181 protein-coding genes, 1 tRNA gene and 4 pseudogenes (1 of these 186 running past the window's edge) are annotated in these 230,686 nt (G+C 70.6%); 93 read left to right on the top strand and 93 right to left on the bottom strand.

What is annotated here, in order from left to right; translation table 11 throughout:
• Nucleotides 1-1,624: the 5' end (the start) of a S8 family serine peptidase gene (locus tag ACWDEW_RS17485; RefSeq protein ID WP_450513781.1), read on the bottom strand. The gene continues 2,045 nt to the left of window position 1, outside the view; the window shows 1,624 of its 3,669 coding nt (coding positions 1-1,624); its start codon is at nt 1,622-1,624; its stop codon lies beyond the left edge, outside the window.
• Nucleotides 1,625-1,891: 267 nt separating this feature from the next.
• Here ACWDEW_RS17485 and ACWDEW_RS17480 point away from each other — a divergent pair, with 267 nt between their 5' ends.
• Together ACWDEW_RS17480 and ACWDEW_RS17475 are read left to right on the top strand one after the other, a co-directional pair.
• Nucleotides 1,892-2,617 (top strand): response regulator transcription factor, encoded by a 726-nt coding sequence (locus ACWDEW_RS17480; protein WP_450513779.1) that lies wholly within the window; start codon nt 1,892-1,894, stop codon nt 2,615-2,617.
• Nucleotides 2,614-4,146 (top strand): sensor histidine kinase, encoded by a 1,533-nt coding sequence (locus ACWDEW_RS17475; protein ID WP_450513777.1) that lies wholly within the window; start codon nt 2,614-2,616, stop codon nt 4,144-4,146. Before ACWDEW_RS17480 ends, ACWDEW_RS17475 begins: the two co-directional genes overlap by 4 nt.
• A 54-nt stretch (nt 4,147-4,200) precedes the next feature.
• Here the strand turns inward: ACWDEW_RS17475 and ACWDEW_RS17470 are convergent, their stop codons facing one another.
• Together ACWDEW_RS17470 and ACWDEW_RS17465 are read right to left on the bottom strand one after the other, a co-directional pair.
• On the bottom strand, nt 4,201-4,545 hold the full coding sequence (locus ACWDEW_RS17470; protein ID WP_450513776.1) for a hypothetical protein: 345 nt from the start codon (nt 4,543-4,545) through the stop codon (nt 4,201-4,203).
• 399 nt (nt 4,546-4,944) lie between these two features.
• Complete coding sequence (locus ACWDEW_RS17465) at nt 4,945-5,352, bottom strand: hypothetical protein (RefSeq protein ID WP_450513774.1); 408 nt, start codon at nt 5,350-5,352, stop codon at nt 4,945-4,947.
• Nucleotides 5,353-5,915: 563 nt separating this feature from the next.
• Between ACWDEW_RS17465 and ACWDEW_RS17460 the strand changes: the two genes are divergently transcribed.
• The 3 genes from ACWDEW_RS17460 to ACWDEW_RS17450 all read left to right on the top strand — a co-directional run bounded on the left by ACWDEW_RS17460 (nt 5,916) and on the right by ACWDEW_RS17450 (nt 11,039).
• Entirely contained in the window at nt 5,916-7,001 is a 1,086-nt protein-coding gene (locus ACWDEW_RS17460; protein ID WP_450513772.1) for a lytic polysaccharide monooxygenase auxiliary activity family 9 protein, read from the top strand.
• A gap of 323 nt (nt 7,002-7,324) precedes the next feature.
• A complete protein-coding gene (locus ACWDEW_RS17455) occupies nt 7,325-10,597 on the top strand; it encodes a GH92 family glycosyl hydrolase (RefSeq protein ID WP_450513770.1) in 3,273 nt (1,090 codons plus the stop codon).
• A 67-nt stretch (nt 10,598-10,664) separates the two neighbouring features.
• Nucleotides 10,665-11,039 carry a hypothetical protein gene (locus tag ACWDEW_RS17450; protein WP_450513768.1) on the top strand — a complete coding sequence of 125 codons (375 nt, stop codon included), beginning with the start codon at nt 10,665-10,667 and terminating at the stop codon, nt 11,037-11,039.
• Nucleotides 11,040-11,046: 7 nt separating this feature from the next.
• On the opposite strand, the gene ACWDEW_RS17445 is transcribed toward ACWDEW_RS17450, so the two are convergent.
• A complete protein-coding gene (locus ACWDEW_RS17445) occupies nt 11,047-14,838 on the bottom strand; it encodes a GH92 family glycosyl hydrolase (RefSeq protein ID WP_450513766.1) in 3,792 nt (1,263 codons plus the stop codon).
• 340 nt (nt 14,839-15,178) lie between these two features.
• Between ACWDEW_RS17445 and ngcE the strand changes: the two genes are divergently transcribed.
• The 15 genes from ngcE (at nt 15,179) to fxsT (ending at nt 36,706) form a co-directional block, all read left to right on the top strand.
• The gene (ngcE, locus tag ACWDEW_RS17440) at nt 15,179-16,645 is read left to right on the top strand and encodes an N-acetylglucosamine/diacetylchitobiose ABC transporter substrate-binding protein (RefSeq protein WP_450513764.1); all 1,467 of its coding nucleotides are present in this window, start codon (nt 15,179-15,181) and stop codon (nt 16,643-16,645) included.
• Between the two features lie 49 nt (nt 16,646-16,694).
• A complete protein-coding gene (locus ACWDEW_RS17435; RefSeq protein ID WP_450513762.1) occupies nt 16,695-17,621 on the top strand; it encodes a carbohydrate ABC transporter permease in 927 nt (308 codons plus the stop codon).
• 4 nt (nt 17,622-17,625) lie between these two features.
• The gene (locus tag ACWDEW_RS17430) at nt 17,626-18,555 is read left to right on the top strand and encodes a carbohydrate ABC transporter permease (protein WP_450513760.1); all 930 of its coding nucleotides are present in this window, start codon (nt 17,626-17,628) and stop codon (nt 18,553-18,555) included.
• A gap of 182 nt (nt 18,556-18,737) precedes the next feature.
• A complete protein-coding gene (locus tag ACWDEW_RS17425; RefSeq protein WP_450513758.1) occupies nt 18,738-19,937 on the top strand; it encodes an ROK family transcriptional regulator in 1,200 nt (399 codons plus the stop codon).
• A 133-nt stretch (nt 19,938-20,070) separates the two neighbouring features.
• Entirely contained in the window at nt 20,071-21,165 is a 1,095-nt protein-coding gene (locus tag ACWDEW_RS17420) for a sugar ABC transporter substrate-binding protein (protein WP_450513797.1), read from the top strand.
• 209 nt (nt 21,166-21,374) lie between these two features.
• Nucleotides 21,375-22,163 (top strand): ATP-binding cassette domain-containing protein, encoded by a 789-nt coding sequence (locus ACWDEW_RS17415; RefSeq protein ID WP_388111288.1) that lies wholly within the window; start codon nt 21,375-21,377, stop codon nt 22,161-22,163.
• Complete coding sequence (locus tag ACWDEW_RS17410; RefSeq protein ID WP_450513756.1) at nt 22,160-23,476, top strand: sugar ABC transporter permease; 1,317 nt, start codon at nt 22,160-22,162, stop codon at nt 23,474-23,476. Before ACWDEW_RS17415 ends, ACWDEW_RS17410 begins: the two co-directional genes overlap by 4 nt.
• A gap of 217 nt (nt 23,477-23,693) precedes the next feature.
• Nucleotides 23,694-25,658, top strand: a complete 1,965-nt coding sequence (gene dxs, locus ACWDEW_RS17405; protein ID WP_450513754.1) for a 1-deoxy-D-xylulose-5-phosphate synthase — start codon at nt 23,694-23,696, stop codon at nt 25,656-25,658.
• Nucleotides 25,659-25,805: 147 nt separating this feature from the next.
• A complete protein-coding gene (locus ACWDEW_RS17400; protein WP_450513752.1) occupies nt 25,806-27,329 on the top strand; it encodes an amino acid permease in 1,524 nt (507 codons plus the stop codon).
• Nucleotides 27,330-27,599: 270 nt separating this feature from the next.
• Nucleotides 27,600-27,800 carry a hypothetical protein gene (locus ACWDEW_RS17395; protein WP_450513750.1) on the top strand — a complete coding sequence of 67 codons (201 nt, stop codon included), beginning with the start codon at nt 27,600-27,602 and terminating at the stop codon, nt 27,798-27,800.
• A 21-nt stretch (nt 27,801-27,821) separates the two neighbouring features.
• The gene (locus ACWDEW_RS17390; RefSeq protein ID WP_450513748.1) at nt 27,822-29,954 is read left to right on the top strand and encodes an FxsB family cyclophane-forming radical SAM/SPASM peptide maturase; all 2,133 of its coding nucleotides are present in this window, start codon (nt 27,822-27,824) and stop codon (nt 29,952-29,954) included.
• Between the two features lie 6 nt (nt 29,955-29,960).
• The gene (locus tag ACWDEW_RS17385; RefSeq protein WP_450513746.1) at nt 29,961-30,791 is read left to right on the top strand and encodes an aminoglycoside N(3)-acetyltransferase; all 831 of its coding nucleotides are present in this window, start codon (nt 29,961-29,963) and stop codon (nt 30,789-30,791) included.
• Complete coding sequence (locus ACWDEW_RS17380; protein ID WP_450513744.1) at nt 30,784-31,458, top strand: TIR-like protein FxsC; 675 nt, start codon at nt 30,784-30,786, stop codon at nt 31,456-31,458. Before ACWDEW_RS17385 ends, ACWDEW_RS17380 begins: the two co-directional genes overlap by 8 nt.
• Nucleotides 31,458-32,774 carry an FxsC protein gene (fsxC, locus tag ACWDEW_RS17375; protein ID WP_450513742.1) on the top strand — a complete coding sequence of 439 codons (1,317 nt, stop codon included), beginning with the start codon at nt 31,458-31,460 and terminating at the stop codon, nt 32,772-32,774. Before ACWDEW_RS17380 ends, fsxC begins: the two co-directional genes overlap by 1 nt.
• A complete protein-coding gene (gene fxsT / locus ACWDEW_RS17370) occupies nt 32,771-36,706 on the top strand; it encodes an FxSxx-COOH system tetratricopeptide repeat protein (RefSeq protein ID WP_450513741.1) in 3,936 nt (1,311 codons plus the stop codon). Before fsxC ends, fxsT begins: the two co-directional genes overlap by 4 nt.
• Nucleotides 36,707-36,736: 30 nt before the next feature.
• Here the strand turns inward: fxsT and ACWDEW_RS17365 are convergent, their stop codons facing one another.
• Nucleotides 36,737-37,639, bottom strand: a complete 903-nt coding sequence (locus tag ACWDEW_RS17365) for an alpha/beta fold hydrolase (protein ID WP_450513739.1) — start codon at nt 37,637-37,639, stop codon at nt 36,737-36,739.
• Nucleotides 37,640-37,852: 213 nt separating this feature from the next.
• The gene (locus tag ACWDEW_RS17360; protein ID WP_450513737.1) at nt 37,853-38,260 is read right to left on the bottom strand and encodes an NTP pyrophosphohydrolase; all 408 of its coding nucleotides are present in this window, start codon (nt 38,258-38,260) and stop codon (nt 37,853-37,855) included.
• Between the two features lie 90 nt (nt 38,261-38,350).
• Here ACWDEW_RS17360 and ACWDEW_RS17355 point away from each other — a divergent pair, with 90 nt between their 5' ends.
• Nucleotides 38,351-39,370 (top strand): hypothetical protein, encoded by a 1,020-nt coding sequence (locus ACWDEW_RS17355; RefSeq protein ID WP_450513735.1) that lies wholly within the window; start codon nt 38,351-38,353, stop codon nt 39,368-39,370.
• A gap of 10 nt (nt 39,371-39,380) precedes the next feature.
• Nucleotides 39,381-39,761, top strand: coding sequence for a hypothetical protein (locus ACWDEW_RS17350; protein WP_450513795.1), 381 nt, complete (start codon nt 39,381-39,383; stop codon nt 39,759-39,761).
• A 51-nt stretch (nt 39,762-39,812) separates the two neighbouring features.
• On the opposite strand, the gene ACWDEW_RS17345 is transcribed toward ACWDEW_RS17350, so the two are convergent.
• The 6 genes from ACWDEW_RS17345 to ACWDEW_RS17320 form a co-directional block, all read right to left on the bottom strand.
• Complete coding sequence (locus ACWDEW_RS17345; protein ID WP_450513733.1) at nt 39,813-41,942, bottom strand: 3-hydroxyacyl-CoA dehydrogenase NAD-binding domain-containing protein; 2,130 nt, start codon at nt 41,940-41,942, stop codon at nt 39,813-39,815.
• The gene (locus ACWDEW_RS17340) at nt 41,939-43,156 is read right to left on the bottom strand and encodes a thiolase family protein (protein ID WP_450513732.1); all 1,218 of its coding nucleotides are present in this window, start codon (nt 43,154-43,156) and stop codon (nt 41,939-41,941) included. The genes ACWDEW_RS17345 and ACWDEW_RS17340 overlap by 4 nt, the downstream gene beginning before the upstream one ends.
• Nucleotides 43,157-43,298: 142 nt before the next feature.
• The gene (locus ACWDEW_RS17335) at nt 43,299-44,321 is read right to left on the bottom strand and encodes a LacI family DNA-binding transcriptional regulator (protein WP_450513730.1); all 1,023 of its coding nucleotides are present in this window, start codon (nt 44,319-44,321) and stop codon (nt 43,299-43,301) included.
• A 169-nt stretch (nt 44,322-44,490) separates the two neighbouring features.
• Nucleotides 44,491-45,768, bottom strand: a complete 1,278-nt coding sequence (locus tag ACWDEW_RS17330; RefSeq protein WP_450513728.1) for an HRDC domain-containing protein — start codon at nt 45,766-45,768, stop codon at nt 44,491-44,493.
• A 144-nt stretch (nt 45,769-45,912) separates the two neighbouring features.
• The gene (locus ACWDEW_RS17325; protein WP_129305965.1) at nt 45,913-46,575 is read right to left on the bottom strand and encodes a response regulator transcription factor; all 663 of its coding nucleotides are present in this window, start codon (nt 46,573-46,575) and stop codon (nt 45,913-45,915) included.
• A 236-nt stretch (nt 46,576-46,811) separates the two neighbouring features.
• Nucleotides 46,812-47,480, bottom strand: coding sequence for a DUF3000 domain-containing protein (locus ACWDEW_RS17320; protein WP_201050705.1), 669 nt, complete (start codon nt 47,478-47,480; stop codon nt 46,812-46,814).
• A gap of 104 nt (nt 47,481-47,584) precedes the next feature.
• Here ACWDEW_RS17320 and hemE point away from each other — a divergent pair, with 104 nt between their 5' ends.
• Nucleotides 47,585-48,652, top strand: a complete 1,068-nt coding sequence (gene hemE, locus ACWDEW_RS17315) for a uroporphyrinogen decarboxylase (RefSeq protein ID WP_450513725.1) — start codon at nt 47,585-47,587, stop codon at nt 48,650-48,652.
• 6 nt (nt 48,653-48,658) lie between these two features.
• Here hemE and ACWDEW_RS17310 read toward each other — a convergent pair whose 3' ends face one another.
• A complete protein-coding gene (locus tag ACWDEW_RS17310) occupies nt 48,659-49,483 on the bottom strand; it encodes a rhomboid family intramembrane serine protease (RefSeq protein WP_450513723.1) in 825 nt (274 codons plus the stop codon).
• 125 nt (nt 49,484-49,608) lie between these two features.
• On the opposite strand from ACWDEW_RS17310, the gene ACWDEW_RS17305 reads away from it, so the two are divergent.
• Nucleotides 49,609-49,935: a hypothetical protein gene (locus ACWDEW_RS17305; RefSeq protein ID WP_019073947.1), complete on the top strand. Its 327-nt coding sequence runs from the start codon at nt 49,609-49,611 to the stop codon at nt 49,933-49,935.
• Between the two features lie 102 nt (nt 49,936-50,037).
• Here the strand turns inward: ACWDEW_RS17305 and ACWDEW_RS17300 are convergent, their stop codons facing one another.
• Together ACWDEW_RS17300 and ACWDEW_RS17295 are read right to left on the bottom strand one after the other, a co-directional pair.
• The gene (locus ACWDEW_RS17300) at nt 50,038-51,438 is read right to left on the bottom strand and encodes an FAD-dependent oxidoreductase (RefSeq protein ID WP_450513721.1); all 1,401 of its coding nucleotides are present in this window, start codon (nt 51,436-51,438) and stop codon (nt 50,038-50,040) included.
• A gap of 27 nt (nt 51,439-51,465) precedes the next feature.
• Nucleotides 51,466-52,419, bottom strand: a complete 954-nt coding sequence (locus ACWDEW_RS17295) for a DUF4349 domain-containing protein (protein ID WP_450513719.1) — start codon at nt 52,417-52,419, stop codon at nt 51,466-51,468.
• Between the two features lie 161 nt (nt 52,420-52,580).
• Between ACWDEW_RS17295 and hemG the strand changes: the two genes are divergently transcribed.
• Entirely contained in the window at nt 52,581-54,011 is a 1,431-nt protein-coding gene (hemG, locus tag ACWDEW_RS17290) for a protoporphyrinogen oxidase (RefSeq protein ID WP_450513717.1), read from the top strand.
• Between the two features lie 4 nt (nt 54,012-54,015).
• Entirely contained in the window at nt 54,016-54,747 is a 732-nt protein-coding gene (hemQ, locus tag ACWDEW_RS17285) for a hydrogen peroxide-dependent heme synthase (RefSeq protein ID WP_450513715.1), read from the top strand.
• Nucleotides 54,748-54,828: 81 nt separating this feature from the next.
• Here the strand turns inward: hemQ and ACWDEW_RS17280 are convergent, their stop codons facing one another.
• The 7 genes from ACWDEW_RS17280 to ACWDEW_RS17250 all read right to left on the bottom strand — a co-directional run bounded on the left by ACWDEW_RS17280 (nt 54,829) and on the right by ACWDEW_RS17250 (nt 62,156).
• Nucleotides 54,829-56,409: an alpha/beta hydrolase gene (locus ACWDEW_RS17280; RefSeq protein WP_450513713.1), complete on the bottom strand. Its 1,581-nt coding sequence runs from the start codon at nt 56,407-56,409 to the stop codon at nt 54,829-54,831.
• A 133-nt stretch (nt 56,410-56,542) separates the two neighbouring features.
• Nucleotides 56,543-57,337: a TIGR04222 domain-containing membrane protein gene (locus ACWDEW_RS17275; protein ID WP_450513711.1), complete on the bottom strand. Its 795-nt coding sequence runs from the start codon at nt 57,335-57,337 to the stop codon at nt 56,543-56,545.
• 129 nt (nt 57,338-57,466) lie between these two features.
• Nucleotides 57,467-58,252, bottom strand: coding sequence for a DUF4142 domain-containing protein (locus ACWDEW_RS17270; RefSeq protein ID WP_450513709.1), 786 nt, complete (start codon nt 58,250-58,252; stop codon nt 57,467-57,469).
• Nucleotides 58,253-58,365: 113 nt separating this feature from the next.
• Nucleotides 58,366-59,685 (bottom strand): DUF692 domain-containing protein, encoded by a 1,320-nt coding sequence (locus ACWDEW_RS17265; RefSeq protein WP_450513707.1) that lies wholly within the window; start codon nt 59,683-59,685, stop codon nt 58,366-58,368.
• A 154-nt stretch (nt 59,686-59,839) separates the two neighbouring features.
• The gene (locus ACWDEW_RS17260; protein ID WP_362979408.1) at nt 59,840-60,628 is read right to left on the bottom strand and encodes a DUF4142 domain-containing protein; all 789 of its coding nucleotides are present in this window, start codon (nt 60,626-60,628) and stop codon (nt 59,840-59,842) included.
• Between the two features lie 133 nt (nt 60,629-60,761).
• Nucleotides 60,762-61,373, bottom strand: a complete 612-nt coding sequence (locus ACWDEW_RS17255) for a TIGR03086 family metal-binding protein (protein ID WP_450513705.1) — start codon at nt 61,371-61,373, stop codon at nt 60,762-60,764.
• Nucleotides 61,374-61,472: 99 nt separating this feature from the next.
• A complete protein-coding gene (locus ACWDEW_RS17250; protein WP_450513703.1) occupies nt 61,473-62,156 on the bottom strand; it encodes a TetR/AcrR family transcriptional regulator in 684 nt (227 codons plus the stop codon).
• Between the two features lie 45 nt (nt 62,157-62,201).
• Here ACWDEW_RS17250 and ACWDEW_RS17245 point away from each other — a divergent pair, with 45 nt between their 5' ends.
• From ACWDEW_RS17245 to ACWDEW_RS17205, 9 genes are all read left to right on the top strand, one after another.
• The gene (locus ACWDEW_RS17245) at nt 62,202-62,657 is read left to right on the top strand and encodes a hypothetical protein (RefSeq protein ID WP_093629731.1); all 456 of its coding nucleotides are present in this window, start codon (nt 62,202-62,204) and stop codon (nt 62,655-62,657) included.
• 150 nt (nt 62,658-62,807) lie between these two features.
• On the top strand, nt 62,808-63,629 hold the full coding sequence (locus tag ACWDEW_RS17240) for an ABC transporter ATP-binding protein (protein WP_450513701.1): 822 nt from the start codon (nt 62,808-62,810) through the stop codon (nt 63,627-63,629).
• Between the two features lie 17 nt (nt 63,630-63,646).
• Nucleotides 63,647-64,501 carry an ABC transporter permease gene (locus tag ACWDEW_RS17235; RefSeq protein WP_450513793.1) on the top strand — a complete coding sequence of 285 codons (855 nt, stop codon included), beginning with the start codon at nt 63,647-63,649 and terminating at the stop codon, nt 64,499-64,501.
• Nucleotides 64,502-64,634: 133 nt separating this feature from the next.
• Nucleotides 64,635-65,747: an ABC transporter substrate-binding protein gene (locus ACWDEW_RS17230; RefSeq protein WP_450513699.1), complete on the top strand. Its 1,113-nt coding sequence runs from the start codon at nt 64,635-64,637 to the stop codon at nt 65,745-65,747.
• 53 nt (nt 65,748-65,800) lie between these two features.
• Nucleotides 65,801-66,862, top strand: coding sequence for an LLM class flavin-dependent oxidoreductase (locus ACWDEW_RS17225; RefSeq protein WP_450513697.1), 1,062 nt, complete (start codon nt 65,801-65,803; stop codon nt 66,860-66,862).
• Complete coding sequence (locus tag ACWDEW_RS17220) at nt 66,862-67,521, top strand: cysteine hydrolase family protein (protein ID WP_450513695.1); 660 nt, start codon at nt 66,862-66,864, stop codon at nt 67,519-67,521. The genes ACWDEW_RS17225 and ACWDEW_RS17220 overlap by 1 nt, the downstream gene beginning before the upstream one ends.
• Complete coding sequence (locus ACWDEW_RS17215; protein ID WP_450513693.1) at nt 67,518-68,852, top strand: NtaA/DmoA family FMN-dependent monooxygenase; 1,335 nt, start codon at nt 67,518-67,520, stop codon at nt 68,850-68,852. The genes ACWDEW_RS17220 and ACWDEW_RS17215 overlap by 4 nt, the downstream gene beginning before the upstream one ends.
• Nucleotide 68,853: 1 nt before the next feature.
• Entirely contained in the window at nt 68,854-70,269 is a 1,416-nt protein-coding gene (locus ACWDEW_RS17210; RefSeq protein WP_450513692.1) for an MFS transporter, read from the top strand.
• Complete coding sequence (locus ACWDEW_RS17205) at nt 70,269-70,844, top strand: flavin reductase family protein (RefSeq protein WP_450513690.1); 576 nt, start codon at nt 70,269-70,271, stop codon at nt 70,842-70,844. Before ACWDEW_RS17210 ends, ACWDEW_RS17205 begins: the two co-directional genes overlap by 1 nt.
• On the opposite strand, the gene ACWDEW_RS17200 is transcribed toward ACWDEW_RS17205, so the two are convergent.
• On the bottom strand, nt 70,825-71,718 hold the full coding sequence (locus ACWDEW_RS17200) for a DUF2236 domain-containing protein (protein ID WP_450513688.1): 894 nt from the start codon (nt 71,716-71,718) through the stop codon (nt 70,825-70,827). The two genes, ACWDEW_RS17205 and ACWDEW_RS17200, sit on opposite strands and share 20 nt — an antisense overlap.
• 194 nt (nt 71,719-71,912) lie before the next feature.
• On the opposite strand from ACWDEW_RS17200, the gene ACWDEW_RS17195 reads away from it, so the two are divergent.
• The 5 genes from ACWDEW_RS17195 (at nt 71,913) to ACWDEW_RS17175 (ending at nt 76,232) form a co-directional block, all read left to right on the top strand.
• Complete coding sequence (locus ACWDEW_RS17195) at nt 71,913-72,554, top strand: methyltransferase family protein (protein WP_450513686.1); 642 nt, start codon at nt 71,913-71,915, stop codon at nt 72,552-72,554.
• Between the two features lie 126 nt (nt 72,555-72,680).
• The gene (locus ACWDEW_RS17190; protein ID WP_450513684.1) at nt 72,681-72,956 is read left to right on the top strand and encodes a hypothetical protein; all 276 of its coding nucleotides are present in this window, start codon (nt 72,681-72,683) and stop codon (nt 72,954-72,956) included.
• A 574-nt stretch (nt 72,957-73,530) separates the two neighbouring features.
• Nucleotides 73,531-74,037 carry a SigE family RNA polymerase sigma factor gene (locus ACWDEW_RS17185; RefSeq protein WP_450513682.1) on the top strand — a complete coding sequence of 169 codons (507 nt, stop codon included), beginning with the start codon at nt 73,531-73,533 and terminating at the stop codon, nt 74,035-74,037.
• A gap of 10 nt (nt 74,038-74,047) precedes the next feature.
• On the top strand, nt 74,048-74,422 hold the full coding sequence (locus tag ACWDEW_RS17180; protein WP_450513680.1) for a hypothetical protein: 375 nt from the start codon (nt 74,048-74,050) through the stop codon (nt 74,420-74,422).
• A gap of 85 nt (nt 74,423-74,507) precedes the next feature.
• Nucleotides 74,508-76,232: a dolichyl-phosphate-mannose--protein mannosyltransferase gene (locus tag ACWDEW_RS17175; protein WP_450513678.1), complete on the top strand. Its 1,725-nt coding sequence runs from the start codon at nt 74,508-74,510 to the stop codon at nt 76,230-76,232.
• A 44-nt stretch (nt 76,233-76,276) separates the two neighbouring features.
• On the opposite strand, the gene ACWDEW_RS17170 is transcribed toward ACWDEW_RS17175, so the two are convergent.
• Nucleotides 76,277-77,005, bottom strand: coding sequence for a peptidyl-tRNA hydrolase (locus ACWDEW_RS17170; protein ID WP_450513676.1), 729 nt, complete (start codon nt 77,003-77,005; stop codon nt 76,277-76,279).
• Nucleotides 77,006-77,149: 144 nt separating this feature from the next.
• Here ACWDEW_RS17170 and ACWDEW_RS17165 point away from each other — a divergent pair.
• Nucleotides 77,150-77,537 (top strand): annotated as a pseudogene (locus tag ACWDEW_RS17165) (ABC transporter); the annotation flags it as partial.
• Here ACWDEW_RS17165 and ACWDEW_RS17160 read toward each other — a convergent pair.
• From ACWDEW_RS17160 to zapE, 9 genes and pseudogenes are all read right to left on the bottom strand, one after another.
• Complete coding sequence (locus tag ACWDEW_RS17160; protein WP_450513675.1) at nt 77,529-77,684, bottom strand: hypothetical protein; 156 nt, start codon at nt 77,682-77,684, stop codon at nt 77,529-77,531. The pseudogene ACWDEW_RS17165 and the gene ACWDEW_RS17160 sit on opposite strands and share 9 nt — an antisense overlap.
• Before the next feature lie 47 nt (nt 77,685-77,731).
• On the bottom strand, nt 77,732-78,574 hold the full coding sequence (locus ACWDEW_RS17155) for a polysaccharide deacetylase family protein (protein ID WP_450513673.1): 843 nt from the start codon (nt 78,572-78,574) through the stop codon (nt 77,732-77,734).
• Between the two features lie 56 nt (nt 78,575-78,630).
• Nucleotides 78,631-79,544: pseudogene (locus ACWDEW_RS17150) on the bottom strand (PPK2 family polyphosphate kinase).
• A 114-nt stretch (nt 79,545-79,658) separates the two neighbouring features.
• Entirely contained in the window at nt 79,659-79,877 is a 219-nt protein-coding gene (locus ACWDEW_RS17145) for a hypothetical protein (protein WP_450513671.1), read from the bottom strand.
• Nucleotides 79,878-79,886: 9 nt separating this feature from the next.
• A complete protein-coding gene (locus ACWDEW_RS17140; RefSeq protein ID WP_450513669.1) occupies nt 79,887-80,687 on the bottom strand; it encodes a slipin family protein in 801 nt (266 codons plus the stop codon).
• Between the two features lie 99 nt (nt 80,688-80,786).
• Nucleotides 80,787-82,262, bottom strand: a complete 1,476-nt coding sequence (locus ACWDEW_RS17135) for a SulP family inorganic anion transporter (protein ID WP_450513667.1) — start codon at nt 82,260-82,262, stop codon at nt 80,787-80,789.
• Nucleotides 82,263-82,270: 8 nt separating this feature from the next.
• Nucleotides 82,271-82,849, bottom strand: a complete 579-nt coding sequence (locus ACWDEW_RS17130) for a carbonic anhydrase (RefSeq protein ID WP_450513666.1) — start codon at nt 82,847-82,849, stop codon at nt 82,271-82,273.
• Nucleotides 82,850-82,936: 87 nt separating this feature from the next.
• Nucleotides 82,937-83,335: a hypothetical protein gene (locus ACWDEW_RS17125; RefSeq protein ID WP_450513664.1), complete on the bottom strand. Its 399-nt coding sequence runs from the start codon at nt 83,333-83,335 to the stop codon at nt 82,937-82,939.
• Nucleotides 83,336-83,489: 154 nt separating this feature from the next.
• Nucleotides 83,490-84,596: a cell division protein ZapE gene (gene zapE, locus ACWDEW_RS17120; protein ID WP_450513663.1), complete on the bottom strand. Its 1,107-nt coding sequence runs from the start codon at nt 84,594-84,596 to the stop codon at nt 83,490-83,492.
• Nucleotides 84,597-84,633: 37 nt separating this feature from the next.
• Between zapE and ACWDEW_RS17115 the strand changes: the two genes are divergently transcribed.
• The 5 genes from ACWDEW_RS17115 (at nt 84,634) to ACWDEW_RS17095 (ending at nt 89,299) form a co-directional block, all read left to right on the top strand.
• Nucleotides 84,634-85,428, top strand: coding sequence for a pyrimidine reductase family protein (locus ACWDEW_RS17115; RefSeq protein WP_450513661.1), 795 nt, complete (start codon nt 84,634-84,636; stop codon nt 85,426-85,428).
• A gap of 154 nt (nt 85,429-85,582) precedes the next feature.
• Nucleotides 85,583-86,056, top strand: a complete 474-nt coding sequence (locus tag ACWDEW_RS17110; RefSeq protein ID WP_450513659.1) for an indole-3-glycerol phosphate synthase — start codon at nt 85,583-85,585, stop codon at nt 86,054-86,056.
• 109 nt (nt 86,057-86,165) lie between these two features.
• On the top strand, nt 86,166-87,566 hold the full coding sequence (murC, locus tag ACWDEW_RS17105; RefSeq protein ID WP_450513657.1) for a UDP-N-acetylmuramate--L-alanine ligase: 1,401 nt from the start codon (nt 86,166-86,168) through the stop codon (nt 87,564-87,566).
• Nucleotides 87,567-87,579: 13 nt separating this feature from the next.
• On the top strand, nt 87,580-87,987 hold the full coding sequence (gene msrB / locus ACWDEW_RS17100) for a peptide-methionine (R)-S-oxide reductase MsrB (protein WP_450513655.1): 408 nt from the start codon (nt 87,580-87,582) through the stop codon (nt 87,985-87,987).
• Nucleotides 87,988-88,672: 685 nt separating this feature from the next.
• Nucleotides 88,673-89,299 (top strand): TetR/AcrR family transcriptional regulator, encoded by a 627-nt coding sequence (locus tag ACWDEW_RS17095; protein ID WP_123997033.1) that lies wholly within the window; start codon nt 88,673-88,675, stop codon nt 89,297-89,299.
• Nucleotides 89,300-89,683: 384 nt separating this feature from the next.
• Here the strand turns inward: ACWDEW_RS17095 and ACWDEW_RS17090 are convergent, their stop codons facing one another.
• From ACWDEW_RS17090 to ACWDEW_RS17080, 3 genes are all read right to left on the bottom strand, one after another.
• A complete protein-coding gene (locus tag ACWDEW_RS17090; protein ID WP_450513653.1) occupies nt 89,684-90,589 on the bottom strand; it encodes a LysR family transcriptional regulator in 906 nt (301 codons plus the stop codon).
• 93 nt (nt 90,590-90,682) lie between these two features.
• Complete coding sequence (locus ACWDEW_RS17085) at nt 90,683-91,618, bottom strand: dihydrodipicolinate synthase family protein (RefSeq protein WP_450513651.1); 936 nt, start codon at nt 91,616-91,618, stop codon at nt 90,683-90,685.
• Nucleotides 91,619-91,650: 32 nt separating this feature from the next.
• Entirely contained in the window at nt 91,651-92,436 is a 786-nt protein-coding gene (locus tag ACWDEW_RS17080) for an SDR family oxidoreductase (RefSeq protein ID WP_450513649.1), read from the bottom strand.
• A 250-nt stretch (nt 92,437-92,686) separates the two neighbouring features.
• Here ACWDEW_RS17080 and ACWDEW_RS17075 point away from each other — a divergent pair, with 250 nt between their 5' ends.
• Together ACWDEW_RS17075 and ACWDEW_RS17070 are read left to right on the top strand one after the other, a co-directional pair.
• A complete protein-coding gene (locus tag ACWDEW_RS17075) occupies nt 92,687-93,790 on the top strand; it encodes a zinc-dependent alcohol dehydrogenase (protein ID WP_450513647.1) in 1,104 nt (367 codons plus the stop codon).
• Entirely contained in the window at nt 93,780-94,967 is a 1,188-nt protein-coding gene (locus ACWDEW_RS17070; protein WP_450513645.1) for a DUF3500 domain-containing protein, read from the top strand. Before ACWDEW_RS17075 ends, ACWDEW_RS17070 begins: the two co-directional genes overlap by 11 nt.
• A gap of 111 nt (nt 94,968-95,078) precedes the next feature.
• Here ACWDEW_RS17070 and ACWDEW_RS17065 read toward each other — a convergent pair whose 3' ends face one another.
• The 5 genes from ACWDEW_RS17065 to ACWDEW_RS17045 all read right to left on the bottom strand — a co-directional run bounded on the left by ACWDEW_RS17065 (nt 95,079) and on the right by ACWDEW_RS17045 (nt 100,427).
• The gene (locus ACWDEW_RS17065) at nt 95,079-95,633 is read right to left on the bottom strand and encodes a TetR/AcrR family transcriptional regulator (protein WP_450513643.1); all 555 of its coding nucleotides are present in this window, start codon (nt 95,631-95,633) and stop codon (nt 95,079-95,081) included.
• Nucleotides 95,634-95,760: 127 nt separating this feature from the next.
• Nucleotides 95,761-97,086 (bottom strand): amidohydrolase family protein, encoded by a 1,326-nt coding sequence (locus tag ACWDEW_RS17060; RefSeq protein WP_450513641.1) that lies wholly within the window; start codon nt 97,084-97,086, stop codon nt 95,761-95,763.
• Nucleotides 97,083-98,672 (bottom strand): FAD-dependent oxidoreductase, encoded by a 1,590-nt coding sequence (locus ACWDEW_RS17055; protein ID WP_450513640.1) that lies wholly within the window; start codon nt 98,670-98,672, stop codon nt 97,083-97,085. Before ACWDEW_RS17055 ends, ACWDEW_RS17060 begins: the two co-directional genes overlap by 4 nt.
• Complete coding sequence (locus ACWDEW_RS17050; protein WP_450513638.1) at nt 98,669-99,574, bottom strand: alpha/beta fold hydrolase; 906 nt, start codon at nt 99,572-99,574, stop codon at nt 98,669-98,671. Before ACWDEW_RS17050 ends, ACWDEW_RS17055 begins: the two co-directional genes overlap by 4 nt.
• Nucleotides 99,575-99,593: 19 nt before the next feature.
• On the bottom strand, nt 99,594-100,427 hold the full coding sequence (locus ACWDEW_RS17045) for an alpha/beta fold hydrolase (RefSeq protein ID WP_450513636.1): 834 nt from the start codon (nt 100,425-100,427) through the stop codon (nt 99,594-99,596).
• 175 nt (nt 100,428-100,602) lie between these two features.
• Here ACWDEW_RS17045 and ACWDEW_RS17040 point away from each other — a divergent pair.
• Nucleotides 100,603-100,812 (top strand): annotated as a pseudogene (locus ACWDEW_RS17040) (peptide-methionine (R)-S-oxide reductase); the annotation flags it as partial.
• 410 nt (nt 100,813-101,222) lie between these two features.
• Here ACWDEW_RS17040 and ACWDEW_RS17035 read toward each other — a convergent pair.
• Nucleotides 101,223-101,486: pseudogene (locus tag ACWDEW_RS17035) on the bottom strand (PucR family transcriptional regulator); the annotation flags it as partial.
• Nucleotides 101,487-102,197: 711 nt separating this feature from the next.
• On the bottom strand, nt 102,198-103,151 hold the full coding sequence (locus ACWDEW_RS17030) for an AraC family transcriptional regulator (protein WP_450513634.1): 954 nt from the start codon (nt 103,149-103,151) through the stop codon (nt 102,198-102,200).
• Between the two features lie 720 nt (nt 103,152-103,871).
• Here ACWDEW_RS17030 and ACWDEW_RS17025 point away from each other — a divergent pair.
• A complete protein-coding gene (locus ACWDEW_RS17025) occupies nt 103,872-104,096 on the top strand; it encodes a hypothetical protein (protein ID WP_450513632.1) in 225 nt (74 codons plus the stop codon).
• Between the two features lie 87 nt (nt 104,097-104,183).
• Nucleotides 104,184-104,480 carry a hypothetical protein gene (locus tag ACWDEW_RS17020; protein WP_450513630.1) on the top strand — a complete coding sequence of 99 codons (297 nt, stop codon included), beginning with the start codon at nt 104,184-104,186 and terminating at the stop codon, nt 104,478-104,480.
• Nucleotides 104,481-104,581: 101 nt separating this feature from the next.
• Here ACWDEW_RS17020 and ACWDEW_RS17015 read toward each other — a convergent pair whose 3' ends face one another.
• The 3 genes from ACWDEW_RS17015 to ACWDEW_RS17005 form a co-directional block, all read right to left on the bottom strand.
• Nucleotides 104,582-105,394, bottom strand: coding sequence for an SAM-dependent methyltransferase (locus ACWDEW_RS17015; protein ID WP_450513628.1), 813 nt, complete (start codon nt 105,392-105,394; stop codon nt 104,582-104,584).
• 150 nt (nt 105,395-105,544) lie between these two features.
• Nucleotides 105,545-105,835 (bottom strand): hypothetical protein, encoded by a 291-nt coding sequence (locus tag ACWDEW_RS17010; RefSeq protein ID WP_450513626.1) that lies wholly within the window; start codon nt 105,833-105,835, stop codon nt 105,545-105,547.
• Nucleotides 105,835-107,121, bottom strand: coding sequence for an APC family permease (locus ACWDEW_RS17005; RefSeq protein WP_450513624.1), 1,287 nt, complete (start codon nt 107,119-107,121; stop codon nt 105,835-105,837). Before ACWDEW_RS17005 ends, ACWDEW_RS17010 begins: the two co-directional genes overlap by 1 nt.
• Before the next feature lie 118 nt (nt 107,122-107,239).
• Here ACWDEW_RS17005 and ACWDEW_RS17000 point away from each other — a divergent pair, with 118 nt between their 5' ends.
• Entirely contained in the window at nt 107,240-107,824 is a 585-nt protein-coding gene (locus ACWDEW_RS17000) for a zinc-binding dehydrogenase (RefSeq protein WP_450513622.1), read from the top strand.
• A 216-nt stretch (nt 107,825-108,040) separates the two neighbouring features.
• Here the strand turns inward: ACWDEW_RS17000 and ACWDEW_RS16995 are convergent, their stop codons facing one another.
• Nucleotides 108,041-109,060 (bottom strand): thaumatin family protein, encoded by a 1,020-nt coding sequence (locus ACWDEW_RS16995; RefSeq protein WP_450513620.1) that lies wholly within the window; start codon nt 109,058-109,060, stop codon nt 108,041-108,043.
• A gap of 210 nt (nt 109,061-109,270) precedes the next feature.
• Here ACWDEW_RS16995 and ACWDEW_RS16990 point away from each other — a divergent pair, with 210 nt between their 5' ends.
• Nucleotides 109,271-111,145, top strand: coding sequence for a sigma-70 family RNA polymerase sigma factor (locus tag ACWDEW_RS16990; RefSeq protein ID WP_450513618.1), 1,875 nt, complete (start codon nt 109,271-109,273; stop codon nt 111,143-111,145).
• A gap of 21 nt (nt 111,146-111,166) precedes the next feature.
• Here ACWDEW_RS16990 and ACWDEW_RS16985 read toward each other — a convergent pair whose 3' ends face one another.
• Nucleotides 111,167-112,162 (bottom strand): thaumatin family protein, encoded by a 996-nt coding sequence (locus tag ACWDEW_RS16985; protein WP_450513616.1) that lies wholly within the window; start codon nt 112,160-112,162, stop codon nt 111,167-111,169.
• A 314-nt stretch (nt 112,163-112,476) separates the two neighbouring features.
• Here ACWDEW_RS16985 and ACWDEW_RS16980 point away from each other — a divergent pair, with 314 nt between their 5' ends.
• Nucleotides 112,477-113,031, top strand: coding sequence for a DUF3455 domain-containing protein (locus ACWDEW_RS16980; RefSeq protein ID WP_362974249.1), 555 nt, complete (start codon nt 112,477-112,479; stop codon nt 113,029-113,031).
• A 69-nt stretch (nt 113,032-113,100) separates the two neighbouring features.
• Here ACWDEW_RS16980 and ACWDEW_RS16975 read toward each other — a convergent pair whose 3' ends face one another.
• Nucleotides 113,101-115,179 carry an ATP-binding protein gene (locus tag ACWDEW_RS16975; RefSeq protein WP_450513614.1) on the bottom strand — a complete coding sequence of 693 codons (2,079 nt, stop codon included), beginning with the start codon at nt 115,177-115,179 and terminating at the stop codon, nt 113,101-113,103.
• Between the two features lie 288 nt (nt 115,180-115,467).
• Between ACWDEW_RS16975 and ACWDEW_RS16970 the strand changes: the two genes are divergently transcribed.
• Complete coding sequence (locus ACWDEW_RS16970) at nt 115,468-116,730, top strand: alpha/beta hydrolase (protein WP_450513612.1); 1,263 nt, start codon at nt 115,468-115,470, stop codon at nt 116,728-116,730.
• An 8-nt stretch (nt 116,731-116,738) separates the two neighbouring features.
• On the opposite strand, the gene ACWDEW_RS16965 is transcribed toward ACWDEW_RS16970, so the two are convergent.
• Nucleotides 116,739-119,549 carry an AAA family ATPase gene (locus ACWDEW_RS16965; RefSeq protein ID WP_450513610.1) on the bottom strand — a complete coding sequence of 937 codons (2,811 nt, stop codon included), beginning with the start codon at nt 119,547-119,549 and terminating at the stop codon, nt 116,739-116,741.
• 165 nt (nt 119,550-119,714) lie between these two features.
• Here ACWDEW_RS16965 and ACWDEW_RS16960 point away from each other — a divergent pair, with 165 nt between their 5' ends.
• The 3 genes from ACWDEW_RS16960 (at nt 119,715) to ACWDEW_RS16950 (ending at nt 123,253) form a co-directional block, all read left to right on the top strand.
• The gene (locus ACWDEW_RS16960) at nt 119,715-120,383 is read left to right on the top strand and encodes a helix-turn-helix transcriptional regulator (protein ID WP_450513608.1); all 669 of its coding nucleotides are present in this window, start codon (nt 119,715-119,717) and stop codon (nt 120,381-120,383) included.
• Between the two features lie 177 nt (nt 120,384-120,560).
• Nucleotides 120,561-121,244: a DUF4255 domain-containing protein gene (locus ACWDEW_RS16955; protein ID WP_450513606.1), complete on the top strand. Its 684-nt coding sequence runs from the start codon at nt 120,561-120,563 to the stop codon at nt 121,242-121,244.
• A gap of 17 nt (nt 121,245-121,261) precedes the next feature.
• Complete coding sequence (locus ACWDEW_RS16950; protein WP_450513604.1) at nt 121,262-123,253, top strand: ATP-binding protein; 1,992 nt, start codon at nt 121,262-121,264, stop codon at nt 123,251-123,253.
• 16 nt (nt 123,254-123,269) lie between these two features.
• On the opposite strand, the gene ACWDEW_RS16945 is transcribed toward ACWDEW_RS16950, so the two are convergent.
• Nucleotides 123,270-124,688 (bottom strand): hydrolase, encoded by a 1,419-nt coding sequence (locus tag ACWDEW_RS16945; RefSeq protein WP_450513602.1) that lies wholly within the window; start codon nt 124,686-124,688, stop codon nt 123,270-123,272.
• 281 nt (nt 124,689-124,969) lie between these two features.
• Between ACWDEW_RS16945 and ACWDEW_RS16940 the strand changes: the two genes are divergently transcribed.
• The 12 genes from ACWDEW_RS16940 (at nt 124,970) to ACWDEW_RS16885 (ending at nt 139,077) form a co-directional block, all read left to right on the top strand.
• Nucleotides 124,970-126,562, top strand: a complete 1,593-nt coding sequence (locus ACWDEW_RS16940; RefSeq protein WP_450513600.1) for a phage tail sheath family protein — start codon at nt 124,970-124,972, stop codon at nt 126,560-126,562.
• A gap of 56 nt (nt 126,563-126,618) precedes the next feature.
• Nucleotides 126,619-127,062, top strand: coding sequence for a phage tail protein (locus ACWDEW_RS16935; protein ID WP_019063375.1), 444 nt, complete (start codon nt 126,619-126,621; stop codon nt 127,060-127,062).
• Nucleotides 127,062-127,562: a hypothetical protein gene (locus ACWDEW_RS16930; RefSeq protein WP_450513597.1), complete on the top strand. Its 501-nt coding sequence runs from the start codon at nt 127,062-127,064 to the stop codon at nt 127,560-127,562. Before ACWDEW_RS16935 ends, ACWDEW_RS16930 begins: the two co-directional genes overlap by 1 nt.
• Nucleotides 127,559-127,717: a DUF6760 family protein gene (locus ACWDEW_RS16925; protein ID WP_019075130.1), complete on the top strand. Its 159-nt coding sequence runs from the start codon at nt 127,559-127,561 to the stop codon at nt 127,715-127,717. The genes ACWDEW_RS16930 and ACWDEW_RS16925 overlap by 4 nt, the downstream gene beginning before the upstream one ends.
• 3,417 nt (nt 127,718-131,134) lie before the next feature.
• Nucleotides 131,135-131,434: a hypothetical protein gene (locus tag ACWDEW_RS16920; RefSeq protein ID WP_450513595.1), complete on the top strand. Its 300-nt coding sequence runs from the start codon at nt 131,135-131,137 to the stop codon at nt 131,432-131,434.
• An 87-nt stretch (nt 131,435-131,521) separates the two neighbouring features.
• The gene (locus ACWDEW_RS16915) at nt 131,522-131,944 is read left to right on the top strand and encodes a phage tail protein (protein ID WP_019071368.1); all 423 of its coding nucleotides are present in this window, start codon (nt 131,522-131,524) and stop codon (nt 131,942-131,944) included.
• 20 nt (nt 131,945-131,964) lie between these two features.
• The gene (locus ACWDEW_RS16910; RefSeq protein WP_400972696.1) at nt 131,965-132,684 is read left to right on the top strand and encodes a CIS tube protein; all 720 of its coding nucleotides are present in this window, start codon (nt 131,965-131,967) and stop codon (nt 132,682-132,684) included.
• Nucleotides 132,684-134,591, top strand: coding sequence for a VgrG-related protein (locus tag ACWDEW_RS16905; protein ID WP_450513592.1), 1,908 nt, complete (start codon nt 132,684-132,686; stop codon nt 134,589-134,591). The genes ACWDEW_RS16910 and ACWDEW_RS16905 overlap by 1 nt, the downstream gene beginning before the upstream one ends.
• 37 nt (nt 134,592-134,628) lie before the next feature.
• Nucleotides 134,629-135,075 (top strand): GPW/gp25 family protein, encoded by a 447-nt coding sequence (locus ACWDEW_RS16900; RefSeq protein WP_019071371.1) that lies wholly within the window; start codon nt 134,629-134,631, stop codon nt 135,073-135,075.
• 3 nt (nt 135,076-135,078) lie between these two features.
• A complete protein-coding gene (locus ACWDEW_RS16895; RefSeq protein ID WP_450513590.1) occupies nt 135,079-137,037 on the top strand; it encodes a putative baseplate assembly protein in 1,959 nt (652 codons plus the stop codon).
• Nucleotides 137,038-137,068: 31 nt separating this feature from the next.
• Nucleotides 137,069-137,635 (top strand): phage tail protein, encoded by a 567-nt coding sequence (locus ACWDEW_RS16890; RefSeq protein ID WP_450513588.1) that lies wholly within the window; start codon nt 137,069-137,071, stop codon nt 137,633-137,635.
• Nucleotides 137,632-139,077 (top strand): NADase-type glycan-binding domain-containing protein, encoded by a 1,446-nt coding sequence (locus ACWDEW_RS16885; protein ID WP_450513587.1) that lies wholly within the window; start codon nt 137,632-137,634, stop codon nt 139,075-139,077. The genes ACWDEW_RS16890 and ACWDEW_RS16885 overlap by 4 nt, the downstream gene beginning before the upstream one ends.
• 15 nt (nt 139,078-139,092) lie before the next feature.
• Here ACWDEW_RS16885 and ACWDEW_RS16880 read toward each other — a convergent pair whose 3' ends face one another.
• Entirely contained in the window at nt 139,093-139,551 is a 459-nt protein-coding gene (locus ACWDEW_RS16880) for a cupin domain-containing protein (RefSeq protein ID WP_450513585.1), read from the bottom strand.
• 166 nt (nt 139,552-139,717) lie between these two features.
• On the opposite strand from ACWDEW_RS16880, the gene ACWDEW_RS16875 reads away from it, so the two are divergent.
• Complete coding sequence (locus tag ACWDEW_RS16875; RefSeq protein ID WP_450513583.1) at nt 139,718-140,344, top strand: TetR/AcrR family transcriptional regulator; 627 nt, start codon at nt 139,718-139,720, stop codon at nt 140,342-140,344.
• A gap of 6 nt (nt 140,345-140,350) precedes the next feature.
• Here ACWDEW_RS16875 and ACWDEW_RS16870 read toward each other — a convergent pair whose 3' ends face one another.
• The 3 genes from ACWDEW_RS16870 to ACWDEW_RS16860 form a co-directional block, all read right to left on the bottom strand.
• On the bottom strand, nt 140,351-142,705 hold the full coding sequence (locus tag ACWDEW_RS16870; RefSeq protein WP_450513582.1) for a hypothetical protein: 2,355 nt from the start codon (nt 142,703-142,705) through the stop codon (nt 140,351-140,353).
• Nucleotides 142,706-142,708: 3 nt separating this feature from the next.
• A tRNA-Gln gene (locus tag ACWDEW_RS16865) sits at nt 142,709-142,781 on the bottom strand.
• Between the two features lie 51 nt (nt 142,782-142,832).
• Nucleotides 142,833-143,855 carry a lysylphosphatidylglycerol synthase transmembrane domain-containing protein gene (locus ACWDEW_RS16860; protein ID WP_450513580.1) on the bottom strand — a complete coding sequence of 341 codons (1,023 nt, stop codon included), beginning with the start codon at nt 143,853-143,855 and terminating at the stop codon, nt 142,833-142,835.
• 174 nt (nt 143,856-144,029) lie between these two features.
• Between ACWDEW_RS16860 and ACWDEW_RS16855 the strand changes: the two genes are divergently transcribed.
• Entirely contained in the window at nt 144,030-145,505 is a 1,476-nt protein-coding gene (locus ACWDEW_RS16855; protein ID WP_450513578.1) for a glycoside hydrolase family 3 N-terminal domain-containing protein, read from the top strand.
• Between the two features lie 3 nt (nt 145,506-145,508).
• Here the strand turns inward: ACWDEW_RS16855 and ACWDEW_RS16850 are convergent, their stop codons facing one another.
• Nucleotides 145,509-146,765 carry a glycoside hydrolase 5 family protein gene (locus tag ACWDEW_RS16850; protein ID WP_450513576.1) on the bottom strand — a complete coding sequence of 419 codons (1,257 nt, stop codon included), beginning with the start codon at nt 146,763-146,765 and terminating at the stop codon, nt 145,509-145,511.
• A gap of 8 nt (nt 146,766-146,773) precedes the next feature.
• Between ACWDEW_RS16850 and ACWDEW_RS16845 the strand changes: the two genes are divergently transcribed.
• Complete coding sequence (locus ACWDEW_RS16845) at nt 146,774-147,772, top strand: N-acetylglucosamine kinase (RefSeq protein ID WP_450513574.1); 999 nt, start codon at nt 146,774-146,776, stop codon at nt 147,770-147,772.
• Nucleotides 147,769-149,994 (top strand): glycoside hydrolase family 3 N-terminal domain-containing protein, encoded by a 2,226-nt coding sequence (locus ACWDEW_RS16840; protein WP_450513572.1) that lies wholly within the window; start codon nt 147,769-147,771, stop codon nt 149,992-149,994. The genes ACWDEW_RS16845 and ACWDEW_RS16840 overlap by 4 nt, the downstream gene beginning before the upstream one ends.
• On the opposite strand, the gene ACWDEW_RS16835 is transcribed toward ACWDEW_RS16840, so the two are convergent.
• From ACWDEW_RS16835 to ACWDEW_RS16810, 6 genes are all read right to left on the bottom strand, one after another.
• Entirely contained in the window at nt 149,984-150,868 is an 885-nt protein-coding gene (locus tag ACWDEW_RS16835) for a carbohydrate ABC transporter permease (RefSeq protein WP_450513570.1), read from the bottom strand. The genes ACWDEW_RS16840 and ACWDEW_RS16835 overlap by 11 nt on opposite strands.
• Complete coding sequence (locus ACWDEW_RS16830; RefSeq protein ID WP_450513568.1) at nt 150,865-151,881, bottom strand: carbohydrate ABC transporter permease; 1,017 nt, start codon at nt 151,879-151,881, stop codon at nt 150,865-150,867. The genes ACWDEW_RS16835 and ACWDEW_RS16830 overlap by 4 nt, the downstream gene beginning before the upstream one ends.
• Nucleotides 151,881-153,251: an extracellular solute-binding protein gene (locus ACWDEW_RS16825; protein WP_450513566.1), complete on the bottom strand. Its 1,371-nt coding sequence runs from the start codon at nt 153,249-153,251 to the stop codon at nt 151,881-151,883. The genes ACWDEW_RS16830 and ACWDEW_RS16825 overlap by 1 nt, the downstream gene beginning before the upstream one ends.
• A 128-nt stretch (nt 153,252-153,379) precedes the next feature.
• Nucleotides 153,380-154,012: a peptidyl-prolyl cis-trans isomerase gene (locus tag ACWDEW_RS16820; protein ID WP_450513564.1), complete on the bottom strand. Its 633-nt coding sequence runs from the start codon at nt 154,010-154,012 to the stop codon at nt 153,380-153,382.
• A complete protein-coding gene (locus tag ACWDEW_RS16815; RefSeq protein WP_450513562.1) occupies nt 154,009-158,235 on the bottom strand; it encodes a glycoside hydrolase family 38 N-terminal domain-containing protein in 4,227 nt (1,408 codons plus the stop codon). Before ACWDEW_RS16815 ends, ACWDEW_RS16820 begins: the two co-directional genes overlap by 4 nt.
• 132 nt (nt 158,236-158,367) lie before the next feature.
• Nucleotides 158,368-159,252 carry a MurR/RpiR family transcriptional regulator gene (locus ACWDEW_RS16810; protein ID WP_019071388.1) on the bottom strand — a complete coding sequence of 295 codons (885 nt, stop codon included), beginning with the start codon at nt 159,250-159,252 and terminating at the stop codon, nt 158,368-158,370.
• Nucleotides 159,253-159,370: 118 nt separating this feature from the next.
• Here ACWDEW_RS16810 and ACWDEW_RS16805 point away from each other — a divergent pair, with 118 nt between their 5' ends.
• Nucleotides 159,371-160,135 carry a sugar isomerase domain-containing protein gene (locus tag ACWDEW_RS16805; protein WP_450513560.1) on the top strand — a complete coding sequence of 255 codons (765 nt, stop codon included), beginning with the start codon at nt 159,371-159,373 and terminating at the stop codon, nt 160,133-160,135.
• Nucleotides 160,136-160,298: 163 nt separating this feature from the next.
• Here ACWDEW_RS16805 and ACWDEW_RS16800 read toward each other — a convergent pair whose 3' ends face one another.
• Nucleotides 160,299-161,096, bottom strand: coding sequence for a DeoR/GlpR family DNA-binding transcription regulator (locus ACWDEW_RS16800; protein WP_450513558.1), 798 nt, complete (start codon nt 161,094-161,096; stop codon nt 160,299-160,301).
• Nucleotides 161,097-161,203: 107 nt separating this feature from the next.
• On the opposite strand from ACWDEW_RS16800, the gene ACWDEW_RS16795 reads away from it, so the two are divergent.
• From ACWDEW_RS16795 to ACWDEW_RS16785, 3 genes are all read left to right on the top strand, one after another.
• The gene (locus ACWDEW_RS16795) at nt 161,204-161,851 is read left to right on the top strand and encodes a bifunctional 4-hydroxy-2-oxoglutarate aldolase/2-dehydro-3-deoxy-phosphogluconate aldolase (RefSeq protein ID WP_450513557.1); all 648 of its coding nucleotides are present in this window, start codon (nt 161,204-161,206) and stop codon (nt 161,849-161,851) included.
• 66 nt (nt 161,852-161,917) lie between these two features.
• Nucleotides 161,918-163,222 (top strand): MFS transporter, encoded by a 1,305-nt coding sequence (locus ACWDEW_RS16790; protein ID WP_450513555.1) that lies wholly within the window; start codon nt 161,918-161,920, stop codon nt 163,220-163,222.
• A complete protein-coding gene (locus tag ACWDEW_RS16785; RefSeq protein ID WP_450513553.1) occupies nt 163,219-163,803 on the top strand; it encodes an AAA family ATPase in 585 nt (194 codons plus the stop codon). Before ACWDEW_RS16790 ends, ACWDEW_RS16785 begins: the two co-directional genes overlap by 4 nt.
• Nucleotides 163,804-163,820: 17 nt before the next feature.
• Here the strand turns inward: ACWDEW_RS16785 and ACWDEW_RS16780 are convergent, their stop codons facing one another.
• From ACWDEW_RS16780 to ACWDEW_RS16755, 6 genes are read right to left on the bottom strand one after another with little or no spacing between them, the layout of a single operon-like run.
• The gene (locus ACWDEW_RS16780) at nt 163,821-164,903 is read right to left on the bottom strand and encodes a class I SAM-dependent methyltransferase (RefSeq protein WP_450513551.1); all 1,083 of its coding nucleotides are present in this window, start codon (nt 164,901-164,903) and stop codon (nt 163,821-163,823) included.
• A complete protein-coding gene (locus ACWDEW_RS16775) occupies nt 164,900-166,099 on the bottom strand; it encodes a glycosyltransferase (RefSeq protein WP_450513549.1) in 1,200 nt (399 codons plus the stop codon). Before ACWDEW_RS16775 ends, ACWDEW_RS16780 begins: the two co-directional genes overlap by 4 nt.
• The gene (locus ACWDEW_RS16770) at nt 166,096-166,908 is read right to left on the bottom strand and encodes an alpha/beta fold hydrolase (RefSeq protein ID WP_450513547.1); all 813 of its coding nucleotides are present in this window, start codon (nt 166,906-166,908) and stop codon (nt 166,096-166,098) included. Before ACWDEW_RS16770 ends, ACWDEW_RS16775 begins: the two co-directional genes overlap by 4 nt.
• A 3-nt stretch (nt 166,909-166,911) precedes the next feature.
• Nucleotides 166,912-167,214 carry an acyl carrier protein gene (locus ACWDEW_RS16765; protein ID WP_019071397.1) on the bottom strand — a complete coding sequence of 101 codons (303 nt, stop codon included), beginning with the start codon at nt 167,212-167,214 and terminating at the stop codon, nt 166,912-166,914.
• Complete coding sequence (locus ACWDEW_RS16760; RefSeq protein ID WP_450513544.1) at nt 167,211-171,668, bottom strand: beta-ketoacyl synthase N-terminal-like domain-containing protein; 4,458 nt, start codon at nt 171,666-171,668, stop codon at nt 167,211-167,213. The genes ACWDEW_RS16765 and ACWDEW_RS16760 overlap by 4 nt, the downstream gene beginning before the upstream one ends.
• Nucleotide 171,669: 1 nt before the next feature.
• The gene (locus tag ACWDEW_RS16755; RefSeq protein ID WP_450513542.1) at nt 171,670-178,536 is read right to left on the bottom strand and encodes an SDR family oxidoreductase; all 6,867 of its coding nucleotides are present in this window, start codon (nt 178,534-178,536) and stop codon (nt 171,670-171,672) included.
• A gap of 368 nt (nt 178,537-178,904) precedes the next feature.
• Between ACWDEW_RS16755 and ACWDEW_RS16750 the strand changes: the two genes are divergently transcribed.
• On the top strand, nt 178,905-179,510 hold the full coding sequence (locus ACWDEW_RS16750; protein ID WP_450513540.1) for a GPP34 family phosphoprotein: 606 nt from the start codon (nt 178,905-178,907) through the stop codon (nt 179,508-179,510).
• A 115-nt stretch (nt 179,511-179,625) separates the two neighbouring features.
• Here ACWDEW_RS16750 and ACWDEW_RS16745 read toward each other — a convergent pair whose 3' ends face one another.
• The gene (locus ACWDEW_RS16745) at nt 179,626-181,080 is read right to left on the bottom strand and encodes a sensor histidine kinase (protein WP_450513538.1); all 1,455 of its coding nucleotides are present in this window, start codon (nt 181,078-181,080) and stop codon (nt 179,626-179,628) included.
• Nucleotides 181,077-181,766: a response regulator transcription factor gene (locus ACWDEW_RS16740; RefSeq protein WP_450513536.1), complete on the bottom strand. Its 690-nt coding sequence runs from the start codon at nt 181,764-181,766 to the stop codon at nt 181,077-181,079. The genes ACWDEW_RS16745 and ACWDEW_RS16740 overlap by 4 nt, the downstream gene beginning before the upstream one ends.
• 150 nt (nt 181,767-181,916) lie before the next feature.
• Here ACWDEW_RS16740 and ACWDEW_RS16735 point away from each other — a divergent pair, with 150 nt between their 5' ends.
• The 3 genes from ACWDEW_RS16735 to ACWDEW_RS16725 are packed head-to-tail and all read left to right on the top strand — an operon-like array spanning nt 181,917 to nt 184,453.
• A complete protein-coding gene (locus tag ACWDEW_RS16735; protein ID WP_450513534.1) occupies nt 181,917-183,254 on the top strand; it encodes a ferredoxin reductase family protein in 1,338 nt (445 codons plus the stop codon).
• Nucleotides 183,255-183,264: 10 nt separating this feature from the next.
• The gene (locus ACWDEW_RS16730; protein ID WP_450513532.1) at nt 183,265-183,711 is read left to right on the top strand and encodes an FMN-binding protein; all 447 of its coding nucleotides are present in this window, start codon (nt 183,265-183,267) and stop codon (nt 183,709-183,711) included.
• 1 nt (nt 183,712) lies between these two features.
• Complete coding sequence (locus tag ACWDEW_RS16725) at nt 183,713-184,453, top strand: FAD:protein FMN transferase (protein ID WP_450513530.1); 741 nt, start codon at nt 183,713-183,715, stop codon at nt 184,451-184,453.
• Between the two features lie 84 nt (nt 184,454-184,537).
• On the opposite strand, the gene ACWDEW_RS16720 is transcribed toward ACWDEW_RS16725, so the two are convergent.
• A complete protein-coding gene (locus ACWDEW_RS16720; RefSeq protein WP_450513528.1) occupies nt 184,538-186,709 on the bottom strand; it encodes an ArnT family glycosyltransferase in 2,172 nt (723 codons plus the stop codon).
• Complete coding sequence (locus ACWDEW_RS16715; protein ID WP_450513526.1) at nt 186,706-187,548, bottom strand: dolichyl-phosphate beta-glucosyltransferase; 843 nt, start codon at nt 187,546-187,548, stop codon at nt 186,706-186,708. Before ACWDEW_RS16715 ends, ACWDEW_RS16720 begins: the two co-directional genes overlap by 4 nt.
• Before the next feature lie 244 nt (nt 187,549-187,792).
• Between ACWDEW_RS16715 and ACWDEW_RS16710 the strand changes: the two genes are divergently transcribed.
• The 3 genes from ACWDEW_RS16710 to ACWDEW_RS16700 are packed head-to-tail and all read left to right on the top strand — an operon-like array spanning nt 187,793 to nt 190,280.
• Nucleotides 187,793-188,923 (top strand): ABC transporter ATP-binding protein, encoded by a 1,131-nt coding sequence (locus ACWDEW_RS16710; protein ID WP_450513524.1) that lies wholly within the window; start codon nt 187,793-187,795, stop codon nt 188,921-188,923.
• Nucleotides 188,920-189,615, top strand: a complete 696-nt coding sequence (locus ACWDEW_RS16705) for an ABC transporter permease (RefSeq protein ID WP_431253684.1) — start codon at nt 188,920-188,922, stop codon at nt 189,613-189,615. Before ACWDEW_RS16710 ends, ACWDEW_RS16705 begins: the two co-directional genes overlap by 4 nt.
• The gene (locus ACWDEW_RS16700; protein ID WP_450513522.1) at nt 189,612-190,280 is read left to right on the top strand and encodes an ABC transporter permease; all 669 of its coding nucleotides are present in this window, start codon (nt 189,612-189,614) and stop codon (nt 190,278-190,280) included. The genes ACWDEW_RS16705 and ACWDEW_RS16700 overlap by 4 nt, the downstream gene beginning before the upstream one ends.
• Before the next feature lie 53 nt (nt 190,281-190,333).
• Here ACWDEW_RS16700 and ACWDEW_RS16695 read toward each other — a convergent pair whose 3' ends face one another.
• Genes ACWDEW_RS16695 through ACWDEW_RS16680 form a run of 4 tightly spaced genes read right to left on the bottom strand, consistent with a single transcriptional unit; the run spans nt 190,334 to nt 194,374 of the window.
• The gene (locus tag ACWDEW_RS16695; RefSeq protein ID WP_093629786.1) at nt 190,334-190,933 is read right to left on the bottom strand and encodes a GTP-binding protein; all 600 of its coding nucleotides are present in this window, start codon (nt 190,931-190,933) and stop codon (nt 190,334-190,336) included.
• Complete coding sequence (locus ACWDEW_RS16690; protein WP_019071412.1) at nt 190,920-191,375, bottom strand: DUF742 domain-containing protein; 456 nt, start codon at nt 191,373-191,375, stop codon at nt 190,920-190,922. Before ACWDEW_RS16690 ends, ACWDEW_RS16695 begins: the two co-directional genes overlap by 14 nt.
• A gap of 36 nt (nt 191,376-191,411) precedes the next feature.
• Nucleotides 191,412-191,888 (bottom strand): roadblock/LC7 domain-containing protein, encoded by a 477-nt coding sequence (locus tag ACWDEW_RS16685; RefSeq protein WP_019071413.1) that lies wholly within the window; start codon nt 191,886-191,888, stop codon nt 191,412-191,414.
• Entirely contained in the window at nt 191,885-194,374 is a 2,490-nt protein-coding gene (locus ACWDEW_RS16680) for an ATP-binding protein (RefSeq protein ID WP_450513519.1), read from the bottom strand. The genes ACWDEW_RS16685 and ACWDEW_RS16680 overlap by 4 nt, the downstream gene beginning before the upstream one ends.
• Nucleotides 194,375-194,738: 364 nt before the next feature.
• Here ACWDEW_RS16680 and ACWDEW_RS16675 point away from each other — a divergent pair, with 364 nt between their 5' ends.
• Nucleotides 194,739-195,701 (top strand): ABC transporter substrate-binding protein, encoded by a 963-nt coding sequence (locus ACWDEW_RS16675; protein ID WP_019071415.1) that lies wholly within the window; start codon nt 194,739-194,741, stop codon nt 195,699-195,701.
• Between the two features lie 56 nt (nt 195,702-195,757).
• Here ACWDEW_RS16675 and ACWDEW_RS16670 read toward each other — a convergent pair whose 3' ends face one another.
• The 6 genes from ACWDEW_RS16670 to ACWDEW_RS16645 form a co-directional block, all read right to left on the bottom strand.
• Nucleotides 195,758-197,155: a glycoside hydrolase family 43 protein gene (locus ACWDEW_RS16670; protein ID WP_450513517.1), complete on the bottom strand. Its 1,398-nt coding sequence runs from the start codon at nt 197,153-197,155 to the stop codon at nt 195,758-195,760.
• A 154-nt stretch (nt 197,156-197,309) separates the two neighbouring features.
• A complete protein-coding gene (locus ACWDEW_RS16665) occupies nt 197,310-198,245 on the bottom strand; it encodes an ROK family protein (protein ID WP_450513515.1) in 936 nt (311 codons plus the stop codon).
• Nucleotides 198,242-199,894 (bottom strand): dipeptide ABC transporter ATP-binding protein, encoded by a 1,653-nt coding sequence (locus ACWDEW_RS16660; RefSeq protein ID WP_450513513.1) that lies wholly within the window; start codon nt 199,892-199,894, stop codon nt 198,242-198,244. The genes ACWDEW_RS16665 and ACWDEW_RS16660 overlap by 4 nt, the downstream gene beginning before the upstream one ends.
• Nucleotides 199,891-200,793, bottom strand: coding sequence for an ABC transporter permease (locus ACWDEW_RS16655; protein ID WP_450513511.1), 903 nt, complete (start codon nt 200,791-200,793; stop codon nt 199,891-199,893). Before ACWDEW_RS16655 ends, ACWDEW_RS16660 begins: the two co-directional genes overlap by 4 nt.
• Entirely contained in the window at nt 200,790-201,749 is a 960-nt protein-coding gene (locus tag ACWDEW_RS16650; protein ID WP_450513509.1) for an ABC transporter permease, read from the bottom strand. Before ACWDEW_RS16650 ends, ACWDEW_RS16655 begins: the two co-directional genes overlap by 4 nt.
• A gap of 3 nt (nt 201,750-201,752) precedes the next feature.
• A complete protein-coding gene (locus tag ACWDEW_RS16645) occupies nt 201,753-203,510 on the bottom strand; it encodes a peptide ABC transporter substrate-binding protein (protein WP_450513507.1) in 1,758 nt (585 codons plus the stop codon).
• Between the two features lie 180 nt (nt 203,511-203,690).
• On the opposite strand from ACWDEW_RS16645, the gene ACWDEW_RS16640 reads away from it, so the two are divergent.
• Both ACWDEW_RS16640 and ACWDEW_RS16635 read left to right on the top strand, forming a co-directional pair.
• Nucleotides 203,691-204,884 (top strand): ROK family protein, encoded by a 1,194-nt coding sequence (locus tag ACWDEW_RS16640; RefSeq protein WP_450513505.1) that lies wholly within the window; start codon nt 203,691-203,693, stop codon nt 204,882-204,884.
• A 103-nt stretch (nt 204,885-204,987) separates the two neighbouring features.
• Nucleotides 204,988-206,496, top strand: coding sequence for a M81 family metallopeptidase (locus ACWDEW_RS16635; protein WP_450513503.1), 1,509 nt, complete (start codon nt 204,988-204,990; stop codon nt 206,494-206,496).
• On the opposite strand, the gene ACWDEW_RS16630 is transcribed toward ACWDEW_RS16635, so the two are convergent.
• The 6 genes from ACWDEW_RS16630 to ACWDEW_RS16605 all read right to left on the bottom strand — a co-directional run bounded on the left by ACWDEW_RS16630 (nt 206,477) and on the right by ACWDEW_RS16605 (nt 212,230).
• Nucleotides 206,477-207,094, bottom strand: coding sequence for a GTP-binding protein (locus ACWDEW_RS16630; RefSeq protein ID WP_359606042.1), 618 nt, complete (start codon nt 207,092-207,094; stop codon nt 206,477-206,479). The two genes, ACWDEW_RS16635 and ACWDEW_RS16630, sit on opposite strands and share 20 nt — an antisense overlap.
• On the bottom strand, nt 207,081-207,440 hold the full coding sequence (locus ACWDEW_RS16625) for a DUF742 domain-containing protein (RefSeq protein WP_019071425.1): 360 nt from the start codon (nt 207,438-207,440) through the stop codon (nt 207,081-207,083). Before ACWDEW_RS16625 ends, ACWDEW_RS16630 begins: the two co-directional genes overlap by 14 nt.
• Nucleotide 207,441: 1 nt before the next feature.
• Nucleotides 207,442-207,873, bottom strand: coding sequence for a roadblock/LC7 domain-containing protein (locus tag ACWDEW_RS16620; protein WP_019071426.1), 432 nt, complete (start codon nt 207,871-207,873; stop codon nt 207,442-207,444).
• A gap of 11 nt (nt 207,874-207,884) precedes the next feature.
• Entirely contained in the window at nt 207,885-210,248 is a 2,364-nt protein-coding gene (locus ACWDEW_RS16615; RefSeq protein WP_450513500.1) for a sensor histidine kinase, read from the bottom strand.
• Nucleotides 210,249-210,287: 39 nt separating this feature from the next.
• Complete coding sequence (locus ACWDEW_RS16610) at nt 210,288-211,307, bottom strand: substrate-binding domain-containing protein (RefSeq protein ID WP_450513498.1); 1,020 nt, start codon at nt 211,305-211,307, stop codon at nt 210,288-210,290.
• A 467-nt stretch (nt 211,308-211,774) separates the two neighbouring features.
• The gene (locus ACWDEW_RS16605; RefSeq protein WP_450513496.1) at nt 211,775-212,230 is read right to left on the bottom strand and encodes a tellurite resistance TerB family protein; all 456 of its coding nucleotides are present in this window, start codon (nt 212,228-212,230) and stop codon (nt 211,775-211,777) included.
• A gap of 149 nt (nt 212,231-212,379) precedes the next feature.
• Here ACWDEW_RS16605 and ACWDEW_RS16600 point away from each other — a divergent pair, with 149 nt between their 5' ends.
• From ACWDEW_RS16600 to tatA, 3 genes are read left to right on the top strand one after another with little or no spacing between them, the layout of a single operon-like run.
• Nucleotides 212,380-212,733 carry an ArsR/SmtB family transcription factor gene (locus ACWDEW_RS16600; protein WP_019071430.1) on the top strand — a complete coding sequence of 118 codons (354 nt, stop codon included), beginning with the start codon at nt 212,380-212,382 and terminating at the stop codon, nt 212,731-212,733.
• A complete protein-coding gene (locus ACWDEW_RS16595) occupies nt 212,723-215,215 on the top strand; it encodes an HAD-IC family P-type ATPase (RefSeq protein WP_450513494.1) in 2,493 nt (830 codons plus the stop codon). The genes ACWDEW_RS16600 and ACWDEW_RS16595 overlap by 11 nt, the downstream gene beginning before the upstream one ends.
• A gap of 31 nt (nt 215,216-215,246) precedes the next feature.
• Nucleotides 215,247-215,519, top strand: a complete 273-nt coding sequence (gene tatA / locus ACWDEW_RS16590; protein ID WP_399188460.1) for a Sec-independent protein translocase subunit TatA — start codon at nt 215,247-215,249, stop codon at nt 215,517-215,519.
• A gap of 121 nt (nt 215,520-215,640) precedes the next feature.
• On the opposite strand, the gene ACWDEW_RS16585 is transcribed toward tatA, so the two are convergent.
• Nucleotides 215,641-216,204, bottom strand: coding sequence for a hypothetical protein (locus ACWDEW_RS16585; protein ID WP_450513491.1), 564 nt, complete (start codon nt 216,202-216,204; stop codon nt 215,641-215,643).
• Nucleotides 216,205-216,245: 41 nt separating this feature from the next.
• Nucleotides 216,246-217,394 carry a type VII secretion-associated serine protease mycosin gene (gene mycP, locus ACWDEW_RS16580; RefSeq protein WP_450513489.1) on the bottom strand — a complete coding sequence of 383 codons (1,149 nt, stop codon included), beginning with the start codon at nt 217,392-217,394 and terminating at the stop codon, nt 216,246-216,248.
• Nucleotides 217,395-217,642: 248 nt separating this feature from the next.
• Between mycP and ACWDEW_RS16575 the strand changes: the two genes are divergently transcribed.
• Both ACWDEW_RS16575 and ACWDEW_RS16570 read left to right on the top strand, forming a co-directional pair.
• A complete protein-coding gene (locus tag ACWDEW_RS16575) occupies nt 217,643-228,556 on the top strand; it encodes a LamG-like jellyroll fold domain-containing protein (RefSeq protein ID WP_450513487.1) in 10,914 nt (3,637 codons plus the stop codon).
• A 2-nt stretch (nt 228,557-228,558) separates the two neighbouring features.
• The gene (locus ACWDEW_RS16570) at nt 228,559-229,275 is read left to right on the top strand and encodes a hypothetical protein (RefSeq protein WP_450513485.1); all 717 of its coding nucleotides are present in this window, start codon (nt 228,559-228,561) and stop codon (nt 229,273-229,275) included.
• Between the two features lie 66 nt (nt 229,276-229,341).
• Here the strand turns inward: ACWDEW_RS16570 and ACWDEW_RS16565 are convergent, their stop codons facing one another.
• Complete coding sequence (locus tag ACWDEW_RS16565; protein WP_450513483.1) at nt 229,342-229,797, bottom strand: DUF6114 domain-containing protein; 456 nt, start codon at nt 229,795-229,797, stop codon at nt 229,342-229,344.
• Nucleotides 229,797-230,495: a DUF6230 family protein gene (locus ACWDEW_RS16560; protein WP_450513482.1), complete on the bottom strand. Its 699-nt coding sequence runs from the start codon at nt 230,493-230,495 to the stop codon at nt 229,797-229,799. The genes ACWDEW_RS16565 and ACWDEW_RS16560 overlap by 1 nt, the downstream gene beginning before the upstream one ends.
• Nucleotides 230,496-230,686 lie beyond the last annotated feature (191 nt).

Genomic DNA, 230,686 nt, shown 5'->3' with positions numbered 1-230,686 from the left:
GGTCGGCGAGCGACGAAGAGAGCTTCAACTCCACCGGACTGTCAGTGGTGTTGGTGTACGTGATGTCCTTGCCGACGACACCGTTGTCACCGTCCTCGAACCTGCCGAAGCTCAGCGTCGAGGTCGCGAAGACGTCCTGCTCGACCGCCCGTACCGCGTCGACCCGGCCGTCGCCCTGCTCGAACACGGAGTTGACGGTGTTCGTCTTCGCCGTACTGGCCAGCGCTTCCTTGATCTGCTCGCCGGTCCAGTCCGGATGGGCCTGCACGACCAGCGCCGCGGCGCCCGCGACATGCGGGGTGGCCATCGAAGTACCGCTGGCCGTCGTGTAGTTGTCGTCGACCGGCGTACCCATGGTGGTGCCGGCGGCGCGGGCCGCGGTGATGTTCACGCCCGGCGCGGTGATCTCCGGCTTGACCGCCGAGTCACCGAGTCGCGGGCCCCGGCTGGAGAACGAGGCCAGCTGGTCCGACTTGTCGACCGCGCCCACCGTCAGCGCCGAGTCGGCGATGCCCGGGGTGCCCACGGTCTGCTCGCCCGGGCCCGCGTTGCCGGCCGCGATCACGAACAACGCGCCGGTGGAGGCGGACAGTTGGTCGACGGTCTCACTGAGCACGTCGGAGGGACCGTACGCCGTACCGCCCAACGACATCGAGACGATCTTCGCGCCGGAGTCCGCCGCCCACTCCATGCCCGCGATGATCCAGGAGGCCTGGCCGCTGCCCGTGTTGTCCAGCACCTTGCCGACCAGCAGCTTCGCGCCCGGCGCCACGCCCTTGTACCGGCCGCCCGAGGCCGCGCCCGAGCCGACGATCGTGGACGCCACATGAGTGCCGTGGCCGAAGCCGTCCTGGATCGTCTCGTCCGGTACGAAGCTCTCCGAGCCGGCGATCTTCCCGGCCAGGTCCGGGTGCCCGGTGTCCACGCCCGTGTCCAGGACCGCGACCTCGACGCCCGTGCCGTCGTAGCCCGCCTTCCACACCTCGGGTGCGCCGATCTGCGGCACGCTGACGTCGAGGGACGCCTTCACCTTGGCGTCCAGCCAGATCTTGTCGATGCCGTCGCCGAGCTGCTTCGCCGCCTTCGCGGTGGGCGCGGTGCCGAGTGCCGGGGCGATGTCCGACCAGAACGCCGTGGACTTCTTCGCGCTGAGCGCGGCGCCGTCGATCCCGGGCAACGCCAGCGTCCGGCGCGTGCCCTCGGGGGTCTCGGCGCCCTTGCCGTAGGTCGCGATGACCGGAGTGGAGCCGGTTTTCGCGTCCGTGTACCCCTGCTTGACCAGCTGGGTGACGTTGAACAGGGCCGGGTCGAGGCGGCCCGCCTTGATCAGCGGGACGGCGTCCGCCGGCAGGACGCTGATCTCGCCGTTCTTCTCGCTGGACAGGAAGGTGGCGGCCTCGCGGCCCTTGCCGCGCCGGACGTCGACGGCGTTCTTGCCGTCCGGTCCTGCGGTGAGGGTCACGGTGTCGCCGGTGATGAGGGTGACGGTCTGCGGTGGGGCGGTGCTCGGGCCCGTGGGGTGGGTGGAGTCCGTGGAACCGGCGGCGGCCGTCGCGGGCGCGATGGCCCCCGCGAGCAGTCCGGCAACTCCGGCCACGGCCCACAGGGCGTGGAGTCTTCGCATGGGTGGACGTCCTCCCCTGAACGCGGAAACGCTTCCGCACGGTGAGCGGAAGCCAGCCATCAGAGTGAGTGCCGGGGCGCGGGCGGCTCAAGGGAATGACGTGGCCGGAGAGTGCCAACGCCCCCTTCGGCCAAGGAAGTTGGAGGAAACACCAGGCGGCGGACCAGGGCCGTCGCCCCTCGCCCGCCCCGCACACCCGGCCGCTCGCACGGCTGCGCCTCAGGTGGAACACAGGATTCCCTCAGCGGACCGGGACAGAATCCGGACATGACTGGCACCACCGGGTCCCGCAGCAGCCGCGTCCGCGTGCTCATCGTCGACGACGAGCCCGCGCTCACCGAGCTGCTCTCCGTCGCGGTCACCGAGGCCGGCTGGCGGCCCTACCCCGCGCCGGACGGGCACAGCGCGCTGCGGATCGCCCGCGGCTGCGCCCCGCACGCCGTCGTCCTCGACGGCATGCTGCCCGACCTGGACGGCGTACAGGTGCTGCGCCGGCTGCGCTACGAGAACCCGAGACTGCCCGTCCTCATGCTCACCGCCCGCGACGCGATCGAGCACCGCCTCGACGGTCTGGAGGCGGGCGCCGACGACTACGTCACCAAGCCCTTCTCCCTGGAGGAGGTCGTGCTGCGGCTGCGCGGACTGCTGCGCCGGGCGGGCAGCGAACGGCTCCCGACCGACGACTCGGTACGGGTCCTCGGCGATCTCGCACTCTCCGGCGAGACCCGCGAACTGCGCCGCGCCGGTGAGCCGATCCAGCTCACCGCCAAGGAGTTCGACCTGCTCACCCTGCTCCTCGACCATCCCCGCCAGGTGCTGAGCAAGGCCCAGATCCTCGACCACGTGTGGAGCACCTCCTTCGACGGCGGCGGCAACCTCGTCGAGGTCTACATCTCCAGCCTCCGCCGGAAGATAGACCGGGGCCGCGCGCCGATGATCCACACCGTGCGGGGGATGGGATACGCCATACGGCCCGTGGAGGACGGCAGATGAACCTCCTGACCCGCAACCGAGGCCGCCTGCACGGCCGTTCACTCCGCACCCGGCTGCTGCTCTTCGTCAGCGCCACCCTGGTGGTGGTCTGCGCCGCGATGTCCCTCACCACCGCCTTGGTCCAACGCGCCTATCTGCTCGGCGACTTGGACAACCGGGTCGGTGACGCGGTCCAGCGGAGCCTGGGCGGGGCCGCACATCACACGGGCTCCGCCGGGGACCTCGGGTTCCTCATGGAGAACGGCCACGCCGTCGGGACGCTCGCCGCACGGTTCGACACCAACGGCAAGATCATCGCCGCGGCCGTCGTCAGGCAGGACGCCCCGCCCCAGAACCTCACCGCCGCCCAGCGCACGGCCCTCGCGGGCATCACCGCCGACAGCGCGAAGCACACCCGGTCCGTGCCCGGCCTCGGCACCTACCGGCTCACGGCCCTCGACACCGATGGCGTCCGCGTCCTCACCGGGCTCCCGATGGACGACGTACAGCACATGATCAGCCGTCTGGTGGCGGTCGAGGCGGGCGTCGCCCTCGTCGGACTGACCGCGGCGGGCTGTCTGTGCGCGGTGGTCATACGACGGCAGCTGCGGCCGCTCGGCCGGGTCGCCGCCACCGCCGTCGAGGTCTCCCGCTCACCGCTGGGCCGCGGCGAGGTCACCGCGCTGACCCGGGTGCCCGAGCGGGACACCGACCCGGGCAGCGAGGCAGGCCAGGTCGGCGCCGCGCTCAACCGCATGATCGACCACGTCGAGTCCTCGCTCGCCGAACGCCAGCGCAGCGAGGAGCAGATGCGCCGCAGCGAGGAACGCATGCGCCGCTTCCTCGCCGACGCCAGCCACGAACTCCGCACCCCGCTGGCCTCGATCGCGGGCTACGCCGAGCTGATGAACCGCGGCACCGACCGCATCGAACCCGGGCTCGCCTGGCGCCGGGTCACCGCCGAGTCGGCACGGATGACGGGCCTGGTGGAGGACCTGCTGCTGCTCGCCCGGCTCGACGAGGGCCGGCCGCTGCAGTCCGCCGAGGTGGACCTCGCGGCCCTGCTCGCCGAGGCGGTGTGGGACGCGCGCGCGGCGGGCAGCGGCCACGAGTGGCAGCTCCAACTGTCCCTCGACGCCCCCGCCCTGGTGATCGGCGACGAGGCCCGCCTGCACCAGGTGTTGGCCAACCTGCTGGTCAACGCGCGGATGCACACCCCTGTCGGCACGACGGTCACGGCGAGCGTCGAGGCCACGGCCGACCGTACCGTCGTCATCAGGGTGCGCGACGACGGCCCCGGCATCCCCCCGGCCCTGCTGCCCACGGTCTTCGAACGCTTCACCCGTGCCGACGCCTCCCGCGCCCGCTCTGGCGGCAAGGAGGGCGGCTCCGGCCTCGGCCTGGCCATCGCGACGGCGATCACGAGCGCACACGGCGGCCGGATCGACGTCACCAGCGTCCCCGGCCGCACCGAGTTCACCATCGAACTCCCGGCGGCCGAACTCCCGCCCGCCGAAACACAGATACGCGCCCGTACGGCGCCGGTCTAGCCGCCGTACGAGCGCGCATCCGCGACCGATCGCTGACCGACCGCTGACCGACCCCTACGGAGCGGTCGTGAACGAGTCGAAGTCGGCCTCGCCCGTGGTGCCCGAGGCGTGCGAGGGCTGGGTCGGGCCGACGTCCTGGGTGGCCGCGGCGGTCGGGACGTCGACGGTGCCGACCAGGTTCCAGGTGACGTCGTCGGTGGAGTAGTAGCCGCTGTAGGTCGTGCCGTCGCGGACCAGCTTCACCCACGACGGATAGACGGCGGTACCGGTGGAGTCCTGCGAGTCCAGCTTTCCGTCGCCGTCGCTGTCCCAGTCGAGCAGACAGCCGTTGCCAGGGGTCGCGACCAGGGCCAAGTAGCCCGAGGACGTGGTGGGTTGGGTGATGTCGTCGCGGACCATGATCCCGGCCTTGGCCCAAACGTCCGTGTCCGAGGCCGGACTGGCCCACGTGGGCCGCCGCTCGTCGGCCGTCCTTCGCCTGACCGCCAGGCGCCCGACAGGAGCAGGCGCAGGTGCAGGTGCAGGAATACGGCCAGGGTGCCCGGTTCGCCCGCCTCCGGCACCTCCGTCGGCCAAACGAGGTCGGGAGGGTTCACTTCGCCGGGATCACGTTGCGCAGACCGGGAGTTGAGCGGCGTCCGGGGACAACCCCGCCACGATGCCGGACGCCTGTCCGTCCCGCACCCCGTCCGTCCCGCACCCCGTCCGTCCCGCACCGTGGTCGACCCCGGGACCCGGCGGCCCGGAGGTCGTCCGGGCCGCCGGTGCAGGCCGTCGACGGCGCCTGCCGTCGGGCGGTCAGTCGTAGGGGTTGAGCGACGTGCCGGACGTGCTGCAGTTGTCGAAGGTCGTGTCGCGGCAGACCGTCACCCCGAGGCTGTGGATGCCGCCGTCCAGACTGCCCGGCAGGGCGCTCCAAGTGGTCGTGGTGCCGCACCCGCTGGTGTTCCAGTGGTTCGGGAACTGGAAGCCCGGCACGGTGACGTAGAAGAACACCGGGTGAGCGTCGCAGGAGGTGTCGCTGAGCTTCACGTTGCGCAGGGTGAAGGACTCCGATCCGGTCCAGTCGACGGTGAGCGAGACGGACGCGCCCGTGGTGCTGGCGCTGAGCGGTTGGTTGTCCGAGGCGTTGGCCGTGCCGGGTGTGAACCCCAGGGCCGCGACCGCGAGGCCGGAGACGAGGGCGGCGATGCCGCGCTTCTTCATGATTCCTCCCGTGTGTTCGGGGCGAGTGTCGTCTCCCGCCGCGAAGTGGTGCCGAGTCATTGGCCGTGTGCCGGCCGACGGCGTGGTCAGGCGCCGACGGCTTGGCGGCACCAGGTTGTCGCCGCGGCCGGCCGGCAGCCAAGGAGTTCCCGGCGCCTTGGGAGGACGGGACGGTGGTGCCTCTGTGACCTGGGCTGTCGCGAAGCCGCTGGGATGCGGTAGGGACGCCGTTGCGACGGTCATCGCGGCCCGGCCGCCGCCGGGCCGCACCTCGTCGCGCCACCGCGACCGGGCGGCTGCCGATACGGCTTCCGGCTTCCGGCATCTTTGCGGGGCCCGGTGCCCGCGGACCGGCGCCGGGCCGCTTCTGGAACGGTCCAGCCGTACCGCGACGTTTACAGCCGCCCCGGTCCGCGCTAGCTTCACTGGGGTGCGGGGTGGGAGCGCTCCCAGCAGGCGCCGGCGGACCGGAACCCGCCGGAGTCGGGGCCGCTTCCGCCCCGCGCTCCCATCCATGACCCGCGAGCGAAGGCACCCCACACAGAGGTAGATCTGTCATGCATATGACAAAAACGAGATCTCCGTTCCGCCTGTCCCGATTACCCCTGCCCACCCGGAGCAGGGCCCTCTTCCTCACCCTCCTGGCGCTGCTCACCACCCTCCCCGCCCTGGCCCTGATCCTCGCCACCGGCGGCACCGCGCAGGCCCACGGCACCCCCATGAAGCCCGGCAGTCGCACCTTCCTCTGCTGGCAGGACGCGCTGACCACCACCGGCGAGATCAAACCCATCAACCCGGCCTGCAAGGCGGCCCAACAGGTCAGTGGCACAACGCCGTTCTACAACTGGTTCTCCGTCCTGCGCTCCGACGGCGCCGGCCGCACCCGCGGCTTCGTGCCCGACGGCCAGTTGTGCAGCGGCGGCAACCCCAACTTCACCGGTTTCAACCTCCCGCGCGACGACTGGCCCCTCACGCATCTCACCTCGGGCGCGACGGTCGACTTCTCGTACAACGCCTGGGCGGCGCACCCGGGTTGGTTCTACGTCTACATCACCAAGGACGGCTTCGACCCGACGAAGGCACTCACCTGGGACGACATGGAGGACACCCCGTTCCTCACGGTCGACCACCCGCCGCTCAACGGCACTCCGGGCACCGTCGAGGCCAACTACTCCTGGACCGGGCAGCTTCCGGCGAACAAGTCGGGGCGGCACATCATCTACATGGTGTGGCAGCGCTCGGACAGCACCGAGACCTTCTACTCCTGCTCGGACGTCGTATTCGACGGCGGCAACGGAGAAGTGACAGGTATTCACGACCCGGGCAACCCCACCGACCCGGTACCCGGGGTGTGTTCGGCCACCCGCCGTACGACGGGCAGCTGGCCCGGCGGCTACCAGTCCGAGGTGACCGTCACCAACTCCGGCGACGTCCCGATGCTCGGCTGGATGGTCAACTGGACGCTCCCCGGCGGCCAGTCGGTCGCCAGCCTCTGGAACGGCAACGCGACCTACAGCGGCCAGGACGTGATGGTCCACAACGCCGACTGGAACGGCTCACTGAGTCCGGGGCAGAGCACCACCTTCGGCTATGTCGTGAACGGCGACGGAGGTGACCCGGCAACTGCCCTTCCCTGCCAGATCGGTTGAGCCTGCGCTCGGGGCGGACCCGGTGGACGGGGGCCACCGGGTCCGCGAGCCGGATGGGCGATGGGGGTGAGCCCACCCGGGTGGTGCGTGGCTTGGGGCGACACTGTGATGCGACAACGTTGTCAAATGGTCTGCATACGACTCTACCGCCTCAACGGACAACGATGTCAACCCAGTTGGCCTGCGGACGCCGTCCGAGTGGCCGCATCGCGCGCCCTCGCCGGCCCACGCGCTCTTCCGTGGTACGGGTGGCGCACGTTACTGTCCCTGCGGCTTGTGCGACCTGTGGTGCGCGACCCGTCCGAAGGAGGAGGGGCCGCGTCATGCGTTTCCGTCCCACGTCCCTGTTGCTCGCCGCCGCACTCGCGGTCGGCGGCGCCACCCCCGCCCTGGCGGCCACCACCGCCCCACCGCAACTCGTCAAGGACCCCAGCGCCTACGTCGATCCGCTGATCGGCACCAAGAACGGCGGCAATGTCTTCCCGGGCGCCGTCGTGCCCTTCGGCATGCTCTCCTGGAGCCCGGAGAACACCAGAGGCAGCGCGACGAGCACGGCCGCACCCGGCGGCTACCAGTACGACGCCACCCGCATCCGCGGGTTCAGCCTCACCCACATGTCCGGCACGGGCTGCGCGGGCGGCAGCGGCGACATCCCGTTCTTCCCGTACGCCGGTGAGGTCACCTCGTCCCCGGCGAGCGACACCAAGGACGCCGTCTACGCCTCCGACTTCAGCCACACCGCCGAGACCGCCGAGCCCGGCCACTACAAGGTCGGCCTCGCGTCCGGTGTCACGGCCGACCTCACCGCGACGGCCCGCACCGGCTCCGGCCGCTTCACCTACCCGGCCGACAAGCCGGCCTCCCTCCTGATCCGCACCGCCAACTCCGAGGTGGGCTCCACCGATTCGTCGGTCACCATCGACCCGGCGACCCGCACGGTCTCCGGCTCGGTCACCTCCGGCAACTTCTGCGGCTACCTCGACCCCGAAGGCCAACGCGCCTACTACACCCTGTACTTCACGGCCACCTTCGACCGCGCCTTCAAGACCACCGGCACCTGGCAGGACGACAAGCTGACCCCGGGTTCGACGAGCGCGACCGGCGGCACGGGCGGCTTCACCAACGGCGGCCGTCCCACCGCCGGCAAGGGCGCGGGCGGCTACGTCGAGTTCGAGCCCGGCACCGGACCGGTCGGCGTCAAGGTCGGTATCTCGTACGTCAGTCGGGCCGGCGCCGAGGCCAACCTCGCGGCGGAGAACCCGCCGAAGCGCTCCTTCGACGCCGTCGAGGACGCGGCCCACCGAGCCTGGCGCGACCAGCTCGGCGCGATCAAGGTCGGCGGGGGCACCGACACCGAGCGCACCACCTTCTACACCGCGCTCTACCACTCCCTCCTGCACCCGAACGTCATCAGCGACGCCGACCGCAGATACACCGGCAGTGACGGCAAGGTGCACAAGGTCGGGCGGGGGCATCAAGCGCAGTACGGCACCTTCTCCGGCTGGGACATCTACCGCTCCCAGGTCCAGCTCCTCACCCTCCTCAACCCCCGCACCGGCTCGGACATCGCCCAGTCCCTCTACGAACTCGCCCGGCAGAACGGCGGGATCTGGGACCGCTGGCTGCACGGCGCGAGCGGCACGCACGTCATGAACGGCGACCCCTCGCCCACCGCCCTGGCCGGCATCCGCGCCTTCGGCGGCACGGACTTCGACCTGAAGGGAGCCCTCGCTTCCCTGGTCCGGGCGGCGACCGTACCGACCGCGCAGGACCTGTCCTCGTCCGGCAAGCCCGTGCTCTCGGTGGGCCAACGCCCGTCCCTGGACAAGTACTTGAACCTGCACTACATGCCGTCCGTCTCCAACGCCTGGGGCGGCGCGGCCGAGACGCTGGAGATGTCCACGGCGGACTTCGCGCTCTCCCAGCTCGCCACGGCGGCGGGGAAGAAGAGCACGGCGGCCGACTTCGCCAAGCGCGCCCAGTGGTGGCAGAACAACTTCAACATCGCGGCCGACCCCACCGGCGGCTACATCGCCAACCGCAAGGCGGACGGCAGCTGGGTCACCGGCTTCACCCCGGGCACCGGCAACGGCTTCGTCGAGGGCACGGCCGCCCAGTACACCTGGATGGTCCAGCACAACCCGGCCGGTCTGTTCGCGGCGATGGGCGGCACGGACAAGGCCCTCGCCCGCCTCGACTCCTTCTTCCACGAGGCGGACGGGAGTTGGGCCTTCACCGGGAGCGGCGGCGACAAGTCGGAGCTGGACAACGAGCCGTCCGTCAACGTCCCCTACCTCTACGACTACGCAGGAGCGCCCTACAAGACCCAGGAGACGGTCAGGGCGGCCATGAAGCGGCTCTGGACGACCGACCCGGCCGGCATCCCCGGCAACGACGACCTCGGCGAGATGTCGTCCTGGTACGTCTTCTCCGCGCTCGGCATGTACCCCCAGGTCCCCTCCCGCGCCGAACTCACCCTCGCCTCCCCGCTGTTCGAGCGCATCGAGATCAAGCGCCCGCACGGCAACGACATCTCCATCCACGCGCAGGGCGCGGCGACCGACGCCCCGTACATCCAGTCCCTGAAGGTCAACGGCCGTAGCAGCGACCGCCCTTGGCTCTCCTCCTCGATCGTCAGGAACGGCGGCACCCTCGACTACACCCTCTCCACCACCCCGAACCGCACCTGGGGCAGCGACCCCGCCGACGCCCCACCGTCCTTCCGCGCCGGTGAACAGCCGTACCAGATCGGCGTCGGCCCGACCGCCGCGACCCTCGCGCCCGGCGACACGACCAAGGTCAACATCAAGGCCCTGTCCCTGAGCCGCGGCACCGGACCCGAGGTCCGCTACAGCGTGGAGACCCCTGCCGGAGTCACGGCAACTCCCGCGCAGGGAACGGTCGTCGACGGCTCCCAGGACATCACCCTCACGGCCGCCGACGACGTCAAGCAGGGCTTCTACGACGTGAAGGTCACCGTCACCTCGGGCGACACGTCGTACGAGCAGCCGGTGTCCCTCACGGTCGCCGCGCCCGGCACCCTGCTCGCCGCCTACAACAACACCGGCGTCTCCGACGACACCGGCGAGCACGACGAGGCGGACTACGACGGGGGCGGCTGGAGCTACTCCCTCCAGGCGCTCGCGGCGGCCGGGCTGACCCCGGGCGGCACGGGCACGGTGGACGGGCTCGGCTTCACCTGGCCGAACTCGCCGAACGGGCGGCCGGACAACGTGTCGGCGGCCGGTCAGACCGTCCAACTCCCGCAGCCCTCGGCCACCTTGTCCTTCGTCGGCAGCGCGGTCAACGGCAACCAGCAGACGAAGGCCACCGTCACCTACACCGACGGCAGCACGGACGTGATCGATCTTTCCTTCACGGACTGGACGGTCGGCGGAGGCGGCGGAACCGTGCAGTACGGCAACGAGGTCGTCGCCAGGACCGCGTACCGCAATGTCGCGGGTGCGGACAAGGACCCGGTCGTCACCTATGTGTTCGCCACCAAGCCCTTCGCGGCACCCACGGGCAAGACCATCAAGAGCGTGACACTTCCGGACGACCCGGATCTCCATGTGTTCACCCTTGCGGTGAACTGACGTCCACCCTGTGTGCCCTCGCCCGTTCCGGTGGCGGGGGCACATCGGTGCGTGCGAGCATCCGCAGATGGGTAAACGGCCGCAGCTGCCCGAGGAGTTCCGGGCCGAAGCGCGTTCGGCCTTCGCTTTCCTGGTCGAGGGCGAAGGCTTCGCGCCGCCGGAGGACATAGACGGTGGCCTGCGTTATCTGCGCGCCGACCTGATGGTGCGCGTGTGGTTCCTGGGCGGCGCCGAGTCAGAGGTCCTGACACGACTGATCCCCCTGGCGCCGGACGGCACCAGGGGGAAAGGGGCTTGGCTGGACGACCTGTACAAGGCCGCCGCGTGCGGTCCGGCCCAGGACGTCCCCGTCTTCGCGTCGACCAGGAGAGGCGTGCTCAGACGGGTTCACCAGCACGCGGAGGCGTTGCGGAAACTGCTGCCCCGCCTCCCCGTGCCGTGACCGTGCCTCAGGCGAGCAGCTCCACCTCCGCGAGCGTCGCGGAGCCGTCCAGGACCAGGCGGTAATGGGCGTACGAGCCGGGTGACTTGACCGAGAACGCGCGCGTCTGCTTGTCCCAGGTGAAGGACTCGCCGGAGCGCTTGTCGAGCGTCTTCCACTTGGTGCCGTCGGTCGAGCCCTGGAGGGTCCAGCCGGTCGGTGCCGTCGTGTGGTCCGCCGACGACGTCAGCGTGTACTGGATGCCCTTGGTGGCCTTGGCGACCGGCAGGTCCACCGAGGTCACCGTCGCGGCCGTGGCCGACGTGTTGTCGAACAGGGCGCCGTCACCGGTGAGTTGGTCGCTGCGGGGCGTCGGCACCTGGTCGTTCTTGGTGATCGACACCGGCGCCGCGTTCTTGCCGCTGCCCCACGCCGAGGGCTTGGAGCCCATGGAGAAGTCCAGCACTCCGCCCTTCTCCAGCAGCGAGTGCGGGAGCGAAGTCGACGTCCAGGGCTTGCCGTTGACCTTCAGGCTCTGGACGTAGACGTTCTTCGTGCTGTTCTTCGGCGCCTTGACGACCAGGTCCTTGCCGTTCTCCAGGTGGACGGTCGCCTTGGTGAACAGCGGGGAGCCGATGGTGTAGTCGCCGCTGCCCATCACCAGCGGGTAGAAGCCGAGGGCGGAGAAGAGGTACCAGGCCGACTGCTCGCCGTTGTCCTCGTCGCCGTGGTAGCCCTGCCCGATCTCGCTGCCGGTGTAGAGGCGCGACATGACCTCGCGCACGTTCTTCTGCGCCTTCCAGGGCTCGCCGGCCGCGTCGTACATGTAGATGACGTGGTGGGCGACCTGGTTGGAGTGCCCGTACTGGCCCATCCGGACGTCCCGCGCCTCCGTCATCTCGTGGATGACCCCGCCGTAGGAGCCGACGGTCGCGGACGAGGCCTTCTCCGGGGTGGCGAAGTACTCGTCGAGCTTGTCGCCGAGGGACTTCTGGCCGCCGTAGAGGTTGGCGAGGCCGCGGCTGTCCTGCGGGGCGGTGAAGGCGTAGCCCCAGCCGTCGGTCTCCGTGTAGTCGTAACCCCAGATCTTCGGGTCGTAACTCGCCGAGTCCACCCGCCAGTTGCCCTTGGCGTCCCTGCCCTGGAAGAACCCGGCCCGCTTGTCGAAGAGGTTCACGTAGTCCTGGGCGCGGTTGAGGAAGTACTCCGACTCCTCCTTGTAGCGCTTCTCCCCGGTCTTCTTGTAGAGGGCCAGGCCCATCTGCGCGATGCCGTAGTCGTTGTTGTAGCCCTCCATGGCCCAGGAGAAGCCTTCGCCGGTGTCGGTGCTGGTGTAGCCGAGGAAGGGCGAGGTGGCCATGCCCTTGCGGCCGACGCCCGAGGAGGGCGGGACGACGGTGGCGTTCTTCACGGCCGCGTCGTAGGCCGACTTGGCGTCGAACTGCACGCCCTTGACGTACGCGTCCGCGAACGCGACGTCCGAGGAGGTACCGGTCATCAGGTCCGCGTAGCCGGGGGAGGACCAGCGCGAGGTCCAGCCGCCGTCCTTGTACTGCTGCACGAACCCGTCGACCATCTCACCCGCCTGACCGGGCGTCAGGAGTGAGTACGCCGGCCAGGTGGTCCGATAGGTGTCCCAGAAGCCGTTGTTGACGTACACCTTGCCGTCGACGATCTTCGCGCCGGTGTGCGTCGGGGTGTCCTGGCTCGGCATCGGGGAGAACGGCGAGGCGTACTGGTAGGTCGAACCGACCTTCTCGAAGCCGGAGTTGGGGTACAGGTACAGCCGGTACATGCTGGAGTAGAGCGTGGTCAGCTGGTCGGGGGTCGCGCCCTCCACCTCGACCTTGCCGAGCAGCTTGTCCCACACCTTCTGAGCCTGGTCCTTGACCGTGTCGAAGGAGGTGCCCTCCGGGATCTCCTGGCTCAGGTTGGCCTTCGCCTGGTCGACGCTGATCAGCGAGGTGGCCAGGCGCAGGGTGACCGTGTGGTCGGCGCCCGCCTTGAACCGCAGATAGCCCTTGACGCCGGAGGAGGAGCCGTCCGTGACCGGCGCGTCGAAGACGCCGTACACGAAGAGCCGGGTGGCGCCCGTGGACAGACCGGACTTGACGTCCGAGTAGCCGGTGACGGTCCCGTTGGTCTTGTCGAGGGTCAGGCCCGCCTGCTCGGTGACGTTGTCGAAGATGACGCTCGCGTCGTCGCCGGGGTAGGTGAAGCGCAGCGAGGCCGCGTGGTCGGTCGGCGCCATCTCGGCCTTGAGGCCGTTCTCGAACGTGACGCCGTAGTAGTAGGGGCGCGCCGTCTCGTTCTCGTGCTTGAAGGCCAACTCCCGTGCGTTCGGGTCGGTGTTGGGCGTTCCCGAAGCCGCCGAGGGCATCACCTGGAAGGTCTGCCGGTCGCCCATCCAGGGGCTCGGCTCATGGCTCAGGCTGAGCGCCTGGAGCGTCGGCAGGTTGGCGTCGTTGTTCGCCCGCGCGTAGTCGTAGAGCCAGCTCAGCGACGACGAGTTGGTCACCGGCGTCCAGAAGTTGAAGCCGTGCGGCAGCGCGGTCGCGGGGAAGTTGTTGCCGCGGGAGAAGCTGCCGCTGGAGTTGGTGCCCCGGGTGGTCAGCGCGTAGTCCGACAGATGTGCCTTCGGCTTCTCGGGCGCGACCGACCTGATGCTCACGTCGTCCAGCCAGCCCCGGAACTTCGCCGGCCCGCTGGGGGAGTCGTAGGCGAGGAGAATCCGGTCGACGGTCTTCCCGGCCGCGACCGAACCGATCCGCGAGAGCACGTTGTTCCACTGGTTGACGTAGAGGATCTTCGCCGCGCCCTGCCCCTGCGGGGTGAGCGCGAAGCCGTGCGAGTCCGTCGCGCCGAGGCCGCTGAGATAGGTGCCGTCGGTGAAGGCGAGGTCCACGGAGACGTTCGTGGCGTCGTAGTCCAGATCGCCGTCGGCCATCTGCGGGAAGATCCTGTACGACAGCTCGGTGTCCCGGCCGACGGCCACGTCCACGTCGAAGACCTTGTTGTACGAGTACGCCCGCCCCGTCGCCGTATGACGGCCCGCGTACCGCAGTGCCCGCGTCCCGGTGAAGCCGGCGGCCGCCTTGGCCGTGGGGGAGCCGCTGGGCCCGCGGTCGACCAGCGAGAGCATGTCCTCGGGGATCGGGGCGGTGGAGCCACCGGTCGAGAACTGGACGTCGGCGAGCTGCAGGATGTCGCCGCCGTTGTTCTTGCTCACGTCCAGCCGGAAGTGCTGGTACTCGGCGGGCTCGGCGAGGTCGTACGACTTGGTCTGGAAGCGGGCGGAGAACGACTCGCCGGAGCGGGTGTCGACGGTCTTCCAGTCCTTGCCGTCGGTCGACCCCTGGAGCGTCCAGTCCTGCGGGTCGCGCTCGTCGTGGTCGTTGGCCGAAGTCAGCGCGTACGTGACTATTTTGAGCGGTTTGTCGAGATCGAACTCGACCCAGCCCGTGGGCTCGAAGGTGAGCCACTTGGTGCCGGACTCGGCGTCGACGAGGTTCTCCTTCACCTCGCCCGCACCGGTGTTCTCGCCGCTGGCCCGCAGGTCCGTGACGTGGTCGTCCACATTGCCGGGGATACCGCTGGTGTATCCCCCGTCGACACCGGAGGCCCGCTTGGAGCCGTCCGGCGCGGTGTCCACGGTGTTCAGCCAGTCCGGCGCCGGGTCACCCGCCTCGAAGGAGGAGGCGAACTCCCCGGCCGGAGCGGGTGCCTTGACGGGCAGCGCGACGGCCGCCCCCTGCGAGCCCGCCACCAGAGCGACGGCGGCCACCGAGACGGCCGCCGAACCCCACCATCTGTGATGCATACGAGGGCATCCTCCCTGCACGTGGGACAACGTTGTCAATTTCGACGCGCAGGCAACAGTAGGGAGTCAAGTGGCCAGGGATGTCAAGGGTGTTGAGTGCGGCATTCGAGCGCAATAGCGGGGATTTCTCCGGCATCGAACGCACAGGGCCTTCATATTTCCGCGAGGTCTCACTTCGGAAAAGACCGACAACCTACCCTGCATTCGATCTTGCTCTGCTGGCAAGAAGTGGACTATACCTGTCGGCGTTCCACCCCTGCACGAACCAGCTCGACCTGACCGCGGTGCCGGGGAGGATCCGGTTCACCGCCTGAGTCCTGGAGAAGGCGAGGACTTGAGCATGGGATCCACTTCCGCCGAGAACAACGTTTCGGGTACCAACGGCGCACAAGGTGTCGGCCGCCGAGATCTGATCAAGAGGTCGGCCGCGCTCGGCCTGATCTCCGTTCCTGCCATGAGCTTCCTCTCGGCCTGTGCGAGCAGCGACAGCGGCTCGGACAAGAAGGCCAAGTCGGGCACGAAGACCGCGAAGAACCCGCTGGCGGTGAACGAGACCGCGCAGATGGAGTTCGTGCTCTTCGACGGTGGCTTCGGAAAGGAGTACGCCCAGGACGCCGTCAAGATCTACGAGAAGAACTTCCCCAAGGCGAAGGTCAAGTTCTCCGCCACCCAGAAGATCCAGTCGACGCTGCAGCCCCGCTTCAACCAGGGCACCCCGCCGGACCTGATCGACAACTCCGGTGCCGAGCAGATGGACATGGGTGTCCTCGTCGGCAAGAAGCAGCTCACCGACCTCACCCCGCTGCTGGACGCGCCCTCCTACGACGACCCCTCGAAGAAGGTCCGCGACACCCTGCGGCCCGGCATCGTCGAGATGGGCCAGTTCGACGGCGACCCGGTCTGGATCATGTACTACGCCTACACGGTGTACGGCGTCTGGTACTCGCAGAAGGCCCTGGACTCGCTCGACGAGAAGTACCCCGAGACCTGGGACCAGATGCTCGCGGTCTGCGCCAAGGCCAAGAAGAAGGGCATGGCGGGCTGGACCTACGCGGGCAAGTACCCGTACTACATCCCGTTCTCGCTCTACCCGATGATCGGCAAGGTCGGCGGCCGCGAGGTCCTCGACGCGATCGACAACCTGGAGCCCAACGCCTGGAAGCACCCGGCCGTCAAGGCCTGCTTCGACGCCTACTACGAGCTCTACAAGAAGGGCTACATCCTCAAGGGCACGCCCGGCATCGACCACATTCAGTCGCAGACCGCGTGGGCCGAGGGCAAGGCGCTGTTCATCCCGAACGGCTCCTGGGTGGAGAACGAGTCCGCCAACGTCATCCCCAAGGACTTCAACCTCGCCGTCTCCGCGCCGACCGGCATCGACAGCTCCGACAAGATGCCCTTCGGCACCATCTGGGCGTCCGGCGGTGAGCCCTTCATCGTCCCGGCCAAGGCGGCCAACGCGGCGGGCGGCATGGAGCAGCTGCGCATCATGCTCAGCGAGGCCTCCTCGAAGAACTTCACCAGCAAGGTGAAGTCACTGACCGCCTACAACGGCGGCACCACCGGGATCACCCTCACGCCGGGCCTCACCTCCGGTGTGGCGGCGCTGAAGCTGGCCGGCGACAACGTCCTCAACCCGCGACTGCAGGACTGGTACGTGCAGTTGCAGAAGGAGCAGATCGGTGTCGCGGGTCTCGGCGAGATGATGGCCGGACGGGCCACTCCGGCCGAGACCATCAAGAAGATCCAGGGCTTCGCCGACGCGGCGGCCAAGGACACGTCGATCAAGCACTACAAGCACCAGTGAGGATCCGTCACCAGCGGCGGCGCCCGCCCAGAGAACGGGGTCGGTAGCAATGCAGCACGGCAAGTACCGGTTCATCGTGGGGTTCCTGGCCGTTCCCCTCGGGCTGTACGTGCTTTTCGTCGTATGGCCCTTCATCCAGTCCATCTACTATTCGTTCACGGACTGGACGGGGCTGAGCCCGGAATTCAAAATGGTCGGCTTCGACAACTACAAGAGAATGTTCCACGACGAGATCTTCTGGAAATCGTTGCAGCACAGTCTCCTGTTCGCGTTGGTGCTGCCGCTGGTGACGATCAGTCTGGCGCTGTTCTTCGCTTTCATGATCAATGTCGGTGGGCGGCGCCGGACGGGCGGCCCGGTGGTCTCGGGCGTCCGCGGCTCCTCCTTCTACAAGATCGTCTATTTCTTCCCGCAGGTCCTCTCGATCGCGATCGTCGCCCTGTTGTTCGCCTTCGCGTACAACCCCGACAGCGGCGCGATCAACTCCTTCCTCCGCGGGATCGGACTCGGCAGCATCCAACCGCTGTGGCTCGGTGATCCGAGCCTCGCCCTGTGGTGTGTGATGGGGGTGCTCGTCTGGTCCACGGTCGGCTTCTTCGTGGTCCTCTTCTCCGCCGGTATGGCGTCCATCCCGGCGGAGCTGTACGAGGCGGCGCTGCTCGACGGAGCCAACCGGATGACCACGTTCTTCCGCCTCACCCTGCCGCTGCTGTGGGACACCGTGATGTCCGGCTGGGTCTACATGGGCATCCTGGCGCTGGGCGCCGAGTCGTTCGCGGTCGTACAGATCATGACGACCGGACCGGGCGGTCCCGACTACTCGACCACCGTCATGGTCCTGTACGTGTACCAGAAGGCGTTCCGAGACGGACAGGCCGCCTACGCGACCACCATCGGCGTCGCCCTGCTCGTCGTCACGCTGGCCTTCGCGGCGATCGTGATGCGACTGGGCCGCCGTGAGCGGCTGGAGTTCTGATCACATGAAGACGACCGAGACCCCCGCCCCCCTGCCGGCCGAGCCCGGTGTCCCCGTCGCCAAGTCCGGCACAGCCGTCGGAGACCCGCCGAAGCGGAAGAAGAAAAGAGAGGGCACGGTCCTCAACGTCTTCTCGCACGGCATGCTCATTCTCTGGGCGTTCATGGTCGTCCTGCCACTCCTGTGGGCGGTGATGACGTCCTTCAAGAGCGACAGCGCGATCTTCAGCTCGCCCTGGGCACTGCCGGACAAACTGCACTTCGGCAACTGGGCGCGCGCCTGGACCGACGCCAACATGAGCGACTACTTCTTCAACACCGTTCTGGTGGTGGGCGGTTCGCTCATCGGCACGCTGGTGCTCGGTTCGATGGCCGCGTACGTGCTCGCCCGGTTCGACTTCCCGGGCAACCGCTTCATCTACTTCCTGTTCATCGGCGGCATGAGCTTCCCGATCATGCTGGCTCTGGTTCCGCTGTTCTACGTCGTCAATAACCTGGGACTGCTCAACACGATCCACGGGCTGATCCTGGTCTACATCGCCTACTCGCTGCCGTTCACGGTCTTCTTCCTGACCGCGTTCTTCCGCACGCTGCCCACCTCGGTGGCGGAGGCGGCGTTCGTGGACGGGGCCTCGCACAGCCGGACGTTCTTCCAGATCATGCTGCCGATGGCCAAGCCGGGCCTGATCAGCGTGGGGATCTTCAACTTCCTGGGCCAGTGGAACCAGTACATGCTGCCGACGGTCCTGAACACCGACCCGGACAAGCGGGTCCTCACCCAGGGCCTGGTGCAGCTCGCCGCCAGCCAGGGCTACAAGGGCGACTGGTCCGGTCTCTTCGCCGGTCTGGTCATGGCGATGCTTCCAGTACTTGCTGCATACATCGTCTTCCAGCGTCAGGTGGTGCAGGGGCTGACGGCGGGGGCTCTCAAGTAGCGCCCCGCTAGGGGCTCGTGCGTGCCGCTCCAGGCTTCTGGGGCGGCTTGCACGCATGCGTGCAAGTACCCGGATGCGGTTCAACCTCTTGACGGGAGGCGACCCTAACGGCTCAGCTTAGAGTTCACTAGTTGGACATAGACGGGGCCTCATCGATGCGGTCCCGCGCGCAGGAGGTCGTCGTGGAGACTCCGGGGTCGCAGTCGTCGCTGCACCGAGCGAATCTAGAGCGGGTCGTGCGAGCGGTGCGGCTGGCCGGGTCGCTCACGCAGGCGGAGATCGCGAGGACGACGGGTCTGTCCGCTGCGACGGTCTCCAATATCGTGCGCGAGCTCAAGGACGGCGGAACGGTCGAGGTCACACCGACTTCGGCGGGCGGCCGCCGGGCCCGCAGCGTGTCGCTGAGCGGCGACGCCGGCATCGTGATCGGCGTCGACTTCGGGCACACACATTTGCGCGTCGCGGTCGGAAATCTCGCCCATCAGGTGCTGGCCGAGGAGTCCGAGCCCGTCGATGTGGACGCCTCCTCCACGCAGGGCTTCGACCGGGCGGAAGAGCTGGTCAACCGGCTGATCGCGGCGACCGGAGTGGACCGTTCCAAGATCGCCGGGGTGGGCCTCGGCGTGCCCGGGCCGATCGACGTGGAATCGGGCACCCTGGGCTCCACCGCCATCCTCCCGGGCTGGACCGGCACCAGACCCGCCGAGGAGCTCGGCAGCCGTCTGGGTGTACCGGTGCACGTGGACAACGACGCCAACCTCGGCGCCCTCGGTGAGCTGGTCTGGGGCAGTGGGCGCGGGGTCAGGGACCTGGCGTACATCAAGGTCGCGAGCGGGGTCGGCGCGGGGCTGGTCATCAACGGCAAGATCTACCGGGGCCCGGGTGGCACAGCGGGAGAAATCGGGCATATTACTCTTGATGAGTCCGGCCCTGTCTGCCGTTGCGGAAACCGGGGCTGCCTGGAGACCTTCGCGGCCGCGCGCTATGTGCTGCCGCTCCTCCAGGGCAGTCACGGCACCGACCTGACCATGGAGGGAGTCGTACGGCTGGCGCGGGACGGAGACCCGGGCTGCCGTCGGGTGATCGCCGACGTCGGCCGCCACATCGGCAGTGGAGTCGCCAATCTCTGCAATTTGCTGAACCCGAGCCGAGTGGTCCTCGGTGGCGATCTCGCCGAGGCCGGTGAGCTGGTGCTCGGGCCGATCAGGGAGTCTGTCGGCCGCTATGCGATCCCCAGTGCGGCGCGTCAACTGTCCGTTCTCCCGGGGGCACTTGGAGGCCGTGCGGAGGTGCTCGGAGCACTCGCTCTCGCGCTCAGCGAGATGGGCGATTCGACACTTTTGGACGGGTCGCTGACTGCAGCGACACCTGTCTTCACTTAGAGAACGCACGACGCCGTTGCCATCTCGTTAAGTATTTACTTCTTGACGTCGCACGCGTGGCCGAGTTGACTTCCAGCCACCTCGGCCGCAACGACGCGGCCTCGTCAGGGAGGTTTCTGAAGTGAACACGCGTATGCGTCGTGCCGCCGTTGCTGTCATCGCCACCACGATGGCCGTCTCGCTGGCCGCCTGTGGCAAGGCCGGCGACAAGAAGTCCGACAGCAGCTCGTCCAGCTCCTCGGGCGGTACCAACGCCAAGATCGGTCTGCTCCTGCCCGACAGTGTCACCACGCGGTACGAGAAGTTCGACAAGCCGTACTTCGAGGCCAAGGTCAAGGAGCTCTGCTCCGGCTGCACCGTCGAGTACAACAACGCCAACGCCAGCGCGGCCACCCAGGCCCAGCAGGTCAGCAGCATGATCACCAAGGGCGTCAAGGTCATCGTGATCAGCGCCCAGGACTCCGCCGCGATCAAGTCCTCGATCCAGCAGGCGGTCAACAAGGGCATCAAGGTCGTCGCGTACGACCGTCTGGCCCAGGGCCCGGTCTCGGCCTACGTCTCCTTCGACAACGTCCAGGTCGGCAAGCTCCAGGGCGAGGCTCTCCTCACCGCGCTGGGCTCGAAGGCCACCACCAAGTCGAAGATCGTCATGATCAACGGTGACGACGCCGACCCGAACGCCGCGCAGTTCAAGAAGGGCGCCCACGAGGCCCTCGACGGCAAGGTCGACATCGCCTACGAGCAGTCCGGCCTGTGGAAGGACACCATCGCCGGGCAGAAGATGTCGGCGGCCATCACCCAGCTGGGTGCCAAGAACATCGCGGGCGTCTACTCCGCCAACGACGGCATGGCCGGTGGCATCGCCACCGTCCTCAAGGGCGCCAAGATCAGCGGCATCCCGCTGACGGGTCAGGACGCGGAGCTCGCCGGTATCCAGCGCATCGTCGCCGGTACCCAGTCCTCCACCGTCTACAAGGCCTTCAAGCCGGAGGCCGAGGCCGCCGCGACGCTCGCCGTGGACCTGGCGCAGAACAAGAGCATCTCCTCGCTCGCCACCACGACCCAGACCAGCGGCTCCGGCGACAAGGTGCCCTCGCAGCTGCTGACCCCGGTGTCGGTCACCAAGGCCAACATCAAGGACACGGTCATCAAGGACGGTCTCTACACCGTCGCGCAGATCTGCACCGCCGACTACGCCGCGGCGTGCAAGGCGGCCGGTCTGTCCTAACCACCGCCCAGCGGTGACAGAGCCCCTTCGGCGTCCGCCCCACCTTCAAACCCCGCTGTGGGGCGGGCGCCGATCGGAACCCGTGCGAACGCAGCCGTTGCCAACTGGCACCGGCCGCGCGCATGTTCATCTTGTAAATCTGTGCCTAGGCACAACCCTCCGCGGCTTTTGACAAGCGCGGCATCCCCGCCGGTCAGGCGGCGAAGGAGATGGTTCACGTGTCCGCTACGCCCGTGCTGGCGTTGCGCGGAGTCTCCAAGCGATTCGGTGCGGTGCAGGCCCTCACCGACGTAGAGCTGGAGGTTCACGCCGGAGAAGTGGTCGCACTGGTCGGCGACAACGGCGCAGGAAAGTCCACCCTGGTGAAGACGATCGCCGGTGTGCACCCCATCGATGAAGGAGTCATCGAGTGGGAGGGCAACCCGGTCAGCATCAACAAGCCGCACGACGCCCAGGGACTCGGCGTCGCGACGGTCTACCAGGACCTCGCGCTCTGCGACAACCTCGACGTCGTCGGCAACCTGTACCTCGGACGTGAGCTGCTTCGCCGTGGCGTCATCGACGAGGTCACGATGGAGAAGAACTCCCGCGAACTGCTGAGCACTCTCTCCATTCGCATCCCGAGCGTGCGGATCCCGATCGCCAGCCTCTCCGGTGGCCAGCGGCAGGTCGTCGCCATCGCCCGTGCGCTGATCGGTGACCCCAAGGTCGTCATCCTCGACGAGCCGACCGCCGCCCTCGGTGTCGAGCAGACCGCGCAGGTCCTCGACCTGGTCGAGCGGCTGCGCGAACGCAACCTCGGCGTCATCCTCATCAGCCACAACATGGCCGACGTCAAGGCGGTCGCCGACACCGTCAACGTGCTGCGGCTGGGCAAGAACAACGGCTCCTTCCCGGTGAAGGACACCAGTCAGGAAACGATCATCGCCGCGATCACCGGTGCCACGGACAACGCCGTGACCCGTCGTGCGGTGCGCAGCACGGAGGCGGCAAAGTGAGCGACACGTCCAACACCGTGAAGAAGGAATCGGCGGAGTCGCAGACCACCGTCGCTCCCGCCGACGACCCCACGGCCGCGGCCGTCTCGGTCGTCGACCCGCGTCTGCTGGTCCGCGACGAGGGCTTCAAGGGCTACATCACCGAGTTCAAGCGCAAGGTCAAGGGCGGTGAGCTCGGCTCGCTGCCGGTCGTCGCCGGTCTGATCGTCATCGGCATCATCTTCCAGATGCAGAACAGCCGGTTCCTGAGCGCGGACAACCTGTCCAACATCAGCTACTACCTGTCGGCCACCGGCATGCTCGCCATCGGCCTGGTCTTCGTGCTGCTGCTCGGCGAGATCGACCTGTCCGTCGGCTCGGTCAGCGGTCTGGCGTCCACCCTGTTCGCCGTCTTCGTGGTCAACCACGGGATGGAGGGCTGGCTGGCGCTGGTCCTGACCATCGTCACGGGTGTCGGCATCGGCGCGCTGCACGGCTTCTTCTTCGCGAGGATCGGCGTACCGGCGTTCGTCGTCACCCTGGCCGGCTTCCTCGGCTGGAACGGTCTGATGCTGTGGCTGCTCGGTTCGAGCGGCACCATCAACATCCCGGACGCGGGTCCGGTGCACCTGCTCGGCCAGAGCTCGTTCTTCATGGACCAGTCGATCGCCGGCGCCTACATCCTGGCCGGCCTCGGCGTCGTCTCCCTGGCCTACGGCTCGCTCGTCGACCAGCGCCGCCGCAAGGCCGCCGGGGTGCCGTTCCGGCCCACCAGTGAGATCGCGCTGCGGGTCGGCCTGCTCGCCGTGGCCGCGTTCGTCACCGCGGCCGTGCTGAACTCGGCGGCGGGTGTCTCCAACTCGCTGGTGATCTTCCTCGCGTCCCTGGTGATCGTGGACTTCGTGCTCCGCCGTACCCCGTACGGCCGCAAGGTCTTCGCGGTCGGCGGTGGCATCGAGGCCGCGCGCCGTGCCGGTATCAACGTGTCCATGATCCGCATCACCGTGTTCGCCATCTCCGGCGGCTTCGCGGCGGTCGGCGGTATGTTCTTCGCCGGCCAGACCCAGAGCGCCACGCTCAACGCCGGTGGCGGCAACACCCTGATGCTGGCCATCGCGGCGGCGGTCATCGGCGGTACGAGCCTCTTCGGTGGCCGCGGCACCGTCTGGTCCGCCCTCCTGGGCATGCTCGTCATCCAGTCGATCCAGACCGGTCTCGACCTGCTCAACATGAACACGTCGATCCAGTACATGATCACGGGTGGCGTTCTGCTCGGCGCGGTCGTCATCGACTCGGTGTCCCGCAAGAGCCAGAAGGCGGCAGGTCGCGGCTGACCTGCGGCTGACCTGCGTCCTTTCGGACCAGTGCCCGGTACCGATCGCGGTACCGGGCACAGTCATGTCGTAGGAAAGGTCGTAGGAAAGGCTGTTCTTGGGTACAGCCGATCGCGTGACGTACGACGCACAGCCCGGGCGCGGTCCGCAGAGGCGGAACATTAGACTCGACAAGCCCGGCAACAGCTCGATCAGCTCTACTCGCAAGGAGGCACGGGTGCCGCTGCTGACCCGCATCAGGGGACCGCGCGATCTGGACCGGCTCAGCCTGGAGCAGCTGGACCAGCTGGCCGAGGAGATCCGGACCTTCCTCGTCGACGCCGTCTCCAAGACCGGCGGCCACCTCGGCCCGAACCTCGGTGTGGTCGAGCTGACCATCGCCCTGCACCGCGTCTTCGAGTCCCCGAAGGACCGGGTGCTGTGGGACACCGGCCACCAGTCCTACGTCCACAAGCTGCTCACCGGCCGCCAGGACTTCTCGAAGCTCAAGCAGAAGGGCGGCCTCTCCGGCTACCCCTCGCAGGCCGAGTCCGAGCACGACGTCATCGAGAACTCGCACGCCTCCACGGTCCTCGGCTGGGCCGACGGCCTCGCCAAGGCGAACCAGGTCCTGGAACGCGACGACCACGTGGTCGCGGTCATCGGTGACGGCGCGCTGACCGGCGGTATGGCCTGGGAGGCGCTGAACAACATCGCCGACGCCAAGGACCGTCCCCTCGTCATCGTCGTCAACGACAACGAGCGGTCCTACGCACCGACCATCGGCGGCCTCGCGAACCACCTGGCGACCCTGCGGACCACCGACGGCTACGAGCGCTTCCTGGCCCGCGGCAAGGACCTCCTGGGGCGCACCCCGGTCGTCGGCAAGCCCCTCTACGAGACGCTGCACGGCGCGAAGAAGGGCCTGAAGGACTTCATCGCCCCGCAGGGCATGTTCGAGGACCTCGGCCTCAAGTACGTCGGCCCCATCGACGGCCACGACATCGAGGCGATGGAGTCCGCGCTGGCCCGCGCCAAGCGCTTCGGCGGCCCGGTGATCGTGCACGTCCTCACCGAGAAGGGCCGCGGCTACCAGCCCGCCCTCCAGGACGAGGCCGACCGCTTCCACGGCATCGGCCCCATCCACCCCGACACCGGTCTGCCGATCAAGGCCTCCGGCGCCGACTGGACCTCCGTCTTCGGCGACGAGATGGTCGCGCTCGGCAAGGAGCGCGAGGACATCGTCGCGATCACCGCCGCGATGCTCCAGCCGGTCGGCCTGAAGAAGTTCGCCGACGCCTTCCCTAACCGGATCTACGACGTCGGCATCGCCGAGCAGCACGGCGCCGTCTCCGCGGCGGGCCTCGCCACCGGGGGACTGCACCCCGTCTTCGCCGTCTACGCCACCTTCCTCAACCGCGCCTTCGACCAGGTGCTGATGGACGTGGCGCTGCACAAGTGCGGGGTGACCTTCGTCCTGGACCGGGCCGGCGTCACCGGCACCGACGGCGCCTCCCACAACGGCATGTGGGACATGTCGATCCTCCAGGTCGTCCCCGGGCTGCGGCTCGCCGCCCCGCGCGACGCCGACCAGGTCCGCGCCCAGCTCCGCGAGGCCGTCCAGGTCAAGGACGCGCCGACCGTGGTCCGCTTCTCCAAGGGCGCGGTCGGCCCGGCCGTACCCGCCGTGGGCCGGATCGGCGGCATGGACGTGCTGCGCGCGCCCGGCACCGACGCCCCGGACGTCCTGCTGGTCTCCGTCGGCGCGCTGGCGCCGATGTGCCTGGAGATCGCCGACCTCCTCGACAAGCAGGGCATCACCACCACTGTCGTCGACCCGCGCTGGGTCAAGCCCGTCGACGAGGCCATGGCCCCGCTCGCGGAACAGCACCGGGTGGTCGTCACCGTCGAGGACAACTCCCGTGTCGGCGGCGTCGGTTCGTCGATCGCGCAGGCCCTGCGCGACGCCGGCGTGGATGTTCCCCTCCGCGACTTCGGCATCCCGCCGCGCTTCCTCGACCACGCCTCCCGCGCCGAGGTGATGACGGAGATCGGCCTCACCGCCCCCGACATCGCCCGCCAGGTGACCGGCCTGGTCTCCAAGCTGGACGGCCTCCCCCTTTCTCGGCTTCGCTCGAATGGGGGGACCCCCATCGACCGGCCCACGGCGGAGGTCGACTCGGTGGAGTCCGCACGCGACTGAGGTACGGCCGCACCGCCGAACGGGCCGCTTCCACCACTCTTCGCAGTGGTGAAAGGGGCCCGTTCGCGTGAACCCGCCCGCGTCGGGGCATACGCACATCGCCCCCTCTCGATCATGTCGAGGACGCCAAGCGTGGGAGGTACACCCGTGAGCAGCACCCTCTTCCGGACGAAGAGAGTCGAACAGTCCATCCAGGACACCGAGGAACCGGAGCACGCGCTCAGGAAATCCCTCTCCGCCCTGGACCTGACCGTCTTCGGCGTCGGTGTCGTCATCGGCACCGGCATCTTCGTCCTCACCGGCACCGCCGCCAAGAACAACGCCGGCCCGGCGGTCTCCCTGTCCTTCGTCGTGGCCGGCGTCGTCTGTGCCCTCGCGGCGCTCTGCTACGCCGAGTTCGCGTCCACGGTCCCGGTCGCTGGTTCCGCCTACACCTTTTCGTACGCCTCCCTCGGCGAACTCCCCGCCTGGACCATCGGCTGGGACCTGGTCCTCGAACTCGCCCTCGGTACGGCGGTGGTGGCGGTCGGCTGGTCCGGCTACATCCACTCGCTGCTGGACAACGCGGGCTGGCATCTGCCCGAGGCGCTCAGCGGCCGGGACGGCGCCCACGGCTTCGGGTTCGACATCCTCGCCGCCGCGCTCGTCCTCGTCCTCACGGCGATCCTCGTGCTCGGCATGAAGCTCTCCGCGCGCGTCACCTCCGTCGTCGTCGCCATCAAGGTCGCCGTCGTCCTCGTGGTGATCGTCGCGGGCGCCTTCTTCATCAAGGCCGACAACTACAAGCCGTTCATCCCCAAGTCGCAGGCCGTGGAGGCGGGCGGCAACCTCAAGGCCCCGCTCATCCAGCTGATGTTCGGCTGGGCGCCCTCCAACTTCGGCGTCATGGGCATCTTCACCGCCGCGTCCGTGGTCTTCTTCGCCTTCATCGGCTTCGACGTCGTCGCCACCGCCGCCGAGGAGACCCGCAACCCGCAGCGGGACGTGCCGCGCGGCATCCTCGGCTCACTGATCATCTGCACCACGCTGTACGTCGCCGTGTCGATCGTCGTCACCGGCATGCAGAAGTACAGCTCGCTGTCGATCGACGCACCCCTCGCCGACGCGTTCAAGGCCACCGGACACCCGTGGTTCGCGGGTCTCATCAGCTTCGGCGCCGCGATCGGCCTGACGACGGTGTGCATGATCCTTCTCCTCGGCCAGGCCCGGGTCTTCTTCGCGATGAGCCGCGACGGACTCCTGCCCCGCTTCTTCTCGCACGTCCATCCGCGCTTCCGCACCCCGTACCGCCCGACCATCCTCCTCGGTGTGATCATCGCGATCATCTCGGGCTTCACGAGCCTCAGCGAACTCGCCGAACTGGTCAACATCGGCACCCTGTTCGCCTTCATCGTCGTGGCGATCGGCGTGATCATCCTCAGGAACAAGCGCCCGGACCTGCCCCGCTCCTTCCGCACCCCCCTGGTCCCGGCCCTCCCCATCCTCTCGGTCCTGGCCTCCCTCTGGCTGATGCTCAACCTCCCCGCCGAGACCTGGCTCCGCTTCGCCATCTGGATGGTGATCGGCTTCGTCGTGTACTTCTTCTACGGCCGCACCCACAGCCGGCTCGGACAGCAGCAGGTGGCGGAGGCGGGCCGGTCCCCGCAGCCGCCGGGCGGCCCGACGCCGTAGCCGCAGCCAACTGCCTTGCCCCACCGGCCCCGTGGGCCCCGCTCCAGCGGAACCCGCGGGGCCGGACCGTGTGTCGGCCCTGACCGGAATTGGCTGTCGACATACCGGAGCCGACCCGTAAGCTGCCTCTGCCGCCCTTGTATCGACCGGAAACGACCACGATGATGGGTGGAGTGGTGACGACATGCCACCTCCCGACCGCTCAGTGCGATTCCACTCGGCGGGAATCCGTTCGACACGCGATTCCACGAACCGGCGAAGGAGACCGCGATGACGAATTCCGGAGAGGCATCCGGTGTGGTTCAGCGCGCGTTACGGGCCGCGTCCCCGCAGCCACCGCAGTTGACCACGCACATCCCCGACTGCGGCACCAGCTCACTGGCCGACCTGGGGACGGTCGACCAGCACATGCTGAACAGGCTGCTGTCGACCGGCCGGCCACGGGGCTCCGGCTTCAACTCCAGCGTCTGACACCCCGGACACCATGGACCGATGACCGCCGGGACAAGAGCGTTCCGTCAGTTCGTCCTCAAGGTGCACAGCAGATGCGACCTCGCCTGCGACCACTGCTACATCTATGAGCACGCCGACCAGAGTTGGCGCCGTCGGCCACGGGTGATCCCGGACGAGGTGGTGGCGGCGTTCGTGGCCCGCATCGCCGAACACGCCAGGGCCCACCCCGAACTCCCGCGCGTGCACGTCATATTGCACGGCGGCGAACCCCTGCTCGCCGGCCGCGAGCGACTCGCCAAGATCGCCCGGGACCTGCGTGCGGCGCTGGACGGCGTGTGCGAACTCGACCTGCGCATGCAGACCAACGGCCTCCGCCTGGACGAGGAGTCGTGCCGCATGCTGGTCCGCGAACGGATCAGCACCGGCGTCTCCCTCGACGGCGACCGCGCCTCGAACGACCGTCATCGCAAGCGGGCCGACGGCACCGGTTCGTACGAAGCCGTCGTCCGCGCCGTGCGGCTCCTCGGCTCCGCCCCGTACCGCAGTGCCTTCGCCGGCCTGCTGTGCACCATCGACACGGCGAACGATCCCCTCGCCGTGTACGAGGCCCTGGCCGCGCTCGACCCGCCGCGCGTCGACTTCCTTCTGCCGCACGCCACTTGGGACCACCCGCCGCGCGGCGGCGCCGCCCACGCGCGCTGGCTGATCTCCGTCCACGACCGCTGGCGCGCCGACGGCAGACCCTTCCCGGTCCGCGTCTTCGACTCGATCGAGGCCGGGCGGGACGGCCAGGAGTCCTTCACCGAGGCGCTCGGCCTCGGCAGCCCCGACCTGGTCGTCGTGGAGACCGACGGGGAGATCGAGCAGGCCGACTGGCTCAAGACGGTCCAGGAAGGCGCGCCCGGCACCGGATTCCACGTCCTGCGGCACAGCTTCGACGAGGCGGCGGCCCACCCCGGCTTCCTGGCCCAGCACGGGGGAGTGGAGGCGCTGAGCCGGCAGTGCCGGGAGTGCCCCGTGGTGCGGATCTGCGGGGGCGGCCTCTACGGCCACCGCCACCGGGCCGGCAACGGCTTCGACAACCCCTCGGTCTACTGCGAGGACCTCTTCCGGCTGATCGGACACGTCCTGCGGACTCCCCGCCCGCGACCGGTGAGCCGCCCGCACACGCTGACCGCGCACGGCTTCGACTCGCTCGCCGCGGGCGACGGGGACGCCGACGCGCTGCGTGCCCTGGCCGCCGCCGAGGCCAGCGTCCGCCGGATGCTGCTCGGTGCCGTGTGCGCCCGCTACCCCGGCCCCGAGGCGAGCGCGGTGACCCGGCTGGACCGGCACCGGCCCCGGGAGACCGCCGAGACCGTGCGCCATCCCCACCTCGGCACCTGGGCCGTACGCGCCCTCGAAGGACGGCTGCCGGCCGCCGACGTCCGCCGGCGGCTCGGTGAGATCGCGGCCGCGACGGCACTGCGGGCCGGTTCCGGCTACCGGCTCGCGCTGCCGGAGGACACCGAGTGGGCGCACCTGCCCGGAATCGGGCGGCTGACCCTGCCACCCGGACACGGACCGGCCGAACTGGTCGCGCGCGAGGGCGACTTGCTGATCGCCGTCCGGCCCGACCGCGACCCGCTCCCGGTCGTCCAGGCGGCGGGACCGGACACCGGCGTGGACTGGGAACCCGTACGCCGTCTCGCCGCGGGCGAGGCCACCTTCCGCCTGGAGGACGGCGACCCCCACCGCGACGGGTTTCCCGCCGCACCCGCGCCCCGGCCGGACGAGGCCGAATACGCCCGCTGGGTCCGCCTGTTCGCCGAGGCCGGCGCACACCTGCGCACCCGTCACCGGCACCGCCTGCCGGGAATCCGTGCCCTGCTCGCCACCTGCACCCCGCTGCGCGCGCAGGACGGACCGGGCCGCGTACTGGCCGACCCGCACGCCTTCGGCGCCCTCGGCGTCGTCCTCCCGCCCACCGCCGCGGAGTTGGCGGGGCTGCTCGTGGAAGGTGTGCAACAGATCAAGTTCAACGCCCTGTTGGACCTCTTCGACCTGGCCGACAGCGATACGTCCCGGGAACGCCTGCGGTCCGCGTACCTCAACCAGCCCTCGGCGCAGGCGATTTCCCCCGACGGCCTCACCGCCGACGGACGCCGGATGGCCGTCAGGCTGCGAGGCTGACGGGGGATGCACACAGCAGTCTCCCTCACCGCCGACCTGCGCGGACTCGGCGTCGAGAAGGGCATGACGCTGCTGATGCACGCGTCCTCGCGGTCCCTCGGCCGGGTCCGCGGCGGCGGCCTCGCGGCACTGCGCGCGCTGCGGGGCGCGCTCGGCCCCGAGGGCACTTTGGTGGTGCCCACGTTCACCGAGGGAAATTCGTTGACATCACGGACGTACCTCCGCTCGACGCAAGGCCTGACACGACATCAACTCCTGTCCTACCGTGAGAACATGGAGCCCTTCAGCGCGGCTTCCACCCCCTCTTACGGCATGGGACGGCTGGCGGAGGAGGTACGGGTCGACCCGTCCGCCGTGCGCAGCACCCACCCGCAGACGTCCTTCGCCGCGCTCGGCCCCGGCGCCGCCCGGATCACCGCCGGGCACGCCCCGGACTGCCTGCTCGGCGAACGCTCCCCCCTCGCCCGGCTGTACGAGGAGGAGGCGTACGTCCTGCTGCTGGGTGTCGGCTACGAGACCTGCTCGGCCTTCCATCTCGCGGAGTACCGGCAGCCCGGCGCCGTCCGCCGCCGCTACGACTGCCGGGTGCTGACCGACGACGGTCCGCGCTGGACCCACTTCGTCGACGTCGACCTCGACGACAGCGACTTCGGGCAGCTCGGCCACTGGCTGGAGACCCGGGCACCGGACGGGCGCGAGCGGATCGCCCGGGGCCGGATCGGCGCCGCCGACAGCCGGCTGTTCCCGCTGCGCTGGGCCGTCGACACCTCCGCCGACTGGATGGCCGCAGGCCGCACCGCGCCCCGGGACCGCTCCGCGGGGGCCGACCATGGATGAGGCCGGCGGCAAGTACCGGACCCACCGCGGCGTCCAGCGGTCGTACGGCTTCCTCAGCTACGGCCGTACGCCCCACGTACCGGAGAGCCACAGACCGCCGGACAAACAACTGCGCGACTTCCACGCCGAGTTGACCGACCACCTGTTGCAGATCACGGACCTGGACGCCAAGACACCCGCGGTCTATCTGGACACGCGGATCCAGCTCGGCACCGACTGGGAGGACGAGTTGAAGCTCCGCCTCGCCCACTGCCAGGTCCTGGTACCGGTGCTGTCCCGGCGCCTGTTCAGCAGCAAGTGGTGTGCCCTGGAGTGGAAGTGCTTCGAGCTGCGCCAGGAACTTCAGCGCAAGCAGGGGAAGTTCACCCGCAACGCCATCGTGCCGGTGCTGTGGAACGGGCTGCGGCCCGACGAGATCCCCCTCCCTTACTCGGCCGTCGAGTACGACCACCAGGACCTCGGACCCGACTACACGAACCTGGGGCTGCTCGGCCTGCGCAACCACGGACGGCATCCGACCCACCGCAAGGTGGTCTACCAACTCGCCCTGGAAATAGTCGAAGTGGCGGTCACCGCCGGACTGGAACCGTGTGACCCCAGCCTCTTCGACGACCTCTTCGACGAGCTCGTCAACTCACCGAACGACTCGGCGGGGGAGGAACACTGATGCGTGGAGGCCGTTCCACCGAAGGCGTGCGCGACAAGGCGCCCCACTTCTTCCTGAGTTACGCCCCCGTGCCCTCGCCCGTCGGTGACACGGACGAGGCCCGCCCCGAGGCCGACAAGGACGTACGGGAGTTCTACGCCGACCTCAACCGTGCGGTCGCGGGCGCGAGCGGGCCCTTCGCCCCGGCCTCCCCCGGCTATCTCGGCGCCGCCGACCGCGCCGGACCCGACACGGCACGCGCCCTGTACCGCTGCCGCAGCTTCGTGCCCCTGATCACGCGCCGCTACTTCACCGACGTGTACTGCGGCCGCCAGTGGTACGCCTACACCCACCGCGCCCCGCGAGGCGCCATCGTCCCGGCGCTGTGGACTCCGGTGCCGACCACCGCCCGTCCGGTCCCCGTCGACCTGGACCTGCCCGTGCCCGAGCGGCCGGTGACGCCGGTGCGCGTCGAGGAGGCCGCGCAGGTCCGCTACGCGAGGGGCGGGCTGTACGGGCTGCGGCAGTACTACGACCACCCGGAGTACTACGACCAGTGCGTCCGCAGGATCGCCCAGTGCGTCGTGCAGGCCGTCCGCCGGGCACCCGAACCCACCCCGGACGAAACGGAGTTCACCGATCTGGACACCGTCCCCGACGCGTTCGCCTCCTCGTCCTGGCACCCGCTCGGCATCGCCGTGCTCGCCCCGGACGTCCACCATCTGCCGCCCGACCGCCGGGACACCAAGTACGGTCGCGAGCCACGGGACTGGCAGCCCTTCAGCGACGGCTACGCCACCCCGCTGGCCGAACGCACCGCCGAACTCGCCCGCAACCTCGGCTTCGCCCCCGAGATCCACACCTACGACGAGGCCGAACCCGTCTTCCTCGGCGAGCGCGAGGCCAGGAGCCCGTGGGTGCTCATCCTCGACCCCTGGATCCTGCACGACCACACCGCCCTGGCCCGGCTGCGCGCCTTCGACGCCCGCGACCTGCCCTGGGTGACGGTGCTGACACCACTCGCGGACGACCCGCAGACCATGAACGCCCGCGAGGAACTCGCCGCGCTCCTGCGGTCCGCGCTGCCCCGGCGACTGAGCAGCGGCCGGGCCATCCAGCGCGGCGCCGTGGCCGGCATCGAGAGCTCGGAGGCGTTCAACTCCCGTTTCACCGAGCTCGCCGACAGCGCGGCCCAGCAATACCTCAACCGACTTCCGCTACGATCCTCGCCCAGGCCCCCGGCGACGGTGGAGCGCCCCCGCACCGTTTCCGGCGGACCGGTCGCTCCCGCCCCGGACGAGGCCGATTCCCAGGGTGACCAGGAGGCCCAACCGTGACCGGCGTGCTCCCCCGCCCCGACGGCGGCAAGATCGTCACGTTCTACAGCTACAAGGGCGGCACCGGTCGCACCATGGCACTCGCCAACTCCGCCTGGATCACGGCCTCGCGGGGCAAACGGGTCCTGGTGGTCGACTGGGACCTGGAGGCGCCGGGACTGGGCCGCTTCCTCTACCCGTTCCTGGAACCGAACGCGGCGCACGACCGCCGCGGCGTGCTGGAGATCATCAACGACTACGTGCTCAAGTTCGAGGCCATGGACGGCGCCGCGATCGACGACGCGTGGATCGCCGAGCAGGCCGACATCGGCAAGGCGGTCTCCCCGCTGCTGTGGAACTTCCCGGGCGGCGGCCGGCTCGACTACCTCTCGGCGGGCCGCCAGAACCGCAACTACTCCTCGATCTTCTCCCAGTTCAACTGGAACCGCTTCTACGAGGACCAGTACGGCGGCCAGTTCCTGGACGCCCTGTGCGCCCAGTTTCGGCAGGGCTACGACTACGTCCTCGTCGACAGCCGTACCGGTCTCAGCGATGTCTCCGACATCTGCACCATCCATTTCCCCGATGTGCTGGTCAACTGCTTCACCCACAACAACCAGAGCATCGAGGGCGCCGCCGCCGTCGCCCGCAGAGTGGAGGACACCTACCGCGAACGGCGCATCCGGATCCTGCCGGTGCCCATGCGCGTGGAGGACTCCGAGGCGGACCGGCTGGAGGCCGCGCGGGCCAAGGTCCGGCTCACCTTCGACCAGCTGCTGGTCCGCACCCCGCACGTCGAACCGCGCAGCTACTGGGGCAACGTCGAGGTGCCGTACAAACCCACGTACGCCTACGAGGAGATCCTCGCGACCTTCCGCGACGAACCCGGCACGCACGCCTCGCTGCTGGCCGCCTGCGAGCGGCTGACCGCGGTCATCACCGAGGGCGAGGTGACCTCGCTGGTCCCGATGACCGACGAGGAACGCCAGAACTACCTCAAGACCGTGGTGCGCCGCCGGCCGCCGGACCCCACCCATGTCTTCCTCAGCCATGTTCCCGAGGACCAGATGTGGGCGGACTGGATCAGGCGGGTCCTCGCCGACGCGGGCTTCACCGTGGGCGACGCCCGCTCCGAGGACGGCTTCGCCGCCGGCGTCCCGCTGCGCGACGACACCGACAGCAAGGTCCGCGGTGCCTCCCGCACCCTGGCCGTACTGTCCGCCGCCTACCAGAAGTCCCCGCAGGCCAGGGCGGTCTGGGAGGCCGTGGCCGCCGCCGACCCGATGGGATCGCGCCGCACCCTGGTGCCGGTCCGGGTCAGCGACGCCCGGCTGGAGCACCCCTTCTCGGACCGGATGCCGATCCATCTGAGCAACATGACCGAGGCGCAGGCCAGGAAGGCCCTGCTGCGGGCCCTGGACGCCCAGGTCGTCCAGGGCGAGCACCCCGCCGACGGCGCCGGCAGCGGCCCCCGGTTCCCCGGCGCGGAGCCGCCCGTGTGGTCCGTACCCGTGCGCAACGCGGCCTTCACCGGACGCACCGAGCTGCTGGAGGACCTGAGAGTGCGGCTCTCGGACACCGGCACCGCCACCCTCCTGCACGGCATGGGAGGCGTGGGCAAGACCCAGCTGGCCACCGAGTACGCGCACCGCTATCGCGGCAACTACGACGTGGTCTGGTGGATCGAGGCGGAGTTCGGCGACCTCGCGCTGCGCCAGTACTCCGAACTCGCCTCCCACCTCGGCGTCGACGAACGCGACAGCATCAGCGCCACCGCGGACGCGGTCCGCGACGAACTGCGCCGGGGCGCGAAGTACGACCGCTGGCTGCTGATCTTCGACAACGCGACGACCCCGGAGTCCATCGAGCGGCTGCTCGTCAACAGTCCGGCCGGCCATGTGCTGATCACCACCCGCAACGAGGGCTGGGCCCAGATCGGCGAGCGGGTCGAGGTCGACGTCTTCTCCCGCACGGAGAGCGTCGAGCACCTCCTGCACCGGGTGTCCGCCATCAGCGCCGAGGACGCGGACCGGGTCGCGGAGGCACTCGGCGACCTGCCGCTGGCCGTCGACCAGGCCGCCGCCTGGCTGAACGAGACCGGCCAGGACGCCGCCGAGTACCTCGAACTCCTGGAGCCGCAACTGGCGTCCCTGGAGGCGGTCGAGGACTCCCGCAACTACCCGCTGCAGGTAGGCGCGACCTGGAACATCTCCATCCAGCAGCTCAACTCCCCCTTCGCGCTACGGCTGTTGCAGCTGTGCTCGCACTTCGGCGCCGACCCCATCTCCTTCAACCTGGTGCACGGCAGGGAGATGAGCGACGCCCTCAACGAACTCCAGCCGGGCAGCGCCGGCACGGCACTGGTGTCCCGGGCCATCCAGCAACTGCACCGCTACGCCCTCGCCAAGGTCGACCGCAAGAGCAAGAGCATCCAGGTGCACCGGCTCGTGCAGGCGGCCGTGCGCTCGTCGATGTCCGAGGAGGAGCAGGAGGAGGCGCTGCGCGTCGTGCGCAACGTCCTCAGCGGTGCGCGCCCCTCCGAGGGGGACGTGGAACACCCGGACAACTGGTCCCGCTACAACACCATTTGGCCCCACCTGAAGACACCGTGGACCAAGGACTCGCTCGACGACCGGATCCGGTTGCTGATGACCGAGTGGCTGCGCTACCTGCGGGCGCGCGGCGAGTACGCGGACGCCGTGTCGCTCGCCGAGGAACTGCTGTTCAAGTGGGAGAAGGAGGCGGGCCCGGACGACCGCTGGACCCTGCACCTGCGCTTCGAGATGGCCAACGTGCTGCGTTTCCAGGGCTGGTACAGCAGGGCGCTGGAGATCGACGAGGACGTGTACGAGCGACAGCGCGCGGTCCTCGGCGACGACGACAACCACACCCTGATGACGGCGGGCAGCCTCACGGCGGACCTGCGGGCCGTCGGCCGGGTGGGCAGGGCGCTGGAGATCGACCGCGACACCTACGGGCGTTCGGTGGACCTCCTCGGGGACGACCATCCCCGGACGCTGTTCGCGGCGAACAACCTGGCCGTGTCGATGCGCACGGCGGGGGACTGCTTCGAGGCGCAGACCGTCGACAAGGAAACCTGGGACCTCCGCGCGCAGACGCTCGGCCCCAAGCACCCCTACACGCTCTTCTCCCTGATCAACCTCGGCCGGGACCAGCGTTCCTGCGGTGAGTACGAGGCCTCGGCCGAGACCCTGCGCGGCGTCCACCGGACGGCCGTGGAACTCGGGCGCGAGTCACCGCCCGCGATGGAGGCGGCGAAGGCGCTCGCCATCACACTGCGCCGGCTCGACATGCTGGACGAGGCCATCGAGCTCAGCCAGGGCGTGCTGGACATCTTCCGGCGCCGCCTGGGCGACACCTCGCCCGAGACGCTGGTGGTGCGCCTCGGCCACGCGGGCCATCTCGCGGCGGCGGACCGGCACGAGGAGGCCTGCGAGGAGACCGCCGAACTGCTCGGCCGGTTCCGGCTGGCGCTCGGGGAGGGGCACCCCAACACGCTTGCCTGCGCGGTCAATCACAGCATCAACCTGCTGTCGACCGGACGGCCGGTCGAGGCCCGCGAGGTGTGCGAGCAGGCCCGTACGGCGCTGGGGACCACCATGGGCCCGGAGCACCCGTTCAGCATGAACTGCCAGATGAACCTGGCGAACACCGAGGCCGCCCTCGGCGAGGTCGCCAAGGCCGAGCACAACTACCGCCAGGCGTACGAGGAGTTGTGCGCGCGGCTCGGCCCGGACCACCCCACGCCGCTCACCTGCCGGGGCAACCTCTCGATCCTGCTCCGGGAGCTCGGCCGTACCACCGAGGCCGAGCAGCTGGCCCGGGAGAGCCTCGACGGGCTGAGCGAGAAGCTCGGCGGGAAGCACTCCAAGGTGGTCCGGCTGCGCGCCGGCCAGCGCGTGGGCCTGGAGCTCGACCCGCACCCGATCTGACGCGGCCCGCCCCCGGTCCGGCGGCGGGGGTCAGGCCGTAGGGGCCGCGGTGGCGCCGGCCCGCGCCCGCTCCCGGAGCCAGCCCAGCACCTCGGGCAGCACCGGGACGGCCGCGAAGTGCGCCGCCGACGGCTGCAGTACGACGGTGGCGTGCTCGATCCGGCCGGCCAGCCACTTGAAATGCTCTACGGGGGAGAACACGTCGTGCTCGCCGTGCCACAGCAGGGTGGGCACGGTGATCTCCTTCGGGTCGAAGCCCCACGGTGTGCTGAACGCGATGGCGTCGTCGATCCAGCCGTCCGCGTTCAGCTCGATCCCGGTCTTGAAATTCTCGTGGAGCATCCGCCGGATGCCGGCGTCCGCCACCACCTGCCGGTCCACGTCCGGCATCTCGCCGTCCAGATCCGACAGCAGCGCCATGGGGTTGGTCCGCATGGCGTCCGCGTTCTGCACCAGGGTGCTCTGCAGCAGGGCGAGGTTCTCGCGGGCGTTGCGGTACTCGCGGACGTTGGACTCGGTCATCCCCTCGAACCAGTCGTCCATGTCCTCGGCGTCCGGCGGCGCCAGGCTCACCAGTACGGCGGCGCTGCTCACCCGGTCGGACAGCTTCGCGGCACACGCGAGTGCGTGGGGACCGCCTCCGGAGCGGCCGACGACGGAGAAGTCCTTCAACTTCAGGAAATCGGCGAGGTCTTCCACGTCCGCGGCGGCGTCGACGACCCTCCGCCCCTGCACGCGCGTCGAACCGCCGTACCCGGGACGGTCGTAGGCGATCAGACGGATGCCGAGCTGGTAGAGCACCATCGACCGCGGGCGCGGTCCCTGATGGCTGCCGGGGGTTCCGTGCAGCAGAAAGACCGGGTGTCCCTGCGGGTCACCCCAGGAATCGAAAACGAGCTCTCGCCCGTCTCTGCTGTGAGCGGCACGCGCCACTCCTGCCTCCCGTCCACCGGCCGTCACGACTGCCGGAATCCTCTCAGAACGACGGGCGCCTTGGACACCTTCGACTCAGCTTCTCGTGGCGGCGTCCTCCCGTCACTGGAAAAGGACGGGAATGTCGAAAACCTGACCGAAGAAGGCCAGCTTATGCCTGTTTCGCCTGACCGGCCCCCGGTATGAAGGGCTCCAATTCGGTGCAAGCGGGACTTACTGCGAGGGGCTCGGACCGTGCACCGCACGCGGCCCGGTGACCTCGGCGCCCAACTCCGTCACCCTGCGCCGGAGTTCACGGTCGGCCGTCACCACCAGACAGGCCCGGCCGTCCGCTCCGGCGACCAGTTCGACCATACGGTCGTCCCCGCTGCCGGGTGCCGAGTCCACCCGTACGCCCGGGACGGACTCCACTCCACGGGCCGCGCCCTCCACGACCAGGACGATCTCCAAGGGGTCCGGGCGCCCCGGTACCCCGTCCGCCGCCAGCCGGTCCCGCAGCCGCTCCGCTGCGCCCCGCCGGTCCCGCCACCAGCCGTCGGGCACCGACCCGACGACGTTCGCGCCGTCGACGATCACGAGCAGGGGAGCGTCCTCGTCCGGCAGGGGAGTGTCCTCGTCCATGGGGACAGGGTCCCACCGGGCGGGGAGCGATTGTCCCCGTGACAAGGACCCGCCCCGCCGGAAAGGACCCGCCCCAATTACAGTGAACCGGTGAACGGCGACTGGCTCCTACGCGGCCGTGACGGCCGGCTCAGTGTCTATCTGCCCTCGGGCGACGCCGTCCTGTGCCGGGCGGAACGCGGTCCCGACGGCCTCTGGGGCGCCCCGCGCACGGTGGGCGGCGACCAGAAGCTGCACCCGGGGCTGCTCGGCATCGGGCAGGGCGCGGACGGCTACGCCCATCTGGTGTCCTGGCGGCCCACGGTGTCCGGCGAGTCCGGACTGGTCCACTCCACGCACTTCCGGCCCCGGCTCACCGCCCTCGACTGGAACCCGGTCGGTCACCCGGACAAGAAGGGCGACCGCACCGGCCCCCCGGCGGTCGCGGTCGACGCGGAGGGGCGGGCCCATCTCTTCGTGCGCAACAAGGCGGGCGGGGTGAGCATGCTGGCCCAGCGGGAGAAGGGCGGCTGGGATCCGTGGCGCGACCTCAAGGGCGGCGACGTCCACGAGGACCTGGCCGCGGTGACGGGGGAGTCCGGCAGGGTCGAGCTGTACGCGGCGGTGCCCGGCGCGATCCTGCACTGGCGCCAACTGGAGCCGGGCGCGCAGCCGGTCCTGGAGGAGGCGATGGAGGCCAGGATCAGACCCGGCACGCTCCGCGCGCTGGCCACCTCACCGGAGACGACCACCCTCTACTACACGGACGACTCCGGCGACCTCTGCGCCTGGCGCGCCGGCGGCAAGCCGCTCACCCTGCTGCCCTCGGCGGGCCCCGGTCCCGTCTCCGCCGTTCGCTGTGAACTCGACGGCCACGACTGCACGTTGCTCGCCCAGCGCTCGGCGAGCGGCCGGGTCGCCTTCGCCGCGTATCCCACGGAGCAGGAGTCGGCGGGCGCCTGGTGGACCGAGTCGGGCCCCCAACTCCCGGCGGACGCCGAGGTCTCGCTCGCCCTGGACGAGCACGACCGCGTCGTCGCCGCGACGTTGTCCCCGTCCACCGGCCAACTCCTTCTCACCCGGCGGAAGGACGAGCCGGGCCTGGCCCTGGAGGCCTGGCGGGAGGTGTGAGTGCGCCATGATGGCCACCGTGGACACCGAATCACTCATTGCCGTCTGGCGGCGTATCCTCGACGGCTCCGAAAAGCCGTGGGTCCTGTTCGAGCACGGCACCTGCGTGCTGCTTGAGGAGCCCGACGGCGATCCCGCCGAACAGGCCACCGGGATCCTGCGCGAGTTCGGCCCCGTACAGGTGGCGACGTCGGCGGGCGACTTCCGCGTACTCCAACTCAAGAACGACAAGGGCTGGTTGGTGACGAGCCATCACCGGGACGTCGTCACCTTCGTCGCGACGGACGAGCCCGACGACCCCTCGCACCTGGCCGTCGGCATCCACGGCCGGGCGAAGCGCGACCAGGACGGCACCGAACTGAGCGTCGTCCACGTCGAGGACGCCCCCTGACGCGCCGGTGCCCGGTACATCGGCCGATGTACCGGGCACCGTACGAACGGACTAGGCCGGAACGCTCGCCAGACCCGGAGCCAGGAACGGCTTGCCGTTCACCCGCGCCGAGACGCCCTCGCGGTCCAGGTACGGCGTGATGCCGCCCAGGTGGAAGGGCCAGCCGGCGCCCGTGATCAGGCACAGGTCGATGTCCTGGGCCTCGGCGACGACGCCCTCGTCGAGCATCAGGCCGATCTCCTGCGCCACCGCGTCCAGGACCCGGTCGCGGACCTGTTCCTCGGTCAGCACGGAGTCGCCCTGCTTGAGCAACGCGGCGACCTCGGGGTCGAGTTCGGGCTTCCCGCTGTCGTAGACGTAGAAGCCGCGCTTGCCCGCCTTGACGACGGCCGCGAGGTTCGGGGAGACCGTGAAGCGGTCCGGGAAGGCCCGGTTGAGGGTCTCCGAGACGTGCAGTCCGATGGCCGGACCGACCAACTCCAGCAGCACCAGCGGGGACATGGGCAGGCCGAGCGGCTCGACCGCCTTCTCCGCGACGGCGACCGGGGTGCCCTCGTCGATGACGTTCTGGATCTCGCCCATGAAGCGGGTGAGGATGCGGTTGACGACGAACGCCGGGGCGTCCTTCACCAACACCGCTGTCTTCTTCAGCTTCTTGGCCACCGCGAACGCGGTCGCGAGCGAGGCGTCGTCCGTCTGCTCGCCGCGCACGATCTCCAACAGGGGAAGGATCGCGACGGGGTTGAAGAAGTGGAAGCCGACGACCCGCTCGGGGTTCTTCAGCTTCGACGCCATCTCGGAGACCGACAGCGAGGAGGTGTTGGTGGCGAGGATCGCGTGCGCCGGGGCGACCGCCTCGACCTCCGCGAACACCTGCTGCTTGACGCCGATCTCCTCGAAGACAGCCTCGATGATGAAGTCGGCGTCGGAGAAGCCCTCGGCCTTGTCCAGCACACCGGTGACCAGGGCCTTCAGCCGGTTGGCCTTGTCCTGGTTGATCCGGCCCTTGCCGAGCAGCTTCTCGATCTCGGCGTGGACGTAGCCCACACCCTTGTCGACGCGCTCCTGGTCGATGTCCGTGAGGACGACCGGTACTTCGAGGCGGCGCAGGAAGAGCAGGGCGAGCTGCGAGGCCATCAGACCGGCGCCGACCACGCCGACCTTCGTCACCGGACGCGCCAGCGACTTGTCGGGGGCGCCCGCCGGACGCTTGCCGCGCTTCTGCACGAGGTTGAACGCGTAGATGCCGGCGCGGAGTTCGCCACCCATGATCAGGTCGGCGAGGGCCAGGTCCTCGGCGTCGTAACCCTGCTGGAGGTCGCCGTTCTTGGCGGCCTCGATGATGTCGAGTGCGCGGTAGGCGGCCGGGGCCGCGCCGTGCACCTTGGAGTCCGCGACGAAACGGCCCTTGGCGACGGCCTGGTCCCAGGCCTCGCCGCGGTCGATCGCCGGACGCTCGACCTTGATGTCGCCCTTGAGGACGTTCGCCGTCCAGATCAGCGACTGCTCCAGGAAGTCGGCGCCCTCGAAGAGCGCGTCCGCGATCCCGAGGTCGAAGACCTGCTGGCCCTTGAGCTGCTTGTTCTGGTTGAGGCTGTTCTCGATGATCACCGAGACGGCCTTCTCGGCGCCGATCAGGTTCGGCAGCAGCGTGCAGCCGCCCCAGCCCGGGACCAGACCGAGGAAGACCTCGGGGAGGGAGAAGGCGGCGATGTGCTTCGAGACCGTGCGGTACTCGCAGTGCAGACCGACCTCGACACCGCCGCCCATGGCCGCGCCGTTGTAGTACGTGAAGGTCGGCACCGCGATGTCCGCGAGGCGCTTGAAGACCTCGTGGCCGCCCTTGCCGATGGCGAGCGCGTCGTCGTGGTTCTTGAGGAGCTCGACGCCCTTGAGGTCCGCGCCGACCGCGAAGACGAACGGCTTGCCGGTGATGCCGACACCGACGATCTCGCCGGCCGCCGCCTCCTTCTCGACCTGGTCGATGGCGGTGTTCAGGTTCGCCAGCGAGGCCGGGCCGAAGGTGGTCGGCTTGGTGTGGTCGAAGCCGTTGTCCAGCGTGATGAGCGCGAACCGCCCGGCGCCGTACGGCAGTTCGAGGTGGCGGACGTGCGCGGACGTCACGACCTCGTCCGGGAACAGCTCGGCCGCACCCTTCAGAAGCTCGGTGGTGGTGCTCACTTGTCCCCCTCGAAGTGCGGGTTCTCCCAGATGACCGTGGCGCCCATGCCGAAGCCGACGCACATCGTCGTCAGGCCGTAGCGGACGTTCGGCTGCTCCTCGAACTGGCGGGCCAGCTGCGTCATCAGGCGCACGCCCGACGAGGCCAGCGGGTGACCGAAGGCGATCGCGCCGCCGTACTGGTTGACGCGCTCGTCGTCGTCCGCGATGCCGTAGTGCTCCAGGAAGGCCAGCACCTGTACGGCGAAGGCCTCGTTGATCTCGAAGAGGTTGATGTCCTCGATGGACAGGCCCGCCTTGGCGAGCGCCTTCTCCGTGGCCGGGATCGGGCCGTAGCCCATGACCTCCGGCTCGACGCCCGCGAAGGCGTACGAGACGAGACGCATCTTCACCGGCAGGTTGTTCTCGCGCGCGAAGTCCTCGCTGGCGATGATCGACGCGGTGGCACCGTCGTTCAGACCGGCCGCGTTGCCCGCGGTGACCCGGCCGTGCACACGGAACGGCGTCTTCAGACCGGCCAGGTTCTCCAGGGTGGTCCCCGGGCGCATCGGCTCGTCGGCGGTGACCAGACCCCAACCGGTCTCGCCCACCTGCTCGTTGGTGTTGCGCACCGAGATCGGCACCAGGTCCTGCTGGATCTTGCCGTTGGCGTACGCCTTGGCGGCCTTCTCCTGCGAGCGCACCGCGTACTCGTCTGCGCGCTGCTTGGTGATCGTGGGGTAGCGGTCGTGCAGGTTCTCCGCGGTCATGCCCATGAACAGCGCGGAGTCGTCGACCAGCTTCTCGCTCACGAACCGCGGGTTGGGGTCCACGCCCTCGCCCATGGGGTGGCGGCCCATGTGCTCGACGCCACCGGCGATGACGGCGTCGTAGGCACCGAAGGCGATGGAGCCCGCGGTGGTCGTGACGGCGGTCAGCGCGCCCGCGCACATGCGGTCGATGGAGTAGCCCGGGACGGACTGCGGCAGCCCGGCGAGAAGGCCCGCCGTACGGCCGAGCGTGAGCCCCTGGTCACCGATCTGCGTGGTCGCGGCGATGGCGACCTCGTCGATCTTCGCGGGGTCCAGACCGGGGTTGCGGCGCAGCAGCTCCCGGATCGCCTTCACGACGAGGTCGTCGGCCCGGGTCTCGTGGTAGATGCCCTTCGGGCCCGCCTTGCCGAACGGGGTACGGACGCCGTCTACGAAGACGACGTCCCTGACGGTACGAGGCACGATTGGCTCTCCTCCAGGGTGCGGGATCTGCACTGCTGCGATGCGCTGAGCGCGCGCTCAGGAACCATGCTACTTGTGAGTAACCAGGCTGCCCAGTCCCGGGGCTCCAAGCGGCGAACGTCACACCCCGGAACCCTCGCGATCATGCCCCGGGCGGTCCGGTCGACCCCCGCGGGGTCAGCACCGGAGCGGGCACGGGATGCGAAACGGAACCCTCCCCGGTGATCACCCCGAACAGAGTCCGTGCCGCGTCCGCGCCGAATCCGTGCACATCATGGCTCATCGCGGAGAGCGTCGGACGCGTGATCCGGCACAACTCGGAGTCGTCCCAGGCCAGCACCGACACATCGGCCGGCACGGCGAGCCCCAGCTCGGCGGCGACCGCGAGCCCCGCCACCGCCATGATGTCGTTGTCGTACACGATGGCCGTCGGCCGGTCCGGTGCCGCCGCTGTCAGCAGTGAACGCGTGGCCCGAGCCCCTGCTTCCCCCGACTGATCGGTGGCCAGCTGCCGGGCCCCGGCCGGCCCCAGCGCACGCACCGCCGCGTCGAAGGCGTCGGTCCGCAGCGCGGTGAGCGCCGCCGCCCCACCCACCCGCGCGATCCGCCGATGTCCGAGCCCGGCGAGATACCGCACCGCCTCGGTCACGGCCCCGGCCTCGTCGGTCCACACCGAGGTCAGCCCCCCGGTCAACGACGGATGCCCCACCGCCACCACCGGCAGCCCCAGCCGCCGCACCACCGGGACCCGCGGATCGTCCGCCCGGAAATCCACGAGAATCGCCCCGCCGACCTGCCGAGCCCGCCACCACGACTCCTGCAGCGCGACCTCTTCCTCCGCACTCCGCACGAGCCGCAACAGCAGCGCGCAGGAGTGCTCGATCAGCACGCTCTCCACGCCGGACACGAACTCCATGGAGAACGGCTCCAGCCCGAGCAGCCGCGCCGGTCGGCAGAGGGCCAGTCCTACGGCGTCCACGCGCGCCCCGGCCAGTGACCGCGCGGTGAGATTGGGCGTCCAGCCCAACTCCCGCGCGGCCTCGAAGATCCGCTTCCGCGTCGAGTCCGAGAGCCCCGGCTTCTGGTTGAAGGCCAGCGACACCGCACCCTTGGACACCCCGGCGCGCGCGGCAACGTCCTTGATGGTGACGCGAGTTGTGCTCATTGAGGGGGAGTCTTGCAGCCGATCCCTCCGACTGTGACCCGTTTACCGAGTTCGAAGATCTTGGCGCGATCTAGACGCTCCAGCTTTATGAGCGGCGTGACTTTCCAGGGGCGCGGGGAACTGTGCGACAAGCCACCACGCGCCCGCACCCGCCGCTCGACCGAAGCGCCTACGGTGCCTTGGCGGACAAAGGCCCCACCAAAACAGGCGCCACCTGCTCCACCTGCCAGGGCCGAGCCCCGTACCCCGACAGCGCAGCCCCCACGGACTCCACATCCACACTCTTCGGCGGCTCCCAGCAAACCCGCCGAACCGTGTCCGGAGTGATCAAGTTCTCCTGAGGCATGTTGAGCCCCTCGGCCACCGCGGAAACCGCGGCACGGGCCGCGGACAACCGAGCCGCGGCCTCGGGATCCTTGTCCGCCCAGGCCCGGGGCGGCGGCGGCCCGGTGACCGGCTGCCCGGGCTGCGGCAACGCCGAGTCGGGCAGGGCCTTGGCCCGATCGACGGCCGCCTGCCACTGCTCCAGCTGCCGCCGCCCCATCCGATGCCCGAACCCGTTCAACGCGGCCAGCGCCTGCACATCGGCGGGAAGCGAGAGCGCGGCCTCCACGATCGCCGCGTCGGACAGCACCTTCCCCGGCGACACGTCCCGCCGCTGCGCGATCCGGTCCCGCGTCTGCCACAGCTCGCGGACGACACCGAGCTGACGGCGCCGCCGTACCTTGTGCATGCCGGACGTACGGCGCCACGGATCCTTGCGGGGCTCGGCGGGCGGCGCGGCCGCGATCGCGTCGAACTCCTGGCGGGCCCACTCCAGCTTGCCCTGCCGGTCCAGTTCCTTCTCCAGGGCGTCCCGCAGGTCGACGAGGAGTTCCACGTCCAGGGCCGCGTACCGCAGCCACGGCTCGGGCAGGGGGCGGGTGGACCAGTCGACGGCGGAGTGTCCCTTCTCCAGGACGAAACCGAGGACGTTCTCGACCATCGCACCCAGGCCGACCCGCGGGAATCCGGCGAGCCGACCCGCCAGCTCGGTGTCGAAGAGCCGCGTCGGCACCATGCCTATCTCCCGCAGACACGGCAGGTCCTGGGTGGCGGCGTGCAGCACCCACTCGACGCCGGAGACGGCCTCGCCGAGGGCGGAGAGGTCGGGGCAGGCGACGGGGTCGATCAGTGCGGTGCCCGCGCCCTCGCGGCGCAGCTGCACCAGATAGGCGCGTTGTCCGTAGCGGTAGCCGGACGCGCGCTCGGCGTCGACGGCGAGGGGGCCCGTGCCGGCGGCGAGGGCCGCGATCGCCTCGGCGAGGGCGTCCTCGTCGGCGATCACGGGCGGAATGCCCTCCCGGGGCTCAAGCAAGGGGATCGGCGCCGTTTCGACGTCGTCCGGAGGGGCGCCTCCGGTGGTTCGCAGTGAGCTGTCTGCTGCGGTTTCTTGGGCGTCGGTCACGTGTCAAGGGTATCCGTGTATGGACAACGCCCGCCGACGGAACGTTCCGTCGACGGGCGTCTGGGGGTCGTAAACCAGTCAGGTAAGTGAAAGATCCGGTTCACGGCTGGGCGGGGGAGTGGAGGACGTGGTTCCGGGGCAGGGTCAGTGGATGATTCCGGTGCGCAGTGCCACCGCGACCATGCCGGCGCGGTCACCCGTGCCGAGCTTGCGGGCGATGCGGGCGAGGTGGCTCTTGACGGTCAGTGCGGACAGGCCCATGGAGACGCCGATCGCCTTGTTCGACTGGCCCTCCGCGACCAGGCGGAGCACCTCGACCTCACGGCCGGACAGTTCGCGGTAGCCGCCCGGGTGGCTCGGGGCACCCGGGGGGCGGCGGTGCATACGGGCGGCGGCGGAGCCGATGGGAGCGGCGCCGGGTCGGGTGGGGAGCCCGATGTTGGTGCGGGTGCCGGTGACGACGTAGCCCTTGACGCCGCCCGCGAGGGCGTTGCGCACGGCACCGATGTCGTCGGCGGCGGACAGGGCCAGGCCGTTGGGCCAGCCTGCGGCTCGGGTCTCGGAGAGCAGGGTGAGTCCGGAGCCGTCGGGAAGGTGGACGTCTGCCACACAGATGTCGCGGGGGTTGCCGATGCGGGGACGAGCCTCCGCGACGGACGAGGCCTCGATGACGTCGCGCACACCGAGCGCCCACAGGTGGCGGGTGACGGTGGAGCGGACGCGCGGGTCGGCCACGACCACCATGGCGGTCGGCTTGTTCGGGCGGTAGGCGACCAGGCTTGCGGGCTGCTCAAGGAGAACGGACACCAGGCCTCCTGGGTGTGGGACGACTTTCAAGGTCACAGTCGTCTTCGGCAGCAAACCCGCGGTCCTTTAGAGAAAGATCACGATTTAGTGAGTAGCAATCAGTGCAATTCGGACACGCTGTCGATCGTTCGGTGAACGAAACGGTTCGTTCGAGGGGCCACTCGTGATTGAAAGTGGCCGTATCGACAAAGACACCGCAAGCGACGGGTAGGACCTCGGTGTGCCTCGGGTAAGGCTCAGCGTGACTGCGGGCCCCGGCGCTGCGGCAGCGTGACGATGGACGCGTCGCCCGGACCCGCCGGCGGCAGGCCCGCGACCTGGGCCAGCAGATCGCACCAGGAGGCCAGATGCGCGGCCGTGTCCGGGACGCCGCCGAGCCCCTCGCGGGGTGTCCACGAGGCACGGATCTCGATCTGGGAGGCCGACGGGCGCTCGGACAGCCCGCCGAAGTAGTGGGAGCTGGCCCGGGTGACCGTGCCGCTCGGCTCGCCGTAGGTCAGTCCGCGGGTCTGGAGCGCGCCGGTCAGCCAGGACCAGCACACGTCCGGCAGCAGCGGATCCGCCGCCATCTCCGGCTCCAGCTCCGCGCGCACCAGCGTCACCAGCCGGAACGTGCCGTGCCAGGCGTCGTGCCCGGCCGGGTCGTGGAGCAGCACCAGGCGGCCGTCGGCCAGGTCCTGGTCGCCGTCGACGACCGCGGCCTCCAGCGCGTACGCGTAGGGGGCCAGGCGCTGTGGCGCCGGTGTCGGGTCGATCTCGATCTGTGGTCGCAGCCGACTGTTCCGCAGAGCCTGGACCGCGGCCTGGAAAGCCGGCGGTGCCGTACCGCCCCCATCCCGGTCCCCCTCCTTGGAGTCGTCCATTCCGTCAGCGCCGTCCGACAGTCGTCCCTGAGCCGCAGCCATGCGGGAAGATTAAGGGGAACGGAGGCATCGTGCGGGACTAGACACCCGCTCTTGCGTTCAGCACACCGTGCAATCGCCTTCCGGGGCCGTGCGAGACTTGCCCCGTGAGTGTCAACCAGAGCCCCACGGGCCAGCAGCCGACCGCCACTTACGACTCCGCCTTCATGAAGGCGTGCAGGCGCGAGCCCGTACCGCACACACCCGTGTGGTTCATGCGGCAGGCCGGGCGCTCGCTGCCGGAGTACCACAAGGTGCGCGAGGGCATCCCCATGCTGGAGTCCTGCACGCGCCCCGAACTGGTCGCCGAGATCACTCTCCAGCCGGTGCGCAGGCACGGCGTGGACGCGGCGGTCTACTTCAGCGACATCGTCGTCCCGCTCAAGGCCATCGGCATCGACCTCGACATCAAGCCCGGCGTCGGCCCGGTCGTCGACAAGCCGATCCGCACCCGCGCCGACCTGGCCCGGCTCCGTGACCTCACCCCCGAGGACGTCTCCTACGTCACGGAGGCCGTCGGCCTGCTGACCGCCGAGCTCGGCTCCACCCCCCTCATCGGCTTCGCCGGCGCCCCGTTCACCCTCGCGAGCTACCTCATCGAGGGCGGCCCGTCCCGCACGTACGAGAACGCCAAGGCGATCATGTACGGCGACCCCGAGCTCTGGGCCGACATCCTCGACCGCCTCGCCGACATCACGGCCGCCTTCCTCAAGGTCCAGATCGAGGCGGGCGCCAGTGCCGTCCAGCTCTTCGACTCCTGGGCCGGCGCCCTCGCCCCCGCCGACTACCGCCGCTCGGTCCTCCCCGCCTCCGCGAAGGTCCTCAAGGCGGTGGAGGGCTACGGCGTCCCCCGCATCCACTTCGGCGTCGGCACCGGCGAGCTGCTGCAGCTCATGGGCGAGGCCGGCGCGGACGTCGTCGGCGTCGACTACCGCGTCGCGCTGGACGAGGCCGCCCGCCGCGTCGGCCCTGGCAAGGCACTCCAGGGCAACCTCGACCCGGCCGTCCTGTTCGCCCCCACGGAGGCCGTCGAGGCGAAGACCCGCGAGGTCCTCGAAGACGCCAAGGGCCTTGAGGGCCACATCTTCAACCTCGGGCACGGCGTGATGCCGTCCACCGACCCGGACGCGCTCACCCGGCTCGCCGAGTTCGTCCACACCGAGACGGCCCGATAAGCGCGCTCACCACGTGTGCCGGGGCCGTGCCCGCCTGCCGAACAGCAGGCCGCGCGGTTCCGGCGGCGGGGGAGTGCCCGCCTTGAGCGGCCAGGCCAGCAGCATCCCCGCGATGAAGCCGACGACATGCGCCGCGTACGCCACGGTGCCGGCCTCCGAGACGCCCTCGCCGGCCGAGTAGAACGCCTGGAGCACGAACCAGAAGCCCAGCACCAGCCAGGCCGGCAGGCGCAGCGGCAGGAAGAACAGGAACGGCACCAGGACCCACACCCTGGCCTTCGTGTACAGCACCAGATAGGCGCCCAGGACACCGGCGATCGCCCCGGAGGCGCCGATCAGAGGGTCGGTGGAGTCCGCGTTGAGGAGCGCGAAGCCGTATCCCGCCGCGTAACCGCACACCACGTAGAAGAGCGTGAAGCGGACGTGGCCCATGCGGTCCTCGACGTTGTTGCCGAAGATCATCAGGAACAGCATGTTGCCCAGCAGATGAATCCAGCTGCCGTGCAGGAACATCGCGGTGAAGACGCTCAGGGGCGCCGACTTGTCGTAGCTCGGCGGCGCGACCGCGCAGCCGGCGCCGCCCGGGCCGTTCTGGACGGCGCCGGTCGGGACCAGCTGCGGCATCTGATGGTGGATCAACTCCCTTGGCACGGCCGCGTAGTGGTCCAGGAACGCCTGGAGATGGCACAGCTGCGAGAGGTCGCTGCCACCGGCCACGGAACCCGCCATTCCGGGCGTCGCCAGGAAGACGAGCACATTCGCGGCGATGAGCGCGTACGTCACCCAGGGGGTGCGGCGCACCGGGTTCACGTCATGGACGGGGATCACCACAAGGGATTAGTGCCCCCGATACGCCGTACGAATCGGTGAACACCGCCGTCCGCCTGTGCGTATGACTCCTCAACCGCCCGCGGTGCGGGGAAGGCGTGTCGCGGGGACGACGTGAGGAACAGGCGATGAACGACCGGATTTCCCCTCAGATGACCGCCACGCCCGACGGCGAGGCCGAGATCTCCCTGGTGGTGCGCCTCCCCTGGGAGGACGTCGCCAGGCTCGGCCAGGAAGCGGGACGCCTGGCCGCGCAGATGCAGCGGCCGGTGACCCTGGACGAGGCGGTGAGCAACCGGCTGCGCACCAACGCGCTCGGCGCCCACGCCAAGCCCGCGGCGGCGGCACAGCCCGCCGCGATGATGCCGCCGAGCGCGTCGGTGTCCTCGCTGCCCGCCAGGCCGCCGGCCGAGCAGGCACGGCAGGCTATAGACCGCATCAACGGGACGGCGTAGGAACGTTCAACGAAGGCTGGTCAGGATCGTTCAACAATGGCGGTCCAGGATCGTTGAACAAGACCGACCCGGGATCGTTGAACAAGACCGACCCAGGAACGTTCAACGAGAACCGGCCTGGACCTTGGCGGTCGCCTTTCGGGCCGCCACCAGGACCGGGTCCCACACGGGGGAGAACGGCGGCGCGTAACCCAGGTCCAGGGCCGTCATCTGTTCCACCGTCATACGGGCCGTGAGGGCGACCGCCGCGATGTCGACACGCTTCGCGGCGCCCTCCCGGCCGACGATCTGCACGCCCAGGAGACGGCCGGTACGGCGTTCGGCGAGCATCTTCACCGTCATGAGGGAGGCCTCGGGGTAGTAGCCCGCGCGGCTGGTCGACTCGATGGTGACCGCCTCGAACTGCAGGCCCGCGCGGTGGGCGTCCTTCTCGCGCAGCCCGGTGCGCGCGATCTCCAGATCGCACACCTTGCTCACGGCCGTACCGACCACCCCCGGGAAGGTCGCGTAACCGCCGCCCACGTTCGTCCCGATGACCTGCCCGTGCTTGTTGGCGTGCGTTCCCAGGGCGATGTGCCGCTCCTGCCCGGAGACCAGGTCGAGCACCTCGACGCAGTCGCCCCCGGCCCAGATGTTCTCGTGCCCGCGCACCCGCATCGCCATGTCGGTGAGCAGCCCGTGGTGCTGTCCCAGGGGCAGCCCGGCCGCCTCGGCGAGGGTCGTCTCGGGCCGCACCCCGATCCCCAGCACCACCACGTCCGCCGGAAACTCCGAGTCCTTGGTGACCACGGCCCTCACCCGCCCGTCGTCCCCGGTGCGCAGCTCGGTGACATGGGCGTCGTTGACCATGGTGATGCCCAGGCCCTCCATCGCCTTGTGCACCAGACGCCCCATGTCCGGATCGAGCGTCGACATCGGTTCCTTGCCCCTGTTGACGACGGTCACGTCATACCCGCGGTTGACGAACGCCTCCGCCATCTCGACCCCGATGTACCCGGCCCCGACCACCACGGCACGACGCCCACGCGTGCGTGCCAGCGAGTCGAGCAGCGCCTGCCCGTCGTCGAGCGTCTGCACCCCGTGCACTCCGGGGGCGTCGACCCCGGGCATGTCCGGACGGATCGGCCGCGCCCCGGTCCCGATCACGAGCTTGTCGTACGACGTCCAGGACTCGGCCCCGGAATCGACGTCACGCGCGCGTACCCGCCCGCCCGCGACGTCCAGCTCCACGACCTCGGTGCGCATCCGCAGGTCGATGTCCCGCGCCCGGTGCTCCTCCGGGGTACGGGCGATCAGCTCTTCCGGAGCCGAGACGTCACCGCCCACCCAGTACGGGATGCCGCACGCCGAGTACGACGTGAAGTGGCCCCGCTCGAAGGCCACGATCTCCAGCTCGTCCGGCCCCTTCAGGCGGCGTGCCTGCGACGCCGCGGACATGCCCGCAGCGTCGCCTCCGATGACGACCAGTCGTTCCCGGGTACCCCTCGCACGGCTCATGTCCATGCGAACACGCTACGGGGACCGGTCATTTCAGTCCTGTCCGCCCTGCTCCTCCTCGTGCACCGGCGGGGCCGCCGGCAGCGGTCCCACCGCGGTGGCCGCGGGCACGGTCGCCGCGCGACGCGGTCGTACGAGACGGAGCCACAGGACGACCGCCAGTGCCGCCACCGCCGCGAACGGCAGCACCGCGCCCAGTGCCAGGGCGATCCAGCGCAGCATCGTGACGAAGACGTGCCAGCCGCCCGTCACGGCGTCCACGAAGCCGGGGGAGTCGTCCTTCGCGGACGCCTTCGCGACCGGGGTCTGCGACAGGGACAGGGTGATGGTGGCCAGGCTGGTGCGGTCCTTCAGGGAGGCCTGTTGGGCGAGCAGCGCCTCCAGGTCGGACTCGCGGGTGCTCAGCTCGCCCTCCAGCTCCACCACGTCGCTCAACTTGGTGGCCCGGTCCATCAGTTCACGCACGCGTGCCACGCTGGCCCGCTGCGAGGTGATGCGGCTCTCCACGTCCACGACCTGGTCGGTGACGTCCTGCGCCTTCGCGGTCCGGTCGAGCAGCTTGCCCGCGCCCTCCAGGTCGGCGAGGACCTCGTCGTACTTGTCGGTGGGCACCCGAAGGACCACCCGGGTCCGTTCGTGGCCCTGTGCGTCGCGGGTGGTCGTCTCGTTGCCGACGAACCCGCCCGCGTTCTCCGTCGTGGTGCGGGCCTCGTCGAGCGCCTTGGGCACGTCTTTGACCCGCACGGACAGCGAGGCCGTACGGATGATGCTGCTCGCGGTGAGCTTCGGCACGGACTTGGTGTTCCGGGCGTTGCCGCTGCCCGCGGCGCCCTCCTGCTGGGCGGTGCCGGGAACCGCGGCCTTGGCGCCGGCGTCGCTCGCGCTGGTCTTGTCCGAGCTGCTGCTGCACCCGGTCAGCGCGAGCGCCGAGGCCAGCAGGAGCGCGGCCAGGGCCTGGACGGGCCGGACGGAGTGTCGTGTGCGCATGGGTCGGTACCCCCGAGGTTCGTCGTGACGACTGACGCACCTTCGACGCCGGGACCGGGCAGGACGTTGGCCGGAAACGGTCCCGATGCGGTCACGGTCGGGACTCGCACCGGACACCGGCCCGGGGTCGGACTGTCAGTGCGGTCTGAGAGGCTGGGGGCATGCGTGAAGTGGAGACTCGTACGGGTACAGGGCATGTCGTCGTCATCGGCGCCGGGATCGGTGGGCTGGCCGCCGCACACCGGCTGCTGGACGCAGGCGTGCGCGTGACGGTCGTCGAGGCGTCGGACCGGGTCGGCGGCAAGCTGCTCCCCGGCGAGATCGCGGACGCGCGCGTGGACCTCGGCGCCGAGTCCATGCTGGCCCGCCGCCCCGAGGCCGTCGCGCTGGCCCGCGAGGTCGGGCTCACCGACCGCCTCCAGGCGCCCGCCACCGCCACCGCCTCGCTCTGGACCCGGGGTGCCCTGCGCCCCATGCCCAAGGGCCACGTCATGGGCGTCCCCGGCACCGCCTCCGCCCTCTCCGGGGTCCTCTCCGACGAGGGCCTGCACCGCATCGAGCGCGACGCGGACCTGCCCCGCACGGAGGTCGGCGAGGACGTGGCGGTCGGTGAGTACGTGGCGGCCCGCCTCGGCCGCGAGGTCGTCGACCGCCTTGTGGAACCCCTCCTGGGCGGGGTCTACGCGGGCGACGCGTACCGGATCTCGATGCGCTCCGCCGTCCCCCAGCTCTTCCAGGCCGCGAAGACCCACGACTCCCTCACCGAGGCCGTCCGGGGCATCCAGGAGCGCGCCGCCGCCGCACAGCAGACCGGCCCGGTCTTCATGGGCATCGAGGGCGGGGTGGGCCAACTCCCGCTCGCCGTCGCGGAGTCGGTCCGCGCGCGGGGCGCCGAGATCCTCACCGGGACACCGGTGACCGAGCTGCGCCGGAGCGGAGCGGCGGGCTGGCGGGTCGTCGCCGGAGACCGCGTCCTCGACGCCGACGGGGTGATCGTCGCCGTACCCGCACCGGTCGCCGCCCGACTGCTGCGGTCCGAAGTGCCCGGTGCCGCCGCCGAGCTGGCCGCCGTGGAGTACGCCTCGATGGCCCTGGTCACCCTCGCCTACCACCGCGCGGACGTCGAACTCCCCGAAGGCAGTGGCTTCTTGGTGCCCCCCGTCGACGGCCGCACCATCAAGGCGTCCACCTTCGCCTCCCAGAAGTGGGGCTGGATCGCCGACGAGAACCCGGACGTGCTGGTCCTGCGCACCTCGGTCGGACGCTACGGCGAGACGGCGATCCTGGAGCGCGACGACACCGGCCTGGTGGACGTCTCCCGGCAGGACCTGCGCGAGGCCACCGGTCTCGACGCCACGCCCCTCGCCACCCGAGTCACCCGCTGGACCGACGGACTGCCCCAGTACCCGGTCGGCCACCACGCGCGCGTGGCCCGCGTCCGCGAACACGTCGCCAAGCTGCCCGGCCTCGCCGTGTGCGGCGCGGCCTACGACGGCGTCGGCATCCCGGCCACCATCGCGAGCGCGTACGCGGCCGTCGAGCGGCTGACCGCAGACCCGGTGCCGAGCGCGTCCGGCGGAGCGGGAGAATAGCCCCATGAGTGACGACGCCCCCACCACCGAGTCCGGCCGTATCCCGAACAAGGGCAAGCTGGCCAAGGACCTCAACGAGGTCATCCGCTACACCCTGTGGTCCGTCTTCAAGCTGAAGGACGTACTGCCCGAGGACCGCGCCGGTTACGCCGACGAGGTCCAGGAGCTGTTCGACCAGCTCGCCGCGAAGGACGTGACGGTGCGCGGCACGTACGACGTGTCGGGCCTGCGTGCCGACGCCGACCTCATGATCTGGTGGCACGCCGAGACCGCCGACCAGCTCCAGGAGGCGTACAACCTCTTCCGCCGCACGAAGCTGGGCCGCGCCCTGGACCCGGTCTGGTCGAACATGGCGCTGCACCGCCCCGCCGAGTTCAACCGCTCGCACATCCCGGCCTTCCTGGCCGACGAGACCCCGCGCAACTACATCAGCGTGTACCCGTTCGTGCGCTCCTACGACTGGTACCTGCTGCCCGACGAGGACCGTCGCCGCATGCTCGCCGACCACGGCAAGATGGCCCGCGGCTACCCGGACGTCCGCGCCAACACGGTCGCCTCCTTCTCCCTCGGCGACTACGAATGGCTCCTGGCCTTCGAGGCCGACGAGCTCTACCGCATCGTCGACCTCATGCGCCACCTGCGCGCGTCGGAGGCCCGCATGCACGTCCGCGAGGAGGTCCCCTTCTACACGGGCCGCCGCAAGGACATCGGCGACTTGGTAGCGGGCCTGGCCTAGGCTTTTGTCTTCAGGGGCGCGGGGCTGTGTCGACATGCGGCTCCGCCGCGTGGGCGCGACCAGCCCCCACCCGGCCGCGGTCTACTGACTATCCGGTCGCGCAGCCTTCGGCTCGGCATGCGGCGCACACGCGGCATGCCGCTCAGGCAGCCGCCCCTCCAACAGGTACGCGTCCAGGTACCCGTTGACGCACTTGTTGGCCCCACCCGCGATCCCATGCGTCCCGGCATCCCGCTCGGTCACCAACACCGAGTCGGACAACCGCCGTTGCAACTCAAGCGCCCCGTCGTACGGCGTAGCCGCATCCCGCTCGGCCGCCATGATCAGCACCGGCGGCAGCTCTCCGGGCCCGGTCCGCACATCGAGGGGCTGCTGACGCGGCGCGGGCCAATACGCGCACGGCAGGTTCATCCACACGTTGTCCCACGTCTCGAACGGCGCCACGCGCGCGAGCCGCGTGTTGTCCCGGTCCCAGACGCTCCACTCCGTCGGCCAGGGCGCGTCGTTGCACTCGACGGCCGTGTACACCGCGTTGCCGTTCTCCGCCTCGACTGCCGCCCCCGGCGTCGGCCCCGCCTGCTGCACCAGCAGCTTGGGCTTGCCCTTCAGGTAGGCCGACAGCGCCGCCGCGGTGTGCGGCCAGTAGTCGTCGTAGTACCCGGCCGACAGGATCGCGCCCTGCAACTGCGCGGGCCCCACCTTGCCGCCCGCCGGCTTCTCGGCGAGCCGCGCGGAAGCCTTCTCGTAGCTGCGCAGCACCTTCGCGGCCGTGTCGCCGAGCCCGTACACGGCATCGTGTTCGGCGATCCACTCCCGGAAGTCCGCCCAGCGGCCCTCGAACGCGGCCGACTGGTCGAGGTTGTTGCGGTACCAGACCTGCTCGGGGTCCGGGTTCACCGCCGAGTCGAACACCATCCGCCGTACGTGCGAGGGGAACAGCGTCGCGTACAGCGCACCGAAGTAGGTCCCGTAGGAGGCGCCCATGAACGTCAGCCTGTCCTCGCCGAGGGCGGCGCGCAGGACGTCCAGGTCGCGGGCGTTGTTGAGGGAGTTGTAGAACCGCAGCCTGCTGCCGGAGCGCTTGGCGCAGCCGCGTGCGTAGGCCTTCGCCTCCGCGATGCGCTCCTTCTTGTACGACTCCGAGGGGTACGTCGGTGACTGCGAGGGCGCCTTGAAGAAGTGCTTGGGATCCTCGCAGGACAGCGGTGCCGACTTGTCGACCCCGCGCGGGGCGTAGCCGACGAGGTCGTAGGCCGACGCGATGCGCTTCCACTCGGGGAGCATGCCGATCAGCGGGAAGTAGAGGCCGGAGGCACCGGGGCCGCCCGGGTTGTAGACCAGGGAGCCCTGGCGGGGGACTCTGCGCTTGCTGTTGTGCGGGTCCTTGTGAGTGGCGACGGCCCGGCTGACGGTCAGCTTGATCTGCTTGCCGTCGGGGTGCGCGTAGTCGAGCGGGACGGAGACCGTGCCGCACTCCATGGTGCCGGGCATGTCCTGTGCGTCGGGGCACTTCCCGAAGTCGATGCCCCGCGCGCGGGCGTGTGCGGCGGCGAGAGCGGTGCCGGCCGACTCGACGGCGCCCGGGGCACCGGTGGCCGGGGCGGCGGTGAGGCCGGTCAGGAGCAAGGACCCGGCGGCCGAGTAGAGGGCGGCGGCTCGCATGGTGGCGTATCCCTTCGGAGCACGGCTGCAACAAAAGGGATGTTTCGTTCGCTTGTTGGCGAAGGCAAGCACCGTCGGGCGGTGTCGGCCCCAATGACCCCTGTGCGCCCCCTGGCGCGCTGTCACGCCGAGGTCAGCGCCGCCACTCGGCGAAGTGCTCGCGGTACTGCTCGCGGTGCGCGAAGGCCGCCCGCAGATCCGGTTCGCCGATCGCTCGGATGCCGCGTACGGCGACGGAGGTGAGATACGTACGGTCGTCGGCGCCGCCGCCCGCGTGCCGGGCCAGCGTGCCGAGCAGCTGCTGACCGGCCGGGGAGGCCCAGTGCGAGTACGGGTGCACCTCGACCCGGGCGATGGCCAGACAGCTCAGCGTCAGGGCCAGTGGCAGCCCGAACCAGAGCGCGACCAGCCCGCGCGGCATCTCGGCCCCCGGCGTCAGCAGCGCGGTCGCGCCCAGCACCAGCACGACCAGCGCGGCGGCCCGCACCTGCCGGACCCCGGCGGCGACCGTCGTACGGGTCCCGTCCGGTACGGCGAGACCCGCGTCGACGAGCCGGTCCGCGACGTCGCGGACCGCGTCCGTGGCCGCCGCGGTGGCCCGCACCGGGGCGATCCGGGACTGCCCCTCGGGCCCGATGGCGCCTATCACCGACCGCTCGATGGGGTCCCGGCCGCGCGGGTCCACGACGGTCGCCCAGCCGGTGTGGGCGAGCAGCAGCCGGTGCTGGCGCGCCATGGAGACCAGCGTCAGATCGGCGACCCGCGCGGGACCGCCCGACAGGAACGCGGCCTCGTAGAGCGTCAGATCGTGTCCCTTGCCCGCGTCGTCCCCGTCGACGGCCGCCGCTCTGACGGCGGCCAGGCACAGCCGCGTGCACGCCGTGCCGGCGACGGCCCAGGCCATGAGCAGGAGAAGGACCCAGAACATGCCAAGTTTCTATGCCAAAGGCCCAGCAGGACGCCATGCCTTGTTCACAATCCGGACGGAGCGTTGTCTGCCTGTGACGTTCCGCTTGTCCGAAAACAGACCATGGCCGAAACGGTTCTACGGCTACGGCTACGGCTGCGTCGACGGTGGCGGGCTGGAGGCGGGCGGCGGCAGCGAGTACGTCGGGGAGACCGACGGGGTCAGCGGGACGACCTGGCCGGGGTCGGCGAAGGGCGTGGACGCGGCCGAGGAGGTGGTGGGCGCGGGCGTGCCGCTCGCGGCCATGTCCCGGGCCAGCGCGGCGAAGTCGACGTATCCGGTGGCCTCCAGGACCTTGATGTGGTCCAGGACGGTCGTGTTGGCGTCGTCGGCGAGGGCGCGGACCAGGGAGTTCTGGGTGGTGGCGCGGACCTGGGCGACCAGCGTGAACACCTTGCCGTGCGCGAGACGCAGGATGTTGGCGAACTTGCGGTCGAAGTCCACGCCCGATGCCGCGTTGAGAGTGGCGAGCCACTGCTGTTGCTGCGCGTTGGGCTGGTTCGGCAGCGGCAGCCCGAGCCGCGCGGCGACATCGCGCACCCGCTCGTCGAGGAACGTGTGGCCGTCGATCAGATGCTGCCCCGCCGTCCGTACGGCCGCGGTGGTGCCCTTCTCCTCGGCCTGCTGCCCGGCCGGCAGCTCCCACAGCCCGGCCAGCCGCACCCGCGTGACGAAGTCCTTGTCCAGCGCGGACAGTGGTCCGTACTGCGTCGCCACGGTCTGGTCGCTGAGCACGTTGGCAGCCGTCGTCCCGGACCGGTCGGCGTAGGACCAGACCGGGAAGACCAGCGCCGCCAGGGTCGCGGTCAGACCCATGATGATGACGCCGGTACCACTGAATATGCCTCGGCCCTTTACGGGGGGTCGCGGTCGCATGGGGTGCCTCCTGTGACGGCACCGCACGTGAGTGCGCTTCTCGTGCGGAACCGTAATATTACTGTGGAGTCACTCTCACCTTCCAAGGCCCCTCCCGGCCCTTCCGCGACCCGTCAGCGGCGCAGCAGCACCCGCCGGGTGGCACGTGCGAGCCGGACCGCGGGCCGCGTCGAACGCGGGACCGGCCCCGAGCGCTCCAGCCACCAGGCCCGCAACTCCCGCCTGACCTCGGCGTTCTCGGGTCCGCCCGAGAGCAGCAGCTGCCCGGCGAAGTCCAGCGCGTCCCGCCGGTAGCCGCCGGTCATGGGGTGCGTGTGCGCGTACGCGAGGAAGGCCGGCCGGTACGCCTCCCCGAGGATCTCCGGCAGTTCGGGAGCCACCTTCGCCACCACGTCGGCCCGCTTCGCCCCGAGCGCCCGCGCCTGCACCCCGAGCCGCACCCGGTCGAACCCTTCGGGCACCGGGGTCCCGGCGACCAGCGCGGAGAGCAGGGCGGTCTGGGCGAGGGCGAGACGCTGGCGGGTGGGCGTGGGGGCGGGGGCGAGGGCCTGCGGTGCGGAGGCCCGCGGTGCGGTTGTCGGAGCCACGACATGTGCCTGCCCCCGCCCCCGACCCCTGTCCAGCGCCCCGCGAATCGACGTCAACTCCCGCTCCAGTTCGGCCGCTTCGGGGAAGTTGTCGTCGCGCTCCAGCAGCACCCCCGGCGGGGAGACGCGGGACGCCAGGTCGGTGAGGATGTCGAGGACCGGGGCGGGGACGGGGTGGGCGTGGCTGTCGTGCCAGACGCCGTCGCGTTCGACGCCGCCCGCGACATGGACGTAGGCGATGGCCTCGACGGGGAGTTCGGCGAGGGCCTTGGCCGGGTCCTCGCCGCGGTTGACGTGGTTGGTGTGCAGATTGGCCACGTCGATGAGGAGGCGCACGCCGGTGCGGTCGGCCAGTTCGTACAGGAACTGGCCCTCGCTCATCTCCTCGCCCGGCCAGGCGAGCAGTGCGGCGATGTTCTCGACCGCGAGCGGCACCGGCAGCGCGTCCTGGGCGATGCGGATGTTCTCGCAGAGCACGTCGAGGGCGTCCCGGGTGCGCGGCACGGGCAGCAGGTGGCCGGCTTCGAGGAGCGGGGAGGCGGTCAGCGGGCCGCCCGCGCGGACGAACGCGATGTGCTCGGTGACCAGCGGTGAGCCGAGGGCCTCGGCCCGCTCGGCGAGGGCCGTCAGCCGGTCCCCGTCGGGCCGGTCGGCGCCGCCGAGGCCCAGGGAGACGCCGTGCGGGATCACGGTCACACCGCGCTCGCGCAGCCGTAGCAGCGAGTCCGGGAGGTGGCCGGGGCAGAGGTTCTCGGCCACGGCCTCGACCCACTCGATGCCCGGCAGGTGTTCCACGGCGTCCGCTATCTCCGGCCGCCATCCGATGCCCGTCCCCAGTCGTTCCATCGCCCGTCCCCGTTCTCGATGTCCTCGCCGAAATCCATCCACTCCACAAGACCGCTGTTCGGTGTGACGGAGGTATCGCCCCCGGGCCCGGCCCCGAACCCCGGCCGTGTCACCTTCAGAGCAACATTTGAGGTTCGGGGCGGGTCCTGACCGGTCAGCCCAGCACGCCGTTCGAGTCGACCGGATCCGGTCGCCCGGTGTTGACCGTGCCCGGCGCGCCCGGGGACGGCCGTGAGGTGGTCCCGATGTTCGGGCTGGCCACGGCGGCCGGTGCCGAGGGCACCACCTGACCGGGTACGGGCGCGGCGGGACCGGTCGGGCTGGCGGTGGAGGCGTTCGCGATCCCGTTGGCGATGGCGTCGAAGTCGACCCGCCCGGTCTTCTCCAGCACCGTGATGTGGTCGAGCACGGTCTGGTTGGCGTCCGAGGCCAGTTGTCGCACGAGGGTGTTGCGGGTGGTGTTCCGTACGGCGCCGATGGCCGGGAAGATCTTGCCGTGCGCGGAGCGCAGCAGGTTGGCGAACTTGTACTCGTACTCCGCGCCGGTCGCCGCGCTCATCTCCCGCAGCCAGCCCTGCTGTTGCTCGTTCGGCACGTTCGGCAGCGCGACATTGAGCTGGGCCGCGATGATCCGCACCCGCTTGTCGAGGTCGGTGTGGCCGACGATGAGATGGTCACCGGCCTCCTTGATCGCCTGGCTGGGCGCCCGCTCGACCGCCTGCTGCCCGGCCGGCAGCTCCCACAGCCCGGCCAGCCGCACCCGCACGATCAGATCCCGGTCGGCGGCCGTCAGCGGCCCCCACTGCGTATTGACCGTGCCGGCCGCCACGTTCGCCTGACCGGTGCCCGCGCGGTCGGCGTACGACCACACGGGGAAGACGAGTGCGCCGGTGGTGGCGAAGATAGCCGCGATGAGCACGGTCGTGCCGTTGATACGACGCAAGGGAGCCTCCCGGGGAAACCAACTGGTCGTTGGAGAAGTTGACGCGTGGCCAGTGCCTGGAGGTACGCGCGGGCAGCTCGCTTTGTTCAAAGGGAGGGCAGGTTTGCTCAAAGGGCAGGTAAAGGAGGTGGGTTCAGCGGCTCTTGACGGGCCAGTGCTCCGGCGTCCGGCCCAGCAGCCGTAGCGCCTCGTCGAGCGGACCGGCGTCCGGCGGTACGCCGAGCGCCGGCGCGAAGGCGAACCCCGGGCCGCGCCCGGCCGGGTCGGTGGGCACCCGCCGGGCCACCACCAGCGCGATGTCCAGGACGTCGTCCGACAGGTCCAGTGCGGTGCCGAGCGTGGCGGCGACGTCCCAGGCGTGGACGACGTAGTCGACGAAGTGGAAGCCGATCGCGGTCCGGCCGGGGAAGCTCATGCCCAGCTCCGGCAGGGCGAACTCCCGCTCGGTGGCGCCGGGTTCGGCGAACGCGGCGAGCACGGCCGTCGCCGCCGTGCGGTGGGTCCTGGCCGGCTCGCGCATGTCCTCCGGCTCCCGCCAGTACGCCCTGTCCCGGCCCGCGCCGTGCGCGGCGGCCGCGAACCCGTGATGCTGTGCGGCCATGTGCGCCACGAGCCGCCGCAGGTCCCACCCCGCGCACGGGGTGTCCCGCTCCCAGTCCTCCTCCTGCGCCAACTCAACCACGCGCAGGGCCTCGTACACGGCGATCCGGTCGAGCTCGACGATGTCCGTTCCGGTGGCAGTCATGGGACTGACGCTAAAACTGTGCGAACGATCGTGCTACTTGTTTTCGGCCGAAGTGGCACAAGGACTGAAGGAACTGAGGGAACTGAAGTGCCATGAGAGCTAAGGGACTTGCGGGATCCGCGATGGATCCGTGGCCGCTCCCCGCAGTCGCGCCGCTATGCCGACGCGCGCCCGGCGGTAGGCGGTCTCCTCGTCGTGCAGTACGGAGACCACGTTGGCCGTCTCCATCAACGCGACCAGTTCGAAAGCGAGTTGGGGTATGTCGGTGTCGGCCCGCAGCTCGCCCGCGTCCCGCGCCCCGGCGATCGTCCCCTCCACGAAGGCCGTCCAGTCCCGCTGCGCCCCGACCACCGCGTCGTGCACCGGCCCGGGCCGGGCGTCGAACTCGGCGACGACCTCGTAGAAGAAGCAGCCGCCCGGAAAGACCCGTCCCCGCGAGTACTCCAGCCACAGCTCGCACAGCCGCCACAACCTGCCGACCCCGGAAGGGAGTTCGACGGCGGGCCCGATGACCTTCTCGGTGTAGATGCGGGCGGCCTCGCGGACGGTGGCCAGCTGCAACTCCTCCTTGGAGCCGAAGAGCGCGAACACCCCGCTCTTGCTGAGCCGCAACTCGGACGCCAACCGGCCGACGGACAGCGCCTCCAGACCCTCGACGGAGGCGATGTCGACGGTACGGCGCAGGACCAGCCGCCGGGTGCGGTTGCCCCGCTCGACCCGGCCGTCGAGTCGTGTCGTGCCCGCACCCTCGTCAGGGGTCCTTGTCGCTCCGCCGGCTCTCATGGTGGTCCACCCTAAGCAACACGGGGGAAACGGACACTTTCTAGGATGCGGCGGGTGCACCTGACCGTCCTTGACGCCCCCACCGAGTGGAGCCGCTTCGCCGAGGGCTCCGTCGAACGCCGCATGCTGCTCGCGCTCGGCGATCTGCTCGGCACCCCGCTGCGCCCGAAGCCGCTGATGCTGCCCGACGGAAGCCGCGTCGAGGTCGAGGGAATCGACCCCGCCTGCCGCGTCCTCGTCCAACTCGTCGGCAACCAGGGCGCCTACAAGCCCGCCTACCGCAACAAGGTCATGGCGGACATGTTCAAGCTGCTCTGGCTGCGCGAGTCCGTACCCACCGCCGAGCGTGCGATTCTGCTGGTCAGCGAGCTGATCGTGCAAGCCCTCGGCGGCTGGGTGGCGCGCGCGGCGGGAGACCTCGGGATCGAGATCCACGTGTACGACGGCAGCGCGGTCGCCCCGCTGCGGCCATTGTCGCGGCCAGACGTAAAACGCCCGTAACAGTCAACTGCGCCGTACCGAAACACAATCTTCCTACGGTCGGGGGCACCTAAGCGGATTTCCGCGTGGCAGTCAGTCGCACTCGCTACGCACGCTCTCCGACTTCCAGGATCGGGCACTCGTGCCCGCGACATGGATGGGAGCGTGAAGGTGACTGGTACGCCAGCACTCGAACTGCGGTCGGTGCGACGGGTCTACGGGTTCGGACCGGCCGCGACCACGGCCCTCGACGACGTCCACCTGACGGTGCCGTCGGGCCGTTTCGTCAGTCTCATCGGCCCCAGCGGCTGCGGGAAGTCGACGCTGCTGCGGCTCGTCGCGGGACTCGAACAGCCCGATGACGGCGAGGTGTCGGTGCACGGTGTGACGCCGGCCCAGGCCTGCGCGGCCAAGCTGATCGGGCTCGTCCCGCAGAGCCCCGCGCTGCTGCCCTGGCTCTCCGTCCTGCGGAACGTCACGCTGCCCCAGAAGATCAACCGGGGGGCGGCCGGGCGCCGGGAGCGCATCGCCGATTTCGCCGAACGCCGAACGGCCCCCGACATGAAGGAACTCCTCGTCAAGGCGGGGCTCGGCGACGCCCTGCACAAGCTCCCGGCCCAGCTCTCCGGTGGGATGCGCCAACGCGCCGCGATCGTCCGGGCGTTCGGCCTGCAGCCCGACGTGCTCGTGATGGACGAACCCTTCTCGGCGCTCGACGAGTTCACCCGCGAAAGCCTTCAGGACCAACTCCTCGACCTCTGGGAGGAGTTGCGGACCACCGTCCTGTTCGTCACCCACTCCGTTTCCGAGGCCGTACGGCTCTCCGACACCGTCGTGGTCATGGCGCCGAACCCCGGCCGCATCGTCGAGAGCATCGACGTCGACCTGCCCCGCCCGCGCGGTGAACGGCTCTTCGGAGAACGGCGGTTCCACGAGTACGAGGACCTGGTGAGAGAGCGGCTGCGGCGCGCCTGGCACAGCGAAGCGGCGTGAGTGGGGGCGTGAACGACATGACCGTGGCCGACGAACGTACGACCGCTCCTGCGGCCGAGACACCACCGCCCGTAGAACCCTCCCGCTTCAGTCTCAAGCACCCGAAGTCCCGGATCGGCTGGATCCGTCCGGCCGTCTGGCTGCCCCTCGTCGTGATGCTGGCGATCCTCGCCGGGCTCTGGCAGTGGGGGGCCGAGCAACTTCCCTATCTGCTACCGCCGTTGTCCGACGTCGGCAGTTCGCTCTCCGGCAATTTCGGCTACTACGTCCACAACGCCCTTGTCACGCTCGGTGAGGCGACGGCCGGGCTGGGGATGGGCTTCGTCGGGGCGTTCGTCCTCGCCGTGCTGACCAGTGAACTCCCGCTGGTGCGGCGGGCGGTGATGCCGGTGGCGGTCGTCCTCAACGTCACGCCGCTGGTGGCGGTCGCTCCGGCCCTGGTCGTCGCCTTCGGGTTCGGGCCGATGCCCAAGCTGATCATCACCGGGCTGATCTGTTTCTTTCCGATCCTCATCAACACGGCTACGGGGTTGAGGTCCGTTCCTCAGCAGGTGTTGCAGGTCTATCGGACGATGGACGCGAGCCGGGTCGAGCTGTTGTGGCATGTGCGTGTTCCGAATGCGCTGCCGTATCTCTTTGCCGCGCTGCGGATCGTCTTTCCGCTGTCGATCATCGGGGCGGTTGTCGCCGAGATGTCGGCGTCCGGATCCACGGGGGGTCTGGGGACGGCGATCAGTGTGGCCTCCTCGATGAATCAACTCCCTGTTGTCTATGCCTCGATTCTCGTCCTTGCGGTGATGGGCGTGCTGTTGCTGCTTGCCGTGACTGTTGTTGAGCGGCGTGTGCTGCATTGGCACGACAGCACGAACTGAGCCAGGCAGAACGGTTGTTGTCTGCTGGCCCGATGGGGGCTGGTCGCGCAGTTCCCCGCGCCCCTTGGGGCGCGCCCATCTGGGCCTGTGTTCATTAACTTCCCGGCGTTTACGCCAGTTTGGAGTCACACCCATGTCCCGTCATCGCCTCACCAGATCCGCTCTCATCGCCACCGTGCTGACGCTCGGCGTCGCCGGATGCGGCTCCGGCTCGGGCGGCGACAGCACCTCCGCCGGTGCCGCCGGTTCCGCGATATCCGCTAAGCGTTGTGCCGAGAACAAGGCCGCCGGGAAGATCACGTATCTCTCCGGGTACCAGTTCCAGTCCTCCGTCTCGATCCTCGAATACATCGCCGCCGCCAAGTTGGGCTATTTCAAGGACCTCTGCCTCACCGTCGACCTCAAGCCCGGCAGCGGAGACACCGCGCAGAACACCAAGCTGCTCGCCGGCGGACAGGCCACCGTGTCCGCGATCTCCGAGCAGGACCTGATCCAGGCGCAGGCCAACGGCATCGACATCAAGGGCATCTCCTCGTACTCGAACGCCGGGCTCGACATCCTGATGACCAACAAGGACATCACCGACCTGACCCAGCTCGACGGCAAGGTCGTCGGACACAAGGGCTACGTCCCCGCCGCCGTCGAGGCGATGCTGGTCAAGGCCGGCGTCAAGTGGGACTCGCTCAAGCTGGTCAAGGAGGGCTACGACCCCTCCGTACTGCCCCGCAAACAGGGCGGCCTCGAAGCGCTCACCGGGTTCATCTCGAACGAGCCCAACCAGCTCAAGGCGGCCGGCAAGGACGTCACCGTGTGGAAGCCGGTCGACTACAAGATCCCCAGCTCCATCGGCGCGATGGCGGTCAACCCGGCGTTCGCCAAGGCCCACCCGCACGCCGTCGAGGACATCCTGCGGGCCGCCCTGCACGCGTACGCGTACTGCTCCTCCAGCGAGGCGCACATCACCGAATGCGTCGGCTACGCCGCCAAGTTGTCCGGCCCGACCTACGACAAGAAGCTCAACGCGACGATCTGGAAGACCGAGACACAGGTCGTCAAGGAGAACCCGACGCCCGGACAGCCGCTCGGCGGCATCGACACCGACAACGTCACCCAACTCGTCGCCATGCTCAATCAGTTCAAGATCGTGCCGAGCAGTGTGACCGCCGCCAAGGCCCAGGCGTGGTTCGACACCTCGTTCGTCAAGGACATCTACAGCGGCGACAAGCTGGTCTGGCCCGCGCCGTAGCGGTCGTAGAACCGTGGAAACACCCCTGAAAGAGCCGCAGAAAGGCCCATGACGTGCCCGCGAAAGAGTACGGAATCTTCCTTCCCATCGGGAACGGCGGCTGGATGCTGTCCACCACCGCACCGCATCCCGAGGCGACCTACGCGTACAACAGGCGTGCCGCCCTGCACGCGGAGAACATCGGCCTCGACTTCGTGATGTCGATGGCCAAGTGGCGTGGTTTCGGCGGGAGTACGGACCACTGGGGCCGCTCGCTGGAGTCGATGACGATGATGGCGGCGCTCGCCGAGGCGACCAGCCGGGTCAGGATCTGGGCCACCCTGCACGCCAACATCCACAACCCCGCGATCGCGGCGAAGATGCTCACCACCCTCCAGGACATCTCCGGCGGCCGGGCCGGGATGAACATCGTCAACGGCTCGTACGCGGGGGAGTTCGAGCAATTCGGCGACTGGGACCCGGAGTTGAGCCACGCGGACCGCTACCGGATGACGGAACTCTGGACGGAGGCCGTCACCCGGCTGTGGACCGAGGACTCGGTCACCATGCGTACCCCGTACTTCGACCTCGTCGACTGCGAGTCCCGTCCGCATCCGGCGACCCGGCCGACCCTCATCAGCGCGGGCCGCTCCGAGGACGCCCGCCGCTTCCAGGCCAAGTACGCCGACGGCGCCTTCCTCGCCGCCGACAGCCTCGACGACATGCGGTCGCTCTCCGCCGACGTGCACGCCCGTGCGAAGGCCAACGGCCGTGTCTGCAAGACCTATTCGATGCTCACCGTCGTCCAGGACGACACCGACGAACTGGCCGTCAAGAAGGTGAAGGAGTGGGGCGTCGGCGTCGACCGCGAAGCCCTCGCCCATATGCGGCACACCTGGGGCGTGCCCGAGGACCAGGCCCGCGCCTGGGCCGCCGGTGCCAACGGGGAGGCCGCCTTCCAGACGCCGTACGTCGCCGGCAGCGCCCGTACGGTCACCGAGCACATCGAGTACATCGTGCGGGAGGCAGACCTCGACGGACTCATGCTGATCTTCCCCGAGTACGACGAGGACATGCTGCTGTTCGGCGACACCGTGCTGCCCGCGCTGCGCGCCCGCGACGAGGTGGCGGCCTGATGTCCGACCTGCGCGACAGACAACTCGCCCAACTCGCCGGGTCGTTCAGCAGGCCCGCGCTCGTCGTGGTCGACGTGCAACGGGACTTCGCCGACCCGGACCGGCTCGGGGCGTACGGCCTGACGGACGAGGCGCTCGCCGCACTGGACCGGACGGTCACCCGTATCGCCGAACTCGTCGACGCCGCACGCGCCGCCGAAGTGCCCGTCGTCTGGGTCGAGTTGGGCAGCGACCCGGAACGGCCGTGGCGGTCGAGCAACTGGTTGCGCGAGGGCGACTACGACGCACCCATGAGCCCCGACGAGCCGTGCCGGATCGGGACGCCCGGTGCCGAGTGGTTCCGAATGGAGCCTGGGGAAGGGGAGTTGAGGGTGGTCAAGCGCGGCTACAGCGGCTTCCTCGGCACCGATCTCGACGCCCGGCTGCGGGCGTCCGGCTGTGACTGGCTCACCGTCGTCGGCCTGACGAGCGAGTGCTGCGTCTACGCGACCGCCCAGGACGCCGTCCAGCTCGACTGGCCCGTCGTCGTGCCCCAGGACACCACGACCGCCTACGACCACCACGTCAACGCCGCCGCCCTGTTCCAACTCGGCCTGAACGTAGCCGTGTTGAGCGACGCCGACGAGGTCGTCGAGCTGTGGAAGAAGGCCGCACGATGACCGGAATGCACATCGGCTACGACCTCTCCTTCACCCACACCGAAGGTGCCTGGGCCCGCCAGGGCTCCTGGATCGGGCGGGACTTCCCCGACGTCCGGATGTTCATGGAACTCGCGCAGACCGCCGAACGCGCGGGCGTGGGCCTGCTGTTCTTCGGCGACGGCAGCGGCATCCCCAGCACCTGGCGCGGCAGCATCGCACCGGCCGTGGAGTGGGGCATCCAGTGGCCGCGCCACGACATGGCACCGGTCATCGCCGCGATGTCCACGGTGACGGAGAAGGTCGGCTTCGGGCTGACGTACTCCTCGACGTTCATGCATCCCTTCTACGTCGCCCGCCTGTTGAACTCGCTCGACCATGTGACCGGCGGCCGTATCGCCTTCAACGTGGTCGCCTCCACCCGCGGCGCCGACGCGGCCAACTACGGGTTCGCCGAGCTGATGGACCACGACCTGCGCTACGAGCGCATGGAGGAATTCGTCGACGTCTGCCGGGCGTTGTGGGACTCCGTCGCGCCGGACGCCATCGTCCGCGACCGGAGCACGGGCCGGTTCGCCGACCCCGCGAAGGTTCACCCCATCGACCACGAGGGGCGGTTCTTCACCGTCAAGGGGCCCCTCGCCTCCGTACCCGGCCCGCAGTACCATCCGCTCATCGTCCAGGCGGGCAACTCGCCCCGGGGCATTGCCGCTTCGGCCCGGTTCGCCGACCTCGTCTTCGGCTTCGGCGGACATCTGGCGAGCCAGCAGCGCCATCGCAAGCTGCTCGACGAGGCGTTGCTCGCCGAGGGGCGCGACCCGGAACACGTGGGCATCCTCTGGGCCACCCAGGTGATCGTCGGCCGCACGAAGGCCGAGGCGCTGGCGCGCTGCGAGGCGGTGCACGAGTTCTGGAACGAGGAGGCGGTCGCCACCTACCTCTCGCACAACGCCGGCTACGACTTCTCCACGCTCCCGGACTCCTTCAAACTCGGCGAGCTGCGCGACGAGTTGGCGGCTGCCAACGCGAGTCCGGCGGGGCTGGTCGGCTCGCTCGTCGCGGAGTTCGGCGCGGACCGCACCATGAGCCGCAGCGAGTTCTTCGCGCACGGCAGGGGGCGGGCGACGGGCCTGGACCACAGCCTCGTCGGCGATCCGGCCGCCGTGGCCGACGCACTGGAGGAGAACTTCGCCGCCACCGGAGCACGCGGCGGCTTCATGTTCTCCAGCCCGCTGGCCATGCCCGCAGGCTTCGCCGCGATCAGTGAACTGCTGCTGCCCGAACTGCGCCGCCGCGGCGCGCTCGCACCGGCCTACCCCGGCTCAACCCTCCGCGAGAACCTGGCAGTTTGAGATGCCGGCAGTCGGTACGAGTGTCGGTGCGCGGCGCGACTGGTTCGCGCTCGGCAGTCTGTGCACCGGGTTCTTCATGCTGCTGCTGGACAGCACGATCACCTCGGTCGCGCTGCCGTCACTGATCAGCGGGTTGCAGGCGAGTGAGACGGCCGCGATGTGGGTCAACAGCGGTTACCTCGTCGCGTACGCGGTGCCGTTGGTCGTCGCGGGACGGCTCGGCGACCGCTACGGCCATCGACGCGTCCATCTGGTCGGGCTGGCCGCGTTCACGCTCGGGTCGCTGCTGTGCGCAACTGCCTCCACCATCACGGCACTTGTCGCCTGGCGGGTGGCGCAGGGCATCGGCGCCGCGTTGATGACCCCGCAGTGCCTGACCCTCATCAAGGCGTTGTTCCGGCCGCCGCGACTCGCCGTCGCGCTCGGGGTGTGGGGCGCGGTCGGCGGAGCGGCGGTGGCTGTCGGGCCGCTGCTGGGAGGTTTCCTTGTGGCGGCCGGGGGTTGGCCCGCGGTGTTCTGGGTCAACGTGCCGGTCGGCGTCGCCGCGATGGTCGCCGTAGCGGTGTTCGTGCCGGTCCTCCCACGGCAGTCGGCGCGCATCCCGGTGTGGGCGATCTGCGCGAACGCCAGCGGTGCGGGTGCCCTGGTGATCGGTATCCAGGGCACGGACGGCGCAAGCGCGGAAGTGCTGGGCGTGCCAAGGTGGTTGCTCGCCGGGGTGGGCGTGCTGGTTGTGGTGGCTGTGGTCTGGCTGCAGCGCCGGGACGGTCAACGCGCCCTCGTGCCGGTCGAGTTGCTGCGCAGCCGTGGGTTCGTCGTCGCGGCCTGGGCGGGTGCGGCCGCCGCTTTCTGCTCCGGGTCGGCCATGATCCCGCTGATGCTGTACCTCCAGCGGGAGCGCGGTCTCGACGCGGGCGCGGCGGCCCTCACCCTCGTACCGATGGGCGTGGTCTGCCTGTTGGGGGCGCCGGTGTCGGCCCGGCTCAACAACGGAATCGGGTCCCGCGCGGTCGCCGTCATCGGCTCGGGCGCGCTCGTTCTGTCCATCGGCACATCGGCGGTGCTCGTCGCGACCGACGCCCCGATCGCCGCGCTGACCGCCACGTTCGCGCTGTACGGGGTGGCCAACTCCTTTGTCTGGTCGCCCCTTTCGATCGCGGCGGTGACCTCGGTCGGTGCGGACGAGGTCGGGGCGGCCTCCGGAACCTTCAACGCGATGAAGCAACTCGGTGCGGTACTGGGCAGCGCGGTCTGTGCCGTACTGCTGGCCGCTCACGGCTACGCGATCACGCTCGGCGGGCTCGCGGCGGTCGGGATGCTGTGCCTTCTCGCGTCGGCACTCCTGCGCACCGAGCCTTCCGGGAGCGGGCGCCCTGTGGTGCCCGCCGCGCCACAGCTACCCACAGGAGTCACCTGATGAAGCCTGACGCAGACGGGGGTCTCACCATGACGGCGCCGGAGGGAACGGAAGGCCTGGAAGGCCTGGAAGGCCTGCGCAATCTGGCGGGCGTCACCTCCGATCCCGGGGAGATGACGAGGGCGTTCTCCGGGTTCCCGGCGGGGGTCGCGGCCCTCTCCGCGCGCGTCCACGGCGACCCGACCGTCATGATCGTCTCGTCGTTCGCGGTCGGCGTCTCCCACAACCCGCCCATGGTCTCCTTCGCCGCGCAGCACACCTCGACGACCTGGCCGGTGCTGTCCCGCGCGCGGGCGATCGGGATCTCCGTCCTGGGCGAGGCCCACGGCGACAAGGCCCGCCAACTCGCGTCCCGCAGCAAGGAATCCCGGTTCGCCGACCTGCGCACGGTGGAGGCGGAGTCCGGTGCGATCTTCCTCGACGGCGCGCCGGTGTGGCTGGAGTGCACCGTCGAGCACAGCTATCCGGCCGGCGACCACGACATCATCGTGCTGCGCGTGCTGGCCATGAGGTCCGACGACGAGCGGAGTCCGCTGGTGTGGCACCGAAGGACCCTCAAGATGCTGGGGAGTTGAGCGCCGGGCCGGTACGGCGGCGGGTCTGCCGCAGGCGCTCGGGCAGCGGTCTGCGGTAGTCGGGCAGAAGGCGTTGGGCGAGGAACGCGGACTTCAGGAACAGGCGGACGGCACGCTCACGGCGCGGGGTGAGCGTGCCGATCCGGTGCAGCCGACAGACCCGCTCGCCGGCGAGATACCGGGTCAGGTCTCTGCCGAACGCCCGTAAGGGGACGGGGAACCAGCGCTCGGCGAAGAACTCCATCATCGCGGTCGCCACCCGATGACCGGACTCCGTTTCCTCGTACGGCCGCGCCTCGAACTTCACGGCGAACTCGGTCATCGCGTCCCAGTCCTCGGGGAACGCCTCGTCGGCCAGCGGCCCGGACTCGCGCTCCAGAAGCCGGAAGAGGGTCTGTGCCCAGCGATGCCAGGCGACCTTCATGCTCTCGCTCGTACCGGGCAGCCCCAGCGAGGTCTGGAGACGGTCGGCGAACGTGGCCAGCAGAACCAGGGGATAGACGAAGTCGTCGACGTCGTCGAAGTTGCCGGGCAGCTGTGGGGTCGCGCGGGCGATGGACAGGTGGATGCGGTTCAGCCGCTCGGCGGCGCCCCGGCCCGCCGGGCTGGACAGCCCGTCCACCATCCACGCCATCAGGAACGTGTTGCCGTCCTCGAAACGCCGCCGGGGCCGCTTCTCCAGCTTCGCGGTGTGGGCCAGGGTGGCGGCTCCGAAGCCCGGCTGCATCATGCGCATCGTGCCCGGATAGACCATCATCGCCAGCGCGAACTCGGGGACGCGGTGGCCGACGTAGAGCGAGATCATGCGCTCCCAGTCGGTGTCCGGGTCCATCCGGGCCAGCTCGCGTTCGACCCACTTGTAGCCACGGCGCATGCTCTGTCCCCCCATTCGGACTTTCAGGAGGGGGACGCTGCGGCACCTGCCGACCGATGCCCCGATCCGTCGTGATCTACGTCACCTCGACCGAGGGTGACGGACCTGTGACGGAATCTCCACCCGAGGGTGGAGCCGCTGAATCAGCCCGTGGGTGGTGGTGAACGACGCAGGTCGGAGCGCAGCCTTGTGCCATGGGTTCACTACATTCCGCACTCGTGGCGGTCACCGGCGTCTGTGTCGCGATCTTCGTCGTGGCGTGGATCGCGGGCGCGGTGTACTTCGGCGTGAAGAGCGGGGCAGGCCTCGCCGGCTGGGCACGCGGCCTGCGCCGCACCCTGCCCCGGCGACTTCTCCTGATCGCGGGCGCCTACGCGTTCTCCCTGCTCATCAGACACACCCCGGACTCCTTCTGGCACCACCTCCGGTACTGGCAGCCCGAACTCGCCCTCCTCGGCGCCCTGATCGCCGCCGCCTCCACGGCTCTGCTGCTCTGGGCCCGGTGGGTGCTGGGCGTCATGTGGGCCAGCATCCCGCTGGTCCACGAACACCACGAACTGCGCACCGAGGGCCCGTACCGAATAGTGCGGCACCCCATCTACACCGGTCTTCTCGGCCTGGTCTTCGGCGGAATGCTGGCCTGCGGCTTCGGCGTCTGGACCGTGTTCCTGGCCGTCGCCGTCCCCTGGCTGCTGCGCCGGATCCGGATAGAAGACGGCCTGATGGCCGACCGGTTCGGTGCGTCCTACGAGGCCTACCGCGCCCGAGTGCCGGCTCTGATCCCGTGGACCCGGCCCGCTTCGGTCGGACCCCGGGCCGTCGACAGCCGGTCGTGAAGTCGTCGCCGAGGCCAATCTCTGCTCCGGGAGCGGCAGTTGCTCGGGTCATCTGTCGGATTCCTGCCATCCCGGTGGTGCCGGCGGATGCTGGGCCGCCGTCCGCCTGCGGGGCGAACCCGGCCCGTGGCCGTCCGGGGCGGCGACCTGATGAACGCCTGTGGCCCCATCCGGCTGATCGCGCTCAACATCGGCTTGTCGGCCGGCGTCGTCGGTGAGGAACTGTTCATCGCGCTCGTCCTGGTCGACATGGTCGCCGTGATTGCCGTGATTGCCGTGATTGCCGTGGTCGCCACGGTCATGACGGTTCCGGTGCCGAGCCGTCTGGACCGCCGCGACGCCGGATCCTGCGCGGCGACGGAGGCACCCGAGGGCAAGGAGGCGGCAGCTGCGCCGAGTTGAGTGTGAACCCGCGGGGTGACGGGCGGCGTGGCGCGCCAGGTACGTGTTCGGTGCCGAGACCGTCATGACGCGCTCGGTGCCGAGAGCGGGACGACGTGCCTGGCGCCGAAGGGTTCGATGATCGTGTCGCCCTGACGGGCCGTCGCCCCGACCGGTCGTCGCCTCGGCCGGGCAGGTCGCCGACACGGCCGTATGTCTTCCGGGGCGGTCGGCGCGGGCGCCTCGGTCGCGCTGCCTCGGCCTCGTCGCTCCGGCGCCGGTTGCTGCGCCATGACGGTCGCCGGGCCTGGCGCAGACCCGGGATCACGCACGGCACAAGGGCGGCTCTTCAGGACGACCGGATGGCAGTTCGGACGCAGTGGAGATGGGAGCGGACCAGGCCGGCGGAAAGGTGAATGTGATGCACGGCACACAGCGGGAGTGCATAGCGGGGTAGGGGCCACTGTCTTTGTTATAGGCGTGGGGGTGTGTCCGCGGTCGTGCGGGGCGTACCGGGGTCGATGACGCTGTGCTGCCCCGCGACGCTGCGGTCCGAGGCCGGCGTCGCCGGCTGGGAGGTAAGGGGTCGACGCTGATGGAGCGGTTGCGGGCCGACGAGTTCGACCGGTTCGTGGCGGCTCGGTGGTCGGCGTTGTTTCATCTGGCGAAGCTGCTCACCGGCGGCGACCGGCACCGGGCGGAGGACCTGCTGCAGGAGGCGCTGGTCAAGCTGTGGTTTGCGTGGCCGAAGGTGGCCGAGCAGGCGCCCGAGGCCTATGTGCGCAGGGTTCTGGTCCGTGCCGCGGCTCGCTCGGCACGGCGTCGCTGGTGGGGCGAGCACCCCGTCGACCAGCTGCCCGACCCGCCCAAGGTGGGAGACGAGACCGCTGCCGTCGATGAACGGACCCGGTTGGAGGCCATGTTGGCGTTGCTGCCGGCGCGGCAGCGGGCCGCGGTGGTGCTGCGCTACTACCAGGACCTGCCCGAGCAGCACGTCGCGAAGGCGCTGGGGTGTCCGGTGGGTACCGCCCGTTCGCTCACGGCGCGCGGCGTCGCACGGTTGCGGCGGCTTCTGGCCGAGGCAGTCGAGTCGGTGGAGTGAAGAAGGAGCCATGGACCACTTCGAGCAGGGGCTGGCACGCATGCTGCGTGACAGCGACGAAGACACACCCTACGAGGAGCGGCACCAGATCCGCCTGCGAGCCGGCATCCGTGCCCGGCAGCGGGCCCGGACGTTCTGGATGGCCACCGGATCCGTGCTGACCATCGCCGGGCTCGGAGTCGGACTGACGCTCCTGGCGAGCTTGTCCGCTCAGAGCGGGCCGAACGGTCCTCAACCCCGCCCCGTCACCTCTGCGGAGTCGGTCACGGGGCCGTCGACGGCCCGCCCCGCCTCCACTGCCGAGGGGTCGCCGCTGCCCACACGGACCTCGGCCACCACCCGGGTGGCCACCACTTGGCCGGGTTCAAGGAGTTCCGGTCGGTGAGGGCTGACCGAGCCGGCCCGACCACCCGCCCACCGGTCGGAAGACCCCCGCTTGTCCTGCTCTCCACGAACTGAAAGCTCACCACGTGATTCATGAGAACGAGCCTGCGTCGGCCGACGCCCCTCGGCAGGCGGCGCAGTCCCGGGCAATCTCCTGGGAGCGGCGGCTGCGCCGCTTCGGGTACGTCGAGCGACCGCGCACGTCCGTACGGGACCGCCTGGTCGTGCCGTTTCCCGAGCCCGACGCGCGGCTGTGGCACCTGCTCGGGCTGTCCCCGGTGACAGCGGGCCGGCTGGCGCGCTGGTCGGGATGGGGCGGGCCGTTGCTGGTGACGCTCGTTGCCGGGCTGTCGCGCTTCTGGCGGCTGGGCAGCCCGCGGGCCGTCGTGTTCGACGAGACGTACTACGCCAAGGACGCCTGGGCCCTGCTCCGGCTGGGCTACGAGAGCACGTGGCCGGACAGCAAGGTCGCCAACCCGCAGATCCTGGCCGACCCTCAGGTGATCCCGCTCTCCGACACCGGAGCCTTCGTCGCACACCCGCCGACGGGCAAGTGGGTGATCGCCCTCGGCGAGTGGATGTTCGGCCTCGACCCCTTCGCCTGGCGCTTCATGACGGCGGTTCTCGGCACGCTGTCGGTACTGATGCTGTGCCGAATAGGCCGCCGCCTGTTCCGTTCAACCGCGCTGGGCTGCCTGGCCGGCGCGCTGATGACGGTGGACGGTCTGCACTACGTGATGAGCCGCACCGCCCTGCTCGACCTCGTCGTCATGTTCTTCGTACTGGCGGCGTTCGGCTGCCTGCTCATCGACCGGGACAGTGCGCGGGCCCGGCTCGCGGCGGCCCTGCCGGTCCAGGGGGACGGCCGTATACGCCCGGACGGACACACCGGCGACCGAGCAGGGACGGGAGTGCGGCCCTGGCGGCTCGCCGCCGGGTTCTTCCTGGGCCTGGCGGCCTCCAGCAAATGGAACGGCCTGTACTTCCTCGCCTTCTTCGTGGTCCTGACCCTGCTGTGGGACGTCGGCTCCCGCCGCGTCGCCGGGGCGCGTCGGCCCTACCGGGCGGTGCTGCGCAAGGACCTCGGCTGGTCGGTGGTGTCCCTCGTGCCGGTCGCCGTCGTGACGTATGTGGCGACCTGGACCGGCTGGTTCATGTCCGACAACGGCTACGGACGGCACTGGGCGGACGGCCGCGGCGGCACCTGGTCGTGGATCCCGGCCCCGCTGCGCAGCCTCTGGCACTACGAGTACGGCGTCTACCGGTTCAACGTGGGGCTGGCCACCCCACACAAGTACCAGTCGAATCCATGGAGTTGGCTGGTCCAGGGCCGCCCTGTGCTGTTCCACTACGAGTCACCGAAACCCGGTACGTACGGCTGCCACACGACGGCCGACTGTTCGCAGGCGATCCTGGCCCTGGGCACACCGCTCCTGTGGTGGTCGGCCTGCTGCGCCCTCGTGTATCTGCTCTACCGATGGGCGCTGCGCCGCGACTGGCGCGCCGGCGCCGTCCTGTGCGCGGTGGCTGCCGGTTATCTGCCCTGGTTCCTGTACCAGGACCGGACGATCTTCTCCTTCTACGCGGTCGTCTTCGTGCCGTACCTGTGCCTGGCGGTGGCGATGACGCTGGGAGCCCTGCTGGGTCCGCCGGGCGCGACCCGCCGGCGCCGCACCCGAGGTGCGGTGTCCGCAGGTGCGCTGGTCCTGCTCATCGCCTGGAACTTCATCTACTTCTTCCCGATCTACACAGGGCAGACGATCCCTTACGCCGACTGGCACGCCAGGATGTGGCTCGACACCTGGATCTGAGACCGTGTGAGGCCCTCCGACCCGCAACCGCGTGATGTCAGACGTCAAAGAGACCCGACACGGTGGTGTCCCTCGACCGCGACGGTCAGCCCGGGCGCGATCTCCGTGAAACCCGCGTCCCGGACCAACGGCCGCTCGCTGCTGATGAGTTCGGCCCACTGGGCGGGGGCGGCGGTGCGCACGGAGAGCGGGAAGCCGGCCTGTCGCCAGACGGTCCGCTCCTCGTCCGACAGCTCCCACCAGGCGAGTTGGGCGCCGTGGCCGGTCTGGGCCATCGTCTTGCCCGCGGACATGTCGAGGTCGGGGTTCAGCCAGAGCACCGGGGCCGTCGGGTCCGCGTCGGCCGGCGGTTCGGGGTCGTCGAGGTCGGTACCGGACACCTGGAGCCGGGCCAGGTCCTTGGGCCAGCCGTCGAGCGGAACGGGCGGGAAGACCCGTACCTCCGCCGACTTCCCGGTCACCGTGATGCCCGGCAGCGCCTCGGCCCGCCGCCACTCGGCACCGCGCGCCCGCCGCACCACCTTACGGATCCGCGCGTCCTGCCAGTCCCGCATGACCTGCGCCCACTCCCCGTCACCGAGGGCCCGGTCGTCGCTCAGGATGGTCAGCACGGCCCGGGCCGCCGTCTCCAACGCGTCCGTCCGCGCCGGCGGAGCGTCCCGCTCGATCCGCACGACCAGGGGCAGCACGAACTGCGGAGCCTCGTCGCGCACGGTGCGCTCGTTGCGGAAGGGGTCGACATCGCCGCCGGGAACGGTGGAATCACTGGTCACGCCGTCCAGTCTGCCAGGAGGGGAACGGGTCCTTGGAAACACCACTGAGCGAACCCACCCGGGGGCGCGGGGCTGCGACATCGTGCGGCTCCGCCACGTGGGCGCGACCAGCCCCCACGCACCGGCACTTGCCCTACGACGTCCGGTACGGCGGCCACTCCGGTCGTCACGCTGATCAGCGACCCGGCGAGCGCGGATCACCGCACCCGGGTACCGCTCCCCGCCGCCGGGACGGCGGGACTGCTCGCGGTCCTGGTCTGCGCCCTGCTCGGTACGGCGGTCGGCGCGCTCACCAACTGGCCGCTGCTGCGCTCGCCCGGCCGGGCGGTGCCCGCGATGCTGCTCTGGCGGCACTGCTGTCGGTGGTGGTGACCGCTTCCCCGGCGCAGGAGGCGGTCAGCGGCCTGGCCACCGGCTCGCAGTCGGGCACGGCCCCGGCCCCGGTCCCGCTGCTCCCCTGGCCGGGGCGGCCCTGGTCACGGCGGCCGTGACCGCCGCGACCTTCGCCCTCACCGACCGCCGCTCATCCTGAACAGGCGGTCCGCTGCGCCTCCTGCCACTCGCACACGGGGCACAGGGTGATCCCCTTGTGCGACTCCGGATACTCGGTCGGCTCCTGGCACAGCACACACTCCGCGAACGCCGGTGCCGTTTCCGCTGCCGATTCCTCGTCACTCATGCGACCAGCGTAAGAGGAGTGCGTGACGTAAGAGGGGTGCGCGCGCCTCAGCGGTGCCGGTCCGCCGCCCCGATCAGCTCGGAGACCTTCACGAACCGGTACCCCTTCTTCCGCAGCTCGGGCACGATCATGCGGACGGCCTTCTCGGTCGCCGGGGCGGCGCTGCGGGTGCAGTGCATGACGACGACCGACCCGGGCTGCACACCCTCCAGCACCTGCTGGGCCACGGCATCGGAGTCCGTCGCGAAGGCGTCCCCGCTCACCACGTCCCACTGCACCGCCGTGACACCGACCGCGCTCAGGGTCTTCAGCGCCTGCCGGTCGTAACACCCGCCGGGGAAGCGGAAGTACGGCATCGCGTTCGGCACGCCCGCCTTCTTGAAGGCGGTGTACGCCCGCTCCACATCGGCCTTCATCCGGTCCCGGGAGACGGTCGGCAGGCCGTAGCAGTCGCCGGTGAAGGCGTAGTGGCTGTACGAATGGTTGGCGATCTCGAACTGCGGGTCGCGCCCGATGTCGCGGGCCTCGGCCGGATACTCGTCGGCCCACCGGCCGGTCATGAACACGGTCGCCGGCACCTTCAGCGCCCGCAGCGTCGCGATGAGCTGCGGATTGTCGAAGTGCTCACCGGCCGCTGCACGCGGTCCCTGATCGGCGGTCATGTCGGCGTCGAAGGTCAGCGCGACGGTCTTGCCGTCCCCGCGCGGACCGTTCTTGAAGACGGGGGTGAGTCCGGCGGGGCCGGGCGCGAGGGTGGGGGGCCGCGAGGTCACGGCGCTGGGCGCGGTGGGCGCCGGACGGCTGGCGTGGGGCGCGGAAGGGGCCCCGCAGGCGGTGAGCGCGGCGCCGAGTGCACAGGCGGCGGCGACTCGTCGTACTCGAATGATCACCGTAGGAACATAGGTGAATAAAAGTTACTAATCGGCCATCGACACGGAACGGGCCGTCAGTCGGAGTCGAGCAGCCGCTCCCGGCACTCCTCCACGTCGAAGTCCGCCTTGGGATACCGCGGGTCCAGGGCCGTCAGATGGTCCAGGAGCAGGCGGCTGATCGCCCAGTTGCGGTACCACTTGCGGTCGGCGGGGACCAGGTACCAGGGGGCCTCCGGGGTCGAGCAGCGGGTGAGGGCGGTCTCGTAGGCCTGCTGGTAGGCGGGCCACAGGGCGCGTTCGTCGATGTCGCCGGGGTTGAACTTCCAGTGCTTGTCCGGGTTGCCGAGGCGTTCCAGCAGGCGGCGGCGCTGCTGGTCGTAGGAGATGTGGAGGAAGCACTTGACGACGGTCACGCCCTCGTCGGCCAGGGACTTCTCGAAGCGGTTGATGCGGCCGTAGCGGTCGTTGATCTCGCGGTGCGGGGCGAGTTCGCGGACGCGGGCGATGAGGACGTCCTCGATGGGGGTCCCCCCGCTTCGAGCGAAGTCGAGAAGTGGGGGAGGGAACGGTCGAAGATGCCGACCTCGCCGGGCTCGGGGAGGGCGCGTTTGATGCGCCAGAGGAAGTCGTGCTTCCGCTCCTCCGGTGTGGGTGCCTTGAAGGCTCGGATGCGGCAGCCGGAGGGGTTGAACAGGCCGATGACGTGCTCGACCGTGCCGCCCTTGCCGCTGGTGTCCATGCCCTGGAGGACCAGGAGCAGGCGCCGCCCGTCACCGGCGGTGCTCGCCGCCCACAGGCGTTCTTGCAGGTCGGCGAGGTGTTCGCCCATCCGGGCGGTGTCCTTGAGGCCCGCCGCCTTGCCGGCGGGGCCGCCGGGGGTGGCCCTCGCGTCGTAGGAGGAGAGGTCGACCGGTCGGCCGGCGGGGACGCGCAGCAGGTCGGTGAGGGCCTTCTTGCCGTTCTCGCGCTTCGCGCCCTTCTTGGCCATGGGAGCACCCCTTCCGGTCGGCTCCCTCGATCCTGCGGCGCGGGGGCGGGGCCCGCCAGTCAGCGTGCCCGGGGCGAGGGTGCGGCCGGTCGGGGTGTGTCGTACCGCGTCTCGTCAGAACCGTTCCGCCGAGCCGCCCGCGATGGCCGGTGGCGGGGTCACCTGCTCCCCGTCGCGAGGGCGCGCGCCGCGCTCGGTGAGTGCCGTACTCGTGGCCGCGATCCGTTGCGAGGTGCCGGGCGCGGGCGCGGACGAACCGCCTCCGTCCTCCCCGCATCCGGCGGCGGTTCCCAGGAGGGAGGTCGCGGTGACGATCGCGAACCTCGGGCGCATGGCGGCATGTTACTGCTCGACGGCGGGCGGGGGAGGGGGCTGCGGCGGTTGCGGTTGCGCCCGTTCCAGGAAGCGCAGCAGCTCCACCGGGAAGGGGAGGACGAGTGTCGAGTTCTTTTCCGCCGCGACCGCAACCACCGTTTGCAGCAGGCGGAGTTGGAGTGCGGCGGGCTGTTCGGACATCTGCTCGGCGGCCTCGGCGAGTTTCTTGGAGGCCTGCAGTTCGGCGTCCGCGTTGATGATGCGGGCGCGGCGTTCGCGGTCGGCCTCGGCCTGGCGGGCCATCGAGCGTTTCATCGTCTCGGGCAGGGAGACGTCCTTGATCTCGACGCGGTCGATCTGCACGCCCCAGCCGACGGAGGGGCTGTCGATCATCAACTCCAGGCCCTGGTTGAGTTTTTCGCGATTGGAGAGGAGGTCGTCCAGGTCGCTCTTGCCGATGATCGAGCGCAGGGACGTCTGGGCCATCTGCGAGACGGCGAAGCGGTAGTCCTCGACCTTGATGATCGCGTCCACCGCGTCGACGACCTTGAAGTAGACGACCGCGTCCACGCGCACGGTGACGTTGTCGCGGGTGATGCCCTCCTGTGCGGGCACCGGCATCGTGACGATCTGCATGTTGACCTTGCGGAGCTTGTCCACGAACGGGACGACCGTGGTGAAGCCGGGCCCCCGCACCTCGCCGACCACCCGCCCGAGGCGGAAGACCACCCCCCGCTCGTACTGCTTGACGACCCGGGCCGCCGCAGCGACGTAGACCACGCACGCGGAACCTACCGCCACGCCCGCCACCAGCAGTTCCTGGAGCATCCTGACCCCCAAGTGGAGAGGCCTTTTGTCTGCTCCTGCAAGGGTATGCCCGGTGCCTGCTCCGGGGCCACGATCAGCCCGGAGCAGGCACCGGTGCCGCTACTTCACCGCCGTGGCCTCCACCGGCGTCATCTTCACCGGCTCGGTGCCGGCCGCGCTGTGCCGCTCGGCCCAGTTCTCCAGGGCCGTACGGCAGGCGTGGTCCAGGTGGTGCAGGCCGGACAGGTGCAGTTCGACCGGCCGGTCCTGGGGGAGCGCCTCCAGGCTGTCGAGGATCTTCGGCAGCCGCAGGAAGGTCGCGTTGCCCGACAGATACGCCTGGACGGGCCCGGCGCCCTTGTCGACGACCTCCAGCTTGATGTGCGAGGCCTCCCACGCCGTCTTGCCGATGGCCAGCGCGAGCCCGATGAGCACGCCCTCGAACATGCTGACCGCGACGATCGACAGCGCCGTGACGACCAGGATCAGCGCCTCGCCCCGGTGCTCGCGCCACAGCGACACGATCTCCCGGACGGGGATGAGCTTGGCGCCGGCGTGCACCAGGATGCCCGCCAGGGCCGGGATCGGGATGTACGCGAGGACGTCCGGCAGCAGCGCCGCGAACAGCAGCAGCCAGACGCCGTGCATGACCCGGGACGCCTTCGTCCGCGCGCCCGCCTGCACGTTCGCCGCGCTGCGCACGATCACCGCGGTCATCGGCAGTGCGCCGAGCAGTCCGCAGATCGTGTTGCCCGCGCCCTGCGCCACCAGCTCCTTGTCGTACTCGGTGCGCGGCCCGGAGTGCAGCCGGTCCACGGCTGCCGCGCTGAACAGCGACTCCGCGGACGCGATCAGCGTGAACGCGACCACTGTGCCCAGGAGCCCGACCTGCGCCAGCTCACCGAACTCGCTGAGCGGAGGCGGCTGGAGCGACCCGAGCAGCCCCTGCACCTCGACGGTCGCCACCGGCAGCCCGAAGGCGAGCGCGGCGAGCGTCGCCAGTCCTACGGCGGCCAGCGGACCCGGCACCGTACGCACCTTGGCCGGCAGCCGCTTCCACAGCACCAGGACGGCGATGGTGGCGGCGCCGAGCGCGAGCGAGGCCAGCGCCTTCGTGTTCCCGGCGGCGTCGACGAGCGCGCCGGGCAGCTCGGCTATCTTGTCCAGCCCCGAGGCGGGGGCCTTCGCCCCCGCCACCGAGTACAACTGCCCGGCGATCAGCACCAGTCCGATACCGGCCAGCATTCCCTCGACGACCGAGACCGAGATGGCCCGGAAGTAGCGCCCCAACTTCAGGATGCCCATGAGGACTTGGAGCACGCCGGTCGCGAGCACGATCACCCCGAGGGCGGGCAGTCCGTACTCCCGCACCGCCTCGAAGACCAGCACGGTCAGACCGGCGGCGGGCCCGGACACCTGGAGGCTGCTGCCCCGCATGAGTCCGGTGACGATCCCGCCCACGATGCCGGTGACCAGGCCGAGTTCGGCCGGTACACCGGAGGCGACGGCCACGCCCACGCAGAGTGGGAGCGCGACCAGGAACACGACGAGGGAGGCGGCGAAGTCCTCCCGCAGATGGGGGAATTTGGTCGACATCGGCGCGCTCACAGGGACTTGAAGGCGTCGGCGGCGGGGTCGTGCACCAGGACCGCACCGGTGTGGACCTCGTAGAACCAGGCGTGCAGGGTGAGTTGACGGTCCTTCAGCTTCTTCTCGATGTACGGGTACGAGCGCAGCCGCAGCAGCTGCGTCAGGACATGGCTCTGCACTCCTTCGGACACGGCCGGGTCGTCGACCGTCCCCTCCGGCTTCGGGGTCGCGTGCGTGAGCCAGTCGCGCACGGCCGGTACGGCGGTCAGGTCGTCGCCGCGCACCAGCGCGCCGACCGCGCCGCAGTGCGAGTGGCCGCAGACCACGATGTCGGAGATGCCGAGGACTTCCACGGCGTACTCGATGGTGCACGCCTCGCTCGTGGGGTGCTGGGAGGTGTACGGCGGAACGATGTTGCCGGCGGTGCGCAGTTCGAAGAGCTGGCCGGGGCGGGCGCCCGTGATCAGGGCCGGTACGACCCTGGAGTCGGAGCAGGTGATGAACAGCACCTGCGGGGACTGGCCTTCGGCGAGTTTGGCGAACTCCTCAGGGCGTTGTCCGAACGTACGGGCGTTGTCGATGAGGGGCTGCATGGCGTGAGTACTCCTCCTGGCGCGTCCTCTGGACGCGTCGGGCTTGCATGACAGTGTGCGTGGGGGAACTGACTGCCTGCTCGGCTCTCAGCAGCGGAAGACCTGAAGTGCCGCCGGAGAGTGCGCTGTTGAGGATCTCGATGTGCGATGGTGCGCCGCGCCGGGCGCCACCTGTGTGCTTATGGCCGCCGGGTCCTGCGTCAGCAGGGGGCGTTCGGGTGTCTCGGGCCCGCAGTCGACGCTGCGGAACCGGTCGCGCAGCCGCAGCGGGACGGTGGGGGTCCCGGAGGCGCCGCAGTCGCGGAACGTGATGGTCTCGGAGCGCAGGGCCTTGCCGCTGAGCTTGAGCCCGGGCTGGGCCTTGGCCTCCGCATGACGCGCTGTGTGCGCGGGTGCGAAGGATTCCATGGGTGCGAAGAACGGCAGGGCGAGCAGGACGGCAGTGAGGAGCGTCACGACGGTCCGGGCCGTCTCACCTCGGTACATGCGCCCCCCTCCAGCTGATCCGTGCTTCTCGTGCAGACCAAGGCCAGGTCAACGGCTGGTCAAGAGGAACGGTAGCCCAGTGAAGTTGTTTGCAGGGTTAACGGAGCGTTTCCGATGAAAGAGAGCGTGAAAAGCGTGCCTCGGCTGGCGTGAACTAAGCGGTTTCGACGAGGCTCTTGGCGTCCCGGGCCAGCGCGGTGAGGCGGGAGATCGCGCGGAAGTACTTCTTGCGGTAGCCGCCGTTCAGCATCTCCTCGCTGAACAGCCGGTCGAAGGGCAGGCCCGAGGCCAGGACCGGCACTTCACGGTCGTAGAGCCGGTCCGCGAGGACGACGAGCCGTAGCGCGGTCGACTGGTCCGGTACCGGCTGGACGTCGGTGAGGCAGACCGCCTTGAGGCCGTCGGTCAGGGCGCCGTAGCGGCTGGGGTGGACCTTCGCGAGGTGCGCGAGCAGGTGCGGGAAGTCGTCGAGGGAGGCGCCGGCGGTCGCGTACGCCGCCTTCGTGACCTGCTCGTCGGAGAACGGCGCCGGGGCTTCGGGCAGGCCGCGGTGGCGGTAGTCCTCGCCGTCGATGCGCAGTGAGCGGAAGTGCGCGGACAGCCCCTGGATCTCGCGCAGGAAGTCGACGGACGCGAACCTGCCCTCGCCGAGCTTGCCGGGCAGCGTGTTGGAGGTGGCGGCGAGCGCGACGCCCGCGTCGACCAGCCTGCCGAGCAGGGTCGACACCAGGACGGTGTCGCCCGGGTCGTCCAGCTCGAACTCGTCTATGCACAGCAGGCGGTGGCCCGACAGCGTCTGCACGGTCTGCTGGAAGCCGAGCGCGCCGACCAGGTTCGTCAGCTCGACGAAGGTGCCGAAGGCCTTGAGCGAGGGCTCGGCCGGGGTCGCGTGCCACAGGGAGGCCAGGAGGTGGGTCTTGCCGACGCCGTAGCCGCCGTCGAGGTAGACGCCACGGGGGCCCGTCGGCGTCTTGGCCGCCTTGCCCTTGCCGAAGCCGAGGAAGCCGCGCTTGGCGGTACCGGCCGCGTGTGCCCCGCCGAGTCCGGCGGCGAAGGTCTCCAGGACACCGACCGCATCGGTCTGGCTGGGCTGGTTCGGGTCCGGGATGTACGTGGCGAAGCGCACCGAGTCGAAGCGCGGCGGCGGCACCATCTCGGCGACCAACCGGTCCGCGGGGACGAACGGCTCACGGGCGCACAGGGACAGCGGGGCCGCGTCTGCTATCGGGCTGATCCCGGAGGCGGCGGAGGAGGACGACACGGTTCACCACTCTAAGGGCCGTGCCACACTGCACGACATGCGACGCCTGTTCCCTGTGACCGACGAAACAGCAGCCCAGGCCTCGAACGGGGCCCCTGATGCGCGTGGGACGGACCGGGAGTGGGGGCTTCCGGAACTCGCGGAGGCGTACGCCTACCCCGTAGGGGAGGGTCCCTGGCTGCGCGCCAACATGGTGTCCACGCTCGACGGGGCCGGTCAGCACGAGGGCCGCTCGCAGCCCATCTCCGGGGACGCCGACATGCGGATCTTCGGCACCCTGCGGGCGCTGGCGGATGTCGTGGTCGTCGGTGCGGAAACGGTACGCCAGGAGGGTTACCGGCCCGCACGCGCGCGTGCGGAGTTCGCGGCGGCACGGGCGGCGGCCGGACAAGGACCCGCCCTCGTGATCGCGGTCGTCACCGCGAGCCTCGACCTGGACTTCTCGCTTCCGCTCTTCGTCTCACCCCTGGTGCCGACGCTGGTCCTGACCGGCGCCGCGGCCGCCCCCGAGCGGGTCGCGGCGGCGGAGAAGGCGGGCGCCCGGGTGGTGGTCGCCGGTGACGGCGCCGGCGTGGACCCCGCGCGGGCCGTACAGGCGCTCGCGGACCTGGGACACGCCCGGCTGCTGACCGAGGGCGGGCCGCGGCTGCTCGGGCAGTTCGTGGCCGCCGGGGTGCTCGACGAACTGTGTGTGACCCTCTCACCGATGCTCGTGGCGGGGGAGGCGCAGCGGATCGCCGGGGGGCCGTCGGTTAAGGTTCCTCAGCGCTTCGAACTGGTGTCCCTGCTGGAAGAGGCCGGGTTCCTGTTCGGTCGCTACCGTCGGACCTGAAAACGGGCGGAATGATCCGTTCCGTTTGTCTTTCGGCGGGCACACTAAATCCGGCAGTACCCGTGCGATCACGGGGCAGGATGGTTTCCGCAGGGCCTGGCAGGCCCACGGAGGAGAGAGGGCCCGAGGGTCCTCGAAGGAGAAGGGGCGCCTGGTGTTCACAAGCGTACTGATGATCGAGAAGGCCCTTACGTCCGCCGACGTGGAGTTCGTCACCACCTTGCACGGTGACGAGACCGTCTCCTTCCACGTATTGCTCCAGCCCCGCGGCGACCAGGCGGACCGCCTGCTGCGGGCCATCGACGACGTCGCCCTCGGCGAACTCGACGAGGCGGCGCACGAGCGGGAGACCCCCGAGGGCAAGGACGCGGCGGAACTCGGCGCGCAGGCCCTGTCGGTGTCCTTGGAGGCTCTGCACGCGTCCGGCAGCGCGGCGGAGGGGCGCCTCATCGAGGACCATCCGCTGGACGCCCTCAAGACCCTGGTGGACGAGATCGGCGCCGACGAGGTCATCGTGCTGACCGACCCCCACTACGTGGAGGAGTTCTTCCACCGGGACTGGGCCTCGCGGGCCCGTCACAAGGTCGGCGTACCGGTGCTGAAGCTGTTCTCGCACAGCAAGGAGTAGCGGGCGGGGAGCGGCGGGCGGGTGTCCGTGATTGTCGGTGGCACCGAATAGGCTGGCCGCCGAACGTCCGCCGTATCCGTACGGAACCAGCACGCACAGGGAGACACACATGGCACCCGGCCTTCCCACCGCCATGGACCGACCGCACTTCATCGGCATCGGCGGGGCCGGGATGTCGGGGATCGCCAAGATCCTCGCGCAGCGCGGCGCGAAGGTCGCGGGCAGCGACGCCAAGGACTCCGAGACCGCCGACGCGCTGCGCGCCCTGGGCGCCACCGTGCACATCGGACACGCGGCGGAGCACCTCGCCGACGACGCCACCTGCGTCGTCGTGTCGTCGGCGATCCGCAAGGACAACCCCGAGCTGGCCCGCGCGGCCGAGCTGGGCATGCCCGTGGTCCACCGCTCGGACGCCCTCGCCCGCCTGATGGACGGCCTGCGCCCGATCGCCGTGGCCGGCACGCACGGCAAGACGACCACGACGTCGATGCTCGCGGTCTCGCTGACCGAGCTGGGCCTGAAGCCCTCGTACGCGATCGGCGGCGACCTGGACGCCCCCGGTTCGAACGCGCTGCACGGCGACGGCGAGATCTTCGTCGCCGAGGCCGACGAATCCGACCGCAGCTTCCACAAGTACGCCCCCGAGGTCGCGATCGTCCTCAACGTGGAGCTCGACCACCACGCCAACTACGCGTCCATGGAAGAGATCTACGACTCCTTCCAGACCTTCGCCGACCGGATCGTGCCCGGCGGCACGCTGGTGATCTCGGCCGACCACGAGGGTGCGCGGGAGCTGACCCGCAGGCTGTCCGACTCCGATTCCGTTTCCGTGAAGACGGTGACGTACGGGGAGGCGGAGGACGCCGACGTACGCATCCTCTCCGTGGTCGCGCAGGGCCTGAAGAGCGAGGTGACGGTGGTCCTGGGCGGCGAGGAACTCACCTTCACCGTCTCGGTCCCCGGTCGCCACTACGCGAGCAACGCGGTCGCGGCCCTGGCCGCAGGCGCCGCACTCGGCATCCCGGCGGCGGAACTGGCACCCGCGCTGGCCGCGTACACGGGCGTGAAGCGGCGCCTCCAGCTCAAGGGCGAGGCGGCCGGCGTCCAGGTGATCGACTCCTACGCCCACCACCCCACGGAGATGACCGCGGACCTGGAGGCGATGCGCGCGGCGGCCTCCACCTCGCGGCTGCTCGTGGTCTTCCAGCCCCACCTCTTCTCCCGCACCCAGGAGCTCGGCAAGGAGATGGGCCAGTCCCTGGCCCTCGCGGACGCCTCGCTGGTCCTGGACATCTACCCGGCCCGCGAGGACCCGATCCCGGGAGTCACCAGCGACCTGATCATCGAGGCCGCGCGCGCGGCGGGCGCCGACGTGACCCCGCTCCACGACAAGGCGGACGTCGCCGAGGCCGTCGCGGGAATGGCGAAGCCCGGTGATCTGGTTCTCACCATGGGAGCGGGCGATGTGACTGACCTCGGCCCGCGGATCCTGGACCGTCTCGCGAAGTAAGGGGCTGAGCTGCATGTCGTACGACGTCGAAAAGCCGGACGAGGAATGGCGCGCGGAGCTGAACCCGGCCGAGTACGCGGTGCTGCGGCAGGCCGGCACGGAGCCCGCCTTCGTCGGTGAGTACACAGACACCAAGACGAAGGGCGTCTACTCCTGTCGCGCCTGCGGCGCCGAACTCTTCACCTCGAACGAGAAGTTCGAGTCCCACTGCGGCTGGCCGTCCTTCTTCGATGCACGCAATAGTGATGCGGTGGAACTTTTGGCGGACCGGTCGCATGGGATGGTGCGGACGGAGGTGCGGTGTGCTCGGTGTGGGTCTCATCTTGGGCATCTGTTCGAGGGTGAGGGGTATGCGACACCCACGGATCAGAGGTACTGCATCAACAGCATTTCGCTGCGGCTGACGCCTGACGAGGGCTGACGCGGGACCGCAGGTTCGAGCCCTGGGCGGGGCACCGACAGCATCTGTACGGTGGCGTGGCCGTCGTGAGTTGGCGCTTTCCGGGACGGTGGCCGTTCCGGAGGAGCGGCGACGCCGGCGTAGGCGTGGTTCCCGGTGCGTGTCCGGGACACGGCGGCGCGCACTGAGCCTCCGGAATTTCATGATGTGCCGTCAGAGACCGTCGGCAGCGATGGTGGGTTCGAGCCGCGCGTCGGCCGACAGTGAAGGCACCTGGGGATGCGCTTGTTCTGCGTCTTCCGGGGAAGCGCTCCTCCGAGATGAGGTTTCCTTCCGGTCATGGCCCTGGCCGGCCGGGCCAGGCCGAGCAGCGGCACGGCGGCCTACGTGCCGGGACGCCCGTTGGTCAGCGGCGATGGCCGCCGTGCGATCGCTGCGGTGGGCGAGATCAGGGGGAGGGCCTGTTCGGTTGCCGTGTCCCCTGACGCCTACGGCTGGGGGATTGGCCGGTGCCGGAGTCCCTGATGAGCGGTCGTCGATGGGCCGATCGAAGGGGGGGAGACGCCGCTCCATGCCCAACCGGCGATCTCCAAAGTGGATACGGTGTTGCTGTTATGGTGCTGGCCGAGGAGGTGGACGTTCAGTGGCGGCAGCTGGTCCCACGCGAGCGACCACGGCATCGGCTCGGCGCCCGGGGCGTCCGCCCGTGCCGCTGGAGCGCATCGTCTCTACGGCACTGCAGATCGTGGACGACGAAGGGGCCGACGCTCTCTCGATGCGGACGCTGGCCCAGCGCCTGGGCTCGGGCACGGCGACGCTGTACCGGCATTTCGACAACCGGGCAGCGCTGGTCGCCCATGTCGTGGACCGCATGTTCGGCGCCGTGGAACTGAACGGCGACGAACTCCTCGCGATGGGCTGGCAGCAAGCGCTGCGGACGGTCGCACACACCATGTTCGAGATCCTGGCCCGGCACCGGAACGCTGCGCGCCTGATGGTCGAAGAGATTCCCCTGGGGCCGAACGCCATGGCACTGCGGGAGCGCTGTGTCGCGGCGCTGCTCGACAGTGGCTTCCCGCCGCGACTGGCCGCGCACGCCTTTGCCACCCTCTCCCGCTACGTCCTCGGATTCGCCATACAGGTCAACGGTCATGGCGGCGGCGGGCAACTCGACGACGCACAACTGTCCGCCGTCTTTCAGGGCGTCGATCCAGCCTTGTTCCCGGCAACGGTCACCGTCGCCGAGTCGATGCCAGTTCCGATCGAGGACGAGTTCTCCTTCGGACTCGAACTCCTTCTCAGCGGGCTTGCCCACCTGCGCGACGACGCCTGACCAGCCAGGACGATGCGAACCTGAGGCCGTCGGCCTGCGGAGTCATCTCGGTCTGCATCGAGCGTCGCCACAGCTGCCGGTGACGGACAGGACGCCGGCGAACTCGCCAACGTAGTAGACAGCGCTGAGGCCCCCGGGCCTGAGCCAGCCCCAGGCCAGATAGAGCATGACCGCTCCGGTCGTGACCGGGAGGGGTCCGACGTTGCGCTTCTTCAGGCGCGCGTTGGCCGGTTGCGGTTCAGTGGTGCATTCGGATGCCCGTTGGCCAGCCCTGGATCTGCCCATCCGTGGAGTGTGGAGTCGATCCGCAGAAGAACTGAGTGGCCGTTGACACTGATCACTCCGATGCGGGAACAGCACCCTCGATCTCAGGGCAAGTTGACCTTAGAAGCGGAGTGCTCCTTCGGGCAGATCCCGCTCCGCGGTCAGCGGCAACTCCACAGTGGTGAGCATGTCCCGGTATCGCTCGGCCAGTTGGGAGGGGAGCTTTCTGCTGAACACCACCAGCTCGCGGAAATAGCCGGGCCCGATCCGCCGGGTGTGCCTCGACCAGCGCAGCGGCACCGCGTTCTCCGGTGTCACCGTCACGCCGATCCCCTCGACCGCGAACAGGAGCGCCGCGGAGACCTGGCCCGTCCGTGCGACGGCGCGCGGCGTGAACCCGAGGTGCCCTGCCAGGCGGTCCACCACTTCGCTCATGCCCTGTTCCTGCTCGTAGAGCACCCAGTCGGCAGCGGCCAGTTCGGCCGGATCAGCCGCTGTCCCCGCCGGGTATTCGGCCGAGCCGGTCACCACCATCTCCTCATATCCCAGGGAGACGACGGGCCCCTCCCACGGGTCGGGCCGTGGACCGACCGCGATGTCGCCCTGGCCACTGCGCATGGCCTCTTCGAGGTCCCGGCGGTGGGAGTAGTCGTGCAGTCTCAGCACGGTGGAGGGGTACGTCGAGTGCCAGCGCGCCGCGGACGGCGGCAGGATCCCCGAGGCGACGGACCGTACGGTCAGGACGTGGACGTCGCCCTGACGGCCCTCCACCACCTCGCGCACCGAGTCCTGCGCGTCCTGAACCGCACGGACGACGTTCTGTGCGCGGGGCAGAAAAACACGGCCCGCGGGAGTCAGCGTCACCCCTTGCCGGCCGCGCTCCAGCAGGACCGCGCCCAGCTCCTTCTCCAGGGCCCCGATCTGCTGGGAGAGCGAAGGCTGCGTGACATAGAGCCGCGCAGCCGCTCCGCTGAAGGAGCCCGACTCCCAGACCGCGAGGAAGTACTCCAGCTGACGTAGCTGCATGTGATCAAGTTACTCGGCCGAGCGTTGCCCAGTACTCGGCGGGGCTAGGTGACGTGGTGCCGTACTGCTGTGCTGAGGGGTGTTATCTGTGCGTCATGCCATGAGTGCGACCCTGCTGTCCTTACGGGTGAGCCGGGACAGCAAGTAGTCGACCTCGGTGCGGGCACGCGCCGACAGCACGGCCCCGGGCTTGCGCTGGGTGTCGGAGGCCAGGATTCCGCGGCGCTTCATGACGTACTTGCGCACGGCCAGGCCGATGCCCGGTTGCTGTTCGTAGCGCAGCAGGGGCAGGTGGGCGTCGAAGATGTCATGGGCGGCATCACGATCGCCGGCGGTGGTGTGGCGTACGACGTCGACGAGGAGTTCGGGCACGCAGTAGCCCGTCATCGCTCCGTCGGCTCCGCGTTCGGTCTCGAAGTCCAGGAAGAGACCGCCGTTTCCGCACAGGATCGACAGGCGGGGCATCGCTCTGTCGGCTTCGAGTTGCCGGAGTGCGCTGATCTTCTCCAAGCCCGGCCAGTCCTCGTGCTTGAGCATCACGCACCCTGGCGCGGCGTTCGCGATGCGGGCGATGACGGCAGGGGACATGACGACGGAGAACGACAGCGGATAGTCCTGGATCACGAACGGCACGTCCGCGCCGATGGCGCCCGCCGCTCCCTCGTAGTAGCTCACGATCTGGTCGTCGGTACGCAGCGTGTTCGGCGGGGCGATCATGACGCCGCCGGCACCGGCTGACATGACGTCGACCGCGAGAGCCCGCATGGCGGCGTAACCGGGTGCGGAGACGCCCACGATGATCGGCAGATCGGTGCGCTTGATGACGTGCTGGACGATGCGCACGCCCTCCTCGTGGGACAGCTTGGGTGCTTCGCCCATCTGGCCCAGGAGAGTCAGTCCGGTGACGTCGGCGTCGCCGTAGAATTCGACGAGTCGGCCGAGTGAGTCGAAATCGATTGCGCCTTCCTCGTCGAAGGGCGTTGGTGCGATGGCGAAAACACCATTGGTGTTGCGGTCCACGGGTGCCATTGTTCTGCCTCCTCAGAAGTCCGATGTCTTTTTCAGAGGCTGGCGACGAGTCCGCCGTCGACGCGAATGACCGAGCCTGTGATGTAAGAGGCCTGGACGCTTGCGAGGAAGGCGACGGCGGCGGCGTATTCCCGCGGTTCGCCGTAGCGGCCCACGGGGATCGACGCGACGCTCTCGGCGGACGTCTCCGCGACGGACCTGCCCTCCCGATCGGCCTTGGCCTGGTCGAGGAACTTGATCCGCCGGGTGCCGATCCGTCCCGGAACGACCACGTTGCAGGTGACACCCTCGGCCGCGACTTCCCGGGCCAGCGTCTTGGACCAGCCGAGCAGGCTGCCCCGCAAGGCGTTCGACAGCCCAAGGTTGGGGATGGGGGCGATCACCCCCGAGCTGGCGCTGGTGATGATCCTGCCCCAGCCGCGGCTCCGCATCAGCGGCACGACCCTGTCCGTGATCGCGATGACGGACAGCACCATGGACTGGAAGTGCCTCAGCCAGAGTTCAGGGTCCTGCCCCGCAACCGGCGAGGGCGGCGGCCCTCCCGTGTTGTTGACCAGGATGTCCACGGGACCGAGCGCCCCTTCGACTGCCGTGATGTGCTGGTCGATCGCGCCCAGGTCCGCGAGGTCCCATTCCAGGGGCACGGCTTTCCCGCCCGCGTCGGCCACCGCCTCGGCGGTGCCCTCTGCGGCCTGCGGGCTGATGTCCGCGACGGCGACAGCGGCGCCTTCCGCGGCGAGAGCCTGGGCGATCGCGCCGCCGAGACCCCCACCTCCGCCCAGTACGAGCGCGGTCTTGCCCGAAATTCCCAGATCCACAGCTTCGCTCCTTGGGCGGTGGCCCTGCTCTCCGGCCGTACGGCCGACGGCTACGTCCGTCCTTTCCACATGACACTGCCACGAGGTTGTGGTGGGTCTCCAATAGGAATCTCTCGCGACATGCATAAGGGATGCCTATGCGCCGCGCATAGGGAATAGGCGTTGCCGGCGCGCAAGATGAGGTGGGGAACAGGGCCGTTTCGGCCCGTCGATTCCCGACGCATTTTCATGGCCGTAACTGGAGGCCCCTATGTCCTTGCCGGAAACCATGCAGGCCGCGGTGCTGGGCGAGCCCGGCACCCTCGCCGTCACGACGCTGCCCGTGCCGGAGGTGGGACCGGAAGACGTTCTGGTACACGTCCGCAGGGCGTCCCTGTGCGGAACGGACCTGAAGATCCGCAGTCGGCACTTCTTCAAGGACGGCGGCCCGGCCGCGGGCGAGTTCGTACCCGGCCACGAGTACGCCGGCGTCGTCGCCGCGGTGGGCAGTGCCGTGGACGGGCTCCGGGCCGGCGACCGGGTGGTGACGGAAGCCCACCGCGGCTGCATGCGCTGCGCCAACTGCCTGGCCGGGGCCTACACGGACTGCCTCAACTACGGCCTGCGGCACACCGGGCACCGCGTGCAGGGGATGACCGTCAACGGGGGCTTCGCGGAGTACGCGCTCAACCACGTGGCGACCCTCCACCGGTTGCCGGACACCGTGGACTTCGACGCCGCGGTCGTCCTCACCACCGTGGGCACCGTGATGCACGCCTTCGACGTGCTAGACACCCTGCTCGTCGGATCCACGGTCGCTGTGATCGGCCCCGGACCGATAGGTCTGCTCGCGGTACAGGTCGCACGTGAACTCGGGGCCAGGACCGTAGCCCTGGCCGGCACGCGGGAAGCCAGGCTCGCCATCGGCAAGTCCTTCGGCGCGGACCTGGTCGTCAACTCCCGGGAGGAGGACGCCGTAGCGGCGGTTCGGGAGGCGACCGACGGGATCGGAGCCGACATCGTCCTGGAGTGCTCCGGCGCCCCGAGTGCGGTGGACGACGCGCTGCGCATGGCCAAGCGGTCCGGGAAGGTCGTCCTCGTCGGCTTCTTCGAAGAGCCCGTACAGGCCGACCTCAACCACGCCGTGATGAACGGCATCTCGATCCAGACGGTCCGCGGCGAGGGCACCGGTTCGGTGGCCCGCGCCGTGGGCCTGGCCGCCCGGGGTCGGCTGCGCACCGCGGAACTGGTCACCCACCATTTCGGGCTGCCCGACGTCGCCGAGGCGTTCGACACCTACGCCGAGCGCCGGGGCAACGCCATCAAGGTCATGCTGGACATCTCCGAGGACCCGGAGTCCACCTGTGACCGGTGACCGAGAGGCCACCGTGCCCGACGCCCTGGCAGCCGGGCGGGAGAAGGCGGCGGCCGCCATGGCCGATGCTGCCACCGCCTGGCTGAACAGCCTGAGCGAGGACCAACTCCCGCTCGCCGCCTACGACTCCCCGCTCCACCCGCATGCGGAGGCCGAGCGGCTGCGTTGGTTCTACACCCCCACCGAACACGGCGGGCTCGCCGTCCGAGACCAGAACGCCCGCCAACAGAGCCTGGCCATGCGGATGGTGGCCACCGGACTGTCCATCCCGGGCTACGCCACGGTCACCACCGTGATGGGACTGGAGAACGTCCTGGACCGGCTGGAAGGGTGGCGGGTCCACTGGGGCCGGCAGCGCGGACGGGACCCCGGCCTGTACTGGCTGAGGATCTTCGGCCGCCCCGGCGACCGTGTCTGGGCATGGCGGTTCGGCGGCCACCACATCTCCCTGAACAACCTCGTCGTCGCCGGCCGGCTCGTGTCCACGACCCCCTGCTTCATCGGTGCCGACCCGGCCACGACCGAGCTGATCGGAGGCACCCTGCGGCCCTTGCAAGGCCCTGAGGAGACGGCCCGTCAACTGGTCCGCAGTCTGGCCCCGGGCCAACTCCAAAGCGCCCTGCTCCACCCGTCCGCAGTCTCGGACATCGTCTCCGGCAACCGCCCACGCGTCGAACACGGCGACACGATGATGCACATGCAGGACCTGTGGCGCGGCCAGTTCGCCGACCCTGAGCTGGACCGGCTTGTCAACGACATCGACCGCCGGGCGGAAGCGGGCAGCGGGTACACCGGGAACGATCACGCGCGCGTGGCCATCACGATTCCCCCCAAAGGCATCAGCGGTCGCGACCTGAACAACGAGCAGCGGCACCTGTTGCGCCGGCTCGTCACCCTCTACACCGGACGGGCACCCGAGTTCCTCGCAGACGCCTACGACACCCACTACGCCTCTGACACCGTCCTCGACGCGGTGCATTTCGGCTGGGCGGGCAGCACGGACGCCGGGGAACCGCACTACTACCGGGTGCAGGACCCTCGCGTCCTCATCGAGTACGACAACACACAGCGGTACGCCAACCACGCCCACTCGGTGTGGCGTGACCTGACCTCCGACTTCGGACTGGACGTGCTCGCCGAACACCGCGCACACATCGCACACATCGCACACGAGTAGGGCGTACTCGGGGAGCGCCGTACACACCCGTACCGCCGGTCCACCCCCCGAAAGAACCAGCACCATGACCACCCTGCTGATCGTCGACGACGAGTCTTCTGCTGTGTCAGGTCAGGTACGGGCGGCAAGCCTGGCTTCGACGCCGTCGAGAAGCGACTGCAGTCCGAAGGACACATACGGGCGAGGGGTGGCTGCGAGGGCGGCGCCGATCACGAACGTGACGACGCTCTGGGCGGCTTGCTCGGCATCCCGCCTGGTGAGGCCGGACGCCTCGCAGACCGCGAGCAGGTGCTCGTCATGGCGGTCCCTGGCCGGGCCGTCAAGAGGCTGGATGGTCATGGCGGCCAGCAGCCAGGGGCGCCTGAGAAGCATCGAACGCAGGTTGTCGGCCATGGCCAGGAGGACCGGACGCCATCCGACGCCGTCGAGAGCGGGGAGAGGTGTCTGCCCCCAGACGGTGTCAGCGGCCAGCAGGAGCAGATCCTGTCTGCTCCTGACGTGATAGTAGAGTGCCGCCGCGCTGATGCCGAGACGGCTGCCGAGTCTTCGCATGCTCAGACTCTCGATGCCGCCCTCGTCCAGAAGGGCGATGGCCGCCTGGATGATCTGCTCCTGGTGCAGGGCGTCGCGGGGCATCCTCGCGGTAGTCGGCATGGGACTGCTCACGGCACCTTCTTGCTGTGGGAACGAGGCCGCGGTGTGCGGCTCTGAGGGCGCGTGGCCATCGCGCCGACGAGGACGGGGTGTCGTGCGCGTCGGCGCGCGGTTCATGCGTGGGGGCCGTTGCGGTATGTCAGCCGGGAGAGCCCGTGGGCCTGATGCTGCGCAGCAGCCGCTCTCCGGACTCGCGCAGCTGGTCCTTGACCTCGTCGAGGCCGGATGCGAGCAGGACGTGATCGCGTTTGCGCCAGGTGCCGGCGACCATCACGGCTTCGATGTTGGCGATGTCGGCGTGCAGGACCGTGGCGACCGGGTCGTGCGCCGGCCACAGGTTGAGCGCCCGGGCGTCGACGGCGACCAGGTCGGCCTGCATGCCCACCTCGATCCGGCCCACCTTGTCTGCCAGGCCCAGTGCCTTCGCTCCTTCGACCGTGGCCCAGGCAAGCGCCTGTTTGCTGGTGACAGACGGTGTGTTGGCGTACATGCCGGTCGTCTGCCGGTGATGGGCGTGGTTCAGGCCGCGCTGGTGGGCCAGGGCGATCCGGGCGGCGGTGAGGACCGTGCCGGGTACGGCGGTGTCGATGTCGGTGCCCAGGGAGGGTGCCGCGCCCAGGCTCAGCAGGGATCCGGTGATGGGTGTGCCGTGTCCCTGGCCCAGTTCGTTCTCCGGGGTGGTGGTGAAGGTGACGCCCGCCTCGACGAGCGTCTTGATCCAGTCGTCGGGCAGGTCGGCTCCGTGCACGACGTTGGTCAGGGGGCTGAACAGCCCGGCGTTGCGCACGGCTTCCCAGCCGGGTGAGGGTTCGCCGCCGCTCTGGTGCATCGAGACGACGAGGCCGCGTTCCGCGCCGGCTCGGAAGTCGGCCACCGCGGTCTCGGCGGAGGAGTACTGCGGCCCCTGGAGTGCCATGCCCAGGGTGAGGAGGGCGTGGTCGCGGACGGGGCCGTCGAGCAGCCGGTCGATCTCGGCGAGCGGGTGGGGTGTGTCCGGCGAGCGGTAGGGCGTGCCGTGCAGGAAGACGGCGCGGATCCCGGCCTGGACCAGTCCCTCGACGGCCGCGTCGGCGTGCTCGGGCGACAGGGCGTTGTGACACCAGTCGCCGAGGGTGGTCGTACCGCAGTTGATCTGGTTCAGGGCGCCGGCCAGATTGCTGATGTGCATGTCGGCCGGGGTGTAGTGCCCGACGCACTCGCCGTGCAGGTGGGTGAGGTACTCCATCAGCGTCCAGTCGGCGCCCGCGGAGCGCAGCGCGGTCTGCCAGGTGTGCAGATGGGCGTTGACCAGGCCGGGGATGATGACGCGGCCGGAGAAGTCGACGACCTCGGCGTCGGGCGCCTCGATGGTTTCGCCGACGGCGGCGATGGTCTCGCCGTCGACGAGGATGTCGACATGCTCGGCGTCCGGCCGGTCCGGCGTCATCGTGATGACTTGCGCCCCGCGCAGCAGTATGCGGCTCATTCAGCGGCCTCCGAACCGGGGGAGGTGTGGCTCGGCTGGGACATGGTGCGGCTCCTTGCCTGCGGCGTCATTGCCCGCACGGCGGCTTGTGTGGTGGTGAGGAAATCCCGAGTGGCGATGTGCCCGATGTAGCCGTCCGGACGGATCAGCAGCAGCGCGTCGTCGGTCAGGCCGTAGGCACTCCGCAGCGTGTTCTTGGGGTCGGAGAAGGCGCGGCCGTCGCCCGCGGCCGATCCGACGGTGAGCCGCTTCAGCTGGGCACCCGTCGTCGGCCAGTCCAGGAGTTCGAGGTCCCGGGCGGCGCCGGGGCCGTAGGCGATGGCGGTGAAGTGCGGTCCCTGGAAGAGGTTGAACAGGCGGGTCTCGGCGCCGTCGGCGCCGAGCAGTCGGGCGTCCGGGGCGCGGTCGCCCACGTGCAGCGTGCTGCTGTCGCAGTCGGCGGGGGCCAGCGGGCCGCCGTAGTAGGTCAGGGCGAGCTGCTGCTCGTCCTTGCCGCGCTTCATGCTGGAGGGGGCGAGCTTGGCGAGGCCGCCCCACTTCTCCGTGGACAGTCCCAGGACCCCGGCGGCGATCGGCTGCCGCTCGGCCTCGTAGGTGCCCAGCAGGGCCGGGTCGGCTCCGGCGAGGACCTGGCCGAGCTTCCAGCCGAGGTTGTAGCCGTCCTGCATACCGGTGTTCAGGCCCTGGGCACCGGCCGGGGTGTGGACGTGCGCCGCGTCGCCGACGAGGAAGACACGTCCGCGGCCGTAGTGCTCCGCAAGACGGATGTTGGGCCGGAACACGGACGTCCAGTGGATCTCGTGCAGCTGGATGTGCCGGTTGCGGGTGTGGGAGTGGATCCGGTCGATGACGGCGCCGATCTCCTGGGGCGGCTTCTCATCCGGCGTGAGCCGGATCATCCACTGGAACATGTCGCTGTCGGGGAGCGGGCAGGCGCCGATGAGCTTGCCGCCGAGGCCGGGCCACATGTGCCACCGGTTGCGGGCCAGGCCGCTTACGGAGGCATCCACGATCAGCACGCGCTCGGCCTCGTCCGTCGTCCCGACGAAACCGATGTCGAGCTGCTTGCGCACCACGCTGGAGCCGCCGTCGGCCCCCACGGCATAGCGGGCGACGATCTCCTCGACCCCGTCCGCGCCCACCACCTTGGCGACCACCGTGTCCTCGTCCTGCGTCAGCTCGGTCAGTTCCTTGCCGAACTCGACCTCGCGGCCCAGCTCACCGAGCCGGGCGTGTAGGGCGCGGTCCGTGCGGAACTGCGGGATCAGCCAGGTGTTCGGGTACGGGACGTCCGGGGTCGCTTCTGTGTGGGGGAACATCTTCCACGGCACAGCGATGGGTCCCGCATGGATCCCGAGCTTGGGATAGATGTCGCCGCCGGCCAGCACGTCGTCGAGAGCGCCGAGGTCTTCGAGGACTTCGAGGCTGCGGGGCTGGACGCCCTTGGCGCGCGAGCCGTCGAACGCGTGGGGGGACCTGTCGACGATCCGGACGTCGAGTCCGCGGCGTACGAGGTCGATCGCCAAGGCGGAGCCCGAGGGGCCGGCACCGATGATCAGTACGTCGATGGCCTGCGGGCTGTTCATGAGTCGAGCCTTTCGGTGCGTGCGGACACGAACGGGACGAGCTGATCGGCGACGTCGCGAGGCCGTTCGTATGGAGTCATGTGTCCGCATTTGTTAATTACGTGATGTTTCTGAGGCTTCAGCAGAGTGCGTGCTGTGTCGAACTGCGCCAGCGGCGTGACGTCGTCCTCGTCGCCCCACAGCAGCAGCGTCGGAATGCCCAGTGACCCCGTCCGCCGGAAGAGCTCGTCACGGCCGGTGAAAGGCAGATGCTGCAGGGTGTCGAAGACCGCGTACAGCGAGCCCTCGAAGCGGAGGGAGTCGAGGACCGTCTCGGTCAGTTTCGCGCCGAGTTCGGGGTCGCGGACGTTGTGCCCGAGGTGCCCCTGGAGCAGTTGAAGGCCGCGACGGCGGGCGACCACTCCGGCCAGCAGATCGCTGCGCAGCAGCCGGTTGGGGGAGGCCAGCCGCGGTTTCGCGAGACCGGCGGGGCCGACGATGGTGAGAGTGGACACCGACGAGCGGTACTGGGCGGCGTACGTCATGCTGACCAGCGCGCCCATGGAGGTGCCGACCAGGTGCAGGGGTCGCGCCGTCAGGCCGAGCCGGTCCGTCAGCTCGGCCAGCTGCCGCGTGAACAGTGTCTCGTCGTATCGCGCCTGTACCCGGTCGGAGTAGCCGCGGCCGTAGGTGCTGCAGGTCAGAGTGCGCAGCCCGCGGGCGTGCAGCTCGGTGACGAGGCCGTCCCAGTAGAACAGCGGGATGGTCAGACCGCCCGCCATCAGGACCACGTCCCCGTCCTCGGGCCCCGTCAACTCGTAGTGGGTGACGCCGTCGGACAGCTCGATGAAACTGCCGCGCAGCGCCTTGCGCGAGCTGGCGGTGAGCTTGCGGTCCTCGCCCGAGGCGACGAAGTACTTCATGGAACGGGCCTCCTTGCCCTCAGTTCGCGGGTGTGGCGGCGCAGGAGCCGAGGAACTTCGCGATCGCGTCCGCGACCCACCGCGGTTCCTCCTCCGGCAGCAGATGTCCGCCGTGGGGGTGGACGAGCTCCTGGGCGCCGGGGATGTCGCGGGCGAAGTGCTGGCCGTCGATGCTCGCGCTGCGCAGCACCAGGGTGGGCACCGTGATGCGGGGGATCTGCGCGCTGCGGTCCGGCTGGTCGGTGTTGCAGAAGTCGACGAAAGCCGAGCGGTTCCCTGGACGGCCCATGAGCTGATGGGCGCGGTCCACCATGGCGTCGTCCACGATCTGTGAATGCGGCCCGACGGCCTCGCGCAGGTTGCGTTCGAGTGCCCCGCGCGGCATCACCCGCCTCAGCAGGGGCCGCACCAGCGGGTTGCGGGTCAGGCGCATCCCGGCGGGCACCGTCTTCTCCGGGTAGCCGGTGGCATTGACCAGCACCAGGCCGGTCAGCCGCTCCGGATGATCCAGCGCGACGTTCCAGGCGATGTTGCCGCCCAGGGAATTACCGGCCACCGCGTAGCGCGGCACGGCCAGCGCCTCCATGAAGGCCGCCACCGTCGCGGCGTACGCCGGAACGCGGTAGTCGCGGTCCTTGCGCGGGCCCGTCAGCCCGAACGCCGGCAGGTCGGGACGGATGACATCGAACGAATCCGACAGTAGGTCCGTCGCGCGGTCGAAGTGCTGCAGGGATGAGGCGCTGCCGTGCAGCAGCACGAGTGCCGGGCCGTGCCCGGCACGCTTGTAGTGGATCCGCAGTCCGTCCACCTCGACGAACCGGGAATCGGGCTGTGGCTCAGACCAGGTACTCATAATGGCTACACTGTTGCCGATAAGATGGTCGTGTCAAGAGGAAGTCCCCGCGTGTTACGGCCACGGTGGTCTTGAGCGAGGAGATGGATCAGTTGGTGCGCCGCGCTGCCGGTCGTCCGCCGGTCCCACCGGACCGGCTCGGCGGGCCGAGAAGTGTGCATGCACGAAGCGCGCCGGCTGGCCGTCGTTCTACGACCCGAAGGACACCGACGCGGTCGAACTGATCCAGGACCGCTCGCACGGGATGGTGCGCACCGAGGTGCGGTGCGCCCGGTGCGGGTCGCACCTTGGGCATGTGTTCGAGGGCGAGGGGTATGCGACGCCCACGGACCAGCGGTACTGCATCAAATCGATCTCTCTGAGGTTTACACCTGACGAAAGCTGACGCGGGATCGCACGTGTCTCGGGCGAGACTCCGTGATCGATGGCGGTGGTCCGGGACAGCAGGGTCGGGCCGGCCGCGGTGACGAGCACGGTCAGCAGCAGGCCGGTGAGCTGCTAGAAGACATCGGCCTGCTGCTACGTGGCGAAGTACCCGTAGGTCGTGGCCCAGGGTGGGAAGTTGTGCGGGAGGTGGCGCCCGTGGACGTCGGTGCGGTCCACGCAAAGGTTCCAACGGCTCCGTCGACGAACCGGCGCAGGATGTCCCCGGGGGTGCCGGGGTGCCGGGGTGCCGGGACGGCTGGAGGACTGGCGGACACCGACTCCGAGCGGTCTTGCTGCCTCCGGCGAGGCCACAGCGACCTGTTCGAGTGCTGTGCCGACACTCTGCGCCGGTCCTGCGGGTATCCGCGGTCAGTGCCGTCCACCCAGGATGATTTTCCAAACGCGCGTTGCCACCTGCAGATTGAGCCGGGTGTCCACATCCGCCAGGTCGCGGTCGCTGATCTCACGGATGCGCTGCAGCCGGTAGCGCAGGGTGCTGCGGTGGACCGTCAGCGCGGCGGCCGCATCGTCGTAGTTGCCCCCGCAGTCGAAGTAGCGGGAGAGAGTCTCCACCAGCTCCGTGTCGTGCCCTGCGTCGTAGTCGATAAGCCGGCCGAGCCACTCCCGCACGAAGGTTCAGCCCCGCGGCCGCGCGGAAGAACTTTTCGAACCTGGCGATGGACATCACGGTCATGACGGCAACCTCCGGCTGCGGGCGCCGGGGTGGTTCCCGGCTCCGTGGGTTTCCCAGTCAGCCTGGCCGACGGGAGCGAGCGAACGCATGCGCATGTCGGGCCCAATCGGCCTCGCTGTATTGCCCTGCCAGGCCCAGGTGTGCGACTGCCCGGGTAGTCGCACGGGTGTGGGGGTGAACAACAGTGCGATGCGCCCCGGCGGCCGCTTCGGATCGGCGACGAGGACGACGTCGGGCCGCGGCCTCTGGGATGGCGATCGTCATCGGGCCGGCGCTGTGGCCGGCCTCCCCTGAATTCGCCGCGTCCGCGGGCGAGTTGGAGGAGACGGTCCGGGTGACGGCGCGACCCGGCGGGACACCTTCAAGGTCCGGGCCGGCGCCGACTCCGGCCCGGACCCTCTCTGGTGTCGGCAGTACACCGTGGCGGTGCTCAGGCCGCATGTGCGCTGCCGACCCGCCCGAGGCTGTCGGGGGGCGCCGACGGGCGGTGACCGGCCCGAAGGGGTGGAGACGGGTCGGCCGACGTCCGCGCGGCGGACCGACGAAGCGGACGCGCGAACACCGGGAATCTACGGCGTGGCAGCCGCCGCGCACGATCCGCTGAGCGTGGCTGTTGTCCGCACAGCGCGGGGCGATGGCGTGGGCCGTGGTCACCCGGAGCGCAGTGTCTGCGAGGGCAACTCGCCGAAGCGCGCTCGGTAGCGGGACGCGAAGCGGCCCAGGTGGTCGAAGCTCCAACGATGCGCGACCTCGCTCACGTTCACTTCGCCCGGTGTGCCGCGGCGCAGCTCGTCGTGGGCGTGCGTGAGGCGGACGTCGGTGAGGTAGGCCAGTGGGGTCATGCCGACGTACTGCTGGAAGGCTTCTTGGAGCCGCCGCACGCTCACCCCGGCGAGCACGGCCAACTCTCCTACCGTGAACGGGTGTTGCGGCATGCTGTGCATGGCCTCGACGGCACGCTTGACGGGACCCGGGCGCAGGGCGGGTTTGGGCCGGTCGAGTTCGTCGCGGTAGCGGTGGCCGGTGGCGAGGAGGAACCCGGTCAGCAGGGCCTCCTGGAGCGGGCGGGCGACCATCGGCCGGGTGAGCAGCCCGTCGGCCTGCATCTCGTCGAACACCGCGCGGATCATGCGTACCCAGCTCAGACCCGCGCCGTGCGCGACGTCGAGTTCGGGCATGAGGACGACGGGGGTGCGCAGCGGCCGGCCGAGAAGGCGTTCGAGTTGATCGTTGAGGGCCTTGGGGTCGATCTTCACGGCCAGCATGGAGCAGTCGGTGCTCACCCGGTCCAGGGCCGTGTCTCCGTGCGGTTGGAAGACGGCGGCGCTCGCGGTGGTCGCCACCGCGTTGATGCGCGTTCCTTGATGCCAGGCCAGGTGGCCGCCCAGCGGGATGTCCACGTGGTAGGAGCCGAGTTCCCCGAACCGTATGCGTACCTCCGCGCCGAAGGAGAGTCGTCCGAATGTGAGCGGACCGAGCGCGGCGATGTCGTACCGGGCCGTGAACTCGGCGCCGCCGTCGGGCACGTCGATGAAGTTGGCGTAGAAGCGTTCGTGGATGACCTGCCGAGCCTCGTCCACATCCGTCGTCCGGAACTTCAGCAAATCCTGCCTCCTGCGCCTACGGACCGACCGTACGAGGAATGGTGCATGGTACCGCCACCCATTGACCTGCCCCCGTCCTGGATTCCCGTTCTGGTGGCCGGCTGACAGTCCTTCACGGAAGGCCGCAGTCGTGCCTCGCCGTTGTCCTCCGGAGTTCCGGCGCGTGCCGTCGTGCTGGTCCGCGCCGGTGGCCAAACGCTCGATCAGCGGTTTCTCGGGTCCCGGACGAGTAGGTCGGCCATCGCCAACTTCCGTGCGCTGTCGACCAGTTCATGGGTGAGCCGGGCGATCTCTTTCGGTAGGGCATTGCGGACCGCGTCCGTCTCCGCCTCGATCTGCTCCCGGCTCCGCGGTTCGAAGCGGCCCATTCGTAGGCGCAGTTGTGCTGCCGGGTGAGGATTTCCTTCTGGACCGCGGCACGCTCCGCCGTGGCCGCCCGCCTCGCGGCGGGACAGGTCGCGCACATCCGCTTCGTCGTCCCTGACCAGCCGGTCTCCGGTGCAACTCAACTGAGCCCGGGCGCGGTTGACGCGCGGGCCCTTGCCGGGACGGCGACCGGGTGCCCGACGCCGCACGCGTCTTCCGCTGGGTGGGCCAGGCGTCGTGATCCGGCTGACGGTCCGGCGTTCCGTCTGCGGCACGGCGGGGCTCTCCGCGCCGTAGGTTCGCCGATCCATTCGCCTCGGGCGCCGACGAGGGCCGAGCGCTCGGGACGAGACGGTGCCGATCAGGTCACTGGGCCTTCTCACCGGCCCTGACGCGCTGTGCCTCCTGGCGGGGGGCCCGCCGCGGCCCGGCGATGCCGCGGCCGTCGAACCGGCCGGCGTGATCACCCTCGTGGACTGCGAGACGGACCTCATGATCGGCACGGGCGGCAAGAACCTGCCGCTCTCTGCCAGCGAGGGAGCCGTCCCCTACCACCCTCGCTCGTCCATGCGGCCGTGATCGGCGACGACCGCTCCGGTCGCTCCGGAGAGAACCTCCTTGCTGAAAGGACTCGCCCGGTGTCGGACACGGAGGGGCGTGGAATCCATGACGGAACAGGAGACCCGTCGGCTGCGGCGGGCACGCTTCGAAGGGCTGGCGCAGGTGGTGAGGGAGCCCCTGCACCGGTATCTGGTGCGACGAACGGCCCCTGACATGGTCGAGCACGCCCTGTCCGACACCATGCTGGTGCTGCGGCGTCGCATCGACCATGCACCCGGGCTCAGAAACGGGTCCCTGCCCGATCGCGACGGCGTGCTCCCCTGGTGCTACGGGGTGGCGCGGGGCTGTCTGGCCAACGCCCGCCGGCCGACGGACGCAGGCTCCGCCTGGTGGAGCGGTTGATGAGTGCTCAGCAGGCACCGGTGACCGTCGTCGCCGATCACGGCGACCTGCATGCCGCACCGGCCGCACGCAGGAGGCGGGGGAGCGGTCGGCGGTGGGGCTCACGGCTTGTGGGCCATACCGCCCCAGATCAGAGGCCTGGGGAGGGCGGACGGCGGGACGGGGACGTCGGGGCGCCAGTCGTCGAGGGGGACGAGGCCCGGTTGCTGGAGGTCGAAGTCGCCGTAGAACTCGCGGAGTTGGCGGGCTGTGCGGAGTTGGCCGCGGCCGGTCTCGCCCTGGTAGAGGCGGAACAGTGTGGTGGCACCGGTGGGATCGGCGTCGGAGACAAGGGAGTTGAGGGCGAGGGCGCTGCCGGGGGCCAGGCGACGGCGGAGGAGGGTGAACTGGGCTGTGGTGGCCGGTGATTCGGGCAGGAAGTGGACGACGCCGGAGATGATGACGCCGAGCGGGGCGGTGAGGTCGATCAGGGTGTGCAGGTCGGGATGGTCGAGGACGGATGCCATGTCCTGTACGTCGCCCAGGAGCAGGAGTGACCGTCCGGGGTGCAGCAGAGGCCTGCCGTGGGCGAGGACGGTGGGGTCGTTGTCGACGTGGACGACCGTGGTGTCGGGATGGTGGCGGGCGGCGACCTCGTGCACGTTGTCCTGGGTGGGCAGGCCGGCGCCCGGGTCGAGGAACTGGGTGATGCCCTCGGCGGTCATGGCGGCCACGACCCGTACGAGCCAGCGGCGCATGGCGTGGGCGAGCAGGGGGGCCTGGGGGTTGGCGGCGGTGATGCGTCGGGCGGCTGCGCGGTCGGCGGGGTAGTGGGTGTTTCCGCCGAGGAAGTAGTCGTAGATCCGGGCCACGTCGGGCACGTCGGGCTCGATGCCGGGCGGGGTGGTCCCCGGCGAGGGCGGCTCGTCGGCCATGCGGAGTCACCTTTCGCTCAACGAGCTCCAACGGGCTTGGCCCCGAGGAGAGTTGCGCGAGGGCACGACTTGGCAGGACACCATCCTCCGTCCAGTCGCCCGGGGCGCGGAAGGCGGCCCCCGGTCACACCCGAAACCGCAGCCACACCCTCAGATGTCCTCGGAGTCCGGGCGCAGCAGGCCGGGATCGATGTCGGTCACGCCGTCCGCGTGGTCCAGGCGGGCGGCCGCCGCCATGAGCCGGTCGTGCTCGCCCTGCCGCATGGGGAGCCGGAAGGCGTTGGCCGTGTGGACGAGGTGGTCGATCGCGATCTCCGCCTCGTCGTTGGCGACCAGATGGAGGACCGAATCGAGGGCCCGGACTCTCTCTCCCCGGGCCGCGGCTCGTCGCTTCAGGGCGTCGGCCACCGCGCGGATGTCGTCGTCCGCGGAACTGCCCATCAGCTGCGTGAATCCTCGGAGTCGGTCCTGCGGGAGACCCTGCGCAGTCCGTGGAGAGCGGCCCCGAGGACGAGGACCGCGATGCCGGAGACGACGGTGCTCGCGGGCAGGGCGAAGGCGAGCGTCGCGCAGCCCGCGAGGCCGACGACGGGGACGAGGCGGCCGGGGCGGCCCTCTTCCTCCGTGAGGGTCCAGGCGGAGGCGTTGGCGATGGCGTAGTAGGCCAGGACGCCGAAGGAGGAGAAGCCGATCGCGCCGCGTACGTCCGTGGTCGCGGCGAGGACGGCGACCACCCCGCCCACCGCGAGTTCGGCGCGGTGGGGAACGCCGAAGCGGGGGTGGACGCGGGCCAGTGAGTGTGGCAGATGCCGGTCCCGGGCCATGGCGAGGGTGGTGCGGGAGACCCCGAGGATCAGCGCGAGCAGTGAGCCGAGCGCGGCGACGGCGCCGGCGACGCGGACGGCCGGCACCAGCCAGTCGGCGCCCGCCGCGCGCGCGGCGTCGGAGAGTGGGGCGGTGGCGTGCGCCAGACCGGGCGGGCCCAGCAGCGTCAGGGCGGCGACGGCGACGAGGGCGTAGACGGCGAGGGTGATCCCGAGCGCGATCGGGATCGCGCGCGGGATGGTGCGGGCGGGGTCGCGGACCTCCTCGCCGAGGGTGGCGATGCGGGCGTACCCGGCGAAGGCGAAGAAGAGCAGACCCGCCGCCCGGAGCAGTCCGCCGAGGGTGGTGTCCGAGCCGATGGCCAGCCGTGCGGTGTCCGCGTGGGCGGAGGTCAGGGCGGTGACGACCACGGCGCAGAGCACGGCGAGGACGACGGCGACGACGGCACGGGTGAGGAACGCGGACTTCTGCACGCCGGTGTAGTTCACCGCGGTCAGCGCCACTACGGCGGCCACGGCCACCGCGTGGATCTGGCCGGGCCAGAGGTAGGCGCCGACGGTGAGGGCCATGGCCGCGCAGGAGGCCGTCTTGCCGACGACGAACGCCCAGCCGGCCAGGTAGCCCCAGAAGGCGCCGAGGCGTTCGCGGCCGTAGACGTAGGTGCCGCCGGACTGGGGGTAGAGGGCGGCCAGTCGTGCCGAGGACGTCGCGTTGCAGTACGCCACGACGGCGGCCAGCGCCAGAGCGAGCAGCAGTCCGGAACCGGCGGCCTCGGCCGCCGGGCCGAGGGCGGCGAAGATACCGGCGCCGATCATCGACCCCAGGCCGATCACCACGGCGTCGGACAGGCCCAGACGCCGCTTCATCCCACCCGTGCCCGTGGGGGCCTTCTCCGCGCGCATCGCGCTCTCCTTCCCGTACTCGGCGCACGGTAGCCGAGTACGGGAAGGAGAGGGGCGCCGCCGAGCATGAACGTCTCCGGCTCCGAGGCGAGGAAACAGCAGGAAATCCAGCCTGTCAGTGCGGCCGGCCGCCCACGCCGAGACCGTCCGGGGGCTCGGCGCCACCGCGATCGACTGCGCGACGACCGAGGTGGAGGAGTACGTCGCCGCCCACATCGGCGGCGAAGGCTTCGACATCGTCTTCGACACCGTCGGGGGCACCGTCCTGGACAACTCCTTCGCCGCGGTGCGCACTTACACCGGTCACGTCCGCAGCGCCCTGGGCCGGGGCAGCCACAGCCTGGCTCCGCCCTCCTTCCGCGGCGCCACCTACTCCGGGGTCCTCACCCTGCTGCCCATGCTCACCGGCAACGGCCGTGAGCATCACGGAGAGATCCTGCGCGAGGCCGCCGCCCTGGCCGACGCGGGCCGGAGAAGCGCCCGCCGCCGACGCCCGCAGCGCGTTCTCCTGGTCGTACCAACTCCTCAGTCCCGCCGCCCGGGTGTTCCGGCTGTTCGCCCTGCACCCGGGACCCGACTGCTCGCTCGTCGCCGTAGCGAGCCTCGCCGGGCAGCGGGTCGGCCAAGTCCGGCTGGTCATGGGCGAGTTGGCCCGGGCCCACCTGATCTCCGAGCCCCTGCCGGGCCGTTACGGCTGCCATGAGCTGCTGCCTGCTCGCCGGGGCCGTCGGTCGAGGCCAGGGCCTGCGCCCGGGTCCTGGCCGGTTCCTCGCCGCCCAGGCCGACCTGCTCCCAGGAGTCCGGGATGTCCAGCAGGAGACGCTGTGCGGTGTTCATCGGTCGGCTTCCACCTTTTCCGCTGTCCAACGTGTGGTGTCCGCCCTGAACACGAGGTCGCAGGTCCGAAGCGTTCACCGGCCTACGACCCGGTCGTCCCGAAGGTGATCCGGTAGTAGCAGGCCCCCTTGCACGGCATCGTCGCCCCGTCGTCGAAGGCGTACGAATAGGCGTAGGGGGCCGCCCGCTTGAAGACCTGCGTGTAGTCGACCGGCCACTTCGCGGGGACGCAGTTCTCGCGGCCCGCCCAGGCGCCGCGACAGCAGTAGGTGTCACCACCGAAGGCGGCGCACGGCGGCTTGCAGCCGACCACCTGTCCGCCCGACACGGCCTGCATCGCGGTGGGGCAGTTGACGTCCGAGGTGCAGACGCCCTTGTAGCAGCCACGGGAGCTGACCGGATCGACGGTCGTGGTGTGCGAGATGTTGATCCACATCGGCAGGTTCGAACCGTCGACCATGCTCACGTCGTAGAAGTCCATCCCCGCGTACGCGTCGAACGTGAACTCACCCAGTGTGGTGGGCGGGTTGGCGCCCTCGCACACGTTGGTGCAGTCGCCGGTCGCGCAGTGACCGGCCGCCGTCGAGGTGCAGCCCGTCCGACCCCAGATCCGGCCGCCCCAGTTGTTCGCCACGGTCACCGACAGGCTCTGGCCCGGGGCGAGTTCGCGGCCCTTCGGATAGACGGCGGTGTTGGTGACGATCGCCCAGACCGTCTTCGGGGTGCGGTTGACGACCGTGATCAGACGCTTGCCGGCGGGGGCGGTCGAGGGCTGGTCCGGTGCCGGGTTCGCCTTGGCGGTCGGTCGGGGCGTGCTCTTCTTCGGCGCGCCGGCCTTGGGGGAGGGGGAGGCCGAAGGCGACGGGGAGGCCGAGGTGCGGTCGTTCACCGAGGGGGTCGGCGAGGCGCTGCGGGACACGGCCGGGCGTGCGGCCGTGTCCTGGTGGGCCGTCGTGCGGGTACCGCCCGTTCCGGACGGCGTCCACACGCTGTAGGCGATCAGCACGGTGGTGGCCGTGGCGAAGGCGGCTGCCGCGACGTACCACCGGCGTCGGCGGTCCCGCCGGGGGCTCGCGCCGTGTCTCCTGCGTCCTCGTGCCATCGTCCTCGGGCCTTCCTGGTGCTCTTCGGATGCGGTCCAGATGTGGTCCTGCCTATCGGTGACCTTTTCGGCGGTGGCTCGACAACATAAATTCGGACCCGACCGGCTGATTTCTTTTGTTGTCCTGTTTTCTGTAGTCCTTGCGCGCGTCGGCGGTCTCCGAAGCAGAGAGATGCCACGGCCGGACCACACGCGGAGGAACGAACCCAGATGCGCAAGAAGCCCAGGAGTGGCCCCGACGCGGGCGTGGTGACGGCCGCGTGCGCGGGCGACCGGCAGGCCCTGGATCACCTGCTGACGCAGTGCCTGCCGCTGGTCTACAACATCGTCGGCCGGGCCCTGAACGGTCACGCCGACGTCGATGACGTCGTACAGGAGACGCTGTTGCGCATGGTGCGGGGGCTGCCGAAGCTGCGGGATCCCTCCGCGTTCCGGTCCTGGCTGGTGGCCATCACGATCCGACAGGTACGGGACCGTGAGCAGGCGCGGGCCACGGACCGCGACCGCAGGGCGCATCTGGAGGACGCGGAGTCGATCACCGACCCCGCCCTCGACTTCGCCGGACTGACCATCCTGCGGCTGGGGCTGACCGAGCAGCGCCGCGAGGTCGTCGAGGCCACCCGCTGGCTCGACCCGGACGACCAGGAACTGCTGTCCCTGTGGTGGCTGGAGGAGACCGGCGAACTCGAACGCGCCGATCTCGCCGGTGCGTTGGGGCTCTCCGACCGGCACGCCTCCGTCCGGGTGCAGCGCATGAAGAAGCAGATGGAGGTCTCCCGGGTCGTGGTGCGGGCGCTGGTCGCAGCGCCGCGCTGTGCGGAACTGGACGAGACCGCCTCGACGTGGGACGGCGCGCCAAGTGCCCTGTGGCGCAAGCGGTTCGCCCGGCACATCCGTGGCTGCGGGGTGTGCCAGGGGCTGGACGAGGGGCTGCTCCCGATGGACCGGCTGCTCAGCGGGCTGCCGCTGGTGGCGGTACCGGCCCACTTCGATGTGTCCCGGCTGCTGGACGCGGCCTCAACTCCCGGTCCCTCGGGGCACGGTGGGCCGCGTCGGCGGCACGGGCGCGGCAGCCGCTCCGCCCGTATCGGCGGCAAGCAGCTCGTGGGCGGTTCTGCGGCGGTCGCCGTCGCCGTGGTGGCCGCGCTGGTCGCGCCTCGGTTCACGGGCGGTTCCTCACCTACGACGGCGGTGGCATCGCCGTCGCCCAGTCCCGTGCTCAGCGTCTCGCCGAGCCCCACGCCCTCGCCGACTCCCAGCAAATCCCCTTCACCTTCACCTTCACCGAAGGCCAAGCCGAGCCCCTCTCCCGCGAAGCACACCCCCGCCGCCCCCGCGCACATCGCCTCCGGCGCCAAGAAGGGCGTCGGCGTCTGGACGTTCGGCGGGGTGAGCCAGGCGCTCAAGGCCAGTGGGGCGAGCTGGTACTACACCTGGTCCACCCAGCACTCCGGCATCACGACGCCCTCTTCGGGCTCCTTCGTGCCGATGATCTGGGGTGCGAAGTCCGTCACCGACGCCTCGCTCGCCCAGGCCCGGTCGTACGGCCCGTATCTGCTGGGCTTCAACGAGCCGGACATGGCGCAGCAGTCGAACATGACGGTCGAGCAGGCGCTGCAGCTGTGGCCCAAGCTCATGGCGGCGGGCAGGATCCTGGGCAGCCCCGCGGTCGCCTACGGTGGGGACACGGCGGGCGGCTGGCTGGACCGCTTCATGTCCGGGGCCAAGGCCAAGGGCTACCGCGTCGACTTCATCACCCTGCACTGGTACGGCGGCGACTTCCGCACCCCGCAGGCCGTGCAGCAGCTGAAGTCCTACCTGGCCGCCGTGTACGCGCGCTATCACAAGCCGATCTGGCTCACCGAGTACGCGCTGATCGACTTCTCCCAGGGCACCCGCTTCCCGTCCGCGCAGCAGCAGGCGGACTTCGTCACCGCGTCCACCAAGGCGCTCGACGGCCTGTCCTATGTGCAGCGCTACGCGTGGTTCGGGCTGGGCGCGGACCCGTCGAAGCCGAGCAGCGGGCTCTTCACCGACGGTACGACGACGACCGCGGCGGGCCGGGCCTTCCAGTCCGCGGACTGACCGGCCCGGCCGTGCGTACGGTCAGGGGCTCACTCCCCAGGTGATGCGGTAGCCGCACTCTCCGGAGCAGGTGAGGACGCTGGTCGCGTCGTCGTCGACGTAGGAGTAGGCGAAGGGCTCGGCCTTCTTGAACACGGCCGCCGAGTCGACCGGCCAGGTCGAGGGGACGCACTGGGGGCGCGCCGCGTAGGCGCCCGTGCAGCAGGTCTTGTCGGTCTTGAACACCAGGCAGGCGCTGAGGCACGCGATGACGCGACCGCCCCTGATCCGCTGCAGCTTGGCGGGGCAGGTCGCGTTGGCGTCCCGGGTGCACCCCGCGGCGGAGCACCCGTTCGCGTCGATCTTGTCCTTGGACGAGCCGCCGTAACTGTTGATCCACATCGGCAGGTTGTTGCCCTCGACCAGACTGACGTCGTAGAAGTCCATGCCGTTCCAGGCGTTCAGGTTGAACTCGGCCAGGGTGGAAGGGAATTCGCCCCAGGTCGCCCCGCACTGGAAGTGGCCGCAGTCACCGGTCGTGCAGTGGCCGTCTCCGGCCGCGTCGAAGGAGCAGCCGGTGCGCGCCCACACCCGGACGTCCCAGTGGTCGGGGACGGCGAAGCTGACGCTCGCCCCGGGCTTCAGCACCCAACCCGTGGCCTCCACAGGGTGTTTGGGGTCCGCGGCGATCGCCGGCCAGATCGTCCGGTCGAGCCGGTTGACCAGCGTGACGGTCCGCTTGCCGACGGCCTTCGCCCGTCCGGCGGCCGTACGGGACGGCGAGGCGGTGACGTGGGGGGACTTGGGCGCGTGGGGAGTGGGCGAGGGCGAGGACGTGGTCCGCGGTGACGTCGTGGGCGAAGTGCGAGGGAGGGAGGGAGAGTTGGGGGCCTCAGTAGTGTGCGTGGACGACGGGTCCGCGACCGTACGGCCTCCCGACGGCGGCCCCGTCTGCGCGCGGGCCAGCAGTACACCGGTCACCACGGCGAGGCAGGTGAGGACCGCGGCGGCGATCATGGCGGCCTGTCTACGAGGCATCTCTGAACACTCCTGTCCGTACCCGCATCTCCGCCGTGCGGCGATGCGGCCGGCGGAGCTTCCGTAGAGGAGACCGGCGGCCGTCGTGCCGGACAACGGAAAACGGGACGGCGATACCTGTTTCGGACGAGTGCGCCGCGGGTGAGCAGTGCTGGCCACAAGTCGATCAGAAGTTGGCAACCCGGTCGCGATTGATCCGCCGTACATTGCGTCAGCGGGGCCGAAGATCATCTGATCGGCCCGGAAGTCCGGATACCCGCGACCTTGTCGCAGGAATCGCGACCATGTTCAGAAAGTGCTCTGGAGACACACCGATGAAGATCGCCAAACGTCTCGTCCTCACCACCGCGGCCCTCACCGCCGTAGCCGGCGCCACGCTCGCGAGCGCGACCGTCGGCCAGGCCGCCACCCCGAAGCCGCCCGTTCGCCTCGGTGTCACCGTGCCCGACGCGCTGAAGGTCCCCGACGGCAACAAGCTCACCGGCGTCTTCTCCGCCGCCGGCGTCCAGACCTACACCTGCACCAACGGCGCCTGGACCCTGCTGGAGCCCGCCGCCACCCTGTGGGCCAAGAACGACCGCACGCACCGCTCCGTCGCCCTCCACTCCCGTGGCCCGGTGTGGGTGTCCACCGTGGACGGCAGCGCCGTCAACGGCTCCGCGATCGCCAACTCGCCCAAGACCGGCACCATTCCGGAGCTGCTGCTGAAGGCCACCGCCACGCGCGGCACGGGCGTCTTCGGCGGCGTCTCCTACATCCAGCGCCTGGGCACGGACGGCGGCGTCGCCCCGGCCGGTGCCTGCACGGGCACGGACCAGGTCAGCGTCCAGTACACGGCCACGTACGCGTTCTACAAGCCCGCCGAGTAACAAGACAGTTGGCACGAGGACTGGGGCAGTGGCCTTCCGGGCGACCGGCGGTCACTGCCCCGCATTCTTTCAACTCCCTTGCGGGGGCTCCTGTTCGGCCCTGATCCGGCCGTGCACCTCCCAGTCCCACACCGTCTCGCGCACCTCGTCCAGCGCACGGGCCAGATGTCTGCGATACGTGCTGAACGCCAGGTTCAACTTCCGCGCCACCGCCTCCTGCGTCGACGTCGAGTGGTATGTCGCCGTCAGCACCTCGTACAGATGCCGGGTGCGCGGATGGGCGTTCAGCCGCTGTACGGCCTTGTGGATCAGGTCGCGCAGCGCGGTCACCGGGTCGCCCTCGCTGAGGTCCTCCACCAGCCGGCTGCGCAGCAGCGGGTTGTCGGCGAGCCCGCCCGGGTCGAGCCAGCCGCGCAGCGCCTCGCGGACCGCGGCGTCCGACTCCTCGCGACTCAGCGATGTCAGACGGGACTTGGGCTTTCCGGCCGGCACGGCCGGTGCCCCGCCGAGCAGCCGGGCGTCGATTCCCTCGGCCCACTCCTCGACCCGCGCCGCCCGCCAGTCGTGGCAGAACAGGCCGTACCCGCGATCGGCGTGGACGGCCTGGCGGGGCGGCTGGAACATGCCCAGGTAGGTCATCAGCGGCGTCCAGAACTTCGGTTCGGCACTGACGAAGCAGGACCAGGCGCAGTGCTTGGCGCGCAGCAGTTCGAAGACGATCCGCATGCGCACCAGGTCCCACGACCGCGAGGGCCGGTGATGGTTCTCCTCGTGCACCATGAACCGGGCCACACCGAGGTGTTCGCCCTGGCGCGGGGGTGTCATCGCGGACACCAGGTCCCACGCCTCGGCCGTCACGGGGTCGGCCGCCCGGGTCTCGTCGTCCAGCTCGTCGATCCTCAACCAGGCCATGAAACCCAGCAGTTGGCCGGAGTCGCAGCGGCGGTGGAGGTGGAACGCCTCGGGCTGGCGCTGCAACCAGTGGGCGACGACACGGGCGTTGTGCTCGCCCTCGACCCTGCGGGTCAGCTCGATCAGCGCCGGGGCGTCCTCCGGCCGCATCGGCTGCTCATGGACGGCCCCTTCGGTGCGGTCGCCCTGGAACTCGCGAAGCCACTGGGCCCTGGAGACGATGTGGTTGAACTCGCGGGCGGCCCGCAGGGCTTCCTTCTCCGGCGCCTCGCGGACGCGCTCCACCAGATGCCGGCGCACCGTGCGGTGCATGGCCTTGTAGCGCTCGGGATCGCGCCAGCGGAAGTCGCTGTCGAGGGCGTCCCGGACCACGTCGTACGGGCACACCCCGAAGGGCCCCGACTTCATGAACGACAACTGCCGCAGCCAGGCGAAGAGTTCGGTGGCGTCCTCGTCGGGGAGCGCCACTCGCAGCAACTCCTCGGTGGTGTCGCCGACATGGCCGCACACCTCCAGCGCCCGCCGGTGCGCGGACGACGGCGGCTTGCCGACCAGGTGCGTCAGCAGCCGGTCGACGACCGTGCGCAGCGGCGCCCAGAAGACCTCGTCCGTCGACGTGCTGTCGTGCGTCGCGGCCTCCGCGGCCAGTCGCAGGGCGAGCGGATGGCCCGCCGCGAACCGGAGCAGAGCCGCGTGCGCGGACGGGTCGACACCCTGCGAGGCGAGCAGGGCCTGCGCGTCCGCCGGCTCCAACTCCCCGAGCGGCACGACCTGGAGCAGTTCGCTCCACCCGAGGTCAGCTTTCCACAGCGGGTCGGGGGCGAGCCGGCCGGCGACGACGACCAGGGCACCGGCCGGTAACCGGGGGAGGAACCGGTCGCGTATCCACTCCTCCATGTCCCGGTAGCGCTCGAAGTCGTCGACCAGCAGGACAGCGTTGTCGCGGACGAAGACCTCGGCGGTCGCCGCCTCGAAGGCCGACGGGGAGCGGTCGATCGTACGGGCGTCGACGCTCACGACCGGCCGGCCCATGGCGTGCGCCTCCGCGGCGAACCGCTGGAGCAGGGCGCTCTTGCCGATGCCGCCCGGTCCGTGCAGCACGACGACCGTCGGGGCGCCCGGTTCGCCGGCCGCCGCGCGGCGGAAGAGGGCCAGTTCCCGCTGCCTGCCGACGAAGTACTGCAACCGGGCGGACGCCAGTCTGTCGGCCAGCACGGCGGAGTCCTCCGTCGCCATGGTGTTCCCCTCCCCGGAGCCGACCTCTTCGGGCCGCTGCGAAACCTACCGGGTCGGGCCGGACGACGGGACACGGCCGGACCTTACGCGGGTCTTACGGACGGTGGGACCGGCCACCGGAAGGACGCAAGGGGGACGCCCCGAAATCCGGTAAGGGGGCGTCCATGGAAACGGTAAGAGACCCCGCTTCTTTGTCCTATTCGCACTCGTTGAGGAACGCGAAGGGGTTCGTAGCCCTCCTTCTGTATGAAGGAACGAGCACAGGCAAGGAACCGGGGACTGAGTGGCATGGGTTTGACCAGCGAGACTACCGTTTATGTGATGGCGGCCGTCGCCGTCGTCTGCGTGGCGCTGCTTGTCTGGCTGTGGCCGCGGCTCGCCAAGCCCGGGGTGCGGCAGGTGCTTGGGCGGCTGACGGCCATCGGAGTGACGCAGGTCACGATTATCGCCGCATTCGCGTGCTGGCTGAACTCCTCGTACCAGTTCTTCGGATCGTGGGACGAGCTCTTCGGCAACACGGACACCGCGCCCGTCGGCGTGACCCAGGCGTCCGACCACAACGGCGACAGCGCGACCGGCATCTCCGTGAAGGGCGCGCTGGTGCAGCCCGCCTCCGACGAGCAGCTGAACCGGGTCAGCGGACTGCCCACCGGCAATCCCGCGGTCAACGGCAAGGTGGAGTCCGTGAAGGTCATCGGCCGCCGCACCGGCGTCGTCGACCCGGCCTTCGTCTACCTGCCCCCGCAGTACTTCCAGAAGGCGTACGCCAGGCAGCGCTTCCCCGTCGTCGTCGCGCTCAGCGGCTACCCCGGCAGCATCTTCAACCTCGCCCAGTACCTCCGTGTCTCGCAGACCGCCGGGCAGCTGCAGAAGAGCGGCCAGATGCAGCCGACCATCATGGTGATGATCCGGCCCACGATCGCCCCGCCGCGCGACACCGAGTGCGTGAACGTCCCCGGCGGACCGCAGACCGAGACCTTCCTCGCCAAGGACCTCCCGCAGGCCCTGAAGTCCGCCTACCGGATCGGCCACGACGCCAGCGCCTGGGGCGTCATGGGCTACTCCTCCGGCGGCAGTTGCGCTTTGCAGCTGACGATGCGCAACCCGCACGTCTACACCACGGCCGCCGCGCTCTCGCCCGACTACCGGGTCAAGGACGACCCCACCACCGGCAACCTCTTCGGCAGCGGCCTGGGCCGCGTCAACCGGGTCAACGGACACGACCTGATGTGGCGGCTGAAGCACCTGCCCGCCCCCCAGGTCTCCGTCCTGGTCGCCGAGAGCAAGCACGGCGAGCGCGGCTATCCGCAGACCCTCGCCTTCATCAAGGCCGTCAAGGCGCCCATGCGCGTCGTGTCCATCCTGCCCGAGTCGGGCAGCCACAACTTCCCCACCTGGGTACGGGAGATGCCCGCCGCCCTGAAGTGGATGAACCAGCAACTCACCTTCCCCCAGGACGTCGTGCCCCGCCACCTCCCCAAGAAGAAGGCCCACAGCACCGTACGCGCGGAGGGCACCGAGCCCACCCCGACCGCCCGTACCCACAAGTAGCGTCCGCCTCAAGGGTGTTGGCCCCGGCCCAGCGTCCGGGGCAGCTGGCCCCGGCGCTGGATGCCCAACTTCCGGTAGGAACTGGTGAGATGGGTCTCCACCGTGCGCCGGGCCAGGTGCAGCAGATCGGCGATCTCGGTGTTCGTACGGCCGTCCGCGGCCAGCTCGGCGATCCGGCGCTCGCTGTCGGTGAGCGACCCCGAACCGGTGCGGGCCGGGACCCTGCGCCGAGCGCCGCTCTCCCCCAACGCCCCCTCCGCCAGGGCGCGTAGCCGGGTCGCGCCCAGCCGCTCGGCGCGCTCCGCGGCCTCCCGCAGACACCCGCGGGCCCGCCGCAGGTCCCCGACCGCGGTCAGCACCCGGCCCTGCGCGATCAGCGCCGGCACCAACTCGGTCTCCGTCCCCTCCGGCGCCTCCCGCAACAGCCCCACGGCCTCCTGGGCGAGCTCCACACCCCGCCGCCCGCCGGTCGCGGCGGCCAGCACCCGCAGCGAACGGCCCACTGTCCGGGGCGTGTTCCACACCCGGGCCAGCCGCAGCTCCTCCTCCGCCAGACCGATCGCCTCCCGGGAGCGGCCGAGGGCGATCCGGCACTCGGCGGCGGCCGAACGCCACGGCGTGACGACCGGGCTGACCACCTCACGGGCCGACTGCCGGCGCCCGCACTCCAGGAAGTCGTGCAGCGCGCCCGCCGTATCGCCGCCCGCCGCGCGCAGCACACCCCGCGCGTACAGGAATCGGTTCAACTCCCAGGAGTCGGGCGCCGACCGGAGGTCGAAACCGTTCGCGAGGCGCAGCGCCCGCGCCTCCTGCCCGGTCGCCAGCAGCGCCAGCAGGATGGTGGCGTGCCCGTTCGACGGCGTGCCGCGCGCCCAGTTCCGCGCCCACGCCTCCGTCAGCAGCCGCCCGTGCTCGCCCCGGGCGGACAGGATGTCGGCCCGTACGTTGGTCAGCGCGTCGTGCATCGGATGCAGCAGGTCGGGACGCTGCCCGACCAACCCGCGCTCCACCAGCCGCTCCGCCTCCGGGAGTTCGTCGGCCCACTGGGCCACGGCGGCGGCCGTGCCGAGCAGGAACGGCTCCGTCAGCGGGTCGGCGGGCTGGGCCAGCAGCCCGCGCAGCCGCCCCATCGCCTCCGCCGCCGAGATCAGCCCGGCCGTCGCCGCATGGCGCACGACCAGCGCCTGACCGGCCGTACCGACCAGCTCCGGCGAGTCCTCGGCGGCATCACGCAGCCACCGGTACACGTCCTGCCGCACCGACTGGTCCTGCTCGGCCAGCAGCACCGAAGCGGTCTGGAGGGTGCGGACCAGATGCGGACGGTCCGTCAACTCGTCCTCCGCGGTGCGCAGTACGTCCACGGCGGCCACGGTCCTGCCCCGGCCGGCCAGTGCCGTACCGAGGGCGACGGCGGCGCGCATCGTGTCCTGCGGCGCCCCCGACAGCCGTAGCGCCTCGCTCAGCCGGGGGATGCCGGCCGAGGAGGTCCGGGTGTACTCCAGGGAGCCCAGCTCGGTCAGCAGCCGCTGTCTGCGGCCGTCCGGCAGCGGCTCTTCCAGGACCCGGCGCAGAAAGGCGACGGCGTCGTCCGCGCGCCCGTCCCGCAGCGCGAGCGAAGCCGCCTCCTGGAGCACGGCCGACGTCCAGGGCGCGCCCACCGGGTCGGCGAGCAGCAGCTGCCGGGCGACCGTGTCGGGGGAGCCGCCGTGGCGCTGCATCGTCTCGGCCGCCGCCGCGTGCGCGGCCCGCCGCCTGGTCGCGGGCACGCCGGTGAGTACCGCGTCGCGCAGGAGTGGATGCGCGTAGCGCGGGCGCCCGTCGGGGCCCGGGCGCAACAGCCCGAGCCCGGTCATCGCGGTGAGCCAGCCGGCCACCCGCGCCGGGTCGGCGCCCGCCAACTCGGCGATCAGGGCCGCCAGTTCGTCGGCAGGAGCCGGAGCGCTGCGGTCGGCGGGCAGCGCTGCGAGCGGGTCCCGGGCCCAGCCCTCGTCCAGTGCGGCCAGGATCCGCGCGACCTCGCCGGTGGCCGCGCCCGCGGACTCCAGCCACCAGGACACGGCCGCCGGATACGCCCCCGGGTACAGCGCGGCGGACGTCTGCGGCACCGTCGGATGCCGGCCGGCGCCGAGGTCGTCGAGCAGGGCGCGCAGCAACAGGGGGTTGCCGGCGCCGGCCCGGACACAGTCGTCCACCCAGGGTCCGGGCGCGTCGGCGCGCACCGAACGGACCAGTCCGGCCGCCGACTCGGCGGTCAGCGGGGCCAGGGTGAGGGTGCGGACCAGCGCGGGCGACAGGGTGTGGGTCAGTCCCGGCGCGGACGGCTCGATGTCGTACTGGCTGCGCTCGGTGACCACCAGCAGGATCCGTAATCGGTCCACGTGCCGGGCGGACTCGACCAGCCAGCGGTGCGAGGCGGCGTCGGCCAGATGGACGTCGTCCACGGCGATCAGCAGCGGTGCCGTGTCGGCGTACGAGCGCAGCACCCGCCCCAGCCGGGCGGCGCTCGCCCGCTCGTCCCCGCCGGCCGCGAGGTCGGTGAACTCCGTTATCGGGCCGAGGAGTTGCTGGACGGTGGCGTACGGTACCGCCTGGTCGCGGGGCGAACAGCGGGCCCGCAACACCCGCATGCCGTGCGCCGCCGCGTCCTCGGCGGCGGCCTCCAGCACGGTGGTACGGCCCGTACCGGTGGCCCCGCGCAGCAGCACGAGGCGCCCCGAACCGGCGCGGGCCTGCGCGGCCTCCACCGCCAACAGCCGTGCCGCGTCCCGGTGTTCGCAGGGCATCACGGACTCTCCGGCGTCAGGTGTGGTCCCCGTCATCGCGGTCCTCCTCGTCTCCGTCGTGGTCCGTCGTTCGTCCGATCTCGTGGTGCTGCTCGTGGTGCTCCACGATTGCGCGCGTCCCACCCGCCCCACGAGGGTGAGGAGTACACGGCCGCCACCAGCGCAACTGGGGTGGCACGTATGTGGATTCGAGGGAGAACGTTGCTCAGCTCATCGCGGACCGGGCATCCCGGTACGGCCGACCCCGGCGACCGGATACCCGTGGCGGTCCACGCCCCGGACCCGATCTCGCGCGAGGGAGCACTCAGCCAGCTGCGCAGATACCCGGAGATCGACCTCCGCGAGGAGACCGACACCGGACCCGGCAGGGTGGCCCTGTTCATCGCCGACACACTCGACGAATCCGCGCTCACCAAACTGCGCAGACTCGTGCGCAGCGAGGGCGGGCGGGCCGTGCTCGTCGTAGGGGCCCTGCGCGAGGCGGAGTTGCTCGATGTGATCGAGTGCGGAGTCGGAGCCATCGTCTGGCGCCAGGAGGCGACCGCGCAGCGTCTGGTGCAGGCCGTGATCGCGGCGGCCCGCGGCGACGGCGACCTGCCGGCCGATCTGATCGGCCGACTCGTCGAACAGGTCGGGACGCTGCACCGCAGCGCGGCGGGTCGGTCCGGAGTCCAGACGGCGGGGCTCGTGCCGCGTGAGGTGGACGTCCTGCGGCTGGTCGCCGAGGGACTCGACACCGGAGAGATCGCCAGCAAGCTCTCCTATTCCGAACGCACCGTCAAGAACGTGATGCACGGGCTCACCACCCGCCTCCATCTGCGCAATCGGGCACACGCGGTGGCTCATGCCCTCCGGGAAGGCTACATCTGACCGAACGGGCACTCGAAGCCGGACACGCGGGCAACCTGCCGTGCCCTCCCCACGTCCCCAACGTGCTTGCGGGCACGGCCGGTTGGAACGGCACGATCGGAGTACGGCCGACAGGGGCGTAGCGGGCGCCGACGCGTACGGCGGGGCACGACAGCACGGCAGGGCGGGAGCACGGCGGTGATCCACGAGGTGGACGAGGTCCTGGGGGACCTGATCGGCGGCGGCGCACTCGCCGGTTCGGGCATCGAGGTGTCCTTCGACGCACCGACCCGCGATTGGGCGGCCCGGCGCAACACCCCCACGATCAACACCTACTTGTACGACATCAGGGAGGACGTGCACCGGCGCCAACGCGGGCATGTCGCCGTGCGCGACGAGCGGGACGTGGTGGTCAAGCGCCGCCAGCCGCCGCGCTGGTTCCGGCTGTCGTACCTGGTGACGGCGTGGACGAAACGGCCGCAGGACGAACACCGGCTGCTGTCCGCCGTGTTGGCCACCCTGATCCCGCGCGAGCTGGTCGCTCCCGCCGAACTCCCGGGATCCCTCCGCGAGTTGGGCCTGTCGGTGCCGATCTCGGTGGCCGGCATCCAGACCGAGTCGCGGTCCCTCGCGGAGATCTGGTCCGCCCTCGGCGGCGAACTCAAGCCCTCCCTCGACCTCGTCGTCACCGCGCCGTTCCCGGCCTACCCGGAGTACGACGCGGGCCCACCGGTCACCGAGGGCGCCGCGGTCCGCGTGCACGGACTCGACGGCACGTCGCCGGGACCGGAGGAGCGGGCCCACCGCCCGCGCCAGGTGGCGGCGGCCCGGGAGGCCCGCGAGGTGGCGCGACGCCGGAGGACGTCGGGGACGGGGACGTGACGGTCGAGGAAACGGGTGTGTCTGTCGGCGTGACTCCTGACATCGAGCCGGAGGCCGACGCTCTCATCGCCCGGCTCGGCCGCCTCCGCGAGCGCGTCGCCCTGCTCGTCGCCCAGCGCTCCGCGACCGACCCCACGGCCACCGACCCGCTGCGCGGCCTCTACCTCTCCGGGGAGGCGGTGGAGTACCTGCTCCTGCGATCACCCGAACCGGCCCCGCCCGTATGGGAGTCGGCACCCGACCGCCTCGCCGCCCTCCGTCTCCCCGACCTCGACACCGCCCTCCTCCTCATCGCCCTCGCCCCCGACCTGGACCGCACCTTCGAGCCCCTCTACGGCTACCTCAACGACGACGTCGGCCGCCGCCGGGCCACCGTGGGACTCGCTCTCGACCTGTGCGGCATCCCCGCGCACGACGCGGAGGGACGGGCCCGGTTCCATCCCACGGCCCCGCTCTCCGCCCTCGGACTCCTCGCCGTGGAGGAACCCGAACGCCCTTTTCTCAGCCGCTCGTTGCGGGTCCCGGACCGGATCCTGGCCCACCTGCTCGGCGACGACACCCCGGACGCGGCCCTCACCGGCCACCTCCACCCGCTGGCGGCGCCGAGACTGCCGTACGACGGTCAAGACCCGGGCGGGGACGACGAGTTCACCCGCTTCGTGGACCGGCTGGCCGTGCTGCTCGCCGAAGGGCCGCCGCTCGCCGTGTATCTGAGGGAGCATCACGAGGGTGACGGGCTGCTGTGCGTGTCGGCCGCGCTGACCGCGGCACGGGCGCCCGCCGTGCGTTTCTCCGGCCCCGTGGAGCGGGTGCCGGAGCTGCTGCGCGAGGCGCGGCTGGGCGGTCGTACGGTCGTGGTGGGCGGGCTGTCCGACCAACCCGGCACGCTGGTAAGGGCGTTGACGGCGGCCACCGATGTCTCCGTGGTGTTCGCCGGGGCCCGTCCGTACGACCCCGAGTGGTGCGAGAGCGACCCGCTGATCCTGGAGGCGCCCCGGCAGCGAGCCGCGGCGGTACGCGCCTGGACGGCGGCCGTCGGCGAGGACAACGGCTTCGACGTACGGGCCACCGTCGCGCCGTACCACCTCGGCGCCGACCGCATCGCGCGCGCCGCGCGTGCGGCCCGGGGGCTCGCCGCGTTCGACGGGACCCCGCTGACCGCCGCCCACCTGCGGCTCGCCGCACGCCAGCAGTCGGCGTCGGGGCTCGAACAGCACGCCCGCCGCATCCGGCCCGCCGTCGACTGGCGGGACCTCGTCCTGCCCGAGCGGTCACTGACCCAACTCCACGAACTCGCCCTGCGCGCACGCCACCGCGACCGCGTCCTCGGCGACTGGCGGCTCAGCGCGGGCGGCGGCCGGGGGCGGGGGGTGCTCGGGCTGTTCGCCGGTGAGTCCGGTACCGGCAAGACACTGTCGGCGGAGGTCGTCGCGGCCGAACTCGGCCTGGATCTCTATGTGGTCCAGCTGTCGTCGGTCGTCGACAAGTACATCGGCGAGACCGAGAAGAACCTCGAACGGATCTTCACCGAGGCCGATCGCACCGACGCCGTGCTCCTCTTCGACGAGGCCGACGCGGTCTTCGGCAAGCGGTCCGAGGTGAAGGACTCGCACGACCGCTACGCCAACATGGAGAGCGCCTATCTGCTCCAACGCCTGGAGTCCTTCGACGGGATCGCGCTGCTCACCACCAACCTGCGCGCCAACATCGACGAGGCGTTCACCCGGCGGCTGGACCTGGTCGTCGACTTCCCGTTCCCCGACCCGGCGCAGCGGCTCGCCCTGTGGCGGCACGGCCTGACCCATGTGCCGAGCGCCCCGGACCTCGAACTCGCCGCGCTGGCCAAGGAGTTCGAGCTGGCGGGCGGCTCCATCCGCAGTGCGGTCGTCACCGCCGCCTATCTCGCCGCCGGACGCGGCGACACGGTCGGCGCGGCGGACCTCCTGGAGGGGGCCCGCCGCGAATACCGCAAGGCGGGACGGCTGGTGCCCGGCGAGGGCACCTGGTAGCCACCCAACGGCCGCGCTACACCGTGAACTTGACGGCCACCAGCCAGCGGGAGTTGTCGAGCGTGCCGCCGAAGAGGTACTTGGGGCGGGCGTCCGCGCACCCCTGACCGCCCCAGTCCCACCCGGTGTTGCGGGCCGTCTCACAGACCTGGCCGCTGCCGATGTTGAGGGCGAAGCCCGTCATGTACGGGGCGCCGTCCTTCGAACTGCCGATGTAGTTGTCCTTGTTGTCGTCGATGATCGCCGTCCACTGCGGCTCCCACATGCCGTTGCCGTCGGTCGAGGCGGGGTTGTGGATGAAGGCGTTGGCGCCCGAGCCGAGGCTTCCCGACACCGCGATGTTCAGGGCCGTGATCTGCTTGGCGTCGTCGACCGTGCCGGTCGCGGCCCCGTCGCAGACCGCGTCCGTCCAGCCGTCGCCCGCGATGAAGGCGCGGTAGCAGATGTGCCGGCCCGAGTCCTTCGCGGCCAGCTTCTTCACCGCGGTCGCCGCCGTCGCCGGCTTGGGCTTGGGCTTGGCGGACGCCGTGGATCCGCCGCCGCCCCCGCCCGCCGCCGCGGCGGTCGAGGTCACGGCGGCCGGCGGGGGAGCCGCGGCCGTCTCGGAGGGCGGGGCCGGCACGCTCGCGGTCGGCGAGGGAGCGGGTGCGAGGGTGCTGACGCCCGCGTCCTTGAGCTGCTCGGTGGCGGTCGTCCGCACCTGCGGCTTGTACGCGATCCACAGCATCAGGAAGGTGAGCGCCAGCGCGAGGACGGCCCCGAGGAAGGTCGCGAGCCAGCGCGGCAGGAACCCGCGCTGAAGGTAAGTCCCCTCCACAGGAAGGGGGTTGGCGCCGGACCGCAGCACGTTCAGCGCGTACGGCCGCTGCTCCTTCGGCCCGAACCAGATGATCTTCCGGGGCTTCAGGGACGCCTTGACGAACGCGGCCCGGCCGGGCTCGATCTGTACATTGCCCGGATGGATGTCGTACGACAGCTGGTCGCCGTTGTCACTGCCGCTGATCGACGCCGTCAGCTTGGTGTTGCCGAGGTTGTCCACGGCCAGCCGGGGGCGGCCCCGGAACCGGCCCTTGACGGTCGGCGGTACCAGCTCCGCCCGCACCTCGGTGAACGGGGTGATCGTCAGATTGCCCTCGGGGACGGTGACCGCCTCCGGGTGCTCGGTCGGCGTGATCCGTACGGCGTAGGGGTTCGGGCCGGCCGTCGCGTCCGGGGTGCGCGGCGGCGCGAAGGTCAGGTCGACCGTGCCCGTCGTACCCGGGTAGAGCCGCAGCGTCTGCGGCTCCACGGTGGTCCAGGGCGCGATGTCCCCGACCGGCTCGAAGCGGTACTCGTCCACGACGTCGCCGGTGTTGCGCAGCCGCAGCCGCACTCGGGTACTGCCACCGGGATCGACGGTCGCGGACGCGGGCTCCAGGGAGGTCCACAGACTCATGTGCCGACGCTATGACGGATGGTGAAGGGACGTCAGGAGCCGCCGGGGCAAGGGCGACTGCCCAAAGGGGCGCCGTCGTAAACGCGGTTGCCGCCTGAGCGGTGGGAACATTCGTCGCGGCGGCCCGGGAGGGCACCGCAGGGCAGCTCGCGGCAGGCGGCCGGACTGCCCCTAAGGGCACGGAGGTTGCCCCGAGACAGGAACCCGAGGACGTTTCGGCGGCCGGGGCACGCGAGTGAGGCTCAAGAGCGTCTTATCTCGTACCCCGAGGAGAGCAGAGCATGCCGTCCTACCTGTCGCCCGGCGTCTACGTCGAGGAGGTGGCCAGCGGCTCGCGCCCCATCGAGGGAGTGGGCACCTCGGTGGCGGCCTTCGTGGGTCTGGCCCCGACCGGTCCGCTGAACGAGCCGACCCTGGTGACCAACTGGACGCAGTACGTCGCTGCCTTCGGTGAGTTCACCGACGGGTACTACCTCGCGCACTCCGTCTACGGCTTCTTCAACAACGGCGGTTCGGCCGCCTACGTCGTCCGCGTCGGCGGCACCGCGGAGGGCACCGGCGCCGAGGCCAAGTCCCCGTCCGCCGTGGGAGGTTCGGCAACTCCGGCCGCGCTGCCGCCCGGCGAGCCGGCCCAGCTCGGCACCTTCGCCGTGACGGCCGTGGCGCCCGGCGACCTGACCGTCGAGGTGGCCGACGCCGAGGGCGAGGGACCCGCCGAACGGTTCCGGCTGATCGTCAAGGACGCCGGCCGGGACGTCGAGAGCTTCGACGTGACCGCCAAGAAGGGCGGCCGCAACTACGTCGTCACCCAGGTCAAGGAGCGCTCCAAGCTCATCACCGTGACCGAGTCCGCGCCCGCCGCCCAGCTGGTCCGCCCGGACAACCAGACGGTCGCGCTCAGGGCTCCCGCCGCCACCCCGGCCGCATCCGCCGTCCCCGGCAAGGGAAATGACACGGCGTCACATCCCGGCCCCGGCACCTACCTCGGTGACTCCGCCGACCGCACCGGCTTCGGCGGCCTGGAGGCCGTGGACGAGATCTCCATGGTCGCGGTCCCCGACCTGATGGCCGCCTACCAGCGCGGCGCGATCGACCTGGAGGCCGTCAAGGCAGTCCAGTTGGGCCTCATCGCACACTGCGAGCTGATGGGCGACCGCGTCGCCGTCATCGACCCGCCGCCCAGCCTGAACGCCCGTCAGATCCGCGTCTGGCGACAGGAGACCGCGGGCTACGACTCCAAGTACGCGGCCCTTTACTACCCGTGGATCAAGACCTTCGACCCGTCCAGCGGACAGTCCCGGCTGATCCCGCCGAGCGGCCACATCGCCGGCATCTGGGCCCGCAACGACTCCGAGCGCGGTGTGCACAAGGCGCCCGCCAACGAGGTCGTACGCGGCGCCGTCGACCTCGAAACCCAGATCACCCGCGGCGAACAGGATCTCCTGAACCCCATCGGCGTCAACTGCATCCGCGCCTTCCCCGGCCGCGGCATCCGCGTCTGGGGCGCCCGCACCATGTCCTCCGACCCGGCCTGGCGCTACCTGAACATCCGCCGGTACTTCAACTACCTGGAGGAGTCGATCCTGATCGGCACCCAGTGGGTGGTGTTCGAGCCGAACGACCACGCGCTGTGGGCGCGCATCCGGCGCAACATCTCGGCCTTCCTGGTCAACGAGTGGCGCAGCGGCGCCCTGTTCGGCCAGCGGCCGGAAGAGGCGTACTACGTCAAGTGCGACGAGGAGACCAACCCGCCGGAGTCCGTCGACGTAGGCCGGGTCGTCTGCGAGATCGGCATCGCACCGGTCAAGCCGGCCGAGTTCGTGATCTTCCGGCTGGCTCAGTTCTCCAGCGGCAGCGGGGAGTTGGAGGAGTAGGCGAGCCCCCGTCAGCAAACAGCCAGCCGCCGTAACGCCATAAGGACAGCGAATTCATGAGTCTCCAGCCGGGTGACGCCCTCACCTCACACAATTTCGGCCTGCAGATCGACGGTGTGATGGTCGAATACCTCGCCGAGGTCAGCGGCCTCAGCATCGAGCAGGACGTCATCACCTACCAGCAGAACACCCCCAACGGCCAGAACGTGGTCAAGAACCTGCCCGGCGTGAAGAAGAACGGCACCTGCACCGTCATCCGCGGCATGACCCAGTCGGCCTCGTTCACCCAGTGGATCAACGAGTCGATCTCCGGCCAGATGACCACCGCCCGCAAGAACGCGTCGATCATCATGATGGACTTCCAGAACAACCCCGTGAAGCGCTACCACCTGCGCAACGCCTGGTGCAGCAAGATCGACGCGAGCACGGTGAAGGCGGGCGAGGCCGCCGCGCTCACCGAGTCCGTGACCATCGTGTTCGAAGAACTGGTCATCGAATAATGCGGCGTTCGGGGGCGGCGGCGGGGGCTGCGGGGGCTGCGGCGACGGCGATGCCGGGTGCGGAGTCCGGGGCCGAAGCGGGAGCGGGTCCGCTACAGGCCTCGGCTCCGGCTCCGGCCGTACGGCAGACCCTGCGGACCGAGTTCCCCTTCCAGTTGCCGCGCGGGTACGTCGACGAGTCTGGAACGGTCCACCAGGACGGTGTGATGCGACTGGCCACCGCGCGCGACGAGTTGGTGCCGCTGCGGGACGTCCGGGTGCAGGAGAACCCGGCGTACCTGTCCGTGGTGCTGCTCGGCCGGGTGATCACCCGGCTGGGCTCGGTCCCCATGGTCCACGACGGGATCGTGGAGAACATGTTCGCCTCCGACCTCGCCTTCCTCCAGGACTTCTACCGCCAGATCAACGCGGAGGGCCACACCCGCGCGGCAGTTCAGTGCCCGCACTGCGCGGAACCCTTCGAGGTGGAGCTCGGCGGGAGCCGCCTGGGGGAATCGTGACGTACGCGACCGACCGGCTGCATGAGGAGATCGCGTACGTCGCCTACCACTTCCACTGGAGCCTGGAGGACATCCTGGACCTCGAACACCACGACCGCCGCCGCTACACCGGCGAGATCGCGTCCCTGGTGACGCGAGCCGGGACGGAGGGCTGAGCGGTGGGGTTCTTGGACCGGTTGCGCGGACAGCGGGTCGAAGGGGCGGTGGTGGCCGGCGAGGTGAGTGCGAGCTCCGACTCCGACGGTTCTACGGGTTCTACGGGTCCTACGGGTTCTACGGGACCTGCTGTGAGGGTGGCCGCCTGGCCGGGGCTGGCGCCGATTCGGCGGGCCTCCGCCGCAGGGGCTACCGGGGTGGCCGACGCGGGCTTCGGCGCGCGCCTGCCCACCTGGCAGAACCCGTCCTTCACCGGTACGGGGTTCCGCGCGGTGCTGGACGCGGAGCGCAGTGCCGGGATCGCGGGGTCCGCGCCCACGACGGCGCCGGCACGGGCGGTGCCGAGTCTGGGGCGGCCCGCGGGGGAGCTGCCGTTGGCCGGCCGTGCCGCGCCGGTACCGACGGTTCCGTTGCGGGCCCGTACGAGTGCGAGTGACCTTGCGGGGCGAGGGGTGTCCAGGCCTCTCGCGCGGGGTGGTTCCTCCGCTGTGCGACCGGAGGCGGTGAGGCCGCGTGGGTCGGATCCCGTGGCCGACGCGGTGCGTCCGGCTTCGGGTGTACGGGTGACCCCGGTGTCGTCGGAGCCTTCTCGGTCGGGCTCGTTGACGCGAGCCCGGGCAGGTGCGCCTGTGGTGGAGCGGCGGCTCCCTGCCCGGCGGAACCCGGCTGCTGCCGGGGGTGGTTCGGGGAACGGCAAGGCCGGGGAAGCAGTTGCGGGCGTCGAGGCGCCTGTCCCGTCCGCGGCTCCGGAGACTCCGGGTGGTTGGGGTGATCGGAGTGGGACGACGGGCGTAGGTTCCGGTGCGGCGAAGCCTGCCGTGCAACGCCGACCGGCGGCCAATCCGGCTGCGCCGCAAGGTCCTTCGCCCCGCTCCGCGACTCCGCAGGCGCGTCCTCCGGCAGGGGGCGGTGACGAGTCCGTCGGCCCCGCCCCGACGCCATCGACGGCACTGGGCAGCCCTCGCGTTTCGACACCCGTACACCGCGCGCTGCCCGTTTCCGCCCCGCGCGACGGCGGCTCCGGCGAGCCCCGCTCCCACACCCCGGCGGCAGCGCCGCGCGCTGCGGAATCGGGGAACACTCCACCCTCTGGTCCTACGGCACCTCCCGCGCACCGGGTACCCCTCGGCGCCCCGCTCACCACACGCCCGAACGAGACACGGCAGCCAACGCCGCATCCGACCGCTCCCTCCGCACCGGCCGGGACAACCAACGCCCGCTCTCCGCAGGGCAATTCGGCCAGGGCTCCGGGCACGGTCCCGGCGTCGGCGTCAGGTTCGGCAACACCCGCCCGGCCTTCACCCTCGCGGGCTGTCGACTCCTCGGCTCCGGCGGCGCTCACCCCTGCCCGGCGCCGCTCATCTCTCGGTGCCCCCGTCACCACGACACCCGCGGACGCCAAGCCCCTCACCGGTTCGCCGATCCCGCCGGCGGGCACCGGGCGCCGTACGGAACAGGGCCCGGCGATCCAACGCAGTGTGGCCCCGAGCACGCCAACGCCGCCTCCGCAGGGATCCTCGGCCGCACCCCCTTCAGCCACCACCACGTTCCCGACCACCGCACACCCGCCCGGCACGCACCGGCCCGCCGCAGCCCCGGCGACACAGGGGCCGGAGCCGGTGACCCGACGGGGCCTCGCCCCAAGTACGCCCGTACCGTCAGCGCAGGCCTCCTCGGAAACCACGCACCCGAGCACCGCGCCCCGGCCGATCGGAGCCCCGGCCGACTCGACTGTTGCGCGGACCCCGGCTTCGGAGCTGCCGATTCAGCGAAGTGCGGTTTCCGGCGCACCTGTTGGGCCCGCGAGCACCGAGGCGCGGTCGACCGGAGTTCCGGTTGGTTCAGTTGTCTCGTCGACACCGGGTTCGGGATCGGCGATTGAGCGAAGTGCGGTGCCGGGCACGCCTGTTGTGCCTGCCGCGCAGGTTCCGTCGGTTGCTACGCGTCCGGGTGCCACGCCCCGGCCGATCGGAGCTCCGGCCGACTCGACTGTTGCGCCGATACCGGCTTCGGAGCTGCCGATTCAGCGAAGTGCGGTTTCCGGCGCACCTGTTGGGCCCGCGAGCATCGAGCCGCGGTCGACTGGAGTTCCGGTTGGTTCAGTTGTCTCGTCGACACCGGGTTCGGGATCGGCGATTGAGCGAAGTGCGGTGCCGGGCACGCCTGTTGTGCCTGCCGCGCAGGTTCCGTCGGTTGCTACGCGTCCAGGCGCCACGCACCCGGCTGCCGTTCGCCCGACCACCGCAGACCGACCGACCGAGACCCCGGCCGGTTCGACACCCCGGCCCATATCGAGTCAATCGGGTCAGAGGCCGACGGTCCAGCGAAGCACGGCCCCCAACACGCCTGTACCGCCCCCGCACACTCCCTCGGCCGGCGCCCTCTCACCCACCGCGCCCCGGACGCCCGCAGCCCCGGTGGTGAGCCCGTCCCCGGGTCCGCTTCAGTCGTCGACCGAGACCCCGTTCTCGTCCTCGGGTCCAACCTCGTCAGGGGTCGGTCCCCGACCTCCGGTTGTGACTCGGACCTCGGCGGTGACTTCGCCCTCGCCCGTGGGCCCCGACCTGTCCGGACCCCCCGCCCCAGCCGGACCCCGACCCTCGGTCCTGCCCCCACCCTCAGCCGCGACGGCGTCCCCAGCCGCACCCGCGCTCTCGGCCGTCCCCCTGCGCTCCGCCCCGATCCAGCCTCGCGTCACGAAGCCGACTCAGGTCGGCCCGACCGCACCCGACCTCACACGTCCCCGCGCGACTTCCTCCACAGCACCTGCGCTCGCCGCGACCCCTCCCACTGCACCCCCGCTCACGGCGACCTCCCCCATCGCGCGCTCCCTCACCGCCCATCGTTCAGCTCCCCACCCCGCCCTCACCCCCGCGACACCGGCCCCGTCCACCGCCCAGCTCCCCACCGAGCCCCCGCCGCAGCGCCTCTCACCCCAGTCGCGCTCCGCCCCCACCCCCGTACAGCGTCACCGCCGTACACCCCCCGACAGGCCCGCGACTCCCGCCGGTCGCACCACACCACCCACACCCGTAGTACCCGCAACTCCCGCAGCCCTCAGCACCCCCGGAGCCCCGCTCACCCCCGTACTGCCCAGGACCTCCGGCCTCTCTGGCCTCTCCAGCTTCTCCGGCCTCTCCACCACCCCCAAACCGTCAAGCACCCCCGCCCTACCCGTAGTACCCCTACGGCCCGCCACCCCCGCACCTCACACCCCCCTCCCGGTCTCCACCCCCCTCTCCACCTCACCCACCCCCCTCACCCACGGACCGGCAACCCCCGGCCACCGCACCGCCGCCCCGCCCCACCCCCTCCCGGTCCAGCGCAGCCTCTCCTCCGCGGTCTCCTCCACCCTCAACCGAGTCCTGCCGGCCAGGAAGGCGCCCGGCGCCCGCACCACCGGTACCGGTACCGGTGTGGCCACCGGCATCGGCGCCACCCTCGGCCCCTCCGTCGCCCCTGCCGTTCCCGCCGCCGCCCCGCCGCCCGCCGTACCTCCACCCCCCTACTCCTCAACCGCCGTCGCCACCGCCGCCGCATCCCCTCCCCCTGCCTACGAAGCCATCCCCGCCGGCCAGTTCGACCCCCGTGACCTCACCGACTTCCAGCTCGACGAACTCGTGCACCGGATCATCGGTCGCATCACCCGCCTGATCCGCACGGAACTCCGCCTGGACCGCGAACGCATCGGCAAACTCCGCGACCCCCGCCACTGACCGCCATGGCATCGCAGCGCATCACCGCACCGAACCCCACCGCATCACCGCGTCACCGCACCGCAACGACAGAAAGGCCCACCCCCGATGTCCCGCCTCGACCCGGGCTCCACCATCTGGTTCACCCTCAGCATCGACGGCGAGAGCCTCGGCTACTTCAACGGGTGCGAAGGGCTGTCGTCGCAGGTGGAGATCGAGCACCGGCAGGAAGGCGGCAACAACGGCTTCGTATGGCAACTCCCCACCCGCGTCACCTTCTCCACCATCCGGCTGACCCGCCCGCTCACCCCGGACACCTCCAAGGTCGCCAAATGGATCTCCTCCGTGCAGACCGGAATCAGGCGTCCCACCGGGCAGATCGCGGCGCTGCGCGCGGACGGCTCGGAGGTAGCGCACTGGGGGCTGATCGACGTGCTGCCGGTGAGCTGGCAGGGTCCCTCCCTCGATCCGGCCGGGCCCGCCGTCGCCACCGAGGTGCTGGAGATCGCCCACCACGGGTTCACGGACTAGGCGGGAGCGGGAGACACACCATGGCCACCAGCAAAGGCGCGGGCAAGAGCCTCGTCCGGGCGAGCCTCGCGATTCATGAGCCGCCCGTCGGGGGCAGTACCACCCCGGGCGGACTCATCAAGACCTTCGCCTTCGACTTCAACCCGGCGCAGTTGTCGCTGACCCGCCGCGCCCAGTGGAAGACGACCCCGGCGCAGATCGAACGGGACGGCTCACTACCGGAGTTCATGGGTTCGGAGCCGCGCGAGATGGGAGTCGAGATCTTCCTCGACTCCTCCGACGAGCCCTCCAGCAACTCCGTGCTGAAGAAGGTCGAGTCGCTGCTCGCCTGCTGCGATGTGACCACCAAGTCCATTGCCGCGAAACAGCCTTCGCCGCCTTGGGTGGTGTTCCAGTGGGGGTCGTTCTCCACCGCCCGCTTCACCGCCTACGTCTCCTCCGTCGAGGCCGCCTACTCGCTCTTCGGGACGACCGGCGTGCCCATCCGCGCCACCTGCCGGCTGCAACTGCACGAGATCCCGAGCAACACCAAGGGCCAGAACCCGACTTCGGGCGCGCTCACCGCCCGTCGCGTGCACCGGGTCGTGGCAGGCGACTCGTTGCAGTCGCTGGCCTGGCGGGAGTACGGCGACTCCGCCGCCTGGCGGGCGATCGCCGAGGCCAACGGGATCGACGACCCGACACGGCTCGCGAACGGTGTCGAACTGGTGCTGCCCGCCGCCGAGGAGGTGCGTTCCTGATGGTGAAGTCCGCGTTCTCGAATGTCGTCGAGGTGAAGATCGGCGGGGCCAAACTCCCTTCCGAGTACGCCCGTTGCCTCGTCGACAGCTACGTCGACCAGGGCGTCGGCGTCCCGGCGGCCTTCCGGCTCACCTTCCGGGACCCGTACCGCCTCATCCTCGGCAAGCTCGGTGTCACCTTCGGCACGAAGGTCGTCATCGCGCCGGTCGCCGACGGACAGGGCGCCTCCGATCCGCTGCTCACCGGTGAAGTCACCGGACTTGAGGCCGACTACGACGGCACCGGCACCTTCACCGTCGTCCGCGGCTACGACTTCGGGCACCGGCTGCTGCGCCAGCGCCGGGTCGCCGCGTACCGCAACCAGAGCGCCTCCGACATCGCCCGCAAACTCGCCGCCCAGGACGGGGTGCCGATCGGGCGGATCACCTCGACGCGCACGGTGTACGAGTTCATCTCCCAGTCCAACGTGACGGATTGGGACTTTCTCGCCCGGCTCGCCGACGAGAACGAGATGGTCATGTCGGTCGACGCCGACGGCAAGTTCCAGTTCGTGGAGCCCAAGCCGTCGTCCGGTGCGCCCTCGCCCGACACCGACGGCGACAAGAGCCCGTTCGTGCTTCAGGCCGGGCACGACATCCTGCGGCTGCGGGCCGCCGTGACCGCCGCCGACCAGGTCGCCACCGTCGAGTCGCGCGGCTGGGACGTCACCACGAAGAAGAAGCTCACCGCGACCGCGCCCGGCGCCTCCAACCCGGCCATCGGCATCGGCACCACCCCGGGCGCGGCGGCCGGCAAGTTCAAGACGGCCAAGCTGGTCGAGACGGGCACGCCCTACGACAAGCAGACCGAGGTCAAGTTCGCCGCCGACGCCCTCGCCGACGACGTCACGTCCTCCTTCGCCGAACTGGAGGTCGTCGCCCGCGGAAATCCCAAGCTGCGCCCGGGAGTTCCGGTCGCGCTGGCCGACGTGGGCACCCCCTTCGAGGGCAAGTACACGGTCACCTCCGTACGGCACGTCTTCGGCGACGGCAAGCACTACGAGACCTGGGTGACGGTCAGCGGACGGCAGTGGCGCTCGCTGTACGGGCTCGCCTCGGGCGGCTCGGAGACCGCGCCCCGGCTGCCCGGTGTCGCCAACGCCCTGGTCACGGACGTCAATGACCCGCTCAAGCAGGGGCGGGTCCGGTTGCAGTTCCCATGGCTCGACGACACCTACGTCAGCGACTGGACGCGGACCGTGCAGCTGGGCGGGCTCGGTGGCGGCGGGGTGTTCCCGATGGACGTCAACGACGAGGTGCTGGTCGCCTTCGACCGGGGGGCACTCGACCATCCGTTCGTGATCGGCGGGCTCTACAACGGCAAGGACAGGCCGACCGTCGTGAGCGATGTGCCGTTGCACGACGCGGTGCGGAAGAAGGCGAGCCGGCACACCCTCTCCGACCGGGACGGCAACCGGCTGGACCTGCTCAGCCAGAAGACCGGCGGCCGTAAGCAGGGGGTCCGACTGACCTCCGGGGACAAGCAGTTGACGATCAACCTCGACCGCACCAACACCGAGATCGTCGTCGACAGCAAAGGCGCGGTCACCATCAAGGGCAGCCGGTCCGTGTCGGTGGAGGCCGGAACCGACCTCACGCTCAGCGCCCGGCGGAGTCTCACCATCAAGAGCGGCGGGCTGCTGACCATGGAGGGGCGGGGGCTGGTCAACATCAAGTCGACCACCGGAGGCATCACGTTGGACGCCATGGGCGCCCTCAACATGAAGGCGATCGGCAACGCGATGCTCACCGCGGGCGCGAGTGTCCAGATCAACTCCATTGCCAACGTGGGCATTCGGGCCGTCACCGTGCCGATCATGGGCGTGGTGACCCTCAACGGTCTCGCACCGGTGGTGCTTCCGGCATGAGCGGACCGACGGACGAGAAACAAGCGGGTGTTGAGTGATGGCCGAACAATTCGTGGGCTCCGGATGGTCGTTCCCGCTCCGCATCGGGCCGACCGGCGGGATCGCGCTGGTCAGCGGGGAGCGCGAGGTCGAGGAGGCGATCCGGCTCGTGCTGTCCACCGCGCCGGGCGAGCGCCCGATGCGGCCCGACTTCGGCTGCGCCATCCACGACCTGGTCTTCGCACCGGTCAACGAGCAGACCGCCGGCCGTATCCAGCACGAGGTGCACGTCAGCCTCGACCGCTGGGAGCCGCGCATCGAGGTCGAGGACGTCGAGGTCACCGCGGGCACCGAGCAGAGCGTGCTGTACATCGACGTGCGCTACTCGATCCGCGGCACCAACAACCCGCGCAGCCTCGTCTTCCCCTTCTACGTCATCCCGTCCCACGACGAGCCGGACGACACCCCCACCGCGCCCGGCACGGCTGCTGAAAGCGACTACTGACCGATGGCTCTGCCCTCCCCGAACCTCGACGACCGGCGCTTCCAGCAGTTCGTCGACGACGCCAAGCGCTACATCCAGCAGCGCGCCCCGGAGTGGACCGACCACAACGTCTCCGACCCCGGCGTCACCCTCGTCGAGACGGTCGCGCACATGGCCGACCAGATCGTCTACCGCCTCAACCGGGTACCGGACAAGAACCACTTGGCCTTTCTCGACCTGGTCGGCATCACGCTCTTCCCGCCGTCCGCGGCCCGTACCGACGTCACGTTCTGGCTGTCGGCGCCTCAGGAGGAACCGGTGCAGGTGCCGCTGGGCACCGAGGTGGCGACGATGCGCACCGAGGGCGAGGAGGCAGTCGTCTTCGCCACCGAGCGCGAACTCGCCGTCGTACCGACCGCGTTGCGGCATCTCGTCGTGCAGCACCGGGGCAAGCAGGTGGTCGACCGGACCCACGACCTGGCCGAGGGCAACCATGTGATGTGCTTCGCCGAGTCGCCCGACCCCGGCGACTCCATGCTGTTCGGCCTGACCGCGGCCGTCCCGCACTGCGCCCTCGCCCTCGAACTGGACAGCCGTGTGGACGGAGTCGGTGTCGATCCACGCCAGCCGCCCCTGGTGTGGGAGGCGTGGACCGCCGACGGCTGGCAGGCCTGCGAGGTGGACCGCGACGGCACCGGCGGCCTCAACCGCCCCGGCGCGGTCGTCCTGCACGTCCCCGGCGGCCACACCCTGTCCCGCAACGGCGGCCAGGAGGCCGGCTGGCTGCGCTGCCGCGTCACCGAACCCCACCCCGACCAGCCCTTCTACACCACCTCGCCGACCGTCCGCTCCGCCGAGGCCTTCACCATCGGCGGCACCACCACCGTCGTCCACGCCGACACCGTCCACGACGAGGCGCTCGGCGAGTCCACCGGCCTGCCGGGGCAACGGCTGAGGCTCGCGCACACACCGGTCGTCGGCGACAACCCGCCGCTCCTCCTCCAGACCGCCGAGCACGAGGGCTGGACGGACTGGCAGGTCGTCCCGCACTTCGCCGCCTCCGGCGCCCACGACCGCCACATCACCCTCGACGCGGCCACCGGAGAACTCGCCTTCGGCCCCGCCGTCCGCGAACCCGACGGCTCCCTGCGGCAGTACGGCATGGTCGCCCCCAAGGGCTCGGTGATCCGCGCCCGCCGCTACCGCACCGGCGGCGGCCGGGCCGGCAACGTGGCGCGCGGCGCCGTGCAGATCCTGCGCAGCTCCATCCCGTACGTCTCCGAGGTCGTCAACCGCGAGGCGGCGCGCGGGGGAGTGGACGGCGAGACGGTCCAGGAGGCCAAGACCCGCGCCCCGATCACCCTGCGCGCCCAGGAACGGGCGGTCACCCTCCGCGACTACGAGGAACTGTCCCGGCGGGCCGCCCCCGAGACCGCCCGCATCACCTGCCTGGAGGGCGACGAGGAGGAGCACGGGGCCTACGCCGTAAGGGTGTTGGTGGTCCCGCAGGCCGTCCCCGACCCCGGCGGACGGCTCCGCTTCGAGCAACTCGTGCCCGGCGACGCCCTGTTGGAGCGCATCACCCGGCATCTCGACGAACGGCGGCTGATCGGGACCCGGTTGGCGGTCGGCCCGCCCTTCTATCAGGGCGTCACCGTGGTCGCCACGGTCCACGCCTTCCGGGGCGTCGACACCGACCGGGTGCGCCGTCAGGCCCACGACGCCCTCTACCGCCACCTCGATCCGCTCACCGGCGGATCGGACGGCAAGGGCTGGCCGTTCGGACGCCCGGTGCAGTCCGGGGAGGTCTTCGCGGTGCTCCAACGCGTGCCCGGCGTCGAGTTGGTCGACGAGGTCGTCCTGCACCCCGCCGACCCCCTCACCGGAAAGCGCGGCGACCCCACCGACCGTATCGACCTGGAGCGGCCGTCACTGGTGTTCTCCTTCGACCACCGCGTCCGCGTGATCGGGGACGGCGCATGAGCACGACCAAATCCCCGACAGGAGGCCCGCGTTGAGGGGATCAGTGGACGGCCTCGGCTCCTCCGCGCCGATCGGTGCCATGCTGCCCGCCGTGTTCGCCGACGACGACCTCGCCCAGCGTTTCGTCGCGGGGCTCGACGAGGTCGTAGCGCCGATTCTGAGTGTGCTGGACTGCCTCGACACGTACTTCCGGCCGTCGCTCGCACCGCTCGACTTCGTTCAGTGGCTGGGTAGTTGGGTCGGTGCGGAGACCGACGGCAGCGAACCGGAGGCGCGGTTGCGGGCCGCCGTGGCCGCCGCCACGTACCTGCACCGCATCCGCGGCACCCGGCGCGGCCTGGCCGAGGCCGTCCGGCTCGCCTTCGGTGCCGAACCCGAGATCACCGAGAGCGGTGCCGCCGACTGGAGTGCCCGGCCGCTCGGCCCGGTTCCCGGCGAACGCAGCCCCCGGCTGCACGTACACCTGCGCCTGCCCGCGCCCACCACCCTGGACGCGCACCGCCTCGACGCCCTCGTGGCGGCCGCCCGCCCCGCCCATATGCCGTACACGGTCCAGGTCACCACCACCGTGCCCGCCGAAAGGAACCCCGAGAGATGACGACCACCCAGAGCTGCGCCGAATGCGGAACCCGCGCGGAACCGGGCCAGTCGTTCTGCGACGCCTGCGGGGCCGTCCTGAGCTGGACGGACCGCGCGGGCGCCCGTGCCGGTGCGGCGGCCGAACGCGGCGAGGGCGCCAACGGCACCCCGGCCGGTGGTGGCGACCCGGGCTGGGACGCCTACTCCCGGTCCGACCCGGCCGGGGTGCCGCAGACGCGCCGGGACCTGCCGATCACGAACGACACCGGGTCCAACAGGGTTCCGGCGCAAGGGAGTTCGGCCTCGGACGACCCCGCGGCCCGACTCGACGCCCTGTCCCTGCGGCTGGACGCGATGGCCGCCGAGTCGTACGGCTCGGCCGGCACGGGCACCCCGCAGGAACCGGCGAACGGCGACGCGTCCCACCCCGCGACCCGCCTGGACACGGACCCGGCGGCCGCCGCGGGTCCGCCCCGGGCCCCGTATCCGTCCCCGACCCCCGCGCCCCACGTTTCCCACGACGGGACCGTCCCCACTCGGCCAGTGCCTGCCATCGCCCCGGAGTCCGAGGCCGAGCGCGCCCGGCGTCTCCTCGTTCCGGTCGACGACCCCGAGCCCCGGCAGGCTCCCTCCGTGGCGCCGGTGCTGCCCGGTCGCCCGGTGGCCGCGCGTCCGCAGTCTGTGCGGGCACCCGGTGTCGAACCCGGCGCGGTCGGCGGAGTGCCCTGTCCTTGGTGCGCGACGGCGAACCGGCCGGACCGGCACTACTGCGCCCGGTGCGCGATGCCCATGGCCGGTGAGGAGCAGGTCGCCGGCCGGCTGCCCTGGTGGCGGCGGCTGCTCACGTTCCGCAGCGGCGAGATCCCTTGGGCGGGGGACCGGCCCCGGCTGCGCCGTACCTTCGACCGGGTGCTGACCTGGATCGGTGCCGCGGTCGTGCTGACCCTGCTGATCGTGCTGGCCGTCAACATCCCGCGCGGTGTCCAGGCGGCGAAGGACCACTTCTCCAAGCGTGCCCCCGTATCCCCGGACCGGGTCACCGCCTCCCGCTCCTTCCCGGGCCACAAGCCCGAGTTGGCCTTCGACAAGCTGAACAACACCTGGTGGGGGCCGGGTCTTTCGCAGTCCGGCGAGGGCCAGTGGCTGGAGGCCAAGTTCGACACGCCCACGCGGCTGCTGGACGTGCTGATCACTCCGGGGGTCTCCACCCGTGCCGACCAGCTCAGCCAGTCGGCGCTTCCGCACCGTGTCGAGGCCAGGATCACCACGGCCGACGGAAAGACGACCACTCGCCAACTCTCTCTCGACCAGGGGGCCGGAGCCCAGCGCCGGGCCTTCCGGGTCGGTGACGTCACCTCGGTGCGCTTCACCCTCGAATCCGCCTACGGAACCTCGGGAAGCAAGCAAGTGGCCATCGCCGAGATCGAGTTCTTCGGCCCGTCGAACTCGGGCGGCTCCTGAGGTGCGGCGACCGACTCAGGCGTAGTCGGTCGCCGGGACCGTGGCGTAGTGGCTCATCATCTCGATCGTCGACTCGGTGTCGAACTCCCGGCCGCCGGCGATCATGTCCCGCAGGTCCCGGAAGTACTGCACGAACAGGTCGGGCGTGAAGGTGTTGATCATCACGGCCGGTTCGTCGCCGGGGTTGGCGAAGGTGTGCGGGGCGCCGGGCGGGATCATCGCGAGGGTGCCGGCCGGGGCGACGTGGACGGTCTCGCCGACGGTGAAGTGCACGGTGCCGGAGACGACGTAGAAGCCCTCGTCGTGCCGGCCGTGGCGGTGCTGCGGCGGGCCCTGGGTGTGCGGGGCGAGGGTGATCTCGCCGATGCCCAGGCGGTGGCCGGTGGTGCTGCCGTCCTCCAGGATCCGCATCGTGACCGGGCCCAGACGGATTCTCTCGCCGTCGTCCGGACCGACCACGGAAACCTCGTTCATCTCGAACTCCCTTGTGTTCGGCGCGCGTTGTGCGCCCAAAGGAGAGTAGGACAGCAAGCTGGGAACTCTCGTCGTGCAAGTAGACTCTCATGACGAGAGTTTGTCGTGATAAAGTGCGGAAGGGACGGCAGGCAGCGACGAGCGAAGACGGGGATGTGACGCATCGATGGCGACAGCGCAGACGGACACGGGCCGCAGCAATCAGAAGAAGCGCACCCGTACGGCGATCGTCGACGCGGCCCGGGTGCTGATCGGCGCGGGCAGCGAGGTGACCATGCCCGAGATCGCCCGCGCGGCCCTGGTCTCCGAGGCCACCGCCTACCGGTACTTCCCCGACCTTCCGTCGCTGATCGGCGAGGCCCTGGCCGGTGTCTGGCCCGACCCGGCCGAGGCGCTCCAGCCGGTCGCCGACTCCCGCGATCCCGTCGAACGGGTCGCCTACGCCTGCGAGTTCCTGCTGCGCGGCATCCTGGCCCGCCAGGGCGGGGTGCGCGCCATGATGGCCGCGACCATCGTCCGCCCCGACACGAAGAGCATGCGGCCCGGGATCCGTTTCGGCCTCATCGACCACGCCCTCGCACCCCTGGACGGCACCCTGGGCGTGACCGACCCGGACGCGTTCACCCAGCTCAAGCGGAGCCTCGCGGTGGTCGTCGGCGCGGACGCCCTGTTCACCCTCACCGACCAGCTGGGGCTCACCCCCGACGAGGCCGTCGCCAGCGCCGTGCGCACCGCGGCGGCCCTGACGGAGGCGGCGGTGCGCACGGCGGCGGAGGGCCAGAGCCAGGCCTGAGACCCCTCAGCTGTCCTTCGCCGACCGCACGGTCGGGTCGCACGCCAGCCAGTGACCGTCCGTGGTCCAGCCGAGCAGCCGACGGGCCCGGCCCCGGTCCGCCGTACCGTCCGGGCCGAAGCCACCGCCGTCCACGACCAGCCGCAGCCCCGCCAGGGCGGGCGCGAGACGTGCCCCGACGTGGTGAGGACGACGGCCCGTCTCCGCGTCCAGGTCGGCGAGCACGCGCCGCTGCTCGGCGGGCGGGCAGAGCGACAGATGGAACACCAACTGCCGCCAGGCGTACGCCGCGTCCTTGATCGTGGCGTACGGCCGGGGGTTGCGGTGCACCCGGCCCGTCAGCCCGCACACGGTCACGAAACAGCGCCGCGCCAGCTCGGCCCAGCCCGGCTCGGGCGCGATGCCCACCCGGTGGACCAGGGTGGCCAGGTTGTGCGTGGTCAGGATCTGCGACTGCTCGATCACCTTGCCGTTCTCCGCCACCCAAGAACCCTGAGAGGCACCGGACTTCGGCCCGGCGGCCGGTGCCGAGGACGCCGCCCCGGCCCGCTCCGCGCACAGCCGCGCGAACCCCGGAGAGGTCCGGGTCTTGTGTGAGCGGTCGCCCGCCTCGGTGATCGCCAGCTCACGGATCGCCGCGTAGTCGATGCCGTAGTACCGCTCGTACAGCGAACCGCCGAGCAGCTCACCCGCGATCCCGGCCGCCACCAGGAACTTCGGCCCGAAGGCGTTCATGAAGATGTCCGCGGCCAGCTCCTCCACCAGCGGAGCGCCCAGGCCGGACTGGCGCGCGAGCACGCCGAGTTCGCGCACCAGCGGGTTGGGCAGGATCGTCCCCGGGAACCCCTGCACGGCCAGCTCGCCCAACTGCCGCAGCACCAGGGCCGCTTCGGCCGTGCCGTCGCCGCGCTGCGCGACGACCGCCCGCACCCAGGGCAGTTCCTCGATCCGGACCTGCCGCTCCAGGTTGAGCAGGAGCAGCGAACGGCGGTTGCGGAACGCGCGGTAGTTCGCCGCCATCAGCGTCCGCAGCGCCTCGTCCTCGTAGGCCCGCGCGCTGGTGACGGCCACCAACCGCGGTACCAGTTCGGCCAGTACCTCGGCCGACGGGACGACTCCCCGCTCCACCAGGACATCGACCGGTGCGCTCAGCGCGCCCTCGACCAACCGCCTTATCACGGGCGGAAGGTGAGAACCGGCGGGGACGCCGGTCTCCCGCTCCTCCGGTGCGGACACCGGGGCGAGTACGCGGGCGAGATCGGCGATGCCCGACTCCTGGGGCAGCACGGCGAGCCGCCGCAACGTCACCTGCGCCAGGGCGTGATGGGAGGGCAGAGCGGCCTGGGCCCGCTGTGCGCGCCGTAGTTCGGTGTGCGCCGACGATCCCGGCAGACCGCGCCGCCGCACCATCGACGCGACGGCGTGCCGCAGCAGCCCGAGCCGGCGCGCGTCCAACTCCCGCCCGGCGACGGCCTCCTCCAGCGCGCCGCGCAGAATGCCCAGATTCCCCTTCGGGCTGCGGTGCTTTCCGCAGCGGGTGTGCTCCTCGGCCAACAGCCGGTAGCGGCTCAGCAGTTCGCCGCCGCGGGCCAACCAGCTCGCGTCCGGGGTGAGTTCGAGAACCCGCCCGTCCGCCCCGCCCGCCGTCTCCAGCCAGTGCGCGAGCAACTCGTCCCCGAACGGCTGCCAAACGGCGAGCGCCTCGCGCTGCGCCTCCACGGCCGCGTTCGGGCGCCGCCGGACCAGCCTGTTCACGGTGTCGTCGACGGTACGGCGGTGCAGCGCGTCGGTGTCGTCCGAGGCGGCCCGGCCGGTCAACGGGCGCGGCAGGAACCGGAGTTGACCCGCGAACGGCTCCAGCTCCGCGACCAGGTCCAGCGCGGCGGCCGTCTCCCCGTGCCGCACCAGCCAGGCCATGGTGAGCAGCGCGCCCTCCTCCGGCACGGTCACCTCGTACCGCCCGCTGTTCAACTGCCCCCAGAGCCAGGTGAGTCCGGTGTCGGTGAGGCAGTGCGCGAACAGCGCCCGCCGGTCCGCGGGCACACCGAAGCGCTCCGCGAGCCTGATCTCGTAGGGCTGGAGCGGGCCGCCCGCGCCCGGGGTACCGGTGGCGAAGCCGCCGCGCACCACCTCGGGGGTGACCCAGGCCGGAAGCCCGGCCACCGGGGTGCGCGAACCGATCGTCAGCCGCCCGCCCGCCATCCCCGCGAGCACGGCACGCCAGCGCCGGGCGCGGCCCTCCGCGCGACGCCGGGTGTCGGCGTCCTCGTGGGTCAGCGCGGTCGTGAAGGCCTTGGCCAACTGGCCCAGGGCATAGCCGGGGGCCGCGGTGAGGTGCTGCTGCTCAGCGTCGTCATCCATAAGCCGACGTGGCGGGTACCGCCCCCGCGCCCTCCGGGTCCAGAGCCCGGTGCTCTCCTGACTGAGCTACACGCCGATGAGCAGCGACGTTAGAGGTGGCAGGGGCGGACGTACAAGTGGATTTCGGTCACAGCACCTTCCGGTGGACCAGCGCCGACAGCAGCAACGCCCCCGGCAGCAAGGGCAGCCACACCGTCAGGACGCGGTAGCCGATGACGCTCGCCGTGGCCACGTCCATGGGGGCGCCGAACGCGACCATCGTGAACACCGTGGCCGCGTCCACGGGACCGATCCCGCCGGGGGCGGGCACGGCGCCGACCGCGGTGCTGGCGGCGAGGAACGCGAGCACCACCTGCGCCCAGGACAGCGGCATGCCGAGCGAGGCCCCGACGGCGAAGATCACCGTCGCCTGGAGCACCGGAGCGGCGGCGGCCCCGCCCCACAGCGCGAGGATCCGGCTGGGCATGGTGTGCAGCTGCCGTACGTCCGTCAGGGCGGTGCGGACGCAGCGGAGGACCGGGCTGCGCAGCCGGCGTACGGCGCACAGCAGGACGGTGACGGTGGTGAGAGCGGTCGCCAGGCTGCCGACGGCGAGGAGCAACGACCAGCCCCTCGGGGCGAGTTGGCCGAAGCGCAGCATCTCGGGGAAGGAGATGAGGAAGACCAGCAGCACCAGCGTCTTCGCGATCGGCCGGACGAGTGAGTAGAGGGCGAGCGAGGCGGTGGCGCGGGGGAGGGGGATGCCCTGGCCCTGGAGGAAGCGCAGCGTGACGGCGTGGGCGCCGATGCTGGCCGGCAGGGCGTGGTTGGCCGCGCCGGCCGCGAACTGCGAGGCGATCAGCAGACCGGTCGGCAGCCGGTCCGGCACGGCACCCTGGCGGACCAGGGCGGCGGTGCCCCAGCCGAGGCAGGTGAAGAAGAAAGCGGCGAGCAGCCACCAGGGGTCGGCGGAGGCGAGCCGGGCCGTGCCCTCGTACATGGCACGCCAGTCGACCGCCGCCCACACCCCGATCAGTACCAGGGGCAGCAGGGTCAGGACCTTGGTGGCGAGGCGCGCGGAGGGGAGTCGGAAGGGGACGGGGGCGGGAGTGGGGCCGGTGGTGGAGGCGGGGAGCGGCCCGGGGATGTCTTCGAGCGGAAGCAGGGACACGAGGCGAAACGTTCCCATCCGGTATGACGCAGTGGTGTCGGGAAGCGGAAGGGGTGCGGGCGACTGGGCGAAGCGGATGGCTCACAAGAAGTGTAGTCGGCGCCACATCATTGCCTGAATCAACAATCCATCGTCTTGTTGACTTTAGGTTCAGCGAGCCATTTGAATTCCAGTATGACCCACGCCGAGCGTTCGTCCGCCGCAATCGCCCTCCCTGTCGACCTCGACGAGGCGGCCCACCGCTGTCTGGTCGCAGGCTTCGACGGTGCGACGGCCGTGCCGGACACCCTCAAGCGGCTCATCGACCGCGGCCTCGGCGGGGTCATCCTGTTCACCCGCAACATCCGGGACGCCGGGCAGGTCCGCCGGCTCACCGACGAACTCCGCGCCCTGCGCCCCGACCTGCTCGTGGCCATCGACAACGAGGGCGGCGGCATCGGCCATTTGGTGAACGCGGGCGCCCCGGACGTCCCCGGCTCCTACGCCCTCGGGGTCGTCGACGACCCGGCGCTGACCGCCCGTTGCGCCGACGCCCTCGCCGGCCATCTCGCCACCCTCGGCATCACCGCCTCGTACGCCCCCGTCGCCGACCTCCAGCACCAGCCGCGCAACCCGATCGTGCGCACCCGCTCCTTCGGCGCCGACCCCGAGCTGGCCGCCCGCCATCTGCGCGCCTGGATCACCGCCACCGACGTACGCGGCATCGCCTCCTGCGCCAAGCACTTCCCCGGCCACGGCGGCACGATCACCGACAGCCACCACGGCGTCGCGATCGACCCGCGGCCCTACGACGAACTCCTCGTCGACCTCGAACCGTTCCGCGCGGCCGTCGCCGCCGGCGTGCCCATGATGATGAGCGCCCATGTCGTCTTCCCGGCCCTGGACGCCAACCGCCCCGCCACCCTCAGCCGCCGCATACTCGGCGATCTGCTCCGCCTCGACCTCGGCTTCGACGGCGTCCTCGTCAGCGACGCGCTGGAGATGAAGGCGATCGCCGACGAGTACGGCGAGGCGGCCGGCGCCCGCATCGCGCTCGCCGCCGGAGCGGACCAGGTCATCGTCGCCGTACCGGACCTGGCGGTCACCCTGGCCTGCCGGGACGCCGTCCTCGACGCACTGCACGCCCGCATGCTCGCGGAGGAGCGGGTGTGGGAGGCGGCCGGCCGGGTACAGCGGCTCGCCGAGCGGTACGCGACGCCCCGCCGGGCGGCCGCCGCCTGGGACGCGCACGCCGGCCTTGAGGCCGCCCGGCGCGCCGTACGCACCCGGCCGCTGCCACCGCCCGTGCGCGGCGCCCATGTCGTCGACCTGTTCCCGGCCCCGCACCCCGCCCTGAACTGGGGCGGCGAGGACCTCCTCACCGAACTCCGCGCGATCGACCCCACGGCCACCGGCATCGCACTCAACGAGGAGCCCGCCGACCCCGCCGCCCTCGCCGACGCGATCGGGGACCGCAGCGCGCCGCTGGTCGTCGCCACGTCCGACGCCGTCCTGCACCCCTGGCAGGCCCGACTGCGCGACACCCTGGTGGCCCGGCGGCCCGGCGCGATACTCGTCGACACCGGCCTGCCGGAGGGCGGCACCCTCTGCTCCTACGGCCGCGGCCGGGTCAACCTGCGGGCGGTCGCGGAGGTACTGGCCGACGCGTGAGCGTCACGCCAGGTGTACGACGTCCTTGATGCCGCGTGCCGCCAAGTACCCCTGGTCATCCGCCCGTTCGGCCAGGACCACGGCAGGGCGCACGCCCTCCGCGCGCAGCCGCATCCACTCCTCGAAGTACGCGCCGCCGGGACCGGACACCGACCGGGTGCCCGGGGTGCAGTCCAACACCAGTGCGGTGTCACGGAGTTGGACGGTGTGCGGTTCCGCGATCGCGGCGGCATAGGCCTCGGCGATCGGCTTGGCGCGGCCCGCCGAGTCGAACAGGCCCAGTGTGTATTCGAGTTCGGGATAGTCGGCGAGCGAACGGTCCACGTCGTGCGAGCACCACCAGGTCACCCCCCACAGCCCGGCACACTCGGCCGCGTTGCGCACGGTCGCCCGCGCGAACTCCGGGGCGTCGGCCGCCGGGATGTGCGGCTCGGGCGCGCCGGTCTCCTGGACCCAGACGGGCCGGGCCGGGTCGACGGCGTACGCCTTCGCCAACTCCGTGCCGTACTCGGCGAGATGGAGTACCTCCGGAGAGCGCGGTCCGTAGCGGCGGGCGCAGTCGCCGGAGAACACCCACGGGTGCACGGTGGTCAGATCACCCTTGCGGGCCGAGGCCTCCGGGGTGAACGGATGGTCGTCGCCGTACCAGGCGGCGTCGTACGCGGAGTGGGTGACCAGGCGGTCCGGCGGCAGCTGCTCGCGGGCGGCGGCCAGCAGGGTGTCGAGATAGTGGTCCACCTCGTCCGCGGTCACCGGGTTGTGCTCCACCAAGTTGTTGAGCTCGTTGCCGAGTTGGAGACCGATCAGGTTCGGCCGGTCGGCGAGGGCGCGGCCGAGTGTGCGCAGCAGCTCCGCCTGGGCGGTGATCGTCTCCGGGTCGGTGAACACATTGCGGTGGTGCCAGCTGCGGGTCCACTCCGGGTAGAAGTCGAAGCTGGAGAGATGCCCCTGGACACCGTCCACGAGGACGTCGAGGCCCGCCTCGCCCGCCAGGTCGACCAGGTGCACCAGCTGGTCCACGGCGGTCCCGCGGATCAGCGTGCGGTTGGGCTGGAGCAGCGGCCAGAGATGGAAGATCCGCACGTGGTCCAGGCCGAGCCCGGCTATCTGGGCCAGGTCCTCACGGGCGTGCGCCGGGTCGAAGTCGTGCCAGGAGTGGAACCAGCCGCGGCGCGGCGTGTAGTTGACGCCGAAGCGAAGCGTAGGAATGGGATCCTCCCCGGGTCCGGTCTTGCCCTCCGTGAATGTATCAACCACCATAGTCAGTAATGAGCAATGATTTGAACCAGGAATGTGTTGTCGGTCTTGATGCCGGAGGCACCCGCACTCGTGCCGTCCTCGCCGCCGCCGAGGACGGGCGCGTGCTCGGCGAAGGCGCGGCCGGACCCGGCAACGCCCTGACCGTCCCGGTCCCGCGCCTCACCGATCACCTGGTCGAGGCGATCGCGCGGGCCGTACCGGAAGGGGCTCGCGCCCGAGTGGTCGCCGTGGCCGGCGGCTTCGCGGGCGCCACGGCGGCCTCCACCGAGGAGCCCGGCCACGTCAACGCCCGCACCGCCCTCACAGCAGCGCTGCGCCGCCTCGACATCCCGGCCGACCGGGTCCGCGTCTGCAGCGACATCGAGGCGGCCTTCGCCGCCGCCCCCGGCACCCCGGCCGACGGCCTCGCCCTGGTCGCCGGCACCGGCGCGGTCGCCCTGCGCATCACCGACCGCCGCTCCACCGCCACCGTGGACGGCGACGGCTGGCTCCTCGGCGACGACGGCAGCGGCTTCTGGATCGGCCGGAGCGCGGTACGGGCGGCGCTGCGGACGGCGGACGGACGCGGTCCCACGACCGTCCTGGCCGGGTCCGTCGGACAGGCACTCGGAGTGCCGGCCGAGACGCTGCCCGGCACCGGCGACTGGTCCCGCGCCCACCGCGAGGCCTACCGCATGCACGTACTCCCCGCCGTCATGGCCGAACTCCCCATCCGCCTCGCGCAATTCGCCCCGCTGGTGGTCGAGGCGGCAGCGGAGAAGGACCCCGTGGCGGAAGGGATCCTCGATGAGGCTGCCGATCAACTCACCGACACCGTGAGGGCGTTGAATCCGGCTCATGGTGAACGGATCGTCGCCACCGGCGGCCTGCTCGGCCCCGAAGGCCCCCTGACGGCCGCCCTCACCGCTCGCCTCCACACTCTCGGCCTGACCCTCGACTGGGTACCCGACGGCTGCCGCGGCGCGGTCGCCCTCGCCCGGCTCGCCTACGACGGTGACGACCGATGACCGACACCACCACCCCCCTCTACCGGGACCCCGACGCCCCTGTCGACACCCGGGTTTCCGACCTTCTCGCCCGCATGACCCTGCGCGAGAAGGTCGGCCAGCTCAACCAGCGGATGTACGGCTGGGACGCCTACCGCCGCACCCCCTCGGGGACCTTCGAACTCACCGAGGCCCTGTACGCCGAGACCGCGCGCTTCGCCGGACTGGGCGCGCTCTACGGCCTGTTCCGCGCCGACGCCTGGTCCGGCGTCGACCACTCCAACGGACCCGGGGCCCAGGACAGCGCGGCCCTGGCCGAGTTGGTGCAACGCCATGTGATCGACAGCAGCCGGCTCGGCATCCCGGCCCTCTTCGCCGAGGAGGTGCCGCACGGCCACATGGCCCTGGACGGCACGGTCCTCCCGGTCAACCTGGCCGTCGGCGCCACCTGGGACCCCGACCTGTACGAACGTGCCGCAGCCCACGCCGCCGCCGAACTCCGCGCCCGCGGCGCCCACTTGGCCCTCGTCTCCGCCCTGGACATCGCCCGCGATCCCCGCTGGGGCCGCACGGAGGAGTGCTTCGGCGAGGACCCGCACCTCGCCGCCCGGCTCACCGAGGCGCTCGTGCGCGGGATGCAGGGCGGGCCCGGAGACGGCTTCGCCCCCGACAAGGCCCCCGTCGTCCTCAAGCACTTCGCCGGACAGGGCGCCACGGTCGGCGGCCGCAACTCCGCCGAGTCCGAACTCGGCCTCCGCGAACTCCACGACATCCACCTTCCCGCGGCCCGTGCCGGAGTCCGCGCCGGAGCCGCCGCCGTCATGTCCGCCTACAACGAGGTCGACGGCCTCCCCTGCTCCGGCAACCGCGCCCTCCTCCACCAACTCCTGCGTGAGGAGTGGGGTTTCGAGGGCCTGGTCATGGCCGACGGTCTCGCCGTGGACCGACTCGCCCGCATCACCGGCGACAGGGTCTCGGCAGGCGCCCTCGCGCTCAACGCCGGTGTCGACCTGAGCCTCTGGGACGAGGGCTTCACACATCTGGAGGAGGCGGTCGAGCGGGGCCTGGTGAGCGAGGACACCGTCGACGCGGCCGTGGCACGCGTACTCCGCCTCAAGTTCCGGCTGGGTCTCTTCGAACGGCCGTACAGCACCTGCGAGTTGCCACCGGCCGGGCAGGGCAGAGAACTGAGCACCGCACTCGCGCGCGGCGCGGTGACGCTGCTGCACAACGACGGCGGTGTCCTGCCCGTCCCGCCGACCGTCTCCCGCATCGCGGTCACAGGTCCCCAATCGGCCACCCACGCACACCAGTCGGGCGACTACACGGCACCACAGCGCTCCGGCGTCAGCGTCCTGGAAGGCCTGCGGCGACTCGCCCCGCCCGGCACCGAGATCCGGCACGCCCCCGGCTGCGCCCTCACCGGCGACGACCTGTCCGGGATCCCCGAGGCGGTCGCCGCTGCCGCCGCCTCCGACCTGGCCGTTCTGGTACTGGGCGGCAGCAGCGCCCGTACCCCCGACACGGACTTCGACGCCAACGGGGCGGCACGGAACGCCGTTTCGGAGATGACCTGCGGCGAGGGCGTCGACCTCGCGGGCCTGAACCTCGGCCGGGCGCAGCACGCCCTTCTCGACGCGGTCACCGCGACCGGGACACCCACCGCCGTCGTCCTGATCCAGGGCCGCCCGCACGTCGTCCCCGAACGCGCGGGCGCGCTGCTCACCGCCTGGTACCCCGGCCCGTGGGGCGGCGAGGCCATCGCCGAGATACTGCTCGGCCTCACCGAACCGACCGGCCGCCTCCCCGTCTCCGTCCCGCGCTCGGTGGCCCAACTCCCCGTCTACTACAACCACAAGGACATCGAGTACGGCGGATACGCGGACGCCGAAGCCGAACCGCTCCACTCCTTCGGACACGGGCTGTCGTACACGAGCTTCGAGTACGGTCCGCCGCGCCGGGCGGGGGACGTGGTCGAGGTCGACGTCACCAATACCGGGAAGCGGCACGGCCGTTCGGTCGTCCAGGTCTACATCCGCCGGCTGCTCACCCCGGTGTGGCCGCGCACCCTCGAACTGCACGCCTTCCGGGGCGTGGACCTCGCACCGGGCGAACACCGCACGGTCGCCGTCCCCTTCGGCACCGACCGGTTGGAGCAGGCCGGTGCAGTGGAGATCCGCGTCGCTCAGTCCGCGCGGGCCGCACTCGCCGCAGAACCCCTCGTCGTACGCCTCAGAGCTTGACCGCTCCCGCCGACACGCCCTTGTAGAACCAGCGTTGGGTGATGACGAACAGGACCAGCACCGGGATCACGGAGATCACCGAACCGGCCATCACCACCCGCTGGTCATAGCCGAACGACGAACTCTGCAACCGCGAAAGGCCCAGCGTCAGCGTCATGTGGTCCTCGGAGCGCAGCACGATCAGCGGCCACAGGAAGTCGTCCCAGGCGCTGATGAAGGTGTTGATGGTGACGACCATGATCGCGCCCCACGCGGACGGGAGATAGAGATAACGGAAGCGCTGCCACTCGCTCGCGCCGTCCAGCATCCCGGAGTCCTCGATCTCGCGCGGTACCGCGAGGAACGCGCCGCGCATCAGCAGGACGTTGATCGCGCCGACGAAGCCGGGCAGCCACACGCCCACCACGCTGTCGACCATTCCGAGGTCGCGGATGCTCAGGAACAGCGACACCATGATCGACTCGAAGGGGAACATCATGGAGGCGACAAGGAGGATCCAGACCGCCCGGCGGCCCTTCCAGGCGGGCTTGGAGAGCATGTAGCCGGCCGTCGTGGAGAACAGCAACTGGCTTGCCACGGACAGGAGTACGACGATCAGGCTGTTCTTGATGTACGTCGCCACCGGGACCTGGCTGAAGACCTCACGGTAGGCGCGCAGGGTCGGGTGGTGGGGCAGCAGGGAGGCGTTCGCGCCGAAGACGTCCTCGCCGGTGCCCTTGAGCGAGGCCAGGAACTGCCAGATGAGGGGTCCGACCGTGAGGCCGAGGACGAGGAGCAGCAGGAGGTAGCGGAGGAGGAGTTCGCGAGGGCGGCCGTAGTCCCGCCAACGCGGGGTCAGGCGCCGGGACTTGGGCCGCACGGCGGTCGTCGTCATGACTCGTCCTCCTTGGTGAGGCGCTGGGCCAGCAGGGTCAGGCCCAGGGTGAGGACGAAGAGCGCCACGCTCACCGCGGAGCCGTAGCCGGCGTTTCCGGTGATGGGGTCGAGGCCGACGTCCCGGATGTAGAAGGGCAGCGTGCGGTCGGCGCCGCCGGGGCCGCCGGTGGAGCTGCCGAGCATGTAGATCTCGGTGAACACGCGCAGCGAGCCGATGCCGGTGAGGGTGCCGACCAGCATCATCGCCTGCCGTACGCCGGGCACGGTGATGTGCCAGAAGCGGCGGGCGGCACCGGCGCCGTCCATGGAGGCGGCCTCGTGGAGTTCCTTTGGAACGTTCCCGAGGGCGGCCAGGTAGAAGACCATGTACCAGCCGAGGCCCTTCCACAGGGTCAGGCCCATCGCGGAGAGCAGGATCAGCCACGAGTCGGAGAGGAAGGGGATGGCCGACCGGATCAAGTGGGCCTTCTCCAGCCAGGTGTTGACCAGTCCGTCGTCCGCGAGCAGCCACTGCCAGCTCAGGCCGACGACCACGCTGGAGGCGAGCACGGGTGTGTAGAAGGCCGAGCGGAAGAAGCCGATGCCGGGAAGGTTCTTCTCCACCAGGACGGCGAGCAGCAGCGGCAGCAGGACCATCAGCGGTACGACGATCATCGCGTACAGGACGCTGTTGCGGGTCGCCAGCCAGAAGTCCGAATCGTCCAGCATCCGGGTGTAGTTGGAGAGCCCGACGAAGTTCGCGGCACCACCGAGCGGTTTGGCGTTCGTGAAGGACAGCAGGACGGTGTTGAGGAAGGGGAACACCCCGAACACCGCGGCGCAGACGATCGCTGGAGCGGTCCAAAGCCAGGGCAGCCACCAACGGCGGTACAGCGCCGCACCGTTGGCGCCGGGGGCGGGACCGGGGAGCACGGCCCGGGCGAGTCGGCGTATGCGGGACGTGCCCGGTGCGGAGACGACGGCCTCCGCACCGGGCACGGTCACCGGCTTCGCGGTCTGCGTCGCCACCATCAACCAGCCTGCTTCAGGAGCTCGTTGGCCTTCGCCTGGGCGTCCTTGACGGCCTGCGCCGGGCTCTTCTTGCCCTGCATCGCCAGCTGCACCTGACCCACGATGGCGTTCTGCACGGCCGTGGAGATGTTGGTCTGGTACGCGGTGGCCGTCTTCAACTGCTCGGCGACGAGTTTGCGGGCCTGGGAGAACGGGTCGTCACCGGTGGTCTTCTGGAAGAACGGGTCGTCCAGCGAGGCCGAGGTCGTCGGGAAGATCACGACGTTGGGATCCTTGCACCAGGCCGTCTGGTTCTCGGCGTTGGTGAGGAACTCCGCGAACGCGAGCGCCGTGGGGGCGTTCTTGCTCGTAGCGGCGGTCGCTATGTACTGCGGGGCGGCTGTGGTGTGACCGAGCGCGTCGAAGGGCTGCTGGCCGACGGCGGTCCTGGCGTAGATCGACGGGCTGTTCTGTTTCACGAAGCGCACGAAACTCGGGTTCGTCGAACCGTAGGCGACCTTGCCCTGGCTGTAGAGGGTGGACGGGTCGTTGTTGGAGGACAACGAGTCCTTCGGCATCGCGCCTTCCTTGTACAGCTTCGCCATCCACGCGACCCACTGCGCGGTCCTCGGGTCGTCGGCGAAGACCGCCGACTTGCCGTCCGCCGACAGCGTCTTGATGTTCATCTGGTCCCAGTCGGCCGGGATGCGCCAGATCGGGTTGGCCATCGTCGCGTAGTACTTGCCGTCGGCCTTCTTGGCGATCTTCTCGTAGTCGGCGAACAGCCCGAACATGGTCGTCGGAGGCTTCGCGGGATCGATCCCCGCCTTCTTCAGCAGGTCGGTGTTGTACGTCAGCAGGACGCCGCCGGTGTACCAGGGCAGCACGGTGTGCACCAAGGTGCCCGAGGAGTCCTTCATGGTGCTGGACTTCCAGAACGCGGGGACGAACGGCTTGGCCGCGTCGGGGTCCTTGACGCCCAGGTTGAGCAGGTAGCCGGCCTTGGTGAGGGCAGTCGCGGTGGGGGAGTCGACGTTGAGCACGTCCGGCAGGGTGCAGGCCTGGGCGTCGGCGACCGTGCGTTGGCCGAAGGTCGCGTCGCCCGGATCGTCGATCCACTTCACCGACGTACCGGGGTGCGCCTTCTCGAAGGACTTGATGACCCCGTTGAAGAACGTGCCGAAGTCCTTCTTCAGGTTGGTGGTCTGGAAGGTGATGCCGCCCTTCACCTCGCCGGTCAGCTTCCCGGCCCCCACGTTGCCCTTGTCGACCTTGCAGCCGCCCGCCGTGGAGTCGCTGTCGCCCGAGCTGCCGGACAGCCCGCAGCCGGCGGCCGTCAGGGTCAAGGCGATGATCCCCACCATCGATCCGGTCAGTCTTCCTGTGCGCATCGCTGCCCTCCTGTGCATCAGCCAACAGCTGGTTCAATTAACCAACTTCGACTCCGATTGATGAAAAGGTGGACCAGAATTCATCGGAGGTCAATGGTTCTCGTGTTGCTTTTAGGTTCCGGCGGAGATCAGTGCCGGTGCTCGTGGTCCGGATGCGCCGGATCGCCGGGGTGCTCGTGCCCGGCGGTGTACACGACTCCGGCCTTGGCCTGGTCCAACCAGCCGAAGAAGGCCCGCCGCCCCGCCGCCCGACGCAACGCGCGCGCGACCTCCTCATGGACCCGCTCGTACGGCACGAAGTCCTCCGATGACACCCGGCCGAAGGGGTCCACTCCACGTCGCAGCGCGTCCGCCGTGAGGAAACGGTCCCGGTTGCGGTCGTAGTAGTCCCGTACGGCGGCCTCCGCGACCTCCTGCTCGCCCTCCAGCTCGGCCAGCAGCAGCCGGGCGGCCGGGGAGTGTGCGAGGGCCGCCGCGACGATGCTGCCGAGATCCGCGACATCGGTCTCGGCGACGGCCAGCACCCCGTCCGGCGACACCTCGGCAGGGGGCTTCAACCCCCGCTCCGCACAAGCCCGTTGGGCCAGCTCGTCGATGACCACCACCTGGGTCGCCCACCGCCGTCGCTGCCGCTCGGCCCGCGCGAGCGCCTCGGGCCGGGTGGCCTCCGGGTCCCGGGCCGGTACGGCCGCCAGCAACGCGTCCACCCGCCCCTTGGCGACGGCCGCGCCACGCACCACGGCCGCGTGTTCCGACGTCACGGCGTCACCTCCAGCGTGACGGCCTCCGTGTAGGCGACACACCCGTGCCAGGCGACCTTCGCGAGCAGCCAGTACGATCCCGGCGCCACCGCCGAACCGTCCACCTCGACGACGCACTCCCGCTCCGCGCCACCGGCGACCGTGAACCCCTGGACGCCCGGCTCCACACCCGCCCAGGTGCCCCAGGAGGACACGGCCCACAAGGTTCCGTTGACGGGTCCCCGGGTGGTGTTGCGGACGGTCACGGGGACGCGGGCGCGTTCACCGTGACGCACGCTGATCCGGTCGACTCCCAGCGTGGACACGAGCGTTGGCCCGTGGTGTCCGTCCGGTACGTCCAGCGCCACGGTGTCCTCGTACGTCTGCCCGCCGTACGTCAGCCGGGCCGCGAGCCAGTGGCGGCCGGGCACCGGTTCCGGCGGTGGTGTCACGGTCATCTCGGCCAGCGTGAACCCGCCCGGGCCCAACGCGTACGGCAGTTCGGCGGGTTCGGCGGTCCACCCGTCCGGCACCTCGAAGGTCACCGTGCCCGACACCGGCGCGTCGGTGAGTTCCGAGCCGACCCGGACGGTCGCGGTGACCGGGCCGGCGGCGGTGAGGGTGCCGGGGGAGAGGTACACCGACACCGGCATGTTCCCGCGTGGCGCCGGGCCCGAGTTGTGCAGCCAGTACCGGGTGTGGATCGGCTGCGCGGGTTCATGTGCCGCGATTCCGGGCCCGGTCGAGGGCTCGGCGGCAGTGCTCGCCAGTACCGTCGCGACCTCGAACCCGGTCAGGTCGAGCGCGACCCCGCCGTCCCGCTCCGGCGTCAACTCCTCGCCGGGCGCCTCCAGTACGTCGGCTCGGGCACCCTCGGCCCAGTCCCGCGGCCCGCGTATCCGGGCCCGCACCGGCCGCCCGTTCACCTCGTGCAGCCGTACGACGACACCGCGTCCCGGGTCGACAGGCACCGCGCTGCCCCGGGCGAGCGGGGAGCCGAGCGGCTTGAGGGCGTCGAGGACCACCTCGCCGGCCGGTTCCAGGCCGAGGAGGGTGAACTTCCTCGGCAGGACGCCCTGTTCTGGACCGGTCCGCAGGCGGGCCGTGAACGGGTGGTTGAACTCGTGCCCGGCCTGCGGGAGCCGGACCTCGCGCCAGTCACCGGCGCCCCCGACCACCGCGTACGCGAACTCGTGGGTCCAGCGCTGGAGTTGGAAGGCGGAACCGTCGGGGGCCGTGCGGCGGGGCGGGTCGACCCAGATGCCGGAGGGCCAGCCGGTGCAGGAACGCATGAGGGACATGTAGAGGTCGCCCGAGGAGGTGACGACACAGCCGGGTGTGCCCCGGTTGAGGACGGCGAAGCTGCGGCCGTCCCAGGCGTCGCCCGGCGGCAGGGCCTCGCAGCCGCCCGCCGCCGTGGCCGTCAGGACCGCGTCGTCGAGGTCGGCGATCAGCGCGTCGACCGCCTTGGCGTCGTCCTCGGGGCGGGCGCCCGCCACCACGAGCAGCGGCAGCCGTTCCAGGTCGCGCAGGTCGGCGCCGGGCACCCACTCCTCGCGCAGCCCCGCACGGGGTGCGACCCACACCGCGGCCACACCCCGCTCGGCCAGTTGCCGGCGCAGTTCGCGTCCGGCGGCCGGGTCCCAGCCGAGGGCCTCGGCGACCACCGAGTTGCGTTCCGGCGCACCCACCGCGATCCGGAGGTCCGGGAGATTGGAGTCGACTTCGAGGTCGCCGTAGCGCGGACCGCCCGCGATCGTCGAGGTCGCGGTGACCCCGACCCGGACGAGGGCCGCCGCGAGCGGGGCACCGAGTTCACCGGCCACGTCCCAATCGGAGTAGACGAGTTCGGCGACACCGATCGACCGGTGCCCGAGCAACTGCCCCGACTCGTCGTGCACCGCGACCCGCGCGGTGGACCCCAGCCCGAACCAGGTGTTCGCCGGATTGTCGAGGGTCCACGGGAACTCCTCGCTGTCCACCTCCACGAACCCGAACCCGCGCCCGATCACCGCGTCCGCCACCTCGTGCACCGGCAGCCCGCCGGTCACGTCGGACGGCCAGCGCACCCGGATCAGCCGGTCGGCGCCGTCGTAACCGTCGATCGTGGTCGTCACGTCGAGCCGCGCCACCCCGGTCCACAGGGTCAGCCGCTGGGTGTACCGGAACAGCCCGAGGTCGGCGGTGACGGTGATCCGGGAACCGGCGGGGGAGTGCTGGACATCGATGTCGGCGGTGACGTCACGGCTGCGGGCGGCGGTGGTTCCGGTGGGCGTGAGGTGCCAGGGGCCTTCGCCGAACCGCGGGTGGCGCGCGTACTCCTCCTGTACGACGAGTTCGTTGCCGATGTCGCCGGCGCGCAGCAACTCCCGGCCGCCGTCGGCGAGTTCGCGCAGGCTGCTGACGCCGCCGCCGCGCGCGGGATCGACCGTCACCTCGTAGAACCCGTTGCGGATGGTGAGGCCCTCGCCGGGCGTCCACCCGGGCACCGAACCCTCGGCGAGCGGGAGGGCCTTGAGGCCCATGCCGGGTACCTCCGGTACGACGAGCCGGAGTTGGTCGCCCTCGCGGACGGCGGGCAGCGGCAGGCCGGTGTCGTCGAGGGGGATCAGACCGGGGTCGGTGACGGTCAGGACGTCCCGGCGCTCCCAGGTCGCCGCGTTGAACACGACCAAGTCGGGTCCGGCACCCGGGAGTTGGGCGACCTTCCCCGCGATGGCCTCCGTCGCGTCGGCGTGCACCGTCTCCGCCAGGTCGTACAGCTCGCGCCAGCCGGTCATCAGGTCGACGTACACCTGGTCCGACTCGGAGCCGGTGATGGCGTCGTGGTGGGCGCCGTAGATCAGCTGCCGCCACGCCTTGTCCAACGCGGCGTCCGGGTAGGGGTGTCGGGCGACCAGCGAGGCGAGGGTGGCCCAGGCCTCGGCGTCGGCGAGGAGGGTCTCGCCGTGGCGCTGGGCCTGCTTGGTGTCGATGTAGGAGACGTCCTTGCCGGTGTAGACCGGGTTCATGTCCCGGGTCTGCGGCGACGCCTTGCGGCCCTCCTGGTCCAACTCGGCGCGGACGGCGGCGAAGAAGTCGCGGGGGATCGCGCTGACGAAGCGCGGCCAGACGTAACGGGCGTTCCAGTCCCGGTGGATGTCCATCACCCAGCGGCACGGCGGGGCGTAGTCGCCGCCGACCGGGAGCAGCACATTGCGGGTGAGCGCTACCTTCTTGAGGCCGCGGAACAGCTTGAGCGCCGCCGCTTCGGCCTCGGGGAGCGTGGGCGCGTTGTCGATCGCCCAGCCGGCGCCGTAGTGGTTGACCATGTAGGCGGTGAGGAGCCCGCGTCCGGAGGGGGCGATCCAGCTGAACTCGGCCGGGAACTGCATGCGTCGGGGATCGCGCGGCTCCTCGCCGAAGACCGAGAGCGTCGGCCCCCACTGGTGGAACGGTCCACGCGCCCACGAACTGGACGACACCCCCGCGTCCGCCATCAGCCCCGGGAACTGCGGGTCGTGCCCGAACGCGTCGAGCTGCCAGGCGGTTTCGGGCGAGGCGCCCAGGATGCCGCGCTGAAAGCCGTCCCCGTACAGGGCGTTGCGCACGGTCGCCTCGGCGCCGGTGAGGTTGGTGTTCGGCTCGTTGTAGGTGCCGCCCATGATCTCGACCCGGCCGGTGCGGATCAGCTCGCGCAGGAAGGCGCGTTCCTCCGGGAAGGCGTCCCAGTAGGGCTTGAGGTAGTCGACCTCGGCCAGCACGAAGGTGTACGCGGGGTCGCGGCGGGCCAGGTCGCAGTGGGCACGGACGAGACTCATGCCGGACTGGCCGCGCGAGTCGAAGGTGCGGGCCGGGAGACCGGTCGAGGCGGGGTCGTCGGCGACGTCCCAGGTCTCGGTGTAGGCGCCCTGGGTGTTCCACCAGACGGGGTCGTAGTGGAAGTGGCTGACCATGAACATGGTCCAGCCGGGCTCGGCGGCCGTGAACTCGGCGGTGAGGGTGGCCAGTTGGCCGTCGTCGGCCGCCGTCACCTCGATGGTGCACCGCTCGCCGGGCGCGAGGCCGCAGGTCACGGGTATCTCGGCGCGTGCGGTGCCGTCCTCGCCGGCGACCGTCTCCGCGCTGCCGTGCAGGCCCGGTCCCTCGACCGTGAGGCGCACCGGTCGGCCGGGGACATGGGCGAGTTCGACGGTCACCACCTGGATCGGATGCTCGGCGGTGCCGACGAACAGCTCGGTCGACAGGGCAGCGGTCACGCGCATGGGTCTCCTACCAGAGGCTCGGCGGAGCGCCCATCCTGACACCGCGAAGATGATTCAAACAACCATCTCCGCGTAACTTCGGTGGTTCATCCATGCAGACTCGGCCGAGATCACGGCCGGTCCTGGTTCAGATCACCGGCCTCTTCTGGCCTTCACCGTGTGCTCCCCGGCGATGTGGTCGGTCAGGGCCAGGGAGGCGCTCGCGCGCTGGTAGGAGAGCTGCGCGATGCGGACGTAGAGGCAGTCGATGAGGACCAGCACCGAGTGGCGGGCGCCGATGATGCCGGTGGGGAAACTGGTCGCGGAGGACGAGGAGATGAGCCTGATGTCGGCGGCGCGGGCCAGCGGGGAGCGCGGGTCGGAGGTGAGGGCGACGGTGGTGGCGCCGCGCTCCTTGGCCAGCTCGAAGGGCTCGATGGTCTCGCGGGTCGAACCGGAGTGGGAGATGCCGATGGCGACGTCCGCCGGGGTGAGCAGGGCCGCGGAGGTGGCGGCGGCGTGCACTTCGGTCCAGCCGCGCACCGCGCAGCCGATGCGGAACAGCCGGGTCTCGGTCTCCTGTGCGACCGCCCCGCTGCCGCCGATGCCGTAGACGTCGATGCGCCGGGCGCGGGCCGCGGCGGTGGCCGCGCGCTCCACCGCGTCGAGGTCGATCCGGTCGATGGTCTGCTGCACCGCGCGCAGGTCGGCGCTGCCCACGACCTGCACTACCCGCTCCAGATCGTCGTCGGGGGAGATGTCCGGGCCGATCTCGGCGGTGCCCCAGTCGGACACCTCGCCGCGCCCGCGCTCCTGGGCCAGTTCGATCAGCAGATGCTGGTACGAGTCGAGGCCCACCGCGCGGCAGAACCGGGTCACCGTCGCCTGCGACGTGCCGGTGCGGCGGCCCAGCTCGGCGGCCGAGCAGTGGGTGACGGCGGCCGGATCCTCCAGGATCAGTTCGCCGACCTTCCGCAACGAGCCCGCCAGCCGGGGCAGCTCCGTGCGGATGAGGGTGGTGACGTCTGTCGGGGGCATGTGGAGAAGGTATCAGCCACCTCAGAGGCCATCGATTGAATACCAGGACCGTGTGTGATTTATTGATTCATTGAACGGGAAATAATAGGTGGTTTGATCCACCGGTGGGGAGTGTCGCGTGTCCGCCGAGTCCGTGAGCGCCGAGATCTTCGCGCGCGAGAGCCTGGCCGTTCTCCAGCACATCACCGAATCCGGCCGCGAGACCGTGTCCCGCGCCGCCGCGCTGATCGCGGACTGCGTCCGTACCGACGGCGTCGTCCAGGCCTTCGGCACCGGCCACTCCCAGGCCATGGTCCTCGAACTCGCGGGCCGCGCCGGGGGTTTGGTACCCACCAACCGCCTGAGCATCGCCGACCTCGTCCTCTACGGCGGCGATGCGCCCAGCGTGCTCGACGACCCGCTGCTGGAGCGCCGGGCCGGAGTGGCCGACCGGCTCTACGAGTTGGCCGCGCCCCACCCGCAGGACCTCTTCGTCATCGTCTCCAACTCCGGTGTCAACAACGTGATCGTGGAAATGGCCCTGCGGGTGAAGGAGCGCGGCCACCGCCTTCTCGCCATCACCTCGCTCGCCCACACCCACGCCGTCCCCGCCGGTCACCCGAGCGGCAAGAAGCTCGCCGACCTCGCGGACGTCGTCCTCGACAACGCGGCCCCGCGCGGCGACGCGCTCCTCGAACTCCCGGGCGGCGGCGCGGTCTGCGCCCTGTCCACGCTCACCGGCGCGATGCTCGTGCAGCTGACGGTCGCGGAGGCGGCGGCCCAGCTCCTCGCCTCGGGGGACCGGCCGCCCGTCTACGTCTCGGCCAATGTGCCGGGCGGCTTCGAGGGGAACCTGGAGCTGGAGAAGCGGTACGAGGGGCGGATCCGCCGTACCGCGAGCTGAACCGTCGTAGGAGCGAGGACGAGCGGCCGGAGCCCCCGGAACCGGGCCGCGACCGCTCGTCGTCATCTGCGCCGTGCTTGATGAGAGTCATACGGGAATTGATGGAATCACCAGGTGATGCTAGACGCGGTGAATGCATCATTCAATGGGGGGCGGCAGAAGATCAGCGGGTGACCGGGTCCGTGCGCAGGACCGCGGGGCCCTCCTCCGCGATACGGTCCACCACCGCCCGCGGCAGGCCCGCGTCGGTCACCACGGTGTCGAGCCCGGCCAGCGGGGTCACGTTGAACCGCTCCACCGTGCCCCACTTGGTGCTGTCGGCGAGCAGCGCGATCGAGCCGGCCGCCGCCATCACCGCCTGCTTCAGCAGCACCTTGTCCATCGAGAAACTCGTCACGCCGTGGGACAGGTCCCAGGACCCGGCGCTCAGGAAGGCGAGGTCGAGATTGATCGCGCCGACCGTCCTGGCGGCCAGGGGCCCACTGCTCGAACCGCTCGACACATCGACCTCGCCACCGGTGTGGACCGTGTGCACGGACGGGAGTTCGCACAGCGCGAGCACGGCGTGGAAGTCGTTGGTGACGACGGTGAGGTCCTTGCGGCCGGCCAGGAACGGCACGACCGACTGACAGGTCGTCCCCGCGTCGAGGAACACCACCATGCCGTCCTCGACGAGCTCCGCGGCCCGCCCGGCGATGGCCTGCTTCCGGGGCATCTCCAGCGCCGCGCGTGAGGCCCGCTCGCGGGGCGGCGCGTGCCCGGTCCAGTCGGCGAGCCTGACCCCGCCCTGCACCGAGACCACCTGCCCGCTCTTCTCCAGCGCGGTGATGTCCCGGCGCACCGTCATGTGCGAGACGTTCAGCGCCGCGGTCAGGTCGTGGATGCTCAGCACCCCGCTGCCCCTCAGCAGGCGCAGCAGCTCCTGATGGCGTTGCTCGGGGATCAGGGGTGCCCTGCTCAATGCGTCTCCTCGAAGCCTGGGTGCCGTGGCGGCGGATCGGGGCCAGCCTAACTTCGTGTGACAAGGGACGTGACAAGATGTGAATTCATGTTCTAGCGTGTGCTCTTATGGTAACAAAGTTTAACGCGCTGGAATCGATCACCCGTACGGGCGCCCTGCTCATCGTCCGTCTGGAGAGCGCCGAGGAGGCCCTCGCCGTCTCCGAGGCGGCCATCGAGGGCGGCATCCGGGCCCTGGAGATCACCCTCTCCGTGCCCGGCGCGCTGGACGTCATCTCCAAGCTCTCCGAGCGCTACGGCGACGACGGCGTCCTCGTCGGCGCGGGCACCGTCCTGGACGAGCACTCCGCGTACGAGTGCATCTCCGCCGGCGCCCGCCTGCTGGTCAGCCCCAACCTCAACCCGGCGATGCTGACCACCGCCAACCGCTACCAGGCCGTCACGGTCAGCGGGGCCTACACCCCGACCGAGATCGTCGACACCATGCAGGCCGGCGCCGACATCGTGAAGCTCTTCCCCGCGGAGTTCGTCGGCCCCGAGTACGTCCGCACGGTCCGCGCCCCGCTCCCGCAGGCCCCGCTCATGCCTGCCGGCGGGGTCACCGCGGACAACGTCAAGGAATGGTTCGACGCCGGTGTCGTCGCGGTCGGCGTCGGCAGCTTCGTCACCAAGGCCGCCCGCGCGGACGGCAATTACCGGCATGTCACCGAGGCCGCCGCGACCATGCTGCGCGCCATCGAAGGCGCCAGGGCCTGACGCACACCCGCTCGCTCCGTCCCCAACTCCCCATCACCCGCACGGTGGTTCCCCGAGGAGCTCTCCATGGCTCAGCAGTCCCTCACCCCCGAAACCCCCGAATCCCTCGACCTGGACGGCACCGCCCGCCGGACCTCGCTCCGCATCCGCTGGGTCCTGGTGGCCCTCCTCGTGATCGGCGGGGTCGTCAACTACCTCGACCGCGCCACGCTCAGCGTCGCCAACACCACCATCGCCAGTGAATTCGGCCTGAACGCCACCGAGATGGGACTGCTGCTCGCCGCCTTCTCCTGGCCGTACGCCATCGCCAACCTCCCCGCCGGCTACCTCGTCGACCGCTTCGGCCCCAAGCGCATGTACGCCTGGGCGGCCGGACTCTGGTCCCTGATGACGATGGTCACCGCCGCCGCCCACTCCTTCGGCGTGCTCTACGCCGCCCGGGTCGCCCTCGGTGTCACCGAGTCCCCGTTCTTCACGGCCAGTCTCAAGGTCAACGAGCGGTGGTTCGACAAGGACGAGCGCGCCCTGCCCATCTCGATCGTCAACACCGGCTCGCAGATCGCCAACGCGATCGCCCCGCCGATCCTCACCGGCCTTCTCCTCACGGTCGGCTGGCGCGGCATGTTCGTCGCCGTGGGCGCGCTCGGCATCCTCGTCATGCTGGTGTGGCTGCGCGTCCACCGGGACCCCACCCTGCGCGAGCAGGCGCTGATACGGGGTGAGGAGCTGGCCGCGGCCCGCGCGAACGACCAGGCCAGGCCCGCGAGTTGGGGAGCGCTGTTCAAGCAGCGCAACACCTACTTCATGATCCTCGGCGCCTTCGGCATCTTCTACACCGTGTGGGTCTACCTGACCTGGCTGCCCAGCTACCTCCAGACCTCCCGCGGCCTCAGCCTCTCCGAGACCGGCTGGCTCTCCTCCCTGCCCTACCTCTGCGGCATCCTCGGCGTCCTCTTCGGCGGCTGGCTCTCCGGCCGGCTGATCCGCCGGGGCGTCCCCGCCGTCGTCTCCCGCAAGGTCCCCATCGTCGGCGGCGCCGTGCTGGCCGCCGCCGCGGTCCTGCCCGTGGCGTACGTCCACAGCACCCCGCTCGCGCTCGCCCTGCTGTCCCTGGGCTACTTCGCCGCCCAGGTCCCGATGGGCTGCCTGTGGACGCTCGCCTCCGACATCGCCGAGTCCCACCAGGTCGCCTCGCTCGGCGCGATCCAGAACTTCGGCGGCTTCCTCGGCGCCGCGATGGCCCCCATCGTCACCGGTGCGATCCTGGACGCGACCGGCAACAACTACACGGACGTCTTCCTCGTCGGCGGAGCACTCCTGCTGCTCGGCGGGATGTCGTACCTGTTCTTCGTGAAGGACCGCCGCGCATGACCTTCGCTCCACGGGCGTACTTCGTGATCGGGCCGGCCGGGTCCGGCAAGACCGGCGTGGCCCGGCTGATCGCCGAACTGGGCGGTGCCGCGTACATCGACAAGGACACCGCCTGCACCCGCCTCACCGAGGCACTCCTGGAACTCGCCGGCACGGACCCGAAGGAGCGCGACCTCAACCCGTACTACCAGTCGGTGGTGATGGACCTCGAATACGCGACGATCCTCGACCTTGCCGCCGACAACCTGAGGGTGGGCCGCCCGGTCGTGCTGGACGCGCCGTTCGGCCGCTACTTCTCCCGGCCGGACCACCTCGCGGACGTGACGTACCGTCACGACTGGCCCGCCGACGTCGAGTTGGTCGTCGTCCAGGTCCAGGTGGACTCGGACACGGCCCGCGAGCGGGTGCGCGCCCGCGGCTGTGCCAGGGACCTGTCCAAGCTCGCCGACTGGGACACGTTCTGGAAGGCGGCCGAGGCCAACGAGTGCCGCTGGACCGACGGCCGCCGGCTGGTGTTCGACAACCGGGCCGACGGCATCACGGCGGACGAGGTCGCCCGCGCGCTGGAGAGTCTGGCCTGACCGCCCGGTGGCACCGCTCAGTCGCGCCGTGCCACCAGCCGGTACGCGTTCGACACCCCCAGCCGGTGCGACAGCCGCCTCACCACGAACCGGTCCAGGAGCGTGCCCAGGACCAGTGCCGGGATCCCCGCGATCAGCACGGCCGCGCGGCCCGTACGGGCCAGGCCGGTCGGGGGCTTCGGCAGCCAGGGGAGGTTGTCGCGGGGCGCGGCCGTGTCCAGGGCCAGCCAGGTGCCGGCCAGGAGGTCGACCGGGTCGTGCGGCTCGGCGTGCTGTTCCGCCACGACCGTGAAGCCGAGGTCGGTGAGCCGGCGGCGCAGGTTCTCCACCGGGACGAAGTGCAGGTGCTGGGGCTGGAGCCAGGGCAGCCACCAGCGGCCCAGCAGGCGGGAGTAGCGGCTGTCGGGGTCCGGGACCTCGATCAGGAGATGGCCGCCGGGGCGAACGGCCGTGTGCGCGGCGGCCAGTTCGCGTTCGGGCTCGGTGCTGTGCTCCAGGTAGTGGAACATGCTGACGACGTCGTAGTGGCCCGCGAGATTCGGGGCCAGCTCCGGGAAGCTGCCGCGATAGCCGCGCTCCACCCGCCCCGCCTGCTCGGCGAGTTCGGCGCCGTCCGTGAAGTCGAGGCCGTCGAACGTCGTGTCCGGGTACACCGTGCGGGCCGACTCGCAGAAGTGACCGTGACCGGTGCCGACGTCAAGCCAGTTCTTGGGAGTCGGCGAGTGCGGGAGCAGTGACTGCGCGCGCTGCTCGTACATCTTGGTACGGGCCGCGAACGTGTTGCCCAACTGCTTCTCGCCCAGGCCGTCGTAGAAGTCCCGGTAGTAGAACTCCAGTCCCGCCGGGCTCAGTCGGGGATTCTGGAACGTGTGCCGGCAGTCCTCGCAGCGGTCCAGGACGAAGGTGCCCGGCTTGTGCTGGATCAGGTCCTTCGTGCGCAGCCGGGTCTTGAGCCGTGACGAGTCGCACCAGGGGCAGGTCTCGCGCCTGGGCTCGAAGAAGCGGTCGAGACCGTCGGCCAAGTCCGCCTGGTAGCCGGGCCGTAGTGCCGCGACCTGGTCGTTGCGGCTCGGTGGTTTCGGGTCGTCCTCGGTGCTCACGGGGTCTCCTTCGGGGACGTGCCGGTGGCCAGCTGTTCCAGATGGGTGGCCGCCGCGCGGCTGCCTCCGGCCGCGCGGAACGCCGTACGGATGCGGTCGGCCGCGGCACGGTGGCCGGGTTCGTGGAGTACGGCGTCGATCGCCGCGCCCAGCTTCGGCGCCGTGACCCGGCCGAAGCGGACCCGGATGCCCGCGCCCGCGCCGGTGACCTGACCGGCGATCACCGGCTGGTCGTCGCGGATCGGCGCCACGACGAGCGGGACACCGTGCCACAGCGCCTCGCACACCGTGTTGTGCCCGGCGTGCGAGACCACCGCGTCCGCCCTTTCGAGGAGGGGGAGTTGGGGGATGGAGGGCAGGACCAGGAGGTCCTTGTCCTCTTCGTCGGACCGGTCCAATGCGCCGCCCGGGTCGGCGATCACTGCCTGGACGCGGTCCGTTCGCGCCCGCAGCGCCGTGACGCACTCGGTGAGGAAACGGGCGCCCACATCGGTGTTGGCGGTGCCGAGGCTGACCAGGACCAGGGAGCGGGACCGGTCCAGCCAGTCCCAGGGGAAGTCCGGCGCGGCCGGGCGGGGCGCGATCGACGGACCCACCCAGCGGATCTGCTCGCCCTGCCGCGCCTCGGGACCGACCAGTTCCGGGGTGCTGAACGCGAGCACCAGATGCGGCGAGAAGCGCGGGTCGCCGGTGCCGGACGGGTCGCCGAGGTCGGCGCGCAGCTGGCGCAGCAACTCGTCCAGCCAGAGCCCGACTTTGGGGATGCCCGCGAACACGTCGGTGAACTCGGCCGAGGTGGTCGCCGAGGTCGCCCACGGCACCCCGAGACGTTCCGCCACCAGGCCGCCGGCCAGGGCCTGTTGGTCGGCGACGATCACATCGGGCCCGAACTCCTCGACAGCGGCGGTGACTCCGGGCGCCATCTGCACGGCGAGCGGCGCGAGGAACGCCTCCCAGAGGAACTTCAGCGCCTCCGGCCCACGGAGGTCGGGCGGCCGTACGCCCTCGCCCGTGCCCGGGACCGGTCCTGCGCACGGGAACACCCGCGCCGACTCTCCCGCGAGCCGCCGCACGAGATCGGGGTCGGCGCAGGCCCACGCCAATTCGTGGCCGCGCGCGGCGAGTTCGGCGGCAACCCCCGTCGCCGGGTTGATGTGACCGACCAGCGGCGGTACGACGAAGAGGAACCGGCTCACCGGACGGCCACCTCGGTCGCGCTCGCCTCCTGGATCAGCGAGAGGATGTGGCCGCCGACCGTGCCGGCCGCCTCCACCAGCACCGAGTGCTCGTGGCCGGGCACGACGACGGTCCGGCAGTCCGGCAGCACGGACTCCAGCCAGGGGGCGAGCAGGGCGAGGTCGGAGTCGCCGCCGTAGACGCCGAGCACCGGGCAGCTCACCGCCCGGATCTGATCCTCCGTCAACACCCTGCTTGCCGGGATGTCCTGGGACAGGGAGGTCTCCCGGGCCAGCCGGGCCGCGCCCTTCGCGAGGCGGGCGGTGTTGTGGCCGCGGTTCGCGCTGATCCAGGCGATCGCGTCGTCCTCGTTGTGCGCCAGCTCGTGCAGCACACGGTCCAGGATGCCGCCGAGCTTCGGCGCCCAGGCGTCGGTCGCCGGCTCCGACTCGATGAGGGAGACACTGGCGGCCCGCTCCGGATGGCGGGCCGCGTAGCCGAACGCCACTGTCCCGCCGTAGGAGTTGCCGACCAGATGGACCGGTCCCGTCACCTCCAGGCGATCGAGCAGCGCCTCCAGGTCGTCGATGTTGTCGTCGAGGGTGTAGCCGGTCGCCGGTCGCGCGCTGCGGCCGTGACCGCGCAGGTCGTACATGACCACGTCGACGCCGGCCAGCGCGAACGGCGGAGCGAGGGTGAAGTAGTAGCTGGCCAGGCTGTCGGTGAGCAGACCGTGCACCAGCACCGCCGTGGCGGTCACCGGACGGCCGTCGGGCGGGCTCATCCTCTGTACGTGCAGCCGGAGTTGACCGGTGTCGACCATCACCATGGCTCAGCCCGCCTCGGCTGCCTTGAGGCTCTGCACGACGTACTCGACGAGCCGGCCGACGGTGAGTTCGATGATCTCGTCGAACTCCATCCCGGCCAGGAACTCGGCGAAGTTGACCTTCGTGCCGTAGTGCTCCTGGAGCAGCCCGGCCAGGGTCACCAGGTCGATGCTCTCCAGCTCCAGGTCGCGGTTGAAGGTCGTCGTCATGGTGATCTCGACGTCGTCGACGCCGTACTCGTCCTCCAGGAGCGCGGTCAGCATGCCCGTGAGGTCGGCGAGGACGGTGTCCTCGGTGGTGGGGGTCATCGGTCGTACTCCTCTTCGTGCGTGGGTCCCGTCGTCCAGGCCACGACATAGGTCCTGTCCGGCAGATTGGGGGGATTGCCGGCCGGCTCGCAGTGCACGGTGTAGGCGCGTTCCAGCCGCCCGGACACCAACAGCCGTGATCCGGAGACCACTTGGAAGACGGCGAAATCGCGCGGCCGGCCGCCGAAGCCAGTGCCCTCCGCCTTGGCGACCGCCTCCTTCGCCGCCCAGAACCGGGTGAACCACAGCGCCTCGGACTCACCTGACGCCGTCAACTGGGCGCGCAGGAGCGCGAGTTCCTCCTCGCCGAGAGCGGTGGCGAGGGTTGAGGGATCGTGCTCGACGACTTCCTCGATGTCGATGCCGGGCCCGGGTTCGGGGGAGTGCGGCCGTACGATCGCGACGGCGGCCTCGGCGGAGTGGGCCAGCGAGACATCCAGCGGGGGCAGGGAGCGGCCGTGCAGGCCGGTGACGTACGGGCGGCCCGACTCGTCGTTGTGGACCCGGATCTCGGCCGGGAAGACGGGTCCCTCGCCATGGCCCCACAGCCACTGCCGTACCGCGTCCTTCAACGCGATCCGGCCCAGCAGCCACTGCCGGCGACCACGCGGCGGATGCTCCGCGTACTGCGAACGCTCCACGCTGCTCAGCGAGTTGCGCATGATGAGGTCACGGGAGGCGAGGTCGGGCCAGCGCTCGTGCAACAGGGTCCGGCCGCCGGGGCGGGCCTCGGAGAGCGTGTTGCGCTCCGGGAAGCGCTCGACCGGCCTGGTCTGCGGGTCGTTGTCGAAACGCCGGTCCTGCCAGCCGGACAGCTCCGCCCACACCACGCCGTCGACCGTGAGCTGTACGTCGCATTCGAGCGCGGAGTCGGTGAGCGAGGTGATCCGCACGAGGCACTCGACTTCCGTGCCGGGGCGCGGATGGGGGCCGTAGAAACGCATCTCGCGCATGCCGACCGGGAAGACGACGGTGCGTTCGGTGCGGGTCGACATGATCCAGTAGCCGAGGATCTGGCCCACGTTGTCGAGCAGGGAACCGGGTGCGGGCGGTGTGGTGATCGTGCCGCGCACGTGGCGGTCGCCGATCGCGGTGAGTTCGCTGACGCCCTGGAACGCCGGGCCGTGGAACATCCAGCGCTCGTCGTAGATATGTGACGCGGTGTGGTCGGGGACGCGCTCGGTGGTCGGGTCCGGGCCGGGGTGGGGAGAGGGCGCGGTGGCGTACGCGGGGGCCAGTTCGACCGCACCGCGGGCGTGCGGGCCGAAGGAGACGGCGAGCCGACCGGAGGCCTCGGTGACCACCCGCACCGGTACGTCGACCGACGGCGTCGCCGTCAGCCAGCGGTCGAACCGCGCGTCGTGCACGGCGACCGCCCGCATGCCGGGCGCCGCCCGCTCGGCCGCCTCGATGATGTGCTGGACGATCGTGGTGGCCGGGACCACCGGCCAACGGTCCGCCACCTCCGGCCAGTCGGGGCGCTGCGGGAAGAAGCAGTGGTCCATGAGGTACGGCATGGACTCGGGGGAGACATGGACCGTGGTCTGCCATTCCCGGGGTGGAGTGGGCGGCTGCTGCCGGGGTGGAGCGGGGATGGTCGCCACCGCCCGACGGCTGCCCGCGCCGAGGAGTTGGGCGGCCGTGTCGGCGGTCTCGCGCATCAGGGCGTGCAGTTCGGCGGCTGCCGGGAAGCGGTCGGTGAGTGCGTCCAGGGGGGACACGGCGGCGCTCGCCGGGATCGGCGTGCGCAGTTCCGCCCGTAGTTTCACCAGGCTCGGGGCGTCGAGAGAGACCAAGGACCCGCCCAAGTCGAGCCGTACCGGGGGCCGTTCCTGTCGTTGGACCGGTCCCTGCTGGGCCAGAGCCGACGGGTCCACCGCCCCGCCGGCCGCCCACACCGCCACTGCCACGCGCCGGAGTTGGGCGAGGCCGGAGCGGTGGGGCGAGTTGGCGGCCACGACCAGGTGATCGCGTCCGCTGAGCGTGGCGTCGATGAGAGAACCGAGCTGGCCGGTGCCGACCTGGACGAACGCGCGATGACCGGCGTCGTACATGGCCTCGACGAGCTGCCGGAACCGCACGGGCTCCAGCAGATGCCGGATGAAGAGTGCGCGGACCGCCTTCTCCTCCGTGGGGAACGGCGAGGCGGTCGTCCCCGACCACAGGGGGACCGTCGGCGGATGCAGGCGGAAGCGGTTCGTGGCCTCCTCGATCGGTGCGAGGTAGGGCTGCAACATCGGTGTGTGGAAGCCGGATTGGAACGGCAGCACCTGGCTCAGGACACCCTGCGCGCGGAACGACCGCACGAACGCGTCCACCGCCTGCTCCGGCCCGCACACCATCGACTGGCCCGGCGCGTTGTCGTGCGAGAGGACGATCCCGGAGTCCGGCCAGTCGGCGGCGAGCGCCGACAGCACGCGCTCGGCGGGAGCGCCGATCGCTCCGAAGGCCAGCCCCGGCACGGTCACCGAGTCCGGGTCGAACGACTCCATGAAGTCGCTCACCTCGTCCGGCGAGTACACCCCGGCGGCCGTCATCGCCGTCCACTCGCCGACACTGTGCCCGGCGACTGCGTCGGGCACGACGCCCATCCGGCGCAGCGCGGCGTCCAACAGTCGCCCCACGCCGACCACATCGAAGCCGTGCCGGCCGACATCCCCCACCTGCGCGGGAGTTGAGGACTTGTTCTCGCGCAGTCCGAAGTGTGCGGCGACGTCCTCGACCCGGGGCGTGAAGTCGCCCTCCAGGCCCGGGAAGACGAACGCCAGCTTGCCCGCGCCGGGCCCGACCAGCGGTCTCGGCGTGAACCACACATCGCTGCGGCCCTGCCACGCCCGCCCCTTGGCGACCGCCCGCCGAGCGAGCGCGAGCCGCTTGGCGTCCGGGGCGACGATGCCGAGCCGGGAGCGGCCGGAGAGGGAGTCGGTGGTGGCCAGGAGCGCGGAGTCGTCCGCGTCCAGCAGCGCGGCCAGCGCCTCGGGGCTGTCGGCGGCGAGGGTCAGCACGCGTTCCGGCTCGTTCACGACAGCCGGACGTGGGCTCCGCGCCCCAGGCGCCTCCTCCAGCACCACATGCGCGTTGATGCCGCCGAACCCGAACGCGTTCACCGCAGCCCGCCGCACCGGCTGTTCGGGCGCCGTCTCCCAGGGCGCCGCCTTCTCCAGCGGACGGAACCGGGTGGCCGCGAGCGCCGGGTGCGGGTCGTCGCAGTGCAGGGTCGGCAGCAGCGTCCCGTGGTGCACGGCGAGGGCTGCCTTCACCAGACCGGCCACACCGGCGGCCGGCATCGTGTGACCGATCATCGACTTCACGGAGCCGATGACCGCATCACCGTCGGGGCCGAACACCTCGGCCAGCGTGGCGAGTTCGGCCCCGTCACCGGCGGGCGTCGCCGTGCCGTGCGCCTCCAGCAGCCCGATCGAATGGGGCAGCGCCGGATCCAGCCCGGCCGCCGCCCAGGCCTGTCGTACGGCGTGGGTCTGGCCGGTCGAGTCCGGGTTGACGAGACTCGCGGCGCGGCCGTCGCTGGACACACCGGTGCCCCGGATCACGGCGTAGATCCGGTCGCCGTCGCGTTCGGCGTCGGCGAGGCGCTTGAGGACGACGACCCCCGTGCCCTCGCCGATCAGGATGCCGTCGGCGTCCCGGTGGAAAGGGCGGATCCGCTGGCTCGGGGAAAGGGCGCGCAGCTGGGAGAACACGCTCCACAGCGTGATGTCGTGGCAGTGGTGGACGCCCCCGGCGAGCATCAGGTCGCAGCGCCCGGCGGCGAGTTCGGTCACCGCCTGGTCGACGGCGATCAGCGAGGACGCGCAGGCCGCGTCCACCGTGTAGGCCGGGCCGCGCAGGTCGAGGCGGTTGGCGACGCGGGACGCCGCGAGGTTCGGGACGAGGCCGATCACCGACTCGGGGCTGTCGGGGCCGAGCCGGTCGGTGAACGCCGTGCGGATCCGGTCGAGTTGACCGGCGTCCAGGTCGGGCAGCAACTCGCCCAGGGTGCGGACGAGTTGGCCCGCCGTACGGACCCGCTGGTCGAGACGGACCAGACCGGGGGTGAGATAGCCGCCCCGGCCGAGCACCACGCCGACGCGATGCCGGTCGGGCAGCCGGGACTCCCCGCCCGCGTCGGCGAGGGCCGCGGCCGCCACATGGAGGGCGATGAGCTGGTCGGGTTCGGTGCCCGGCACCGAGTTCGGCATGATGCCGAACCGGGTGACCTCGACCTCGGCCAGCTCGTCGACGAAGCCGCCGCGCCGGCAGTACACCTGGTCGGCCACTGCCGGACCGCTCGCGGAGTCCGGCCGGTAGTAGTCCGCGTCCCAACGCCCGTCCGGCACCTCACTGATGGCGTCGGTGCCCGCGAGCAGATTCCGCCAGTACGCGTCGAGGTCGGCGGCGCCAGGCAGCAGCACCGCCATTCCCACGATCGCGACCGGCACTTGACGGTCGGTCATGTCACCAGCCCGAAGCGGTGTAGACGACGGCTCCGGCCGACTCGTCGCCGAAGGCGAGCTCACGCAGCAGGGCCGCGGTGCCCTCCTCGGGATCGATCAGCGATATACCGCGCCGCGCGTACTCGCGTCCCAACTCCGGGGTGACCATGCCGTGGTGGCCGCCGGTGGGCGCCCACGGACCCCAGTGCACGGTCAGCGCCCGGTGCCCGGTGCGCGCCGACCAGGCGGTGCCGAGGCTCTCCAGGGCGTCGTTGGCCGCCGCGTAGTCGACCTGTCCGCGGTTCCCGAGCACGGCCGAGATGGAGCCGAACAGAACGGCGAAAGCTGGGCCGTTGGGCAGTTCCTCCAGCGCCGACAGCAGTGTCTCGGCACCGTGCGTCTTCGTGCCGTAGACCCGCTGGAAGGACTCGGTGCTCTTCTCGGCGATCAGCCGGTCCTCGATGACCCCGGCCGCGTAGACGACACCGTCGAGACGGCCGTGCTCGGCGTGGATCTCCTTGACCGCCTGGAGTGCCGCGTCCGGTTCGCGGAAGTCGACGGAGTGGTAGCGGGCCTGGCTGCCGAGGGCGGCGAGTTCGTCCAGGGTCGCGGTGATCTCCCGCTGGGCGAGCAGGAGTTCGGCCGTGCGGTTGATCTCGGCCGGGGTGCGCCCGCCCTGGCCCGCGAGGGCCGCGCGCAGTTCGGCCGGGGTACGGGCACCGGCGGTCGCCGGGTCCTCGGGTCCGGTCGGCGCGGCCGTCCTGCCGAGGAGTTCGATACGGCACCGGGAGGCCGCGGCGAGCGCGACGGCGAACTTCGCGGTGATGCCCCGCGCACCACCCACCAGCAGTACCACCGCGTCACGGTCGAGACCGATGGCGGCGGCCTCGGCGACCCCGTCACCGGCCGGCCCGGCACCGTTGGTCGCAAGCGCGCCGAGCGGTGTCTCGGTCAGCTCAAGTCCATGTCGCCCGGCGGCAGTTCGGAGTACGACCGGTTCATCGCCGGGCGCCAGCAGTTCGGCGAGCAGCGCGTCGGCGACGGCGGCCGGTGCCGTGTCCGTCACCTCGACGACCCGGGCGACGGTGTCCGGGTACTCGCGCGCCACCGTACGGAACAGCCCGTGCAGTCCCGCCGATCCACCCTCCGCCCCTTGTACGGCGATCAGTTGGCGCGGGTTCCGGGCGAGCGCGGCCTGGATCACGGGGAACGCCTCGGGCAGCACCGGCGCCGACGCGGTGAGCGGCGCGAGATACAGGACGCCGTCCACCTGGCCGTCCGTCGCGGTGAGTTGGTGCTCGGGGTCGACGACCAGCGCCTCGGCGCCGTACGAGGAGAGCCGGGCCACGACGGCCTCCGCGCCCGCTCCGCCGCCGTAGAGGACGAACCGTCGCCCGCCCAGCACGGAGGCCGGGTCCGCCGGGTTGTCGGCGTCCTGGTGTGCCAGCAGCACCGGCCGCAGCTGGAGCCGCTTGGGTGCGGTGCCGGTGACCTCGTCCTGAGGGGTGTTGTCACTCGGAGGTGTTTCCGCCACGGGGGCGGGCTCGGTCAGCCGTGCCGACAGCCAGCCCGTGACCGAGGCCGCCGTACGGGCCTTCGCCAGGTCCTCCAGCTCGGCGTCGTCCAGTGAGGCGATGTCCGCGCCGCCGCCGATGCCCAGCCGCTGCGCCAACTCGCCCGCGATCTCGGCCCGTTTGATGGAGTCGATGCTGAGGTCCGCCTCCAGGTCGAGGTCTGGCTCGATCATGTCGACGGGATAGCCGGTGCGTTCGCTGATGATCTCCAGCACGACCCGCAGGACGTCGTCCTCGGTGACCGCCTCGGGCGCCGAATCCGGCTGGGCGGTGGGCTGTTGGGCGACCGGAGCCTCGACAGCGGTGGGAAGGGCGAGTGCCTGCGGGAGCGCCTCGACCACGGTGGGCGCCGGTGCGGGAACCCAGGTCCCCTGGGGCACCGTCGCCTGCGTGGCACCGAAGTAGGTCAGCAGCACGTCCCGTTGCGCGGCCACCATCTCCCGGCTGGTGCGCAGGAATTCGGAGATGAGCGCGTCCCTGTTCGCCTCGACGGGGGCGCCGCCCTGAGGGTTCGTCGTCACAGTCGTCTCCACAACGCGTCGGGCCGGTGCGAGGGCACCGGGGAGGAGTTCTCCGGCGGCGGTGCGGACCAGCTGTCCGTCGACCGTCCAGCCGGGCCGCTTGGGCACGGGGGTCCGGGCCGCGTCGACGGCGTCGCGCCCGTTGAACAGCCATCCGGTGCGCACCGGCAGCCCCGCGACGGCCAGTTGGGCCAGCGCGTCGAGCCAGCCGCGCAGCCCGCTGTCCGGCCGGGGTTCGCACGCGACCGTGCGGTGCGGGCGCTCCCCGAGGATCTGGGCGACCAGCCGGGTCAGCACCGACCCGGGACCGGCCTCGACGAAGACCCGCGCCCCCGCCTCGTACATCGCCTCGATCTGCGCGACGAAGCCGACCGGCGCCCCGATCTGCGCGGCGAGTTCGGCCCGCACCGCATCGGCGCCCTCGCCGTACGGTGCCGCCGTGCGGTTGGACCATACGGGGAACTCGGGTGCGAGCACGGTCTGTTGGGCAAGAGCCTCGGCGAACCGTTCGCCCGCCCCCGCCACCAGCGGACTGTGGAAGGCGCAGGCGACGGGGATGCGCTTGGCGCCGAGACCGGCCTCGCGCAGCAGCCGCACGGCTTCCGCGACCGCCTCCGTGGGGCCCGAAATCACGCTCTGGCGGGGCGAGTTGTGGTTGGCGACGACGACCGAGTCGGGCGCGCCCGCCGTCTTCAGTGCCTGCTCGACGTCCTCGGCGCCGGCCGCGACCGCGGCCATGGTGCCCGGGTCGTCGGCGCCGGTGGCTTCGAGGATCGCCGCCGCGCGTTCGGCGCTGAGCTCCAGCAGCGCCTCCGGAGCGATGGCGCCCGCCGCGCACAGGGCGACCAGCTCGCCGTAACTGTGCCCGGCCGCCATGTCGGGCCGTACACCCGCCTCGGTGAGCAGCGCGTGGGCGGCGAGCCCGGCGATGGCCAGCGCGGGCTGCGCGACCCGGGTGTCGGTCAGACCGGCCTGCTGGCGGTCACGGGCGCTGTCGTCGAAGGCGGTGGGCGGGTAGAGCGCGTCGGCGTGATCGCGGCCGAGGTGCAGATAGTGCTGCAGTTCGGGGAAGGCGATGAACACGTCGGCGAGCATCCCGGGCCGCTGACTGCCCTGACCGGGGAAGAGGAAGGCGACCTTGCCGGCGTTCTCCTGGAGGTCGGCCGCGTGGATTCCCGAGGCGGGGTCGTGCTCGCCCTCCAGCGCCCGCCGCAACTGCCCGACCAGCTCCTCGACCTGCGTGGCCACGACGGCCACCTGCACCGGTTCATGCCGGGCGTCGGAGCGCCGGGACGCGCTGAGTGCGAGGTCGCGCAGCTTCCAGGAACCCGACTCGGCGAGCTTCAGGATCTCCTCGATGCCCCGGCGCGCTCCGGACCGGTCCACTCCCCGGAAGGTGAACAGCTCGGCGGGCCAAGCGTCGAGCCCGTGGGCGGGCGGTACGGCGTCGCCGTAGGCCTGGATCACCGTATGGAAGTTGGTGCCGCCGAAGCCGAACGCGCTGAGTCCCGCGACGCGTTCCTCGGCGGGAGCGGCCCAGGGTCGCGGCCGGGCGTGGAAGACGAACGGGCTGTCGTCCTCCTTCCAGGCCGAGTTGGGCTGCTTCATGTGCAGGGTGGGCGGCTTGACCCCGGTGTAGAGGGACAGCACGGTCTTGATCAGTCCGGCCAGTCCGGCGGCGCACTTGGTGTGCCCGATCTGCGACTTGACCGAGCCGAGCGCACAACTGCCCCTCTCCGCACCGGACTCGGTGAACACCTCGCTGAGGATGGAGAGTTCGGTCCGGTCGCCGACGACGGTCCCGGTGCCGTGCGCCTCGACCAGACCGACCGAGGCGGGGGAGACACCCGCGTTGCGGTACGCCCGCTCCAGCGCGGCCCGCTGCCCCTCCGGCCGGGGTGCCGTCAGACCCAGTGAGCGACCGTCGCTGGAACTGCCGACTCCCTTGATGACGCCGTAGATCCGGTCGCCGTCCCGCTCCGCGTCCGCGAGCCGCTTGAGGACCACGCAGGCGACGCCCTCGCCCAGCGCGATGCCGTCCGCTGAGTTGTCGAAGGCGCGGGAGCGGCCGGTCGGGGACAGGGCGTGCACGGAGGAGAAGAGGACGTAGTCGTTGATGCCGTTGTGGAGGTCGGCGCCCCCGCACAGCACGATGTCGCTGGTGCCGCCCACGAGTTCCTTGCAGGCGACGTCGACGGCGGCCAGCGAGGACGCGCAGGCCGCGTCGACCGTGAAGTTGGCCCCGCCGAGATCGAGCCGGTTGGCGATCCGGCCCGAGATGACGTTGGAGAGCATGCCGGGGAAGGAGTCCTCGGTGAGGGTGGGGAGTTGCTCCTCGACGCCCTGTGGAATCTTCCCGTAGTAGGAGGGCAGTACGGCGCGCAGCGTGGTGGCGTTGGACAGGTCGCTGCCCGCCTCCGCGCCGAACACCACGGAGGTGCGCGCGCGGTCGAACTGCCGCCCCCGGTCGCCGTATCCGGCGTCCTCCAGGGAGCGCCGGGCCGCTTCCAGGGCCAGCAGCTGGACCGGTTCGATGCTGCCGAGGGAGGTCGGCGGGATGCCGTAGCGCAGCGGGTCGAAGGGGATGCGGGGCAGGAAGCCGCCCCACTTCGACGGGGTGGCGCCGTTCTTGCCGTCCGCGTAGTGCACGGCGGGGTCCCAGCGGTCGGACGGGACCTCGGTCACCGCGTCGCGCCCACCGAGGATGTTCGCCCAGAAGGTGGGCAGGTCGGGGGCCTCGGGGAACATGCAGGCCATGCCGATGACAGCGATGTCCAGCGGGGCGGGCGGCTCCGGCTCGGCCTGCTCCTCGACTCCCAGAAGGGCGCGGGTGGTTCGGGCGCTGTCGGCCAGGAAGTCGGCGGCCTCCTCGGTCACCGAGCGGTGCAGGGCGTCGATCGTGGTGGTCGCCGAACGCAGCACGGCGACCTCACCGGCCATGAACATCCCCTCGGCGAGCTGGCGTTCTTCGTCCACGGCGGCCAGCGCTCCGGCGGCGTCCCGCTCCACGCCCTTGCTGGCGATGCGGAGCCGGCCGACGTTGAGCCGTTCCAACTTCTCCCAGATCTGCCGGTCCGGGACGCCCTGCTCGCGCAACTCGGCTTCGAAGAGCAGGTAGTTGTCGCTGAACGGGCTGGGTATGCAACGGGTGGCGTGACCGGGCGCGGTCTCCAGCAACGCGGTCCGCGTGGCCCGGACCACCTGCTCCTGGAAGAGGGGTTGGACCGCTCCACATGTCACCGCCTCCTCCGTGAAGAGGTAGGCGGTTCCCATCAGCACGCCGACGGCGGCGCCGCGCGCGGTGAGCGGTGCGGCGAGCGCGGCCACCATCGCCGCCGAGCGCTCGTCGTGGACGCCGCCCGCGAAGAAGACCTCGACGTGTTCGGCCGTGCCCACTGCCGCTGTCTCCAAGAAGTCGTCCAGGACGGCGAGTTGGGCCTCCCACAGCGGAAAGCTGCCGCGCGGTCCGACGTGGCCGCCGCACTCGGAGCCCTCGAACACGAACCTGCGGACACCGGCGTCCAGGAACTGCCGCAGCAGTCCCGGCGAGGGCACGTGGAGGAAAGTGGCGATCCCGGACCGTTCCAACGCCTCGGCCTGGGAGGGGCGGCCGCCCGCGACGATCGCGTGGGTGGGCCTCAACTCCCGTACCGCTTCGAGCTGGGCGGTGCGCAGTTCCTCAGGCGCGAAGCCAAGCACCCCGACACCCCAGGGCCGGTCGCCCACGGCGGCGCGGGTCTCGGCAAGGACCGTCCGCGACTGCTCGCCGCTCGCCAGCGCCAGCGCCACGAACGGCAGGGCACCGCCCCCGGCGACGGCCGCGGCGAACTCCGCCTGGTCACTGACACGGGTCATCGGGCCCTGGGCGAGGGGGAGTCGGGTGCCGAGCCGCCGGCTCATCGGCGAGCCGTCGCGCAGTGCCCCGGCCGGTCCCTCGTCGCGTATCGACTCCCGTACGGCGGCCGTCAGTTCACGCACGGTGCGGCCCACATCACCCCAGCGCTCCGCGAACCGTGCGGCGAGGAAGCCGTCCTGGCCGACCGGCAGCAGCTGGGTGCGCGGGTCGCGGGCGCCGAGCAGTTCGGAGACCCGCTCGGCGGGGACCTGCGGGGCGTCCGGGCCGCGGCGCAGCAGCACCCGGTGACCGGCGATCACCGTGGTCTCGGAACCATCCATCGAACGCAGCGCCGCGGCCGCCGTCTCCGGGAGCGCCGACTCGGCGAGCAGCGCCAGCTGGCTGTCCAGTACGACCCCGGCCGCGCCACCGGCAACAGCCGCGGCGGCCGTACGCGGGCCGATGCCGCCGCAGGCCCAGACCGGGACGGTCACACCGGGCTCGGCGAGCAGCCGTTGGAGTAACACGAACGCGCTCAACTCGCCGATGCGGCCCCCGCTTTCGGCACCCCGGGCGATGAGCCCGTGCGCACCGGCACGGACCGCCGACAGAGCCTGGTCGGGATCGGTGACCTCGACCAGGACCCGGTACGCGTCGGCGACTTCGTCGACCCGCCACGCAGCGTCCGCGGCGAGCACGACGGTGTGCGGGCCGCCGTCGGCGGCCGTGGCGAGTTCCGCGGGGGCGATCCGGCAGTGGGCGCCGATCCGTACCCCGAAAGGGCCAGGAGACCAGCGTCGGATTCGCGCCAGAGCCTCTCTCGATCTTCGGTCGCCAATTCCCAGATCCAGTACGCCGAGCCCGCCGGCGCGACTCACGGCCGCCGCGAGTCTGGCATCCGGTTCATGGAACGGCGTGATTCCAATGATCATTTCTGCGGCGCGCGCGACAGACGTCATGATTCTCCGAATAAACGGTGAAACTGCACGGTGGGGGGTTTCGGCCTGTTGGCGCCGAACGGAATCGCAGAGACGCGAGATGGCTGGTTGAAAGCTAGCGCCACTGTTACTCGGCGGTCAACAACGGAAAGGTAAGCGCCACACCCAGGGGAATGATCCGGCCAGCGCGAACGGGCCCCCAAACAACCGGAAACCCCGCCAATTTCCTTCAGAGGGCACGCCATTCGGACCGCAGTGGCGCAAGCGGTCCAAAATCCCCGGTATTCATCCGAGGCTCATGGTCCCGAAACATGACCGACTGCGGAACGGAATTATGTAAACGTTGGGTGTCGCTGCCTCCTCGCATGAGCCGCGCTAGGTTGGCACCCATGAGCACACCCCGGGACCTGCTGATCGTCGCCATGGATGTCGCCCCCGACCGCCCCGTCGAGTCGGGTGAGCTGTCGCTCGCGCTCGCGGGAGCGGAGGTGGTCGACCTCCTTGCCGCCGAAGCCGTCGCGCTGGACGGCGAACTGATCGTGCCGAACCTCCGAGTTCCCCTGTCGGACGGCCTGTTGGACGAGGCCGCGGGCGCCCTCGTACGGGAGACGCCGTACGAGTCGGTCGAGGACTGGCTGTGGCGGCGGGGGCAGGGTCTGGCCCTGGCCTATCTCGCCGCGCTGGAGAAGGAGGGCCTGATCGCCCGGCAGCGCGGTCGCTGGAACCTGGTCCGCGGCGGCAGGGCGGCACTGGTCGACTCCCCGGCCCGCGGCCGGGCGGCGGACCGCTGGGCCACCGGCGAACCCGTCCTCGCCCAGCTCGCCGCGGCCGTCGGCATCCGCGAGGTGCCGGACGAGGACTCCGCGAAGGTCACCGACGAAGCTCTGGACACCGTCCTCGCCGCCGTCCACGACGCGGTGACGGAACTGGAGGCCGTCCGGCAGCGCAAGAGCGTCGAGGACGCGGCCTACGACAATGTGTGGCGCGGTATGTGACAGCGCTTTCGCTGCCGTGCGGCGCGGCAACTGCCGAACAAACAGAGCCAGTTGATGGTTCTGAGCCTCAAGTGACGCCACGTTACCCATGGTAAGCGCATGGGGTGCGCCGAGCCTAGCTCCAGGCCGATCTGCTCCTCAGCGGAATCGTCACCGTGAATACCGTCGCCCCCGGCTCGGCCGTCAACTCGACCGTTCCGCCGTGGGCCCGGGTCAGCGAGCGGGCCACCGCGAGGCCGAGCCCGCTGCCGCCCCGGTCGCGGCTGCGGGCCTTGTCGACGCGGTAGAAGCGGTCGAAGACCTGGTCCCGGTCGGCCTCCGGGATGCCGGGGCCCGCGTCCGCGACCCGCACCGACGCCGTACGGGCGCCGACCGAGACCGTCACCGACACCTCGGTGCCGGGCGGGGTGTGTACGGCCGCGTTGGTGAGGAGGTTGTCCAGCACCTGACGGATCCGGACCGGGTCGACGCGCAGCGGGACCGGCGCCTGCGGAACCGCCACCGTCAGCGGGCGGTCCGGATGCCCGGCACGGAACGCGTCCGCCGCCTGCGCCACCAGTTCCACCAGCTCCGCGTCCTGCAGCCGTACGGGAGTCTCCACGTCCGCCGCGTCGAGGCGGGCCAGCAGGAGAAGGTCGTCGAGGAGGATGCCCATGCGGGCCGCCTCGGCGCGCAGCCGGGCCAGGTGCTTGTCCCGCTCCTCGGGCACGTTCGCCGCCGCGTACTGGAACAGGTCCGCGTAGCCGCGCACCGACATGAGCGGCGTCCGCAGCTCGTGCGAGGCGTCCGCGACGAACCGGCGCAGCCGCTGCTCCGCCTCCGCGCGCACCGCGAGGGAGTCGTCGATGTGCTCCAGCATCGTGTTGAACGCGGTGCGCAGCTCCTCCACCTCGGGCCCGCCGTCGCGGTTCTCCGCACGCAGCGGCAGCCGGGCCGCCGAGTTGCTCAGATCGTGCGAGGCGATGCCGTGCGCGGTGTGCGCCATGTCGCTCAGCGGCTGCAGCCCGCGCCGCAGCAGCCTGCGGCCGAGCACCACCAGCGCCAGCAGGGCCACCCCGAAGGCGATCACCTGGATGATCACCAGCTGTCGTACCGTGCCGTCGATCGCGTCCATCGGCGCGCCGCTGACCAGCACCACACCGGGCTCGACCTCGCAGCCGCGCAGCCGGTACTCGCCCTCGCCGCTGAGGTCGCTGGTGCGCAGGACCTCCGTGCCCCTGGCGATCTGCGCCTTGGCCACGGCGGTGAGGTCCGCGATGTCCGACGGCAGGTCCGAGCTCTCCTCGGGCTTGCGGAGCACCGGCGTGCCGTCCGTGACGTCGTACACGGCGTAGTACCAGCGGTAGTACTTCTTGCCCTGGAGCGTGCCGCTGGCCGCGATGGACTTGGCCTGGGCGCTCTGGGCCAGCCCGAGCTGGTCGTCGAGCTGGTTCGACAGATAGTCCCGCATGTACGTCGTCAGCGCCGTGCCGACGACGGCGAACGCCACCAGGGCCAGCGCCCCGAGCCCCAGCGCCAGCCTGGTGCCGAGCCGCAGCCGCCGGTACGTCCGCCGCAGCCGCGCGATCACCCGGCGGCCTGCCGGATCACATAGCCGAAGCCGCGCACGGTGTGGATCAGCGGATCGTGCCCTTCGTCGAGCTTCCGGCGCAGCCGGCTGACCACCAGTTCCACCACATTGGAGCGGCCGCCGAAGCCGTACTCCCACACATGGTCGAGGATCTGCGCCTTGGTGAGCACGGTCGGCGACTTGCGCATCAGATAGCGCAGCACCTCGTACTCGGTCGGCGTGAGCGTCATGAGGTGGTCCCCGCGCCGCACCTCCCGGGTGTCCTCGTCCATCGTCAGGTCCGCGACCCGCAGCACCGAGCGCGGGAAACCGGGCCCGGCGCTGCGCCGCAGCACCGTCCGCAGCCGGGCCATCAGCTCCTCCACCGCGAACGGCTTGACCAGGTAGTCGTCACCGCCCCGGGTCAGCCCCGCGACCCGGTCGGCCACCGCGTCCCGCGCGGTCAGGAACACCACGGGCACCATCGTCCCGGAGCGCCGCAGCCGGTCCAGCACGCCGAAGCCGTCCAGGCCGGGCAGCATCAGGTCCAGCACCACGATGTCGGGCTGGAACTCGGCGGCCACGGTCAGCGCCTCCTCACCGGAGTACGCGCACGCGGCCTCCCAGCCCTCGTAGCGGGCGACCGTCGCGACGAGGTCGGCGATCGGCGGGTCGTCGTCCACGACGAGGAGTCGTACTTTTTCCACCTGCTCATAGTGCTTCACGCGCCGACCGGCGCCAGACCCGCGGCACCCCCACACCCGCATCGATAAGTACTTGAAAGTTGTTCGACAGGAAAACGACAGCGCTCCGAGGTCAAGCTCGTCTCCCAGGACCCGATCAAGGAGCTGCCGTCCGTGACGACCGTCCAATCACCCCCTGCGCCCCGCACGGCGATACGCCCCAGGGTGGTGGCCCGCACCGGCCTGTACGCCGTGCTGGCCGCGAACGTCGCCGTGGTGACCGTCTTCTTCGCCCAGGCCGGATTCGCCTCCAACTCGCTGATCGTCATCGGCCGCCTCCTCGGCCTCTACGGCGCGCTCGTGATGGCCTTCCAGCTGCTGCTCGTGGCCCGCCTGCCCTGGCTCGACCGCCGCATCGGCATGGACCGGATGACCTCCTGGCACCGCTGGACCGGCTTCGCGCTGCTCTGGACGCTGCTCGGGCACCTCGTCTTCATCGCCTTCGGCTACGCGGAGGGCACCGACACCGGCCCGGTCGGCGAGGTCGTGGACCTGGCCGAGACCACCGAGGGCATCCTGCGCGCGCTCGTCGCCTTCGCCCTGATCCTCGTCATCGGCGCGACCTCCGCCCGCTACGCCCGCCGCCGCCTCGCCTACGAGACCTGGCACTTCATCCACCTCTACACCTACGTCGCCGTCGTCCTCGCCTTCACCCACCAGGTCGCGGTCGGTACGACGTTCACCGCGTCCTCCGCCGCGAAGACGTACTGGTACACCGTCTGGGGCGTGGCGCTCGGCTCGGTCGCCCTGGGCCGCCTGGTCCTGCCCCTCTGGCGCAACCTGCGCCACCAGTTCCGGGTCTCCGCCGTCGTCCCCGAGTCCGACAATGTGGTCTCGATCCACATCACCGGCCGCGACCTCGACCGGCTCCCCGCCCAGGCCGGCCAGTTCTTCCTCTGGCGCTTCCTCACCAAGGACCGCTGGTGGCAGGCCAACCCCTTCTCCCTCTCGGCCGCCCCCGACGGCACCGGCCTCCGCCTCACCGCCAAGACCGCCGGCGCCGGCACGGCCGCCCTGCGCCACCTCAAGGTCGGCACCCGCGTCTTCGCCGAGGGCCCCTACGGCGCCTTCACCACCCTGCACCGCAGGAAGGCCGAGTCCCTGCTCATCGCGGGCGGCGTCGGCGTCACCCCGATCCGCGCCCTGCTGGAGGACCTGGAGGGCCACGCGGTCGTCATCTACCGCGTCTCCGCCGAACGCGACGCGGTCCTCTACGGCGAACTGGCCGAGCTGGCCCGGGCCAAGGGCGCCGAACTGCACCTGCTCACCGGGCCGCCCGTCCCCGACAAGCTGGCCCCGCGCGAACTCGCCCGCCTGGTACCGGACATCGCCGACCGGGACGTCTTCCTCTGCGGACCCCCGCCGATGATGAACGCGGTGCTGCGCACCCTCGGCGACATGGGCGTGCCCAAGCAGCAGATCCACTTCGAACGCTTCAGCCTGGCGGGATGAGAGACATAACGTGAAGCGAGTCATACCTGTCCTGGTGCTGTCCGTCGCGGGTCTGATCCCCGTCTGGCGCTACGAGCCGTCCATCGGGACGACGACCACGACCACTACGGAGGCGGTCTCGACGCCGACTCCGACGCCCTCCTCTCCGGCCACCTCCTCATCGGCGTCTCCCTCCGAGTCCTCCGCCGCCTCCGCGAAGAAGGTCGTCCAGGGCACCGCGATCAACACCTCGAAGGGCACCGTGCAGGTGCAGGTGACCTTCGAGGGCGACAAGATCAGCGCCGTCGGCATGCTCCAGCAGCCGAACCATCCGCAGACCACCGCGGCCGTCCCGGTGCTGATCGAGGAGACCCTCAAGGCGCAGAGCTCGAAGATCGACACGGTCTCCGGCGCCACGATCACCAGCGACGCCTACGTCCAGTCCCTCCAGGCCGCCATCGACGCCAAGGGCGCCTGAGATGAACCGCGTCGAGCAGGTGATGGGGTTCCCGGTGTCGTTGCGGATCGACGACGAGGGCGGCGGTTCCCGCATGGACGAGACGGCGGACGCGCTGTTCGCCTGGCTGCGCGAGGTCGACGCCCGCTTCAGCCCGTTCCGTGCGGACAGCGAGGTCTGCCGTTACGACCGGGGCGAGCTCCAACTCCCGCAGCTCAGCGCGGACTTGATCGAAGTCCTGGACCTCTGCGAGCAGTACCGGCTCGCGACCGGCGGCGCCTTCGACGTCCGGCTGCCCGGCCGGCCCCTCGACCCCTGCGCGGTCGTCAAGGGCTGGTCGGTGCAGCGGGCGGCCGAACTGCTCACCGCCGCCGGGGCCAGGCGCTTCATCCTCAACGCCGGCGGCGACGTGGTCGTCTCCGGCGGTCCCTGGCGGGTCGGCGTACGGCACCCCGAGCACGCCGACCAGCTGTGCACGGTCCTGGAACTGACCGACGGGGCGGTGGCGACCTCCGCGCGCTACGAACGTGGCGACCACATCGTCGACGGCCGCACCGGCGGCCCCGCGACCGGGCTCCTCAGCCTCTCCGTCGTCGCCGCCTCCCTCACCGAGGCCGACGCCACGGCCACGGCGGCCTTCGCGATGGGTCCGGAGGGCGTCGACTGGGCCGCCGCCCGGCCCGGCTGCGAGGTCTTCGCGGTCGACGTGGAGCGCCGGGTCCGTCGTACACCGGGATTCCCGGTCGCGACGGTGGCGGCGTAGGGACACGACCGCAGCACCTAAGACAAGCGGAAGGGCCGCCGGGGTTGCCGGCGGCCCTTCCTGTCGGGAAATGTGGCTGGTGGTTCAGCTGACGTCGGAGGCGTCCAGGCGGTAGAGGCCGCTGCTGGTCGACGACGAGGTCGAGGTCGACGAACCGGTGCTGTACGCCGAGGACTTGACCGCCGTGCCGTGTGCCTTGACCCAGGTCGCGATCTCGGAGTTGGTGCCCTGGCCGCCGTCGCTGCTGACGATGATGTAGTGCAACTTGCCGGACTTCACCAGGGACTTGAGCTTGGCGAGGGTCATCGCGTTGTCGCTGCCGGACCAGCCGCCCATGGAGATCACGGGCTGTCCCGACTCCAGGATGATCGAGGACGCCGTCTGGTCGGTGGACACCGCCAGCAGCCAAGTCGCCCCGTCCTGGTGCTTCTTGAGGTACGCGATCATCTCGGACGAGACCTGGGTGCCGCCGCCCGTACCGCCGCCACCGGTGGACTGCGTACCGGACTCGGAACCGGACTCGGAGGAGGACGAAGGCGCCGAGCCGCTGCCGGAGGGCATGGTGCCGGAGGGGGCCGAACCGCTGGGCTTGGTACCCGAGGGGGCCGAACCGCTGGGCTTCGTACCGGAGTTGGTGCCGCTCGGCGCGCCGCCCATACCGCCACCGCCGCCGCCCATACCGCCACCGGTGCTGGGACCGGCCGTCGGGTTGGTGCCGTTGGTCGAGGAGGTCGCCGCCGAGACCGAGTAGGCCGCGGGACCGGCGAGGAGGGCGACCACGGCGGCCAGGGCCGCGAAGCCCATCAGACGGTGGCGTCGGGTGAACCGGCCGACCAGCAGGCCGAGTACGGAGGCCGCACCCGCCACGGCGACCACGATCTCCGCGACGGTGTAGACCGTGCCGGAGCCGGACACCCGCTGGAGCAGGACGACCGCCCAGACCGTGCTGGCCGTGATGGCGACCGGCAGTACCCAGGCCCACTTCGCCGCCGCACCCTCACGGAAGGCGCGGTACAGCAGCACCCCGCCCGCACCGGCCAGGGCCGCGATACCGGGCGCCATGGCGGTGACGTAGTAGGGGTGGAACGTGCCCTCGGCCAGCGAGAAGGTCAGGAAGTGCAGGACGAACCAGCCCCCCCAGAGCATGAGCGCCGCCCGCTTGGCGTCGGTGCGGGGAGCGCGGCCCCGCAGCACCAGACCGGCGATCAGCGCGATCGCGGCGAACGGGATCAGCCAGGAGATCTGGCCGCCCATGATCTCGTTGAACATCCGGTACAGGCCCGAACTGCCCCCGAACGAGGCCCCGTTGCCCTGCGAGCCGACCGAGGAGCTGGCGCCGAAGATGCGGCCGAAGCCGTTGTAGCCGATGACCAGGTCCCACACCGTGTTGTCGGTGGAGCCGCCGATGTAGGGGCGGGAGGAGGCGGGGATCAGGTCGACGATCACCATCCACCAGGCGCTGGAGACGACCAGCGCGACGGTGGCGACGGCGAGGTTGCGGATGCGCCTGCCGAGGGAGACGTTGGTGGCCCAGAGGTAGACGAGGAAGAACGCGGGCAGGACGACGTACGCCTGCATCATCTTGGTGTTGAACGCGAAGCCGATCGCGACCGCCGACCACACCAGCGGCATCGACTTCCCGTTGCGGACGGCCTTCAGGAGGGCCACCGCGCCGAGCATCATCAGCAGGACGAGGATCGGGTCGGGGTTGGTGTCACGGGTGATGGCGACCGTGATCGGGGTGAGGGCGAGGACCAGCGCGGAGACGGTGCCCGCGACCGCGCCGAAGTCCCGCTTGACGCTGCGGTACAGGAGGGCCACCGAGCCGGTGCCGGCCGCGACCATCGGGAGCATCAACTGCCAGGTGCCGTAACCGAATACGCGGGCGGACAGGCCCATCACCCAGAGGGCGAACGGTGGTTTGTCGACCGTGATGAAGCTGCCGGAGTCGAGCGCGCCGAAGAAGAACGCCTTCCAGCTCTTGGTGCCGCTGTAGACGGCCGCGTCGTAGAAGGTGTTGCCGGTGATCGAGGTCAGGTTCCAGGCGTAGAGCGCGGTGGCCAGCAGCAGGATCGCCCACAGGGCCGGGCGGGCCCAGCGCGGGTCGTCCTCCGGGCCCGCGAAGAGCCTTCTGGCACGGGAGTTGAGGCCGCCGTGGGGGTCCCCCCACGCCCTCAAGGCAGTGGGGGAGGGCGGGCCCGCCCGGTGCGAGCGGCGGGTGGTCTCCTGACCGGGGGGCGGGGCGAGGGTCGTCATGACGCGTACTCCAGGTGTTCCGCGGAAGTGGTGGGCGCCCCAGCGGGCAGGACAGGGGTGGTGGTGCGGATGCGGTGGGGTACGGCGGCGATGCGGGCGCGGCCGGTGACGCTCCGCCTGAACATGCGGCGCATGCCCTTGAGGTCGTCGAGGGCGGTACGGACGATGTCGACGCGGCTGTCGGGGTCGTCGATCCAGTCGACCGGGACCTCGTGGATACGGAGCTTGTTGCGCTGGGCGAGGACGAGGAGTTCGGTGTCGAAGAACCAGGCGGTGTCCTCGATGTGCGGGGCGAGCGCCCGGAACACCTCGGTGCGCACGGCCTTGAAGCCGCACTGCGCGTCCGAGAAGCGGGCCGCGAGGCCTGCCTTGAGGAGCAGGTTGTAGGAGCGGGAGATGAACTCCCGCTTGGCGCCCCGCTGGACGGCCGACTGCCGGTGCAGCCGGCTGCCGATCGCCAGGTCGCTGTGGCCGGAAAGGAGCGGTGCGACCAGGGGGAGGAAGCCTTCGAGGCCGGTGGACAGGTCGACGTCCATGTACGCGACCACGTCCGCCTCGGAGCGGCTCCACACGTGCTTGAGCGCGCGGCCCCGGCCCTTGGCGTCGAGGTGCACGGCGTGCACGTGCGGCAGCCGCTCGGTCAGGTCGAGCGCCGCCCGCCAGGTGGCATCGGTGCTCGCGTTGTCCGCCACGGTGATCGTGAACGGGAACGGGAAGGACGATTCGAGGTATGCGTGGAGACGGCCGACACTGCCGGCGAGGACGTGCGCCTCGTTGTGGACCGGCACCACGATCTCGACCGACCGCTGCCGGGCGCCTCCCGCGTTCTGTTCGTTCATGACCGTGACGATCCGGTCCCTGTCTGGGGCGTTGCTGTGCCTTCGCTGAACGGTCGATGAGAATCAGCGGACTCACAGGAAGGGCACAGTCGATCCGCGACGAACCCCCAGGAAGCGGCACCCAAAACCCCTCAGGTGCCCGCCAGGTTCCCGCAACACGAGCCGTCTAGACTCTCCCCTCAACGGCCTGAGACAGTGACCAGGAACGGGCATTTTCTGCCACATCCGAAGGGTATTCGGCGCTTTGATACGGATAGATTCAGTCACCAAGCGGTACCCGGACGGCACGGTGGCGGTCGACCGGTTGTCCTTGGACATACCGGACCGCTCGATCACCGTCCTCGTCGGCCCCTCGGGCTGTGGCAAGACGACGACGCTGCGCATGATCAACCGGATGATCGACCTCAGCGAGGGCCAGATCCTCCTCGACGGCGCCGACATCACCAAGCAGCCGGTCAACACCCTGCGCCGGTCCATGGGTTACGTCATCCAGAACGCCGGACTCTTCCAGCACCGCACGATCGTCGACAACATAGCCACCGTGCCCCGCATGCTCGGCTGGGGCAAGGAGAAGGCCAGGGCACGGGCCACCGAACTCATGGAGCGGGTGGGCCTCGACGGCTCCCTCGCCAAGCGGTACCCGTACCAGCTCTCCGGCGGCCAGCAGCAGCGCGTCGGCGTCGCCCGCGCGCTGGCCGCGGACCCGCCGGTGCTGTTGATGGACGAGCCGTTCTCCGCCGTCGACCCCGTGGTCCGGAAGGGGCTGCAGGACGAACTCCTGCGCCTCCAGGAGGAGTTGGGCAAGACGATCGTCTTCGTCACCCATGACATCGACGAGGCGATCAAGCTCGGCACGATGGTCGCGGTGCTGCGCACCGGCGGCAAGCTGGCCCAGTTCGCGCCGCCCGCCGAGCTGCTGTCCGACCCGGCGGACGCCTTCGTCGAGGACTTCCTCGGCGCCGACCGCGGCATCCGCCGGCTGTCCTTCTTCTCCTCGGCCGGCCTCGACCTCAAGACCTCCCCGATCGTCGCCGTCGACTCCACCGCCGAGCAGATCGCCGAACGCACCACCCCCGGTGTGCCGTACCTCCTCGTCACCGACCTGGACGGCAGGCCGCTCGGCTGGAGCGAGCCCGGCGCACTGACCGGCGGCCCCGTCGACACCGCCCGACTCCTGTCCTACGGCCGCCCCTTCACGGCCGGCAAGGACTCGCTGCGCGCCGCGCTCGACGGCTCCGTGCTCTCGCCCACCGGCTGGGCGGTCGGCGTGGACGGCACCGGCCGGGTCGTGGGCGTCGTGTCGCAGCAGGCCGTGGGCGAGGCGATCCGCAGCGCGCACGCGGCGGTGCGGCCGGACACGAAGGTCCTCGGATGAACGACTGGTTCCGCATCCCCAGCGACCTCCAGAACAGCTACTTCGGCCTGATCGGACTGCATCTGCGCGAGGCCGTGATCCCGGTTCTGGTCGGTCTGGTGGTGGCTCTGCCCATCGCCCAACTCTGTGTGCGGCTGCGCTGGTTGTACCCGCCGGTGCTGTGGGTGACGACCGTGCTCTACGCGATCCCCTCGCTGGCCTTCTTCGTCGTCCTCATCGACTACACCGGCCAGACCGAGACCACCGTGATGATCCCGCTCGGCGTCTACAGCCTGGTGGTGTTCGTCCCGGCGATCGTCGACGGCGTCCGCTCGGTACCGCAGGAGACCCTGGACGCGGCGACCGCGATGGGCCTCGGGCCCGTGCGCCGGTACCTCCAGGTGCAGTTGCCGATCGCGGTGCCCGCGATCATCGCGGGACTGCGGGTGGCGACCGTCTCCAGCATCTCCCTGGTCAGCGTCGGCATGCTGATCGGCAACCAGGGCGCGCTGGGCAACCTGCTCAACGACGGCCAGATCTATCACCAGCCGCGGCTGATCTGGCTCTCCGTGATCACCACCGCCGTCCTCGCCATCGTCGTGGACGCCGTCCTGGTCGCCGTACGCCTGCTCCTCACGCCCTGGATGCCGCGCGGCACCCGCAAGGCCCGGCCCGCACCGGCCGAACCCGTACTGGAGGACGCAGCCCGGTGAACGTACTCCACTACATCAACCTGTTCTTCAGCGACAGCACCCACTGGCACGGCTACGACGGCATCCCCACCCGGCTGCGCGAGCACGTCCAGTACTCGCTGCTCGCGCTCGCCATCGCCGCCGCCATCGGCCTCCCCGTCGGTCTGCTCACGGGCCACACCGGACGCGGCGGCAACGCTCTCTCGCTGATCGCCACCGCCGCCCGCGCACTGCCGAGCTTCGGCCTGCTGGTGCTGATGTTCGTGCTGATCGGCTTCGGCCTGGTCCCGGTGATGATCCCGCTGGTCGTCCTCGCCGTACCGCCGATCCTGGTCACCACGTACGAGGCGATGCGCTCCGTCGACCCGTCCCCGGTCGACGCGGCCCGGGGCATGGGCATGAACGAGACGAACATCCTCTTCCAGGTGGAACTGCCGGTCGCGCTCCCGCTGATCCTCAGCGGCCTGCGCTCGGCCGCCATCCAGATCGTCTCCACCGCCACCATCGCGGCCTACGTCAGCCTCGGCGGCCTCGGCCGGTACATCATCGACGGCCTCTACCAGAAGAACTACGAGAAGGTCGTCGGTGGCGCCACCCTGGTCGCCGGGATGGCCCTGGTGACGCTGGCGGTCTTCTGGGGCCTCGCGCGGCTCGCGGTGTCGCCGGGAGTGCGCAGGAGCAACTGAGAACAGGGAGAAGGGGAGAGGGCCTGAGCCCTCTCCCCTTCTCCCTGTCTCCGTCAGCCCTCCGTGCGCGCCAGCGCCAGCTCCAGTACGACCAGCAGCGCGTCCCGCACCGAGCCGCGCTCCCGCGCGTCGAAGGCGATCACCGGGACGCGCTCGTTGACGTCGAGGGCCCAGCGGACCTCGTCGAGGGAGTGCTCGATCTTCCCGTCGAAGGCGTTCAGGGCGACCGCGAACGGGATCTGCTTGTGCTCGAAGTAGTCGACGGCCGCGTAGCAGTCGTCGAGGCGGCGGGTGTCGACGATGACGAGCCCGCCGACCGCGCCCTCCACGATGTCGTCCCACATGAAGCCGAACCGGTCCTGCCCGGGCGTACCGAACAGATACAGCTTCAAGGTCGGGTCGATGGTGATGCAGCCGAAGTCCATCGCCACCGTGGTGGTGGTCTTGCGCGGGGTGTGGGACAGGTCGTCCACGCCCGCCGCGACCTCGGTGATCGCGGCCTCGGTGGTCAGCGGCTCGATCTCGGAGATCGCGCCCACCGTGGTGGTCTTGCCCACGCCGAAGCCGCCCGCGACGACCATCTTCACCGGGAGCGGCGGTCGTACGGCGGTCTGCGCAGCCGCACCGCGGGCGACCGGTTCAGTCGGTGTCACGGAGTACTCCCCGGGAGTTGGGGATGGCGCGGAGGCCATCGATGACCCTTCGCAGGACGGTTGCGTCGTGGGTGATGTCGGTGTTCGGCACATGCACCGTCAGCTGTCCGGCGGCCCGCAGGTCCTCGGCGAGGACCCGCACCACGTTCAGGTGCAGCCGCAGCCGGGCCGCGATCTCCGCGAGGGACTGCGGCTGCCGGCAGGCGGCGACGATGTCGTGCTGCTCGAAGGAGAGCCGGTCGAGCACGTCGAGCCCGGCGGCCGTGGCCACCACCTGGGTCTCGACGGGGATCGGCCGTCCGGAGTCGGCCGCGCCCGCGCCCGCCACCCGGCCGGCGGTCACCAGGAACGGCCGTACGGCGGAGGGGGCGCGCACCGGATCGCGACCCGGGGGCGTGTCCCCGTCCGCGCCGGCTCCGCTCGGAGTGCGGCCGTCGGGCATGAGTGGCTGTTCCTCTCTCGACCGGTCGGGGACCGGTCACCGAGCCGAAGCGGCGCCGACGCTGTTCTTCAGCTGAAGCACCAGCTGCGGGTTGAGCGCGGAACCGGCCCGGTTGGCGAACAGCGTCATCTCGTAGGCGATGTTGCCGAGCTTGGCCTCCTTGTCGGTGACCACGCCGAGGACGGCGCCGCTGCCGATCGCGGAGACGAGGACGTGGCCGCCCTCCAGGTCGATGATGACCTTGTTCAGACCGCCGAGACCGTAGTTGCCGGAGGCGCCCGCGGCCAGGCTGGTGATGCCGGAGACGATGGCCCCGAGCCGCTCCGAGTGGGCGTGCTCGCGCAGTTCCGCCACGGCGATCAGCAGACCGTCGGAGGACACCGCGATGGCGTCGACGACACCCGCGGTCTCCGTCGCGAAACGGTTGAGCAGCCAGTTGAAATCGGCCGCGGCTGCCTGCAGTTCGGCCGGCGTGGTGCCTCCCCTGGGAGTTTCACCTGTCGACGTACTCACTGCTCCGCTCCTTTCGGGAGACTGTTCCGGTCGTGCGGGTGGTGTGCGTCCGTGAGGCGCAGGCCCGAGAGGGTGTCGCTGTCCCGGTTGGCCTGCTCCACGGCGGCCTCGAACTCTTCGAGGGCCGAGCGGACGGCGTCCGCGTCGGCGGGCCGGGGGGCCTGCCTGGCGGTTTGCTGGGCGGCGTCGTCGGCGCCCGTACGAAGGGTGGCGCCCTTGACCCGCCGGCGCAGGGGGCGGGAGCCTCCGGGCGCGGTGTCGAGGGCGGCGGACTCGTCCGCCGGGGCGTGGTGGGTGACGGGCGGGGGAGCCGCGGCGGCCGTCACCGTCTCGTACCGGGAGACCCGGCGCGGGAGCGGGGCGGGCTCGTCCTCGGCGCGCAGGTGCTCGGACTCGGCCGGCTCGGGTCTGCTCAGGGTGATCGACGGGCGCGGTCCGGAGTCCGAGGCGGCCCACGAGGGAGCCGGACGGCGTTGCTCCTCCCCGGAGTCGACGGCCCCGGACCCGGCGGGCGCGAGCGCCTTGTCGGGCCCCGCGTGTCCTTCCGCCGAACCGCCGGAGGCCAGCGCGCTCATGCGCAGCAGCAGCGTCGCCGGGATGGTCACCTCGGACGTCACACCGCCGCCCGGTGTGCGGGCCAGCGTGACGTCGATGTCCCAGCGGCGGGCCAGCGTACCGACCACGAACAGGCCGAGCACCTTCGTCGGCACCAGGTCGAGGCGCTCGCGGCGGATCAGCCGGGCGTTCTCCTCGGCGATGCGGTCGGCGCTCATCCCGAGGCCGTGGTCGGCCACGACGATCAGCGCGTCGTCGCCGTCGGTGCGGACGACCACCTCGACGGGGCTGCCCGCGGGGGAGAACGAGACCGCGTTCTCCAGGAGTTCGGCCACCATCAGGGTGAGGTCGCCGATGATGTCGGGCTCCACCATGATCTCGGTGTCGGCCCGCAGACTCACCCGCTGGAAGCCCTCGATCTGGCCGAGCGCGGCCCGTACGACGTTGGTGAGTTCGGTGGGTCCGCCGTCGAGCACGGTCTCGCGGATGCCGGCGAGCAGCATCAGACTGTCCGCGTTGCGGCGCAGGCGTACGGCGATGTGGTCGATGGAGTAGAGGCGTTCGAGGAGCGCCGGGTCGGTCTCGCCGCGCTCCACCGCGTCGATCAGCGCGAGTTGACGGGTCGTCAGGTTGCTGACGCGGCGGCCGACGTTGCCGAACATCTCGGCGACGTTGCGGCGGCTGACGACCTGGCGGGCCAGCAGCGCGGCGGCCGTGGTCTGCACATGGTTGAAGGCCTCGGCGAGGTCGCCGATCTCGTCCTTCGCGGTGACCGGCATGTCCCGCAGCATCGGCGGGCCGTCGTCCTCGGCGTCGTCGTCGGCCACGCGGGCGAGTTCCCGGCCCGCGACCTCGGCGACCTGCTTGGCGGCGCCGGTCAGGGCCTGCACCGGCCGGACCACCGAGCGGCGCACGATCACCACGAAGGCGAGCCACAGCACGAAGCCGAGCAGTGAGAGGCTCAGCAGCAGTCCGGCGCGCCAGGAGGCGGAGCTGGACGCGTTGTCGGCGCGGGTGGCGATCTGGCCGATCAGCGAACTGGTGATCTTCAGCCGGGCCTCGGCCTGCTGCGGGTAGGCCGGGTAGTCGCTCATGGCGTCCGCGAACGCCTTGCGGACCGCGCCGGGCGACTCGGCCTGCAGCCCGCTGGGGTCGATCTGCAACTCGGCGTAGGCCTCGGCGATCTCCCGCTGCGGGGTGGTGTGCTCGATGCCGGACAGCTCGTCGGCCTGGGCCTCGGTGGCGAACCGGGCGAAGCGGGAGGCCTGGTAGGTGTACAGGTCGTAGGAGCCGACGGCGTTGGTGAACTCGATGAGCGCGTTGCTGTCACCGGTCGTCGCCGAGAACACGCTGGTCTCGAACGAGCTGTGGGCGGCATCGGCCCGCAGCACGGAGTCCAGCAGGTTGCCGGTGAAGGTGGTGGCGAGGTTCGCGTTGTGCTCCAGGTCGAGCCCGTCGATCAGGCCGTCCGAGGCGCTGGTGTACGCGGGGTCGATGTTGTCGGCGGGGAGATAGCTCTGGGTGACCGTGTTGCGCAGCGTCTGAAGGCCGTTGATCTCCCTGAGCGCCTGGGCCTCGCCGGCCGGCAGCCGGTCGCCGAAGATGTCGCGCACCTTCTCGACCTGCTTGTCCACGGCCTGCTGGGACTTGCGGTAGGCGCTCTGCGAGGGGGTGCCGTCGTCGTTGGTGGCCTCGAAGCGGACGGAGAGCAGGATGGCCTGCTGGTGCTCCGCCTCCACGAGGTTCACCAGCCTGGCGACCTGCCCGCTGTCCCGCACCAGCTGGGCGGCGTCGCTCGCGTCCGTCGACTGCCCGATCTCATCGGTGATGAGATACGTGAGCAGCACCGCGACCACCGCGAGCGGCACGCCGACGAGCAGATTGAGCTTGCGCCTGAAGGGCCAACGGTCTGCGAAGCCCCGTATGGACACCAGGCCTCCTTCGTGGGGTGTTGTCACGGTACGCGCAGCGACACACGTGACTGTTTTTGATCGAAGCGGCCCCCGCACACCGCTGTGACCGATGCCAACTCCGGGGAGACTACCGCCTCTTTGAACGATCAAGTGCGTCGCCCTACGTCAAGAATCAATTACAAAGCGCCCGTGTTCGTGACCGGTCTGTTTACGTTGCCTTCACAACTGGGCGCTCATTGAGGCCAATCGGTGACCAGAGTTCTCTTGACTGACCAAGAACCGGCTGGATTGGATCAGCGGAGTGCGGCATTCACGCCCCGCGCGTGGACGCCACAGTCATGCCTGCACGCCTGTGCCAACATCCAACCCCGGAACGGGAATTGTGACTTCTAAAGCGAAGAACAGCTGGTCCAGCACTAGGTACCCCGGCGCGGCGGCCATCGCCCTCGCCGCCACGGCTGCGCTTGTCACGGGATGTGGGTCGTCCTCCGACAGCAAGTCCGACAACCCCCTCTCGGGCGGCAAGGCCAGTGGCGACACGGTCGTCGTCGGCTCGAACAACTTCGCCGAGAGCATCCTGATCGCCGACATCTACGGCGAGGCCCTCAAGGCCAAGGGCGTCAAGGTCACTTACAAGCCGAACATCGGCAGCCGCGAGACGACGTACGGCCTGCTCAAGAACGGTTCCATCACGGTGCTGCCCGAGTACAACGGCGCCCTGCTGGCCTACCTCGACCCGAAGGCCGCCCCGGCGACCCTGGCCGCCACCACGGCCGCGATCAACGCGAAGCTGGACTCCAAGCTGACGCTGCTGGACCCGGCCGCCGCCGAGGACAAGGACACGGTCACCCTCAACGCGGAGACCGCGAAGAAGTACAACCTCACGTCCGAGTCCAGCATCGGGGACCTCAAGTCCATCGCCAAGGACCTGGTCATCGGCGCCTCGCCGGAGTTCCAGACCCGGCAGCAGGGCCTGGTGGGCCTGAAGTCCGTCTATGGCCTGGAGTTCAAGTCCTTCAAGGCGCTGGACGCGGGCGGCCCGCTGACGGCCGCCGCGCTGAAGAAGAACACCGTGCAGGCGGCGGACCTCTTCAGCACGGACCCGACCATCACCAAGGAGAAGCACGTCACGCTCCAGGACCCGAAGCGGCTCTTCGGCTTCGAGAACGTGCAGCCCCTGGTCTACAAGAGCGGCCTCTCCGCCGCCGGTGTGGCCGCCCTCAACGCGGTCTCCGCGAAGCTCGACACGGCGACCTTGCTGGACCTCGACACCCAGGTGGGCTCGCAGAACAAGGACCCGCTGGACGTCGCGAAGGCCTGGCTGAAGACGGCCGGCCTGAGCTGACCCGTTCCGCCGCCGACGCGGGTGCCTCCGTTCTCCGGGAGGCACCCGCGTCGTGCTCAGTACCCGACGTAGAAGGTCGCGTCCTGCTGGTCGGTGGCCGTCGAGATCGGGTCGATGCGCAGGACGTAGTTGGAGTGGCGGATGTAACGCGTCGGGTTGTTGTACGACCGGAAGGACGCCCAGGAGGAGTCGGCGAGCCCCGCGGTCCGGTAGAACGTGGCGTCCCCGGCGAACGTCGACGTCCCGTCGTTCACGTCGAGTTGGAGCGCGTAGTTGTAGTGCCGCAGATACCGGGTCGGGTAGTTGACCGACTGGAAGGACACTCCCGCGCTGTCCGCGAGGCCCGGCACCAGGGTCCACTGCGAGTCGGTGTACGGGTCGAAGGCGTACTCGTCGATCCGGCCGATGAAGTTGGAGTGCCGGACGTAACGGGCCGGGTAGTTGTAGGACTTGAGCCGGTTCCAGGCGGGCGTGCCCCACTTGGCGATCAGGTTGTCGTACTCGGTCGCGGTGATCGGCTGGATACCGCAGTGCTTGGAGTTGAGCGGCTGCGTGTAGAGCTTCTGGTCCACGGCCGTCCAGGTGCCGGCGGCCAGGCTGCCGGCCTGCCAGGCGTAGAAGACGCCGTTGGGGTCCCAGGTGTCGCCCCACAGGTACCAAGTGGAGCTGGACGTCAGGGACTTGACCAAGGTCGGGGCCTCGGTGCCGTTGTGCGAGACCGCGGTGCTGAACTCGGTGAAGCTGCCCGGGTCCAGTGACGTGGACTTCGCGCCGACCAGCGTCGAACTCTTCTTGAAGTAGAGGTAGTTGACCCCGTTCACACCCACGGCGAGATCACCGTCGATGACGTCGTAGCCGGGGTCGAAGAACACCTGCGGATCCCCGGCGGTCACGAAGTCGCTCGTGTAGTTGACCATGATGACGTTGTGGCCGCTGTCGTTGACCGCCGAATAGATCACCCCGTACTGCCCGCGCCCCGCGTCCCAGTACGACTCCGGCGCCCAGGCGTGGGTGTCCAGGTCGTGCACCTTCATCCGCCGGTAACCGGTGAAGGTGCGCAGATCGGTGGAGTCCCAGACATGGATGTACTGGCTGACGTATGACCAGTCGGTGCCGTTGAGGTCCGTCGCGAGGACCGCGAACGTGCCGTCCTGCTTGCGCAGGATGAAGGGGTCGCGCAGACCGAGGGAGCCCGCGGTCGGGGTGGCGACGGGGGCGTTCTGGTTCAGCGGGGTCCACTGCAGACCGTCGGGGCTGACGGCCAGGTGCAGGCCGTAGTTGGCGCCCAGGAACGTCGGCGACTCGGTGAAGTAGCACATGACATAAGCCGAGTTGGTCGCCGCCCGCGCGCTGCCGGCGCCGAGGGTGAGCGCGCCGGTGGCCGCGAGGGGGACGGTCGCGGCCATGCCGAGGAACAGGCGGCGGGAGGGGTGGGGGAGAGGGGGGACGGCCATGTGTTCTCCAGGGGGATACGAGCGGCCCATTGGTACCTGTCGTTCGACATTCCGAACGAGGTTCGGTAAGTCGATCAGAAGGTAGAGATGGGGCGCGTGCACGTCAATCACACGGTCGTGCTTGGCCGGTTCTCGCCGTTCACGTAGGCGTCCGCTACGAGCCCCCTGTGTGGATCGGCAGTTCCGTCCGCGCCCTCGCCGCCGCCCCGACCGCCACCGCGTCACCGCCCAGCCGGGCCGGCAGCACCCGCAGCGGGTGACCGCTCACCGGCGGCTCCAGCGCCAGCGTCTCCCGCACGGCCGACCCGAGCAGCGCCCACGACCCGCTGACACCCCCGCCGATCACACACGTCGTGACATCCAGCAGCCCCGCCGTGATCAGCAGCGCACGGGCCACACCCCGGCCCGCCTCCCGGTACACGGCGAGCGCGTCCGGGTCGCCGCCGCGGGCCGCCTCGGCCACCACGCGGGCGCTACGGTCCACACCCGTCCGCTCCCCGTACCGCGCCGCGATCGACCGCCCCGACGCCAGCGTCTCCAGATGCCCCCGACCACCGCAGGTGCACGGCAGCTCGCCGAACCCCGGGACATGACCGATCTCGCCCGCGGCTCCGCGCGGCCCGTCGTAAAGGGCGCCATTCAGCCACAGTGCGCCGCCAACGCCGGTGCCCAGCGTCATCCCCAGCACGTTCTCCTCACCCACGACGGCTCCCTTCGCGACCTCCCCGCGCAGAAACGCGTTGACGTCGTTGTCGAGGAACGCCGGTACATCCAGGGCCTGTTGGACGGCGGCCGTCACCTCGAACCCGGCCCAGTCGCGGAACGAGTCGCTCGCCACGAGGATCCGCCCGGCCCGTACGTCCACGAGCCCGGCCGCCCCGACCCCGACCCCCAGCAAGCGGGCGGGTCCACGGTCCAGCAGCAGCCGCAGCGCGGAGAGTGCGGCGCCGACCATCGCGGCCCCGCCCTCGCTCGCCGGGGTCGGCACCTCCACCCGGTCCAGGACGTCGAGCCGGTCCGTGCACAGCACGACCTGAGTGGTGGTCCCGCCGATGTCGACACCGGCGATCACCTGGTGAGCCTCGCTCACGCGCCGGCCTCCGTCCCCGACGCCACCCGGCGTTCTCTGCGCTCCCGTTGGAGCACCGGATCGGGCACGGGCACGGCGGCGATGAGCCGGCGCGTGTACGCGGTCTCCGGGTGCAGCAAGGTGCTCATGGTCGGCCCCTGTTCCTCGACGCGCCCGCCCCGCATCACGACAACCCGTCCCGCGAACTGCTGCACCACGGCCAGGTCGTGCGACACGAAGAGACACGCGAACCCGAGCTCCGCCTGCAACTCGGCGATCACCTCCAACACCGTCCGCTGCACACTCACGTCCAGCGCGCTCGTCGGCTCGTCCGCGACCAGCAGCCGCGGTGCGAGCACCAGCGCCCGCGCGAGACTCACCCGCTGCCGCTGCCCACCGGACAGCTCACGCGGCCCACGCCGCGCCAACTCCCTTGGCAGCCGCACCAGTTCGAGCACCTCGGCGACCCGCTCCCGCCGCTCTACGGCCCCCATGCCACGCCGGTGCACCCGCAACGGTTCGGCCACGCACTCCGCGACACTCATCCGCGCGTCCAGCGAGGCCACCGGATCCTGCAGCACCACCCCGACCCCGGCCAGCAGGGCCCGCCGCGCCCGCCCCCGCGCCTTGCGCAGATCGGCCCCGAAGAGCGAGACGTCCCCGGACTCCGGCGCGACCAACCCCAGTGCCACCCGCGCGGCGGTCGACTTCCCGGACCCGGACTCACCGACGAGCCCCACGGTCTCGCCGGCCCGCACGGTCAGCGACACGTCGTCCAGCGCCCGCACGGCGCGCGGCCCGCGCCCGAACCGCACGCCCACACCCCGGAGTTCGACGACGGGTGCCCCTTCGTTCTCCTCGTGCACGACACCCTCCGGCTCGCTCACCGCCAGCCGGGGCACGGCCTCCAGCAAGCGCCGCGTGTACTCGTGCGCGGGCCGCAACAGCACGTCCTCCACCGCCCCCGTCTCCACGATCTCCCCCTCCAGCATCACGGCGACCCGGTCGGCGAAGTCGGCGACGACCCCCATGTTGTGCGTGACCAGCAGCACGCCCGTGCCCGAGTCGACGGCCAACGCCCGCAGCAGATCGAGGATTTCGGCCTGCACGGTGACATCGAGCGCGGTGGTCGGCTCGTCCGCGACGAGCAGCCCGGGCGAGTTGGCGATGGCCATGGCGATGACGACCCGCTGCCGCTGCCCGCCGGACAACTGGAACGGAAACGCGGAGGCCCGCCGCTCTGGATCAGGAATACCGACCTTGCGCAGCAGCTCGACGGCTTCGGCAGCCGCCTCCCGTCGCGACACGTCCCGATGATTCCGTACGACTTCCGCTATCTGCCTGCCGATTCGGGTCAGCGGATCGAGCGCGGTGGCAGGCTCCTGGAACACCATCGAGGCGGTACGGCCACGCAGTCGGGCGAGTTCGGCCTCACCGGCGCCGACCACATCCGTACCGCCGACCGAAACGCCTCCGGACGCACGGGCGTTGCCCGGCAACAGCCCGAGGGCGGCGAGCGCCACGGTCGACTTCCCCGACCCGGACTCACCCACCAGGGCCAGCGTCTCGCCCGGTGCCACCCGCAACGAGACCCCGCGCACGGCGGGCACATCACCGCTCTCCGTCGAGAAGGTGACGCCCAGACTCTCCATCTCCAGGATGTTGTTCATCCGCGTCCCTTTACGTCGAAGGCGTCCCGCAGTCCGTCACCGATCGCGTTGAACGCGCACACGACGAGGATGATCGCGAGACCCGGCGGCACGATCAGCCACCAGCGTCCCGAGTAGGCGGCCGTCAGCCCGGCCGAGAGCATGCCGCCCCAGTCGGTCGCCGGCGGCTGAACTCCCAGTCCCAGATAGGACACATAGGCCACGAGCAGAATCGCGTCGGCGACCTGGAAGGTGGCCGCGACGACGATCGTCGACACCGAGTTGGGCAGGATGTGCCGGGCGATGGCCCGCCCGTGAGTACCGCCGATGGCCCGCAGGGTCAGCACATAGTCCCGCCGCTTCAGGGTCAGCGTCTCCGCCCGCACGAGCCGCGAGGGAACGAGCCAGGACACCAGCCCGAGGATGACGATCAGCCCCGGCACACCGGGAGTGGTGATGGCGGACACGACCAGCAGGATGAACAGCGCGGGGATCGCGATCCCGGCGTCCACGACCCGCATCATCACGGCATCGACCCACCCACCGGCATACCCGGCGGCAGACCCCCAGAGCGTCCCGATCACGGTGGCGAGAACCCCGGCGGCAAGCCCGACGAGCAACGAGACCTTCCCGCCGTACATGAGCCGCCCCAGCTCGTCATGCCCGACGGCATCCGTACCGAGCCAATGGGAGCCGCTGGGGCCGAGGTTGACCTGTGTGAGATCGGTGTGGGTCTGGTCGGTGGAGTAGAGGAGGGGCCCGAGGAAGCAGAACAGGAAGAAGAGGGCAACTACTGCGAGTCCGGCAACAGCAAGCTTGTTGCGAGCGAAGCGAGCAATCAGGGGCGCGGGGCTGTGTCGATTTGCGGCTCCGCCGCGGGGCGTGCCCAGCCTCCACCGGCCCGCACTTTGAACACTCATGTCCGAGCCGCCTTCACTCGGGGATCCACGATCCGTTGGACGACATCGGCGAGCAGCGTCCCCACCACAGTCGCCACGGAGATCACCAACACACAGCCCAGCAGCACCGGATAGTCCGAGGACTGAGCCGCACTCCAGAACAACAGCCCCATCCCCGGGTAGTTGAAGAGCTGCTCGACAACCAGCGCACCCCCGAACAGCACCGGCACGTAGTACCCGAGCATCGCGATCACCGGAGTCAACGAGTTCCGGAAGACATGCCTGAAGAGAATCGCCCGCTGCCGCGAACCCCCCGCCCGAGCCGTCCGCACATAGTCCTCGGACAGGTTCTCCAGCGTCGCCGCCCGCATGTACCGACTGAACACGGCGACCATCGAGGCCGCCCCCGTCACCACCGGCAGCACCAACGCCATGGGATCCGCGAAGACCTGAGCAACCGTGTCCCCCTGCGGCGCCTGCGACGGAAACCACCGCACGACCTGCGTGAAGAGCATCACCAGCACAAGTCCGAGGAAATACACGGGAGTCGAGTACGCCACGAAGCTCAACGTGGTGATGACGTAGTCGGCCGGCTTGTTCCGCCGGACGGCCTGCCACATGCCCAGCGGAAGAGCGAGCAGCAGCCCGACCACCGCCGACAGCACGGTCAACACCAGTGTCTTCGGCAGCCGTTGCTCGATGAGCTGGGACACCGCCTCGTTGAGGGTGTACGACGTGCCGAGGTCCCCGTGCAGCAACTGCCGCAGGTAGTACAGGTACTGCACGGGCAGCGGCCGGTCGAGGCCCTGGTCATGGTTGAAGAGCGTGATCTGCTGGGGCGTGGCCTGCGGGCCGAGGATCCCGCGCGCGGGACCCCCGGGCAAGGCGTGCAGCAGACCGAAGACCACGACCGTCACGATGAGGACGACGACCAGCGCCTGGGCAGTCCGCCGGGTCAGATACAGGAGGGTGTCCATGCCTCAGCTGGTCCACTTCCACTGTGCCGGGTGGAAGTTGGCGAGCGGATCCTGCGAGAAGCCGCCGAGGCCGTTCTTGACGACGGAGATCTGGTAGTCGGGCTCCGGCAGCCAGATCACCGGCAGGTCCTTGGCGAGGGCCGCGCTGTAGTCCTGGACCGCCTGGGTCGAACTCGACGTCGTGGACGCGGAGATGAGCTTGTCGACGTCGGCGTTGGAGTAGTTGCCGAAGTTCGCGCCGCCCTTCGTCTGGAAGAGCGAGTCACCCGTCGGGAAGGCCGGGAAGTACCAGCTGCCGGCCGTACCGAAGTAGGACAGCTGCCACTTGCAGATCGACTGCGAGGCGGTGCACTGCGGGGTCTGCGACAGCACGGAGTTGACCGGCGCGGTCTTGATGGAGAACTTGATGCCGGTCTTCGCGAGCGAGGACTGGATCGCGCTCATCATGTTGTCGGTCACCGTCGAACCGGACTGCGACAGCACCTGCATCTGGAACTTCGTCCCCTTGGCGACCCCCTCACCGCACTGGGCGGCGCCGGTGCCGGGGCTCGTGCAGGTCATGACCCCGCCCTGCTCGCTCCAACCATGGCTGCTGAGCAGCGACTTGGCGGCCGAGGTCGAGAACGGATACGGGTCGCTCTTCTGGGTGGCCGACAGGAACGACGAGCTCTGCGCCTGGGGGACCGGGCCGTACCCGGGCACCGCCGTCCCGTTGAAGACGACCTTCGCCAGAGTGGTCTGGTCGATCGACCGCTGCACGGCCTGCCGGGCGTAGAGCTGCTTGAACACGGCACCCATGGAAGGGTTGTTGAAGTTGTACGGCATGTAGGTGATCGCCCAGCCCGACCACGGCTTCACCGTGTAACCGCGCGCGGTGAAGCTGTCCTTCTGGTCGAGGTCGGTCGCCTCGATGTAGCCGTAGTCGACGCTCCCCGAGCGCAGCGCGTTCTTCTCGGCGTCCGCCGTCGTGAAGGGGAGGAGGTTCACGGTCGGAATGCCGGGCTTCTCGCCGCCGTCGTACTTCGGGTTGGCGGCCATGACGACCTTGCCGGCCGTGGAGAAGGACTTCACGGTGTACGGGCCGCTGACCGTCTTCCACAGGGCGTTCGTGGCGTACCCGTTGATGTTCTTCGCCGCGCTGTTGAGGTACGTCCAGTCCTTCTTGGCGTCCCCGGCCTTGTCCCACACATGCTGGGGCAGCGGAGTGATGGAACTCAGCTCGTTGGCCAGCATCCACTGCGGGTTGTAGGCCTTGTCGAAGGTGATCGTGAAGTGGTGGGCGTCGACGGTCTTGAAGGACGTCCAGTTGTCCGGCGCCTTGCCCGGGTTGTAGCCCGCCCACTGCGCCTTGTTCGCCTTGATGAGGTCGAACCAGAACTTCACGTCGGCGGAGGTGATCGGCTTCCCGTCGCTCCACTGCCGCTCGCCGAGGGTGATCGTGACGCTCTTGTTGTCGGCCGCGAAGTCCGCCGCGGTCGCCACCGAGCCCTTCTTGTTCCAGCCCATGGTCCCGGTCGAGCCGTCGTAGGCGATCAACGGCTCCCACAGCGCGTTCGCGATGGAGATGTTGTTGGTGTTGAGGTGCGCCGCGGTGCCGATCGGGAGGATCCAGTTCGGGGTGAAGTTCGCGGGCAGTGCGTAGTTGATCGTGTCGTGCGACCCGGAGGACGACGTACCGCTCGACCCGGAACAGCCCGCGAGCAGCAGCGAGGCCGAGGTCAGGGAGGCACCGGCGAGGAGTCTCTTGCGGACAGGGGACATGGTTCTCCTCGGAAAAAGAGGGGCGGAGGCGGGAGTGAGGACAGTCAACGACCCCTGTGGTCGAAGAAACAGGCGTGCCGCTGTAAAAAGCCTGTTACTGCCGTTCTGGAAAAAGCGCACAGGCCATGCGGGTGACTTACGCTCGTCGCCCCGACCGCCGATCCGGAAGTAACTTCCTTCATGCCTGAAAAAAGTGCCCATCGCCGGAAGAGCACCTCGGGCGTCTCCTCACTGGCCGAGCACGTCCTCGAACTCCTCGCCTCCGGGCAGGCCGCGACCCGTACCGACCTCGCCGAACTGCTCGGCGCCGCGCCCTCGACGATCTCGCTCGCGGTGGGCCAGCTCGTGTCCCTGGGCCTGGTCGCCGAGCACGGCACCCGCTCCTCCACCGGCGGCCGGCCGCGCAAGGTGCTCCGGCTGGGCGGCAGCGACGGCTTCGCGGTCGCGGCCGAACTGGGCGGCAAGCACGCGCACGTGGGGGTCGTACTGCCCGGCGGCGGGCTCACCGACGTGTCGACCGTGCCGTTCCCGACGGCGGACGGTCCGGAGGCCGCGCTGCCGGGCCTCGCCGACACCCTCCAGGGGCTCGCCGAGCGGCGCGGGCCGGAGCTGCTGCGCGGGGTCGGCCTCTCGCTGCCGGGCCCGGTCGACGTGGCGGGCGGTGTCGTGACCCTGCCGTCCCGGATGCCCGGCTGGAACCGGTTCCCGGTCCGGGCCTGGCTGGAGGACCGGTTCGGCGTCCCGGCGGCCATCGAGAACGACGCCAACTGCATGGCCGTGGGCGAGCACACCGTGCAGCCCGCCGAACGCCGTCAGTCGATCATGGTCAAGACGGGCACCGCGATCGGCGCCGGCGTCATCGCCGACGGCCGCCTCTACCGCGGCGGCACCGGCGCGGCGGGCGAGATCACCCACGTCCGCGTGGAGGCCGCCCACGACATCCCCTGCTCCTGCGGCAACACCGGCTGCCTCGAAACCGTCGCCTCGGGCGCCGCCCTGGTACGCATCCTGCGCGGCCACGGCCTGGACGTGACCTCCACCGAGGACGTCGTACGCCTCGCCACCGACTCCCACCCCGAGGCGACCCGGGCCGTCCGCCAGGCCGGCCGCTACCTCGGCCAGGTCCTCGCAGCCAACGTCAACTTCTTCAACCCCGACGCCGTGTATCTGGGCGGCATCCTCTCCACCCTGGAACCCTTCGTCGCGGCGGTCCGCAGCCAACTCTACGAAGGCTGCCACCCGTTGGTTACCGAACACCTGGTGATCGAGCGCGCCAGCTTGGGCGCGGACGCAGGGCTGGTGGGCGCCGGCCAGTTCGCGCTGCAACGGGCCCTGGCGCAGGCATTGCAGACGGTCACAGACAAAACGCGGTGACTTGTGCTTTCAGGGGCGCGGGGCTGTGCCAATTCGCGGCTCCGCCGCGTGGGCGCGACCAGCCCCCACCCACCCGCACCCGACACACAACCTGGAGCCCCCATTGCCTTCTTCTCGTCCTGTCATCGCCATCGCGGGCCTCGGCATCGAGTCCTCGACATTTTCCCCAGCCCGCACGGAGGCCCCCGCCTTCCACCCCCAACGCGGCCCCGAGGTGTTGACCCGCTACCCCTTCCTCACCCCCGGCACCCCCCTCCGCGAGTCCGCGGACTGGCGCGGAGCCCTGGTAGGCAAGGCCCTCCCAGGCGGCACCGTAACGTCCACCGCCTTCACCGCCCTCTCCGACGAACTCGTCTTCAGACTGAGGGAGTTGGGCCCCCTGGACGGCCTCTGGTACGACATCCACGGCGCGATGACGGTCGAGGGCATGGCCGACGCCGAGGCCCAACTCCTCACCCGCATAAGGGAAACCATCGGCCCGGACACCCTCGTATCGACCTCGATGGACCTCCACGGCAACGTCTCCCGCGAACTGGTCCACCGCAGCGACCTGATCACCTGCTACCGCATGGCCCCGCACGAGGACGCCATGGACACCAAGGAACGCGCCGCCCGCAACCTCGTAGACCTCCTGGCGAGCGGCGCCCCCCGCCCGGTGAAGGCATGGATCCCGGTCCCCGTGCTCCTCGCGGGCGAGCAGACCTCCACCCGTATCGAACCGGCGAAGAGCGTCTACGCGGCCGTAGAAGACGTAGAGGCGAAGGAGGGTGTCACGGACGCGGCGATCTGGGTCGGCTACGCCTGGGCGGACGAACCCCGCAACCGCGCCGCGGTTGTCGTCACCGGCTCTTCCACCGCCCAAGTCACCGCAGGCGCAGAGCAGTTGGCGCGCGGCTTCTGGGAGGCACGTGACGACTTCGCGTTCGTCGCCCCGACCGGCACCCTGACCGAGTGCCTGGACGAGGCCCTCGCCTCCACCGCCCGCCCGTACTTCATCAGCGACACCGGCGACAACCCGACCGCCGGCGGCGCGGGCGATGTCACCTGGGGGCTCCAACAGGTCCTGGAGCGCCCGGAGTTCAAGGACCAGGACGGTCCCACGGTCATCTACGCGTCGCTGCCCGGACCCGCCGCCGTAGCCACAGCGGAGCGCGCCGGCGTCGGCGCCACCGTGACCGTCACGGCCGGCGCGGAGGTCGACGACCGCCACGCACCCCCGCTGACCCTCACCGGTGTCGTGCACTCCGTCCGCCACGGCGACCGGGACGCCGAGACCGAAGTGGTGCTGCGGGTCGGCAGCGTGTACGTGATCCTCACCCGGCTGCGGAAGCCGTACCACCACGAACACGACTTCACCGACCTGGAGTTGGAGCCGCGCGCGGCCGATCTCGTGCTCGTCAAGATCGGCTATCTCGAACCCGAGCTGTTCGCCATGGCCGCCGACTGGAAGATGGCCCTCACCCCGGGCGGGGTGGACCAGGATCTGGTCCGGCTCGGTCATCACCGCATCCGGCGGCCGATGTTCCCCTTCGACCGGGACATGGCGGAGCCGGACCTCACGGCCCGGATCATCGCCCCCTCGGACGAACCGCTCACCGGGGCGGACGAGTGAGCCTGCCGCCCCCGCCGTCCTCGATGGCCGCCTCGATCAACTGGTCCAGCAGCGCGATCAGTACGTTCCGGCACGAGTCGCGCTCGCGGGCGTCGCACAGCAGCACCCGGACGTCCTCCGGGAGCGCCAGCGCGTCGCGGACCGCCTCCGCCGGATACGGGTGCTCGCCGTAGAAGCCGTTCACGCCCACCACGAACGGGATGCCCCGGCGCTCGAAGAAGTCGACGGCCGCGAAGCTGGACTTCGGGCGGCGCACGTCGATCAGGACCACCGCGCCGAGCGCGCCGAGCGCCAGGTCGTTCCACATGAACCAGAAGCGCTGCTGGCCGGGGGTGCCGAACAGGTACAGCACCAGGTCCTGGCCTATGGTGATGCGGCCGAAGTCCAGGGCCACGGTGGTGGCCCGTTTCTCCTCGATGCCGTCGAGGTCGTCGACGGCCAGGCTCGCCGAGGTGAGCGGTTCCTCGGTGCGCAGCGGTGCGATCTCGCTCACCGAGCCGACCATGGTGGTCTTGCCGACGCCGAAGCCCCCCGCGATCAGGATCTTGACCGTCTCGGGCGGCGCGGGTGCCGGAGCGATGGTGTCAGAGCCGGCCAAGGCCCTCCCTCACTTTCTGCAGCAGGTCCATGTCCGGGCTGGTACGGGAGACCGGGTGCGGCGGACGGGCCGTGATCAGGCCCGCCTCCAGCAGGTCGCAGAGCATGATCACTACCACGCTCACCGGAAGGTCGACAAGGGCGGCTACCTCCGCCACCGCCAGCGGCTCCGCGCACAGCCGCAGGATGCGGGACTGCTCCGGCTGCGGCCGGGGCGCCCGCGCGGGCGCCGGGTCGACCGCGGTGACCGTGGTGATGAGGGTGAAATCGGCGCGGCTGGGCCGGGTTCTGCCACCGGTCAGCGTGAACGGTCGTACCAGCCGTCCCGCCGCGTCGCCACCGCTCACCTCACTCGCCGGAGCCGGCCGCGGGGCCGACGTTGGCCCTCGGCGCGGCGCTGAGATGCTCGCCTATCTTCTTCACCAGCATGTTCATCTGGTACGCCACGACCCCGACGTCCGCGCCCGGACCGGTCAGCACGACCAGGTGGGCGCCGGGTCCCGCCGAGGTGAGGATCAGATAGCTGTTCGCCATCTCGATCAGCGCCTGGCGCACCGGACCGCCCCGGAAGTCCATGCTGACCCCCTTGCTGAGGCTCATCAGCCCGGAGGCGGTGGCCGCGAGCCGCTCGGCGTCGTCGCGCAGGAACCCGGTGGACTTGCTGACGACGAGGCCGTCCTCGGACAGCACGACGGCCTGGTTCACCTCGGCCACCCGGTCCACGAGTCCGGTGAGCAACTGGTCGAGTTGGGTGTGCGTGGCGGGCACGGGACGTGTCATGGCGGAGTCCTTCATGAGCGATCGGCGGGCGGATTCGAGGAGGCGGCTGCTTCCTCCCGGTCGTACTGCGACGGCGCGTCCTCGTCGACGGAGTCTCGCGCCTGGAACGTGCCGCGCTGGAACCCGGCCAGCGAGGAAGCCGCACGTTCCGCGGTGAAGTCTTCCAGTTCTCCGTCCTCCTCGGCCGGTCCGGCCTCCTCCCGCAACTCACTGGCCAGACTGGTCTGCGGTACCCGCCGTGGCAACGGGGCGAGCCCGTCGAGATCGGCGGTCACCGGGGGCTCGGCGGACCGGGCCGGGGGTATGGCGGGCAGCGCCCTGGGCTCCGGGCTCGGTGTCTCGGCCGCCTTCTCGGCCGCGGCGGCGACCCGCTCCACCATGGCGGCCTCGTCGGCGCCCTGCGCGGCGACCGGCGCCGGCTCGTCCAAGGGCTCGGGTACGACGATCTCGTGCGGGATCAGCACGATCGCGGTCGTGCCGCCGTACGGCGAGGAGCGCAGCGTCACCGCGATGCCGTGCCGGACGGCGAGCCGGGCGATCACGAACATGCCCAGCCGCAGGTCGTCGGCGAGGGCGACGACGTCGAACTGCGGGGCCACCGCGAGCTGTTGGTTGAGCGAGGCGTAGTCCTCCTCGGACATGCCGAGCCCGCGGTCCTCGACCTCGATCACCAGACCCTTGGCGACCATCGCGGCCCGCACACCGACCGGGCTGGGCGCGGGGGAGTACACCGTCGCGTTGTCGATCAGCTCGGCCAGCAGGTGGATCACGTCGGCCACCGCGGGCGGTGCCAGGCACACCTCCTCCTCGGTGTGCACCTCCACCCGCTGGTACTCGGCGACCTCACCGACGGCGCTGCGCAGGATGTCGATCAGCGCGACCGGCTCGGTCCAGCTGCGGCGCGGCTGCTCACCGCTGATGACGACGAGGTTCTCCTCGTAGCGGCGCAACTGACTTGCCGTGGAGTCCAGTTCGTACAGACCACGCAGCACCTCGGGGTCGTCGTGCCGGCGTTCCAGCTGGTCGAGCTTGGTGAGCTGGAGGTTGATCAGGTTCTGGCTCTGCCGGGCGATGCCGAGGATGACCTTCTGGAACCCCCGCCGGGTGTCGGCGAGTTCGATCGCGGTGTGCACGGCGGTGCGCTGCGCGGTGTTGAACGCCTGGGCCACCTGGCCGAGTTCGTCGCCGCCGTAGTCGAGTGGCGGGGCCGCCGACTCCACGTCGATCTTCTCGCCGCGGTTCAACCGGGCGACCACGTCCGGGAGTCGGTCCTCCGCCAGGCTCAGCGTGGCCACCCTCAGGCCGCGCAGCCGCCGGGACAGGGAGCGGGTGATCCGCCAGGACATGCCGACGCACAGCAGCAGGGCGGCGAGACCGCCCGCGCTCAGCGAGGCGGCGGTGAGCAGCAGGTTGTGCGCCTTGTCGGAGCTGCGGTCGAGGAGTGCGGCCGTCTGCTGCCGGATCAACCCCTCGTACTCGGCGGCGACTTGGGTCAGGGCCGCGTTCCACTGCTTCTGCTCGGCCGGCAGGACGATCCTGCCGGCCGAGCCGTTGTCCGGCACCGCCTTGTCCGCCGTGCCCGCCGTGAGCACCGCGTCCTCCGTGGACTCCAGGGTGCTCCATGCGACGCTCTGCAGAATGTGCTCGATCTTCGTCTTGGTCGCGCCCTGGAACCCGGTGGCGATCTGGTCCTCGACCAGCCAGCGCCGGGCGTGCACCAGCTCGGCGAACTGCTCCCACGCCGCGTTGTTGACGTGCCCGGAGGGCCAGGCCAGCGTCAGCTGCGCGTCCTCCTGGGAGACCAGCTCCGCCCCGTGCTCCAGTGCGACGAGCGGCTCCGCCTGCGAGGTGAGGTCGCCGTCGTCGACCTGGGACAGCTGCTGGAAGGCCTGGATCTGGTCGTCGATGATCGAGGTGTACTGGTCCAGTACCTGCTGGGGCGTGATGTCGGTGGGCTTGTCCACCTGGCTGCGGTAGTACTCCAGGCTGTCCACCGACGCGACGACCGAGTACATCCGGTCCCTGATGCGTGCGGGCGCCTTCTTGATCGCGCCGGACTGGGCCACGAGCTGGGCCACCGCCTTGTCCGTCGCCGCGCGCTGTGCCTTGAGCGCGGCCTCGGAACCGTGCGGTGAGGCCATCCACGCCGCCGAGAGGCTGCGCTCCTTCTGGAGCGCGAGCGCGGCCTCGGTGCCCATCGCGCCGGTCGATCTGCTCAGCTCCGTCTGCGACCGCAGCCGTAGGCCCTCCGTGAACATCTGGGTCGTCGTCACGCCCCACATCGCGGCCAGCGTGACGCTGGGGACCAGGGCGAGCAGGATCAGGGAAAGACGTATGGAACCGACGCGGCGCCGGGCACCTGTCCGTGGAGACATCGTGGTCGTCCTCGCTACATCCTCGTACGAAGTGTCCGGTCAGCGCGTTCCGTCGGCCGCGTACTTCGCGACCGCGCCGACGTTCGTCTTCGTCACGAACGCCGGGCCGGTGAGCACGGGAGCCACCCCGCCGCCACTGATGTTGCCGTTGGTCTTGTACAGCCACAACGAGTCCACGGCCAGATAGCCCTGCAGATACGGTTGTTGATCAACCGCGAACTGTACGGTCCCGCTCTGCACGGCCTTGACCAGGTCCGAGTTGAGGTCGAAGGTCGCAACCTTGGCCTTGCTGCCCGCCGCCTTCACGGACTTGACCGCGGACAGCGCGAACTGGGCGCCCAACGTGACCACTTCGTCGATGCTGGGGTCCTGCTTCAGCCGGTCCGTGACACTCGCGGACACGGTGTTCATGTCGGTACCGTCCACATAGAGCATGTCGGTCACGCCGGTGAACGTCTTCTTCACGCCCGCGCAGCGCGCCTCCAGGGCGACATTGCCCCGCTCATGGATCACGCACAGGGCGTGCTCGGCCTTGAGCTCGTCCAGTTTCTCGCCGACGGCGCGGCCCGCGACACTCTCGTCCTGCCCGAAGAACTCCAGGACACCGTCCGACTGCCAGGAGTCGATACCGGAGTTGAGGCCGACCACGGGGATGTCCGACGACCTGGCCTGGGCGATCGGCGCCTTCATCGCGTCCGGCTTGGCGAGCGTCAGCGCGATGCCGTCGACCCCGTCCCGGATCGCGTCCCGCACGAGCTCGGCCTGCCCGGTGGCGTCCGGGTCGCTCGTGTACGTCAGCGCTACGCCGTCCTTGGCGGCGGCGGCCTCGGCGCCCTTCTTCACCAGCACCCAGAAGGCGTCGCCCTTGCTCGCGTGGGTGACCATGGCGATCTTGAGCCCGCCGGTGCTCCCGGCACCGGACGCGTCCGTGCCCGAGCCGGACCCGGAACCACCGGTACCGGAGCAGCCGGCGAGCAGCAGACAGACGGCGACGGCGCCGGTCAGCACCGTGCCGCGTATGTGACGGAAGGGGACGTGAGGTGAGGGAGGAGTGGTCATGGGGGGTGCGGCACCTCGCTGTGCGGCCGAGCCTGGGGACGGGGAGAGTACGCCCGGAGCCGTATGAGGTGCGCCGACCGGGTGACTCCCGCTGGGCCGGAGCCAATCGCGTGTGACCGCTGGTAGTCAAGTGAGCAGCGACCCGCAGTGAGTTGTTGCTGCCGCATTGTGATCATCTCGACGTCGTAAGGAGGTTGAGGAGGTTACGTACGAGAGGCCGGACGGTTACATCGGCAAGTATGGCTCCACGCGGGGGACTTCGCCCTCATGGGGGCGCGGCGCACAGCCTGCTCCGTGTCGGGCGCGTCAATGCCGAGGACCGCGGCGATCCGGCTGAAGGGCGCCCGGCCGTCGATGTGCGGGGCGTGGATCGGACCGCGGTCCGGGGCGTCCGGCAGGCTCCGGGCCATGTCCTCCCGAAGGTCGATCGTGACCCCCGAAGGCCGGTCATGACCCCGGAAGTCCGGTCAGAGGTCGAACTCGTGCGGCGGCAGGTCCAGGGTGAAGCAGGCCTCGCGGACCACGGCCTGCTCGGTCTTGTCGAAGTCGCCGTCCGCGCCGCCGATCACGATGCCGATCTGGATCACGGCACGCGCCTCGGCGGGCTTCTTCTTCGCCTTGGCGATCTCCTGGAGCACGCCGACCTTGCCGAATGCGAAGTCGGCCGTCAGCTTGTCGAGGTTCGCGTCGAAACGGCGCTGGAGGTCCATCGCGTCGAAGTTCTGCAGCACCTCGTTGCTCGCGATGAGCTGGGCGACGCGCTGCCGCTCCGAGGGGTCCACCGTGCCGTCGGCGGCGGCCACGAGCGCGCACATCGCCATGCTCGCGTCGCGGAACGCCCCGCTCTTCAGATCGTTCTTCTTCGCCACGAGCTGGGTCTGCATCGTCGACGCGGACTCCTTGAAGCGGTCCCAAAGGGCCATGCGAACTCCATGCGTAGTAGTCGTGGTAGTCGTGCGTATACAAATTCGTGGCTGCAGCACCGTGGAAACTCCCCGGACCGGGGAGAAGTTCCGGCCCCTAGACTGGGGCGGTTCGTACGAAAGCTACGGCCAGGACGGAGGCGACGACGGTGCAGACAGCCGGCCGCGGCTTCGAGGACCCGTCCGCCGACGTGCTCGCGGGCGCCGCCGCCGCTTTCGGACTCCTGGCCTCGCCCGCGCGGCTGCACATCGTGTGGGCGCTGGCCCAGGGCGAGAGCGATGTCACCGGGCTCGCCGAGCGGGTCGGCGGCGCGCTGCCCGCCGTCAGCCAGCACCTCACCAAACTGAAACTCGCCGGCCTGGTCCGCTCCCGCCGCGAGGGCCGCCGCCAGGTGTACTTCGTCGACGACCCCGACGTGGTCGACGTGGTCCGGCTCGCGGTCGCCCGCCTCACCGACCGCGCCGACCGCGACGTGCCCGCCCCCCGACTCCGTGGCCTCTGACGCCGCCGCCCACCGGCACACCCCGCTCCAGGCGCTGCGGCACCTCGACACCGGCCCGCGCGGACTGACCGAACCGGAGGCCGCCGCCCGGCTCGCGGAAACCGGCGAGAACACCCTCCCGGAACGCCGTACGACACCCTGGCACCGCCTGTTCCTGCGCAGTCTGCGCGACCCCTTCACCGTCGTCCTGCTCTGCCTCGGCCTGGTCTCGGCACTCGTGGCCTCCTGGGGCACTGCCGCCGTGATCCTCGCGCTCGTCGCGGTGAGTTGTGTGCTGCGGGCCGGCGGCGAGCACCGGGCCGACCGCTCCCTGCACGGCCTGCGCGAGCTGGTCGGCTCGACCGCCTGTGTGCTGCGCCGCGCGGAGGCCGGGGCACCGGTGCGGGCCCGGGAGATACCGGTCGCCGAACTGGTCCCGGGCGACGTGGTCGGGCTCGGTCCCGGCGACCTCGTCCCGGCGGATCTACGACTGCTGCGCGCGAGCGGGCTGACCGTCCACCAGGCCGCGCTGACCGGCGAGTCCGCGCCGGTCGCCAAGGCCGCCCTGGACCTGCCCGGCGCGGCCGACGAGGGCCCCTTCGCCCAGCCGCACCTGTGCTTCCAGGGCAGCGGTGTCGTCTCGGGCAGTGCCACTGCGGTCGTCCTGGAGACGGGCGCGCGGACCCGGTTCGCCGCCGCGCACGGCGGGCCGGTGCGGCGCGCGCCGAGCGCCTTCGACCGCTCGGTGCACGGCGTCTCCTGGGTGCTGATCCGGTTCATGCTGCTGACGCCCCCGCTGGTCCTGATGGCCAACGCGGCGCTGCGTGGCCGGGGCGTTGAGACGTTGCCGTTCGCCGTCGCGGTGGCGGTCGGGCTGACCCCCGAGATGCTCCCGGTGATCGTGACGACCTGCCTCGCACGCGGGGCCGCGCTGCTCGCCCGTACGCACGGCGTCGTCGTCAGACGGCTGCCCGCCCTGCACGACCTGGGCGCCGTGGACGTGCTCTGCCTCGACAAGACCGGCACCCTCACCCAGGACCGCCCGGTCGTGGAACGCGCCCTCGGCCCCGACGGCCGTGAGGACCCCGACGTCCTGAACCGGGCCGCCACAGCCGCCTGGTGGACCCTCCAGCTCGCCGACGCACCCGTCCCGGACGCCCTCGACGAAGCACTGCTGGCCGCGGCCGGGCCGGTGGGGGAGGAGTACGACGGGATCGCGGCCGTGCCCTTCGACCCGGTGCGGCGGCTCGCCTCGGCGGTGGTGCGCGGCGACGCCCTCGGGACCCACACCCTCATCGTCAAGGGCGCCGTCGAGGACGTCGTGGAACGGTGTCTGCTGGAGCCCGGCGAACGGGACCGACTGCTCGCCCTGGCCACCCGTGAGGCCGAGTCCGGGCTGCGGCTGCTGGCGGTCGCCACCGCCGAACTCCCGGCCCGCACACGCGCGTACACCCCTGCCGACGAACGGGGCCTGACCTTCCGGGGGCTGGTCACCTTCCACGACGCCGTCGACCCGGCCGCGCCGGAAGCCCTGCGCGCCTTGGCCGAGCTGGGCATCGGCGTGCGGATCCTCACCGGCGACCATCCGGCCACGGCGGCCCGGGTGTGCCGGGAACTGGGACTTGACCCCGGGCAGGTGCGGGTCTCCGCCCGCTGCACCCCTCAGGACAAGGCCCGCGCGGTCGCCGCCCTCCGCGCGGCCGGACACACCGTCGGCTTCCTCGGCGACGGCCTCAACGACGTGCCCGCGCTGCGCGCCGCGGACGTAGGGATCGCACCCCGGGCCGCCGTCGACGTGGCCCGCGAGGCCGCCGACGTCGTGCTCGCCGGGAAGGACCTCACCGCGATCCGGCACGCGGTCACGGCCGGCCGGCACAGCAGCGCGAACATCGCCTCGTATCTGCGGGTCACGTTCTCCTCGAACCTCGGCAACGTCATCGCGATGCTCGCCGCCGGTCTGCTGCTGCCGTTCCTGCCGATGCTCCCGGCCCAGGTGCTCGCCCAGAACCTCTGCTTCGACGCGGCCCAGCTGGCCTTCGCCCACGACCGGCCGCCGGCCGCCGTACTGCGCCGGCCGACCGAGCTGCGGCCCCGGGCGTTCCTGCGGTTCATCACCGGGTTCGGGGTGCTCAACGCGGTCGCCGACCTCGCCACCTTCGCCGTGCTCGCGCTCGCGCTGCGCGGCCCCGACGCGGTGGACGACGAGGTGCTGTTCCACTCGGCCTGGTTCACCGAGAACCTGCTCACCCAGGCCCTCGTGATGCTGCTCCTGCGGACCGGCCGGAGCCTCGCGGAGGGCGGCGGACCGGGGCCGGTCGGGCGGGCCGCGGCCGTACTGGCCGCCGTCGGACTGCTGCTGCCGCCGAGTCCGCTGGGCGCGGCGCTCGGCATGACGGGGCTCGCGCTTCCCTACTACCTGCTGCTCGCCGCCGTGCTCGGTCTGTACGCCCTGGCCCTGAGGGGTCTGCGATCCACTCGTGGGTTGTACAGTTGCGCAACATAGCAACTGTTGTCAGGGAAGAGAGGGCGCGGTCATGCTCCGCAACGGACTGGAACCATGGCACCTGCTGGTCGTGGCGATCGTCGTCATCCTGCTGTTCGGCTCGAAGAAGCTTCCCGAGGCCGCGCGCGGGCTGGGCAAGTCGATGCGCATCCTCAAGAGCGAGGCGAAGGCGATGAAGACCGACGACCTGGCCACCGCGGCGCCGGCGGAGCCGACGTCGGTGCAGATGGCGACGGAGCCGGCCGTGACCCCCGCACAGCCGGAGCCCAGGACGGCCCCCGAGCCGACCGGCACGGCTGGCTGAGGCCTCCGGCCCCGTGCTTCGCGGGTAGCTGACGCCTCCGGTGGGACCGGCCGGGGCCCAGCGCTCCGGTCGGCCCCGGGGATCGGCACCACCCCCGCGCTGCCGGACCCGCTCCGGACGATCAGTGCCGGGCGGCGATGAAGGCGCTGACCTTGTCGGCCAACTTCTTTCCGGCCTGTGCCTTCGCGGGGTCGTCGGGCGCAGTGATGGCCGAGATGCGGGGGCGTGCCGAGGTGGCGCCGATGATCACGAACTCCTGGTGCGGGTTGGCGCGCGCGGCGGCCTCGGTCGCTGGTTTCATGCCGGTGCCGACGGTGACGATCAGCTCGCAGTGGTGCTGCACGGCGCCGTTGAAGTACGGCAGCGCCGCCTTGACGTCGATGGTGGGGGTGGGGAAACGCTGGGCGTTGACCCGGCCGGAGCGCGCCGCGTCCTGCATGCCCTGCCAGGACGCCTGGCTGAGCCGGGCGTCGGTGGCGCCCGCGGGCGAGACGAGCAGACAGGCCCGGAAGTTGCGGGAGACGTTGGCGGCCCGGGGCTGAGTGCTCCCGCCTCCGGTGAGCAGCGCGGTGAGCGACAGGACCACCACGAGGGCGGTGGCCGTGACGGCCGTGACGACCGGGTGGCCGCGGACGAGACCCGTGAGGCGGTGGACGGGGCGCGCGGTGATCGTGGTGAGCCGCATGCTGATCGGGTTCCTCCTGTGGATCATGTACGAGGACTGGATCACGTACGACGACGGGAGCGGCGGCGGACGAGGAGGCCACCCGCCCCGGCGGCGGTCACCACGGCCGCCGCGCCGACGACCGCGACGGTTCCGCCTGGAACGCCGCCCGTCGTGTCGGCGGCTGCCTTCGGGGCGCCGTCGCCGGAGGCGGTGAGCAGCGGATTGGCGCTGGAGGCCGGAGTCGGTGCGCCCAGGGCCTTCAGGGGGTCGACGATGCCGTAGCCGAAGCGGTCGTCACGGCCGGAACCCCCGCCGGGGCGGTCGGCGGTGCCGATGAGCCGGGCGATGATCTGACCGGCGCTCTCCGACGGGTACGCGGCTCGCAGCAGTGCGGCGGCGGCGGACACATAGGGAGCGGAATAGCTGGTTCCGTCCTTGGTGAGGTAGCCACCGCTGTTCCTCGTCGAGTAGATGTCCACCGCCGGGGCGGCCAACGCGACATAGGAACCCGATTCGCCGGAGGACCAGAACCCGCCGTCGCGGGTGGTGCCGGAGACGGCCAGGACGCCGGGGAAGGCGGCCGGATACCCCACCGGATTTCCCGTCAGGCCGTTGTTGCCCGCCGCCGCGACCACGACGGCGTCGTGGCGGCGCGCATAGGCGACCGCGTCCCGGATCTGGGGGTCGGGGTCGGTGGTCACCATCGAGATGTTGATGACCGAGGCCCGGTGGTCGGTGGCGTAGACGATGCCCCGGGCAAGGGCGAGCGGATCCGCGGCGTTGTCGGCGCTGACCCGGACCGGGAGCACCGTCGCCCGGGGAGCCAGTCCGGCCATGCCCTTGCCGGTGGTGCCGGAGCCCGCGATGACCCCGGCGACCGAGGTGCCGTGCGAGTCGGCCGAGACGTCGACCCGGCCGTCGGCGGCCTGGCCGGTGACATCGGTACCGGGAAGGACCCGGCCCGCCAGGTCGGGGTGACGGGCGTTCACCCCGGTGTCGACCACCGCGACCGTGACGCCGGCCCCCTGACTGAGCCGCCAGATCCGGGAGGCGTCGAAGTGCTGGGCGTCCAGCGGCCATTCGGCACTGAGCGGCGTGGGTGCGGCGGGCTGCCCGGCGGTGGCCGCGGGTGCGGCACCCAGGAGGAGCAGCAGCGGCAGGCCGACGTATGCGCAGGCGCGCAAAGCGCCCGACGGTACCAGTCTCATCCGCCCCCGCAGCCCCTCCGATGTCCTGTGAGTGCAGCCTTGCTCGTCAACTGGAAAGAATGGGACGGGAGTTGGTCAGGAGAGCCGTAAAGACTTGCAATGTACTGGTCAACCTTGGTGTGCGATGCGGTCTTTGGCTCCATTGGCCCGGGATATACGGCTGTCCCGGTCCGTCGTCCCGCTGATAGAGATCCGGCTGTCCGGAGTTGGATGTGGGGTACTGCTGGGGGGCAACAACGATGGGCCGCTTGTGGAGATCCGTCCGGCATGTGCCGACGGCGCTGAGAGCGACGGCGTTCGTGGCGGTCGCCGCACTGGTCGCGGTGCAGGGCGGCCAGGCCGCCCAAGCGTTACCAGGAACGGCGGCCACCCCCGCCACCCCGGCACAGCGGACCGGCACCGCTGCGGGCAAGAAGCACACGGTCCCCGCCTCGGCGACGAAGAGCAGAGCCGGAACCACGCTGCCCAACTCCGAGCCCGGCCAGGTCAAGGGCGCGGTGGGCGCGTACAAGGCGCACGGCGCGAAGAGCGGCCCGGTGAACTCCGGCAGCAGGATCCACAAAGCCCCGAAGCCCGTCGCCGCACGGGCGACGAAGAAGCATCAGGGCTTCGTCGCGTCCACCAGCGTGGAGCAGCCCAAACTCGACACCGCCACCACGACCGTCTTCAGGAACGCCGACGGAACCTACACCGCGCAGGTCCATACGCACGCGGTCAACTACCGTAAGGCAGATGGCAGTTGGGCGCCCATCACCGCCGCCACCAACACTCCCGCCGGCCCCCCGGGAACGGCCGACGCGGCCTCCTACCGGACGGCGGCCGTCGCCGCGGGCAACCCGACCGGCCAGGGCAACGCGTCCTCCTCGACCTACGTCGAGTCCGGCGTCACCCAGAACTTCAACGGCAACGGCCAGCTGTACGTCGGCAAGTACCAGAGCCACGACTACAACTCGTTCCTCCAGTTCAGCGGCCTCGGTACCCAGTTCGCCAACGACTACGTCGTCAACTCGACGCTCTGGCTGGACACCGAGTACTCCGGTCTGGACACCACCGGAGCCTGCTCCGCCCAGGCGGTGAACGTCTTCCCGGTCAGCGCCTCCTGGGACCCGGCGAAGATCAACACCTACCCGGGCCCGGGCTACGGGGCGCAGGCGGGCAGCGCCTCCTTCGCGGCCGGCACCGACTGCTCCAACGGCCGCCAGTGGGAGGGTATTTCCCTCGACACCAAGACGGTCATGAACTGGGCCCACGGCTGGGCGCCGAACTACGGGCTCGCGCTCACCGCGGCCAGTACCGCCGCCGCGGCCAAGGAGTTCTACGCCGACGACCCGTACCTGGCCATCGAGTACACGCCCAACGGCGCCGGCGCCTCCTACTCCGAGGTCAGCTACGCCTCGCCGTGGAACAATCAGCCCGGCTGGGGCAAGGTCACCGTGCAGAACCGCGGTACGGCCACCTGGACCCCGACCAACGGCTACAAGCTCTCGTACCAGCTCTACACCGTCTCCGGCACCACCCGCACCCTGCTCACCAGCCCCGCCTCCACCCCGGCCGCGATGCCCTCGGCGGTCGCGCCGAACAAGCCGGTCACCGTCACCGCGTCCATCCCCGCCCTCACGGCCGGGCAGACCTATCTGATCTGCTGGGACATGTCCTACAACGGGACGCTGTTCTCCACCTACGGGGTCCCGCAGACCTGTTACTCCCTGCCGGTGGTCAACAACCCGCCGATCGTGGACACGTTCACGCCCGGCAACAACGGCTCGGTGTTCAGCCTCACCCCGACGCTGGCCGTGACCGCGCACGACCCGGACAACTACCCGGGTACCGCGCTCAGTTACTCGTTCAACGTCTACGCCAACGGTTCGACCACCGCGCTGGCCTCCTCGGGTGCGCTCACCACGCCCGCCTGGACCGTCCCGGCCGGCAAGCTCGCGTACGGCAAGACGTTCTACTGGACCGCCCAGGTCAGCGACGGCAACGCCGCCTCGCTGTGGTCCGCGCCCGACTACTTCACCATTCCGGCCGCGCCCCAGCCGCTCGTCACCGCGCATCTCGGCGCGGCCCCCTACGACGCCACCGTCAAGGGCGTCGACCCGCAGCTCGGCGACTACTCGACGCAGACCACCGACGCGACCATCCCGGGCCCGTCCGACGGCCCGACGCTCAGCGTCCAGCGCACGTACAACAGCCTCGACCCCGGTGTGTTCAAGGCGTTCGGCGCGGGCTGGTCGTCGTTGCTGGACATGCGCGCCACCGAGGACGCGGACGGTTCCGGCAACGTCGTGATCACCCTGGCGGACGGACGCCAGGAACGGTTCGGTGCCAACGGCGACGGCACCTACAGCCCGCCGGCCGGCGACTACGCCGTCCTGTCCGCACCGACGGGTGGATACGGCACCTCCGGCTTCATGCTGACGGAGAAGTCGGGCACACGGTACTTCTTCCAGGACCAGAACACCGATCCGGTCACCGGTCAGACCTACTGGGGTCTGACCCAGTACGGCAACCGCAACGGTCACGGTCTGGACATCCAGTGGCTGCCCGTCACCCTCACCCTTCCGGACGGCAGCACCATCAATCCCGAGGAGCCGACGGGGGTCGGCTACAACCTGGACCAGGACAACGGTTTCAATGCCGGTGACCACAACACGGCCGACATGCCTGTCACGCTCCAGCTCACCTGGGGCATCCAGCAGGTCACCGCCTCCGACGGCACCGTCAAGAACGTCCCGCACGTCGACAAGGTCACCTCCAAGCCGGGCCTGTTCGCGACCACCCGCAACCCGTGGGCGTACGGCTACGACTCCGCCGGTGACCTCACCTCGGTCTGCCCGCCCGCCACCAGCAGCACCACCGCGTCGGCCTGCACCCGGTACAGCTACACGTCCGGCTCCGGCTCCGGGTCGCACTTCGCCTCGATGGTCCTGGACTCCAACCCCACGGACTACTGGCGGCTCGGCGACGCGACCGGCTCGGCCACCGCCAAGGACGGCGTCGTCGCCAACGAGAGCACCACCGACGCCACCGCCGCCAACGTCACGTTCGGCCAGGCGGGCCCGCTGGCCGGCACCTCCGCCACCGCGGCCTCCTTCAACGGCACCAGCTCCTACCTGGCGCTGCCCGACAACCTGCCGGCCAACAGCAGCAACCTCGCCGTCGGCATGTGGTTCAAGACCACACAGGCGGGCGGCACGCTCTTCTCCTACCAGAGCGGAAAACCCGGTACCTCCGTCACCTCCGGCTACGTCCCCTCGATATACATCGGCACCGACGGCAAGCTCCGCGCCGAGTTCTGGAACGGACACGCCGCACCGATGGCCTCGCCCAACGCCGTGAACGACGGCAAGTGGCACTATGCGGTGCTGTCCGGCGCCCGTACCGACCAGACCCTGTACCTGGACGGCGCCAAGGTCGCCACCCTCACCGGCACCACCATCAGCTTCGGAGCCTGGCCCTACACCACCGTCGGCGCGGGCGAACTCGCCGGAACCTGGCCGTCGGTCCCGACCGGCAACGCCCTGGGCTGGTTCAACGGCCAGATCGAGGACGTCTCCTTCCTCCAGCACCCGGTCGGCCTGCCCGCCGTCCAGCAGGAGTACGCCTCCGCCACCCTCGCCGCCCGCGAACTGACGGGCAGCACCCTGCCCTCCGGCAAGACCGCGCTCGCCGTCGGCTACGACGCGCTGACCGACCGCGCGTCCACCGTCACCGACGCCGACGGCGGCGCCTACCAACTGGCCACCCCGGTCACCACCGGCAGCAACAACTACTACTACGGCGCCGTCCGCGGCACCCGGCCCGCCCACGACTACCCGATGACCGAGTCGTCCGGTCTCACCGCCGCCGACCAGTACGGCGTCGACCGCCCGGCCGGCGGCGCGTCCGACGGCATCTACAACGACGTCATGCTCGGCGAACCCGGCATCTTCGGCCCCGGCGGGGACTCCGCGGCCGGCTTCAACGGCACCGACTCCTCCCTGTCACTGCCCACCGGAGCCCTCGACGACAGCAGCGGCAACGCCTCCGTCGCTCTCTGGTTCAACACCAAACAGGCGGGCGGCGTCCTCTTCTCTTACCAGAACGCCCCGATCGGCTCGGTGCCCACCAGCTACACCCCGGCCCTCTACATCGGTACGGACGGCCTGCTGCACGGCCAGTTCTGGGACGGCACCACCTCCCCGATGGCCTCCAAGGCGGCGGTCAACGACGGCAACTGGCATCTCGTGGTGCTGACCGCGAGCGGCACCGGCCAGACCCTGTGGCTCGACGGCCAGAGCCAGGCCACCCGCACCGGCAAGACCATCGCGGGCCAGGTGAAGACCTGGGGCGAGACCACGGTGAGCGTCGGCGCCGGATACATCGCCGGCTCCTGGACGAAGCCGCCCACCAACGCGCAGGGGTACTTCAACGGCGAGATCGGCCAGGTCGGGATCTACCAGACCGACCTCGGCCAGAGCAGCGTGGAAGCCCCGCTCGGGCTGTACACGGCCAAGGGCTCGGCCACCCTGCTCACGCCGTCGACCACGCTGACGGTCACCGATCCCGCGCAGCACACCGAGACGTACACCTTCGACCCGTCGAACGGGAACCGCACCACCGCCATCACCGACGCGGGCGGCGGCCGGACGACGTACGCCTACGACTCCCTCGGCTTCCAGGACGCCGTCACCGACCCCGACGGGCACTCGACCAGCCGTCAGCACGACACGTACGGCAACGTCCTGGCGACGACGACCTGCCGCCAGCCGAACTCCTGCCAGACCTCGTACTTCAGCTACCACACCAACGCGGCCGACCCGATGGACCCGCTCAACGGCAAGGTCCTCTACGCGGCCGACGCCCGCTCCGGAGCGACCGGCACCGCCAACCCGGCCTACCGGACGGCCTACACCTACACACCGTTCGGTGCCTTGGCCTCGGTCACCACGCCCCCGACCCCGGACCACCCGACCGGCCGGACGACCAGATACACGTACTACAACGACAACGAGACCTTCACGGACAACTCCGGCGTGCCGTACACCGAGGTGTACGGGATGCTCGCCACGGTCACCGACCCGAGCGGCAAGGTCACCCGCTACCACTACTGCGGCACCGGGTGGGACGGGAAGGTATGCAGCGAGAGGGACCCGTCCGGCCAGATCACGTACTACCTGAACGACACCCTCGGCCACCTCACCACCAAGGCGGTCAGCTCCGACACCTACCCGGTGACGTTCACCTCCACCGGCGCGCCGGCCGGCGGCGTGCAGACCCAGTACACCTACGACCCGCTGGGCCGGACCCTCACCGAGACCGGCCCGGCGACCACCGACGCGGTCAGGGGCGTCACCCACACTCCGAAGACGACCTGCACGTACGACGCGGACGGCGATCTGACCGGCACGTCGACCGCCGACACCACCGGCCAGGACACCACCCGCGCCACGACCTACGCGTACGACGACAACGACCGCGTCAAGACCGTCACCGATCCGGCAGGCCAGGTCACCGCATACACGTACGACACCTTCGGCCGGAAGACGACCGAGACGAACCCGGCCGGCACCACCTACCGGTACGCCTACTCGCCGACGGGTCAGCTGCTCACCACCACCCTGCTCGGCTGGACCGGTGACCCGACCACGCCCTCCGACCCGACCGACCTGGTCGTGGAGTCCCGGGCCTACGACCCGGCGGGGCGGCTCGCGTCCGTCACCGACTCCATGGGCCGGACCACCGCCTACAGCTACTTCGACGACAACCTGCTCCAGTCCCAGACCGACGCCTCCGGCACGTCCATCGCGACCACCACCAAGGCCTACGACTACGACGCCGCCGGCAACATGACGTGGGAGTGCGACGTCTGGTCCGGCACGGCCTGCCTGAAGCAGACCCAGTACACGGTGGACGCGGCCGACCGGACGACGAGGACGGCGGTCGACCCGTCCGGTGTCAGCCGGATCACCGTCAACACCTTCGACCCGGACGACAACGTCCTGTCCCGCATCCTCACCGGGGGCGGCCAGACCCGGCAGATCGGCTACTCCTACGACGCCGCCGGAAACCGGACCGCCCAGTCCGTACGGACCGACACCACGGGGCCGACCGGTTACTGGCCGCTCTCCGAGGGTGCGGTCACCGCCGCCGACTCCTCCGGCAACGGCTTCACCGGCACGCCGTCCACCGGCACCTCCTGGGGGCCGCCCGGCAGCAACTACACGTCGTTCAACGGAACTTCCGGCGCCGTCCTCACCAGCGGCACATCCGTCGTGGACACCACCAAGGCCTTCTCCGTCTCGGCGTGGGCCTACCTGAGCGCCACCAGCACCACGAAGGACTTCACGGTCGTCAGCCAGCAGGGCGCCCAGAACAGCGCCTTCCAGCTGGAGTACAACCACACCACCAAGTCCTGGGCCTTCGTCCGCGCGAGCAACGACACCACCACGGCGACGAGTTACGTCGCCAGCGCCCCCACCGCCGCCACCGCCGGCACCTGGACCCACCTGGTCGGCGTCATGGACGCGCTCGGGAACCTGAGCCTGTACGTCAACGACGTCGAGGTCAGCGGCAACTGCCTCAACTGCACCCTGGTGACCGACCCCACGCCGATGGCCAGCACCGTGGGCGTGGCGATCGGCCGGGGCAAGGCCGCAGGCGCCTCGGTCAACTGGTTCGCGGGCCGGGTCCGAGACGTCCAGCTCTACGGGCGCGAACTCAAGCCCAACGAGATCGGCCAGCTCTACGCCTCGGCCACCACCACCGGTGAGTCCCCGGTCACGGTGGGAGCGGCGGGCTGGTGGAAGCTGGACGACGGTGAGAACCCCTCGGCCGGCGACCACTCAGGCGCCGGGAACGCCGGCACGCTGAACGCCTCGACGAGCTGGTCGACGGAGAACGGCGGCTCCGCCGTCTTCGCCGGGGCCGGCCAGATCGCCACCGGCGGCCCGGTGGTCGACACCACCAAGAGCTTCTCGGTGTCCGCGTGGGCGAAGATCACCACGACCCCGGCCGGCACCTGGCAGACGGTCATGGCCCAACAGGGCACCCAGGCCGCCGGGTTCTCCCTCGACTACAACCCGACCGCGGGCCGGTGGGCGTTCGACCGGGCCACCACCGATGCCGCGTCCCCGACCCTCGCCGGTGCCACCTCCACCGCCGCCCCCACCCTCAACACCTGGACCCATCTGGTCGGCACGTACGACGCGAGCAGCGGCAAGATGACGCTCTACGTCAACGGCACCGCCCAGAACACGGCGACGGACACCACGCCCGTCGCGAGCTCAGGACCGTTCGTCATCGGCCGGGGATACGCGGCCGGCGCTGCTGCCCAGTACCTCAACGGCTCGGTCAGCAACGTCCAGACGTACAACCGCGTCCTGTCCGCCACCGAGGTCGCCGCGCTGCACACATCGGCGGCCGGCACCGCGGGCTCCGCGCCGCTGACCACCACCTGGAGCTACGACCAGCGCGGCCTGCCGGTCACGATGACCGACGCACGCGGCAACGCCGCCGGCGCCACAGCGTCCGCGTACACCACCGCCTACGTCTACGACGAGGACGGTCGGCTCACCACCACGTCCTCGCCGCCCGTCAGCACCGAGACCGGAGGGGGCGCCGCCCAGCAGACCGTGGCCGTCGCCGAGTCGGGCTATGACACCTTCGGCGAACCGGTCGAGACCGACGACGCCGACGGCGACATCGTCACCACCACCTACGACCTCGACGGCCGCGTCCAGGCCGTCTCCCAGCCGGCGTACACCCCACCGGACGGCTCCGGCGCGATCACCCCGACCACCTCCTACACCTACGACGCGCTCGGCGACGTCCACACCCAGACCGACCCGCTGAACCACACGGCGTCGTACGTCTACGACCAGCTGGGCGACCGCGTCCAGCAGACCCTGCCCGGCGGCCTGGTCACCCACGTCGGCTACGACACCGACGGCGAGGTCCTCAACAGCACCGACCCGACCGGAGCCAGGACCGAGGCGACCTACGACGCGCTCGGCCGCAAGGCCACCAGCACCCAGGTGGAGCGCAGGCCCGCCCCGGTCGCGTACACGACGAAGTACGGCTACGACGGACTCGGCGACCTCACCTCCATCCAGGACCCGCTGGGCAACACGGCCACCGCGACCTACGACGCGCTCGGCGAGACCAGCACCGTCACGGACGCCCTGAGCAACACCACCTCGTATGCCTACGACGTCGCCGGACAGGTCGCCAGGACCACCGCCGCCGACGCCACGGCGGTCACACAGAGCTACGACCAGGCCGAGCGGCTGGTCGCCACGGCCCAGCTCGACGCGACCGGCGCCACCCTGGCCTCGACCTCGTACGGCTACGACGCGGCGGGCAACCAGACCTCGGCCACCGACGCCCGACAGCACACCACCACGGCGACCTTCGACGCGCTGAACCGGACCGTCAGCCAGACCCAGCCGGTGGACGCGAGCACGTCGATCACGACCGCCTTCGGCTACGACGCGGCCGGCAACGAGACCCGCTACACGGACGCCGACAAGAACGCGACCTACTACACCTACAACCCGCTGGGTGCGCAGGAGACCAGCGTCGCCCCCAGCGTCACCGGCCTCACCTCGGCCGCGGACCGCACCACGACGTTCTCCTACGACGCCGACGGCCACGAGCACACCATCACGCGCCCCGGCGGGGTCAAGCTCACCGAGTCCTACGACGACAACGGAATGCTGACGGCGGAGACCGGCAGCGGCGCCGAAAGCGCCACCGCGAGCCGTGCCTTCGGCTACGACGACGACGGCCGCCTCACCTCCGTGTCCGCGCCGACCGGCACGGACACCTTCACCTACGACGACCGAGGACTCGTCCTCACCTTGGGCGGCCCCAGCGGCACGGCGAACTACGCCTACGACGCCAACGGCGGAATCAGCAGCCGCACCGATGCGACCGGCACCGCCACCTTCGGCTACGACGCCGACGAGCGGGTCAACAGCGAGACCGACCCACTGACCGACACCACGGCGACCCTGACCTACACCCAGCTCGGGCAGCCCAAGACCGTCGCCTACGGCACGAACGGCGCCACCCGCGGCTACGACTACAACGCGCTGCACCAGCTCACCTCCGACGTCCTGAAGAACCCCTCCGGGACGACGGAGGCATCGGTGGCGTACACGTACAACCCCGACGGCCAGATGGCCACCCGGACCACCACCGGCACGGCGGGCTCCGGCACCAGCGCCTACGACTACGACTACGCGGGCCGCCTGAAGTCCGCCACCACCGGCTCCTCGACCACCGCGTACGGCTACGACTCCAACGGCAACCGCACCAGCGCCGGTACGAGCACGGCCGCGTACAACGCCCGCAACGAGCTGACGTCCGTCACGTCCGGCTCTACCACCACCACGTACGGCTACACCGCGCGAGGCACGACGTCGAGTGTCACCTCGGGCGGCGCCACCACCACGTACACCGCCGACGCCTTCGACGAGTTGACCGCCACCAGCGCGGGCGGCGGTTACACCTACGACGGCCTGGGCCGCCTGGCCACTGCCACTTCCGGCGGCTCCACGCACACCTTCAGCTACGCCGACGGCACGAACAACGCCGTCTCCGACGGCACGCAGGACTTCGCCCGCGGCGCGGACGACGGCCTGCTGGCGGTGAGCGCGGCGGACGGCACCTCCCCACGGCTGGCGCTGACCGACAGCCACGACGACGTGACCGCCACCTTCACCGCCACCGGCTCGGCGCTCGCCGGCTCCACCGCCTACGACGCCTACGGCACGCCCACCGCCACCAGCGGCAGCCGGACCGACCTCGGCTACCAGTCCGGCTGGACCGACCCGGGGACCGGCTACGTCAACGCCGCCGCCCGCTGGTACAACCCGGCCAACGGCGACTTCACCAGCGCCGACACGGTGAGCAACCCGCCCACCCCGGCCGTCAACGCCAACCCGTACGCCTACGGCGACGACGACCCGTTGGACGCCACGGACACCTCCGGCCACGACGCCTGCACCAGCGACGACATCAAGGCCCAGGAGGAGGCGTACGAGGCGCAGCAGGCCTATCTCAAGCAGTGGCAGGCGGGTGCCTGGGACCGGATGGAGAAGTACGCCCAGGAGGGGCACGAGGCCTGGGAGCGGGAGAACGCCCGGGAGATGGCCCGCAACGCGGCCGACGAACAGGCCGTGCAGCAGCAGATCGCCGACCAGGAGCGGCAGTTCCAGAACGAGTTCGACGAGGCGATGAACTGGCAGCCGTCGACCCACTCGACCGGCCAGGGCTCGGGATCGGGCAGCGTCTCCTACGGCAACTCCTATGGCTCGTACGGCTCTTACAGTTCCTCCGGGGGCAACTACTCGTCCCTCTACTACGGAGTCGCGCTAGGCGGCGCGCTGTCCTACGGCTACGGCGCCGCGGGCTCCGCGAGCGGCGGGGCCGCCGCCGGGGGCCTGGAGGCGGTCGGCGACGTCATCTGGGAGGAACTGGCCTCCGCCGGCGCCGAGGAACTCCTCTTCGGCCTCGTCCTCGCAGCCTCGGCAGCCGACGACTGCGGCGCCCACGGAGTTCCGACCCGCCCCAAGAACCAGAACCTCGGCGGCGTCAACACCACACCGGTCATCGGCACCACGCCGGACGAGGATGCGGCCGCCGCGGCAGGGCATCTCGCGACGAGTTCGACGGCCGGTGCCGATACCGAGACCGCTACGGCCGACAGCGGAGGACTGGGCGGTGGCGGGGGAACAGGCGGGGGTACGACCGCGGTCGGGGCGGAAGGATGCGATCCGGGCGAGATCCTGACGTCGGTAGGATGCGAGGACCCCGACGACACCATGAGACGCGCGGTGAAGGAAACGTACGACCAGCTTCGGGCGAATCCCAGCATGGCGCTCTCGGAACTGTCCGACGCAGAATTGGACTACCTGATGGACAACCCCGGGATGGGGCAGGCGAACTTCGGAAAGGCCCTGGAGCGGGCGGTGGCCAGGCACCCGGACGTCGCGCCGTACTTCATGCAGGTGGGAGGCGCGTCCATGCCGGACTTCGTAGGACTCCCCAACCTTGAGATGTACGAGGTCACCACGGACACTCTCGCTCAGATGATCAAGCATTTCGCCAGGTCGTATGTGAACCCCATGACCTACATCACCTATCCCGGCGTTCCGTACGGATTCGGAGTGTTCTAGCGGTGCAACCGTCCAGTTACAAGAAGCTGCCCGGCAGCACCGGTGCGCTGCGGGCGGTGCCCGGCACGGTGGTTGAGGACCTGCATCTCGACGGGTACGAGATTTTCGGAGGGTCCGCGGAGGCCGTCGACGATCCCCGGCGGCGCCCCGTCTTCCGCCGCGTCACGCTGCGCGACTGCAAGGCGCGGGCCTGCACGTTGGAAGGCGCGCTGCTCGACGAGGTCACCGTTGACGGGCTTGTGGTGGACGACGACGAGCTCCTGCGCGTCGCGGCATGCGCGTTCCGGCGAGTGGTGCTGCGCGGGGCGATCCGGAACCTCCTGGTCGTCCCCGGTCTGGGCGTTCACCCCGGGCACCTTCCGCAGCTGTACGACCGGGCCAACGGCGAGCACTGGGTGGAGCTCCTCAGCGAGGGAGACTGGGCGCTGGACATCTCCGAGGTCTCCGGAAGCCTGAGCCTTCGACCCGGAATCCCTGCCCGGCTGATTCGACGGGATCCGCTCACCCAGGTGGTGATGACGTCCGAACAAGTCGCGAGCGGTGCCTGGCGGGCCGTCCGCGGAATCGAGCGGACTCGTCTCCGTACGCAGATCCATGTCTTCGGAGTGTCCGGCTGTCGCGACACCGTACTCATCGTCGACAAAGCGTCGGCGGACCTGGCCGAGCAGGTCGACATGCTGCGGGAGCTGCAGAGAATCGGCGCGGTTCTGCCGGACTGAATAGTCTCCGGCCCGAACATGGGGAAGAGGCGGACCGAGGGTCGTCGGTCCGCCTCTTGCGCGGATTCAGGCAGGCTCTCCCGCACCGTCCCCGAAGCCCTGCGCGGCAGCCCGCGCGGCCTTGCGCCGCTTGCGCCGGCTCACCCGCGGTTCCTGGTCCGGCAGCCAGCCGAAGATCATGCAGCTGCCGACGGCCCCCAGGATGAGGCCGACGAAGAAGCCGCCCAGGTTGGAGGTGACCCAGCTGCCCAGGGAGCACAGGATGCCGACGATGGAGTAGAAGAGGCGTTGCGAGGGGCTGAAGAGGGTCAGCAGGCCGCACAGCACCATGACCGCCGGCAGCAGATAGCCCGCCACACCCTGCATGCCGACATGGATGACGACCTTCAACGAGGCCTTCACGGTGAGCAGGATCCACCCGCCGCCCAGGGTCAGCAGCAGCCCGCCCAGGAACGGCCGACGGGCCCGCCAATCGCGGAAGGCGGGCCGCCACCCCTGATGTGGAGTGTCTGTGCCGGACATCAGCAACCCGTGTCGCTGAAGCTGAGTTTCAGGCCGGGAAGCGTGAACGTCCCTGCGGTGGTCTTGTAGTTGGTCTGCCGCAGGTTGTCGATGTGCACGGTGTCGGCCTGCTGGCTGAAGACGCCGATGGGGCCCTGGACCCCGGCCTTGGTGAGGGTGCTCGCGTCGTTGCCGATCTCGATGTTGTTGAAGGACGCGTCGCCCGTCAGCAGGGTCGAGTCGGTGGTCAGATCGGTCGCCTGCACCTTCGACGAGCCGCTGCCCGCCTTGATGAGCAGGTTGGTGCCGCCGAGGTCGACGCTCTGGCACAGGGTGTCCAGGGTCGCCTTCTTGATCGCGGAGGTGACGACCAGCACCTGGCCGCCGGTGTCACCGGCGTTCGGGCTGCCGTCGGCCATGGTGTCGAGCGCGCCGAACTGTTCGAAGCCGGTGCCGTCGAGCGACTTGGCGGTGACCGTGAAGGGCATGCCGGAGATGTAGAGCGTCACCCCCAGCGCCCCCTGGGCGGTCAGGACCGCGATACCGGCGAGAGCCAGGGTGGCCGGCACAGCCATCATGGCGGCCCGGCGGCCCCGGACCCGTCCTCGTCTGGGTGTTCCTCCGGTGCCCCCGGTGGTGTCTGGTGTTTCGGAAAGAGAACCGCTTCCCGGGTTCTCAGGCGTGTTGTCGGCGGACGGAACGTCCGGGGACTCGGCCATGTCTGCTCCCATGTGCTGCTCTGGTTCAACGCGAGTTGATATCGAAGTGGCGCGTTGTCCTGGCGCGGACAGCGAGTGCGGCGCAGCCATCCTCACAACTCCCGGCGGGTGCAAGGGCTTTCAGGTTACGCAGCAGTAGCCGTCGAGGAAGTTACCGGGGGTTACATTCGAGGGTCAAGAGAGTTGTGGAA

This window comes from Streptomyces sp. NPDC001100 (assembly GCF_053598575.1).
The sequence above is the reverse complement of the archived record's forward strand: the minus strand, read 5'-3'. Positions and strand labels throughout refer to the sequence as shown.

Coding starts and splice junctions, on each gene's coding strand:
- ACWDEW_RS17360 (WP_450513737.1), bottom strand. CDS start 38,260: ATGGACGAGGACACTCCCCTGCCGGACGAGGACGCTCCCCTGCTCGTG.
- ACWDEW_RS16610 (WP_450513498.1), bottom strand. CDS start 211,307: ATGACCACTCCTCCCTCACCTCACGTCCCCTTCCGTCACATACGCGGC.
- ACWDEW_RS17185 (WP_450513682.1), top strand. CDS start 73,531: ATGGAGCGGTTGCGGGCCGACGAGTTCGACCGGTTCGTGGCGGCTCGG.
- ACWDEW_RS16585 (WP_450513491.1), bottom strand. CDS start 216,204: ATGCGGCTCACCACGATCACCGCGCGCCCCGTCCACCGCCTCACGGGT.
- ACWDEW_RS16670 (WP_450513517.1), bottom strand. CDS start 197,155: ATGGCCGTCCCCCCTCTCCCCCACCCCTCCCGCCGCCTGTTCCTCGGC.
- ACWDEW_RS17270 (WP_450513709.1), bottom strand. CDS start 58,252: ATGCGACCGCGACCCCCCGTAAAGGGCCGAGGCATATTCAGTGGTACC.
- ACWDEW_RS17295 (WP_450513719.1), bottom strand. CDS start 52,419: ATGCGCACACGACACTCCGTCCGGCCCGTCCAGGCCCTGGCCGCGCTC.
- ACWDEW_RS16985 (WP_450513616.1), bottom strand. CDS start 112,162: ATGCCTCGTAGACAGGCCGCCATGATCGCCGCCGCGGTCCTCACCTGC.
- ACWDEW_RS17460 (WP_450513772.1), top strand. CDS start 5,916: ATGACAAAAACGAGATCTCCGTTCCGCCTGTCCCGATTACCCCTGCCC.
- ACWDEW_RS17180 (WP_450513680.1), top strand. CDS start 74,048: ATGGACCACTTCGAGCAGGGGCTGGCACGCATGCTGCGTGACAGCGAC.
- ACWDEW_RS17135 (WP_450513667.1), bottom strand. CDS start 82,262: ATGTCGACCAAATTCCCCCATCTGCGGGAGGACTTCGCCGCCTCCCTC.
- ACWDEW_RS17050 (WP_450513638.1), bottom strand. CDS start 99,574: ATGAAGTACTTCGTCGCCTCGGGCGAGGACCGCAAGCTCACCGCCAGC.
- ACWDEW_RS16900 (WP_019071371.1), top strand. CDS start 134,629: ATGGCCGAACAATTCGTGGGCTCCGGATGGTCGTTCCCGCTCCGCATC.
- ACWDEW_RS17085 (WP_450513651.1), bottom strand. CDS start 91,618: ATGGCACCCGTGGACCGCAACACCAATGGTGTTTTCGCCATCGCACCA.
- ACWDEW_RS16970 (WP_450513612.1), top strand. CDS start 115,468: ATGGGTTTGACCAGCGAGACTACCGTTTATGTGATGGCGGCCGTCGCC.
- ACWDEW_RS17420 (WP_450513797.1), top strand. CDS start 20,071: ATGCGTCGTGCCGCCGTTGCTGTCATCGCCACCACGATGGCCGTCTCG.
- ACWDEW_RS16765 (WP_019071397.1), bottom strand. CDS start 167,214: ATGACCCCCACCACCGAGGACACCGTCCTCGCCGACCTCACGGGCATG.
- ngcE (WP_450513764.1), top strand. CDS start 15,179: ATGGGATCCACTTCCGCCGAGAACAACGTTTCGGGTACCAACGGCGCA.
- ACWDEW_RS16560 (WP_450513482.1), bottom strand. CDS start 230,495: ATGGCCGAGTCCCCGGACGTTCCGTCCGCCGACAACACGCCTGAGAAC.
- ACWDEW_RS16750 (WP_450513540.1), top strand. CDS start 178,905: ATGAGCACACCCCGGGACCTGCTGATCGTCGCCATGGATGTCGCCCCC.
- ACWDEW_RS17015 (WP_450513628.1), bottom strand. CDS start 105,394: ATGGCCGACGAGCCGCCCTCGCCGGGGACCACCCCGCCCGGCATCGAG.
- ACWDEW_RS17200 (WP_450513688.1), bottom strand. CDS start 71,718: ATGCGCCGTGGCTACAAGTGGGTCGAACGCGAGCTGGCCCGGATGGAC.
- ACWDEW_RS17230 (WP_450513699.1), top strand. CDS start 64,635: ATGTCCCGTCATCGCCTCACCAGATCCGCTCTCATCGCCACCGTGCTG.
- ACWDEW_RS17395 (WP_450513750.1), top strand. CDS start 27,600: ATGACGAATTCCGGAGAGGCATCCGGTGTGGTTCAGCGCGCGTTACGG.
- murC (WP_450513657.1), top strand. CDS start 86,166: ATGGCACCCGGCCTTCCCACCGCCATGGACCGACCGCACTTCATCGGC.
- ACWDEW_RS17215 (WP_450513693.1), top strand. CDS start 67,518: ATGACCGGAATGCACATCGGCTACGACCTCTCCTTCACCCACACCGAA.
- ACWDEW_RS16905 (WP_450513592.1), top strand. CDS start 132,684: ATGGTGAAGTCCGCGTTCTCGAATGTCGTCGAGGTGAAGATCGGCGGG.
- hemQ (WP_450513715.1), top strand. CDS start 54,016: ATGAGTGACGACGCCCCCACCACCGAGTCCGGCCGTATCCCGAACAAG.
- ACWDEW_RS17390 (WP_450513748.1), top strand. CDS start 27,822: ATGACCGCCGGGACAAGAGCGTTCCGTCAGTTCGTCCTCAAGGTGCAC.
- ACWDEW_RS17125 (WP_450513664.1), bottom strand. CDS start 83,335: ATGTACCGAGGTGAGACGGCCCGGACCGTCGTGACGCTCCTCACTGCC.
- ACWDEW_RS16825 (WP_450513566.1), bottom strand. CDS start 153,251: ATGCGCACAGGAAGACTGACCGGATCGATGGTGGGGATCATCGCCTTG.
- ACWDEW_RS16915 (WP_019071368.1), top strand. CDS start 131,522: ATGTCCCGCCTCGACCCGGGCTCCACCATCTGGTTCACCCTCAGCATC.
- ACWDEW_RS17060 (WP_450513641.1), bottom strand. CDS start 97,086: ATGAGCCGCATACTGCTGCGCGGGGCGCAAGTCATCACGATGACGCCG.
- ACWDEW_RS16615 (WP_450513500.1), bottom strand. CDS start 210,248: ATGTCTCCACGGACAGGTGCCCGGCGCCGCGTCGGTTCCATACGTCTT.
- ACWDEW_RS17445 (WP_450513766.1), bottom strand. CDS start 14,838: ATGCATCACAGATGGTGGGGTTCGGCGGCCGTCTCGGTGGCCGCCGTC.
- ACWDEW_RS16995 (WP_450513620.1), bottom strand. CDS start 109,060: ATGGCACGAGGACGCAGGAGACACGGCGCGAGCCCCCGGCGGGACCGC.
- ACWDEW_RS17220 (WP_450513695.1), top strand. CDS start 66,862: ATGTCCGACCTGCGCGACAGACAACTCGCCCAACTCGCCGGGTCGTTC.
- msrB (WP_450513655.1), top strand. CDS start 87,580: ATGTCGTACGACGTCGAAAAGCCGGACGAGGAATGGCGCGCGGAGCTG.
- tatA (WP_399188460.1), top strand. CDS start 215,247: ATGCTCCGCAACGGACTGGAACCATGGCACCTGCTGGTCGTGGCGATC.
- ACWDEW_RS17205 (WP_450513690.1), top strand. CDS start 70,269: ATGAAGCCTGACGCAGACGGGGGTCTCACCATGACGGCGCCGGAGGGA.
- ACWDEW_RS16795 (WP_450513557.1), top strand. CDS start 161,204: ATGGTAACAAAGTTTAACGCGCTGGAATCGATCACCCGTACGGGCGCC.
- ACWDEW_RS16645 (WP_450513507.1), bottom strand. CDS start 203,510: ATGTCCCCTGTCCGCAAGAGACTCCTCGCCGGTGCCTCCCTGACCTCG.
- ACWDEW_RS17005 (WP_450513624.1), bottom strand. CDS start 107,121: ATGCGCGCGGAGAAGGCCCCCACGGGCACGGGTGGGATGAAGCGGCGT.
- ACWDEW_RS17385 (WP_450513746.1), top strand. CDS start 29,961: ATGCACACAGCAGTCTCCCTCACCGCCGACCTGCGCGGACTCGGCGTC.
- ACWDEW_RS17250 (WP_450513703.1), bottom strand. CDS start 62,156: ATGAGAGCCGGCGGAGCGACAAGGACCCCTGACGAGGGTGCGGGCACG.
- ACWDEW_RS17010 (WP_450513626.1), bottom strand. CDS start 105,835: ATGGGCAGTTCCGCGGACGACGACATCCGCGCGGTGGCCGACGCCCTG.
- ACWDEW_RS16650 (WP_450513509.1), bottom strand. CDS start 201,749: ATGGACACCCTCCTGTATCTGACCCGGCGGACTGCCCAGGCGCTGGTC.
- ACWDEW_RS17160 (WP_450513675.1), bottom strand. CDS start 77,684: ATGAGTGACGAGGAATCGGCAGCGGAAACGGCACCGGCGTTCGCGGAG.
- ACWDEW_RS17075 (WP_450513647.1), top strand. CDS start 92,687: ATGTCCTTGCCGGAAACCATGCAGGCCGCGGTGCTGGGCGAGCCCGGC.
- ACWDEW_RS17045 (WP_450513636.1), bottom strand. CDS start 100,427: ATGAGTACCTGGTCTGAGCCACAGCCCGATTCCCGGTTCGTCGAGGTG.
- ACWDEW_RS16660 (WP_450513513.1), bottom strand. CDS start 199,894: ATGAACAACATCCTGGAGATGGAGAGTCTGGGCGTCACCTTCTCGACG.
- ACWDEW_RS16760 (WP_450513544.1), bottom strand. CDS start 171,668: ATGACCGACCGTCAAGTGCCGGTCGCGATCGTGGGAATGGCGGTGCTG.
- ACWDEW_RS16705 (WP_431253684.1), top strand. CDS start 188,920: ATGAACGACTGGTTCCGCATCCCCAGCGACCTCCAGAACAGCTACTTC.
- ACWDEW_RS16785 (WP_450513553.1), top strand. CDS start 163,219: ATGACCTTCGCTCCACGGGCGTACTTCGTGATCGGGCCGGCCGGGTCC.
- ACWDEW_RS17480 (WP_450513779.1), top strand. CDS start 1,892: ATGACTGGCACCACCGGGTCCCGCAGCAGCCGCGTCCGCGTGCTCATC.
- ACWDEW_RS17300 (WP_450513721.1), bottom strand. CDS start 51,438: ATGGACATGAGCCGTGCGAGGGGTACCCGGGAACGACTGGTCGTCATC.
- ACWDEW_RS17350 (WP_450513795.1), top strand. CDS start 39,381: ATGGCCACCGTGGACACCGAATCACTCATTGCCGTCTGGCGGCGTATC.
- ACWDEW_RS17475 (WP_450513777.1), top strand. CDS start 2,614: ATGAACCTCCTGACCCGCAACCGAGGCCGCCTGCACGGCCGTTCACTC.
- ACWDEW_RS17320 (WP_201050705.1), bottom strand. CDS start 47,480: ATGGCTGCGGCTCAGGGACGACTGTCGGACGGCGCTGACGGAATGGAC.
- ACWDEW_RS17455 (WP_450513770.1), top strand. CDS start 7,325: ATGCGTTTCCGTCCCACGTCCCTGTTGCTCGCCGCCGCACTCGCGGTC.
- ACWDEW_RS16855 (WP_450513578.1), top strand. CDS start 144,030: ATGACCCACGCCGAGCGTTCGTCCGCCGCAATCGCCCTCCCTGTCGAC.
- ACWDEW_RS16885 (WP_450513587.1), top strand. CDS start 137,632: ATGACGACCACCCAGAGCTGCGCCGAATGCGGAACCCGCGCGGAACCG.
- ACWDEW_RS16845 (WP_450513574.1), top strand. CDS start 146,774: ATGAGCAATGATTTGAACCAGGAATGTGTTGTCGGTCTTGATGCCGGA.
- ACWDEW_RS16565 (WP_450513483.1), bottom strand. CDS start 229,797: ATGTCCGGCACAGACACTCCACATCAGGGGTGGCGGCCCGCCTTCCGC.
- ACWDEW_RS17415 (WP_388111288.1), top strand. CDS start 21,375: ATGGTTCACGTGTCCGCTACGCCCGTGCTGGCGTTGCGCGGAGTCTCC.
- ACWDEW_RS17235 (WP_450513793.1), top strand. CDS start 63,647: ATGACCGTGGCCGACGAACGTACGACCGCTCCTGCGGCCGAGACACCA.
- ACWDEW_RS17470 (WP_450513776.1), bottom strand. CDS start 4,545: ATGGTCCGCGACGACATCACCCAACCCACCACGTCCTCGGGCTACTTG.
- ACWDEW_RS17435 (WP_450513762.1), top strand. CDS start 16,695: ATGCAGCACGGCAAGTACCGGTTCATCGTGGGGTTCCTGGCCGTTCCC.
- ACWDEW_RS17335 (WP_450513730.1), bottom strand. CDS start 44,321: ATGAGCACAACTCGCGTCACCATCAAGGACGTTGCCGCGCGCGCCGGG.
- ACWDEW_RS16640 (WP_450513505.1), top strand. CDS start 203,691: ATGCCTGAAAAAAGTGCCCATCGCCGGAAGAGCACCTCGGGCGTCTCC.
- ACWDEW_RS16940 (WP_450513600.1), top strand. CDS start 124,970: ATGCCGTCCTACCTGTCGCCCGGCGTCTACGTCGAGGAGGTGGCCAGC.
- ACWDEW_RS16690 (WP_019071412.1), bottom strand. CDS start 191,375: ATGCCCGACGGCCGCACTCCGAGCGGAGCCGGCGCGGACGGGGACACG.
- ACWDEW_RS16815 (WP_450513562.1), bottom strand. CDS start 158,235: ATGCGCGTGACCGCTGCCCTGTCGACCGAGCTGTTCGTCGGCACCGCC.
- ACWDEW_RS16770 (WP_450513547.1), bottom strand. CDS start 166,908: ATGGTGATGGTCGACACCGGTCAACTCCGGCTGCACGTACAGAGGATG.
- ACWDEW_RS16975 (WP_450513614.1), bottom strand. CDS start 115,179: ATGGCGACGGAGGACTCCGCCGTGCTGGCCGACAGACTGGCGTCCGCC.
- ACWDEW_RS16835 (WP_450513570.1), bottom strand. CDS start 150,868: ATGACGACGACCGCCGTGCGGCCCAAGTCCCGGCGCCTGACCCCGCGT.
- ACWDEW_RS16840 (WP_450513572.1), top strand. CDS start 147,769: ATGACCGACACCACCACCCCCCTCTACCGGGACCCCGACGCCCCTGTC.
- ACWDEW_RS16870 (WP_450513582.1), bottom strand. CDS start 142,705: ATGGATGACGACGCTGAGCAGCAGCACCTCACCGCGGCCCCCGGCTAT.
- ACWDEW_RS16755 (WP_450513542.1), bottom strand. CDS start 178,536: ATGACGTCTGTCGCGCGCGCCGCAGAAATGATCATTGGAATCACGCCG.
- mycP (WP_450513489.1), bottom strand. CDS start 217,394: ATGAGACTGGTACCGTCGGGCGCTTTGCGCGCCTGCGCATACGTCGGC.
- ACWDEW_RS16655 (WP_450513511.1), bottom strand. CDS start 200,793: ATGAGTGTTCAAAGTGCGGGCCGGTGGAGGCTGGGCACGCCCCGCGGC.
- ACWDEW_RS16935 (WP_019063375.1), top strand. CDS start 126,619: ATGAGTCTCCAGCCGGGTGACGCCCTCACCTCACACAATTTCGGCCTG.
- ACWDEW_RS16715 (WP_450513526.1), bottom strand. CDS start 187,548: ATGAACGAACAGAACGCGGGAGGCGCCCGGCAGCGGTCGGTCGAGATC.
- ACWDEW_RS17195 (WP_450513686.1), top strand. CDS start 71,913: ATGGGTTCACTACATTCCGCACTCGTGGCGGTCACCGGCGTCTGTGTC.
- ACWDEW_RS16965 (WP_450513610.1), bottom strand. CDS start 119,549: ATGACGGGGACCACACCTGACGCCGGAGAGTCCGTGATGCCCTGCGAA.
- ACWDEW_RS17210 (WP_450513692.1), top strand. CDS start 68,854: ATGCCGGCAGTCGGTACGAGTGTCGGTGCGCGGCGCGACTGGTTCGCG.
- ACWDEW_RS17055 (WP_450513640.1), bottom strand. CDS start 98,672: ATGAACAGCCCGCAGGCCATCGACGTACTGATCATCGGTGCCGGCCCC.
- hemG (WP_450513717.1), top strand. CDS start 52,581: ATGCGTGAAGTGGAGACTCGTACGGGTACAGGGCATGTCGTCGTCATC.
- ACWDEW_RS16945 (WP_450513602.1), bottom strand. CDS start 124,688: ATGAGTCTGTGGACCTCCCTGGAGCCCGCGTCCGCGACCGTCGATCCC.
- ACWDEW_RS17090 (WP_450513653.1), bottom strand. CDS start 90,589: ATGCAGCTACGTCAGCTGGAGTACTTCCTCGCGGTCTGGGAGTCGGGC.
- ACWDEW_RS16830 (WP_450513568.1), bottom strand. CDS start 151,881: ATGGTGGCGACGCAGACCGCGAAGCCGGTGACCGTGCCCGGTGCGGAG.
- ACWDEW_RS17020 (WP_450513630.1), top strand. CDS start 104,184: ATGACGGAACAGGAGACCCGTCGGCTGCGGCGGGCACGCTTCGAAGGG.
- ACWDEW_RS16980 (WP_362974249.1), top strand. CDS start 112,477: ATGAAGATCGCCAAACGTCTCGTCCTCACCACCGCGGCCCTCACCGCC.
- ACWDEW_RS17255 (WP_450513705.1), bottom strand. CDS start 61,373: ATGACTGCCACCGGAACGGACATCGTCGAGCTCGACCGGATCGCCGTG.
- ACWDEW_RS16605 (WP_450513496.1), bottom strand. CDS start 212,230: ATGGCCCTTTGGGACCGCTTCAAGGAGTCCGCGTCGACGATGCAGACC.
- ACWDEW_RS17275 (WP_450513711.1), bottom strand. CDS start 57,337: ATGTTCTGGGTCCTTCTCCTGCTCATGGCCTGGGCCGTCGCCGGCACG.
- ACWDEW_RS16880 (WP_450513585.1), bottom strand. CDS start 139,551: ATGAACGAGGTTTCCGTGGTCGGTCCGGACGACGGCGAGAGAATCCGT.
- ACWDEW_RS17115 (WP_450513661.1), top strand. CDS start 84,634: ATGCGACGCCTGTTCCCTGTGACCGACGAAACAGCAGCCCAGGCCTCG.
- ACWDEW_RS16620 (WP_019071426.1), bottom strand. CDS start 207,873: ATGACACGTCCCGTGCCCGCCACGCACACCCAACTCGACCAGTTGCTC.
- ACWDEW_RS16810 (WP_019071388.1), bottom strand. CDS start 159,252: ATGCCCCCGACAGACGTCACCACCCTCATCCGCACGGAGCTGCCCCGG.
- ACWDEW_RS16895 (WP_450513590.1), top strand. CDS start 135,079: ATGGCTCTGCCCTCCCCGAACCTCGACGACCGGCGCTTCCAGCAGTTC.
- ACWDEW_RS17140 (WP_450513669.1), bottom strand. CDS start 80,687: ATGCTCCAGGAACTGCTGGTGGCGGGCGTGGCGGTAGGTTCCGCGTGC.
- ACWDEW_RS17465 (WP_450513774.1), bottom strand. CDS start 5,352: ATGAAGAAGCGCGGCATCGCCGCCCTCGTCTCCGGCCTCGCGGTCGCG.
- ACWDEW_RS16910 (WP_400972696.1), top strand. CDS start 131,965: ATGGCCACCAGCAAAGGCGCGGGCAAGAGCCTCGTCCGGGCGAGCCTC.
- ACWDEW_RS17450 (WP_450513768.1), top strand. CDS start 10,665: ATGGGTAAACGGCCGCAGCTGCCCGAGGAGTTCCGGGCCGAAGCGCGT.
- fsxC (WP_450513742.1), top strand. CDS start 31,458: ATGCGTGGAGGCCGTTCCACCGAAGGCGTGCGCGACAAGGCGCCCCAC.
- ACWDEW_RS16930 (WP_450513597.1), top strand. CDS start 127,062: ATGCGGCGTTCGGGGGCGGCGGCGGGGGCTGCGGGGGCTGCGGCGACG.
- ACWDEW_RS16725 (WP_450513530.1), top strand. CDS start 183,713: ATGAACCGCGTCGAGCAGGTGATGGGGTTCCCGGTGTCGTTGCGGATC.
- ACWDEW_RS17245 (WP_093629731.1), top strand. CDS start 62,202: ATGCGGCGGGTGCACCTGACCGTCCTTGACGCCCCCACCGAGTGGAGC.
- ACWDEW_RS16875 (WP_450513583.1), top strand. CDS start 139,718: ATGGCGACAGCGCAGACGGACACGGGCCGCAGCAATCAGAAGAAGCGC.
- ACWDEW_RS16990 (WP_450513618.1), top strand. CDS start 109,271: ATGCGCAAGAAGCCCAGGAGTGGCCCCGACGCGGGCGTGGTGACGGCC.
- ACWDEW_RS17305 (WP_019073947.1), top strand. CDS start 49,609: ATGAACGACCGGATTTCCCCTCAGATGACCGCCACGCCCGACGGCGAG.
- ACWDEW_RS16850 (WP_450513576.1), bottom strand. CDS start 146,765: ATGGTGGTTGATACATTCACGGAGGGCAAGACCGGACCCGGGGAGGAT.
- ACWDEW_RS16790 (WP_450513555.1), top strand. CDS start 161,918: ATGGCTCAGCAGTCCCTCACCCCCGAAACCCCCGAATCCCTCGACCTG.
- ACWDEW_RS17380 (WP_450513744.1), top strand. CDS start 30,784: ATGGATGAGGCCGGCGGCAAGTACCGGACCCACCGCGGCGTCCAGCGG.
- ACWDEW_RS16720 (WP_450513528.1), bottom strand. CDS start 186,709: ATGACGACCCTCGCCCCGCCCCCCGGTCAGGAGACCACCCGCCGCTCG.
- ACWDEW_RS17280 (WP_450513713.1), bottom strand. CDS start 56,409: ATGCGAGCCGCCGCCCTCTACTCGGCCGCCGGGTCCTTGCTCCTGACC.
- ACWDEW_RS17130 (WP_450513666.1), bottom strand. CDS start 82,849: ATGCAGCCCCTCATCGACAACGCCCGTACGTTCGGACAACGCCCTGAG.
- ACWDEW_RS17430 (WP_450513760.1), top strand. CDS start 17,626: ATGAAGACGACCGAGACCCCCGCCCCCCTGCCGGCCGAGCCCGGTGTC.
- ACWDEW_RS17265 (WP_450513707.1), bottom strand. CDS start 59,685: ATGGAACGACTGGGGACGGGCATCGGATGGCGGCCGGAGATAGCGGAC.
- ACWDEW_RS17145 (WP_450513671.1), bottom strand. CDS start 79,877: ATGCGCCCGAGGTTCGCGATCGTCACCGCGACCTCCCTCCTGGGAACC.